Origin of the sequence: Pantoea sp. OXWO6B1, assembly GCF_001641135.1 — a bacterium.
Lineage (GTDB): Bacteria > Pseudomonadota > Gammaproteobacteria > Enterobacterales > Enterobacteriaceae > Pantoea > Pantoea allii.
This window is the reverse complement of the sequence record NZ_LWLR01000001.1, coordinates 1,346,924-1,577,609: the sequence shown is the minus strand read 5'-3', so window position 1 is coordinate 1,577,609 and position 230,686 is coordinate 1,346,924. Positions and strand designations below refer to the sequence as shown.

Annotated in this window: 187 protein-coding genes, 1 tRNA gene, 2 rRNA genes, 1 pseudogene, 1 riboswitch and 1 other annotated feature (2 of these 193 cut by a window edge); of the genes and pseudogenes, 82 read left to right on the top strand and 109 right to left on the bottom strand. The window is 53.7% G+C overall.

Going from position 1 to position 230,686, the window contains the following annotated elements:
• From A6A26_RS09460 to gmhB, 4 genes are all read right to left on the bottom strand, one after another.
• A 23S ribosomal RNA gene (locus A6A26_RS09460) occupies nucleotides 1-2,246 on the bottom strand (it extends 661 nt beyond the left edge of the window).
• A 351-nt stretch (nucleotides 2,247-2,597) separates the two neighbouring features.
• Nucleotides 2,598-2,672 (bottom strand) — tRNA-Glu (locus A6A26_RS09455).
• A 90-nt stretch (nucleotides 2,673-2,762) separates the two neighbouring features.
• Nucleotides 2,763-4,302, bottom strand: a 16S ribosomal RNA gene (locus A6A26_RS09450).
• Together the 16S and 23S rRNA genes with 1 tRNA gene alongside form the textbook arrangement of a ribosomal RNA operon.
• A gap of 406 nt (nucleotides 4,303-4,708) precedes the next feature.
• Nucleotides 4,709-5,269, bottom strand: coding sequence for a D-glycero-beta-D-manno-heptose 1,7-bisphosphate 7-phosphatase (gene gmhB, locus A6A26_RS09445; protein WP_063878497.1), 561 nt, complete (start codon nucleotides 5,267-5,269; stop codon nucleotides 4,709-4,711).
• 188 nt (nucleotides 5,270-5,457) lie between these two features.
• Between gmhB and metN the strand changes: the two genes are divergently transcribed.
• The 6 genes from metN (at nucleotide 5,458) to proS (ending at nucleotide 11,014) form a co-directional block, all read left to right on the top strand.
• Nucleotides 5,458-6,489 (top strand): methionine ABC transporter ATP-binding protein MetN, encoded by a 1,032-nt coding sequence (gene metN / locus A6A26_RS09440; RefSeq protein ID WP_063878496.1) that lies wholly within the window; start codon nucleotides 5,458-5,460, stop codon nucleotides 6,487-6,489.
• On the top strand, nucleotides 6,482-7,135 hold the full coding sequence (locus A6A26_RS09435) for a methionine ABC transporter permease MetI (RefSeq protein ID WP_013024713.1): 654 nt from the start codon (nucleotides 6,482-6,484) through the stop codon (nucleotides 7,133-7,135). Before metN ends, A6A26_RS09435 begins: the two co-directional genes overlap by 8 nt.
• A gap of 29 nt (nucleotides 7,136-7,164) precedes the next feature.
• Complete coding sequence (locus A6A26_RS09430; RefSeq protein ID WP_014592975.1) at nucleotides 7,165-7,980, top strand: MetQ/NlpA family lipoprotein; 816 nt, start codon at nucleotides 7,165-7,167, stop codon at nucleotides 7,978-7,980.
• 126 nt (nucleotides 7,981-8,106) lie between these two features.
• Nucleotides 8,107-8,505: an Rcs stress response system protein RcsF gene (rcsF, locus tag A6A26_RS09425; RefSeq protein ID WP_063878495.1), complete on the top strand. Its 399-nt coding sequence runs from the start codon at nucleotides 8,107-8,109 to the stop codon at nucleotides 8,503-8,505.
• Nucleotides 8,502-9,206, top strand: coding sequence for a tRNA (N6-threonylcarbamoyladenosine(37)-N6)-methyltransferase TrmO (gene tsaA / locus A6A26_RS09420; protein WP_063878494.1), 705 nt, complete (start codon nucleotides 8,502-8,504; stop codon nucleotides 9,204-9,206). The genes rcsF and tsaA overlap by 4 nt, the downstream gene beginning before the upstream one ends.
• An 89-nt stretch (nucleotides 9,207-9,295) precedes the next feature.
• Complete coding sequence (gene proS, locus A6A26_RS09415; RefSeq protein WP_063878493.1) at nucleotides 9,296-11,014, top strand: proline--tRNA ligase; 1,719 nt, start codon at nucleotides 9,296-9,298, stop codon at nucleotides 11,012-11,014.
• Between the two features lie 136 nt (nucleotides 11,015-11,150).
• Here proS and arfB read toward each other — a convergent pair whose 3' ends face one another.
• Nucleotides 11,151-11,561: an alternative ribosome rescue aminoacyl-tRNA hydrolase ArfB gene (gene arfB / locus A6A26_RS09410; RefSeq protein WP_063878492.1), complete on the bottom strand. Its 411-nt coding sequence runs from the start codon at nucleotides 11,559-11,561 to the stop codon at nucleotides 11,151-11,153.
• 217 nt (nucleotides 11,562-11,778) lie between these two features.
• Between arfB and A6A26_RS09405 the strand changes: the two genes are divergently transcribed.
• Nucleotides 11,779-11,979 carry a YaeP family protein gene (locus A6A26_RS09405; RefSeq protein ID WP_063878491.1) on the top strand — a complete coding sequence of 67 codons (201 nt, stop codon included), beginning with the start codon at nucleotides 11,779-11,781 and terminating at the stop codon, nucleotides 11,977-11,979.
• Nucleotides 11,966-12,226 carry a Rho-binding antiterminator gene (rof, locus tag A6A26_RS09400; protein ID WP_063878490.1) on the top strand — a complete coding sequence of 87 codons (261 nt, stop codon included), beginning with the start codon at nucleotides 11,966-11,968 and terminating at the stop codon, nucleotides 12,224-12,226. Before A6A26_RS09405 ends, rof begins: the two co-directional genes overlap by 14 nt.
• A 40-nt stretch (nucleotides 12,227-12,266) precedes the next feature.
• Here the strand turns inward: rof and A6A26_RS09395 are convergent, their stop codons facing one another.
• From A6A26_RS09395 to rpsB, 21 genes are all read right to left on the bottom strand, one after another.
• The gene (locus A6A26_RS09395) at nucleotides 12,267-12,578 is read right to left on the bottom strand and encodes a c-type cytochrome (RefSeq protein WP_371559066.1); all 312 of its coding nucleotides are present in this window, start codon (nucleotides 12,576-12,578) and stop codon (nucleotides 12,267-12,269) included.
• A complete protein-coding gene (gene tilS / locus A6A26_RS09390; protein WP_063878489.1) occupies nucleotides 12,575-13,879 on the bottom strand; it encodes a tRNA lysidine(34) synthetase TilS in 1,305 nt (434 codons plus the stop codon). The genes A6A26_RS09395 and tilS overlap by 4 nt, the downstream gene beginning before the upstream one ends.
• A gap of 48 nt (nucleotides 13,880-13,927) precedes the next feature.
• Nucleotides 13,928-14,317 carry a VOC family protein gene (locus A6A26_RS09385; protein ID WP_063878488.1) on the bottom strand — a complete coding sequence of 130 codons (390 nt, stop codon included), beginning with the start codon at nucleotides 14,315-14,317 and terminating at the stop codon, nucleotides 13,928-13,930.
• A 12-nt stretch (nucleotides 14,318-14,329) separates the two neighbouring features.
• Nucleotides 14,330-16,495 carry a lysine decarboxylase LdcC gene (locus A6A26_RS09380; protein ID WP_063878487.1) on the bottom strand — a complete coding sequence of 722 codons (2,166 nt, stop codon included), beginning with the start codon at nucleotides 16,493-16,495 and terminating at the stop codon, nucleotides 14,330-14,332.
• 123 nt (nucleotides 16,496-16,618) lie between these two features.
• The gene (accA, locus tag A6A26_RS09375) at nucleotides 16,619-17,575 is read right to left on the bottom strand and encodes an acetyl-CoA carboxylase carboxyl transferase subunit alpha (protein ID WP_063878486.1); all 957 of its coding nucleotides are present in this window, start codon (nucleotides 17,573-17,575) and stop codon (nucleotides 16,619-16,621) included.
• Nucleotides 17,576-17,587: 12 nt separating this feature from the next.
• Nucleotides 17,588-21,070 carry a DNA polymerase III subunit alpha gene (gene dnaE, locus A6A26_RS09370; protein WP_063878485.1) on the bottom strand — a complete coding sequence of 1,161 codons (3,483 nt, stop codon included), beginning with the start codon at nucleotides 21,068-21,070 and terminating at the stop codon, nucleotides 17,588-17,590.
• A 28-nt stretch (nucleotides 21,071-21,098) separates the two neighbouring features.
• Entirely contained in the window at nucleotides 21,099-21,725 is a 627-nt protein-coding gene (rnhB, locus tag A6A26_RS09365) for a ribonuclease HII (RefSeq protein ID WP_063878484.1), read from the bottom strand.
• Nucleotides 21,718-22,866 (bottom strand): lipid-A-disaccharide synthase, encoded by a 1,149-nt coding sequence (gene lpxB / locus A6A26_RS09360; RefSeq protein WP_063878483.1) that lies wholly within the window; start codon nucleotides 22,864-22,866, stop codon nucleotides 21,718-21,720. Before lpxB ends, rnhB begins: the two co-directional genes overlap by 8 nt.
• 3 nt (nucleotides 22,867-22,869) lie before the next feature.
• Nucleotides 22,870-23,658: an acyl-ACP--UDP-N-acetylglucosamine O-acyltransferase gene (gene lpxA / locus A6A26_RS09355; RefSeq protein ID WP_063878482.1), complete on the bottom strand. Its 789-nt coding sequence runs from the start codon at nucleotides 23,656-23,658 to the stop codon at nucleotides 22,870-22,872.
• A 3-nt stretch (nucleotides 23,659-23,661) separates the two neighbouring features.
• Nucleotides 23,662-24,117: a 3-hydroxyacyl-ACP dehydratase FabZ gene (fabZ, locus tag A6A26_RS09350; RefSeq protein ID WP_063878481.1), complete on the bottom strand. Its 456-nt coding sequence runs from the start codon at nucleotides 24,115-24,117 to the stop codon at nucleotides 23,662-23,664.
• Nucleotides 24,118-24,270: 153 nt separating this feature from the next.
• Nucleotides 24,271-25,296, bottom strand: coding sequence for a UDP-3-O-(3-hydroxymyristoyl)glucosamine N-acyltransferase (lpxD, locus tag A6A26_RS09345; RefSeq protein WP_063878480.1), 1,026 nt, complete (start codon nucleotides 25,294-25,296; stop codon nucleotides 24,271-24,273).
• A 3-nt stretch (nucleotides 25,297-25,299) separates the two neighbouring features.
• On the bottom strand, nucleotides 25,300-25,800 hold the full coding sequence (locus tag A6A26_RS09340; protein ID WP_063878479.1) for an OmpH family outer membrane protein: 501 nt from the start codon (nucleotides 25,798-25,800) through the stop codon (nucleotides 25,300-25,302).
• A 96-nt stretch (nucleotides 25,801-25,896) separates the two neighbouring features.
• Nucleotides 25,897-28,308: an outer membrane protein assembly factor BamA gene (gene bamA / locus A6A26_RS09335; protein WP_063878478.1), complete on the bottom strand. Its 2,412-nt coding sequence runs from the start codon at nucleotides 28,306-28,308 to the stop codon at nucleotides 25,897-25,899.
• Between the two features lie 51 nt (nucleotides 28,309-28,359).
• Nucleotides 28,360-29,709, bottom strand: a complete 1,350-nt coding sequence (gene rseP / locus A6A26_RS09330) for a sigma E protease regulator RseP (protein ID WP_063878477.1) — start codon at nucleotides 29,707-29,709, stop codon at nucleotides 28,360-28,362.
• Between the two features lie 12 nt (nucleotides 29,710-29,721).
• Complete coding sequence (gene cdsA, locus A6A26_RS09325; RefSeq protein ID WP_063878476.1) at nucleotides 29,722-30,579, bottom strand: phosphatidate cytidylyltransferase; 858 nt, start codon at nucleotides 30,577-30,579, stop codon at nucleotides 29,722-29,724.
• An 18-nt stretch (nucleotides 30,580-30,597) separates the two neighbouring features.
• A complete protein-coding gene (gene ispU, locus A6A26_RS09320; protein WP_013024690.1) occupies nucleotides 30,598-31,350 on the bottom strand; it encodes a (2E,6E)-farnesyl-diphosphate-specific ditrans,polycis-undecaprenyl-diphosphate synthase in 753 nt (250 codons plus the stop codon).
• 177 nt (nucleotides 31,351-31,527) lie between these two features.
• Nucleotides 31,528-32,724, bottom strand: coding sequence for a 1-deoxy-D-xylulose-5-phosphate reductoisomerase (gene ispC, locus A6A26_RS09315; protein WP_109718262.1), 1,197 nt, complete (start codon nucleotides 32,722-32,724; stop codon nucleotides 31,528-31,530).
• A gap of 109 nt (nucleotides 32,725-32,833) precedes the next feature.
• Nucleotides 32,834-33,391, bottom strand: coding sequence for a ribosome recycling factor (frr, locus tag A6A26_RS09310; RefSeq protein WP_063878474.1), 558 nt, complete (start codon nucleotides 33,389-33,391; stop codon nucleotides 32,834-32,836).
• 143 nt (nucleotides 33,392-33,534) lie between these two features.
• Nucleotides 33,535-34,260 carry a UMP kinase gene (gene pyrH / locus A6A26_RS09305; protein ID WP_063878473.1) on the bottom strand — a complete coding sequence of 242 codons (726 nt, stop codon included), beginning with the start codon at nucleotides 34,258-34,260 and terminating at the stop codon, nucleotides 33,535-33,537.
• A gap of 154 nt (nucleotides 34,261-34,414) precedes the next feature.
• Complete coding sequence (tsf, locus tag A6A26_RS09300) at nucleotides 34,415-35,266, bottom strand: translation elongation factor Ts (protein ID WP_063878472.1); 852 nt, start codon at nucleotides 35,264-35,266, stop codon at nucleotides 34,415-34,417.
• Between the two features lie 183 nt (nucleotides 35,267-35,449).
• Nucleotides 35,450-36,175: a 30S ribosomal protein S2 gene (rpsB, locus tag A6A26_RS09295; RefSeq protein ID WP_014592960.1), complete on the bottom strand. Its 726-nt coding sequence runs from the start codon at nucleotides 36,173-36,175 to the stop codon at nucleotides 35,450-35,452.
• A gap of 319 nt (nucleotides 36,176-36,494) precedes the next feature.
• Here rpsB and map point away from each other — a divergent pair, with 319 nt between their 5' ends.
• The 4 genes from map (at nucleotide 36,495) to A6A26_RS09275 (ending at nucleotide 41,529) form a co-directional block, all read left to right on the top strand.
• A complete protein-coding gene (gene map / locus A6A26_RS09290) occupies nucleotides 36,495-37,289 on the top strand; it encodes a type I methionyl aminopeptidase (protein ID WP_063878471.1) in 795 nt (264 codons plus the stop codon).
• Between the two features lie 65 nt (nucleotides 37,290-37,354).
• Nucleotides 37,355-40,003, top strand: coding sequence for a bifunctional uridylyltransferase/uridylyl-removing protein GlnD (gene glnD / locus A6A26_RS09285; RefSeq protein ID WP_063878470.1), 2,649 nt, complete (start codon nucleotides 37,355-37,357; stop codon nucleotides 40,001-40,003).
• 80 nt (nucleotides 40,004-40,083) lie between these two features.
• The gene (dapD, locus tag A6A26_RS09280) at nucleotides 40,084-40,908 is read left to right on the top strand and encodes a 2,3,4,5-tetrahydropyridine-2,6-dicarboxylate N-succinyltransferase (protein WP_063878469.1); all 825 of its coding nucleotides are present in this window, start codon (nucleotides 40,084-40,086) and stop codon (nucleotides 40,906-40,908) included.
• A 228-nt stretch (nucleotides 40,909-41,136) separates the two neighbouring features.
• Entirely contained in the window at nucleotides 41,137-41,529 is a 393-nt protein-coding gene (locus tag A6A26_RS09275; RefSeq protein WP_063878468.1) for a DUF3461 family protein, read from the top strand.
• A gap of 83 nt (nucleotides 41,530-41,612) precedes the next feature.
• On the opposite strand, the gene A6A26_RS09270 is transcribed toward A6A26_RS09275, so the two are convergent.
• The 4 genes from A6A26_RS09270 to dgt all read right to left on the bottom strand — a co-directional run bounded on the left by A6A26_RS09270 (nucleotide 41,613) and on the right by dgt (nucleotide 47,268).
• On the bottom strand, nucleotides 41,613-42,824 hold the full coding sequence (locus tag A6A26_RS09270; RefSeq protein WP_063878467.1) for an alginate lyase family protein: 1,212 nt from the start codon (nucleotides 42,822-42,824) through the stop codon (nucleotides 41,613-41,615).
• A 31-nt stretch (nucleotides 42,825-42,855) separates the two neighbouring features.
• Nucleotides 42,856-44,013: a CdaR family transcriptional regulator gene (locus A6A26_RS09265; RefSeq protein WP_063878466.1), complete on the bottom strand. Its 1,158-nt coding sequence runs from the start codon at nucleotides 44,011-44,013 to the stop codon at nucleotides 42,856-42,858.
• 176 nt (nucleotides 44,014-44,189) lie between these two features.
• Complete coding sequence (degP, locus tag A6A26_RS09260) at nucleotides 44,190-45,644, bottom strand: serine endoprotease DegP (protein WP_063878465.1); 1,455 nt, start codon at nucleotides 45,642-45,644, stop codon at nucleotides 44,190-44,192.
• Between the two features lie 133 nt (nucleotides 45,645-45,777).
• Nucleotides 45,778-47,268: a dGTPase gene (dgt, locus tag A6A26_RS09255; protein ID WP_063878464.1), complete on the bottom strand. Its 1,491-nt coding sequence runs from the start codon at nucleotides 47,266-47,268 to the stop codon at nucleotides 45,778-45,780.
• 92 nt (nucleotides 47,269-47,360) lie between these two features.
• On the opposite strand from dgt, the gene mtnN reads away from it, so the two are divergent.
• From mtnN to A6A26_RS09240, 3 genes are all read left to right on the top strand, one after another.
• On the top strand, nucleotides 47,361-48,059 hold the full coding sequence (gene mtnN, locus A6A26_RS09250; RefSeq protein ID WP_063878463.1) for a 5'-methylthioadenosine/S-adenosylhomocysteine nucleosidase: 699 nt from the start codon (nucleotides 47,361-47,363) through the stop codon (nucleotides 48,057-48,059).
• Complete coding sequence (gene btuF / locus A6A26_RS09245) at nucleotides 48,052-48,846, top strand: vitamin B12 ABC transporter substrate-binding protein BtuF (protein WP_063878462.1); 795 nt, start codon at nucleotides 48,052-48,054, stop codon at nucleotides 48,844-48,846. The genes mtnN and btuF overlap by 8 nt, the downstream gene beginning before the upstream one ends.
• A 140-nt stretch (nucleotides 48,847-48,986) precedes the next feature.
• Nucleotides 48,987-49,238: a hypothetical protein gene (locus tag A6A26_RS09240; protein ID WP_063878461.1), complete on the top strand. Its 252-nt coding sequence runs from the start codon at nucleotides 48,987-48,989 to the stop codon at nucleotides 49,236-49,238.
• A gap of 41 nt (nucleotides 49,239-49,279) precedes the next feature.
• Here A6A26_RS09240 and erpA read toward each other — a convergent pair whose 3' ends face one another.
• Nucleotides 49,280-49,627: an iron-sulfur cluster insertion protein ErpA gene (gene erpA, locus A6A26_RS09235; RefSeq protein ID WP_006117744.1), complete on the bottom strand. Its 348-nt coding sequence runs from the start codon at nucleotides 49,625-49,627 to the stop codon at nucleotides 49,280-49,282.
• 189 nt (nucleotides 49,628-49,816) lie between these two features.
• Here erpA and hemL point away from each other — a divergent pair, with 189 nt between their 5' ends.
• The gene (gene hemL / locus A6A26_RS09230) at nucleotides 49,817-51,097 is read left to right on the top strand and encodes a glutamate-1-semialdehyde 2,1-aminomutase (protein WP_063878460.1); all 1,281 of its coding nucleotides are present in this window, start codon (nucleotides 49,817-49,819) and stop codon (nucleotides 51,095-51,097) included.
• A gap of 30 nt (nucleotides 51,098-51,127) precedes the next feature.
• On the opposite strand, the gene fhuB is transcribed toward hemL, so the two are convergent.
• From fhuB to hrpB, 6 genes are all read right to left on the bottom strand, one after another.
• A complete protein-coding gene (gene fhuB, locus A6A26_RS09225; protein WP_063878459.1) occupies nucleotides 51,128-53,107 on the bottom strand; it encodes a Fe(3+)-hydroxamate ABC transporter permease FhuB in 1,980 nt (659 codons plus the stop codon).
• Nucleotides 53,107-53,985, bottom strand: a complete 879-nt coding sequence (gene fhuD / locus A6A26_RS09220) for a Fe(3+)-hydroxamate ABC transporter substrate-binding protein FhuD (protein ID WP_063878458.1) — start codon at nucleotides 53,983-53,985, stop codon at nucleotides 53,107-53,109. Before fhuD ends, fhuB begins: the two co-directional genes overlap by 1 nt.
• A gap of 10 nt (nucleotides 53,986-53,995) precedes the next feature.
• On the bottom strand, nucleotides 53,996-54,790 hold the full coding sequence (gene fhuC / locus A6A26_RS09215; RefSeq protein ID WP_063878457.1) for a Fe3+-hydroxamate ABC transporter ATP-binding protein FhuC: 795 nt from the start codon (nucleotides 54,788-54,790) through the stop codon (nucleotides 53,996-53,998).
• Nucleotides 54,791-54,829: 39 nt separating this feature from the next.
• Nucleotides 54,830-57,037 carry a ferrichrome porin FhuA gene (fhuA, locus tag A6A26_RS09210; protein WP_063878456.1) on the bottom strand — a complete coding sequence of 736 codons (2,208 nt, stop codon included), beginning with the start codon at nucleotides 57,035-57,037 and terminating at the stop codon, nucleotides 54,830-54,832.
• Nucleotides 57,038-57,235: 198 nt separating this feature from the next.
• The gene (gene mrcB / locus A6A26_RS09205; protein ID WP_063878455.1) at nucleotides 57,236-59,755 is read right to left on the bottom strand and encodes a bifunctional glycosyl transferase/transpeptidase; all 2,520 of its coding nucleotides are present in this window, start codon (nucleotides 59,753-59,755) and stop codon (nucleotides 57,236-57,238) included.
• Nucleotides 59,756-59,838: 83 nt separating this feature from the next.
• Nucleotides 59,839-62,295, bottom strand: coding sequence for an ATP-dependent helicase HrpB (hrpB, locus tag A6A26_RS09200; RefSeq protein ID WP_063878454.1), 2,457 nt, complete (start codon nucleotides 62,293-62,295; stop codon nucleotides 59,839-59,841).
• A gap of 75 nt (nucleotides 62,296-62,370) precedes the next feature.
• Here hrpB and thpR point away from each other — a divergent pair, with 75 nt between their 5' ends.
• From thpR to panD, 9 genes are all read left to right on the top strand, one after another.
• A complete protein-coding gene (thpR, locus tag A6A26_RS09195; RefSeq protein ID WP_063878453.1) occupies nucleotides 62,371-62,898 on the top strand; it encodes an RNA 2',3'-cyclic phosphodiesterase in 528 nt (175 codons plus the stop codon).
• 11 nt (nucleotides 62,899-62,909) lie between these two features.
• Entirely contained in the window at nucleotides 62,910-63,614 is a 705-nt protein-coding gene (gene sfsA / locus A6A26_RS09190; protein ID WP_063878452.1) for a DNA/RNA nuclease SfsA, read from the top strand.
• A gap of 249 nt (nucleotides 63,615-63,863) precedes the next feature.
• A complete protein-coding gene (gene dksA, locus A6A26_RS09185; RefSeq protein WP_006117731.1) occupies nucleotides 63,864-64,319 on the top strand; it encodes an RNA polymerase-binding protein DksA in 456 nt (151 codons plus the stop codon).
• A gap of 70 nt (nucleotides 64,320-64,389) precedes the next feature.
• On the top strand, nucleotides 64,390-65,271 hold the full coding sequence (gene gluQRS, locus A6A26_RS09180) for a tRNA glutamyl-Q(34) synthetase GluQRS (RefSeq protein ID WP_063878451.1): 882 nt from the start codon (nucleotides 64,390-64,392) through the stop codon (nucleotides 65,269-65,271).
• Between the two features lie 86 nt (nucleotides 65,272-65,357).
• Nucleotides 65,358-66,776, top strand: a complete 1,419-nt coding sequence (pcnB, locus tag A6A26_RS09175; protein ID WP_208625032.1) for a polynucleotide adenylyltransferase PcnB — start codon at nucleotides 65,358-65,360, stop codon at nucleotides 66,774-66,776.
• Nucleotides 66,773-67,258, top strand: coding sequence for a 2-amino-4-hydroxy-6-hydroxymethyldihydropteridine diphosphokinase (gene folK / locus A6A26_RS09170; protein WP_063878449.1), 486 nt, complete (start codon nucleotides 66,773-66,775; stop codon nucleotides 67,256-67,258). Before pcnB ends, folK begins: the two co-directional genes overlap by 4 nt.
• Nucleotides 67,259-67,341: 83 nt before the next feature.
• Nucleotides 67,342-68,136: a 3-methyl-2-oxobutanoate hydroxymethyltransferase gene (panB, locus tag A6A26_RS09165; protein WP_063878448.1), complete on the top strand. Its 795-nt coding sequence runs from the start codon at nucleotides 67,342-67,344 to the stop codon at nucleotides 68,134-68,136.
• A 15-nt stretch (nucleotides 68,137-68,151) separates the two neighbouring features.
• Nucleotides 68,152-69,006, top strand: coding sequence for a pantoate--beta-alanine ligase (gene panC, locus A6A26_RS09160; RefSeq protein ID WP_063878447.1), 855 nt, complete (start codon nucleotides 68,152-68,154; stop codon nucleotides 69,004-69,006).
• 51 nt (nucleotides 69,007-69,057) lie between these two features.
• Nucleotides 69,058-69,438, top strand: a complete 381-nt coding sequence (gene panD / locus A6A26_RS09155) for an aspartate 1-decarboxylase (protein WP_063878446.1) — start codon at nucleotides 69,058-69,060, stop codon at nucleotides 69,436-69,438.
• Nucleotides 69,439-69,508: 70 nt separating this feature from the next.
• On the opposite strand, the gene A6A26_RS09150 is transcribed toward panD, so the two are convergent.
• The gene (locus A6A26_RS09150; protein WP_063878445.1) at nucleotides 69,509-70,279 is read right to left on the bottom strand and encodes an ABC transporter permease; all 771 of its coding nucleotides are present in this window, start codon (nucleotides 70,277-70,279) and stop codon (nucleotides 69,509-69,511) included.
• Complete coding sequence (locus A6A26_RS09145) at nucleotides 70,276-71,202, bottom strand: ABC transporter ATP-binding protein (RefSeq protein ID WP_063878444.1); 927 nt, start codon at nucleotides 71,200-71,202, stop codon at nucleotides 70,276-70,278. The genes A6A26_RS09150 and A6A26_RS09145 overlap by 4 nt, the downstream gene beginning before the upstream one ends.
• A gap of 106 nt (nucleotides 71,203-71,308) precedes the next feature.
• Between A6A26_RS09145 and can the strand changes: the two genes are divergently transcribed.
• Complete coding sequence (gene can / locus A6A26_RS09140) at nucleotides 71,309-71,965, top strand: carbonate dehydratase (protein WP_172823888.1); 657 nt, start codon at nucleotides 71,309-71,311, stop codon at nucleotides 71,963-71,965.
• Between the two features lie 78 nt (nucleotides 71,966-72,043).
• On the opposite strand, the gene hpt is transcribed toward can, so the two are convergent.
• Nucleotides 72,044-72,580 (bottom strand): hypoxanthine phosphoribosyltransferase, encoded by a 537-nt coding sequence (gene hpt, locus A6A26_RS09135; RefSeq protein WP_063878442.1) that lies wholly within the window; start codon nucleotides 72,578-72,580, stop codon nucleotides 72,044-72,046.
• 234 nt (nucleotides 72,581-72,814) lie between these two features.
• Here hpt and A6A26_RS09130 point away from each other — a divergent pair, with 234 nt between their 5' ends.
• Nucleotides 72,815-74,098 carry a cystathionine gamma-synthase family protein gene (locus tag A6A26_RS09130; protein WP_063878441.1) on the top strand — a complete coding sequence of 428 codons (1,284 nt, stop codon included), beginning with the start codon at nucleotides 72,815-72,817 and terminating at the stop codon, nucleotides 74,096-74,098.
• A gap of 2 nt (nucleotides 74,099-74,100) precedes the next feature.
• Here the strand turns inward: A6A26_RS09130 and cueO are convergent, their stop codons facing one another.
• Entirely contained in the window at nucleotides 74,101-75,702 is a 1,602-nt protein-coding gene (cueO, locus tag A6A26_RS09125) for a multicopper oxidase CueO (protein WP_063881108.1), read from the bottom strand.
• 159 nt (nucleotides 75,703-75,861) lie between these two features.
• Here cueO and A6A26_RS09120 point away from each other — a divergent pair, with 159 nt between their 5' ends.
• The 5 genes from A6A26_RS09120 to A6A26_RS09100 all read left to right on the top strand — a co-directional run bounded on the left by A6A26_RS09120 (nucleotide 75,862) and on the right by A6A26_RS09100 (nucleotide 80,697).
• Nucleotides 75,862-76,209: a YacC family pilotin-like protein gene (locus A6A26_RS09120; RefSeq protein WP_063878440.1), complete on the top strand. Its 348-nt coding sequence runs from the start codon at nucleotides 75,862-75,864 to the stop codon at nucleotides 76,207-76,209.
• A gap of 108 nt (nucleotides 76,210-76,317) precedes the next feature.
• The gene (speE, locus tag A6A26_RS09115; RefSeq protein WP_063878439.1) at nucleotides 76,318-77,181 is read left to right on the top strand and encodes a polyamine aminopropyltransferase; all 864 of its coding nucleotides are present in this window, start codon (nucleotides 76,318-76,320) and stop codon (nucleotides 77,179-77,181) included.
• Between the two features lie 28 nt (nucleotides 77,182-77,209).
• Complete coding sequence (gene speD, locus A6A26_RS09110; RefSeq protein ID WP_013024649.1) at nucleotides 77,210-78,019, top strand: adenosylmethionine decarboxylase; 810 nt, start codon at nucleotides 77,210-77,212, stop codon at nucleotides 78,017-78,019.
• A gap of 667 nt (nucleotides 78,020-78,686) precedes the next feature.
• The gene (locus tag A6A26_RS09105; protein WP_063878438.1) at nucleotides 78,687-79,523 is read left to right on the top strand and encodes an alpha/beta fold hydrolase; all 837 of its coding nucleotides are present in this window, start codon (nucleotides 78,687-78,689) and stop codon (nucleotides 79,521-79,523) included.
• A 1-nt stretch (nucleotide 79,524) separates the two neighbouring features.
• Nucleotides 79,525-80,697, top strand: a complete 1,173-nt coding sequence (locus A6A26_RS09100; RefSeq protein ID WP_063878437.1) for a nucleotide disphospho-sugar-binding domain-containing protein — start codon at nucleotides 79,525-79,527, stop codon at nucleotides 80,695-80,697.
• A 60-nt stretch (nucleotides 80,698-80,757) separates the two neighbouring features.
• Here the strand turns inward: A6A26_RS09100 and A6A26_RS09095 are convergent, their stop codons facing one another.
• The 6 genes from A6A26_RS09095 to A6A26_RS09070 all read right to left on the bottom strand — a co-directional run bounded on the left by A6A26_RS09095 (nucleotide 80,758) and on the right by A6A26_RS09070 (nucleotide 89,656).
• Nucleotides 80,758-82,305: a methyl-accepting chemotaxis protein gene (locus A6A26_RS09095; protein ID WP_063878436.1), complete on the bottom strand. Its 1,548-nt coding sequence runs from the start codon at nucleotides 82,303-82,305 to the stop codon at nucleotides 80,758-80,760.
• 607 nt (nucleotides 82,306-82,912) lie between these two features.
• Nucleotides 82,913-84,181 carry a D-threonate kinase gene (locus A6A26_RS09090; RefSeq protein ID WP_063878435.1) on the bottom strand — a complete coding sequence of 423 codons (1,269 nt, stop codon included), beginning with the start codon at nucleotides 84,179-84,181 and terminating at the stop codon, nucleotides 82,913-82,915.
• Nucleotides 84,178-85,137 (bottom strand): 2-keto-3-deoxygluconate permease, encoded by a 960-nt coding sequence (locus A6A26_RS09085; protein WP_063878434.1) that lies wholly within the window; start codon nucleotides 85,135-85,137, stop codon nucleotides 84,178-84,180. Before A6A26_RS09085 ends, A6A26_RS09090 begins: the two co-directional genes overlap by 4 nt.
• 152 nt (nucleotides 85,138-85,289) lie before the next feature.
• Nucleotides 85,290-85,652: a protein YacL gene (gene yacL, locus A6A26_RS09080; RefSeq protein WP_063878433.1), complete on the bottom strand. Its 363-nt coding sequence runs from the start codon at nucleotides 85,650-85,652 to the stop codon at nucleotides 85,290-85,292.
• A 163-nt stretch (nucleotides 85,653-85,815) separates the two neighbouring features.
• Complete coding sequence (gene acnB / locus A6A26_RS09075; protein WP_096012079.1) at nucleotides 85,816-88,413, bottom strand: bifunctional aconitate hydratase 2/2-methylisocitrate dehydratase; 2,598 nt, start codon at nucleotides 88,411-88,413, stop codon at nucleotides 85,816-85,818.
• A 244-nt stretch (nucleotides 88,414-88,657) separates the two neighbouring features.
• Entirely contained in the window at nucleotides 88,658-89,656 is a 999-nt protein-coding gene (locus tag A6A26_RS09070; RefSeq protein WP_063878431.1) for an aldo/keto reductase, read from the bottom strand.
• Nucleotides 89,657-89,756: 100 nt separating this feature from the next.
• On the opposite strand from A6A26_RS09070, the gene A6A26_RS09065 reads away from it, so the two are divergent.
• Nucleotides 89,757-90,668 carry a LysR family transcriptional regulator gene (locus A6A26_RS09065; protein ID WP_063878430.1) on the top strand — a complete coding sequence of 304 codons (912 nt, stop codon included), beginning with the start codon at nucleotides 89,757-89,759 and terminating at the stop codon, nucleotides 90,666-90,668.
• Nucleotides 90,669-91,320: 652 nt separating this feature from the next.
• On the opposite strand, the gene lpdA is transcribed toward A6A26_RS09065, so the two are convergent.
• The 4 genes from lpdA to pdhR form a co-directional block, all read right to left on the bottom strand.
• Nucleotides 91,321-92,745, bottom strand: a complete 1,425-nt coding sequence (lpdA, locus tag A6A26_RS09060; RefSeq protein ID WP_063878429.1) for a dihydrolipoyl dehydrogenase — start codon at nucleotides 92,743-92,745, stop codon at nucleotides 91,321-91,323.
• Between the two features lie 283 nt (nucleotides 92,746-93,028).
• Nucleotides 93,029-94,930, bottom strand: a complete 1,902-nt coding sequence (aceF, locus tag A6A26_RS09055) for a pyruvate dehydrogenase complex dihydrolipoyllysine-residue acetyltransferase (protein ID WP_063878428.1) — start codon at nucleotides 94,928-94,930, stop codon at nucleotides 93,029-93,031.
• Between the two features lie 14 nt (nucleotides 94,931-94,944).
• Complete coding sequence (gene aceE, locus A6A26_RS09050) at nucleotides 94,945-97,611, bottom strand: pyruvate dehydrogenase (acetyl-transferring), homodimeric type (protein WP_063878427.1); 2,667 nt, start codon at nucleotides 97,609-97,611, stop codon at nucleotides 94,945-94,947.
• Nucleotides 97,612-97,714: 103 nt separating this feature from the next.
• Nucleotides 97,715-98,479, bottom strand: a complete 765-nt coding sequence (gene pdhR / locus A6A26_RS09045; protein ID WP_063878426.1) for a pyruvate dehydrogenase complex transcriptional repressor PdhR — start codon at nucleotides 98,477-98,479, stop codon at nucleotides 97,715-97,717.
• Between the two features lie 511 nt (nucleotides 98,480-98,990).
• Between pdhR and aroP the strand changes: the two genes are divergently transcribed.
• The 3 genes from aroP (at nucleotide 98,991) to A6A26_RS09030 (ending at nucleotide 102,882) form a co-directional block, all read left to right on the top strand.
• Entirely contained in the window at nucleotides 98,991-100,346 is a 1,356-nt protein-coding gene (aroP, locus tag A6A26_RS09040; RefSeq protein ID WP_063878425.1) for an aromatic amino acid transporter AroP, read from the top strand.
• A 176-nt stretch (nucleotides 100,347-100,522) separates the two neighbouring features.
• Nucleotides 100,523-101,926 carry a glycoside-pentoside-hexuronide (GPH):cation symporter gene (locus A6A26_RS09035; RefSeq protein ID WP_063878424.1) on the top strand — a complete coding sequence of 468 codons (1,404 nt, stop codon included), beginning with the start codon at nucleotides 100,523-100,525 and terminating at the stop codon, nucleotides 101,924-101,926.
• Nucleotides 101,923-102,882, top strand: a complete 960-nt coding sequence (locus A6A26_RS09030) for a glycoside hydrolase family 43 protein (RefSeq protein ID WP_063878423.1) — start codon at nucleotides 101,923-101,925, stop codon at nucleotides 102,880-102,882. Before A6A26_RS09035 ends, A6A26_RS09030 begins: the two co-directional genes overlap by 4 nt.
• On the opposite strand, the gene ampE is transcribed toward A6A26_RS09030, so the two are convergent.
• Both ampE and ampD read right to left on the bottom strand, forming a co-directional pair.
• On the bottom strand, nucleotides 102,864-103,718 hold the full coding sequence (gene ampE / locus A6A26_RS09025) for a beta-lactamase regulator AmpE (protein ID WP_063878422.1): 855 nt from the start codon (nucleotides 103,716-103,718) through the stop codon (nucleotides 102,864-102,866). The two genes, A6A26_RS09030 and ampE, sit on opposite strands and share 19 nt — an antisense overlap.
• Nucleotides 103,719-103,734: 16 nt before the next feature.
• Entirely contained in the window at nucleotides 103,735-104,286 is a 552-nt protein-coding gene (ampD, locus tag A6A26_RS09020; RefSeq protein WP_063878421.1) for a 1,6-anhydro-N-acetylmuramyl-L-alanine amidase AmpD, read from the bottom strand.
• 197 nt (nucleotides 104,287-104,483) lie between these two features.
• Between ampD and nadC the strand changes: the two genes are divergently transcribed.
• The 4 genes from nadC (at nucleotide 104,484) to hofC (ending at nucleotide 108,576) form a co-directional block, all read left to right on the top strand.
• Nucleotides 104,484-105,380, top strand: a complete 897-nt coding sequence (nadC, locus tag A6A26_RS09015) for a carboxylating nicotinate-nucleotide diphosphorylase (RefSeq protein WP_063878420.1) — start codon at nucleotides 104,484-104,486, stop codon at nucleotides 105,378-105,380.
• A 176-nt stretch (nucleotides 105,381-105,556) separates the two neighbouring features.
• A complete protein-coding gene (gene ppdD, locus A6A26_RS09010) occupies nucleotides 105,557-106,012 on the top strand; it encodes a prepilin peptidase-dependent pilin (protein WP_063878419.1) in 456 nt (151 codons plus the stop codon).
• Nucleotides 105,999-107,384, top strand: a complete 1,386-nt coding sequence (gene gspE / locus A6A26_RS09005) for a type II secretion system protein GspE (RefSeq protein WP_063878418.1) — start codon at nucleotides 105,999-106,001, stop codon at nucleotides 107,382-107,384. The genes ppdD and gspE overlap by 14 nt, the downstream gene beginning before the upstream one ends.
• Nucleotides 107,377-108,576: a protein transport protein HofC gene (hofC, locus tag A6A26_RS09000; RefSeq protein WP_063878417.1), complete on the top strand. Its 1,200-nt coding sequence runs from the start codon at nucleotides 107,377-107,379 to the stop codon at nucleotides 108,574-108,576. The genes gspE and hofC overlap by 8 nt, the downstream gene beginning before the upstream one ends.
• A 40-nt stretch (nucleotides 108,577-108,616) precedes the next feature.
• Here the strand turns inward: hofC and A6A26_RS08995 are convergent, their stop codons facing one another.
• The gene (locus tag A6A26_RS08995) at nucleotides 108,617-109,657 is read right to left on the bottom strand and encodes a GMP reductase (protein ID WP_063878416.1); all 1,041 of its coding nucleotides are present in this window, start codon (nucleotides 109,655-109,657) and stop codon (nucleotides 108,617-108,619) included.
• 225 nt (nucleotides 109,658-109,882) lie between these two features.
• Between A6A26_RS08995 and coaE the strand changes: the two genes are divergently transcribed.
• Genes coaE through yacG form a run of 3 tightly spaced genes read left to right on the top strand, consistent with a single transcriptional unit; the run spans nucleotide 109,883 to nucleotide 111,453 of the window.
• On the top strand, nucleotides 109,883-110,500 hold the full coding sequence (gene coaE / locus A6A26_RS08990; RefSeq protein ID WP_063878415.1) for a dephospho-CoA kinase: 618 nt from the start codon (nucleotides 109,883-109,885) through the stop codon (nucleotides 110,498-110,500).
• A gap of 3 nt (nucleotides 110,501-110,503) precedes the next feature.
• Complete coding sequence (gene zapD, locus A6A26_RS08985; protein WP_063878414.1) at nucleotides 110,504-111,247, top strand: cell division protein ZapD; 744 nt, start codon at nucleotides 110,504-110,506, stop codon at nucleotides 111,245-111,247.
• 8 nt (nucleotides 111,248-111,255) lie between these two features.
• Entirely contained in the window at nucleotides 111,256-111,453 is a 198-nt protein-coding gene (yacG, locus tag A6A26_RS08980) for a DNA gyrase inhibitor YacG (RefSeq protein WP_063878413.1), read from the top strand.
• A 32-nt stretch (nucleotides 111,454-111,485) separates the two neighbouring features.
• Here the strand turns inward: yacG and mutT are convergent, their stop codons facing one another.
• From mutT to ilvI, 22 genes are all read right to left on the bottom strand, one after another.
• The gene (gene mutT / locus A6A26_RS08975) at nucleotides 111,486-111,881 is read right to left on the bottom strand and encodes an 8-oxo-dGTP diphosphatase MutT (protein WP_063878412.1); all 396 of its coding nucleotides are present in this window, start codon (nucleotides 111,879-111,881) and stop codon (nucleotides 111,486-111,488) included.
• 138 nt (nucleotides 111,882-112,019) lie between these two features.
• Complete coding sequence (secA, locus tag A6A26_RS08970; RefSeq protein WP_063878411.1) at nucleotides 112,020-114,725, bottom strand: preprotein translocase subunit SecA; 2,706 nt, start codon at nucleotides 114,723-114,725, stop codon at nucleotides 112,020-112,022.
• A gap of 70 nt (nucleotides 114,726-114,795) precedes the next feature.
• Entirely contained in the window at nucleotides 114,796-115,302 is a 507-nt protein-coding gene (gene secM / locus A6A26_RS08965; RefSeq protein ID WP_241567497.1) for a secA translation cis-regulator SecM, read from the bottom strand.
• 288 nt (nucleotides 115,303-115,590) lie between these two features.
• Nucleotides 115,591-116,508, bottom strand: coding sequence for a UDP-3-O-acyl-N-acetylglucosamine deacetylase (lpxC, locus tag A6A26_RS08960; RefSeq protein WP_063878409.1), 918 nt, complete (start codon nucleotides 116,506-116,508; stop codon nucleotides 115,591-115,593).
• A gap of 101 nt (nucleotides 116,509-116,609) precedes the next feature.
• Complete coding sequence (gene ftsZ, locus A6A26_RS08955) at nucleotides 116,610-117,764, bottom strand: cell division protein FtsZ (protein WP_013024618.1); 1,155 nt, start codon at nucleotides 117,762-117,764, stop codon at nucleotides 116,610-116,612.
• A 71-nt stretch (nucleotides 117,765-117,835) separates the two neighbouring features.
• Nucleotides 117,836-119,092 (bottom strand): cell division protein FtsA, encoded by a 1,257-nt coding sequence (ftsA, locus tag A6A26_RS08950; protein WP_063878408.1) that lies wholly within the window; start codon nucleotides 119,090-119,092, stop codon nucleotides 117,836-117,838.
• On the bottom strand, nucleotides 119,089-119,928 hold the full coding sequence (gene ftsQ / locus A6A26_RS08945) for a cell division protein FtsQ (RefSeq protein ID WP_063878407.1): 840 nt from the start codon (nucleotides 119,926-119,928) through the stop codon (nucleotides 119,089-119,091). Before ftsQ ends, ftsA begins: the two co-directional genes overlap by 4 nt.
• Nucleotide 119,929: 1 nt before the next feature.
• Nucleotides 119,930-120,847: a D-alanine--D-alanine ligase gene (locus A6A26_RS08940; RefSeq protein WP_063878406.1), complete on the bottom strand. Its 918-nt coding sequence runs from the start codon at nucleotides 120,845-120,847 to the stop codon at nucleotides 119,930-119,932.
• Nucleotides 120,840-122,315, bottom strand: coding sequence for a UDP-N-acetylmuramate--L-alanine ligase (murC, locus tag A6A26_RS08935; RefSeq protein ID WP_063878405.1), 1,476 nt, complete (start codon nucleotides 122,313-122,315; stop codon nucleotides 120,840-120,842). The genes A6A26_RS08940 and murC overlap by 8 nt, the downstream gene beginning before the upstream one ends.
• 74 nt (nucleotides 122,316-122,389) lie before the next feature.
• Nucleotides 122,390-123,445 (bottom strand): undecaprenyldiphospho-muramoylpentapeptide beta-N-acetylglucosaminyltransferase, encoded by a 1,056-nt coding sequence (gene murG, locus A6A26_RS08930; RefSeq protein WP_063878404.1) that lies wholly within the window; start codon nucleotides 123,443-123,445, stop codon nucleotides 122,390-122,392.
• On the bottom strand, nucleotides 123,442-124,656 hold the full coding sequence (gene ftsW / locus A6A26_RS08925) for a cell division protein FtsW (protein ID WP_063878403.1): 1,215 nt from the start codon (nucleotides 124,654-124,656) through the stop codon (nucleotides 123,442-123,444). Before ftsW ends, murG begins: the two co-directional genes overlap by 4 nt.
• Nucleotides 124,656-125,972: a UDP-N-acetylmuramoyl-L-alanine--D-glutamate ligase gene (gene murD / locus A6A26_RS08920; protein WP_063878402.1), complete on the bottom strand. Its 1,317-nt coding sequence runs from the start codon at nucleotides 125,970-125,972 to the stop codon at nucleotides 124,656-124,658. Before murD ends, ftsW begins: the two co-directional genes overlap by 1 nt.
• Nucleotides 125,973-125,974: 2 nt before the next feature.
• Nucleotides 125,975-127,057, bottom strand: a complete 1,083-nt coding sequence (gene mraY, locus A6A26_RS08915; protein ID WP_013024610.1) for a phospho-N-acetylmuramoyl-pentapeptide-transferase — start codon at nucleotides 127,055-127,057, stop codon at nucleotides 125,975-125,977.
• Nucleotides 127,051-128,409 (bottom strand): UDP-N-acetylmuramoyl-tripeptide--D-alanyl-D-alanine ligase, encoded by a 1,359-nt coding sequence (murF, locus tag A6A26_RS08910; protein ID WP_063878401.1) that lies wholly within the window; start codon nucleotides 128,407-128,409, stop codon nucleotides 127,051-127,053. The genes mraY and murF overlap by 7 nt, the downstream gene beginning before the upstream one ends.
• Nucleotides 128,406-129,893, bottom strand: coding sequence for a UDP-N-acetylmuramoyl-L-alanyl-D-glutamate--2,6-diaminopimelate ligase (gene murE / locus A6A26_RS08905; protein WP_063878400.1), 1,488 nt, complete (start codon nucleotides 129,891-129,893; stop codon nucleotides 128,406-128,408). Before murE ends, murF begins: the two co-directional genes overlap by 4 nt.
• Nucleotides 129,880-131,646: a peptidoglycan glycosyltransferase FtsI gene (locus A6A26_RS08900; RefSeq protein ID WP_063878399.1), complete on the bottom strand. Its 1,767-nt coding sequence runs from the start codon at nucleotides 131,644-131,646 to the stop codon at nucleotides 129,880-129,882. Before A6A26_RS08900 ends, murE begins: the two co-directional genes overlap by 14 nt.
• A 16-nt stretch (nucleotides 131,647-131,662) precedes the next feature.
• On the bottom strand, nucleotides 131,663-131,983 hold the full coding sequence (ftsL, locus tag A6A26_RS08895) for a cell division protein FtsL (protein WP_013024606.1): 321 nt from the start codon (nucleotides 131,981-131,983) through the stop codon (nucleotides 131,663-131,665).
• Nucleotides 131,980-132,921, bottom strand: a complete 942-nt coding sequence (gene rsmH / locus A6A26_RS08890; protein ID WP_063878398.1) for a 16S rRNA (cytosine(1402)-N(4))-methyltransferase RsmH — start codon at nucleotides 132,919-132,921, stop codon at nucleotides 131,980-131,982. Before rsmH ends, ftsL begins: the two co-directional genes overlap by 4 nt.
• A gap of 2 nt (nucleotides 132,922-132,923) precedes the next feature.
• Nucleotides 132,924-133,382, bottom strand: coding sequence for a division/cell wall cluster transcriptional repressor MraZ (gene mraZ / locus A6A26_RS08885; RefSeq protein ID WP_063878397.1), 459 nt, complete (start codon nucleotides 133,380-133,382; stop codon nucleotides 132,924-132,926).
• 491 nt (nucleotides 133,383-133,873) lie between these two features.
• Complete coding sequence (cra, locus tag A6A26_RS08880) at nucleotides 133,874-134,884, bottom strand: catabolite repressor/activator (protein WP_063878396.1); 1,011 nt, start codon at nucleotides 134,882-134,884, stop codon at nucleotides 133,874-133,876.
• 196 nt (nucleotides 134,885-135,080) lie between these two features.
• Nucleotides 135,081-135,572 (bottom strand): acetolactate synthase small subunit, encoded by a 492-nt coding sequence (ilvN, locus tag A6A26_RS08875; RefSeq protein ID WP_006117664.1) that lies wholly within the window; start codon nucleotides 135,570-135,572, stop codon nucleotides 135,081-135,083.
• Nucleotides 135,573-135,574: 2 nt separating this feature from the next.
• The gene (ilvI, locus tag A6A26_RS08870) at nucleotides 135,575-137,299 is read right to left on the bottom strand and encodes an acetolactate synthase 3 large subunit (RefSeq protein ID WP_063878395.1); all 1,725 of its coding nucleotides are present in this window, start codon (nucleotides 137,297-137,299) and stop codon (nucleotides 135,575-135,577) included.
• A 732-nt stretch (nucleotides 137,300-138,031) separates the two neighbouring features.
• On the opposite strand from ilvI, the gene leuL reads away from it, so the two are divergent.
• From leuL to aroD, 9 genes are all read left to right on the top strand, one after another.
• The gene (gene leuL, locus A6A26_RS26260; protein ID WP_109716544.1) at nucleotides 138,032-138,115 is read left to right on the top strand and encodes a leu operon leader peptide; all 84 of its coding nucleotides are present in this window, start codon (nucleotides 138,032-138,034) and stop codon (nucleotides 138,113-138,115) included.
• A gap of 88 nt (nucleotides 138,116-138,203) precedes the next feature.
• Complete coding sequence (gene leuA / locus A6A26_RS08865; RefSeq protein WP_063878394.1) at nucleotides 138,204-139,766, top strand: 2-isopropylmalate synthase; 1,563 nt, start codon at nucleotides 138,204-138,206, stop codon at nucleotides 139,764-139,766.
• A 2-nt stretch (nucleotides 139,767-139,768) separates the two neighbouring features.
• Nucleotides 139,769-140,860 carry a 3-isopropylmalate dehydrogenase gene (gene leuB, locus A6A26_RS08860; RefSeq protein WP_063878393.1) on the top strand — a complete coding sequence of 364 codons (1,092 nt, stop codon included), beginning with the start codon at nucleotides 139,769-139,771 and terminating at the stop codon, nucleotides 140,858-140,860.
• A 4-nt stretch (nucleotides 140,861-140,864) separates the two neighbouring features.
• Nucleotides 140,865-142,262 (top strand): 3-isopropylmalate dehydratase large subunit, encoded by a 1,398-nt coding sequence (gene leuC / locus A6A26_RS08855; protein WP_063878392.1) that lies wholly within the window; start codon nucleotides 140,865-140,867, stop codon nucleotides 142,260-142,262.
• Nucleotides 142,263-142,272: 10 nt separating this feature from the next.
• On the top strand, nucleotides 142,273-142,878 hold the full coding sequence (leuD, locus tag A6A26_RS08850) for a 3-isopropylmalate dehydratase small subunit (RefSeq protein ID WP_063878391.1): 606 nt from the start codon (nucleotides 142,273-142,275) through the stop codon (nucleotides 142,876-142,878).
• Nucleotides 142,879-143,269: 391 nt separating this feature from the next.
• Nucleotides 143,270-145,303, top strand: a complete 2,034-nt coding sequence (locus A6A26_RS08845; RefSeq protein WP_063878390.1) for an NAD(P)/FAD-dependent oxidoreductase — start codon at nucleotides 143,270-143,272, stop codon at nucleotides 145,301-145,303.
• A gap of 10 nt (nucleotides 145,304-145,313) precedes the next feature.
• Complete coding sequence (locus A6A26_RS08840; RefSeq protein ID WP_063878389.1) at nucleotides 145,314-146,177, top strand: shikimate dehydrogenase; 864 nt, start codon at nucleotides 145,314-145,316, stop codon at nucleotides 146,175-146,177.
• 11 nt (nucleotides 146,178-146,188) lie between these two features.
• A complete protein-coding gene (locus A6A26_RS08835; protein WP_063878388.1) occupies nucleotides 146,189-147,403 on the top strand; it encodes an MFS transporter in 1,215 nt (404 codons plus the stop codon).
• A 21-nt stretch (nucleotides 147,404-147,424) separates the two neighbouring features.
• Nucleotides 147,425-148,180: a type I 3-dehydroquinate dehydratase gene (aroD, locus tag A6A26_RS08830; protein ID WP_063878387.1), complete on the top strand. Its 756-nt coding sequence runs from the start codon at nucleotides 147,425-147,427 to the stop codon at nucleotides 148,178-148,180.
• Here aroD and A6A26_RS08825 read toward each other — a convergent pair.
• Nucleotides 148,143-149,111, bottom strand: a complete 969-nt coding sequence (locus A6A26_RS08825) for a LysR family transcriptional regulator (protein ID WP_063878386.1) — start codon at nucleotides 149,109-149,111, stop codon at nucleotides 148,143-148,145. The genes aroD and A6A26_RS08825 overlap by 38 nt on opposite strands.
• Nucleotides 149,112-149,304: 193 nt before the next feature.
• Here A6A26_RS08825 and A6A26_RS08820 point away from each other — a divergent pair.
• Nucleotides 149,305-150,613: pseudogene (locus tag A6A26_RS08820) on the top strand (MFS transporter).
• Between the two features lie 43 nt (nucleotides 150,614-150,656).
• Here the strand turns inward: A6A26_RS08820 and A6A26_RS08815 are convergent.
• Nucleotides 150,657-151,835, bottom strand: a complete 1,179-nt coding sequence (locus A6A26_RS08815) for an MFS transporter (protein WP_063878385.1) — start codon at nucleotides 151,833-151,835, stop codon at nucleotides 150,657-150,659.
• Between the two features lie 309 nt (nucleotides 151,836-152,144).
• Here A6A26_RS08815 and A6A26_RS08810 point away from each other — a divergent pair, with 309 nt between their 5' ends.
• The 5 genes from A6A26_RS08810 to thiQ all read left to right on the top strand — a co-directional run bounded on the left by A6A26_RS08810 (nucleotide 152,145) and on the right by thiQ (nucleotide 157,940).
• Nucleotides 152,145-152,645: a GNAT family N-acetyltransferase gene (locus tag A6A26_RS08810; RefSeq protein ID WP_063878384.1), complete on the top strand. Its 501-nt coding sequence runs from the start codon at nucleotides 152,145-152,147 to the stop codon at nucleotides 152,643-152,645.
• A 191-nt stretch (nucleotides 152,646-152,836) separates the two neighbouring features.
• Nucleotides 152,837-154,498, top strand: coding sequence for an HTH-type transcriptional regulator SgrR (gene sgrR, locus A6A26_RS08805; protein ID WP_063878383.1), 1,662 nt, complete (start codon nucleotides 152,837-152,839; stop codon nucleotides 154,496-154,498).
• Between the two features lie 35 nt (nucleotides 154,499-154,533).
• Nucleotides 154,534-154,638: riboswitch (TPP riboswitch) on the top strand.
• 44 nt (nucleotides 154,639-154,682) lie between these two features.
• Complete coding sequence (thiB, locus tag A6A26_RS08800) at nucleotides 154,683-155,669, top strand: thiamine ABC transporter substrate binding subunit (RefSeq protein ID WP_063878382.1); 987 nt, start codon at nucleotides 154,683-154,685, stop codon at nucleotides 155,667-155,669.
• On the top strand, nucleotides 155,645-157,255 hold the full coding sequence (gene thiP / locus A6A26_RS08795; RefSeq protein ID WP_063878381.1) for a thiamine/thiamine pyrophosphate ABC transporter permease ThiP: 1,611 nt from the start codon (nucleotides 155,645-155,647) through the stop codon (nucleotides 157,253-157,255). The genes thiB and thiP overlap by 25 nt, the downstream gene beginning before the upstream one ends.
• The gene (gene thiQ / locus A6A26_RS08790) at nucleotides 157,239-157,940 is read left to right on the top strand and encodes a thiamine ABC transporter ATP-binding protein ThiQ (protein WP_063878380.1); all 702 of its coding nucleotides are present in this window, start codon (nucleotides 157,239-157,241) and stop codon (nucleotides 157,938-157,940) included. Before thiP ends, thiQ begins: the two co-directional genes overlap by 17 nt.
• On the opposite strand, the gene A6A26_RS08785 is transcribed toward thiQ, so the two are convergent.
• Nucleotides 157,937-158,701: a DedA family protein gene (locus A6A26_RS08785; protein ID WP_063878379.1), complete on the bottom strand. Its 765-nt coding sequence runs from the start codon at nucleotides 158,699-158,701 to the stop codon at nucleotides 157,937-157,939. The genes thiQ and A6A26_RS08785 overlap by 4 nt on opposite strands.
• A gap of 168 nt (nucleotides 158,702-158,869) precedes the next feature.
• Here A6A26_RS08785 and polB point away from each other — a divergent pair, with 168 nt between their 5' ends.
• The 3 genes from polB (at nucleotide 158,870) to rluA (ending at nucleotide 164,983) form a co-directional block, all read left to right on the top strand.
• Entirely contained in the window at nucleotides 158,870-161,230 is a 2,361-nt protein-coding gene (gene polB / locus A6A26_RS08780; RefSeq protein ID WP_063878378.1) for a DNA polymerase II, read from the top strand.
• Between the two features lie 155 nt (nucleotides 161,231-161,385).
• Entirely contained in the window at nucleotides 161,386-164,292 is a 2,907-nt protein-coding gene (rapA, locus tag A6A26_RS08775) for an RNA polymerase-associated protein RapA (RefSeq protein ID WP_063881107.1), read from the top strand.
• Nucleotides 164,293-164,329: 37 nt separating this feature from the next.
• Entirely contained in the window at nucleotides 164,330-164,983 is a 654-nt protein-coding gene (gene rluA, locus A6A26_RS08770; RefSeq protein ID WP_063878377.1) for a bifunctional tRNA pseudouridine(32) synthase/23S rRNA pseudouridine(746) synthase RluA, read from the top strand.
• A gap of 61 nt (nucleotides 164,984-165,044) precedes the next feature.
• Here rluA and djlA read toward each other — a convergent pair whose 3' ends face one another.
• Entirely contained in the window at nucleotides 165,045-165,860 is an 816-nt protein-coding gene (gene djlA, locus A6A26_RS08765; protein WP_063878376.1) for a co-chaperone DjlA, read from the bottom strand.
• A gap of 182 nt (nucleotides 165,861-166,042) precedes the next feature.
• Between djlA and lptD the strand changes: the two genes are divergently transcribed.
• Genes lptD through apaH form a run of 6 tightly spaced genes read left to right on the top strand, consistent with a single transcriptional unit; the run spans nucleotide 166,043 to nucleotide 172,854 of the window.
• Complete coding sequence (gene lptD, locus A6A26_RS08760) at nucleotides 166,043-168,415, top strand: LPS assembly protein LptD (protein ID WP_063881106.1); 2,373 nt, start codon at nucleotides 166,043-166,045, stop codon at nucleotides 168,413-168,415.
• Nucleotides 168,416-168,469: 54 nt separating this feature from the next.
• Nucleotides 168,470-169,765: a peptidylprolyl isomerase SurA gene (surA, locus tag A6A26_RS08755; protein ID WP_063878375.1), complete on the top strand. Its 1,296-nt coding sequence runs from the start codon at nucleotides 168,470-168,472 to the stop codon at nucleotides 169,763-169,765.
• Nucleotides 169,755-170,747: a 4-hydroxythreonine-4-phosphate dehydrogenase PdxA gene (gene pdxA / locus A6A26_RS08750; protein ID WP_063878374.1), complete on the top strand. Its 993-nt coding sequence runs from the start codon at nucleotides 169,755-169,757 to the stop codon at nucleotides 170,745-170,747. The genes surA and pdxA overlap by 11 nt, the downstream gene beginning before the upstream one ends.
• A complete protein-coding gene (rsmA, locus tag A6A26_RS08745) occupies nucleotides 170,740-171,561 on the top strand; it encodes a 16S rRNA (adenine(1518)-N(6)/adenine(1519)-N(6))-dimethyltransferase RsmA (RefSeq protein WP_063878373.1) in 822 nt (273 codons plus the stop codon). The genes pdxA and rsmA overlap by 8 nt, the downstream gene beginning before the upstream one ends.
• Nucleotides 171,562-171,564: 3 nt before the next feature.
• Complete coding sequence (apaG, locus tag A6A26_RS08740; RefSeq protein ID WP_063878372.1) at nucleotides 171,565-171,942, top strand: Co2+/Mg2+ efflux protein ApaG; 378 nt, start codon at nucleotides 171,565-171,567, stop codon at nucleotides 171,940-171,942.
• A gap of 54 nt (nucleotides 171,943-171,996) precedes the next feature.
• Entirely contained in the window at nucleotides 171,997-172,854 is an 858-nt protein-coding gene (gene apaH / locus A6A26_RS08735; RefSeq protein ID WP_063878371.1) for a bis(5'-nucleosyl)-tetraphosphatase (symmetrical) ApaH, read from the top strand.
• Nucleotides 172,855-172,910: 56 nt separating this feature from the next.
• Here apaH and folA read toward each other — a convergent pair whose 3' ends face one another.
• The 3 genes from folA to A6A26_RS08720 form a co-directional block, all read right to left on the bottom strand.
• Nucleotides 172,911-173,393, bottom strand: a complete 483-nt coding sequence (gene folA, locus A6A26_RS08730) for a type 3 dihydrofolate reductase (protein WP_063881105.1) — start codon at nucleotides 173,391-173,393, stop codon at nucleotides 172,911-172,913.
• 230 nt (nucleotides 173,394-173,623) lie between these two features.
• Entirely contained in the window at nucleotides 173,624-174,763 is a 1,140-nt protein-coding gene (locus A6A26_RS08725) for a porin (RefSeq protein ID WP_063878370.1), read from the bottom strand.
• Nucleotides 174,764-175,023: 260 nt separating this feature from the next.
• Complete coding sequence (locus A6A26_RS08720) at nucleotides 175,024-175,911, bottom strand: LysR family transcriptional regulator (RefSeq protein ID WP_063878369.1); 888 nt, start codon at nucleotides 175,909-175,911, stop codon at nucleotides 175,024-175,026.
• Nucleotides 175,912-176,006: 95 nt separating this feature from the next.
• On the opposite strand from A6A26_RS08720, the gene A6A26_RS08715 reads away from it, so the two are divergent.
• Nucleotides 176,007-177,065 carry an SDR family oxidoreductase gene (locus A6A26_RS08715; protein ID WP_063878368.1) on the top strand — a complete coding sequence of 353 codons (1,059 nt, stop codon included), beginning with the start codon at nucleotides 176,007-176,009 and terminating at the stop codon, nucleotides 177,063-177,065.
• 197 nt (nucleotides 177,066-177,262) lie between these two features.
• On the opposite strand, the gene A6A26_RS08710 is transcribed toward A6A26_RS08715, so the two are convergent.
• The 9 genes from A6A26_RS08710 to ribF all read right to left on the bottom strand — a co-directional run bounded on the left by A6A26_RS08710 (nucleotide 177,263) and on the right by ribF (nucleotide 190,467).
• Nucleotides 177,263-178,162 (bottom strand): GNAT family protein, encoded by a 900-nt coding sequence (locus A6A26_RS08710; RefSeq protein WP_063878367.1) that lies wholly within the window; start codon nucleotides 178,160-178,162, stop codon nucleotides 177,263-177,265.
• Between the two features lie 736 nt (nucleotides 178,163-178,898).
• A complete protein-coding gene (carB, locus tag A6A26_RS08700; protein ID WP_063878365.1) occupies nucleotides 178,899-182,129 on the bottom strand; it encodes a carbamoyl-phosphate synthase large subunit in 3,231 nt (1,076 codons plus the stop codon).
• Nucleotides 182,130-182,142: 13 nt separating this feature from the next.
• On the bottom strand, nucleotides 182,143-183,291 hold the full coding sequence (carA, locus tag A6A26_RS08695) for a glutamine-hydrolyzing carbamoyl-phosphate synthase small subunit (protein ID WP_063878364.1): 1,149 nt from the start codon (nucleotides 183,289-183,291) through the stop codon (nucleotides 182,143-182,145).
• 466 nt (nucleotides 183,292-183,757) lie between these two features.
• Nucleotides 183,758-184,573: a 4-hydroxy-tetrahydrodipicolinate reductase gene (gene dapB / locus A6A26_RS08690; RefSeq protein ID WP_063878363.1), complete on the bottom strand. Its 816-nt coding sequence runs from the start codon at nucleotides 184,571-184,573 to the stop codon at nucleotides 183,758-183,760.
• Between the two features lie 210 nt (nucleotides 184,574-184,783).
• Nucleotides 184,784-185,734 (bottom strand): 4-hydroxy-3-methylbut-2-enyl diphosphate reductase, encoded by a 951-nt coding sequence (ispH, locus tag A6A26_RS08685; protein WP_063878362.1) that lies wholly within the window; start codon nucleotides 185,732-185,734, stop codon nucleotides 184,784-184,786.
• Nucleotides 185,715-186,185 carry an FKBP-type peptidyl-prolyl cis-trans isomerase gene (gene fkpB, locus A6A26_RS08680; RefSeq protein ID WP_063878361.1) on the bottom strand — a complete coding sequence of 157 codons (471 nt, stop codon included), beginning with the start codon at nucleotides 186,183-186,185 and terminating at the stop codon, nucleotides 185,715-185,717. Before fkpB ends, ispH begins: the two co-directional genes overlap by 20 nt.
• A 3-nt stretch (nucleotides 186,186-186,188) precedes the next feature.
• Nucleotides 186,189-186,692, bottom strand: coding sequence for a signal peptidase II (lspA, locus tag A6A26_RS08675; RefSeq protein WP_063878360.1), 504 nt, complete (start codon nucleotides 186,690-186,692; stop codon nucleotides 186,189-186,191).
• Nucleotides 186,692-189,511: an isoleucine--tRNA ligase gene (gene ileS / locus A6A26_RS08670; RefSeq protein ID WP_063878359.1), complete on the bottom strand. Its 2,820-nt coding sequence runs from the start codon at nucleotides 189,509-189,511 to the stop codon at nucleotides 186,692-186,694. Before ileS ends, lspA begins: the two co-directional genes overlap by 1 nt.
• Before the next feature lie 29 nt (nucleotides 189,512-189,540).
• Nucleotides 189,541-190,467, bottom strand: coding sequence for a bifunctional riboflavin kinase/FAD synthetase (gene ribF / locus A6A26_RS08665; RefSeq protein WP_063878358.1), 927 nt, complete (start codon nucleotides 190,465-190,467; stop codon nucleotides 189,541-189,543).
• 316 nt (nucleotides 190,468-190,783) lie between these two features.
• On the opposite strand from ribF, the gene rpsT reads away from it, so the two are divergent.
• Nucleotides 190,784-191,047, top strand: coding sequence for a 30S ribosomal protein S20 (gene rpsT / locus A6A26_RS08660; protein WP_006117633.1), 264 nt, complete (start codon nucleotides 190,784-190,786; stop codon nucleotides 191,045-191,047).
• Between the two features lie 416 nt (nucleotides 191,048-191,463).
• Here rpsT and nhaA read toward each other — a convergent pair whose 3' ends face one another.
• The 6 genes from nhaA to tal form a co-directional block, all read right to left on the bottom strand.
• A complete protein-coding gene (nhaA, locus tag A6A26_RS08655) occupies nucleotides 191,464-192,642 on the bottom strand; it encodes a Na+/H+ antiporter NhaA (protein WP_063878357.1) in 1,179 nt (392 codons plus the stop codon).
• Nucleotides 192,643-192,899: 257 nt separating this feature from the next.
• Nucleotides 192,900-194,045 (bottom strand): molecular chaperone DnaJ, encoded by a 1,146-nt coding sequence (gene dnaJ, locus A6A26_RS08650; protein ID WP_063878356.1) that lies wholly within the window; start codon nucleotides 194,043-194,045, stop codon nucleotides 192,900-192,902.
• Between the two features lie 102 nt (nucleotides 194,046-194,147).
• On the bottom strand, nucleotides 194,148-196,058 hold the full coding sequence (gene dnaK, locus A6A26_RS08645) for a molecular chaperone DnaK (RefSeq protein ID WP_063878355.1): 1,911 nt from the start codon (nucleotides 196,056-196,058) through the stop codon (nucleotides 194,148-194,150).
• A gap of 455 nt (nucleotides 196,059-196,513) precedes the next feature.
• Nucleotides 196,514-197,821: an MFS transporter gene (locus A6A26_RS08640; protein WP_063878354.1), complete on the bottom strand. Its 1,308-nt coding sequence runs from the start codon at nucleotides 197,819-197,821 to the stop codon at nucleotides 196,514-196,516.
• A gap of 104 nt (nucleotides 197,822-197,925) precedes the next feature.
• Nucleotides 197,926-198,513 (bottom strand): molybdopterin adenylyltransferase, encoded by a 588-nt coding sequence (gene mog, locus A6A26_RS08635; protein ID WP_063878353.1) that lies wholly within the window; start codon nucleotides 198,511-198,513, stop codon nucleotides 197,926-197,928.
• Nucleotides 198,514-198,630: 117 nt separating this feature from the next.
• Nucleotides 198,631-199,584, bottom strand: coding sequence for a transaldolase (gene tal / locus A6A26_RS08630; protein ID WP_063878352.1), 954 nt, complete (start codon nucleotides 199,582-199,584; stop codon nucleotides 198,631-198,633).
• 206 nt (nucleotides 199,585-199,790) lie between these two features.
• On the opposite strand from tal, the gene yaaA reads away from it, so the two are divergent.
• On the top strand, nucleotides 199,791-200,564 hold the full coding sequence (gene yaaA / locus A6A26_RS08625) for a peroxide stress protein YaaA (protein ID WP_063878351.1): 774 nt from the start codon (nucleotides 199,791-199,793) through the stop codon (nucleotides 200,562-200,564).
• Nucleotides 200,565-200,633: 69 nt separating this feature from the next.
• Here the strand turns inward: yaaA and thrC are convergent, their stop codons facing one another.
• From thrC to A6A26_RS08600, 5 genes are all read right to left on the bottom strand, one after another.
• Nucleotides 200,634-201,917, bottom strand: a complete 1,284-nt coding sequence (thrC, locus tag A6A26_RS08620; protein ID WP_063878350.1) for a threonine synthase — start codon at nucleotides 201,915-201,917, stop codon at nucleotides 200,634-200,636.
• Nucleotides 201,918-201,920: 3 nt separating this feature from the next.
• On the bottom strand, nucleotides 201,921-202,850 hold the full coding sequence (gene thrB, locus A6A26_RS08615) for a homoserine kinase (RefSeq protein ID WP_063881104.1): 930 nt from the start codon (nucleotides 202,848-202,850) through the stop codon (nucleotides 201,921-201,923).
• 2 nt (nucleotides 202,851-202,852) lie between these two features.
• Nucleotides 202,853-205,315: a bifunctional aspartate kinase/homoserine dehydrogenase I gene (gene thrA, locus A6A26_RS08610; RefSeq protein WP_063878349.1), complete on the bottom strand. Its 2,463-nt coding sequence runs from the start codon at nucleotides 205,313-205,315 to the stop codon at nucleotides 202,853-202,855.
• Between the two features lie 25 nt (nucleotides 205,316-205,340).
• Nucleotides 205,341-205,465, bottom strand: a sequence feature (Thr leader region).
• On the bottom strand, nucleotides 205,398-205,472 hold the full coding sequence (gene thrL / locus A6A26_RS26255; RefSeq protein WP_109707012.1) for a thr operon leader peptide: 75 nt from the start codon (nucleotides 205,470-205,472) through the stop codon (nucleotides 205,398-205,400). Its footprint overlaps the feature before it by 68 nt.
• Before the next feature lie 195 nt (nucleotides 205,473-205,667).
• On the bottom strand, nucleotides 205,668-206,366 hold the full coding sequence (locus tag A6A26_RS08600) for a tRNA/rRNA methyltransferase (protein WP_063878347.1): 699 nt from the start codon (nucleotides 206,364-206,366) through the stop codon (nucleotides 205,668-205,670).
• A gap of 606 nt (nucleotides 206,367-206,972) precedes the next feature.
• Between A6A26_RS08600 and arcA the strand changes: the two genes are divergently transcribed.
• A complete protein-coding gene (arcA, locus tag A6A26_RS08595; RefSeq protein ID WP_013024548.1) occupies nucleotides 206,973-207,689 on the top strand; it encodes a two-component system response regulator ArcA in 717 nt (238 codons plus the stop codon).
• Between the two features lie 47 nt (nucleotides 207,690-207,736).
• On the opposite strand, the gene creA is transcribed toward arcA, so the two are convergent.
• The gene (gene creA, locus A6A26_RS08590) at nucleotides 207,737-208,210 is read right to left on the bottom strand and encodes a protein CreA (protein WP_063878346.1); all 474 of its coding nucleotides are present in this window, start codon (nucleotides 208,208-208,210) and stop codon (nucleotides 207,737-207,739) included.
• Between the two features lie 195 nt (nucleotides 208,211-208,405).
• Between creA and robA the strand changes: the two genes are divergently transcribed.
• Nucleotides 208,406-209,272 carry an MDR efflux pump AcrAB transcriptional activator RobA gene (robA, locus tag A6A26_RS08585; protein ID WP_063878345.1) on the top strand — a complete coding sequence of 289 codons (867 nt, stop codon included), beginning with the start codon at nucleotides 208,406-208,408 and terminating at the stop codon, nucleotides 209,270-209,272.
• Nucleotides 209,273-209,311: 39 nt separating this feature from the next.
• Here the strand turns inward: robA and gpmB are convergent, their stop codons facing one another.
• Nucleotides 209,312-209,959, bottom strand: coding sequence for a 2,3-diphosphoglycerate-dependent phosphoglycerate mutase GpmB (gpmB, locus tag A6A26_RS08580; protein WP_063878344.1), 648 nt, complete (start codon nucleotides 209,957-209,959; stop codon nucleotides 209,312-209,314).
• 60 nt (nucleotides 209,960-210,019) lie between these two features.
• On the opposite strand from gpmB, the gene yjjX reads away from it, so the two are divergent.
• Nucleotides 210,020-210,538, top strand: coding sequence for an inosine/xanthosine triphosphatase (gene yjjX, locus A6A26_RS08575; RefSeq protein WP_063878343.1), 519 nt, complete (start codon nucleotides 210,020-210,022; stop codon nucleotides 210,536-210,538).
• On the opposite strand, the gene trpR is transcribed toward yjjX, so the two are convergent.
• Together trpR and sltY are read right to left on the bottom strand one after the other, a co-directional pair.
• Entirely contained in the window at nucleotides 210,539-210,859 is a 321-nt protein-coding gene (trpR, locus tag A6A26_RS08570) for a trp operon repressor (RefSeq protein ID WP_063878342.1), read from the bottom strand. It abuts the gene before it with no gap.
• Between the two features lie 44 nt (nucleotides 210,860-210,903).
• Nucleotides 210,904-212,823, bottom strand: coding sequence for a murein transglycosylase (gene sltY / locus A6A26_RS08565; protein ID WP_063878341.1), 1,920 nt, complete (start codon nucleotides 212,821-212,823; stop codon nucleotides 210,904-210,906).
• 270 nt (nucleotides 212,824-213,093) lie between these two features.
• On the opposite strand from sltY, the gene atzF reads away from it, so the two are divergent.
• The 9 genes from atzF to A6A26_RS08520 all read left to right on the top strand — a co-directional run bounded on the left by atzF (nucleotide 213,094) and on the right by A6A26_RS08520 (nucleotide 227,141).
• Entirely contained in the window at nucleotides 213,094-214,890 is a 1,797-nt protein-coding gene (gene atzF / locus A6A26_RS08560) for an allophanate hydrolase (RefSeq protein WP_063878340.1), read from the top strand.
• A gap of 3 nt (nucleotides 214,891-214,893) precedes the next feature.
• Entirely contained in the window at nucleotides 214,894-218,511 is a 3,618-nt protein-coding gene (uca, locus tag A6A26_RS08555) for an urea carboxylase (RefSeq protein ID WP_063878339.1), read from the top strand.
• A 9-nt stretch (nucleotides 218,512-218,520) separates the two neighbouring features.
• Nucleotides 218,521-219,222 carry a GntR family transcriptional regulator gene (locus A6A26_RS08550; RefSeq protein WP_063878338.1) on the top strand — a complete coding sequence of 234 codons (702 nt, stop codon included), beginning with the start codon at nucleotides 218,521-218,523 and terminating at the stop codon, nucleotides 219,220-219,222.
• Between the two features lie 30 nt (nucleotides 219,223-219,252).
• Entirely contained in the window at nucleotides 219,253-220,521 is a 1,269-nt protein-coding gene (urtA, locus tag A6A26_RS08545) for an urea ABC transporter substrate-binding protein (protein WP_063878337.1), read from the top strand.
• A gap of 77 nt (nucleotides 220,522-220,598) precedes the next feature.
• Entirely contained in the window at nucleotides 220,599-222,164 is a 1,566-nt protein-coding gene (gene urtB, locus A6A26_RS08540; RefSeq protein ID WP_063878336.1) for an urea ABC transporter permease subunit UrtB, read from the top strand.
• The gene (gene urtC / locus A6A26_RS08535; RefSeq protein ID WP_063878335.1) at nucleotides 222,164-223,240 is read left to right on the top strand and encodes an urea ABC transporter permease subunit UrtC; all 1,077 of its coding nucleotides are present in this window, start codon (nucleotides 222,164-222,166) and stop codon (nucleotides 223,238-223,240) included. Before urtB ends, urtC begins: the two co-directional genes overlap by 1 nt.
• Nucleotides 223,233-224,024 carry an urea ABC transporter ATP-binding protein UrtD gene (urtD, locus tag A6A26_RS08530; protein WP_063878334.1) on the top strand — a complete coding sequence of 264 codons (792 nt, stop codon included), beginning with the start codon at nucleotides 223,233-223,235 and terminating at the stop codon, nucleotides 224,022-224,024. Before urtC ends, urtD begins: the two co-directional genes overlap by 8 nt.
• Nucleotides 224,025-224,723, top strand: a complete 699-nt coding sequence (gene urtE / locus A6A26_RS08525) for an urea ABC transporter ATP-binding subunit UrtE (RefSeq protein ID WP_063878333.1) — start codon at nucleotides 224,025-224,027, stop codon at nucleotides 224,721-224,723. It abuts the gene before it with no gap.
• Between the two features lie 300 nt (nucleotides 224,724-225,023).
• The gene (locus tag A6A26_RS08520; RefSeq protein WP_063878332.1) at nucleotides 225,024-227,141 is read left to right on the top strand and encodes a TonB-dependent siderophore receptor; all 2,118 of its coding nucleotides are present in this window, start codon (nucleotides 225,024-225,026) and stop codon (nucleotides 227,139-227,141) included.
• 41 nt (nucleotides 227,142-227,182) lie between these two features.
• Here the strand turns inward: A6A26_RS08520 and A6A26_RS08515 are convergent, their stop codons facing one another.
• Together A6A26_RS08515 and A6A26_RS08510 are read right to left on the bottom strand one after the other, a co-directional pair.
• Nucleotides 227,183-228,415, bottom strand: coding sequence for an MFS transporter (locus A6A26_RS08515; protein WP_063878331.1), 1,233 nt, complete (start codon nucleotides 228,413-228,415; stop codon nucleotides 227,183-227,185).
• Nucleotides 228,416-228,503: 88 nt separating this feature from the next.
• Nucleotides 228,504-230,686 carry the 3' portion of a GNAT family N-acetyltransferase gene (locus A6A26_RS08510; RefSeq protein WP_063878330.1) on the bottom strand. It continues 169 nt past the right edge of the window, so only the last 2,183 of its 2,352 coding nucleotides appear in the window; its start codon lies beyond the right edge, outside the window; its stop codon occupies nucleotides 228,504-228,506.

Here is a 230,686-nt window from a genome sequence, read left to right as displayed (position 1 = left end):
ACTACCCACCAGACACTGTCCGCAGCCCGGATCACGGGCCTACGTTAGAACATCAAACATTAAAGGGTGGTATTTCAAGGTTGGCTCCACGCAGACTGGCGTCCACGCTTCAAAGCCTCCCACCTATCCTACACATCAAGGCTCAGTGTTCAGTGTCAAGCTGTAGTAAAGGTTCACGGGGTCTTTCCGTCTTGCCGCGGGTACACTGCATCTTCACAGCGATTTCAATTTCACTGAGTCTCGGGTGGAGACAGCCTGGCCATCATTACGCCATTCGTGCAGGTCGGAACTTACCCGACAAGGAATTTCGCTACCTTAGGACCGTTATAGTTACGGCCGCCGTTTACCGGGGCTTCGATCAAGAGCTTCAGCTTGCGCTTAACCCCATCAATTAACCTTCCGGCACCGGGCAGGCGTCACACCGTATACGTCCACTTTCGTGTTTGCACAGTGCTGTGTTTTTAATAAACAGTTGCAGCCAGCTGGTATCTTCGACTGGCTTCGGCTCGGGGAGCAGGTCCCTTCACCTACGCGCCAGCGTGCCTTCTCCCGAAGTTACGGCACCATTTTGCCTAGTTCCTTCACCCGAGTTCTCTCAAGCGCCTTGGTATTCTCTACCTGACCACCTGTGTCGGTTTGGGGTACGATTTTGTGTTACCTGATGCTTAGAGGCTTTTCCTGGAAGCAGGGCATTTATCACTTCAGCACCGTAGTGCCTCGTCGTCACGCCTCAGTGTAAAGTGAACCGGATTTGCCTGGAACACACACCTACACGCTTAAACCGGGACAACCGTCGCCCGGCTGATATAGCCTTCTCCGTCCCCCCTTCGCAGTAACACCAAGTACAGGAATATTAACCTGTTTCCCATCGACTACGCCTTTCGGCCTCGCCTTAGGGGTCGACTCACCCTGCTCCGATTAACGTTGAACAGGAACCCTTGGTCTTCCGGCGACAAGGTTTTTCACCTTGTTTATCGTTACTTATGTCAGCATTCGCACTTCTGATACCTCCAGCATGCCTCACAGCACACCTTCAACGGCTTACAGAACGCTCCCCTACCCAACAACACATAGTGTCGCTGCCGCAGCTTCGGTGCATGGTTTAGCCCCGTTACATCTTCCGCGCAGGCCGACTCGACCAGTGAGCTATTACGCTTTCTTTAAATGATGGCTGCTTCTAAGCCAACATCCTGGCTGTCTGTGCCTTCCCACATCGTTTCCCACTTAACCATGACTTTGGGACCTTAGCTGGCGGTCTGGGTTGTTTCCCTCTTCACGACGGACGTTAGCACCCGCCGTGTGTCTCCCGTGATAACATTCTCCGGTATTCGCAGTTTGCATCGGGTTGGTAAGCCGGGATGGCCCCCTAGCCGAAACAGTGCTCTACCCCCGGAGATGAGTTCACGAGGCGCTACCTAAATAGCTTTCGGGGAGAACCAGCTATCTCCCGGTTTGATTGGCCTTTCACCCCCAGCCACAGGTCATCCGCTAATTTTTCAACATTAGTCGGTTCGGTCCTCCAGTTAGTGTTACCCAACCTTCAACCTGCCCATGGCTAGATCACCGGGTTTCGGGTCTATACCCTGCAACTTAACGCCCAGTTAAGACTCGGTTTCCCTGCGGCTCCCCTATACGGTTAACCTTGCTACAGAATATAAGTCGCTGACCCATTATACAAAAGGTACGCAGTCACCCCCATAAAGAAGGCTCCCACTGCTTGTACGTACACGGTTTCAGGTTCTGTTTCACTCCCCTCGCCGGGGTTCTTTTCGCCTTTCCCTCACGGTACTGGTTCACTATCGGTCAGTCAGGAGTATTTAGCCTTGGAGGATGGTCCCCCCATATTCAGACAGGATACCACGTGTCCCGCCTTACTCATCGAACTCACAGCCTGTGCACCTTTGTGTACGGGAGTATCACCCTGTACCCTGCGACTTTCCAGACGCTTCCACTGATGCACAAGCTGATGATGGTTCTGGGCTCCTCCCCGTTCGCTCGCCGCTACTGGGGGAATCTCGGTTGATTTCTTTTCCTCGGGGTACTTAGATGTTTCAGTTCCCCCGGTTCGCCTCATGCAGCTATGTATTCACTGCATGATAGTGTGACGAGTCACACTGGGTTTCCCCATTCGGGTATCGCCGGTTATTGCGGTTCATATCACCTTACCGGCGCTTATCGCAGATTAGCACGCCCTTCATCGCCTCTGACTGCCAGGGCATCCACCGTGTACGCTTAGTCGCTTAACCTCACAACCCACAGGCGTTTATCTGTAATACCGTAACGGCTGCGCGTAAAGAATGCGTCGTTGCGCGGTGCTCGCCATGCTCACGTACTTCAGTACGCTCCGCTGGCTGTGCGCCGACGCGCCTTGCTTTCTTCACTGCTCGCGCGCTACTGCATAACAGTTAGCTTGTAAGCTGTAAGCTTTTGAGAGACTCGAACGCGTTGTGCTGTGTTCCTTATTACGGAGGAACACGACAATGCGTCGTTTCAAATTTTCAGCTTGTTCCGGATTGTTAAAGAGCAAAATCTTAAACACGACTCGTAAGTCATCTTTAAGATATGTGGGCAACACCTTTCACCTGTCACCAAGCAAGTGGCGTCCCCTAGGGGATTCGAACCCCTGTTGCCGCCGTGAAAGGGCGGAGTCCTAACCGCTAGACGAAGGGGACACGGACGTGTCTCGACTTCGCAGCCGTCTTGCTTCTTTATCTTTCTATCAGACAATCTGTGTGAGCACTTCGCGGGAAGGTATCTTCAGGTAAGGAGGTGATCCAACCGCAGGTTCCCCTACGGTTACCTTGTTACGACTTCACCCCAGTCATGAATCACAAAGTGGTAAGCGCCCTCCCGGAGGTTAAGCTACCTACTTCTTTTGCAACCCACTCCCATGGTGTGACGGGCGGTGTGTACAAGGCCCGGGAACGTATTCACCGTGGCATTCTGATCCACGATTACTAGCGATTCCGACTTCACGGAGTCGAGTTGCAGACTCCGATCCGGACTACGACGCACTTTGTGAGGTCCGCTTGCTCTCGCGAGGTCGCTTCTCTTTGTATGCGCCATTGTAGCACGTGTGTAGCCCTACTCGTAAGGGCCATGATGACTTGACGTCATCCCCACCTTCCTCCGGTTTATCACCGGCAGTCTCCTTTGAGTTCCCGACCGAATCGCTGGCAACAAAGGATAAGGGTTGCGCTCGTTGCGGGACTTAACCCAACATTTCACAACACGAGCTGACGACAGCCATGCAGCACCTGTCTCACGGTTCCCGAAGGCACTAAGGCATCTCTGCCGAATTCCGTGGATGTCAAGAGTAGGTAAGGTTCTTCGCGTTGCATCGAATTAAACCACATGCTCCACCGCTTGTGCGGGCCCCCGTCAATTCATTTGAGTTTTAACCTTGCGGCCGTACTCCCCAGGCGGTCGACTTAACGCGTTAGCTCCGGAAGCCACTCCTCAAGGGAACAACCTCCAAGTCGACATCGTTTACGGCGTGGACTACCAGGGTATCTAATCCTGTTTGCTCCCCACGCTTTCGCACCTGAGCGTCAGTCTTCGTCCAGGGGGCCGCCTTCGCCACCGGTATTCCTCCAGATCTCTACGCATTTCACCGCTACACCTGGAATTCTACCCCCCTCTACGAGACTCAAGCCTGCCAGTTTCAAATGCAGTTCCCAGGTTAAGCCCGGGGATTTCACATCTGACTTAACAGACCGCCTGCGTGCGCTTTACGCCCAGTAATTCCGATTAACGCTTGCACCCTCCGTATTACCGCGGCTGCTGGCACGGAGTTAGCCGGTGCTTCTTCTGCGGGTAACGTCAATCACTGCGGTTATTAACCACAATGCCTTCCTCCCCGCTGAAAGTACTTTACAACCCGAAGGCCTTCTTCATACACGCGGCATGGCTGCATCAGGCTTGCGCCCATTGTGCAATATTCCCCACTGCTGCCTCCCGTAGGAGTCTGGACCGTGTCTCAGTTCCAGTGTGGCTGGTCATCCTCTCAGACCAGCTAGGGATCGTCGCCTAGGTGGGCCGTTACCCCGCCTACTAGCTAATCCCATCTGGGTTCATCCGATAGTGAGAGGCCCGAAGGTCCCCCTCTTTGGTCTTGCGACGTTATGCGGTATTAGCCACCGTTTCCAGTGGTTATCCCCCTCTATCGGGCAGATCCCCAGACATTACTCACCCGTCCGCCACTCGTCACCCGAGAGCAAGCTCTCTGTGCTACCGTCCGACTTGCATGTGTTAGGCCTGCCGCCAGCGTTCAATCTGAGCCATGATCAAACTCTTCAATTTAAGTTTGATTTGCTGAAACCAGTTCAGCGGTGCTCATCTGTAAAACGTCATAATGAATTTCATTATGTGTTCACTCGTGAGACTTGATATTTTTTACGTCCGGAGACGCTGATATCAATCCTGCGAGTGCCCACACAGATTGTCTGATAAATTGTTAAAGAGCAGTGCGAACAGCGGGTTAACCGTCTGTCGCGAGGTGGCGTATATTACGCTTTTCTCCTTCAGAGTCAACCTCTTTTTCAGAAGTTTTTCTCCGGCGGCTCAGTTTCCTGAACCTCTCAACACCGCATTCCGTAAGCCGTTGTGCCGTGTCAGTGGAGGCGCATTATAGGGAAGCTTTCACAGAGCGCAAGTGCAAATTTAAACTTTTTTGCTGTTCGTCTGAAATTTGCACAAAAGCGCTGTTTTACGCGTTTTTAATGCGCGAAGGCAGCTCGGCAAGACTCGCGATGACCCAGTCAGCCAGGGCCTCACCTTCAGCCGTAACCGGCTTACCGCTGCGCACTAATACTTTTTTACCTACGCCAGCGGCCTGAGCGGCCTGCATATCTTCCAGTTTGTCACCTACCATATAAGAAGCAGCCATATCGATGTGCAGCTCCTTTTGTGCTGACAGCAACATCCCTGGCTGAGGTTTACGGCAGTCACACTGCTGGCGAAATTCTTCAATCGTCGCATCGGGGAGATGCGGACAGAAATAGATACCATCAAGATCGATATCCCGATCGGCCAAAGACCAGTCCATCCACTCGGTGAGCCGCATAAACTGATCTTCGCTAAACATACCGCGTGCAATGCCGGACTGGTTGGTTACGACCACCAGCGCAAAGCCCATCTTCTTTAACTGCTGTAATGCTTCAATGACGCCATCGATAAACTGGAAATTATCGATTTCATGGACATAGCCGTGATCAACATTGAGGGTGCCATCGCGATCGAGAAAAATGGCCGGGACTTGATTCGTCACGTAAAAACTCCTGCTATAAAAATTGCCGCTTAGTATCGCACGATTGCCATAAAAGGGAGAATGTCAGATTGAATCACTTCCATTGATTTAGACGTCTGGATGCCTTACCATCCATCCAGCTTATGCATGCTTTCATCTATGGAAGCACACCAGACCACGGACAATGCAAGACGATAATAAATAACGTAATGATTAAATTAGAAAATATCACCAAAGTGTTCCAGCAAGGTTCGCGTTCGATACAGGCGTTATCCAATGTCAGCCTGCATGTGCCTGCCGGACAAATCTATGGCGTCATCGGCGCATCCGGTGCCGGAAAAAGTACGCTGATTCGTTGCGTTAATCTGCTTGAACGCCCTACCTCAGGCCGCGTGCTGGTTGACGGTGCGGATTTAACGGCACTGAGTGAACGGCAGTTGACCCAGGCGCGTCGCCAGATTGGCATGATTTTTCAGCATTTTAACCTGATGAACTCCCGCACAGTATCTGGCAACGTTGCGCTGCCGTTAGAGCTGGGCAACCTCACCCGTGACGAGATTAAAAAGCGTGTGGCTGAACTGCTGGACCTGGTCGGTCTGGCTGATAAGCACGACGCCTGGCCAGCCAATCTTTCCGGTGGTCAGAAACAGCGTGTTGCCATTGCCCGTGCGCTGGCGAGCAATCCCAAGGTTCTGCTGTGCGATGAAGCCACCAGCGCGCTCGATCCAGCCACCACGCGTTCGATTCTTGAATTGCTCAAAGATATTAACCGTCGTCTCGGCCTGACCATTCTGTTGATTACGCATGAGATGGATGTCGTAAAGCGCATCTGCGATCAGGTCGCGGTGATCAGTCAAGGTGAGCTAATCGAAAAGGACAGCGTGAGCGAAGTCTTCTCGCATCCTAAAACGCCGCTGGCACAGCAGTTCATCCAGTCAACACTGCATCTGGATATTCCAGACGATTATCAACAGCGCCTGTCGCCTGAAGCCGGTCCTGACAGCATGCCGTTGCTGCGTATGGAATTCACCGGGCAGTCCGTTGATGCACCTTTACTGTCTGAAGCCGCACGTCGTTTTAATATCAATAACAATATTATCAGTGCGCAGATGGATTACGCTGGCGGTGTGAAGTTCGGCATCATGCTGGCGGAAATTCACGGCAGTGAAAGCGATACACAAGCCGCTATTCAGTGGCTGCAAGAACATCATGTAAAAGTAGAGGTATTAGGTTATGTCTGAAGCGATGATTGCGTTGCTGGGGCGCGGCGTGTGGGAAACGTTGATGATGACCTTTGTCTCTGGCTTTTTCGGTTTCGTGCTGGGTTTACCGGTGGGCGTACTGTTATACGTTACCCGTCCGGGGCAGATCCTTGAAAACAAAGGCCTGTACCGGGTGCTGTCGGCGCTGGTCAACATCTTCCGCTCTATTCCTTTTATTATCCTGCTGGTATGGATGATTCCGTTTACCCGCATTATTGTCGGCACCTCAATCGGTCTGCAGGCCGCCATCGTGCCGCTGACTGTGGGCGCAGCCCCGTTTATTGCCCGTATGGTTGAAAACGCGCTGTTGGAACTTCCGACCGGATTGATTGAAGCCTCGCGCGCAATGGGCGCAACGCCGATGCAAATCGTCCGTAAAGTCCTGCTGCCTGAAGCGCTGCCTGGCCTGGTCAATGCTGCCACCATCACGCTGATTACGCTGGTTGGCTACTCTGCAATGGGCGGCGCAGTAGGCGCGGGCGGCCTGGGACAGATTGGCTACCAATATGGTTATATCGGATATAACGCGACGGTGATGAATACGGTATTAGTGTTATTAGTCGTTTTGGTGTATCTCATACAATTCTGTGGTGACCGCATCGTGCGTGCTGTGTCCCATAAATAAGCAAGCAATATCACTCTTAAGGAAAGGATATGTCTTTCAAATTTAAAAAAATTGCCGCTGTGGGTGCATTAATTGGCGCGATTGCGCTGGCAGGATGCGATCAAAAAGCTAAAGATCCAAACCACATTAAAGTGGGTGTGATCGTAGGCGCAGAGCAGCAGGTTGCAGAAGCTGCGGCCAAGGTTGCTAAAGACAAGTATGGCCTGGATGTTGAGCTGGTCACGTTTAACGACTACGTGCTGCCTAACGAAGCGTTGAGTAAAGGCGATATTGATGTGAACGCCTTCCAGCACAAACCGTATCTGGATCAACAAATCAAAGATCGCGGTTACAAGCTGGTATCCGTTGGTAATTCTTTTGTTTATCCGATTGCTGGCTACTCGAAAAAAATCAAATCACTTGATCAACTGCAGGATGGCGCACAGGTGGCGATTCCTAATGACCCAACCAACCTGGGTCGCTCGCTGCTTCTGCTGCAGAAAGTTGGCCTGATTAAGCTGAAAGACGGTGTGGGCCTGCTGCCAACCTCACTGGATATCGTTGAGAATCCAAAACACCTGAAAATTGTTGAGCTGGAAGCACCGCAGCTGCCACGTTCACTGGACGATCAGCAAATTGCGCTGGCGGTGATCAATACCACTTACGCCAGCCAGATTGGCCTGACGCCGGCGAAAGATGGCATCTTTGTTGAAGACAAAGACTCACCTTACGTCAACCTGATTGTGGCGCGTGAAGACAACAAAGACGCGGAAAACGTGAAGAAATTCGTTCAGGCTTATCAGTCTGACGAAGTCGCGGACGCCGCGAATAAAGTCTTTAACGGCGGCGCGGTTAAAGGCTGGTAATCCCGTCTGACATCTTCCCTCAGGGCGGCTTTTAGCCGCCCTTTCTGTTATTGCGCTTTGCTGACTTGTTATTTATCCGTGTCCTTGTTTCAATAACGCCACTTTTTGAAACTTGAGGATGTTGCCATGCGTTTTTTACCGCTCTGCTTGTTAGCATTGATGCTGACAGGGTGTGTTCGAGAGTACCACCCAATAAGCAGCGCACCTTCTCAGCCGCAGCAACCCAGCGAACCGACACGTAAGCCAACGTATCGACCCGCGCCTGTTAAGGTTTATACCGACGCTGCCGATCTGGTGAGCAAACCCTTCCGCGATCTGGGCGAAGTGTCCGCTGAAGATTGCCAGGTAAGCAACCAGAGTTCGCCCCCCAATATCGCTACCGCACGTAAACGTATGCAAATCAAAGCGTCACAGATGAAAGCCAATGCTGTGCTGCTGCATAAATGTGAAATCGTCAGCAGCACGCCAGGCTGCTACCGTCAGGCTGTTTGTCAGGGATCGGCGCTGAAAGTCACCAGTCAATGAGTGAATTCGCCTTTGCGCAAATCGGCGTGATCCGTTCACCATGGAAAGAGAAGTTCGCCGTGCCGCGCCAGCCGGGGCTGGTTCAGGATGGCGGCGGCGAACTGCATCTTTTGCCGCCTTACAATCAGGCGGATGCGGTGCGCGGCCTGGAAGACTTCAGCCATCTCTGGATACTGTTTGTTTTTCATCAGACCATGGACGGTGGCTGGCGTCCTACTGTGCGGCCGCCGCGCCTGGGCGGTAACGCCCGCATGGGCGTTTTTGCCACACGATCCACCTTTCGCCCCAACCCTGTTGGCATGTCGCTGGTTGAGCTCAAAGGCATTCGCTGCGAGAAACAACAGGTCATTCTGCAGTTGGGCAGTCTGGATTTGGTAGACGGTACACCGGTTGTCGATATCAAACCCTACCTGCCTTTTGCCGAAGCCCTGCCCCAGGCACGTGCAGGTTTTGCCCAGTCCGCGCCGGAAAGCACCATGCCGGTCCGGTTTTCACCGCACGCCCAGCAGCAACTGCAACAACACGGCCGCTATCCCCATCTGGCGAGATTTATCAGCGAGGTACTCGCTCAGGATCCGCGGCCCGCTTACCGTAAAGGTGAAACCCAGGGCAGGGAATATGCCGCCTGGCTACTGGAGTTTAATGTGCGCTGGCGCATTGATGAGGCAGGGACAGAAGTCGTGGCTATCGATCCGCGTTAAAACCCGCTTTTTAGCCAGTGATCTCACTGGTACACTAGCCGCCAGCAAATTTTTGTCTGTGAATTTCCGATCAACTGGAATCGTAATCAATGCGTACTACTCAATATCTGCTCTCTACTCAGAAAGAGACACCTTCTGACGCGGAAGTGATCAGCCATCAGCTGATGCTGCGTGCCGGAATGATCCGTAAACTGGCTTCGGGTTTATATACCTGGCTGCCAACCGGTCTGCGCGTATTAAAAAAAGTCGAAAACATCGTTCGTGAAGAAATGAACAACGCCGGTGCCATTGAGATTTCAATGCCTGTGGTCCAACCCGCAGACCTGTGGCAAGAGAGCGGGCGCTGGGAGCAGTACGGCCCAGAATTACTGCGTGTTGCGGATCGCCACGAGCGTCCGTTTGTGCTCGGCCCGACGCATGAAGAAGTGATTACCGATCTGATTCGCAATGAGCTGAGCTCATATAAGCAGCTGCCGCTGAATCTGTATCAAATCCAGACCAAATTCCGTGATGAAGTGCGCCCGCGCTTTGGCGTGATGCGTTCGCGTGAATTCATCATGAAAGATGCCTACTCTTTCCATACGACCCAGGAATCGCTGCAGGAAACCTATGACGCGATGTACCGCGCCTACAGCCAGATTTTCAGCCGTATGGGCCTGGATTTCCGCGCGGTGCAGGCTGATACCGGTTCGATTGGTGGAAGCGCGTCTCACGAATTCCAGGTACTGGCACAAAGTGGTGAAGATGATGTGATTTTCTCCACGGAGTCTGACTTCGCTGCCAACATTGAACTGGCTGAAGCCGTCGCGCCAGCTGGCGATCGTCCTGCGCCTGCAGAAGAGATGCGCCAGATCGATACGCCGAATGCCAAAACCATCGCAGAACTGGTGAGTCAGTTCCAGCTGCCGATTGAGAAAACCGTGAAAACCCTGATGGTTAAGGGCGCAGAAGAAAGCGGTCACGCATTGGTTGCGTTACTGGTTCGCGGCGATCACGAGCTGAATGAAATCAAGGCAGAAAAATCACCGCTTGTCGCTTCTCCCCTGACGTTCGCGACAGAAGACGAGATCCGCGCAGCGGTCGGTGCCGGTCCAGGCTCGCTCGGCCCGGTCGGGCTGAATATGCCGGTTATTGCCGACCGTACGGTGGCGAAGATGAGCGATTTCAGCGCCGGTGCCAACATTGATGGTAAACATTATTTCGGCATCAACTGGGAACGCGATCTTCCTATGGCGCAGGTGGCCGATATCCGCAACGTTGTGGAAGGCGACCTTAGTCCGGACGGCAAAGGCACATTGCAGATTAAACGCGGTATCGAAGTCGGCCATATTTTCCAGCTGGGCACCAAGTACTCCGAAGCGATGAAAGCCTCTGTTCAGGGTGAGGATGGTCGTAACCAGGTCATGACCATGGGCTGTTACGGTATCGGTATTACCCGTGTCGTTGCGGCGGCCATCGAGCAAAACCATGACGATCGCGGCATCATCTGGCCTGCAGCACTGGCACCTTTTGAGGTGGCGATTCTGCCCATGAACATGCAGAAATCGTTCCGCGTGAAAGAGTTAGCAGAAGAGCTGTACAACACGCTGCGCGCCAAAGGCGTAGAAGTGATTCTGGACGATCGTAAAGAGCGTCCGGGTGTGATGTTTGCCGATATGGAACTGATTGGCGTACCGCACACCATCGTGATTGGCGACCGCAATCTTGATAACCACGAGATTGAGTATAAAGCCCGTCGTGCCGGTGAGAAACAGATGATCAAGCAGGATGAGATTGTCGGGTTCCTGCTTAACGCACTGAATAAGTAACACCCTCAAAACGCCCCTTCATGGGGCGTTTTTATTCCCCGCTGAATAACGCCCTGCTCTGTCGCTTATTTACGCTTTCAGAACCCACAGACACGTATTGCGGTTATTGAGTCCCGCGCGCATAAGCGTCTAAGCGTTATTGCACCTTGCCGCGCAGCGCTTTGGTACTACTGCGACGCGACTTGCCTTCCAGCCTGCGCTCTTTCGAAGCGCGCGTAGGCCGCGTTGACCGCCGGACTTTCTCTACCGTGGTAAGCTCACGAATCAGGTTGATCAGCCGCTGCAGTGCCGCTTCCCGGTTCATCTCCTGACTACGGTATTCCTGCGCCTTAATGATGACGGTTCCCTCACCCGTAATTAAATGATGGCTGGCATTTAACAGCCGCTCTTTATAGAACGGTGGCAAGGACGAGGCGGCAATGTCAAAACGCAAATGAATGGCGGTGCTGGTTTTATTCACATGCTGACCGCCGGAACCCTGCGCCCGAATGGCCGTCAGCTCAATTTCACTGTCCGGCAGCTCCACGTTACGTGACAGCATAATCATCTGCCACCTGCCTGCGTCCAATTCGTGTGTTTTTGTCCTGGGCTGTTCATCAACTTAACCTTTCGTGCTTTATCCTGAGTCGTCTGATACTGCATAGCCAGCTACTTTAGCAGTGATTTGCGCGTTGTTCCTGCTTTTGCCTGGCTGATTTTCTGGAAATGCCTGTGATATAGTCGCTAATCAACCAGGGTATTTATGCTCTGCTGAGGAGGTGCCTGTGCAAAAATATTGTGAGTTAGTTCGCCAAAAATATGCCGAAATCGGCAGCGGGGATCTGGGATATGTACCCGATGCGATAGGCTGCGCCTTAAAAGCGCTTGATGATATTGCCGCGAATGCTGCGCTAAATGCTTCTCTCAGGGAACAGGCGGCCTATGCCGCCGCAAACTTATTGGTGAGCGACTATGTTGATGAATGAAGCTTATAAACCCATCAATTGCGATGACTACGATAATCTGGAACTCGCCTGCCAAAAAAACTGGATGCTGACGCTGGAGTTGAAAGATGGCGAACAGCTCAAGGCCAAGGCCAGGGATATTCTTTCACGTAAAAACGTTGAGTACCTGGCGATTGATCTTTCCGGTGAAACACGCGAGCTACGTCTCGACCACATTGCCAGCTTTAGCCATCCTGAACTTGGCACCGTTGTTGTCAGCGAAGAGTAATTCACTTCCCGTCGGGCGGGATGCACTCCCGCCCATCTCATCAAGGTTTTAACGCACTGTAGTACGCGGCTAAGTTTGCCATATCGTCATCACTTAAGCCTGCGACAAACGCCTTCATCACTTCAGCCTGACCACCGCTTCGTTCCCCTTTTTTATACGCCTGTAACGCATGATTAAGATAAGCGGCATTTTGCCCGGCCAGATTAGGATAAAGGGGCGCGGTCGCTTTCCCCTGTGCCCCGTGGCAGGCCATGCAGGCGGCCGAACGTTGTTCGCCCGCTTTCACATCGCCTGCGGCGTGGGCCGGTAAGACGGTTAGCAGCAGCAAGGCTGCTAGTCGTTGTAACATCATGGCGCTCCCGTCGTTTTCTGCCAGTTGACTTGCCAGCCATGGGCATCCTGACTTGCGCCCTCACGGGTGACAAACAGCCCGGGTGCGCTAATCAGTGTCTGATTAAAATAAATTAATGGAATGCGCGTACGCTGCCAGGGGGGAATATTCAGCATCTGCCAGATTTTCTTTATGTCACGTCCCCCTGTGCGATTCACAATATGAACATAGCCTGTTGCGTAAAACCGCACGAATACCTGCTCCTCCGGCTGTGGACAGCGAAGCGTACTCACGTTTTTTTCGGACGTGAGTACGCCCAGGTTCTGCGGTAAAACCAGGGGCTGATTGAGGTCAGGCCATGCCATTTCACAGTCGGTTAAGGACGCGCTGAGAGGCAAGCGGTAAAGCTGCTGGCGATAGCGACGGATCTCGTGGTTCCCTAACGTTAACCGCGGCTGGGCATCCTCCCGGCAGCGCATGACGTCCTGACGAATACGGCGTAATGCTTCCCGCGAGGGCATCTTCTCACCCTGTCTGGCCAGCCAGCGACGCAACAGGGCATTCCCTTTCGCCTCACTCATGGTCAGTAACGGCGTAAAGCACAGGCTACCGTCGGGTTGTATTAGCTCGCTGAGTTGCCCGGCCAGCAATTCATCCAGGAGTTGCTCCTGCTCACCACACAAGGCGGCACTGCGTGCCGTCGCCTCGGCAAAATGCGGCCAGCGGCTCAGTACCGCAGGTAGTAGCTGCTGACGTAAAAAGTTGCGGTCATAACGCAGATCCTGATTACTTTCATCCTCGACCCAGGTCAGTTGGTGCGCGTCGGCATACTGCTCCAGGCTCAGGCGGGAATGGTGTAGCAGTGGTCTTAATAAGGGATGTCCGGCAAGCGTGGTCAGCATCGGCATGGCCGCCAGGCCCGCCGGGCCGCTGCCGCGCTTCAGCGCCAGGAGCAGCGTTTCACACTGATCGTCCAGATGCTGCGCAGTCAGCAGCTTTTCATCCCCGTGGAGTGCCTGGCTCAGTGCCTGATAACGCGCCTGACGCGCCGCCGCTTCGATGCCCTGTCCCTTCTCCGCGATCTGCACACGCAGAACGTCACAGGGGATCTGCCACTGTTCGCACACATTCAGGCAGTGCGCCGCCCAGTCATCGGCATTCCGGCTGAGGCCATGGTGCACATGCAGCGCACGTAGCCGGGATAACGGATGACGTTGCTGCCAGGCCCGAAGCTGATGCAGCAGGACGGTCGAATCCAGGCCACCGCTAAAGGCCACGACCAGCGCGTCACGCTCATTCAGCAGTGCGTCGAAATCAGACATGATGTCAATCCATGAGACGGCTAGCGGTGTAGCCATAAAGTCGCTATTTTACGCTTGGTAGAGTTCCAGCGGCAAACCATCCGGATCGGCAAAGAACGTACAGGGTTTACCGGTCAGCGCATCGATGCGAATCGGTTCACATGTTACGCCCTGGCTCGCCAGATAATCTGCCGCGGCCTCGACATCCGGTACGCTGAAGGCCAGATGACGTAAGCCACAGGCTTCCGGTTGACTAACGCGGGCAGGCGGCGCCGGAAAAGAAAACAGCTCAATCGTATACTGTCCGTTCAATGCCAGATCCCCTTTCCAGGAATCACGCGCTTCACGGTAGTGCTCGCTTTGCAATTCAAAGCCCAGAATGTCGCAGTAAAAAGCTTTACTGCGCGGGTAGTCAGACGCAATGATGGCGATGTGATGGATGTGCGTTAGCTGCAGCATGTTTGCTCCCTGTTAAACATTGATATCCTGGTATTCAGCCTGTTTCAGCACACGAACCCGATACTCACCCTCTTCGGTTAAGGTCGCGCCGTGAATATCTGTCTCAAAGCCGGGATAATGGCGTCCAATGCTACACAGCATTAACAGGAAGTCGAGTACGGCGCGGCTTTGTTCTGTAATCATTTCACCGGGCATTACCAGCGGAACGCCGGGAGGATAAGGCAGGATCATGTTGGCGGAGATACGGCCCACCAGCGCATTGATGCTCACCGTTTCAATATTGCCTTTGACCTGCTGCTGAAAAGCCTGATGCGGCGTCATTTTCATTTCGGGTAAGACATCAAACGCTTTCAACATGAGCCTGGGTAGATCATGTTGCTGGATGAGACGATGAATCCCCTGCGCCAGCGTCTGAATACGCATGTTACGGTAAAAATCAGGATCTTCCGCATAGAGATCCGGCAACATATTTTTGACCCGAAGATTGAGATCGTAGGCGCGCTTAAATTCCGTTAATCCCCGCAGCACGCTCATCGCTTTGGTTTTATCGATGCCGATGCTGAAGAGGAACAGCAAATTGTAAGGGCCGGTTTTTTCAACCACAATCCCGCGCTCATCCAAAAATTTTGCCACCAGCGCGGCCGGAATCCCCTCTTCTGCCATCTCGCCCAGCTCGCTCATGCCCGGTGTCAGAATGGTCACTTTGATCGGATCAAGGTACATATGATCGCGATCGGCCTGGGTAAATCCATGCCAGTCTTCTTCCCCCGGCTGGATCGGCCAGCACTGGGCTTCATCGACGTGTTCAGGCTGCCAGATATCAAAAAACCAGCTGTCGCACTCCTCTCGCAACCGCTGTATCTCGCGACGAAAGTGCAGTGCGCGTTCCACTGAGCGATTGATAAGCCTTTTACCCGGATTCCCCCGCAGCATCGCCGCCGCCGTCTCAATGGATGAAACGATGGCGTAGTTGGGTGAGGTGGTGGTGTGCATCATGTAGGCTTCATTAAACGTCTGCTCGTCATACTCGCCTTTAATATGAATCAGCGACGCCTGAGAAAACGCTGCCAGCAGTTTATGCGTGGACTGGGTTTCATAAAAGACTTTACCCGGCACCCGCTCGCCACTCATGCCGCTTTTTCCCTCATAGATAGGATGGAAATTAGTATAAGGAACCCAGGCAGAATCAAAGTGGATCGATGGCACGTCCAGCGTTTGTTTGATGTATTGCGTGTTGTAGAGCAAACCATCATAGGTCGAGTTGGTGATCACCGCATGGACCGGCCAGCTTGCGCGCGGCGTGGCGGCGACCTTCTGCTCGATGCTGGCACGGGTGAATTCTTTTTGCGGAATCCCGCCCAGAATGCCTAATGCGTTGCGTGTCGGTTTCAGCCAGACAGGGATCAAATCGCTCATCATCAACAGATGGGTGAGCGATTTATGGCAGTTGCGATCCACCAGTATGGTGCTGCCTGCCGGTGCCGCATACATCCCCACGATCTTATTCGAGGTCGAGGTACCGTTAGTCACCATATAACTTTGTTCTGCACCAAAGGTTCTGGCGATGTACTCCTCAGCGTCGAGATGCGGCCCGGTATGATCAAGCAGCGAGCCCAGTTCCGTTACCGAAATGGAGATATCGGACTTCAGCGTATTAGCGCCAAAAAAGTCATAGAACAAACAGCCGACCGGGCTTTTCTGAAAGGCGGTGCCGGCCATATGGCCTGGCGTACAGAAGGTGTACTTCCCCTCTTTCACATAGGTAAACAACGCTTTGGTTAACGGCGGTGTGATGTTGTCGAGGTAGTCATCCGTGTACTGGCGAATATGTAAGGCGATATCCTCGGCGGCATTCAGCGCGTACTCAAAGAAATGCAGAGGCAAACGCATTTCGTTGATACTGATATCCATCTGAGAATGGGTATTGATAAAGGCATACAGCGGCAGATGTTCATTGAGCTGATTAATTTCGCCGCACAGCTCCGGGCTGTTGTGCTCATCCCAGTCAAAAATGACACCGCTGATTCGGGGATTATGCTCAATGAGCTTGAGCAAATCGTCATGATTTTTGGGATGGATAAGTTGAAAACCTTGCTGACTCAGTGCGACTTCCAGCTCGCGTAAGGGTTCATCTTTGAAAAACACGCCGTGCGCGCCCATGATCGCCAGAATATTCAATGCACATCTCCCTGATTGTTGAGGCATTGAGTAAGCATAGCGAATCATACCGCTATACTGCAGTCAGATTAGTGGCATAAAAAAAGCGGACCGAAGTCCGCTTTAGCGCTTGATGAGGCTGAATCAGGCGTAACCGTAGCTCATCAGCCGTTGATAACGGCGATCTAACAGTTCTTCGGTGCTGAGTCCTTCCAGATCGGCCAGATCGGCCAACAGTTGCTTTTTCAGCGACTGTGCCATTTCAACCGGGTGACGATGTGCACCGCCCAGTGGCTCAGGGATAACCGAATCAATCAGCTTTAGCTCTTTCAGACGCGGAGCGGTAATGCCCATCGCTTCTGCAGCCAGCGGCGCTTTATCGGCGCTTTTCCACAGAATTGAGGCACAGCCTTCCGGAGAGATGACAGAATACGTGCTGTACTGGAGCATGTTAACTTTGTCACCAACGCCAATCGCCAGCGCGCCACCTGAACCGCCTTCACCGATGACCGTACAAATCACCGGCACTTTCAGACCTGACATTTCCCGCAGATTACGGGCAATCGCTTCAGACTGACCGCGCTCTTCCGCGCCGACACCGGGATAAGCACCCGGTGTATCGATAAAGGTGAGGATAGGCATCTTAAAGCGTTCAGCCATTTCCATCAGGCGCAGCGCTTTGCGATAGCCTTCTGGTGCTGGCATACCAAAATTACGGCGAATCTTCTCTTTGGTTTCACGTCCTTTCTGGTGACCAATGATCATGACCGGGCGACCATCGAGTCGCGCGATCCCGCCCACAATGGCTTTGTCATCCGCATAAGCACGGTCACCCGCCAGCTCATCGAAATCGTCAAAGGCATTGCGCACGTAATCAAAGGTATAAGGACGTAATGGATGACGTGCCAGTTGCGCAATCTGCCATGCGCCCAAATCGGCGAAGATTTTACGGGTCAGCTCAACGCTTTTCTCGCGCAGTCGCTTCACTTCTTCGTCGAGATTGACGTGTTTATCGTCCTGACGACCAATCGAGGTAAGCGAATCAATTTTCGCTTCCAGTTCTGCAATTGGCTGTTCAAAATCCAGGTAATTAAGACTCATAATGTTCCTGTTTTAGTCAAACTCCAGTTCCACCTGCTCCGACCCAATTAACGACCGCAAATCGTTGAGTAAACGATCGCTGGGCGAAATTCGCCACGCTGCACCAAAGCGTAGCTTCGCTCGCGCGTCGGCTCTCTGATAGTAGAGATGCACCGGAATTGTCCCTGAACGATGAGGTTCCAGGGACTGACGGAGTCGGTTTAATAGCTGGTCATCAATTTGCCTGTCCGTCAGCGAGATAGCAAGTCCACGCGCGTATTTTTCGCGCGCTTCGTCGATGTCCATGACTTCCCGGGCGGTCATTTTAAGCCCACCGCTGAAGTCATCAAAGCTGACCTGTCCGCTAACGATCAGGATACGGTCTTTCTCCAGCAGTTGCTGGTATTTATCTAACGCATCGGTAAATAACATGACTTCGAGACGACCAGAGCGATCGTCAAGTGTACAAATACCAATTCGGTTGCCGCGTTTGGTCACCATTACACGCGCCGCAATCACCAGACCTGCCGCGACGGTAATCTTACCACGATCGGTAGGATGCATATCTTTCAAACGCATCCCGCCAACGTAACGCTCAATTTCTTTTAAATACTGGTTAATGGGATGGCCGGTAAGATACAACCCAAGGGTTTCTCGCTCACCATCCAACTGCACCTGTTCTGGCCAGGGCGTAACGCTGGCATAAGACTGTTCGACCTGTTCAGGCTCGTCGGCCAGCACGCCAAACATATCCGCCTGGCCGATGGCTTCGGCTTTCGCATGTTGATCCGCCGCTTTCAGCGCATCGTTCAGCGCACTCATCAAGGCAGCACGATGCGGACCCAGACGATCAAAAGCACCGGACATGATCAGCTTTTCCATGACCCGACGGTTGATCTTTTTGGTGTCGGTGCGCGCGCACAGATCGAACAGTTCACGGAAGTAACCGCCCTCATTACGCGCATCAATGATCGCTTCGATCGGGCCTTCACCCACGCCTTTAATCGCGCCAATGCCGTAAACGATCTCGCCTTCATCGTTCACGTGGAACTGATACAGCCCTGAGTTGATATCCGGCGGCAAGACTTTCAGCCCCATGCGCCAGCATTCGTCCACCAGGCCAACCACTTTTTCGGTGTTGTCCATATCGGCCGTCATTACCGCCGCCATAAACTCAGCCGGGTAATGCGCTTTCAGCCACAGCGTTTGGTAGGACACCAGCGCATAAGCAGCAGAGTGCGATTTGTTAAAACCGTATCCAGCAAATTTCTCTACCAGATCGAAGATTTTCATCGACAGTTCACCGTCGATGCCCATCGTTTCCGCGCCGTCTTTAAATATTGAGCGCTGCTCAGCCATCTCTTCGGGTTTCTTTTTACCCATGGCGCGTCGCAGCATATCCGCCCCGCCAAGCGTATAGCCTGACAGGACCTGGGCGATCTGCATGACCTGTTCCTGGTAAAGGATGATGCCATAGGTTGGCTCAAGCACCGGCTTCAGGCTTTCATGCTGCCACTGGATATCAGGATAGGAGATGGCTTCACGACCATGCTTACGGTCGATAAAGTTATCCACCATGCCCGACTGCAACGGGCCAGGGCGGAACAGCGCCACCAGAGCGATCATATCTTCGAAGCAGTCAGGTTTCAGGCGCTTAATCAGATCTTTCATGCCGCGCGATTCAAGCTGGAAGACCGCCGTGGTCTCCGCGCGCTGCAGCATATCAAAGCTCTTTTTGTCTTCCAGCGGGATGGTGGCGATATCAATCGGCGGCAGACCCTGCTTTTCACGGCGCGGGTTAATCATCTTCAGCGCCCAGTCAATAATGGTGAGCGTGCGTAGTCCCAGGAAGTCGAACTTCACCAGACCGGCATATTCCACATCATTTTTATCGAACTGCGTAACCGGATACTGTCCGTTTTCATCACAATAAAGCGGCGCAAAATCGGTGATTTTCGTTGGCGCGATAACCACACCGCCCGCATGTTTACCGGCGTTGCGCGTTACCCCTTCCAGCTTGCGCGCCATATCGATCAGCGCTTTGACCTCTTCATCTGCCTCATAGATTTCCGGCAGTTGCGGTTCCGCAGCAAAGGCTTTTTCCAGCGTCATGCCGGGATCGGGCGGCACCAGTTTTGAAATACGATCGACGAAACCATAAGGATGGCCGAGTACGCGACCGACATCCCGAATCACCGCTTTCGCCGCCATCGTTCCGAAGGTGATGATCTGGGACACGGCTTCGCGGCCATACATGTCTGCAACGTGTTCAATCACCTGGTCGCGTTTTTCCATGCAGAAATCGACGTCGAAGTCGGGCATGGAGACACGTTCCGGGTTCAGGAAGCGTTCGAACAGCAGGTCAAACTCCAGCGGATCAAGATCGGTGATCTTGAGTGCATAGGCCACCAACGATCCCGCACCTGAACCACGTCCCGGACCGACCGGCACGCCATTGTCTTTGGACCACTGGATAAATTCCATCACGATCAGGAAGTAGCCCGGAAAACCCATCTGGTTGATGACGTTAAGCTCGACCTCAAGACGCTCGTCGTATTCTGGACGCTTCTCTGCGCGCTCGGCTTCGTCAGGGAACAGCATCGCCAGACGCTCTTCCAGCCCTTCCCGTGATTTCACCACCAGAAAGTCTTCGGTGGTCATATCGCCGGTAGGGAACTGAGGCAGGAAGTATTCACCCAGTCGTACCGTCACATTACAACGCTTAGCAATCTCTACGCTGTTTTCCAGCGCTTCCGGGATGTCTGCGAACAACTCGCACATCTCTTCTTCACTGCGCATATATTGCTGAGGGCTGTAGTTGCGCGGACGCTTAGGATCGTCGAGCGTGTAACCATCATGAATGGCAACCCGGATCTCATGGGCATCGAAATCTTCTTCATTGATGAAGCAGACTTCGTTAGTGGCAACAACCGGGATTCCTTCTGCAATCGCCAGCTCAACCGCCGCATGCAGGTAGCTCTCTTCGTCAGGACGACCGGTACGGATCAACTCCAGAAAATAGCGATCGGCAAAATGTTGCTGGTAGAAAGCCAGGCAGTCCGACACCAGGGTACTGTTACCGCGCAGCAGGCTACGGCCCACATCCCCGCGTCGCCCGCCTGACAGCAGAATCAGTCCTTCCTGCAGTTCAGCCAGCCAGTCGCGATCGATAATGGGGCCGGCAATACCGTATCCCCGTTGGTAAGCACGAGAGATCAGCAGCGTCAGATTTTGATAGCCGGTGTTATTGGTCGCCAGCACGGTAATCTGGGTCAGTTCATCGCCCATTAACTCGCTGGCAACGTTAAAATCTGCCCCGATAATTGGTTTAACCCCTGCGCTATGCGCACCACCGTAAAATTTCACCAGACCGCAAAGGTTGGTGAAGTCGGTAATCGCAATGGCTGGCATACCCAGCGCAGCCGCTTTCTTAACCAACGGTCCAGTTTTCGCCAGACCGTCGACCATTGAATAGTCGCTATGAACGCGCAGATGTATAAAACGAGGTTCGGCCATATCAGTTTCCGGTTAAAACAAGGTCGGATTAGCGCAGCGTGGTCAGGCTGCTCGCCAGTACGTCGGCATCGATCAGCGCATTGCGCACAGGCGCAAAGCTGCGCCGATGATGAGGTGTCGCACCGTACTGCGTTAACTTTTCCCTATGTAACGCCGTAGGATAACCTTTATGTTGCGCGAAACCATACTGGGGAAACAACAAATCCAGTTCTGCCATTTCGCGATCGCGCGTGACTTTGGCAATGATGGACGCGGCACTGATTTCGGCGACCAGGCTATCCCCTTTTACCACGGCCAGAGAAGGCATCGGTAACGCCGGGCAGCGATTGCCGTCAATCAGCACAAAGTCTGGCGTGAGCGGCAAGCCAGCCACAGCGCGCTGCATTGCCAGCATGGTGGCATGCAGGATATTAAGACGGTCGATCTCTTCTGGATCTGCGCGCCCCAGGCTCCAGGCGAGCGCTTTCTCTTTGATCTGATCAAACAGCGCCAGGCGGCGTTTTTCGGACAGTTTTTTGGAGTCCGCCAGACCGGGGATCGGGTTGGCGGGATCGAGGATCACGGCGGCGGTCACCACCGCGCCCACTAATGGCCCGCGGCCCACTTCATCCACACCGGCAATGCACCGGGCAGCAGGATAGATAAAATCAGCCATTGGCGAGCTCCAGCACCGCATCTGCGGCTTGTTCATCGGCGTTCCAGCGAATCTGCTGATGCAGTTCGTAAAAAGTATGCAGCAGCGTTTCACGTTCGCTACTGGCGTGCAGCAACGGGTCCAGCGCGGCTGACAGCGCTTCAGGCTGACATTCATCCTGCAACAGCTCTTTGACCAATTCACGCCCGGCCAACAGGTTTGGCAACGAAACGTAGTCAGTCTTGACCAGTCGCTTAGCCAGCCAGAAGGTGAACGGCTTCATGCGGTAGCCGACAACCATCGGACATTTTGCCAGCATGCACTCAAGCGCGGCCGTGCCAGACGCCAGCAGTGCAGCATCACTGGCCACCATCGCTTCCCGTCCCTGTCCATCCAGCAGATGCATTGGCAGCTCAGGCGCAACCTCCGCTTTGATTTTTTCAAACTGCTCGCGGCGCTTAGCGTTGACCAAGGGCACAACAATTTCCAGCGACGGATAATGTTGGCGCAGCCGTTGCGCCGTTTTGAGGAAGTCTGCACTGAGCATTTCGACTTCGGCACCGCGACTGCCCGGCAGCAACGCAAGGCAGAGCGCATCCTCATCTATGCCCAGATGACGGCGCGCCGCTGATTTATCGGGCTGTAGCGGCATGGCATCGGCCATCGTGTGTCCAATAAAGCGACAGGGGACGTCAAAACGGTCGTAAAACGCTTTTTCAAAAGGCAGAAACGCCAGCACCAGATCGGTGTTGCGACCAATTTTAAACACACGTTTTTGCCGCCAGGCCCAGACAGAGGGACTGACGTAATGAATGGTGCGAATACCTGCGCGTTTGAGGTTGCCTTCCAGCGTGATGTTAAAATCCGGCGCATCTATCCCAACAAATACGTCAGGTTTGAGCGAGATAAAGCGCTGGGTCAAATCGCGGCGAATCGTCAATAAACGCCGCAACCGCCCCAGCACCTCAACAATGCCCATTACCGCCAGTTCTTCCATCTCGTACCAGGCTTCACAGCCTTCGGCCTGCATCAACGGGCCAGCGACACCGATAAAGCGGGCATCAGGATGACGGGCTTTTAAAGCCCGAATCAGGCCTGCGCCAAGAATGTCGCCAGAGGTTTCTCCGGCGACCAGGGCTATCGTAAGGGGACGCGCTGACATGAATTAGCGAATTAATCCACGTGTTGAGCGGGCAAAGAAATCAAAGAAAGGCTGCACTTCGCTGTGCTGCTGAGCAATCGCTTCGATTTCCGGTTTGACTTCATCCAGCGTTCTGCCGCTGCGATAAAGTAACTTGTAGGCGTTGCGGATAGCGTGCAGTGCTTCTTTGCTGAAGCCACGGCGCTTCAGGCCTTCGATGTTGATACCGAATGGCGTGGCATGGTTGCCTTGCGCAATCACATACGGAGGGACATCCTGAACAACGCCTGAACAACCGCCGATCATGACATGTGAACCAATAGTGCACCACTGATGCACCGCCGTCATGCCGCCAATGATAGCGAAATCATCCACAGTGACATGCCCACCCAGGGTCGCGTTATTGGCAAAAATACAGCGGTTACCCACCACGCAGTCATGGGCGATATGGGCATTCACCATAAACAGGTTATCGCTACCAATGGTCGTGGTGTTAATACCCTGCGCCGTACCGCGATGAATCGTCACGCTTTCACGGATGCGATTACGGTCGCCAATATCAACCCGGGTAGGTTCACCCGCGTATTTCAAATCCTGATTCACTTCGCCAATCGATGCGAACTGATAGATCTGATTGTCTTTGCCGATACGCGTATGGCCATTCACCACCACGTGTGACTTGAGTACGGTTCCCTCACCAATCTCGACATTTGCCCCAATAAAACAGAAAGGGCCAATATGCACGCCAGGGCCAATAATTGCCCCGTCTTCGATCACTGAACTGGGATGGATGTTGGCGGTTGGATCAATCACGAATTATGCCTCCCGGCTACGGGCACACATCATGGTCGCTTCACAGACGATTTTACCATCGACAGTCGCTACGCCAGTAAAGCGAGTCAGACCGCGACGGGTTTTCTCGAAGGTCACTTCCATGATCATTTGATCGCCCGGTACAACCGGACGTTTGAAACGGGCATTATCAATGCCAGCAAAATAATAAAGCTCGCCTGGCTCCAGTTTACCTACGCTTTTGAATGCCAGAATGCCGGTGGCCTGAGCCATCGCTTCCAGAATCAGCACGCCGGGAAAAATCGGTTTACCAGGGAAATGTCCCTGGAAAAACGGTTCGTTAAAGGAGACGTTCTTCACGGCGCGCAGATATTTGTTTGCTTCAAAATCCAGCACGCGGTCTACCAGCAGAAACGGATAACGATGCGGCAGCAGCTCTAAAATCTCTTCAATTTGCAGAGTATGAGTTTCAGTAGTCAAAATACTCTTCCTGTCCTAAAAAATCTGATGACATCAATAACACGGCCTGCACCGATCATCATGATCGTTGGCAGGCCGCAAATAGGTTCCGTGGCGCCTGGCTTCCCTGCTTAACACTGTTATTATGAAAGCCGGTCAGTCATGGGATGGCGTTTAGTCGTCTTTACCGACTTTCCGCTCGATTGCTTTTAAGCGTTTGCTTATTTCATCGATATTCATCACCAACGCTGCAGTTTTGCGCCAGGTTTTGTTGGGCTGTAATGGAATCCCTGAGGAGTATACACCAGGTTCTGTTATCGGACGCATAACCATGCCCATGCCGGTTACGGTCACTTTGTCACAGATTTCCATATGGCCATTGATGACGCTGGCACCGCCAATCATACAATAACGACCAATTTTCAAACTACCCGCCATGATCACACCGCCAGCAACCGCAGTATTGTCGCCAATAACCACGTTGTGAGCAATCTGACACTGGTTGTCTATGATAACACCATTGCCGATCAGAGTGTTATCCAGAGCGCCACGATCGATGGTGGTACAGGCACCAATTTCTACCCGATCGCCAATCACCACGGAGCCCAACTGCGGTATTTTCACCCAGTTGCCGCGATCGTTAGCATAACCAAACCCATCCGAACCAATGACGGTACCGGACTGAATCAGACAATCCTGACCAATCTGCACCTCATGGTAAACCGAGACGTTAGCCCATAAACGCGAGCCCTTGCCGATACGGGTTTTTTTGCCGACGAAGCAGCCTGCGCCGATGACAACGTTATCACCGAGCTCAACATCGGACTCAATAACGGCATTCGCACCGACAGAGACATTTTCACCGAGTCTGGCGCTGGAATCGATTACGGCGCTGGGTGCAATATTCTGCGCCGGCTGCGGCGTCGTATCCAGCAACTGCGCCATGCGCGCATAGGTGAGATAAGGGTCTTTGACCACCAGCGCAGCGGTTTTACACCACTCCAGATCCGCTTCCGTCAGCACCACGGCTGATGCCTGAATCAGGGCGAGCTGCTCGCGGTAACGGCTGTTGGCAAGAAATGTGATTTGACCAGAGGTGGCGGATTGCATAGAAGCAATGCCGGAGATGACGATATCGCCATCTCCGTGCAATTCTGCATCCAACTGCTGGGCTAAATCAGCCAGTCGAATTGATGACATCGATTATTTAACCTGCTTTACAACATCATCGGTGATGTCTTTAACATCGGAACCCGAATACAGAACAGCCTGAGAATTCAGCACCAGGTCATAACCGCCGCTTTTGGCAACAGACTGAACAGCGGTCTGGATTTTTTCCAGTAACTTGTTACGTTCCTGAACCTGACGCGTCTGGTTGTCTTTTTCGAACGCATCCGCTTTCACCTGGAATGCATCACGCTCAGCGGTGATCTGCTTCTCTTTCTTGCTGCGCTCGCTGGCTTTCATGGTTGGCGCATTACGCTGCAGATCCTGCATTTCCTGCTGGATTTTATCGTGCTGAGAACGGAGTTCTGCCGCGCGGCCCTGGAACTCACTCTCGAGCTGTTTGGTGATGGTCGCGCGCTGAGGTGATTTCTGGAAAACCTGGCTCAGATCAACAGTTGCGACTTTGTCCGCCGCCTGTGCGCCAGCAGAAGCAGCCAATGCAACACCCAGAGTAACTGCACATAACAACTTTTTCACTATAAACTCCTTACCCTCAACATGTATGTTTGCAGCGTGGAGCATAGCAATGCGCCACGCCTGCAAGCTAATTTTTTCACATCCCTGTGTAGAGCATTACCAGGTTTTACCAATGTTAAACTGGAACTGCTCTGACTTATCTCCATCAACTTTCTTGATCGGCTGGGCGTAAGAGAATACCAACGGCCCCAGCGGCGACATCCACTGTAAAGATACACCGGTCGAAACGCGAATATTGTTCGGATCGCTGTAGTCAGGAATGCCAGCAGCACGCGTTTCCGCCGTGTTCTGCCATTTGGTATCCCAGACCGTACCTGCATCGACAAACAGCGAGGTACGAACTGAGTTAGCATATTTCTCACTCAGGAACGGGGTCGGCGTGATCAGCTCGAGGCTGGCAATCGCCATGGCGTTACCACCGATGGCATCACTCGACTTACAAATACCGTTCGGATCGCTCAGGTTACAGAATGAAGAGCCATCGTTCAGGTAAGCCGCTTTAGGACCAATGGTGTTGGACTGGAAGCCACGCACGGTACTGGAGCCACCGGCATAGAAGTTCTCATAGAACGGCATCTCTTTACCGCTGAGTCCATCGCCATAACCAACACGACCACGGCCTAAGACAACCCAGGTATGATCTTTATTGATGGGAACATACTGCTGACTGTCTAAGGTCATTTTGTAGAACTGGTTGTCAGAACCCGGAATCGTGACCTTGCCGTTCAGGTTAGTACGGTTACCTGAGGTGGCAAAGAAACCACGGTCCAGCGTGTTGTATGTCCAGCCATAGTTAAAGGTGAAGTCATCAGCCGAGAAGTCACCATTGCTGTTCAACTGCTGTGGCTTACCAACCGAGTCGAGATAGCGCCACATCGCAACCTGCGGACGCATGTCTGACAGGTCGTTATGGACATAGCCCAGACCGACGCGCAGCGAGTTGTTCTCATTGATTGGGAAGCCCAATGTCCCGTCTGTACCATAACTTCTGTTGGTATAGCCGGAGAGATCCGCGTTGCTGGCTTTAAAGTTGTTGTAGAACACCCGGCCGCCCAGACTCACACCGTCAACGGTGAAGTAAGGATCGGTCAGAGAGAATTCTGCATAGGTCTGATAGTCGTTTTTGGTCCCGCTGATACCTACGGTATTACCGGTACCGAGCCAGTTATCCTGAGTTACGCCGACCTGGAAGCTGACGCCACTTTCCGTACCGTAGCCCACACCAAAGTTAAAGGTACCGGTGTTACGCTCTTTGACTTTATACACCACGTCAACCTGGTCAGGTGAACCTGGTACACGCTGCGTATCGACATCAACGGTTTCGAAATAACCCGTACGGTTCAGACGCTCTTTGCCCTGATCGACCAGGTCGCTGCCCAGCCAGGCACCTTCCATCTGACGCATTTCACGACGCAAGACGGCATCTTTCGATGTGTCATTACCTTCGAAGCGCACTTTACGCACGTAGTAACGGTTGCCCGCATCGACGTTGATATGCAGCTTAACGGTTTTATCGGCATCGTTAATTTCAGGCTGCGTCACAACGCGGGGATAAGCGTAGCCATAACGGCCCAGCAGCTTCTTGATATCATCTTCCATCGACGTGACTTTCGTGCCGTTATACAGCTCGCCCGCCGGTATTTTTGTCAGATGTTCGATTTCAGCCGAATGGCCTGCCATGCTGCCGTTGACGATAACGCCAGCAATCTTGTACTGATCGCCTTCGTTAATGTTAACGGTGATGTAGATGCCTTTCTTGTCCGGCGTCAGGCTGACCTGCGTCGAATCAATGTTGAAACGGGCATAACCGCGATCCAGATAGAAGCTGCGCAGGGTTTCAAGATCACCCGCCAGTTTCTGCTTCTGGTATTTACGGTCACCCACGACGTTCCACCACGGCACGTCGTCGCGCAACTGGAAGCGAGAAATCAACTCATCTGAGCTAAACGCTTTGTTACCTACAATGTTGATCTGCTGAATCTTTGCAGAAACACCTTCGGTAAACACCAGTTTCAAATCGACGCGGTTACGCGGCAGCGGCGTGACCACGGCTTTAACGCTGGCGGTATATTTGCCCACGCTGTAGTAGAAGTCCTCCAGTCCCTTCTCGATAGAAGAGATGGTGGTGCGGTCCAGCGCTTCGCCGACGCGCACGCCTGAGGCTTCAAGGTTTTGTTTGAGCTGATCGTCTTTAACCGCTTTGTTACCGCTAAAGGTAATGCTGGCGATGGTGGGACGTTCTTTGACCTGAACAATCAGCGTATTACCATCTCGCAGGACCTGAACATCCTCAAAGTTGCCAGTTGCGAACAGGGAGCGAATGGTATTTCTGACGTCATCGTCATTCACCGTATCGCCAACCCGAACTGGCATGCTCAGCAGAGCCGCGCCAACGGCGACTCGCTGCAGCCCTTCGAAATGAATGTCCTTCACCACGAAATCGTCTGCACCGTAAACGGTGGCGCTGCTAAACAGCAGCGACGCTATGAGCAACTTTTTCATCGCCATCGTTATTATGCGTTTTCCTAACACATCCCACGCAAGCTCGCGTTCCAGCGGTTACAAACGTGAGAAATCATTGAAAAGTGCAAGCCCCATTAACATCACCAGCAGTATTGAACCGATGCGGTAACTAAAGTCTTGAACTCGCTCGGACACCGGTCCACCTTTAATCTTTTCGATCGCAAGGAAGAGCAAGTGCCCACCATCTAAAACCGGTAGCGGGAACAGGTTGATAATTCCTAAGTTGACGCTAATCAACGCCAGGAACATCAGGTAGTAAATCATTCCGTACTCAGCTGACAAACCTGCACCTTGCGCAATCGAAATCGGGCCGCTCAGGTTGTTCAACTTCACATCACCGGTTATTAACTTGCCCAACATGGAAACGGTCAGCTTCATTAATTGCCAGGTTTTTACACTGGCTTCACCAATGGCTGAAAACGCACCATATTGTCTTACCGTTTTGTACTCGTCTGGCAATGGCACAACGCGGGGGATCACCCCTGCGAATCCTTGCGCTGTATTCCCAGGCTTCGCTTCCGGCGTCAGGGTTAACTGCACCGCTTCACCGTTACGATCGACCTCAAGAGCGATGCTTTTTCCAGGGTTATCCCGAACCTGAGTGGCAAAAAGCTGCCATTGCGTTAATAACTGACCATCGACTTTAACGATCCTGTCGCCAGCTTGCAAACCGGCTTCACTGGCTGGCGAATTCTTTTGCACTTCAGCCAGGGTCGTTTCAATCTGCGGCCCACGAGGACGAATCCCCAGCGCCACGACCGGGTCCTGCTTATCAGGCTCGAACTGCCAGTTGCGCAAATCGACCTGCTTCTGCTGCGTCCCCTGCTCGCCAAACTGGCTCACCGTTAGCGTGGTGCTGGCATCACCGATTTTACCGATGAGCGCCATGCGGACAGCTTCCCAATCAGGCGTTTCGATACCGTCAACGGCCTTAAGTTCCGTACCGGGTGTAATTTGCGCTTCTGCCGCCACCGAACCGTTCAGAATTTCACCAATAACCGGTTTTATACCGGGCACGCCATGGATAAACACAACCCAATAGGCAAAGATAGCGAACAGGAAGTTGGCAATCGGGCCCGCCGCAATAATCGAAGCGCGCTGCCAGATGGCTTTATTGTTAAATGCCTGATGCCGAAGCTCAGCGGGCACGCTTTCAACCCGCTCATCCAGCATTTTGACGTAACCGCCAAGAGGAATAAGGGCGATGACAAATTCGGTACCGTGACGGTCGCGTCGTTGCCATAACGCTTTGCCAAACCCGATCGAAAAGCGCTCTACTTTCACACCGCAACGCCGCGCCACCCAAAAGTGACCAAATTCATGCACGGTGATGAGTACGCCCAGTGCAACGATAAATGCGGCAAAACTCCAGATTACGCTTAACATCGTTGTTTGCCCTTAGAGTGTCTGAAACACCAACAGCAATAAACAGGCAAATACCGGCACTGCTGCTGTCAGGCTGTCGATGCGGTCAAGAATACCGCCATGTCCCGGAATCAGGTTGCCGCTGTCTTTGATGCCGGCCTCGCGTTTAAACATGCTTTCAGTGAGATCGCCCAGTACCGATGCAAGGGTCGACATCACAGCACATATCACCAGTGTGCCGGTAGGAACGGAAAGCGGCGCAAAACTGGCAAACAGCACCGCAATCAACGCGGAAGAAACCAGTCCACCCAGAAAGCCTTCCCATGTTTTGCCCGGGGAGACTTTCGGCGCCAGTTTGTGTTTGCCAAACAATTTGCCAAACATATAGGCACCCGAATCGGCGCCCCATACGAGAAACATGACAAACAGCAGCCACCATGCACCGGCAAAGTGATCGGCTTCGTAATGATATTGACGGAGCGCCATCATGCCCCAGAAGAAAGGGATAACCGTTAGCGCGCCAAACAACAGGCGCAATGGCCGGGAGCGGCGCCATATTGCGGCAGAGGCAGGATAAAACAGAACCAGTAGTAACGCACCGATCCACCAGGCCAGCGAGGCCCACAGCCAGACAGCCACCTGCGGCAGATGCGCATTATGTTCGTAAGGAGGAAGGGTCAACAGCATCAGCGTCAGTACCAGACCGCATATCAGTGCCAGCCAGACACGTTGCTGACGAGATGCCATACCAGAAAGCTGCCCCCATTCCCAGGCGGCAAGCATGCAGATAATGATCGTAATAATTGCAAAGCCAACAGGCGGTAACCAGAACAATGCAGCGATCACCAGCGGGATAAGAATCAGCGCGGTGATCAGACGAGACTTCAGCAAAGGTTACCCCCAGATTGCTCAGGCGCCGCCTGGTGCAGCGCCGCCAAAGCGTCGCTCCCGCAGAGAGAATGCATTCAGTGCACCTTCAAAAACGTGTTCATCAAAATCCGGCCAAAGCACATCAGTAAAATAGAATTCCGCATAGGCAATTTGCCACAACAGGAAGTTGCTAATCCGATGCTCTCCCCCGGTCCTTATCACTAAATCCACTGGCGCTAACTGGTTCATGCACAGTTGAGACGTCAGACTCTCTTCGGTTATCTGGTCAGGGCGTAACAAGCCTTCCTGAACCTGCTCAGCCAACTTTTTAACGCCTTCGATAATATCCCAACGCCCGCCGTAGTTAGCAGCAATGTTCAGCGTCAGTCGATCGTTATTCTCCGTCAGTGCTTCTGCACGACGGACACGTTCCTGAATACGCGGGCTGAAACGGCTGATATCACCAATGATGCGTAAGCGGACATTGTGCTTGTGCAGGCTTTTCACTTCGCTATCCAGCGCCCAGACAAACAGTTCCATCAAGGCAGTCACTTCCTGCGCTGGACGGCTCCAGTTTTCGCTACTAAAGGCGTAAAGCGTTAACGCTTCCAGATTATTGCTGACGGCAAAGCTTACGGCGCGGCGCACTGATTTCACGCCAGCTTTGTGACCGGAGATACGCAGTTTTCCCTGGTTCTTAGCCCAGCGGCCGTTGCCATCCATGATGATAGCGACGTGGCGTGGACCGGTTCCCTGTTGGTCATCGGTGTTGTTGTGATTTTCAGACGACATAACGCGTAATCAATTCCTTTCATCAGAAATGCTGTGGTTTCTGAATACATTGCGCCCGGTACAAATCCCGACATTGTCTGCCAGGCCACACCGAATTTGGTGACAGACCGTTAAACGCGAGCCAGCGACTATAACATTTTCACCTGAAGCGAACAAATAGCCTCAACGCAATCGTTGTTATACCGTGTAACGTGGCAACATTTCTGTCGCCGCCGCCCGCGCGATACGATCAATTTCGATGACAGCGTCCACAGAGTCCGGTTCCTGACACTGCTGAGCTGACAGCACCGCACTGTTTAACGCCGCAATATCCGTAAAGCGAATTCGCTGATTCAGGAAAGCCGCCACGGCTATCTCATTGGCCGCATTGAGCGTGGTGGTCGCCGCCTGCCCGGCTTCGCAGGCATCAATCGCCAGTTTCAGACAGGGATAACGGCCAAAATCAGGTTCTGAGAACGTCAGTGCCGACATGCGGGTAAAGTCCAGCGGTGTGACCCCAGCGTGAATTCGCGCTGGCCAGGCCATACTGTGGGCGATAGGTGTTCGCATGTCAGGCGAACCTAACTGTGCCAGCACGCTGCCATCGCAGTAACGCACCATGGAGTGGATCACCGATTGTGGGTGCAAAATCACTTCCATCTGCGCTGCGCTGGCATTAAACAGCCAACGAGCTTCAATGTATTCAAGACCTTTATTCATCATGGTGGCCGAATCAACAGAGATTTTACGCCCCATTGACCAGTTCGGATGTGCACAGGCCTGATCTGGCGACATGCTGCTCAGATCCGCTAAATTTGTGTCACGAAAAGGGCCACCCGATCCCGTAAGAATAATCGACTCAATGCCGTTATTCTGCAGGTCAGCGTAACCTAACTGATGCTGGATGGTAGCGGGCAAACTCTGAAAAATCGCATTGTGCTCGCTGTCTACCGGCAACAGCTGGGCATTGTGCTGGCGCACCGCCTCCATAAATAAACGGCCGCAGGTCACCAGTGATTCTTTGTTAGCCAGCAAGACGGTTTTACCCGCGCGAATCGCTGCCAATGTCGGTAATAACCCTGAGGCACCCACAATCGCCGCCATCACCTGGTCAACGTCATCTAATGCTGCCAGTTCACAGGCTGCCTGAACGCCGGAGAGCACTTCAGTATTGATCTTTAATGCTCTCAGTCGCTCACGTAGCGCGGCGGCGGACTCTTCATCTGCCATTGCCGCATAGCGCGGTTGGAACTGCACGCACTGCTCCGCCATTAGAGCCACATTTTTACCCGCCACCAGCGCCGTGACCTGGTAAAGCGTGGGATTGGCACTGACCACTGCCAGCGTACTGGTGCCTACCGAACCGGTAGAACCGAGCAGAGTTAATCGCTTCATAATGCTGTCCATGTAAAGGTAAAACGTGGGGCACAATGTAAAACGCCGCCAGAGGTGGCCTTCTGTCAGAAGGCCTCTCTGTACGGCGTTTTAATCGGTGATGATGGAATCAGAAGTCCATCAACTCCGTTTCTTTTTCGGCCAATGCAGCATCAACTTTCTTGATGTGCACATCGGTCATTTTCTGGATTTCGTCCTGCGCACGACGTTCGTCGTCTTCGCTGATTTCTTTATCTTTCAGCAACGCTTTGATTTTATCGTTGGCGTCGCGACGGACGTTACGTACGGATACACGTCCCTGCTCTGCTTCACCGCGTACGATTTTAATCAGATCTTTACGACGCTCTTCCGTCAGCGCAGGCAGTGGAACACGAATGTCCGCACCCGCTGAGTTCGGGTTAAGTCCAAGATCGGATGCCATAATCGCTTTTTCTACGGCCGGGCCGAGAGAGCGATCAAACACGTTGATTTTCAGCGTACGGGAGTCTTCAACGGTGACGGAAGCCAGCTGACGCAGTGGCGTCGGCGTACCGTAATATTCAACGATAATGCCGTCGAGCAGTGAAGGTGAAGCACGACCTGTGCGTACCTTGCTGATAGTGGTTTTGAATGCTTCGACGCATTTGTCCATGCGCGTGTCAGCATCTTTTTTAATGTCGTTAATCACGTTAAAACCCTTGGATTCGGTTTGACCTGGCCAGTTCCGGCATCACCGGAAGCGGGATCGATAATCATCGATAATCCTGACTGGTGCACGGTTAAACAATACCGCACTGACAGAATATACCTTATTTTATCTCGCCTCGGGTATTAATGCGTAATCAGGGTACCTTCTTTTTCACCCATCACTACGCGACGCAATGCGCCAGGCTTGTTCATGTTGAAAACGCGGATTGGCAGTTTGTGATCGCGCGCCAGCGTAAACGCGGCGAGATCCATCACTTTAAGCTCTTGATCCAGCACTTCCGCATAAGTCAGTTTTTCGTACAGGGTTGCATCGGGCTGCTTCACGGGGTCGGCCGAGTAAACACCGTCAACTTTGGTGGCTTTCAGCACCACATCCGCTTCGATTTCAATGCCACGCAAACAGGCAGCGGAATCCGTCGTAAAGAACGGGTTGCCGGTACCCGCAGAAAAGATGACAACGCGGTTGTTACGTAACAGGCTGATGGCTTCTGCCCAACTGTAGTTGTCACAAACGCCGTTCAGGGGAATGGCGGACATCAGACGGGCGTTCACGTACGCGCGGTGCAGTGCATCACGCATCGCCAGGCCGTTCATTACCGTCGCAAGCATCCCCATATGGTCGCCCACAACGCGGTTCATGCCTGCCTGTGCCAGACCGGCGCCACGGAACAGGTTACCGCCGCCAATCACAACGCCCACCTGGATACCCAGCTCGACCAGCTCTTTGACTTCCTGAGCCATGCGGTCAAGCACGCTCGCGTCGATACCAAAACCCTCTGCACCCTGGAGTGCTTCGCCGCTGAGTTTGAGCAGGATACGTTGATAAACAGGTTTTGCGTTGGTCGCCATGGTCAATTCTTCCTGGAAGATATGATGAATGAGAAGTAATTCCGATCAATCATCCGCTTAGAGCAAAAGAATTGCTATTGGGATGAAACTGAAAACGTATCTTTTGCCTGAGGCAGACAAAAAAGAACCGCCATCTGGCGGTTCTTTCAGATCATTAAGACTGTTTGGACATTGCTGCAACTTCAGCAGCAAAATCAGTCTCAACTTTTTCGATGCCTTCGCCCACTTCAAAGCGGATGAAGTTAATCACGTCAGCGCCCTGCTCTTTCAGCGCCTGGCCAACGGTTTTGCTTGGGTCGATAACGAATGCCTGACCTGTCAGAGAGACTTCGCCGGTGAATTTCTTCATACGGCCTTCAACCATCTTCTCAGCGATCTCTTTTGGCTTGCCAGACTGCATCGCGATGTCCAGCTGAACCTGGTATTCTTTATCAACGACGTCTGCAGAAACGTCTTCTGGCTTAACAAACTCAGGTTTGCTTGCCGCAACGTGCATGGCGATCTGTTTGATCAGATCGTCGTTAGCGCCTTTGGCAGAAACCAGAACGCCGATACGTGCGCCGTGCAGGTAGCTACCCAGCTCTTCACCTTCCAGCAGTGCAACGCGACGAATGTTGATGTTCTCGCCGATTTTAGCTACCAGGGCAACACGCTCTTCTTCGAACTGTGCTTTCAGAACGTCAACGTCGGTGATGCGGTCAGCCGCAGCAGCGTCAAGAACTTTGTCAGCAAACGCCTGGAAACCGCCGTCTTTTGCAACGAAGTCAGTCTGGCAGTTAACTTCCAGAATCACACCGTAGTTACCAACGATTTTGGTTTTGATTACGCCATCAGCAGCAACGTTACCCGCTTTTTTCGCTGCTTTAATTGCGCCAGACTTACGCATGTTTTCAATCGCCAGCTCGATGTCGCCGCTCGCTTCAGTCAGCGCTTTTTTGCAGTCCATCATGCCTGCGCCAGTACGCTCACGCAGTTCTTTTACCAATGCAGCGGTAATTTCAGCCATTCCAGAATCCTCGGTTCGTACCTGAGCACAAGTGCATCAGAAGGTACTTATTTGCGGAAAATTTACTCTGTCCCGCCGACCTGAACAGGGGCGTAACAGACTTGGATAAAATAAAGGGGCCAAGTTTGGCCCCTTACAGATCACATCTGAATGCTAAGGGCTCTTATGCAGAGCAAACCTTAATTAAGCGTTTTCTAAAGACGCTTCTTCAGCCTGCTCAGCCAGATCCTGAGAGCGGCCTTCGCGAACGGTGGTCGCAACGGCAGTCAGGTACAGGTTGATAGCACGGATCGCATCGTCGTTACCTGGGATAACGTAATCAACGCCATCTGGATCGGAGTTAGTATCAACGATAGCAAATACTGGGATACCCAGGTTGTTTGCTTCTTTGATTGCGATGTGTTCGTGGTCAGCATCGACAACAAACAGTGCATCCGGCAAACCGCCCATGTCTTTGATACCGCCCAGGCTGTTTTCCAGCTTGGCCAGCTCACGAGCGCGCATCAGCGCTTCTTTCTTGGTCAGTTTGTCGAAAGTGCCGTCCTGAGACTGAGTCTCAAGCTCTTTCAGACGTTTGATAGACTGACGAACGGTTTTCCAGTTGGTCAGCATGCCACCCAACCAGCGGTGGTTTACGAAGAACTGGTCGCAGCTCAGTGCAGACTCTTTGATCGCTTCGGCAGCAGCGCGCTTAGTACCAACGAACAGAATCTTACCTTTACGGGAAGAGATTTTGGTCAACTCAGCCAGAGCGTCGTTGAACATTGGTACCGTTTTTTCAAGGTTGATGATGTGAACTTTGTTACGCGCACCAAAAATGAATGGCTTCATTTTTGGACACCAGTAACGGGTCTGGTGACCGAAGTGAACACCAGCCTTGAGCATATCGCGCATGGAAACAGTTGCCATGATTACTACCTCTAGTTTAATTGGGGTTGGGCCTCCATGTATCCCATACAACCGACCTCTTTCAAGGCACCCCGGCGTATGTGTCGATACATGTGTGTTTTATTTACACATAGTGAGATTGTTGCGTTTCCCGCTGACCTTAACGGCCATACAGAGAATCGTCGGCGCGCTTTATACCACAATCACGCTTTGGACGCCAATAAATGTTCGCTAACTGGCCGCGAAGCGTTCTCTGTTTGGCAGCCCTTTTAGCTTGCTGTTAACATGAGAGCACAGCTTTCATTATTGCTGAAAATTTCAGCAGCAGCGGAATAATTTAATGGCAATCACAATTAAAACCCCCGAAGAAATCGAAAAAATGCGCGTCGCAGGCCGCCTGGCCGCCGAAGTGCTTGAAATGATCGAACCGCATGTGCAGCCCGGCGTGACCACCGGTGAGCTTGACCGTCTCTGCCATGAACACATTACGCAGCAGCAACAGGCCATATCCGCTTGCCTGGGTTACCACGGTTTTCCCAAATCCGTCTGTATCTCTGTGAATGAAGTGGTTTGTCACGGTATTCCCAGTGACGATCGCCCGTTAAAAGATGGCGACATCGTGAATATCGACGTGACCGTCATTAAAGACGAGTACCACGGCGATACGTCGAAAATGTTTATTGTCGGCAAACCCACTATCCAGGGTGAGCGCCTGTGTCGTGTGACGCAGGAAAGCCTCTATTTGTCCTTACGTCTGGTGAAACCGGGTATTCGCCTGCGTGAGTTAGGCCGCGCTATCCAAAAATATGTCGAAGCGAATGACTTCTCGGTGGTGCGTGAATATTGCGGTCACGGCATTGGCAAAGGCTTCCATGAAGAGCCACAGGTGCTGCACTACGATGCCGATGACAGCGGGGTTATCCTGCAGGCGGGCATGACCTTTACCGTAGAGCCGATGGTGAATGCCGGTGACTATCGCATTCGTACCATGAAAGATGGCTGGACGGTGAAAACCAAAGATCGCAGCTTGTCGGCGCAGTATGAGCATACTATTGTGGTGACGGATAACGGCTGTGAGATTTTAACCCTGCGCAAAGACGACACCCTTCCCGCGGTGTTAGTTAACCAGGATTAATTCCACCACTGATGAAAAAGCCGGCGCTATGCCGGTTTTTTTATGGTTAACGATGAGAGCGTTGCATGAGCCTGTCGCAAGAAGTAAAAAACGGCCTGAAAGATTCGCCTGGCGAGTGGCAGGACGATCAGCTAACACGTGAAATAATCAAGCAGCGCCTTGAGGGCTTCCAGCAGCACCTGGCAGCGGCCTTTGACAGTGGTGAGGCTGTCGAAAGTCTGGTTCATGCCCGAACCCTGTATATCGATCGCCTTTTACGTCGCTTATGGCGTTTTTTTGGCTTCGACAGTATGAAATCCATCGCCCTTGTCGCCGTAGGAGGCTATGGCCGGGGTGAGCTTCATCCGCTCTCCGACATTGACGTCTTAATTCTCAGTCGTCAGCCGCTGAATGAAGAAGCCGCCCAGAGTGCCAGCGCACTGCTGACGCTGATGTGGGATCTCAAGCTGGAAGTGGGCCACAGCGTACGCAGCCTGGAAGAGTGCCTGCTGGAAGGTTTATCCGACCTGACGGTGGCAACCAATTTGATTGAAGCGCGGATGCTGACCGGCGATGTCGCCCTGTTTCTTGAACTGCAAAAAAATGTCTTCAGCGATGGCTTCTGGCCATCATCTCGCTTTTTCGCCGCCAAAATAGACGAACAGCAAGAACGCCATAAGCGCTATCACGGCACCAGCTACAACCTGGAACCGGATATTAAAAGCAGTCCCGGCGGATTACGCGATATTCATACGTTGCAGTGGGTTGCACGGCGTCACTTTGGTGCCACAACACTTGACGAAATGGTGGGATTTGGCTTTCTGACAGAAGCCGAACGCAGCGAACTGAACGAGTGCCAGTCGTTTCTTTGGCGGATTCGTTTCGCGTTGCATTTGTCTCTGCCGCGTTACGATAACCGCCTGCTGTTTGATCGCCAACTGAGCGTTGCTCAGCGCCTTAATTATCAGGGCGAAGGCAACGAACCGGTCGAGCGCATGATGAAGGATTTTTATCGCGTCACGCGTCGTATCAGCGAACTGAACCAGATGCTGTTGCAGTTGTTCGATGAAGCCATTCTGGCGCTCTCCACTAACGAAAAACCCTGTGCCATTGATGATGATTTTCAGCTTCGGGGCAACCTTATCGATCTGCGTGATGAAACCCTGTTTGACCGTGAGCCCCAGGCGATTATGCGCATGTTCTACGTCATGGTGCGCAATCAAAATATCAAAGGCATCTACTCCACCACGCTGCGCCGCCTGCGTCATACTCGCCGTCACCTCAAGCAGCCGCTGTGCCAGTTGCCCGAAGCACGGCGCTTATTTATGTCGATCCTGCGTCATCCCGGTGCGGTCAGTCGCGCCCTGGTGCCCATGCATCGCCACAGTGTGCTCTGGGCTTATACGCCGCTCTGGGGCCAGATCGTCGGACAGATGCAATTTGACCTGTTCCACGCTTATACCGTCGATGAGCACACTATCCGGGTGTTACAGAAGCTGGAGAGTTTTGCCAACGAAGCGACGCGTCCACAGCATCCTTTATGCGTTGAGCTGTGGCCGCGCCTGCCCCAGCAGGAATTACTGCTCATGGCGGCGCTGCTGCACGACATCGCTAAAGGACGTAACGGCGATCACTCTGTTCTTGGTGCCGAGGACGCGCTGGCGTTCGCCGAGATGCACGGCCTTAACTCGCGTGAAACGCAACTTGTCGCCTGGCTGGTGCGCCATCATCTGTTAATGTCCGTGACGGCTCAGCGCCGCGACATTCAGGACCCCACGGTGATTCAGCAGTTCGCCGAGGTCATGCAGAACGAAAACCGACTGCGTTATCTGGTGTGCCTGACGGTCGCTGACATCTGCGCCACCAATGAGAGCTTATGGAACAGCTGGAAACAAAGTCTGCTGCGTGAACTGTTCTTTGCTACCGAAAAACAGCTACGCCGCGGTATGGAGAACAGCCCGGATCTGCGCGAGCGCGTGCGTCATCACCGTCTGCAGGCACTGGCACTGCTGCGCATGGACAACATTGATGAAGAGCGCTTACACCATATCTGGAACCGTTGTCGCGCCGACTACTTCCTGCGCCATACGCCCAATCAGATCGCCTGGCATGCCCGTCATTTACTGGTGCACGATCTTAATCACCCTCTGGTGCTGGTCAGCCCGCAGGCGACGCGCGGCGGCACCGAAATTTTTATCTGGAGTCCGGATCGTCCACACCTGTTTGCCGCCGTGGCAGGCGAACTGGATCGTCGCAATCTCAGCGTGCATGATGCGCAAATTTTTACCAGCCGCGATGGCATGGCGATGGACACGTTCATCGTGCTGGAGCCGGATGGCAGCCCGCTGTCGCCCGATCGTCATGCGCTGATCATTCAGGCGCTGGAGCAAGCGATTACCCAGTCAGAATGGGTGCCGCCGCGGACCCGTCGCCAGGCCGCCAGGCTGAAACACTTCAACGTGGATACCGAGGTGAATTTCCTGCCAACGCACACCGATCGCCGCAGTTATCTGGAGCTGGTGGCCCTGGATCAGCCGGGGTTACTGGCACGCGTGGGCGAAGTGTTTGCCGATCTTGGCGTCTCTCTGCATGGCGCCCGTATCAGCACCATCGGGGAGCGAGTCGAGGATTTGTTCATTTTAGCGAATAGCGAACGCAAGGCACTGGACGAGGAAATGCGTCACACGTTGCAACAACGGTTGACAGAGGCCCTTAATCCAAACGATAAAGTGTGACCCGCTTCAATTTGTGAACATCAACTTTTTACCCGTGCCGGTCACTGGCTGGCACCACAAATGACAGATCAGGAAAAAATATGCAACAGTTACAGAGTGTTATTGAATCTGCCTTCGAACGTCGCGCTGATATCACCCCGACCAGTGTCGATACGGAAACTCGCGAAGCGATTAATCAGGTTATCGCTAAACTGGACAGCGGTGAGCTACGCGTTTCTGAAAAAATCGAGGGTGAATGGGTAACGCATCAGTGGCTGAAAAAGGCCGTTCTGCTCTCTTTCCGCATCAATGACAATCAGGTGATGGAAGGGGCTGAAACCCGTTTTTATGACAAAGTACCGATGAAGTTTGCCGACTGGGATGACGCGCGCTTTAAAGCAGCGGGCTTCCGCGTTGTACCGCCTGCTGCGGTACGCAAAGGTGCCTATATTGCGCGTAACACGGTGTTAATGCCTTCCTATGTAAATATCGGTGCCTATGTTGACGAAGGCACCATGGTGGATACCTGGGCGACCGTTGGCTCCTGTGCGCAGATTGGTAAAAACGTGCATTTATCCGGTGGTGTAGGAATCGGTGGTGTCCTTGAGCCGCTGCAGGCCAACCCAACCATTATCGAAGATAACTGCTTTATTGGTGCACGTTCTGAAATTGTTGAAGGCGTCATCGTTGAAGAAGGCTCCGTCATTTCAATGGGCGTTTACATCGGTCAGAGTACCAAGATTTACGACCGCGAAACCGGAGAGATCCACTATGGTCGCGTACCTGCCGGTTCTGTCGTCGTCTCGGGTAATCTGCCGTCTAAAGATGGTAGCTACAGCCTCTACTGTGCAGTGATCGTGAAAAAGGTCGATGCGAAAACCCTGGCGAAAACCGGTATCAACGAACTGCTGCGCACTATCGACTAATTTGTCGGACTGTCGGACGGGCTGCACCAGACAGCCCGTCATCTTTTGTTTACAGCTGTTACGGGTAATGTTGTTTTTCTACGCGAACCAACAGGTGCGTTTACTTTTCATCCAGGTCATAATTCGCGCCAGTTAAATCCTGTTGCGCACTGATTCATGTTATTTATGTCTATAGTCATTAAGTCATGAACACTTCTGCGCGCTTATTCATTTGGTGGAAAAAACGTTATGTATGACAATATTAAGAGCTTAGGCATTAGTAACCCTGAGGATATCGATCGCTATAGCCTGCGTCAGGAAGCGAATAACGATATTTTGAAAATTTATTTCCGCAAAGATAAAGGTGAATTCTTCGCCAAAAGCGTGAAATTTAAATATCCTCGTCAGCGTAAAACCGTCGTTGCCGATAACGCCTCTCAGGGCTATCGTGAAGTGCAGGAAATCAGCCCGAACCTGCGTTATGTTATTGATGAACTGGATCAAATCTGTCAGCGCGACCAGGTTGAAGTCGATCTGAAACGTAAAATCCTCGATGACCTGCGTCATCTTGAAGGTGTGGTTTCTCATAAGATCGCGGAAATTGAATCCGATCTGGAAAAACTGACCCGCAACGGTCGTTAATTATTTCAGACAACGATAAGGCCAGCCGTATGCGGTGGAATTCACCTCACGCGGCTGGCCTTTTTTATTGTCACCCTGCCCGGTTAGTGCCTGAGCAACCACACGTCGCGTACCACCTCGGCAGGCGCATCACGCCATGCCACGTGATTGATCCAGGATTGGTAACGATCTGACTTGAGTGTGGTGTCCGCCACCAGCAGCAAGGGAATTAACCGTTCGCTGTTACGTTCGCGCGTTTTCCACGGCCAGTGACGTGCCGGATCGCTAAAAGGCGCCATATAGTCCAGCGCAGTCAGCAGTGAGCCACCCTGTTTATTTTTATAATGCCAGAGATCGCCCTCTCCCCGCAGGGAAGCCAACGCCGCCATTGCGGTCAGCGCCTGTAAATTAAAGAAGCTGTAATGAAAAGAACGGGTTCGGGCCAGTTCAAGCGGTTGAGTTCCCTCACGCTCTATTTGCCCGTCAATCTTGCTTTTGGCCAGGGCAGTCATGTCTGCAATCACCGCACGGTTGTCCAGATAAGCGGCAATGCCGGCAACCTGAACACTGTACCAACTACCGTGGTTATTGGGCGCATTCCGCTCCTGTTGCGCCAGCTTGCTGGTCTGCAACCAGCTGAGATAGTCGCTGAACCAGCGATGCAACGCCGCCTCGTCGCTATTCCGCCAGCCGGGCGACTGACGCAGCAATATCAGCGCATCAACCATGCGGGTTGCAAAATAGCGCCCGTCCAGAACGCCATCATGACGACCCGCGGTTCGACCCGGAATGCCCTGCGCGTAGTTCAGGTTTGGGTTCATACGACGGGCAGGATCGATAAACCAGTGGCGGATCATGGATTGTGCCTTGCTGGCGTAGCGCGCATCCCCTGAAAAGAACCATGCCAACGCCAGTGCCTGCACGTCTGCGCTAAATCGCGCCAGGCGCACGCCGTCGGTTTGGTCGTTTTTGGTATCAGGATTCACCTCACCATCCCGACGTATCCAGGGTAAACCCGTTTTCTGCCGGGCGTCCGGCCACCAGTAGGCGCTCAGGCTGAGATAGTCATGCCGCGAGCCGCTGGGTGGTATCAGACCTTTGTCCATGACGCTGGGGTCAGGCTGACTGAGCGCCTTATCCGCCTGACGTTGCAACTGACGCCAGGCCTGTTCGGTCAGTGCATCTGCCTGATGCTTCTGGAGTGCCTGTCGGGTTTTCACTAACGCGTCAGCAGACAGAAAAACCAGGTTGTCAGGCCGTGCCTGGCAGGTGAACGTGAATATCAGCAGGCAAAGTGTTAAAAACAGTGTACGCATCTGGGGTTCCTCCCGGTTACGGTGAACAGCCTCAGCCCTGCTCATCCAACTGTAATGCAATATACAGCAGTAACCGGTCGTCAAAATGGCCAATATTCAGTCCCGTCAATTCAGCAATGCGATTGAGGCGGTACTCCAGGGTATTACGGTGGATAAACAGCGCCCGCGACGTGGCACCGGGCTGCACGTTATTGCTGAACCAGGCGCTCAAAGTGCGCCGCAGTAAGCCATTGCTGTCCATACTTTTCAGTTTTTCCAGCGGACGCGCCAGTTCGTTTGCCTGCCAGCCACCGCGCAAACTGTCCAGCAAGACCGGGAGCATCAGGTCCTGATAAAAGTAGCTGCGTACGTCTGGCATACGCTGCTTTCCCACCACCATGGTCGTGTGCGCGGTGCGATAAGAGCGGGCAATGCTGCCCGGGCCGGTAAAGAAGTTGCCCAGTGCAATACGCATTCGCAGATGACCGCTTTCGTTCATACGCTGCATGAGCTGTTCAACCCGCCGCCGGTGATCGTACTGGTCGTAACGTCCGTGTGCGTTTAGGGCGGGCTTCAGTACCACCATTTCGGTCAACGACACAATGGCTATCAGATTATCCCTGACAGGCGTTGTCAGTAACGTTTGCAGCTGTTGTAACTCAGACATGGCGCTGTCCACGCCTAACTGCCCGCTGTCGACTTCGATAACCGCCACAACGCGGGGCTGATTAAGATCGATCCCCAGGCGCTGAGCCCATTCCGTCAGTTGCGGCGTCAGCTCATCACTGCGAATCAGGTTAAGCACCAGCTCTTCACGCAGGCGGCTGTCCTGAGCCAGCATATGTAACAGCCGTGCCTGCTCCAGCATCATCTCTGCCGCCATACAGACCAGCTCACCATAGTGACGGAGTGCACCAGGCTCGCCTGTCAGACCAATTACGCCAACGATCGCCCCGTCAATGCGCAGCGGAAGATTAATGCCCGGCCGCACGCCGTGCAGATGCCTTGCCACGGCATCATCAATATCCACAATGCGTCCCTGAGACAACACCAACAGCGCGCCCTCATGCAACTCGCCAATGCGCTCCCTGTCGCCGCTGCCAATGATTCGTCCACGTGCGTCCATGACGTTGACATTACCATCAATGATTTTCATGGTGCGCGCGACAATTTCCTGCGCCAGCCGTGCGTCGAGATGACAGGTAGCCATCCTTTACTCCTGAGTCATATAAGAGGGAGAACAGGATAGCGGTGCGTCACGCGCAGAACATTATGCATTCGCCCATAGCCGCGGCGGCGTTAACAGAAATGCGGCAGGCATCACATTTGTGATTTTTGGCATAAAAAAGGCGGACCGAAGTCCGCCTGCTCAACACAAGACTGTGATTACTGCATCAGCAGATAAAGCGAGGTATCGCCGCGTTGCACGTTCAGCGCCAGTACCGGTGGTTTGGTATCCAGAATCTTACGCAGTTCCCCTAAGTTGGTTACCGGCTGCTGGTTGACGCCAAGAATCAGGTCGCCTTTTTTGAGACCCACTCGTGCCGCAGCACTGCCTGCTTTTACGCTATCGACCCGAACTCCTTTCTCTTTGCCTGCGTTGTTGCTCAGATCCGCACCTTCAATGCCCGTGTAAATCGTCGCGGACTGCACTTTGTCCTGTGTGCTCTGCTGCAACTGCACAGAGACATCCAGTGGTTTACCGTCACGCAGCAGGCCCAGCTTCAGCGTAGTGCCCACCGGTAACGATCCCACTTCAGCACGCAGTGAGGCAAAGCTGGTCAATGGCTTGCCGTTCATGGAAACGATCACGTCTCCGGCTTTAATGCCGCCTTTTGCTGCGGCTGAATTTGGCACCACCTGGCTGACGAACGCGCCGCGTTGCGCATCGACTTTCATCGCTTTAGCCAGTTCAGAATTAAGCTCGGTCCCCATGATCCCCAGCTCGCCGCGTTTCACCTGACCATATTCCACCATCTGGGCGGTCAGATTTTTCACCATGTTGCTTGGGATGGCAAAACCGATACCAATGTTGCCCCCGTCCGGAGCCAGAATAGCGGTATTAATACCGATCAGCTCTCCGTTGAGATTGACCAGGGCACCACCCGAGTTACCGCGGTTAATCGCGGCATCGGTCTGAATAAAGTTTTCATAGTTTTCAACGTTCAGACCACTACGTCCTAACGCCGAGACAATGCCCGATGTCACGGTTTCGCCCAGGCCATAGGGGTTACCGATCGCCACGGTATAATCGCCAACGCGTAAATTGTCGGAGTCAGCCATTTTGATCGCGGTCAGATTCTTCGCGCCTTCCAGTTGAATCAGGGCGATATCGGAGCTGGGGTCCTTGCCGATCACCTTAGCATCGTAGCTACGGCCGTCGCTCAGTTTGACCTGGATTTTCGTCGCATCATTGACCACATGGTTATTGGTCACCACATAGCCTTTTTCTGCGTTAATAATGACGCCTGAACCCAACGCTTTAAATTTTTGCTGCTGCGTATCAGGACCGGCAGGCGCACCGCCGCCGCTGCCACCCGCGCCCTGACACAGGGGCGAGCCCATGAACGGCGAACCGTCCTGGCAGAAAGGCGAATTATCGCCAAAAAATTGCTGGAACTGCTGTGGCATCCGCGGCGTTTTGACCGTGGTGCTTCCCTCAACGCTGATGCTTACAACCGAAGGCATCACCTTCTCCAGCATCGGGGCAAGGCTTGGCAACGGCTGGGTCGTGGAGGATGAAACGGAAGATGACGTTTCTGCAGCGAAAGCACTCACAGGGGTCAGTGCCATGCCAAGACTAAGCGCCAGGGCGCTTAACATTAAGGAGGTTTTTTTCATTTTGGTATCTCACAATGATGGATATACTGACCATTGCTGTGGTCGAATGTTGAGATAAATGTTTTAGCGCGAAGTTCCTCTAAAAGTTTTAGGCAAAGGTAAAAATTTATTCGCGCTCTTTACAATTCTCGGCTTATTCCACCGCCATCAAACGACGGTACTCATCCCAGGCATAGAGATCGGTCATGCCACTGATGTAGTCCTGAATTAAGCGAAACCGATAATACCGCTCCCATAATAAACGCTCATATTTATGTTCAACAACCAGCGTGCGCATTTTATGCAAATAGGCTTTCCTGTGTTTTCCAGAAAGCTTATGAAACAGGCGCGTTTCAATCGGGTGATTGCGTAAAAAGTCTTCGTTTATCAGCGTGGTGAAAGCTTCATAATTTAATATCATCAGCGGCTGATATATTTCCAGCAAGCCTTTAATAACCCGGTAACCCTGGAGTTCCAACTGTTCAACCTCAGAGTGATTAAACACCTGCTGACGCGCAACGGTTTTAAATATTTGTAGTAAACGGCCCTCTTCACCCTCATCTTCTAATAACGCATGGTTGAATTTTCCATCAAAAATAGCGGGCAGGTTATCAATAAAACGCTTAACGGCATAGGTGACCAGAACATTCTGAACATTAACCCGGAGTGACATGAAGAATTGATCGCTACGGCTGCGGCGTTTTTTACTTCCCGCCTCGCGCCAGGCTTCGCCTACGGTGCGGCTGAACGCATCATTATTATTTATCGTCCCCCAGGCTTTGCTGAGATATTCATACAAACTGTCTACATTGAAAATGGCTTTTTCGACGGCATCATCCAAATCGGCAATACAATATGAAATGTCATCAGCCGCTTCCATGATATAGGTCAGGGGGAAACGATGATGCTCCGTCAAATTGGTGGCCGCACGGAGGTCGCGGATATATTCCCGTTCAGATAGATAGAAACCCGGTTTTTTCATTAAGACGCTAAATTCAGCCGGTTTCTCGCCCTGCCACCATGCCGGCGCAGTATATTTTAGAATACAGGCAACCTGGGAATAGCTCAGGTTAAGCTCCAGCAGCGTGTGCACCATGCGAATGGCCTGAGCATTGCCTTCAAAATGGCATAAATCCTGACGAATCATGGCGTTCATCTGGTCAAACGCATGGCGCTGCTCATCAGTTTCTACCCCAGCTACCAGCGGATCGACCAGCTCGGCAGCCAGATTATCTTCAAACCAGTCGTTAATGGCGGCTTCGCCGAAATGGCCAAACGGTGGATTACCCACATCATGTAGCAGGCACGCCATTTCGACCAGGCTTTCAAACGCCCCTTCCATGTCTTCCAGTCCATATTTTGCCAGTCCGCCCTGGGTTTTTAGCGTTTGCAGAATCTCTTTACTGATATATCGACCGGTTTGCTGCACTTCAAGCGAATGCGTCAGGCGGGAACGTACTGCGGCGTTACGCTCCAACGGGAATACCTGCGTTTTTTGTTGCAGTCGGCGAATAGCCGCCGAATTAATGATGCGTCCGCGATCGCTTTCAAAATGGCGGGTAATAAAATATTCGCCTTGCGGATCTTTACGGTTGCTATAAGGGCGAGTGAAGCTGATCTTCGTCCTGAAATTGATCGCTGCCATACATGTCCCCGTATTTTTTCGTGAAATAATCCCGTCATTGCCATGATAGACTATGCCCGATTTTTACATTCATTACATTAGCGAGACGCAAAATGAAAGCAGGCATCATTGGCGCAATGGAGCAGGAAGTTACCCTGCTGCGTGACAAAATTGAAAACCGCCAGACCCTGTCTCTGGCGGGTTGTGAAATTTACACAGGCACACTCAATGGTGTCGAGGTTGCGTTGCTGAAATCAGGCATCGGTAAAACCTCAGCCGCTCTCGGCACAACGCTGCTGCTGCAATTATGTAAACCCGATCTGGTTATTAACACCGGCTCCGCGGGCGGTTTAGCCCCTACATTAACCGTGGGCGACATCGTGGTGTCTGAAGAAGTGCGCTATCACGATGCTGACGTTACGGCGTTTGGCTATGAACCAGGCCAGATGGCAGGTTGTCCTGCTGCCTTTACGGCTGATAGTAACCTGATTGCCGAGGCGGAAGCCTGCATAAAGCAGCTAAACCTGAACGCCGTACGCGGCCTGGTGGTCAGCGGCGATGCCTTTATCAATGGTTCAGAACCCCTGGCACGCATCCGTGCGACCTTCCCGCAGGCCATTGCGGTTGAAATGGAAGCGACCGCCATCGGCCATGTCTGCCATCAGTTCCAGGTACCTTTTGTGGTCGTCAGGGCGATTTCCGACGTTGCCGATCAGGAATCCCACCTGAGCTTTGACGAGTTTCTAAGCGTCGCCGCCAGACAGTCATCATTGATGGTTGAAAATTTGCTGGCCCGCCTGGCTCGTGGCTAAACACCTGCTGTTTTGCTGGCTGCTGCTGTTGAGCAGCAGCCTGTTTGCTGCCCCGTCCCGCGTCATCACCCTTGCCCCGCACCTGACTGAACTGGCCTTTGCCGCCGGGATTACCCCGATTGCGGTCAGCGCATGGTCCAGTTATCCCCCTGAGGCGAAAAAAATTGAACAGGTTGCTAACTGGCAGGGCATTAATCTCGAACGTATTTTGCAGCTTAAACCCGATGTGGTACTCGCGTGGCGTGGCGGTAACCCGCAGCGTCAGGTGGATCAGCTGCGGCAGTTCGGTATTAACGTGGAATGGGTCGATGCTTCAACGCTGGATGACATGATTGATGCGCTGGCGGGATTAGCAACGTGGAGTCCGGACCCGCAACGCGCCGCGCAAGCCGCCGGGCAACTGCGAAAGCAGGAAGCCGCACTGCGACAGCGCTATAGCCAACAGCGCCCTGTCCCGGTCTTTCTGCAGTTTGGCTTTTCACCCATGTTTACCGCGGCTAAGGCGACACTGCAGAACGACGTCATCAGGCTGTGCGGCGGGCAGAATATCTTTGCTGACAGTGCAGTCAGTTGGCCTCAGGTGAGTCGTGAACAGGTGCTGATGCGCCATCCTCAGGTCATCATTACCACCGGCGATGCCCAACAGGCGAGTCAGACTGCGCAATTCTGGCTGCCACAACTTAGCGTCAGAGTCATTGCCCTTAACGACGACTGGATCAGCCGCCCGGGGCCGCGCATCCTGTTAGCCGCAGATCAGCTTTGTAAAGCCCTGCATCCAGTTAAATAATGCTGCAGACTGGCGTGCGTAACGCTATAAATTAAAGAAATCACCCTTACTGCCGTTAATTTTAGATATGAGACACGTGCCACGTAAGCCCGATGTCCTTTTTAGCGCTCAGCGCTTTTTACTACACCAGGTATTTAAATATGACCAAAGCCCTGCTTCTGGCCATAGGGCTTGTGATCGCGCAACAGGCATTCGCGGGATCGACGACCGGCTCTATTAACGTCAGACTCGTCATCTATTCACGTTGTGAAATTAACACTTCAGTGGGTCAATCTGTGCCGCAGGTTGAGTGTGGTCGTCAAATCAGCGCACAGCCGCGCGTGACGCAAACGGTGCTAAAACGCCAGGGGAGTAGGGGAACCAGCGATCGGCTGGTGACCATTGAATGGTAAACGAGGCCGCCGGGTGATGGCGGCTCGCTAATCAGATGCTATCAGATGCTAAATGACGACCCGCAGCCGCAGGTGGTTTTGGCATTGGGATTGGTCACGATAAAGCGCGATCCTTCCAGCCCTTCAGTGTAATCCACAGAACCGCCCACCAGATATTGCAGGCTCATGGGATCAACCACCAGCGAAACGCCCTGCTTCTCAATGGTCATATCGCCGTCATTCATTTGATCGTCGAAGGTAAAACCATACTGAAAGCCGCTGCAACCACCACCAGTGATATACACACGCAGCTTCAGCGCCGGGTTATCTTCGTCAGCAATCAGATTCTTAACTTTGTTGGCTGCTGCGTCGGTAAACTGCAACGGCAGTGCTACTACTTCATCACTCATGTGTTACTCCGTAAACGCCCGGGTCAGAAAACGACCTCAATGTTGCTATTATCTGCCAGCGACCCGACGCAATCAAGCTCTCAGCTTCGCACTCTGTGCCGGATTCACCTGGTTAATTATAGCGGCCTTTCGTCTGCCGCCCCTCTTCCGTAGAATAGCCCGATATTTTATGAACTGCTGGAGCCGAAAATGAGTAAGTCTGAAGAACTGTTCGCTGAAGCACAACGCCTGATTCCCGGCGGTGTGAACTCGCCGGTACGTGCGTTTACCGGTGTGGGCGGCGTTCCGCTGTTCATTGAACATGCTGACGGTGCATATCTTTATGACGCCGATGGTAAAAAATACATCGATTATGTCGGTTCATGGGGCCCCATGGTGCTGGGACATAATAACGATGGCATCCGTAATGCCGTGATTGAAGCAGCCCAGCGCGGCCTGAGCTTTGGTGCGCCAACTGAGATGGAAGTCACCATGGCGCAGCTGGTGTGTAAGCTGGTTCCCAGCATGGAAATGGTGCGGATGGTGAACTCCGGTACCGAAGCCACCATGAGCGCGATTCGTCTGGCGCGGGGTTTTACCGGGCGCGACAAAATCATTAAATTTGAAGGTTGCTACCACGGTCATGCCGATCACCTGCTGGTGAAAGCCGGTTCCGGTGCCTTGACGCTGGGGCAACCTAATTCCCCTGGCGTGCCTGCCGATTTTGCAAAGCATACGCTGACCTGCACATACAACGATCTCGATTCGGTTCGCGCGGCGTTTGAACAGTATCCGCAGGCTATCGCTGCCATTATCGTCGAACCCGTTGCCGGGAATATGAACTGTATTCCGCCCCAACCCACGTTTTTACCGGGCCTGCGCGCGCTCTGTGATGAGTTTGGCGCGCTGCTGATTATCGATGAAGTAATGACAGGTTTCCGCGTTGCGCTGGGTGGCGCGCAGGCACATTACAATGTGAAACCGGATCTCACCTGCCTCGGCAAAATCATCGGTGGTGGCATGCCTGTCGGTGCCTTTGGTGGCCGTCGGGAGGTGATGAATGCACTGGCACCGACCGGCCCGGTTTATCAGGCAGGGACGCTGTCCGGTAACCCTGTCGCCATGGCTGCCGGTTATGCCTGCTTAACCCAGATTGCCCAGCCGGGCATGCATGACAAGCTGAACAGCCTGACGTCACAGTTAGCACAGGGACTGGTTGAGGCGGCAAAACAGGAAAATATTCCTGTCGTCGTGAATCAGGTTGGCGGCATGTTTGGCCTGTTCTTCACCGATGCCGCGAGCGTCACCTGCTATAAAGACGTGACGCAGTGCGATGTTGAACGCTTTAAGCGCTTCTTCCATTTGATGCTCGAAGAAGGCGTTTACTTTGCGCCCTCCGCCTTTGAGGCCGGCTTTATGTCGCTGGCGCACAGTGCAGAGGATATTCAGCACACCATCGATGCCGCGCGTCGCTGCTTCGCTAAGCTGTAAGGTGACAGACCGGCTAACGCCGGTCTTTTTTTAACGTGAACGCCGCAGCAACCAGATAAAATAGGGCGCGCCTAAAAAGGTTGCCATCAATCCTGCCGGAATCTGGTTTGGAAAAGCCACCATTCGCCCGCACCAGTCAGCAACCACCATTAAACCTGCCCCGAGTAACCCAGACAGTAACAGCTGCGGTAGCGCCCGCCGGAAGCCCAGCATGCGCGCCATGTGCGGTGCCATCAGTCCCACAAAGCTCAGAGGCCCAATCGTCAGCGTGGCGCAGGCTGTTAAGGCCGCAGCCAGCAGCAGCAGCGCCAGACGCGAGGCGGTGAGCGCCATTCCGGCCGAGCGCGCCGTCGCGCTGCCAAGCGGCAACAGCGTGAGCCAACGACTGGCCAGCGGCGCTAATGACACCAGCACCACCGCACAGACAGCACTTTGCAGCGCCTGGGTGGCACTGACGTTATAGGTGGAGCCGGAGATCCAGGTCAGTAACCCCGACATCCGGGGATCGCCACTGGCCATCAACAACATCAGGATGGTGACAAAGGCACTGTTTAACGCCATCCCGGCCAGCAGCATGCGTTCAGGGGAAAAACCGCCGCGACTGGCCACCAACATAATAATCGCCAGCGTCACCGCCGCGCCCAGCGCACCCGCGGGTAACAGGAATGCCAGCGCATTGCCGGGCACGAAGAACAACATTACGACTGCGCCGCAGGCCGCGCCGGAACTGATGCCCAAGACTTCAGGGCTGGCCATCGGGTTACCCGTGAGTCGCTGGATCAGGCTGCCGGCAACGCCAAGCATTAAGCCTACCTCCAGGGCCGCCAGCACACGCGGTGCGCGCCAGGGCAGCAGCTGCTGTAGCAGGTCACCGCTGGTCCAGCTCCAGCCTTGCGCATCCCGTCCAAACGCCAGACACAGCCATGCCAGCATGCCTAACAGCGCTAAGCCGATCAGGCTCCAGCGCAGAAAGTGATGGCGTTCGACCGGAACCTTGTCGCCCTGATCCAGTGCGGGTGGAACGGAACCGGTTCGCAGACGCGGCAACAGCCACAGCAGAATCGGCACGCCCAGTAGCGCCGTCACCGTGCCGGTTGAAACCTCGCGCCAGTGCGTCGTAAGCCACAGGACGCAGGCATCAGCCAGCCACAGCAGCAATGCGCCAATCAGCGGGGCCAGTAGCATGCGGCTCAGCAAGCGGCGTCCACCGAGCAGCCTTGCCAGCAGCGGCGCGAACAAGCCGATAAAACCAATGATACCGGCGACGCTCACCAACTGTGCGCTAAGCAATATCGCCAGCACCAGAATCGCTAACCGGGTAGCGGACAGGGCCAGCCCGAGGTTTTTTGCCACGCCATCGTCCAGCCCCATGAGCGTCAGCGGCCTCAGCAGCGCCAGTGACAGTAACAGCGCCAGCATCAGTCGCGGCCAGAGCTGGGTAACACTGTCCCAGCTCATCTGGTTCAATGCGCCTGTGCTCCACAGAAACATATTTTGCAGTTGGTCGTGATTGAAGATGGCGAAGATCTGGTTAACAGCACCGCTGTAAAGACTGAGGACCAGCCCGGCCAGGATCAAGGTTACGGGTGACAGGCGTTTGCTCCAGGCCACGCTAAATACCAGCGCCCCCACCAGCAACGCACCACCCGAGGCGGCAAGCTGCTGGGTAACGACTCCGCCCGGCAGGTGCCACAACGTGGCGACGGTAATTCCCAGTTGTGCGCCGGATGAAACGCCTAATGTTCCCGGTTCCGCCAGAGGGTTACGCAGAACCTGCTGAAACAGCAGTCCCGCTAATCCCAGACCGGCCCCCACCAACAGCGCCAGCGCCCAGCGCGGCAGCAAACTGTAGTGAAACACCATCTGTTGCACATTCGTGGTATCAGGTGCCCACAGGGCCTGTGTCCATTGCCCCAGGGGCAACGCCTGCTGAAAGTTTATTGCGGTGAGCGCCAGCGCCAGTAAAAACAGTACGCCCAGCACGGTGACTGAGAAAAAACGATAGCGCATCAGACTTTCTCCAGCGCATGTTCCAGCACGCGTACAAAGTGCAAGGCAGAGAGTGTTGCCCCGTAATACCAGACCGCCGGTACGCGTTGAAAATGGCCGCTGTGGACAAAAGGCATTGCCTGCCACAGCGGGCTGCGTGACAGCTGCTGCATAACGGCCGCATTGTCATGATCGAAGCAGATGGCTTCCACGTCGTGAAACGCCGCCAGCCGCTCCAGGCCAATCACTGAACTTCCCCAGAAATTGGTTTCGCCCTGCCAGGCGTTCTGCAGACCAAGCAACGCCATGACCTCAAGGAATAAGCTGTTTTTACCGAAGGTGATGGCATGGCGACCGTCAAGCAGTGACATCAGCAGGATGGCACGTCCGGCATGCGGTGCCAGACGCTGGCGCGCCGCGGCGATTTCCTCGTCCATGCGTTGCAGGTGCGCCGCCGCCTGGGCTTCCCGCCCCAGCCTGGCGCCGAGGGCCTGCAGAGAGACACGCGCCCGGGAGAGCGGTTTACCGTCGCCGCCGTGCAGGTCAAACCCCATAATGGGCGCAATATGCTGGAGTTTTTCTTTAGGCGGTCCATAACCGTTTGAACAGAGAATCAGTGAGGGATGCATCTGGGTCATCAGTTCAAGGTTAGGCTCGGTACGCAGCCCAACATCCACCACGCCGGCAGGCAAGGCTGGCTGCCCAACCCAGATATTATAATTATGCACATCGGCGACCCCAAAGGGCTTAACGCCTAACGCCAGCAGCAGCTCGGTGGGTAACCACTCCAGCGCGATGATGCGATCGGGATCGGGCTGCGCCGCCTGGAGTGAAAAGGGGCTCATCAGTGGCGATAACGCCATCGCCATCATCAGGCGACGGCGGAACAAATCGGGCATTATCGGGTCCTTAACACACAAAACTCACCGGCGCACCGCCGCCGGGATGGGGGAAGATCCCCATTGGAATACCGTAAATCGCCTGCAAAACGTCCGCCTGCATAATGTGGTCCGGCCCGCCTTCAGCGATAAGCGCGCCACCGCGTAATGCCACCAGATGGTCACAGTAACGGGCAGCCATATTGATATCGTGTAATACCGTAATAACGGTTAAGCCATGCTCCCGGCTCAGCGTCTGAATCAGGGCCAGCACATCAACCTGATGGGCGATATCCAGGGCGGAAGTGGGTTCATCCAGCAGCAGACAGCGGCTGTTTTGCGCCACCATCATCGCCAGCCAGGCACGTTGCCGTTCGCCGCCCGATAAGCTGTCTACCAGCCGTGAGGCAAAAGGCGTTAACCCCACGCGCGAAATCGCCTGCTCAACGCGGTCGCGGTCCTCCTGAGTGAAACGCCCCAGCGCCCCATGCCAGGGATAGCGCCCAATGGCCACCAGCTCGCGCACCGTCATGCCTTCTGCAGCCGGCAGTTGCTGAGGTAAATAGGCGACCTCACGGGCAAATACTTTGCTGTTCAGGCTCTCCACGGGCCGTTCATTCAGGAGCACCCGGCCTTCGCTGGCCGCGTGATGCCGCCCCAGCATTTTTAACAGCGTGGATTTTCCCGAACCATTGTGACCAATCAGCGCGGTTACTTTGCCTGGTGTAAAAGAGAGAGACAGCGGCTGGAGAAGCGTGCGACCGGGTACACGAAAGCTGGCATTATCCAGTTGGAAGGTCGTCTGTTGGTGCTGCGGAAGCTGCATGGTAATCCCTGTAAACGGGCGCCGAAGCGCCCTCATCGATCAGAACCGGAACGTGGCGGTGCCTACAATCTGCCGTTCTGCGCCCCAGTAGCACGCATATTCACGGTAACAACTGGCAACGTAGTCGCGGTTAAACAGGTTATTAACGTTAACGCCAACCGTTGATCCAGGCAAACCAAAACGTCCTAAATCATATTTCAGTGCAGCATCGACGGTGGTGTAACCCGCTACGCTAAAGTTCTGGTTGGCATCAGGACCGTTGCTATACAGCCCCTGACTTTCGCCCACGTAACGGACGCCCGCGCCGACCGTGACGCCTGACAGCGCGGTTTCGTGGAAGGTATAGTCGCTCCACAGTGACGCCATATGTTTGGGCACCTCAACCGGGGTTTTGCCCTGAAGCTGAGTATCTTTCGTATATTCGGCATCGGTATAGGTATAAGAAGCCGTCAGGTTTACATTGGCGTTCAGCGCCGCTTTCGCTTCGAGTTCAACACCGCGAGAACGGATTTCGCCGCTCTGGATGCTGGCAAAAGGATGCAATGGATTGGGATCTGCCGTCAGATTTTTAGTCTTAGTCAGCTCATAAACTGCGGCCGTCATAACTATTGGACGATCTTTCGGCACATATTTCACACCTGCTTCATACTGCTTAGCACGTGAAGGATCGAACGCATTACCTTCATAAGTCGAGCCAGCATTAGGAAGGAACGCTTCGCTGTAACTGAAGTAAGGTGCGATACCATTATCAAATACGTAATTCAGTCCACCGCGCCAGGTGAAGGCCTGATCATTCTGACGATCAAGATTGCCGTTGTAGCGGTTGTAAACTGACGTCATGGCATAGTCGTAGCGGCCACCTAATGTCAGGACCCAGCGATCCCATTCCATTTGATCCTGCGCATAAAGACCTGTCTGGCGCTGTTTATTTAAGTGCTTGTAGGGTTCAGCATAGGGCGAAGTCGTATCATTGCCATATTGCGGGTTAAACGGATTTAACGCTGTTGCCGTACCGAACTGTGCGTCAATATCATTACGGGTACGCTGGAAATCAACGCCAAGCAATAAGGTATGAGCGAGTTCACCGGTGGCAAATTTAGCCTGTACCTGATTGTCCACAGCAAACTGGTTCAGCTTCTCTTTGGAAAGTGCTGAATTGCGCGTAATCAGCTGCGTGTCCGGATTATAACCAAAGCCGTAAATACTGCGATAATCCGTGGTTAACTCGGCATAACGCAGGTTCTGCCGCACCGTCCAGGTCTCATCAAAACGGTGCTCAAAGCTGTAGCCCAGCATTTTGGTATTGCGTGAGATGCGGTTGCTCTTCTCGCCCTCATCAAAGTTGGTCGGCAGTTTATACTGGCTGCCATCAGGCCGGGTGATCGGCACCACGGTCCCTTCACGCGGGAGCCAGCCGTAGTAGCCGGTATCCGGCTCGTTCTGGAAATAGGTCAGCAGATCAAGACGGGTGTTTTCATCTGGTCGCCAGCTGAATGAAGGCGCGATGGTATAACGCTTCTGCTTGTTATTCGCCTGCTGGGCATCCTGGCTACTGGCCAGGCCTGTCAGACGGTAGCTGTACACGCCTGCGTCGTCTATTGCGCCGCCAAAGTCGAAACCGGTGGAGTAAAGATTATGGTTGCCCATCTGGAACTGGACTTCGCGCAGCGTTTCCTGAGTGGGACGCTTGCTGACTAAAGCGACGACACCGCCGGGATTGCTTTTACCGTACAGCACGGAAACCGGACCGCGCAGCAGTTCAGCCCGCTCCAGAAAATAGGGATCGATAGCGAATTCAGAGTAGTTGTCACCCTGCAGCTTCAGCCCATCGAGATACTGATTGGTATTGGTTTCGCTAAAACCGCGAATCGACAGCGCGTCAATGACCGCAGAACTGCCGCGGTTGCCGGTCAGTACGCCAGGCGTATAGTTAAATGCCTGCTTGACGCTGCTGACGCTGCGCATGTCCATTTCTTCACGCGTGACCACGGAAACCGACTGCGGGTTCTTTTCAATCGGCGTATCCGTTTTGGTGCCGGTGGCGCTGCGTTTCGCGGCGACGGTCGGTGCCGGGCCCCACGGACTTTCCTGCGCAACAGCGGCACCGCCGTTTGCTGAAACCACCACCGTTTGTTCGGCGAAGGCCAGGGGAGTTGCGCCACTGGATATCAGCGCAATCATCAGTGCCAAAGGACGAGGGGTAAACGACCCTGATGTGAAACCAAAAGTGGTGGTGCGCGCAGTCATGAAGGTGTCTCTCAAATGGGGATGATTAAGCGAATCGAAACGATAATGATTATTATAACGGTTCGATAATATGCGAAGTGCAACAATCTCTGCAAGCAGAATTCCCTACTGTGGCGCTGTTTGTAGCCTGTTTACAGCGTATTTATCAGTCATAAAAAAACGGCACCGAAGTGCCTTCTTTTCACTGCTTTTGACCCGTTACTTGCCGAACATGTCTTTTATCCAACCTGCAACGCCATCGCTGTCTTTCTGCTCCTGCTGTTGCTGCTGTTGCAATTGCTGTTGTTGCTGTTGTTGCTGCTGCATTTGCTGAACCTGTTGCTGCTGTTGCTGACACAGTGCATTCGGGTCCAGTGCCCAAACCGGCAATGAGCGCCAGGTACTGCTGCCTGAACCACAAACAAAGTTGCCCGCTGAGTCGATATTCATCATCGTCACGTCTTCCGGCGGCGTCAGTTGCAACGGCATCGGTGCCTGGTTATCAAGATAGCGACGGTAGATCTGCATCGCACCGCTGGCACCGTACAGCTTGGTCGGCTGGTTGTTATCACGCCCAACCCAGGTGATCGCCACCTCTTTACCATCGACACCGGCGAACCAGCTGTCTATCAGGTCGTTAGTGGTCCCTGTTTTGCCTGCCAGATGCGCATTAGGGAAGCGAGCGCCCAGGGCGCGTGCCGTACCGTGATCGGCAACCTGCTGCATCGTGTACAACGTTAAATAGGCAGCCTGCGCAGGCTCTACCCGTTGCGCCTGCGGGAAGCTCTGGTACAGCACCGTTCCGTCTTCGGCAATCACGGAACGCACCGCTGACAGGTCCGCACGATTCCCTCCGCTGGCAATCGACTGAAACGCCTGGGCCACTTCAATCGGCGTCAGGTTGAGTGCGCCCAGCAACATTGCCGGCACCGGGTTGAGCTGATCTTTAGGTACACCCAGTTTGGTCCAGGTATCCACCACCGCATTCAGCCCCAGCGTCATGCCAAGATTCACCGTCGGCACGTTCATGGAGTTGGTCAACGCATCCACCAGCATGACTTTGCCACTGAAGCGGCGGTCGTCATTCATGGGTTTCCAGATGCTGCCATTGGGCTGTTTCAGCGCAATAGGCTCATCGGCAATCCAGCTATTGAGTCGATATGTATTTGGCTGGCTCAGTGCGGTGAGATAGGTGGCCGGTTTTGCCAGTGAACCAATAGAACGGCGGGCCTGTAACGCACGGTTATACCCGGCGAACTGCGGATCGGCCCCGCCGACCATCGCGCGGACTTCACCGCTGAAACGGTCAACGACCACCATCGCGGTTTCCAGATCTTTCAGACCGCGCTGTTTTTTCAGGGTTGGAATGCCGTCGATAACCGCTTTTTCAGCGGCATCCTGCGAGACCGGATCTAAGGTGGTGAAAATTTTCACCCCCGACAGATCTTTAACCTTGTCACCCAGTTTTGCCTGAAGCTCATTACGCACCATCTGCATAAACGCAGGCTGTGGCGTAATCACACCGCCTTTCGGCTGCACGCCTAACGGACGCGCCGACAGCATGTCATACAGTTCCTGGTCGATGACTTTCTGCTGCTGCAACAAGCGCAGCACCAGATTGCGTCTTTCCAGTGCCAGTTTCGGGTTACGCCATGGGTTATAGAGCGAAGCGCCTTTTACCATGCCGACCAGCATTGCCTGCTGATCCAGACTCAGCTCATCCACCGGACGGCCAAAGTAGTAAAGGCTGGCCAAAGGGAAACCACGAATCTGATCGTTACCTGCCTGACCGAGATACACTTCGTTAAGGTAAAGCTCCAGAATGCGATCTTTGCTGTAACGCGCGTCCATGATCACGGCCATATAGGCTTCACGCGCTTTACGCCACAGCGAACGCTCGTTGGTCAGGAACAGGTTTTTTACCAGCTGCTGAGTCAGCGTACTGCCACCCTGAACCGCCTTACCTGCCGTGATATTCGCGACAAAGGCACGGCCAATGGAGTACGGGCTGATACCATCATGCTCGTAAAAATGGCGATCCTCGGTGGCGATTAACGTATCGACCAGCAGATCCGGGAAGCCCGCACGGGGCACGAACAGGCGCTGTTCACCATTAGGCGACTGCAGCATGGTGATCAGACGCGGATCAAGACGGAAGAAACCAAAATCACGCCCGGTTTCAACGTTTTTAATCTCTCTGAGTTCATCTTTGCTAAAGGTCATACGGGCATGAATCTGCCCCTCTTTGCTGTCCGGGAAATCAAATGGACGGCGCAACAGTTCGATAGTGTTGCCCTTAACCGAGAACTCACCCGGGCGCGTAATACGTGAAACTTCACGGTATTGCGTGCCTTCAAGCAGGGCAACCATTTCGCTTTTGTTGTAGGCCATGCCGGGTTCAAGGCTGACCATACGACCATATACGGTTGCGGGCAGTTGCCACACTTTACCGTCAATGCGGCTGCGAATTTCCGAGTCGAGGTATACGCCCCACGCGGCCATTACCACCACAAATACCAGGAACAGCTTAATTAACCATCCCAGCCAACGGCGTTTGCCGCGCGGCGGTTTTCCACCTTTACCTTTACGTGGCACCGGCGCTTCCTCCTCGTAGTCATCATCAAAATCGTCCTGAGCAACATCGTCATCGATGTCTCTGCGCCGCCCACGGCGGGCGCTGCTGCGCGGAGGCAGCGCTTTTCCTTTGCGCCCAATAGGTTCGCGATCGTTCCCAGACATTCGTTTTATTCTCCAGGCATAGCTTACGGCTGCGCCGCTACTCTAACTGCTTTCTTCACTGTCGCATGGCAGAACCCTCTGAATTAATCAGAGGTTCCACCCTGTGACGTCTTCTTTTTTGTCCGTCTTGTCGGCAAGGCGGAAGCCGGATCGTCAGGCCAGGGATGTTTGGGATAACGCCCTTTCATCTCTTTTTGCACGTCCTTATAGGCACCACGCCAGAAAGCGGCGAGGTCACGGGTAATCTGCAAGGGCCGCTGGGCGGGCGATAACAGCTCCAGTACCAGTGGAATGCGCCCTTCTGCCACGCTTGGGTTGCTGGCTTCGCCGAACATTTCCTGGATGCGCACCGCCAGTGCAGGCGGTTTATCTGCATCATAGCGAACAGGCAGCCGACTTCCGGTGGGCACAGTGTAATGAGTTGGCAGCGCAGTATCCAGCCGCTGACGTTGTGACCATGTGAGCAAATGTAAGAGCGCGCTGACCAGATTCACCGCCTGTAAACTTTTCAGATCACGCACCGTGGTCATCTGGGGCAGAAGCCAGTGTTCAAGCGTCTCGATCAGGCTGGCGTCGTCAACCTCAGGCCAGTGTTCCTCTGGCAACCACTGGGCCGCACACTGGATGCGCAGACGCAACTGTTCTGCCTCCGGCGTCCAGCCCAACACCGATAGCCCTTTCTTGCCAATCCAGCGTAGCATTGCCGCCTGCAAGACTTTTGCGTCGGGACGGGCTAGCGGCTGGGTTTTCAGTATCAGTTCGCCAATCTGCTCGCGGCGCAACGTGCGTAACGTGCCCTTCTCCTCATCCCATTCCACCTCGGTGCGCTGTTCAATCAGCTGCGGACAGCGCTGCGTCAGTGCCTCGATATCAACGGGAATCGCCATCAGGATACGCGCGTCGGGCGCGCTACTGCCCTGTAACAAGGTGGGGGCAATTAACCATTCATAACGCGTCAGCGCCTGCTGTTCGTCCAGCATCGCGCCCAGGCCGTTAGCTAACTGATAGCGGCCGCTGTTATCGCGGCGACGTGCCAGACGGTCGCTGAAGCCGGCGGTCAGCAGGGCGGCAAAATGGTATTCGTCTACCCGACCGCCCTTTACGCCGATGCGTTTTTGCCAGTGCTGTGCGCGGCGCTGCCATTGTGGCAATGGACGATAAAGCGCATCACGCAGATCGGCTCCGGCACTGCGAGGCGGATCTTCCAGAACCGCCACCAGCAAGGCCGCGCTGGCAACGGCGTCAGGGTCACTGCCTGCTGCACATAAAATAGCGCTGAGCCGGGCGTCGCTGCCCAGCTGCGCCATACGTCGTCCCTGGGCATTGAGGTGGCCCTGCTCGTCCAGAGCCCCAAGCCGCAACAGCTGCTGCTGCGCCGCACGCAGGTGCTTTTCCGGCGGCAAATCTATCCACTGCAATTGTTCGATACGGGTACAGCCCCACTGCAGCAACTCCAGCCACAACGACGCGAGATCGCTGTGCAAAATTTCTGCTTCGCTTTGCGCGGGCGCGCGTGAGGCCTGTTCCTGTGGTGTCAGATGCAGACAAATACCGGGCATGACACGTCCGGCTCGTCCGGCTCGCTGGGTCATGGACGCCTGACTGATGCGCTGAGTCTGCAAGCGCGTAACGCCGCTGCGAGCGTCAAACTGGGCTTTTCGCTCCAGGGCGCTGTCCACGACCAGCCGGATGCCTTCAATGGTTAAGCTGGTTTCGGCAATGTTGGTCGCCAGCACCACTTTGCGGCGTCCGCTGGCGGCAGGCAGGATAGCCCGTTGCTGGGCAGCAAGAGGAAGTGCACCATACAGCGGCGTTAAATCCACGTCATCGTCAACGCGCGTCTCCAGTTCCCGTTTTACCCGCTCAATTTCGGCGATGCCGGGCAGGAACAGGAGCAGCGAGCCCGTTTCGTCGCGCAGTAACTGTGCGACTTCACGCGCGACCGCATCGTCAAAACGCGAGGTCTGGCTCAGCGCCGTATAGCGCCGTTCAACCGGATAGCTGCGCCCTTCAGAGGTAATCAAAGGAGCGTCCGGCAACAGTGCCGCCAGCCGCGCATTATCAAGCGTCGCCGACATCAGCAGGATTTTTAGATCTTCACGTAACCCCTGTTGCACATCCAGTAGCAGCGCCAGCGCCAGATCGGCCTGCAGGCTCCGCTCATGAAATTCATCCAGGATAACCAGCGACACGCCCTCCAGCATCGCATCCTGTTGCAGCATTCGGGTCAGAATGCCTTCGGTCACCACTTCAAGCCGGGTCATTGGCCCTGTGCAGTTTTCGCCGCGCATACGGTAGCCCACCGTCACGCCCGGTTGTTCACCCAACTGCTCGGCCAGGCGTTGCGCCACGTTGCGCGCGGCTAAACGGCGCGGCTCCAGCATAATAATGCGTCCCGGCAAGGCCTTGTGCTGTAAAAGCTGAAGTGGCAGCCAGGTGGATTTACCTGCGCCCGTGGGCGCGGCCAGCAGGATGTTTGAGGCATCATTAAGCGCACTCAGAAGGTCAGGCAACACCGCGCTGACGGGTAAATCACTCACCGCAAACTCCGCGAATGGCTATGTTAAGATGGCGCGCATTGTAGCACTCATCCGTGAGGATTGCCGGAGACCGCCATGGCGTTACAACGCTTATTTTTTGCTATTACCCCGCCTGACACGCTGCAGCAGCAACTGGTGCACTGGCGGGCACAAACCTTTCATGCGGAGGCGGGACGCCCGATTGCGGCAGCGAACCTTCACCTGACGCTGGCTTTTCTGGGCGATGTGTCGGCTGGAACATCACAGCAGTTGCAGGCCCTGGCGTCACGCATAAACCAGCCAGCATTTGACGTTGCGTTAGACGATGCAGGTCATTGGCCGCGCCCCGGCGTCGTGTGGCTGGGTTGCCAGCGCCCCCCGCGTGGCTTGTTACAGCTGGCAAGCCTGCTGCGCGCTCAGGCCGCGCGACATGGCTGCGAACAACCGGCTCAGCCCTTTCATCCCCACGTCAGCCTGTTGCGTGCGGCGACCCAGCCTGTCGCCCTGCCGCCACGTGGCTTTCACTGGCAATTTACGGTCAGGCAATTTTCCCTTTTTGCCTCAGAGTACGCGCAAGGCCGGACACGCTACCGCACGCTGGCCAGTTGGCCGTTACTCTCTTAATCAGGAGCCTTATGCTTTTTTCTCCCGCTCTTAAACCCGCGCGTCTTATTACTCGCTACAAGCGTTTTCTGGCCGATGTTGTGACGCCCGAAGGCGAAACGCTGACGATACATTGCGCGAATACCGGCGCAATGACCGGCTGTGCCACGCCGGGCGATACCGTGTGGTACTCCACGTCTGACAGCCTGACGCGCAAATACCCGCACAGTTGGGAAATGACCGAGACGCAGCAAGGCCACTGGATCTGTGTCAATACGCTGCGCGCCAATCAACTGGTGCGTGAAGCGCTGGACGAAAACCGACTTTTACCGCTGACCGGCTACGCGAAATGTCAGGCGGAAGTTAAATACGGTAGTGAAAAAAGCCGAATTGATTTCCTGCTCAAAGCAGAGGAGCGACCTGAGTGCTATATTGAGGTGAAATCCGTAACGCTTTTACAGGAAGGTAAAGGCTATTTTCCGGATGCGGTGACGATTCGAGGGCAGAAACACCTGCGTGAGCTGAGTAAGGCTGCCGCAGAAGGTCATCGGGCCGTTTTGTTGTTTGCCGTTCTGCACTCGGGGATTGAGGACGTTTCCCCGGCGCGTCACATTGATGCTGCTTACGCAGAACAACTGGTACAGGCGCAGCTGAGTGGCGTGGAGATTTTGGCTTACCGGGCAGAACTGTCATCAGCAGGAATGTTTCTGACGACCGCCATTGACGTAACATTGTAATATCATTGGCATCGTTCTGTGATATGACTATCTTCTGTCAGGGGCTAACTACGCTGTTCCTCACAGGCTTGTCAAGATGCGATCAGGAATAATTGCCAACCTTGACTGCTTCTGTTATTTATAGCGGCCTGTTTTTTCCCCGTTGGGGGATCGATGTACCCAAGAGAGGTTCATCATTAAGGTTAGCGTGTATGCGCTTACCGATGGCAATCAAAGGGTATAGTGCGTGTTATCCAGGAGAGAAACAACATGCAAGAAGGGCAAAACCGTAAAACATCGTCCCTGAGTATTCTCGCCATCGCTGGGGTGGAGCCTTATCAGGAGAAGCCAGGCGAAGAGTATATGAATGACGCGCAACTGGACCATTTTCGCAAGATTCTGGAAGCCTGGCGCAATCAATTGCGGGACGAAGTCGATCGCACCGTTACACACATGCAGGATGAAGCTGCAAACTTCCCGGACCCGGTTGACCGTGCCGCTCAGGAAGAAGAGTTCAGCCTGGAACTGCGTAACCGCGACCGCGAGCGTAAGTTAATTAAGAAGATCGAAAAAACGCTGAAGAAAGTCGAAGACGACGACTTCGGCTATTGCGATTCCTGTGGCGTCGAGATCGGTATCCGCCGTCTTGAAGCGCGTCCTACTGCCGATCTGTGCATCGACTGTAAGACACTGGCAGAAATTCGTGAGAAGCAAATGGCGGGCTAATGTTGCCGTCTGACTGCAGCCACACGGCGGGAAAAGGCCATCTTTTTCCGCCGTCTGGTTCATAATGCCTATGTCATTCTCATCCTGCGTTGGGCGCTTTGCGCCATCCCCTTCCGGTGAACTCCATTTCGGCTCCCTGATTGCTGCGTTAGGCAGTTACCTCAGCGCTCGCGCACAGCATGGTCGCTGGCTGGTGCGTATTGAAGATATCGATCCGCCTCGTGAAGTCGCGGGTGCCGCAACGCGGATTCTGCAACAGCTGGAGCATTACGGCCTGAACTGGGATGGTGAGGTGATGTGGCAGTCGCAGCGGCATGACGCCTATCGTGACGCACTTCAGTGGTTGAGAACGCAGCGTCAAAGTTATTTCTGCACCTGTTCGCGAAGCCGCATTCAGCAAACTGGCGGCTTTTACGATGGTCACTGTCGGGACCGGCAACATGGCCCCGATAAGGCAGCCCTGCGCCTGCGCCAGCATGCACCTGTCTATCGTTTTCAGGATCGGCTCAGGGGCGAGGTCGTCGCCGACAGGCGACTGGCTGAAGAAGATTTTATTATTCATCGTCGTGATGGGCTGTTTGCTTACAATCTGGCGGTGGTCGTGGACGATCATCATCAGGGCATCACAGAAATTGTGCGTGGGGCTGATTTAATTGAGCCAACGGTACGGCAGATTGCGCTTTATCAGCAATTCGGCTGGATGCCGCCGGACTATCTGCATTTGCCCCTGGCGATCACCGCTGATGGTCACAAACTTTCTAAACAAAATCATGCGCCCGCGCTGCCTGATGGGGATACACGTCCCTGCCTGGTACAGGCTTTACGCTTTCTGGGGCAGCCGGTTGGCGAAGGTTGGAAGGACAAAACGCAGGAGAAACTGCTGTCTGAGGCTGTGAAGCAGTGGAATATCGCTTTGATACCTCATGATAACGCCCTGATAACGGATGCATAGACAACAGCATTCTCAAATGATTCACAACAGGCTATGATTAGCCGCTGATTTTACCTACACCCTAATTGTCACTGTCGAGGTGTCCCATTTTTACCCGAGTAGCTAATTTTTGCCGGAAAGTCCTGAAGCGTGATGACGAGGAAGCACCAGCAGAGGTTGAACCTGAGAGTCATATGACCATCATTCCTCGTGAAAGCCACACCATCTCACGTAAAGACATCAGCGAAAATGCCCTCAAGGTGCTATATCGCCTGAATAAAGCCGGTTATGAAGCCTATCTTGTTGGCGGTGGCGTACGCGATTTGCTGCTGGGGCAGAAGCCGAAAGACTTCGACGTGACCACAAACGCCACGCCGGAGCAGATGCGTAAACTGTTCCGCAACTGCCGTCTGGTTGGTCGTCGTTTCCGTCTGGCGCACGTGATGTTTGGCCCGGAAGTCATCGAAGTGGCAACGTTCCGCGGTCATCATCAGATTGAAGAGACCACCGACGATCAGAACAACTCTCAGCGTGCCCAGAGCGGTATGCTGCTGCGCGACAACATTTTTGGCAACATCGAAGATGATGCCCAGCGTCGCGATCTGACCATCAACAGCCTCTATTACAGCGTGGCTGATTTTTCGGTGCGTGACTATGTTGGTGGGCTGAACGATCTGCAACAAGGCATCATTCGCCTGATTGGCGACCCGGAAACCCGTTATCGCGAAGATCCGGTGCGGATGCTGCGTGTCGCGCGTTTCGCTGCCAAACTGAATATGCGCATTGCGCCTGAAACGGCCGAGCCGATTCCCCGCCTGGCGTCGTTGCTACGTGACGTGCCCGCCGCGCGCCTGTTTGAAGAGTCGCTAAAGCTGCTGCAGGCCGGCTATGGCTACAGTACCTGGCTTAAACTGTGTGAATACCAGTTATTTCAGCCGCTGTTCCCGACGCTGGCGCGTAACTTTACCGAGAACGGCGACAGCCACATGGAACGCATGCTGGCGCAGGTGCTGAAGAACACCGATAACCGTATTCAGAATGATATGCGGGTTAATCCGGCGTTTCTGTTTGCCGCGATGTTCTGGTATCCCCAGCTTGAAGCCGCCGAACGCATTGCGCAGGAAAGTGGCCTGACCTATTACGATGCCTTTGCCCTGGCAATGAACGATACGCTGGATGAAGCCTGCCGTGCGCTGGCGATCCCTAAACGCATCACATCGTTAATTCGTGATATCTGGCAGCTGCAGTTACGCATGTCTCGTCGCCATGGTAAGCGAGCCTGGAAGCTGATGGAGCATCCGAAGTTCCGCGCCGCTTACGACCTGCTCTCTTTGCGGGCTGAGGTAGAAAACAACCCGGAACTGCTGCGTCTGAGTAAGTGGTGGGGCGAGTTCCAGGTGGCCGCGCCGCCACAGCAGAAGACCATGCTGAATACGCTGGGAGACGATCCGGCACCACGCAGCCGCACGCGTCGCCCACGTCGCCGTTCAACGGCTCCGCGTCGTGATAACAATAGCGCGTCATGACACGTGTGTTTCTGGCACTAGGCAGTAACCTTGCCGATCCGCTGCATCAGATTGATGCAGCGCTGTCAGCGCTGGATGCACTCCCTGATACACAGCGCGTGGCGACCTCCGCTTTTTACCGGACGCCGCCCTACGGCCCACCGGACCAGCCCGATTATCTCAATGCGGCCGTCGCTCTCGATACCGCGTTGTCTGCCGAGGCGCTGCTGGACCAGACGCAGCGCATTGAGCAGGAACACGGTCGCGTTCGCAAGGCCGAGCGCTGGGGACCACGCACGCTGGATATTGATATCATGTTGTTTGGTACAGCCAGCCTCAACAGCGACCGTCTCACCGTGCCGCATTATGATTTGCTTAATCGCGCATTTATGCTGGTTCCGTTGCTGGAGATTGCCCCCGATCTGAGCCTGCCAGACGGTCGGTCGCTCAAACCAATCCTGGCCCAGCTGGACCGTTCCAGCATCCGACCATGGCACAGCTAAGCACCTAATCACACTTCATGGATTCCGCTCTGCAACACTATCCAGTAAAATGCGCCAATCTGAATTTCTGAGTTGAGAGCACCATGAAACCCACCACCATTTCTCACCTGCGTCAGTGGAAAGAAAGCGGCAAAAAATTCGCCACCCTGACCGCCTACGAGTTTAGTTTTGCCCGACTGTTTGCCGATGAAGGCATTCAGGTCCTGCTGGTGGGCGATTCACTTGGAATGACCGTGCAAGGCCATGACTCAACGTTGCCCGTTATGGTAAATGACATTGCCTACCATACCGCTGCAGTGCGCCGTGGCGCGCCTCAGTCGCTTTTGCTGGCTGACCTGCCCTTTATGAGTTATGCCACGCCTCAGCAAACCTTTGATAATGCGGCGCAGTTGATGCGCGCCGGTGCCAATATGGTGAAACTGGAAGGCGGCGCATGGCTGGCGGACAGCGTACGAATGCTGACGGAGCGCGCCGTTCCGGTTTGCGGGCACCTGGGATTAACGCCGCAGTCCGTGAATATTTTTGGTGGCTATAAAGTGCAGGGCCGCGATGAAGCGGGCGCAGAGCAGCTTCTGGCTGATGCCCTGGCCCTGGAGGCGGCGGGTGCACAGCTGCTTGTGCTGGAGTGCGTCCCTGTTGCGCTGGCACAGCGCGTGACCCAGGCACTGGCGATTCCGGTTATTGGTATCGGCGCAGGCAATGTCACTGACGGTCAGATACTGGTCATGCATGACGCCCTGGGCATCACTGGCGGACATGTTCCCAAATTTGCTAAAAATTTCCTGGCGGAGACGGGCGATATTCGGGCGGCCATTCGCCAATATATTGCCGAAGTTGAAGCAGGACGCTACCCCGCCGTGGAACACAGTTTCCAGTAATTCAGGAGAATTGCCGTGCTGATCATCGAAACTCTGCCCATGTTACGCCGCGACGTTCGTCGCTGGCGCGAGCAAGGTAAACGCATCGCGTTGGTGCCGACTATGGGCAATCTGCACGAAGGACATTTGACGCTGGTCGACGAGGCACGTGAACGAGGTGATATCGTGATCGTGTCCATATTCGTCAACCCCATGCAGTTTGATCGCCCTGACGATTTGGCCCGCTATCCGCGCACGCTTCAGGAGGATTGCGAAAAGCTGAACCGCCATGCGGTCGATGTGGTGTTTGCCCCCTCACCTGCGGAGGTTTATCCTCAGGGATTGGCCAATCAGACGTTTGTGGACGTCCCGGTGTTGTCATCGCTGCTGGAAGGCGCGAGTCGTCCCGGCCATTTTCGCGGCGTCGCGACCATCGTCAGTAAATTATTCAATCTGGTTCAGCCCGATATTGCCTGCTTCGGCGAGAAAGATTTTCAGCAGTTAGCCATCATTCGTAAAATGGTGGCGGATATGGGTTTCGACATTGAGATTATTGGTGTGCCCACGGTGCGCGCCAAAGACGGTCTGGCACTCAGTTCACGCAATGGTTATCTCACTGATGATGAACGCAAGCTGGCCCCCGCGCTGAGCCAGGTGATGAATGAGATGGCAGCCCGACTGGCTAATGGCGAGCGGCATATTGACGATATTATTGATGCCGCGAATCTGTCGCTGCAGGAAAAAGGCTTTCGCCCGGACGGTCTGGCAATCTGTGATGCAGAAACGCTACAGCCTCTGACGGTGGACAGCCAGCGTGCTGTGGTTTTAATGGCGGCCTGGCTGGGGAACGCACGGCTGATCGATAATCAACAGGTCGACCTCACGCAGTAAAGGCTGCGGGTTGCAGGTCGTATTTTTGGCTGTTTAACAAGGTTTCTGACTATGATTCGCACGGTTTTACAAGGCAAATTGCATCGCGTGAAAGTGACGCAGGCGGACCTGAACTATGAAGGCTCCTGCGCCATCGATCAGGATTTCCTTGATGCTTCTGGCATCCTGCAATATGAAGCCATTGATATTTATAACGTTACCAACGGTCAGCGTTTCTCCACCTATGCCATCGCGGCCGAACGTGGCTCGAAAATCATTTCGGTAAACGGTGCAGCGGCTCGCTGTGCCTGCGAAGGCGATATCCTGATTATTTGCTCCTATGTGCAGGTCGATGATGCACAAGCCCGCCAGTGGCAGCCCAACGTGGCCTACTTTGAAGGGGATAATCAGATGAAGCGCCTCGCAAAAGCGCTGCCGGTACAGCTGGCATAGGTCAGTTGGCTTAGATCAGTTGGCATAAAAAAAGCAGCGATATCGCTGCTTTTTTTTGCCCGTTACTGCATCAGGTGCGCAATCCACGTCCGCGCTGGATCAGGAAGTACACCGCGATATAGAACACCACGATAAAGGCAATCAGAACCGATAAGGTCAGGGCCAGTGGCACATCGTGGATACCGAGAAAGCCAAAGCGGAAGCCGCTTATCATGTACACCACCGGGTTCAGCTTTGAAATCGCCTGCCACACCGGCGGTAACAACGTCAGCGAATAGAATACGCCGCCCAGGTAGGTTAATGGTGTCAACACAAAGGTCGGAATCAGGCTGATGTCGTCAAAGGTGCGGGCAAACACCGCATTGATCAGGCCCGCCAGCGAAAACAGCACGGCAGTGAGCAGCAGCGTGATGGCAACCATCATCCAGGAGTGCACATGGAACGGCACGAAAAACAGCGAGACGGCCGTGACCAGCACACCAACACAAACCCCGCGTGCCACACCGCCACCGACGTAGCCCGCAATAATGATGTGCGTCGGCACCGGTGCCACCAGCAGCTCTTCGATATTGCGCTGAAATTTGGCGCTAAAGAACGAGGAAGCCACGTTGGCATAGGCGTTGGTGATCACCGACATCATGATCAATCCAGGCACAATAAACTGCATGTAGCTGAACCCATTCATATCGCCGATGCGCGCACCGATAAGGTTACCAAAGATAATAAAATAAAGCGTCATGGTGATGACGGGCGGCACCAACGTCTGAATCCAGATACGGGCGAAACGGTTCACCTCCCTGGCCCAGATGCTCTTTAACGCCACCCAGTACAAATGTGTCATGCTTTAGCTCCTGTTTTTCCTTGCGTCAGGCCGACGAACAGCTCTTCCAGACGATTCGCTTTGTTGCGCATACTCAGTACCTGTACGCCCTGGGCGCTGAGCTGGCTAAATACACTGTTCAGCCCCTGTTCGCGTAGCACTTCCACTTCCAGCGTGGAGGTATCAACCAGCCGGTACTGGAAACCTTCCAGCGACGGCAACGGACTGCGCGGGGCCAGATCCAGGATGAACGTTTCTGATTTCAGCTTTGAAAGCAGAGATTTCATTGAGGTGTTTTCTACCAGCTCACCATTTTGAATAATGCCGATGTTGCGGCACAGCATTTCGGCCTCTTCAAGATAGTGAGTGGTCAGGATAATGGTGGTGCCCTGGGCATTGAGATCTTTTAGAAACACCCACATTGAGCGGCGCAGTTCAATATCAACCCCGGCAGTGGGTTCATCCAGAATCAGCAATTTAGGCGAATGCATCAGGGCACGGGCGATCATCAGGCGACGTTTCATCCCGCCGGACAGCATCCGCGCCCGCTCATTGCGTTTTTCCCACAGGTCGAGCTGTTTCAGATGCTTTTCCGCACGCTGAAGCGCTTCACGGCGCTCAACGCCATAGTAACCGGCCTGATTCACCACGATCTGCATGACCGTCTCAAACGGGTTGAAGTTAAACTCCTGTGGGACAAGGCCCAACTGGCGTTTGGCATTGACCACGTCTTTTTCCAGATCGTAGCCGAAGACGCGTACGCTTCCCTCAGACTTATTCACCAGCGAACTGATAATGCCGATAGTGGTTGATTTACCCGCGCCGTTAGGTCCCAGTAGTGCATAAAAATCACCGGCTTCGACGTTGAGATCGATGCCCTTGAGCGCCTGTACGCCGCCGGGATAGGTCTTGGTCAGCCGGGAAAGTTCCAGTGCATAGGTCATTCTGAATACATACCCTGTTTTGTGGCATTGTAATGCCGTTTGAATTTAGGAAGCCTTCGCCTATAGTACGCGCACGCAAATGCGCAGTAACAGGTTGCTTAACGCCATGACAGATATTGATACCCTGATCAGTAATAACCGCGAATGGTCCACATTACTGGTCAAAGAAGATCCCGGCTTTTTTGAGCGACTGGCTCAGGCGCAAAAACCGCGTTTCCTTTGGATTGGCTGTTCAGACAGCCGCGTACCCGCCGAACGTCTCACCGGCCTTGAACCCGGCGAACTGTTTGTTCATCGCAACGTTGCCAACCTGGTGGTTCATACCGACCTCAACTGCCTTTCTGTCGTGCAATACGCCGTTGAAGTGCTGGAAGTTGAACACATCATCGTGTGCGGCCACTATGGTTGCGGCGGTGTGCAGGCCGCAATGGATAATCCAGAGCTCGGTCTTATTGATAACTGGCTGCTGCACATTCGCGATCTCTGGTACAAGCATAGCGTGTTGCTGGGAGAACTCCCGCCGGATAAACGCCTGGATAAACTCTGCGAAATCAACGTCGTTGAGCAGGTTTATAATCTGGGGCATTCCACTATTCTGCAATCCGCCTGGAAGCGCGGACGCAAAGTTTCGCTGCATGGCTGGGTTTACGGTATCCAGGATGGCTGCCTGCGTAACCTTGATGTTACGGCAAGCAGCCGGGAAAACCTTGAGCAACGCTATCGTCACGGCATGGCCAATCTGTTGGTTAAGGGCGATTTTTAGCGCCAGTAACCGCTGTGCGCGACAAGCCTACACGAAATGAAGGGCGCGGGCCTTGGAAGAATGTGCGGTAAACGGCATTCAGTCTTCGAGCGGCACCACTTTGCCAATGTAAGGCAGATGGCGATAATGCTGCGCATAGTCAATGCCAAAGCCCACGACAAACTCGTCAGGAATGGAAAAGCCCACGTATTCAACCTTGACGTCGACTTCACGGCGTTCAGGCTTGTCCAGCAGGGTACAAATCGCCAGTGATTTTGGCTCACGCAGACGCAGGATCTCGCGCACTTTGGAAAGCGTGTTACCGGAGTCGATGATGTCTTCGACAATTAATACGTCTTTACCCCGAATATCTTCATCCAGATCTTTGAGGATTTTAACATCCCGGGTCGTGGACATACCGCTGCCGTAACTGGATGCGGTCATAAAATCGACTTCGTGTGGCACGTCAATGACGCGGCATAAATCAGCCATAAACATGAACGAGCCACGAAGTAGCCCCACCAGCACCATATCACTGCCGCTGTCGCGGTAATGGGCGGTAATCTCTTTGCCCAGTTCAGCAATGCGCGCGGCGATTGCCTCTTCAGGGATCATTACGTCAACAGTATGTTTCATTGCCTTCTGCCTGGTAGCTCACAAAGCCACGCAGTTTATCATAGTAGAACTGAGTACTGACGCCGCACGGAAATAGCAAACGTTTACGTGCGGTAAAATTCTTCACCTGCGTTCAGGCTGTTGCATCATCAGCATTACCTTAGAACAATACGGCATTTAGCAGCATTAATTACTGCATGATACGATTTTAACAACATATCGTTATGCGGTTAGCGACCTTATTGGGAGATCTCCATGGCCTTACCCTCAAGTAAGAAAACGCACGTTGGCGATCGTCAACTGCATCCTGAAACGCAGATGCTGAATTATGGCTACGATCCTCGCCTGTCTGAAGGGGCGGTTAAGCCGCCGGTGTTTCTTACCTCAACCTTTGTTTTTGACAGCGCAGAAGAAGGCCGCGACTTTTTCGATTACGTTTCAGGCCGCCGTCAGCCGCCAGAAGGCAAAAGCGGCGGACTGGTCTATTCCCGCTTTAATCATCCTAACAGTGAGATCGTTGAAGACAGACTGGCAATCTATGAACAGGCAGAAAGCTGTGCCTTGTTCGCCTCCGGTATGGCAGCCATTTCGACAACGCTGTTAACCTTTGCAAGGCCGGGTGACGTCATTTTGCATTCTCAGCCGCTGTATGGTGGTACGGAAACGCTGCTGAGTAAGACACTGCATAATCTGAACATCAACGCGGTTGGCTTTAGTGACGGGCACGATGAGGCCAAAGTGCGCGATGCGGCACATAGCGCGATGGCGCTGGGACGCGTTGCGCTGATTCTGGTGGAAACACCGGCTAACCCGACTAACAGCCTGGTCAATATTGCCCTGATGGCACGCATCGCCGACGACATTGCGCGGCAACAGGGTTCACGTCCGGTGGTCGCCTGTGATAACACGCTGCTGGGCCCGATTTTTCAGCAGCCTTTGACGCTGGGTGCAGACCTCTCGCTTTATTCTCTGACCAAATACGTGGGCGGGCACTCCGATCTCATCGCTGGCGCGGTGATGGGTAACAAAACACTGATGACGCAAATTCGTGCCCTGCGTAGCGCGATTGGCACACAGTTGGACCCGCACTCAAGCTGGATGATTGGCCGTTCGCTGGAAACGCTGTCGTTGCGCATGGAGAAAGCGTTTCACAATGCCGAAGCCGTCGCCGCCTTTTTGCGCCCTCATCCCAAAGTCGCAGCGCTGCACTGGTTACCCTACCTGGATGCAGAAAGCCCTGCAGGCAGAACGTATCGTGAACAGTGCAGCGGCGCCGGATCAACGTTCTCTTTTGACATTGTTGGCGGACAGCCCGCGGCGTTTCGCTTTCTCAATGCGCTTTCACTGTTTAAACAGGCCGTCAGCCTGGGCGGCACCGAATCGCTTGCCAGCCATCCCGGCACCACCACCCATTCTGGCGTGCCTGATGCAGTGCGTCAGCGGATTGGCATCACCGACGCGACGATACGATTATCTATCGGCATCGAAAACGCCGGCGACCTGGTAGAGGATATCCGGCTGGCCCTTGAACGTGCCTGAGATCAGGTCACGGTAAAACCCAGCATCATTCCGGTATCTTCATGCTCCAGCAAATGACAATGGGCCATATACGCATGATCGGCGGCGGCAAGGTGGTTGAAACGGACCAGCACTTCGCTGCGCCAGCCGTCGACATTCACCATGTCTTTCCAACCCTGACTATGAGCGGCGGGCGGTTTACCGTTTTCTGAAAGAATGCGGAACTGTGTACCGTGAATATGGAAAGGATGCAGCATGCTGTCGCCTTCGCCGGAAATGGTCCATTTTTCGAGGGTGCCCTGCTTCACGTCAAAGGCTGGCCGGGTCATATCAAACGGCAGGCCGTTGATTTTATTTCCGTTGTGAAAATCATAGGTCGCCGCAGCCTTCTCACCCTGGTCCATATTCTGGTGATCCATCGTCTGCGCATCGCCATCATGTTTCATCCCACTCGCATCGTTGCCCATCGCCATATCATGGTCCGCCCCTTTCCCCATGGCTTTCTCACCATAGCGCGCCATCAGCGCCTGCATCCCCTGTTGATCCAACTGCGGATCCATACTGAGCTGCAGCCAGCGCGTTGTCAGGTTTTCTGTTTTCGGCACGGCCGGCAGCGTCGCTAACTGGTCAGGTAAGGTTGCGCTGGCCATGATCCGCAGCGGCAAGATATTCACCAATGGTAAGGGGTGATCGAAAGGTGCCAGCGTCATGCCCATTTGCGTGACGGGCAGCGTAACGATATCAAAGGCGTTGCCGTCTGAGGTATCGATCATGATCTCAAAGCGTTCACCCGGCAGCAGCGGGAGCGAGTCTAGTTTGACCGGCTCAGACAGCAGTCCGCCGTCGCTGGCGATAACATACAAAGGGCGCTTGTCGCTGGCAGCAATATGCAGAGAACGGGCATTACAGCCGTTAAGCAGCCTCAGACGGAGCCAGCCACGCGGGACGGCATGCTGGGGATACTGCACGCCATTGGTGAGCATCATGTCGCCAAACCAGCCTACCGCCGCGCGCATGACATCCAGTTGGTAATCGATACGCTCGCCCGACGGCGTCAGCTGCTTGTCCTGAAAAATAAGCGGCACATCGTCCGTGCCCCACTGGCTGGGCAGACGGAGCGTGCCTGACGCCTGATCGTCCAGCACGATTAACCCCGCCAGCCCTTGTGCAACCTGATGACCGGTTTTGCCATGCAGATGGGGATGATACCAGCAGGTTGCCGCTGGCTGATCCGGGGTGAACGTAACCTGACGCATCGCGCCCGGCGCAATAATGCCTTGTGGGCCGCCGTCGACCTCGCCGGGGATTTCCAGGCCGTGCCAGTGCAGCGTCGTCGCTTCCCTGAGCCGGTTATGGATGTTAATGGTGGCCGTCGTCCCCCTTTTCAGGCGAATAGCCGGCCCCAGCAGGCTGCCGTTGTAGCCCCAGGTGGGCACCGCTTTCCCCTGCCATTGCGTGGTGCCCTCCATCGCCGTCACGCTGTACTGGCCTTTGGCATCCGCCTCCAGCAACGCGGGGATGGGAAGCGGCGGTCGGCTGGCTGCCATGAGCGAGCGGCTCCAGAGCGGTAGCGCACCCGCAGCGCCCAGTGCCGCGCTGAGTTTCAAAAAGTGGCGACGTTGCATAATCAGCATCCTTGTAACGAAATGACCTCAAGCCTAAACCCTGCCCTTATGGCAAGGTCAAGCCCTGCCACACAGAATGCCCCGAAAAACGTAAATTGATCGAAAATCTTTACATAACTGTGCTAACGTCTCTAAGACTCCTATCAGATGAGAATAACTATGAAGAAAAGCATCAAGATCCTGCTGCTGGCGGGACTCTTCGGCTTCTCCTCCACCAGCTTTGCCCTGAGCGAATCCGAAGCAGAAGATCTTGCCGATCTCACTGCCGTATTCGTTTATTTAAAAAATGATTGTGGCTACCAGGATTTGCCCGATGCGCAGATTCGTAAGGCGTTGGTGTTTTTTGCCCAGCAGAACCGCTGGGATTTAAGCAATTACAACAACTACAACATGAAGGCACTCGGCGAAGCCAGCTATCGTGATTTAAGCGGTATCGCTATTGCTAACGACAAAAAATGTAAGTCGTTGGCCCGAGACTCTCTCAGCCTGCTTGCCTATGTAAAGTAGCGCGCCAGCCCGCTCTCCCGCCAGACATTTGCCCGTGCAACGACTATCATAGTTAGCTATGATGTCCCGCCGATTTTCAGGGTGATGTCACGAAAGGAGAGCCCCATCATGGCCCAAAATGAGATGTGGTATGAAACACTTCATACCGGCTTTGGCCAGTATTTTACCGTCGATAAGCAGCTTTATCGTGATAAAACGGCCCACCAGGATTTAATCATCTTTGAAAACGCGGCAATGGGTCGCGTCATGGCGCTGGATGGCGTGGTGCAAACCACTGAACGTGATGAGTTTATCTATCACGAAATGATGACGCACGTGCCGTTGCTGGCTCACGGTTCGGCGAAAAGCGTGCTGATCATTGGCGGCGGCGACGGTGCCATGCTGCGCGAAGTGTCCCGCCACTCTGCTATCCAAAAAATCACCATGGTCGAGATTGATGCTGGCGTGGTCACCTTTTGCCGCCAGTATTTGCCCAACCACAGTGCCGGGGCTTATGACGACCCGCGGCTGAATCTGGTGATTGATGACGGTGTTAATTTCGTTAATCACACGACTGAAAAGTTCGACGTTATTATCTCTGACTGCACCGATCCTATTGGTCCTGGCGAAAGTCTGTTTACCTCTGAATTTTATGCGGGCTGTAAAAACGCCCTGAATGAAAACGGTATTTTCGTTGCCCAAAACGGCGTGTGCTTCCTGCAGCAGGATGAGGCGGTTAACAGCCATCGCAAACTCAGTCACTATTTTCAGGACGTCAGCTTTTATCAGGCCGCTATCCCGACTTACTACGGCGGCATCATGACCTTTGCCTGGGCAAGCGACAATCCGGCGTTACGCCAGCCCGATCCTGCCATACTGCAAGCGCGTTTTGAGGCCTCTGGCCTGAACTGCCGTTACTATACACCGGCAATCCACACTGGCAGCTTTGCCCTGCCACAATATCTGTTGAATGCACTGGAAGACCCGCGCTGACTGGGCATTTATAAGGGGGTGAGTAAAATTGCAAAAGCTAAAACTACATGGCTTCAATAACCTGACCAAAAGCCTGAGTTTTTGTATCTACGATATTTGCTATGCAAATACTGAAGCTGAACGTGATGGTTATATTGCTTACATTGACGAGCAATACAATGCCAATCGCCTGACAGAAATTCTGACCGAAACCTGTTCGATCATTGGCGCGAATGTTCTCAATATCGCGCGTCAGGATTATGAGCCACAGGGTGCCAGCGTAACCATTCTCGTGAGTGAAGAGCCCATCGATCCCAAAGATATTGATACCTCTGAGCATCCGGGGCCGCTGCCAAATTCTGTGGTCGCGCATCTGGATAAAAGCCATATTTGTGTCCATACCTACCCAGAGAGCCACCCTGAAGGCGGCCTTTGCACCTTCCGTGCTGACATTGAAGTGTCGACCTGCGGCGTGATTTCCCCCCTTAAGGCACTCAATTATCTGATTCACCAGTTGGAGTCAGATATCGTCACTGTGGATTATCGCGTACGGGGTTTTACACGTGACGTGAACGGCGTGAAACATTTTATCGACCATGAGATTAATTCTATTCAGAACTTTATGTCTGAGGACATGAAGGGCATGTACGACATGGTTGATGTTAACGTTTACCAGGAAAATATCTTTCACACCAAGATGTTATTAAAAGAGTTCGATTTAAAACACTATCTTTTCAATACCCGTCCTGAAGATCTTACGCCTCAGGAACACAAGCGTATTACCGACCTGCTGTGGAAAGAAATGCGCGAGATTTATTACGGCAGAAATATTCCGTCAGTGGGATTAAAAACGTACTAATCAACATACCGCTGCAACGCCCCCGTGATCGGGGGCCATTTTCTCCCTTCTTGCCTGACCGTAACGCCTCCTGCCATTCGACTCAAACACGACTTATTTCTCGCCGAAAACCAGGATAGCGCTGTTGTGACGGATTTTTCGTCATTTCACTGCTTTCATCGGGCTATCTGCTGCGGTGTGTACCGCTTCCTGTTCGCAGAACCTGTCTTATCTTTTCCTCTGTTTTATCGCGGTGAACCCTGCCACTCTCCGGCATCGCTTACCTTTTCCAGCGATAACGAATGAATTAATACAAACAGACAGGACTAAACACCAAATCTCATCGTTATCTCCGCCAGGAAACATTAATTTATTTAACCTTAAAAACTATCATGCCAATCGTTAAACTGAAGCCTTACGCATGTGCTTCGATCCCAGCCCCGCCTGAAATTCCTTGAACTTCGTCACAGTAAGGACGCGTAAAACATAAGCTTAATTTGTTATTAAAACTAAGAAACATCAGTAGGATTACAAAAATTATGATAAAAAACCTTAACTATCAATAATATAAAAAACAGACTTTTAAAAACTCAAATAAAACATAAAAATCACTTAATGATCACAACACCCTGTGCTATACATTAGAAAATTTTACGATTTGCAGGTACTTGTTGGTGAGGAGAGTGATATGAGTCACGAATGTTCCGTTCTAAACATAAATGAACTTAACGTTTATGTGGAGTTAACAAAATGCAGCGTTCCTACGCGTAACAGGACCATCCTGATCAATGGTGCGCTGGCAACGTCTTCTTCATTTCGCAACTGGAAACGGTTCCTGGCAGACAAATCCGATGTGATTACCTTCGATTTACCGTTTTCCGGCAAATCGAAGCCTTTCAACGAGCAGGACTGTAATATCGTCACGCTGGATGATGAAGTGGCCATCATCCGGGAAATTATTTCAATCTATAAGCCGAACATTATCGCTTCCGCCTCATGGGGGGGCGCATCCACGCTGAAGCTGTTACATAACGGCGAAGAGGGCCTGGAACACGCCATTATTGCGTCTTACTCTTTCGAATTTAACGATCGTATGCGCACCTACGTTAAGCAGGCAAACCTGTACTCGAAAGAGAAAAAGTTTGTCGATCTTGCCCATTTGATGAATGAGGAAGTGGGTGCGTATTTGCCGAATAAAATGAAATTCTGCAACTTCAGGCACCTGACCACGCTGGATGAGATTGAGTACCGGCAGGGGCGTTTCCACCTGGAGCAAATCTCTAACATTCGCAATCATGACTACAAGCGCATTATCGATAATTCGGCATGTCAGTTTCACTTCATCAATGGCGATCTGGATATTCATACTCCACAGAAAAACATTGAAGAGATATGCGGGGAATCAGATAAAACACGCTTTTATCAAATCAGAGATGCGGGACACTTTTTAGACCTGGAAGGAAAGGTCAGCCGGGAGCGAACCGCCGCCGCCTTTAATACCATTTTTAGTCAAATTGGTGTCTGAAATGAAAGTGATTATTGGCGCTCTGGGCTCGGCAGGTGATGTTTTTCCCTGTATTGAAGTGGGTTCGCTCCTGAAAGAGAAACATCACGATGTTTACCTGCTCGCTAACGACTATTTCAGGTCAGAAGCGGTGTCTCGCGGACTTTCCTTTGTTGCCGTCGGCGATAAAGAAACCTACGTGAACGCAGTACAGGATCGATCCTTATGGGAAAAAAAGCATTCTCTAAAACGGATTTCGTACTATATGGCGGAACAGCAGGAAGCCATGTTCGATGCCATGAGCGCCCTTGTCGACGATGACTGCATCATCATTCATTCTTTATGGTGCTTTGCGGCGAAAGCCGTAAGCGATAAATATCAGATAAAGAAATACGCAATCAGCCTGACCAATTCAAATTTAAAATTGCAGCCCGGACGACTCATCAACTCGCTGGAAAAAAGCTTTAAGGTAAATTTGAACTGGAAGCTGGCCTTATTTCAACGAGCGCTGGTTTCACCCACGCTTCAGGACACAATAGACAAATTACGCCGCGACAATAACCTGCCCGCTTGTCGTAATATTTATGCCGATTGGGTAAGCAGCGAACAGCATACAATCGTGTTATATGAATCCTGGTTCTATCAAAAAAAGGCGCGCGACGGATTTTATGCGGGCTTTCTGCTTAACAAAAGTCGCGCATCCTCGGATGACGATCGCATTACTGCTTTTATCGACTCGCGCACGGTGGTCTTTTTTACCAGTTGGGCGCTGGCGGAGAAAAAATCGGTTGCCCCGATATTGCAGGATTTAAAGGATGAGGGACTGAAGTGCGTTCTTGTTACGCCAACGGCAAAAGCGTTATCGGTAAAAGATGACGTTATGACCGTGCCTCAGTTGAATATTGCGCTGGCAGAAACGTGCTTATTTGCCATTCATCATGGCGGCATTGGGACGACCGCGCAGTTACTCAAAAATGGCGTGCCCCAACTCATCTATCCTCGCGCGTTCGATCAGTTTGAAAATGCCCGTGCCCTGGAACGGTTGGCCTGTGGACTGAAAGGAAAAGGGATCGGGGAGATCAGAAAAATGGCGGCGCTTTCACGTCAAAAGAAACACAACTGCGACTTTTATGCCGCGCAACTTGATCAACAAAACAATAAAGGCCAGGAACTGGAACGCTTTCTGACCCGTTAAACTATCTGGCCATTGCCGCCAACTTGCCAGACATCCGCTACGATGTCTGGCAAGCGGGAATCAGACCTGAAAGGCCGCCGTTAACACGCGCAGGCTTCTGGCTTGTTCTGTTAACGACTGTGAGGCAGAAGCCGACTGCTCGACCAGCGCAGCGTTACTTTGCGTGACGCTGTCCATCTGGGTGACCGCTACGCTGACCTGGGAAACGCCTTGCATCTGCTCTACCGATGCCAGCGCCAGGCCATCCATATATTGCGCCAGCGACGCGACCTCACTTGCGGCTTTCAGAATACTGTGTGCGGTATTATCCGCAGCCTTAACGCCTTTCTCTACACCATTGACCGCTTCTTCAATCAGGTTACCGATTTCACGTGAGGATGACGCGCTGCGTTGTGCCAGCGTGCGCACTTCGGTAGCCACGACGGCAAAACCGCGACCATGCTCGCCTGCCCTTGCTGCTTCAACGGCCGCATTCAGCGCCAGAATATTGGTCTGAAACGCAATGCTCTGAATCACCGCGGTAATCTCTTTGACTTTCGCGGCGCTGACCGAAATGCTGTGCATTGTCTGACTCATTTCATTGACCGCTTTCTCACTGGCGCGGGTCAGCGATTCTGTCTCACGAGCCGAAGAGGCCGTGGATTCAGCCACAGAGGTGTTATTACGAACGGTGGCGGTGATTTGCTCCATACTTGCTGCCGTCTGTTGTAATGCCGCCGCCTGCTCTTCGGTGCGGGAAGACAGCTCGGTATTTCCCTGGGCGATTTCGCTGGCCGCAAGCTCAACCGACGCGGCGGAGTCTTTGATCTGGGAAACCAGCGTACGCAGGTGATTTTGCATATTTGCCAGCGCCGCCAGCAGCTTGCCGGTTTCATCGTTGCGATCAACGGTGATAACGGAGGTCAGGTCACCTCGGGCAATCGTATCGGCTGTATTCACCGCCAGCGTCAGAGGGCGGGAAATGCTGCGTGAAATAAGCAAGCCCAGAATCAATGAAATGCCCGCCGAAAGAATTAACCCGCCAATCAAGGTCATTCTTGTCTTTGTGCGCTCATTCATCAATTCATCTTCACGTGATTGCAGCAGGGATTTTTCGGTGACAATCATTGACGCAATCACCGCGCGCATCGCATCCATTTGGATTTTTCCTTCACCGCTGGCAAAGATGTCGAAAAAGCTCTGCTGACTCATGCTGCCCTGGTTAAGGCGTTCACGCGCATCAATCACCTTTTGCGCATACGTCTCCAGCCAGTTTCGTTGTCTGCTTTCCAAATCCGCTAAGCGCTTCTGCTGTTCAGGATTATCCTGAACCAGTTGATGAATACTCTCGATATATTGTCTGAAGGCCTGTTTCCCTTCATTAAACGGTGCCAGCATCGGTGTTTTCCCACTGAGCGAAAATCCGCGCACACCGGTTTCCATATTAAGCAGATTTTCGGTCGTTTTGCTCAATCCCTCAACGACTTGATAAGTATGAATATTGAGCTGACTGGCCTGCGTCACCCGACCAAAACCGGCATAAAACAGGCTGCAAACAACAATCATGACGAGCGTAATGGTGCCAAACGCAATATAGAGTCGTGTTCTGATAGATGTATTGCTGAGCATAATTTCTCCGCGAGTGGAAAAAAACAATTAAATTCCATTAATTAACTGAGACTAATGGCAAAACACATTAATAAAGCAGACGTATAAATTTAATGAAAAGCCTGCCCACTCAACCGGAGGCAGAGTGACGCTAACAGACGCGCATTAATGTTCAGTTGATTATTAACGCTGTTTCGGAAATTGCCACTGCGTTACAAATTTAATTTTCAACAACAGTAAAAATCACAAGAAAACTTATCTATCCGGGCTGTAGGGCAGTAAATAAATAAGCAGGCAAACAAAATAAAAAAACCATACAATCAAAAAGATAAAATCGAAACGATAATGAAAATCTTTTCGGATCAGGTCTTGCCGGGAATCGTCGAATTTAATTTGGCTTAAAGGAGGCGCATTATTAATCAATTTTTTGTTACAACCTGACAGTGGCGCATCAGCACACCAGACATATTTTTATAAACCGTTATTTTTAATAAAACACAGCATTGTGGAAGGCATTTAATATTGTCTGTCACCCTGACGTTAATACAAATAAGCCCTACCTTCTGCTCTCTAAAACCGATTTTAGCCTGCACATCGACTGTAAAGTCGCCGAGGTGCAGGTTGATACTCACTGTCTGCGATACAACTCCTCAATATAGTGGAGTGCTTCGCAAAGGGTGTTGTCGGTGCCAAATCCGCCCGCCTTGGTAATGACCGGCAAATCATCAATGTCACTGTTAACAAAGGTGCCGCAAGGAATACAGGGGGCAACCTCGCTCTGAATACGATAACCTTCTGCACCCAGGGCGTTAGCCACGGCAATAGCGATATCGCCGCCGGTGAGGAAAAGGCCGCCTGTGCGGGCACGGTCAAGGATAGCTAAGGTGATTTCGCCGATACGTCGGCTCAGCGTTTCACCTAACACTTCCCGGCTCATATCGTATTGCGCGGTCAGCGCGTCTATCTGGTTGCGATCGTCAACGTTACTGCTGGTCTGCAAAACACAATGCCTGTTCTGCATCAGTATCTGGCAGGCCTGCGTCACAATGTCATGACTCTCGTCTTCAGGTGCCAGAAGCGTTTTTACATCAATCCTGACAACCTCAACACGTCCCTGACGCTGTGCCTGCTCCACCTGACGTCGGGTCATTTCACTCATCGACCCCGCCACCACCAGCACCGGCAAGCTTTGATGCATATTCATGTAACTTTCCGCCGGAAGCGCATTTGCCAGTCCCGCCGCCCCCACTAACAGGGGACGTTTTTTCAGCGCTAAGGCCGCCTGGGCAATCAGATTCAGATCGTTATCACTTTCGGCATCCATGACCACTATGCTGTATTCCTGCCGGGCCACACCTTCAAGCAGAACGTTCAGGTTGCCGCTTCGTACCTCATCCAGCGATATTTCATTCACCGGCAGGCAGGTCTGTAAGCTGATAAGCGTACGAATGCGCGATGAGATAATCGGCGTGCGCGGATCGCTGGCAAACTCCGTCTCCAGCAACGGACGCTGGTGCACCAGACATTCGCCATTGCGCGTTGTCCGGCCTGCCGAAGGTATCGCAGCGGCAACTATCGCCAGCGTAGCACCACTTGCCGCCATGACCGCTGCAATCTCTGCCCCCGGATTCCCCCGAAAAGTTGAGTCGATTTTTTTATAGATCAGCACGTCATTTTGCGTCTCGTCCTGCCTGGCAGAAAGCGCCTGGGTAACGGCCATCGTCGCCTGCTCAGCGCTGAGCGCCCGACTATCTGTATTGATGACGAGTACGTCAGTCCGGCGCGACGGTTTCTGTTGTGGCGTCAGCATCACTTCCGTGCGCGCCCCTTTTTTTGCCAGTTGGACGCCCGTGTCGTTTGCGCCAGTAAAATCGTCGGCGATGACGATCATTTTCATAATGGTTTCTCCGTGGAAGACAGTGATCGTTGCTGATTGCCCTTGGCCACCCATGAGGTCAGCATGGGCGTTAAAATTGCGGTAACAATGACAGAGGTGGCGACCAGCGGCGTCGCTGTGGCGACCACATGTGCCAAAGCGGGATCGGCCTGGGCGATGGCGATGGGCGTGGCAACAGCATTGCCAGCCGTGCTCGACGCCGCTGCGCCGGCAATGCCGCTGCCACCTAACAAACGATCAACCTTAATATTAAAGAAACCGCCGACGAGCGTGGTTAACCCACCCAGTAAAATGCCTGCCAGGCCACCTTTGAGCAACATGGCAAAATCAATACTGGCACCTAAAGCAAAGGCAAAGAAAGGAATTAACAGCGGGCCGCCCTTAGACAGGAAATCACGCATTTGCGGGTCGAGATTACCGAGCAACATGCCCAGCAGCATAGGGATGATCACCACCACCACCGACATCACCGGTATGTTTGCCATGCCTGCCGCGCCCAGGGCAATCATGGTTAATATCGGACCGTCATTAAGGGCGATCACGGGCGTCGCCCCGACTTCATTGTCGCGACCAAACTCACCCGCCAGCGCGGCATAAAGGCCGCCATTGCTGTTGCTCATCGCCGCAATAACAGCGACCGAGGTCAGTCCCCATAACCCATCAGCACCAAAACACTTATCGACAGCAAAGCCCATCGCCACAGCGACAAGAAACTTACTTGCCGTGACACCGACACCTGTCAGCAGGGCTTTTGGCGCAGCGTTGAGAGAGATTCCTGCGCCCATGCAAAACAAAAATGCGCCAATCAGGGCGGGCGCACCGTCTTTAAAAAGGGCACTGGTAAAACCCCCCACCTGTAAGGCTTCTGGGGCCAGCGTGTTAACCACCGCCCCCAGGACCAGGGGCACAACCATCATACCGCCGGGGATTTTTTCAATGGTTGCTTTAATATCCATATCATCACCAGACTGATTAATTATAATCACGATGATGATATTAAATCATTTAATGAAAAGATGTGGTGTGAGTCGCAGAATAAAATGCAGTTATTTGAGCATAATCAATCAATATAGCAGGAGGAGTGCGGGTAATAAGATGGACTCAGCGATCATGTGTTTTGCATAAACCGTCGCCAGGCGGCAATGACCGCCAGGAAATCTTCCATACCGCAGAAGCACAGGCTTTCCTCGTCGTAGTAATTCATGCCCTCTTCCATTTCATCACCTTCAAAATTCAACGTATTCGCACGGACGATGACCTCTTCGTCGTCCATCCAGAGCGTATATTCACGCCCGGTACGCTGCCACTGGCGCTGGCTGCCTTTAAGCTTCAGGGCTTCTGCTTCCACCTCATCAAGCACGCTGGCGTCATGCTCAACTTCTTCATTGAACCAGTGGCCCAGTGCTTCATGCCCCATCGACATCCGGACTTTTACCTTACCCGTAACGTCCCGTAGAAATTCATACTCCATGATCTTATCTCTTTGTCAGTAACTCGCGCTGTTATACCGCTATTTTGATTGCTGTGCACCTGCTTAGCGCACACATCCTGATTCCTGATAATCGTCTTTTGAGACATAAAAAAAAGAGGAACGCCAGGGCGTCCCTCTTCGATGGATCAATAAATGTCAGCTATCAGACGGCAGTCTGGAAAATCACGCCATCTGCTTTGTCAGTGTACTGGCTCAACTGGTCAAAGTTGAGATAGCGATAGGTATCACTGGCTGTTTTATCCACCTGCGCCATAAACTGCTGATACTCGTCCGGCGTGGGTAGCTTACCTAACAGCGATGAGACCGCAGCCAGCTCGGCAGACGCCAGGTAGACGTTTGCTCCTGTTCCCAGACGGTTCGGGAAGTTACGGGTTGAGGTCGATACCACCGTTGCGCCATCGGCGACGCGTGCCTGGTTACCCATGCACAGTGAACAGCCGGGGATCTCGATACGCGCGCCACTCTTACCGAATACGCTGTAGTAGCCTTCTTCCGTCAGCTGTGCCGCATCCATTTTGGTCGGTGGAGCGACCCACAGACGGGTTGGCAGCTGGCCTTTATGGCTGTCCAGCAACTTACCTGCCGCACGGAAGTGACCAATGTTGGTCATGCACGAACCGATAAAGACTTCATCAATCTTTTCGCCCTGAACTTCAGACAGCAGACGCGCGTCATCAGGATCGTTTGGCGCACACAGAATCGGCTCTTTGATCTCAGCCAGATCGATGTCAATCACCGCAGCATATTCTGCATCGGCGTCGGCTTCGAGCAGCTGTGGATCGGCCAGCCATTTTTCCATGCCGTCAATACGACGCTCAAGCGTACGACGATCGCCGTAGCCTTCTGAGATCATCCATTTCAGCAGAACAATGTTGGACGTCAGATACTCTTTGATCGGCGCCTGATCCAGCTTGATAGTACAACCTGCAGCGGAGCGCTCAGCAGAGGCATCCGTCAGTTCAAATGCCTGCTCGACTTTGAGATCCGGCAGACCTTCGATTTCAAGGATGCGGCCGGAGAAGATGTTTTTCTTACCTTTCTTCTCAACGGTCAACAGGCCCTGCTTGATGGCATACAGCGGAATGGCGTGAACCAAATCGCGCAGCGTAATGCCTGGCTCCATTTTACCTTTGAAGCGGACCAGCACAGATTCAGGCATATCCAGTGGCATAACGCCGGTAGCCGCCGCGAAGGCAACCAGGCCAGAACCTGCCGGGAACGAAATACCGATAGGGAAGCGCGTGTGGGAATCCCCACCGGTGCCCACGGTATCTGGCAGCAGCATGCGGTTTAACCAGGAGTGAATAACGCCATCACCCGGACGCAGTGAAACACCGCCACGGTTCATGATGAAGTCTGGCAGCGTATGGTGAGTGCTTACATCCACAGGCTTAGGATAAGCCGCTGTGTGACAGAAGGACTGCATCACCAGGTCAGCAGAGAAGCCCAGGCACGCCAGGTCTTTCAGCTCATCGCGCGTCATTGGTCCGGTGGTATCCTGAGAACCCACCGATGTCATTTTCGGTTCGCAATAGGCACCCGGACGCACGCCATCCACGCCACAGGCACGGCCAACCATTTTCTGCGCCAGTGAGTAGCCACGTGAGCTTTCCGCGACGTCTTTCGCTACACGGAACACATCGCTGACAGGCAGGCCAAGCGATTCACGCGCTTTGCTGGTCAGGCCACGACCGATGATCAGTGGAATACGGCCGCCGGCACGCACTTCATCAATCAGAACGTCTGTTTTCAGTTCAAAGCTTGCCAGCAGATCGCCGGTTTCATGATGACGGACTTCGCCTTTAAACGGATAGATATCAATGACATCACCCATATTCAGGTCGTTAACGTCCACTTCAATTGGCAGCGCGCCGGCGTCTTCCATCGTGTTGAAGAAGATAGGGGCAATTTTGCCGCCTAAGACAACACCACCGCCTTTTTTGTTAGGCACGTTAGGGATGTCATCACCCATAAACCACAGCACCGAGTTGGTGGCAGATTTACGTGATGAACCCGTACCTACAACGTCACCTACATAAGCCAGAGGAAAACCTTTGGCCTGCAGCGCTTCGATCTGTTTAATCGGTCCGATATTACCCGCTTCATCCGGCTCAATACCTTCACGGGCATTTTTTAGCATCGCCAGGGCATGAAGAGGGATATCCGGACGTGACCAGGCATCAGGTGCCGGAGACAGGTCGTCGGTATTGGTTTCGCCAGTGACTTTGAAAACCGTAACGGTGATTTTTTCAGCCAACTCAGGACGTGACAGATACCATTCGGCATTAGCCCAGGACTGCATCACCTGCTTCGCATGGGCATTGCCCGCTTTCGCTTTTTCTTCAACGTCGTAAAAGCTGTCAAACATCAGTAACGTATGAGAAAGCGCTTTTGCTGCAATCGGTGCCAGTCTGGCATCATCCAGTGCTTCAATCAGAGGATGGATGTTATAGCCGCCCTGCATGGTACCGAGCAGTTCGATGGCTTTTTCAGGAGATACCAGAGGAGAGGTTGTTTCGCCTTTGGCGACAGCAGCCAGGAAACCTGCTTTAACATACGCCGCTTCATCGACGCCGGGTGGTACGCGGTTGACCAACAAATCGGTCAAAAATTCTTCTTCACCCGCAGGTGGATTTTTTAGCAGTTCAACCAGCGCGGCCATCTGGGAAGCATCTAATGGCTTAGGTACAATCCCCAGGGCAGCACGCTCGGCAACGTGCTTACGGTATTCTTCTAGCACGACGTTCTCCTCGCTCTCATTGTATGGGTTTCCGGTGCACCCTGATGACAACGCATTCCATGAGTAGGGTAAGGTGCCCGGTTCCGCGTGGGGCAGCATAGCAGGATTTAGCCGCCTTGTTAATCTGTTTACAAAAAAGCAACATTAGTGTTTTCTTCAGCAGAATGAGCTGCCTAATGCGGTGTAAACGAAAAAAAGCAGGGCGTAAAGCCCTGCCTGTTAACAATGGAATGCCGCGCCCGGATTAGCGATCGATCATGCCAAATTCAGCGCTGGCATAGCGCGCTCCGCTAACGTTTTCCGGCGCAAACAACCCATCCAGATAATCACTATCGGTGCCTTTCACGACGACTGCCGCAGCCGCGCAGTTTTCTTCAAGATGGTGGACCTTACTCGCTCCCGGAATCGGCACGATATCCTCGCCCTTGCCTAAAACCCACGCCAGCGCCAGCTGCGCCGCAGAAATACCATAACCCCGTGCGACCTCTGTCAATTGATCAACTAACTTTTGGTTATGTTCCTGTGCCTGCTGTTGAAAGCGCGGCAAACTGCGGCGGAAATCACTTTGGTCAAGATCCGCCACGGATGCCAGCTTGCCGGTCAGGAAACCCCGCCCTAGTGGACTGTAAGGTACAAAACCCACATTCAGTTCGCGACAGGTGGCAAGAATGCCCTGCTCGGGATCGCGAGTCCAAAGTGAGTACTCGCTTTGTAAAGCCGATATGGGATGTACCGCACAGGCACGGCGAAGCGTTGCTGCGGACACCTCTGACAGTCCGAGGTAACGCACTTTACCTTCTTGAATCAAATCCGCCATGGTGCCCACAACATCCTCAATCGGCACGGCAGGATCAAAACGATGTTGATAAAGCAGATCAATATGATCGGTGCCCAGACGCGTTAACGATCCCTCGACGGCTTCGCGAATATGCTGCGGCTGGCTGTTCACGCCGGTCATGTTCTCCCAGCCCTGACCTGCACCGGTAATATTGAAACCAAATTTCGTCGCAATCGTCACGTTATCACGGCGGCCTTTAATGGCTTTGGCAATCAGCGCTTCGTTGGTAAAGGGACCATAGATCTCGGCGGTATCCAGAAAGTTGACGCCCAGTTCAAACGCGCGGGACAACGTATTCAATGCCTGCTGCTCATCGGTGTTGCCGTAGGCAAAGGTCATTCCCATACAGCCCAGTCCGAGCGCCGATACCCGTAAACCCTGATTGCCTAATTGACGTTGTTGCATGACATCTTCCTCATTATTGTTGCGGTGTTATTGTTATAATCCTCAACAATCACAACAACAATTGCGCTATTTTTGCCGATTCAGTGAGGAAAACTCATTAATGACACTCTCGCGGGCAACCCTGCAGGAACTGGAAATGTTCAGCGCCATCGCGCACCACCGTAGCTTTCGTAAGGCTGCACAGGCGCGTAACGTTACGCCGTCGGCGCTGAGCCACGCCATGCGCCATTTTGAGCAACGGCTCGGCGTAAGGCTGCTTAATCGCACCACACGCAGTGTCTCACTGACCGAAGCGGGCGAATATTTTCTGCAGCGTATTCAACCCGCGCTGGTCGATCTGTCACAGGCGGTAGATGAGCTTAATGACTGGCGTGCCCGTCCGCACGGCACGCTAAAGCTCAATATGCCGCGTTCTGCAGAAGCGCTGTTTTTTGATAGCTTGATTCTGCCGTTTATCCAGCAGTACCCGGACATCACGCTGGAAATTGACAGTAACGATGCGCTGGTCGATATCCTGGAAGCGGGTTTTGATGCAGGTATTCGCTACGGCGATGTGCTGGCACAGGACATGATCGCCCTGCCCTTTGGTCCGGCAATGCGCACCCTGGTGGTCGCAAGCCCGGCGTTTATCGAACGTCATGGTACACCGCAAACACCGGATGAACTGCTTCAGTTTCCCTGTATCGAACGGCGTTTTCCCAGTGGCCGACGCTATCGCTGGGAATTCTGGAACGCAGGAAAAAAACAGGAGATCGCCGTGCGTGGCCCATTGGTACTGGACAACAACACGCGGATTTTGCAGGCCACTGTCGCGGGCGCAGGCATCGCATTTCTGCAACAGGCAGCCGTGAATCCCAGCCTGCAACGTGGCGAACTCGTTGAGCTATTAAGTGACTTTACAAGCAATGCGGAAGGATTCTGGCTTTACTATCCCGGCAGGCGCTATGTCTCAGCACCTTTACGTCATTTTATTGACTGGCTACGTTTTAATAATCACGAAGTGAGTAATTAACCCAATTTCATGACAAGGTGATAACAATGACGAGATTATTTTAAACCACTCACCAGGAAATTAATGTTAAGAATCACGTCAGGCATAATCAATTAAACGTAGCGACTTTCATTAATCATTAAAGTAGAAAATAACAACCATAAATTAGTTAAAAGCACAGAGACAATAAAATAATCAATGCGTAGACTGCGGTTGGGCGCCTGAGGCTTTTTGCTTTGGGTGAGAACCTGAGGTGGAAAGAGGAAGGAACCGCTCACATTCACTATTCAACGAATGCGAGCGGGGGAACCACCCTAACACCTCAACACTGTCAGGGTAGTCCCTCACTCGATAAAAATCAAGAGAGGTGCCACCATGAAGTCGAAATACGGTTTACTTATTATTAGCGGGTTAATTCTTTTAGGTTTGAGCTTATCGAACCGAAGTTCATTATGTGAACTTCGCCTCAGAATAATGAGCGCTGAACTTTCGGCTGTCTTGAATTACGAAACCAGGCAGTAAAAACTTCGTTAATGGCGGGGGTGACTCCGCCATTTTTGCCAGTGTGAATGTGTTAGCGCAGGCGCCCTTTCCTTTATTCGTTTACTTATCCGAATTAAAAGAAACCATAAAAAAACGGCCCCATAAGGGGCCGCTATTTCTGTCCTGAGACTTATTTCTTTTTCGCTTTCGCGTTAGGCAAATCAGTGATGCTGCCTTCAAAGATCTCAGCCGCCAGTCCTACTGACTCATGCAGGGTTGGGTGGGCATGAATGGTCAGTGCGATATCTTCTGCATCACAGCCCATTTCAATAGCCAGACCAATTTCACCCAGCAGCTCACCGCCGTTGGTGCCGACAATGGCACCACCGATAACGCGGTGGGTTTCTTTGTCGAAAATCAGTTTGGTGATGCCGTCTGCACAGTCAGAAGCAATCGCACGGCCTGATGCCGCCCACGGGAACGTGGCGGTTTCATAGCTGATGCCTTTCTCTTTCGCTTCTTTCTCGGTCAGACCGACCCAGGCAACTTCTGGCTCAGTATAGGCAATGGATGGGATCACTTTCGGATCGAAGTAGTGCTTCAGACCTGAAATGACTTCTGCAGCCACGTGGCCTTCATGCACGCCTTTGTGCGCCAGCATCGGCTGACCGACGATATCGCCGATCGCGTAGATGTGCGGCACATTGGTACGCATTTGCTTGTCAACGCGGATAAAGCCACGGTCGTCGACTTCAACGCCGGCTTTGTCAGCGTCCATGCCTTTACCGTTTGGCACACGACCAATCGCCACCAGAACGGCATCATAACGCTGGGCTTCGCCTGGCGCTTTTTTGCCTTCCATTGAAACGTAGATTCCGTCGTCTTTAGCTTCAACGGCGGTAACCTTGGTTTCCAGCATCAGGTTGAATTTCTTGCTGATACGCTTGGTGAAGACTTTAACCACGTCTTTATCCGCAGCCGGGATAACCTGGTCAAACATTTCAACCACGTCGATCTCTGAACCCAGCGCATGGTAAACGGTGGCCATTTCCAGACCGATAATGCCGCCGCCCATGACCAGAAGACGCTTAGGCACTTCTTTCAGTTCCAGCGCATCGGTAGAATCCCACACGCGTGGATCTTCATGAGGAATGAATGGCAGTTCGATTGGACGTGAACCTGCAGCGATGATGGCGTTATCGAAGTTAATCGTGGTTGCCCCACCTTCACCTTCGACGACCAGCGTATTCGCACCGGTAAATTTACCCAGGCCGTTAACCACGGTAACTTTACGACCTTTGGCCATGCCTGACAGGCCGCCAGTCAGCTGGTTAATGACTTTCTCTTTCCAGCTGCGGATTTTGTTGATATCCGTTTGCGGCTGACCAAACACAATGCCGTGTTCTTCCAGCGCTTTCGCTTCTTCAATCACTTTAGCAACGTGCAGCAGCGCTTTAGACGGGATACAGCCTACGTTCAGACAGACACCGCCGAGGGTGCTGTAGCGCTCAACCAGTACGGTTTCCAGACCTAAGTCAGCGCAACGAAAGGCTGCAGAGTAACCTGCAGGACCTGCCCCAAGTACCACGACCTGAGTTTTAATCTCTGTACTCATCATGACCTCTTATTGGATTTCCGGCGGGTCAGACGCTGAGCCTATCCCATTAGGCTAGTTAACTGGCCATATTGCGTATGCTGCTGCAAACCCACGGCTATCGGGTTTGCGCGGCAGTGACTCAATCTGACTACGCCAATTATGCCTAATGGAATAGGCTCATAATGTCCTTATTCCACCGGGACATGTTCACCGCAAGAGTTTACAGAATTGTTAATAAACTGCCAACCGCGGTGCCCTGAATGTTACAAAAAGGCCGGCATTTGCCGGCCTTTTGCGCGTTTTACATAACCAGACGACGAATATCTGACAGCATATTGCCAACAATGGTAATGAAACGTGCCCCATCTGCACCGTCAATAACCCGGTGATCGAAGGACAGAGAGATTGGCATCATCAGACGCGGTGCAAACTCTTTACCGTTCCATACTGGCTCCATCGCTGACTTCGACACGCCAAGGATGGCCACTTCTGGCGCGTTAACGATCGGCGCAAAGTGGGTGGTTCCCAGGCCGCCAAGGCTGGAGATGGTGAAACAGCCGCCCTGCATATCGCCAGCGGTCAGTTTGCCATCGCGCGCCTTTTTAGAGATCGCCATCAGCTCACGAGACAGCTCGGTGATGCCCTTTTTGTTCACGTCTTTAAACACCGGAACAACCAGGCCATTTGGCGTATCAACTGCCACACCGATGTTGATGTACTTTTTCAACGTCAGCTTCTGCGCATCTTCAGACAGTGAACTGTTGAAGCGTGGCATCTGCTCAAGCGCCGCAGCGACCGCTTTCATGATGAAGACAACAGGTGTGTATTTCACATCCAGTTTACGCTTCTCAGCTTCGGCGTTCTGTTGTTTACGGAAGGCTTCCAGCTCGGTGATATCGGTTTTATCAAAGTGCGTAACGTGCGGGATCATCACCCAGTTACGGCTCAGGTTCGCACCCGAGATTTTCTGGATACGGCCCAGTTCCACTTCTTCGATTTCACCAAACTTGCTGAAGTCAACCTTCGGCCATGGCAGCATGCCGGGCAGGCCACCACCGCTGGCAGCGGCTGGCGCGGCTTCTGCACGTTTCACCGCATCTTTCACGTAAGCCTGAACGTCTTCTTTCAGGATACGGCCCTTACGGCCCGTGCCTTTCACCTTCGCCAGATTCACGCCGAATTCACGTGCCAGACGACGAATGACCGGCGTGGCATGTACATAGGCATCGTTCTCGGCAAACTCACCTTTGCTGTCTGCTTTCGCAGCAGCAGGAGCCGCAGGCTTAGATTCCGCCGCCGCCGCTGGCGCAGGTGCGGCCTCTTTTTTGGCAGCCGGTGCAGCGGCTGGCGCTGCGCCTTCCACTTCAAACACCATAATCAGCGAGCCGGTGCTGACTTTATCGCCAGTAGCGATTTTCAGCGCTTTGACCGTACCGGCGAAAGGTGCAGGAACTTCCATCGATGCTTTATCGCCTTCCACCACAATCAGTGACTGCTCAGCCTCGACTTTATCGCCCACCTTCACCAGCACGTCGGTGACTTCGACTTCATCGCCACCGATATCCGGTACATTGACGTCTTTTGCGCCAGCCGCTGCTGCTGGCGCAGCCGCCGCGTCTTCTTTTACTTCTGGCTTAGCATCAGCAGCAGGCGCAGCGCCTTCTGCTTCAAATACCATGATGTGAGAACCGGTATTCACTTTATCGCCGGTGGTAATAATGATCTCTTTCACCACGCCCGCGAACGGCGCCGGAACTTCCATCGATGCTTTGTCGCCTTCAACCACAATCAGCGATTGCTCAGCTTCTACCTTGTCGCCCACTTTTACCAGGATCTCGGTGACTTCAACTTCGTCGCCGCCGATATCCGGTACGTTAACGTCTTTGCTGGCGCTGGCGCTGGCAGGTGCAGCGGCTGGCGCTGCGTCTGCTTTTTTCTCCTGCGCTGGCGCGGGTGCGGCTTCTGCAGCATCGTCTGCGTCAAACATCATGATCAGCGAGCCGGTTTCTACTTTGTCGCCGGTCGCGATTTTGATCTCTTTCACCACACCGGCCTGCGGCGAGGGAACTTCCATCGAGGCTTTATCGCCTTCCACGGTGATCAGCGACTGCTCGGCTTCCACCTTGTCGCCAACCTTGACCAGAATTTCGGTGACTTCAACTTCGTCTGACCCGATATCTGGTACCTTGATTTCAATAGCCATTACTCTGTTACCTCTTAAGCCAGACGCGGGTTAACTTTATCGGCATCGATCTTGAACTTCACGATCGCATCCGCCACGACTTTCTTATCGATTTCGCCACGTTTAGCCAGTTCACCCAGCGCGGCAACCACAACGTAAGATGCATCCACTTCAAAGTGGTGACGCAGATTTTCACGGCTGTCAGAGCGGCCAAAACCATCCGTACCCAGCACGCGGTAATCGCTTGACGGCACATAGCTGCGAACCTGCTCAGCAAACAGCTTCATGTAGTCGGTTGACGCCACGGCAGGTGCTTCGTTCATCACCTGAGCGATGTAAGGCACGCGAGGTGCTTCCGTTGGATGCAGCATGTTCCAGCGCTCACAATCCTGACCATCGCGGGCCAGTTCGGTGAACGAGGTAACGCTGTAAACGTCTGAACCGATGCCGTAATCGTTCGCCAGGATCTGGGCAGCTTCACGTACATGGCGCAGAATAGAGCCTGAGCCCAACAGCTGAACTTTACCTTTGCTACCGTCCACGGTTTCCAGCTTATAGATACCTTTACGGATACCTTCCTCGGCACCTTTCGGCATCGCTGGCATGTGGTAGTTTTCGTTCAGCGTGGTGATGTAGTAATAGATATTTTCCTGCGCTTCGCCGTACATACGGACCAGGCCATCATGCATGATGACGGCTACTTCGTAGGCATATGACGGATCGTAGGAGATACAGTTTGGAATTGTCAGAGACTGAATATGGCTGTGACCATCTTCATGCTGCAAACCTTCACCGTTCAATGTGGTACGGCCTGATGTACCGCCGACCAGGAAGCCGCGTGCCTGTTGGTCGCCCGCCAGCCACATCAGATCGCCAATACGCTGGAAGCCGAACATCGAATAATAGATGTAGAACGGAATCATCGGCAGATTGTTGGTGCTGTAAGAGGTCGCCGCCGCCAGCCAGGATGAACCTGCGCCCAGCTCGTTGATCCCTTCCTGCAAAATCTGACCTTTCTCGTCTTCTTTATAGTAAGCCACCTGCTCGCGGTCCTGCGGCGTGTACTGCTGACCGTTCGGGCTGTAGATACCAATCTGACGGAACAGACCTTCCATACCGAAAGTACGTGCTTCATCAGCAAGAATCGGTACCAGGCGGTCTTTGATCGACTTGTTCTTCAGCATCACATTCAGGGCACGCACAAATGCGATAGTGGTCGAGATCTCTTTGTTCTGCTCTTCAAGCAGCGCACCGAACTCTTCCAGCGCTGGCATTTCCAGCTTTTCAGTGAACTTCGGCTGGCGTGATGGCAGGTAACCGCCTAACTTCTCACGCTGGCCGTGCAGGTAGTTGTACTCTTCAGAGCCTTTATCGAAGGTGATGTAAGGCAGAGATTCGATCTTGTCGTCTTCTACCGGCACGTTGAAGCGATCGCGGATGTAGCGAACGCCATCCATGTTCATCTTCTTGACCTGGTGCGCGATGTTTTTACCTTCGGCCGTGTCGCCCATACCATAACCTTTAATGGTATGTGCCAGAATCAGCACCGGCTTGCCCTTGGTGTCTTGCGCTTTTTTCAGGGCCGCATAGATTTTCTTCGGATCGTGACCGCCGCGGTTCAGTGACCAGATCTCATCGTCTGACCAGTCTTTCACCAGGGCTGCGGTTTCCGGATATTTGCCGAAGAAGTGCTCACGTACATAAGCGCCGTCGCGGGATTTAAAGGTCTGGTAGTCGCCATCAACGGTTTCGTTCATCAGCTGGATCAGCTTACCGCTGGTGTCATTGCGTAGCAGTTCGTCCCAACGGCCACCCCAGATAACCTTGATCACTTCCCAGCCAGCACCGGCAAAAATGCCTTCCAGCTCATTGATGATCTTACCGTTACCGGTTACCGGTCCATCCAGGCGCTGCAGGTTACAGTTGATGATGAAGACCAGGTTATCCAGTTTTTCACGGGTGGCGATGGTAATCGCACCTTTCGATTCTGGCTCATCCATCTCGCCGTCGCCCAGGAAGGCATAAACGGTCTGGCCCGACGTCTCTTTCAGGCCACGGTGTTCCAGATATTTCAGGAATTTAGCCTGATAAATTGCATTCAGTGGACCCAGGCCCATTGAGACGGTCGGGAACTGCCAGAATTCCGGCATCAGTTTTGGATGCGGATAAGAAGACAGACCTTTACCGTCGACTTCCTGACGGAAGTTATCCATCTGCTCTTCAGTCAAACGACCTTCAAGGAAGGCACGTGAGTAAATGCCTGGCGAAATGTGGCCCTGGAAGTAAACCAGATCACCGCCATCTTTTTCGCTGCGCGCCCGGAAGAAGTGGTTAAAGCACACTTCATAAATGGTGGCGGAAGACTGGAAGGAGGAGAGGTGACCACCCAGTTCCAAATCTTTTTTCGATGCACGCAGCACTGACACGATGGCGTTCCAGCGGATGGCGGAACGGATACGACGTTCAAGTGAGGTGTTGCCCGGATAGTCCGGTTCATCTTCAACGGCAATAGAGTTGATGTAGTTACTGATTGCGGCAGCACCGCCAGCAACTTTCACACCGCCTTTGCGGGCTGCACTCAGTACCTGATCAATCAGATACTGTGCACGTTCAACACCTTCTTCACGGATGACCGATTCGATCGCCTGTAGCCAGTCACGAGTTTCAATCGGATCCACGTCATTGTGTAAACGTTCTGACATGGGGGGTATTCCTTATCTGTGTCTAATACGTTGAAAAATCGGGAGCCTGTTAACGTCAGGGAGACAGGCTCGTCGCACATGTCCGCACGATCTTTGCCGCACGTTATTCCTTACGTTGCTGTAAACGACGCAGGGAGCGTTCTCGACGGCTCTGCTCCCGACTTCTGTCCAGCAAGATTTCCTCAATGAACGCCAGGTGACGGTGTGAAGCCTCGCGTGCTTGTTCCGGCTCACGAGCCACAATCGCCTCAAAAATTCTGGCGCGGTGACCGCTCACTTTCGCCAGCATTTCCCGGCGCGAGTAGAGCAATTCAAAATTCTGTCGAACGTTCTGTTCCAGCATAGGGCCCATTGATCGTAGCAAATGCAAAAGCACGACATTATGGGCGGCTTCTGTGACAGCGATCTGATACTTCATCACTGCGTCTGCTTCAGCGTCGAGATCGCCGCTGTCCTGCGCCTGCTGTATATGAAGATGACAGTCGCGAATACGCTGTAAATCTTCTTCTGTGCCACGCAGTGCGGCATAGTAAGCCGCGATACCTTCTAAAGCATGGCGCGTTTCCAACAGGTCAAACTGAGATTCCGGATGTTCTGCGAGAAGCTCAACGAGAGGATCGCTCATGCTCTGCCAGAGATGCTTCTGTACGAATGTTCCGCCGCCCTGACGGCGAAGTAACAATCCTTTCGCTTCTAAACGCTGGATTGCCTCGCGGAGAGACGGACGTGAAACATCGAATTGTTTGGCGAGTTCGCGCTCGGGAAGCAACTTCTCTCCCGGCTGAAGCGTCCCTTCCATGATCAGGGATTCAAGTTGCTGCTCAATTGCATCGCAGAGTTTGGGTTGACGAATCTTACTGTAAGCCATCTTCCCTTCTTAAATGTGCCTGTCTGACAAAGTAAATTGGTAATACCAATTCAAAAAAGGTGCCCGTAAAGTAACAAAGTATTCACCTTGTGTCTATACGGCATCTGTGACATTAAAGTGAAGGAATGCGGCGTGGCTGCCATAACTGTAGAGTTAAAAAGTGGAAAGCCGGGCGTTAGCGGAATGTTAATTTTTTTAACTTTTACTAAAAATTACATAACGTCGGCAGTTAAACCGATTTAGCTGGCTGTGCGGTTTTTGACCGAGCCGGAGCCTTTTTCTTTATCGCCAATCGCTATGGATTCCACCCGGTTGCTTCTTTTTCAGGCAACTCGTGACCGCTAAAGCGAAAGCAGGTGCAAAGCCCTGCGCTTATCACTATTCTGGTCCCCAGGTTACAACTGGCTTCATTACGCAAGTCAGATACCCTAAAAATATCAGTCGTTAATGTAATCAATTCTTTACAGTCAGCTTGCACTGCAGCGAAGAATAACAACATCACGAGGTGTGTATGGAACAACAGCACGGCGAATCGCTGAAGCGCGGTTTAAAAAACCGCCATATTCAGTTGATTGCCCTGGGTGGTGCAGTGGGAACCGGCCTGTTTCTGGGCAGCGCGTCGGTCATCAAATCGGCAGGGCCAGCCGTTATTTTAGGCTATGCCATTGCCGGATTTATCGCTTTTTTAATTATGCGCCAACTTGGTGAAATGGTGGTTGAAGAGCCGGTAGCCGGTAGCTTCAGTCATTTCGCCTATAAATACTGGGGTAACTTTGCTGGTTTTGCATCGGGCTGGAACTACTGGGTTCTGTATGTGCTGGTGGCGATGGCCGAGTTGAGTGCCGTCGGTAAATATATTCAGTTCTGGTGGCCTGATTTTCCTACCTGGGCCTCAGCCGCGATCTTCTTTGTGCTGATCAATGCCGTTAACCTGACCAACGTAAAAGTGTTTGGTGAGATGGAATTTTGGTTCGCCATTATCAAGGTGATTGCGGTTATTGCGATGATCCTGTTCGGCGGCTGGCTGCTGTTTAGCGGTACGGGCGGTCCACAGGCAACCGTGCGCAACCTGTGGGAGCACGGCGGCTTTCTGCCTAATGGCCTGGGCGGACTGGTGATGGTCATGGCGATTATCATGTTTTCGTTTGGTGGGCTGGAACTGGTGGGAATTACGGCGGCGGAAGCGGATAACCCGGAAATCACGATCCCTAAGGCGACCAATCAGGTGCTGTGGCGTATCCTGATTTTCTATATCGGCTCGCTGGCGGTACTGCTTTCTTTGATGCCGTGGACGCGCGTAACCGAAGACACCAGCCCTTTCGTGTTTATTTTCCATGAACTGGGCGATGCGATGGTCGCGAATGCCCTGAACGTGGTCATCCTGACGGCCGCTCTGTCGGTCTATAACAGCTGCGTTTACTGTAACAGTCGTATGCTGTTTGGTCTGGCACAGCAGGGAAATGCGCCTAAAGCGCTGCTGAACGTTGACCGTCGCGGCGTGCCGGTGATGAGTATTCTGGTGTCAGCCGTTGCGACTGCCCTGTGTGTGCTGCTCAACTTCCTGATGCCGGGCGAAGCGTTTGGTCTGTTGATGTCGCTGGTCGTTTCTGCGCTGGTTATCAACTGGGCGATGATTAGTCTGGCGCACCTGAAATTCCGTAAAAAGAAAAATCAGCAGGGCGTGACGACCCGCTTTAAGGCCGTTCTGTATCCACTGGGTAACTGGATTTGCCTGGTTTTCCTGGGCGGAATTCTGGTCCTGATGGCGATGACACCCGGCATGGCCATTTCCGTATGGTTAATCCCTGTCTGGCTGCTCATCCTTGCTGTTGGTTATGTAGTTAAAAATAAAACGCAAAAAGCCTGATGGCGCTGCCCACCCGCGCGCATGTTTAAGCGGGTGGGCAGTCGTTAAACCCGACGCTGTTCACACTTCTCTCTCCATGGCTGTTTTGTCCATCATCGCAACGATTTATTGCCGCTCATCCTGCTGATTAAACATTAATAATCCTTTTCTGTTTAATCCTTCTGCAGGAAACAATAATGACAGGTAAAACGCTCTCGTTCAGAGAAAAGCTGGGCTACGGCATGGGTGATGCCGGATGCAATATGATTGGCGGTGCCGTCATGTTGTTTCTCAGCTATTTCTATACTGATGTGTTTGGCTTAGCCCCGGCATTGGTCGGTGTACTGTTACTCTCTGTCCGGATTCTTGATGCCATCACCGATCCGATAATGGGCGCTATTGCCGACCGCACCAAAAGTCGCTGGGGACGCTTTCGCCCCTGGCTGCTCTGGGTATCGGTGCCCTATGTCATATTCAGTGTGCTGATGTTTACCACACCTGACTGGAGCTACCACAGCAAGGTTATTTGGGCGTTTGTCACCTATTTTTTCATGTCCCTGACCTACACTGCGATTAATATCCCCTATTGCTCGCTGGGCGGCGTGATTACCAACGATCCCGGTGAGCGCGTGTCCTGTCAGTCCTATCGCTTTGTGATGGTGGGCATTGCTACGTTGATCCTCTCACTGTCACTGCTGCCCATGGCTGAGTGGTTTGGTGGCGAGAATAAAGCGCGCGGCTATCAAATGGCGATGGGCCTACTGGCGCTGGTGGGATTAGCGATGTTCCTGTTCTGTTTCGCCAACGTCCGTGAACGTATTCACCCTGCCGTGCCGACAAATGAAGATCTGAAACACGATTTGCGTGACGTGTGGAAGAATGATCAGTGGGTGCGCATCCTGCTGCTGACGTTCTGCAACGTCTGCCCTGGGTTTATTCGTATGGCGGCAACCATGTACTACGTCACCTGGGTGATGGGCCAAACCCCTCACTTTGCTACGCTGTTTATCAGCCTTGGTGTGGTGGGCATGATGCTTGGCAGTACGCTGGCAAAAGTGCTGACCGATCGTTGGTGTAAGCTGAAGGTCTTTTTCTGGACCAATATTGCCCTCGCGTTGTTCTCCAGTGGTTTTTACTGGCTCGATCCGCACGCCACCGTCACGGTGGTCATCGCCTACTTCCTGCTGAATATCCTGCATCAGATTCCTTCGCCTTTGCATTGGTCCCTTATGGCCGATGTGGATGACTACGGTGAGTGGAAAACCGGCAAGCGCATTACCGGCATCAGCTTTTCCGGCAACCTGTTCTTCCTCAAGGTGGGCCTGGCGGTCGCAGGTGCCATGGTTGGTTTTCTGCTCTCGGCTTACGGCTACGATGCCGGAGCGGAACAGCAATCCGCGCATGCCATCAGTGGGATCGTGCTGCTGTTTACCGTTATTCCGGGCATCGGTTATTTGATTACCGCCGGCGTAGTGCGGCTGATGAAAGTGGATCGCAGCTTAATGCAAACCATCCAACGCGATCTTGCCCTGCGCCGTACAGCGGTACAGACGGGACACAATCAACACACCAGCGAGATCCAGACGGGAGCAGTGAAATGAGCGAGAACTGGCCTAACCCTTTTATCGAACGACGTGCCGATCCTTTTATCCTGCGCCATGGAGAGCACTATTACTTCATTGCTTCCGTACCGGAATACGATCGTCTGGAAATCCGTCGTGCCAGCACGTTGATGGGCTTACGCAACGCAGAGCCGGTTGTGGTATGGCAAAAGCCTGATATCGGCCCCTTTAGCGAGTTGATTTGGGCACCGGAGCTGCACCATATTGATGGTCAGTGGGTCATCTATTTTGCCGCAGCCCCTTCACGCGACATCAAAGACGGACTGTTCCAGCACCGCATGTACGCACTGGTCTGCGACGATGCGGATCCCCTCAGCGGCAGCTGGCAGCCTGCACGCCAGGTTTTAAGCCACATCGACAGTTTCTCGCTGGACGCCACTCACTTCGTTCATCAGGGCAAAAACTGGTATTTATGGGCGCAGAAAGATCCCAGCATTCCGGGTAATTCCAACCTCTACCTTGCGGAGTTGCGCAATCCGTGGACGCTAAAAGGTAAGCCGGTGATGCTGAGCCGCCCGGAATACGAATGGGAGTGCGCGGGCTTTAGTGTTAATGAAGGGGCGGCAGCGATTGTGCATGGCGATCGGCTTTTCATTACGTATTCGGCCAGCGCAACGGATGAAAATTACTGTATGGGCCTGCTGTCTATTCAGCGTGACGCCGATCCGTTGAACGCGCTAGCCTGGCAAAAGTCAGCGCGACCGGTATTCTCGACCAGTTGGGAAAATCGCCAGTACGGGCCAGGGCACAGTTGCTTTACACAGGATGAAAGCGGACGCGATCTGCTGGTCTACCATGCGCGCAACTATACGGAAATTGAAGGGGACCCTCTGTGGGATGGTAATCGTCACACGCGCCTGAAATATGTACACTGGCGAGAAGATGGCACACCGGATTTTGGCGTGCCACCTGCCGATCACACCAGCGTGCCGTAGATGGTCAGGAGCGCCACCACCACGACTAACACCAGCGAAATACGCTTCGCCAGCGCCACCGCAACACGTGGCGTAGCGACCTTATCGCTGTGTGGATCGCGGGCCAGGGAAAACTGCGCCAGCGTGGTTAGCACATGGTACTGAGAGCGGTGCCTGTCGGTTAATGATGCAAACCAGGCAGGTAACGCCTTCTCTCCGTGGCCGAGCAGCGCATAGGCTACGCCCGCCAGCCGCACCGGAATCCAGTCAACCAGATGCAAAATGCTGTCCACGCCGGATTGCGCACGCGCCATCGGCGTACAGTGTTTTGCCAGCCAGCTTTGCCAGGCCCGTAAAAAAGCGTAACCCACCAGCAAAACCGGGCCCCACGCACCTCCCACCACAAACCAGAACATCGGTGCCAGATAAAAACGGAAGTTAATCCAGATGAGGGCGTTTTGTAACTCACGTAAAAATTCGCGTTCACTGCATTCAACCGGCACGCCGTGGATCAGGGTTAATTCTGCTGCCATTGCCTGATGCGCTGCGGCTTCATCACGGCTCGCGGCCTGCAGATAGGCATGATAATGCTGACGCACCACACCGGCACCGATGCACAATAATCCCACGACAATCCAGAACACGAGTTGAGGGATACCAAACAGAATGCCTTTCAGGCTCCATACCACCAGCGCGGTCAGCACCATCACCACAAACAGCATCAACAGGGTGCGCATAACAGAAAAGTGCCGACGACCGCGGAAAAAGGGCTCAAGCCGATGATCCAGTTGCCAGTGCTCCCCCAGCTTAAACAGCCGCTCCCAACCTAAAACCAGTAACAAGGTAAATAACGTCATAGTTACTCCAGATAAATCATGATTTTCGTTGCTGTAACCGCTGCTGATAATAGGTCCAGTCAAACGCCGGGCCGGGATCGGTTTTACGCTCCGGTGCGATATCACTGTGTCCGGTAATGCGGGCAGGCGTTATCGGATAGTGCTGCATCAAGATTTGCGTGATCTGATGCAGAGCCTGGTATTGCGCTTCGGTATAGGGTTCAACATCCGTTCCTTCCAGCTCAATGCCAATGGAAAAATCGTTGCAGTTTTCCCGTCCTGCAAACTGCGATATCCCCGCGTGCCAGGCGCGCTGGTCAAAGGGCACATACTGCACAATCTCGCCATCACGCCGAATTAAGCAGTGTGCGGCGACGCGTAAATGGGCGATATCAGCAAAGTAAGGATGGGCGTCTGAAGGCAGTGTGCCCGTGAACAGTTTATCGATCCACGGGCCGCCATATTCACCCGGCGGCAGGCTAATATTATGAATAACCAGAAGAGAAGGTGCTTCGTTATGCGGCCGCGCATTATAGTGCGGTGACGGCACCTGTCGCACACCGGTCAGCCATCCTTTTTCTAATTTCATACTGGTTTCTCATCGCGGAATCGGTTTGAGAATAACATGAATTCTAAGGGATTATTGCGCCAAAATGCGCCGCGACCTACGCACCGAAACTGTTTTGTTAAGTATACTAAACAAAACACCGTTCAGGACTGGCACCGCTGTATTATTCAGGATATGGTAATCACACTGTTATCTGACTTTTGCTGGAGCTGAACGCTATGTCTGTGCGTCGCTATGATCCTGACAGTCGCCACAAGGCGCTGCTTGAACGTATTGAAAATGATATTCCTGAAACGGTTGCACGCGCATTACAGGAAGATCTTGGCGGTGAGATAGACAGCGATCGGGATATTACCGCGCAGCTGTTGCCTGCCGAAAGCCGGGCCCATGCCCAGGTCATTACCCGAGAAGCCGGTGTTTTTTGTGGTAAACGCTGGGTGGAAGAGGTCTTTAACCAGTTGGGTACCTATGACGCACTGACCTGGCATGTTGAAGATGGACAACCCGTTATCGCGGATCAGCGGTTGTTTGACATTGAGGGCCCCGCTCGCCTGCTGCTCACTGCCGAGCGTACTGCCCTAAACTTTGTGCAAACGCTGTCGGGCGTGGCCACTGAAGTCAGCCGCTATGTCGCGCTGCTGGAAGGCACACAGACACAGCTTCTGGATACGCGTAAAACCGTACCGGGGCTACGTACGGCCTTAAAGTATGCCGTACTGTGCGGCGGGGGCAGCAATCACCGCCTTGGGCTGTCTGATGCTTTTTTAATTAAAGAGAACCATATTATTGCCAGTGGATCGATTCGCCAGGCGGTGGAAAAAGCCTTTTGGCTCTATCCGGATGTCCCGGTGGAAGTGGAAGTCGAGTCGTTAAAGGAGCTACAGGAAGCCCTTGAGGCGGCAGCCGATATCATCATGCTGGACAACTTTACGCTGGATGAGATGCGCGAAGCGGTGACGGTAACGGCAGGTCGCGCGCTGCTGGAGGTCTCCGGCAATGTCACTGATACGACACTCCGCCAAATCGCCCAGACCGGTGTGGACTATATTTCCGTCGGTGCACTGACCAAACATGTGCGTGCCCTCGATCTTTCCATGCGCTTTCAAGCGAGCTAATGGTTTTCGCCGTGCCGCTGGCACGGCCTGTTTTGTGCAGTTTCTTCCACTGTTTAAGCTGTATTGCTGTAATCCGCTTTCTTTCCTGCCTGCGCTTTTCCACTCTCCTGATCTGCTGCTGTTATCGCCGCCACAGGCTTTTTACACTGCGGCCTTCTTACACAGGAGGCAATGGAATGATCTATCAACGTGGTTTCACGCTGGTTGAATTAATGATTGTGGTTGGCATCGTGGCAATTCTCAGCGCTATTGGGCTGCCTGCTTATCAAAACTATCTGCAGCGCGCCGCGCTAACCGACATGTTGCAAACGATGGTGCCCTTTAAGACAGCCGTTGAACTGTGTGCCATTGAGCGCGGCGGTCCTGATCAGTGCCAGGCCGGGCAACGCGGTATTCCGCAGGGAACCACATCGCGTTATGTGTCGGCCATCACCGTGGTCAACGGCATGATTACCCTGACCGGGCAGGAAAGCCTTAACGGATTAAGCGTTGAGATGCTCCCCGTATGGGACAGCACCCAGGGCACCATCGTGTGGCAGCGCACCTGTACCAGCAATAACACGACTCTGCGTGATAACTGTCAGGAACAATTCCGCTTTGCCGATCGGGGAGGCGCATATGCAAAAACCTGATGATGCGATTAGGCTGATCTGCCAGCGCTACAGAGCGATTGTCCTCGATCACAATACGACCCACTTACGCCTTGCCGTTGCCGAAAGCATTCCGGCGGGCCTGCTTGAAGCCTTACAGTTTGCCAGCCCGTGTAAAACCGAAGTGGAATGCTGGCCACAGGCCCGACTGGAACAGTTTGAATCGACGAATAAACCACTAATGGCAAAAGAAAAAGCGCCAGGGGAATCGACGATTGATGCCGCCAGTCAGCTTTTGCGCCAGGCTACACTGCGTCGTGCGTCGGATATTCATATCGAACCTTACCAGAACGGCTTGCGTATTCGCCTGCGCATTGACGGGGTCCTGCATCCCCTGCCCCCGCAGTTTGATACGCAACCGGCTGCACTGCTGGCGCGGCTGAAAATTCTGGCCGGTCTGGATATTGCCGAACGGCGCCTGCCTCAGGATGGGCAATTTAGTTGTGATATTGACGGCAGGTCGGCCTCTTTTCGGCTCTCAACCTTGCCCATTCAGGGCGGCGAAAAAGCCGTGGTACGCCTGCTGCAGAGTGAAGGTGCCGCGTTGTCACTGGATAAGCTGGGACTGCCTGCCGCGCAGCTACGCCTGCTGACCTCATCACTGATGCAGCCGCAAGGGCTGATTCTGGTAACAGGCCCAACCGGTAGCGGCAAAACCTTTACGCTTTATAGCGGGCTGAGCGCCATCAACCAGCCGGATAAGAACCTTTGCAGCGTGGAAGATCCTGTTGAGATCCCGCTTCCGGGTATCAACCAGACCCAGATTAATCCAAAGTATGGCCTTGATTTCAACCGCGTGTTACGCGCTCTGCTTCGCCAGGATCCTGACGTCATCATGGTGGGTGAAATACGTGATGGTGAGACGGCGGAAATTGCCGTTAAGGCAGCGCAAACCGGTCATCTGGTTCTCTCGACCCTGCACACCAACTCGACGGCGGAAACGTTGACTCGCTTACGTCAAATGGGCATTCCGGGCTATCTGCTGGGTTCGGCACTCCGCCTGATCGTTGCACAACGGCTGGTAAGACGCTTGTGCCCTCGCTGCCGCGAACCGGCGCAGGCGGTGGCCCACTTTCCTGCGTCACTCTGGCCTGGTACCTTACAAACCTGGCGAGCACCGGGTTGCGATCACTGCTTTTCGGGTTATTTTGGTCGGCTGGCCTTATTTGAATTACTGCCCGTTACGGCAAAGTTACAAAACGCCATCGCCGCCGAAATGCCGGTCGAAGGCTTACTGGACCTGGCCAAACAGCAGGGCATGCGCACCCTGATGACATCCGGTCTGGAAGCCGTCAGCCGCGGTGAAACCTCGCTGGAAGAGATGCAGCGCGTGATCGGACTGGATAATGACTAGCCTCTGTTTGTATCGCTGGCATGCGGTAGACAGCAGCGGAAGGTTGCAAACAGGCCACCACCTTGCACCTGACTGCGACAGGCTGTTTTCTGATCTGGCGCAACGTCATTTACTGCCCGTGAGCTGGAAACGGGAAAAAGTGATACGCCGAAGTGACTGGAAGTGGCAGCATAAAATCGATTTGATTCGCCAGCTCGCCACGCTGCTTAAGGCGGGCCTTCCTCTGTCACAGAGCCTGAGCCTCCTTGCTGAAGGGCATCCTCAGGCAGCCTGGCGCGCCCTGATGCTGGCTTTGCAACATCACGTGTTAGCAGGCGAGCCCTTTTCCCACGCCTTGCGTCAGTGGCCGCAAATATTTCCGCCGCTTTATCCCGCCCTGATGGAGGTTGGTGAGCTGACCGGTCAGTTGGACATCTGCTGCGAACAACTGGCACAGCAGCAAACGCGCCAGCAACATTTACGGGACAAGGTGATTAAAGCGCTGCGTTATCCGCTGTTTATCCTGGCCGTCGCGCTGGCTGTCACCTGCGGCATGCTGCTGTTTGTCTTGCCGGAGTTTGTTTCGGTGTATGCCTCCTTTGACGCCCCCTTGCCTGCTTTCACCGCTGCTGTTATTACGCTCTCTGAGATATTGCAGGCATGGGGATTACCGTTAACTGGGTTGGTTATTCTGCTGGCCGTGGGAGGGCAACAGTGGCGTCGGCACGCTGAAAACTGGCAGCGTCGCGAGCAGCGAGCTTTGCTGCGCATTCCCGTGATCGCCGGACTATGGCGGGGAAGTCAACTGACACAAATCTACAGTGTTTTGCAGTTGACGCAGCAGGCAGGACTGACGCTGCTGCAAGGGCTTGAGGCGGCAAAGGTCACGCTCTCCTCGCTGCTGTGGCGGGAAGCTATCGAGGCACTTCAGCATCATATTGCTCAGGGCAATCCTCTGCACCAGGCGCTGAACAATCATCCCTTATTTAGCCCACTCTGCAGTCAGTTGATTCGCGTAGGTGAAGAAGCAGGCGCACTGGATGTGATGCTGGTACGTCTGGCTGAATGGCATGAAGGACAGACGCTGACGCGTGCTGATAATCTTGCGGCCTCGCTGGAGCCCATCATGATGGTGGTGATTGGCGGCATTGTGGGCACATTGGTGATTGCCATGTACTTACCCGTGTTTGGATTAGGAGAAGCGATGCAGTAAAGGCGCAGCCTCACCCTTACTGCATGCACAACAGGTTGCCTTAACGGGTAAAGGTTCGGTTTTCCTGCTCGGCTACCCGGATAAAGGTCGTGCGTTTGGTTAACTCTTTCAGACGCTCAGCGCCAACATACGTACAGGCAGAACGGAGACCGCCGAGAATGTCACGAAGGGTTTCCTCCACCGGCCCGCGTAACGGCAGCTTCACCGTTTTTCCCTCTGCCGCGCGGTATTCTGCGACGCTACCGGCATGACGTTTCATTGCCGACTCTGAGCTCATGCCGTAAAACAGCATGAAACGCTCGCCATTTTCTTCGACGATCCGGCCCTCACACTCATCATGCGCGGCCAGCATACCACCCAGCATGACGAAATCTGCTCCGCCGCCAAAGGCTTTCGCGATATCGCCCGGTACGCTACAACCCCCGTCGCTGACAATTTGCCCGCTCAGGCCATGGGCCGCATCGGCGCACTCAATGACCGCAGAGAGCTGTGGATAGCCTACGCCGGTTTTGACGCGCGTGGTGCACACCGAGCCGGGCCCAATGCCGACCTTAACGATGTCTGCACCAGACAGGATTAACTCTTCCACCATCTCGCCGGTCACCACGTTCCCTGCACAGATCGTTTTACCAGGGAAGGTTTCCCGGGCGCGCTTCAGGAAATCGACAAAGTGTTCAGAATAGCCATTGGCGACGTCGATGCAGATGAACTGCAACTCGTCGGAGATCGCCATAATCGCGATCAGTTTATTGAGATCGGCATCCGAGGTCCCGGTAGAAACCATCACATACTTCAGCACTGCACTCGGTACGCGTTGCACGAATGTCCGCCATTCCTCTACGCTGTAATGCTTGTGCACAGCCGTCAGAATATTAAAACCGGCCAGCGCCTCCGCCATCAGAAAGGTGCCAACGGTATCCATATTGGCGGCGATAACCGGCACACCGCTCCAGCTAAGACCGGAATGCTTAAAGGTAAAGCTGCGATCCAGCTCAACCTGAGAACGGCTTTTCAGCGTTGAGCGCTTGGGGCGAATCAATACATCTTTAAATCCCAGTTTCAAATCTTCTTCAATGCGCATACATCCTGTCCTGGTAAGAGGTTATAAACTGTCGTGCATGAAGCCATCACGGTTCCCGCGATCTCATGATACGCGCCATTCCAGCCGCAACAAGACTGCGAATTTCACTTTATTTACGCTACAATCCATTAAATTCAACTGCGTATTTTTGTTGTGACCCAGCGCGCATATTTATCCTGTGATGACGCGTGACCGGCGTGATACTGAGCGACTAAGAGAGTTTGTGTGAGAGATTCCCCCTACACTGTGGCGCTGACTGGCGGAATTGGCAGCGGCAAAAGTACCATTGCCGAGTATTTTGCTGCGTCAGGTGTCGATATCATTGATGCGGATGTCATTGCTCGTGAAGTCGTCGAGCCAGGCACGCCCGCTCTTCAGGCTATTATCGCTCGCTATGGCGACGCTATTGTGAACGAACAGGACGCACTACATCGCTCACGTTTAAGAGAGATCATTTTTGCCACGCCCGATGAAAAACGCTGGTTAGACGCGCTGCTTCACCCTCTGATCAATGCACGCACCCAGCAGCTTAAAGCGCAGGCCGTTTCGCCCTATGTTTTGTGGGTGGTGCCTTTGCTGGTTGAAAATCAGCTGCAGCGGCAGGCCGATCGCGTGCTGGTCGTCGATACCGATGAAGAGACGCAGCTTAAACGCACGCTGCAGCGCGACAATGTCTCTCTCGATCAGGCTAAACGTATTCTTGCGGCACAGGCCACGCGTCAACAGCGTCTCGCCTGTGCGGACGATATTATTGATAACAGTGGCGCACCTGAAAATGCGCTGCCCCAGGTTGCCCAACTCCATCAGCTTTATCTGAAGCTTGCGGCAGCGAAACAGGATTAACCCATGAGTACAGTCGTTCTGTTTGAACATCCACTGAATGAAAAAATGCGTACCTGGCTGCGCGTGGAATTTTTGATCGACCAGTTGCATGACATTATGCCGTTGGAAAACACCGCGACGGCACTGACTTTTTTCCGCCTGATTGGAGAACTGCTGGATATCTTCGAGCGTGGCGATATGCGCACCGAATTGCTGAAAGAGCTTGAACGCCAGCAAGCGAAACTGCGTGCATGGGCCGATGTGCCCGGCGTAGATATGTCCGTGGTGGATGCATTACGTGACAAGCTGAAAGCGCAGTCTGTTCTGCTTAACAGCGCCCCTCGTATGGGACAGCCATTGCGAGAAGATCGTCTTATCGCCCTGGTTCGCCAACGACTCAGCATTCCCGGCGGATGCTGTAGCTTTGATTTACCCGGCCTGCATATTTGGCTGCATTTGCCCCAGGCGACGCGCGACGCGCAGGTGACACGCTGGATGGAAACCCTTATCCCGTTGCACAGTACCCTGGCGATGCTGCTTGATTTGATTCGCCAGTCGGGAACCTACCGTTTACAAACCAGTTTGAATGGGTTTTATCAGGATAATGCTGAAGGCGCGGATTTATTGCGACTGCAGCTGGAAATGGAGGATGCACTGTATCCTCAGGTTTCGGGCCATAAAAGCCGTTTTGCGATACGTTTTATGCCATTGGACAGCGAGCATGGCGAAGTGCCAGCGCGCCTTAACTTCCAACTGGCCTGTTGTTAGAGGTGAAAATGCAGGAAGAGATAATGACGGTGGAATGCCCGCAGTGCGGTAAAACAGTGATCTGGGATGAACTCAGCCCGTGGCGGCCATTTTGTAGTAAACGCTGTCAGTTAATCGATTTGGGCGAGTGGGCTGCAGAAGAAAAGCGCATTCCCAGCAGCGATGATTTGAATGACAGTGATAACTGGAGCGAAGAAGACCGCTGAGTAATACGGTGGGGCGTGATTGCCCCACCGTATTACAGTTCGTCCGCCACCAGACGCGCTATCAGCTCATGATTCGCTGCCGGAAACTCTTCGGCGACCAGCGCATGTTGTTCGACCCAACGTTGCGGTTGTCCCTCTTTGCCCCAGGGCTCACCTTTCCAGCCTTCCACCAGGAAAAAATGCAGCGTTACGCGCAGATCGTCGTAGGTATGATCTTTCGTGCCAATAGCGCGCGCCTGCGTCACTTCAATACCGGTTTCTTCTAACAGTTCGCGCACTAATCCTTGCTCGGCGCTCTCACCTGCTTCAATTTTTCCGCCGGGGAATTCCCACTTATTGGCCATATACGAGGACGCCGCACGCTGGGCAAGAAAAATCTGTTTACTGGCATTGCGAATGATGCCGACCGCAACCTGCAGGTGCTTCATGAAAATATCCCGGAGAGTGAGTGAAAGAGGGCTGATTCTAAAACATGTTAAGCAGGTTGTTAACCGCTCAGGCGTTCGAATAGCAAACTGAAAGGCAAAAAAAGGAGCCATTGGCTCCTTTTTAGTTCCACAACGTGATCAGGCCAGACGACCGTGACACTGTTTGTATTTTTTACCTGAACCGCACGGGCAAGGATCGTTACGGCCCACTTTACGCTCGCCGCCCTGCTGCGCAACGGACTCCGCCGCCAGGATTTCTTCGCTGGCATGGCTCAACTGCTGTTGTTGTGCCAGGCGCTCGGCCTCTTCACGACGTTGTTGCTCCATCGCTTCGACTTCTTCCGGCATACGAACCTGTACTTTGCTCAGGGTACTGATCACTTCGTACTTGAGCGTTTCCAGCATCGCGGCAAACATGGCGAACGATTCACGCTTATATTCCTGCTTAGGATCTTTTTGTGCATATCCACGTAAGTGGATGCCCTGGCGCAGATAATCCATTGCGGCCAGGTGCTCTTTCCACAACGAGTCCAGCGTTTGCAGCATGACGCCTTTCTCAAAGTTGCGCATCATTTCCGCGCCGACGATCTCTTCTTTTTCCGCATAACTCTCGGCGGCGTGCGTCATGATACGTTCACGCAGCGTCTCTTCATGCAGATCCGGTTCTTTGTCCAGCCATTCGCTAATCGGCAGATCCAGATCGAAATCGTTACGCAGGCGCTCTTCAAGGCCCGGCACATCCCACATTTCTTCCAGCGACTGAGGCGGAATATAGCTGTCGATAATGGATTTATAGACGTCTTCGCGAATACTGTTGATGGTTTCTGACACATCAGACACATCAAGGAGTTCATTACGCTGGCTATAGATAGCACGACGCTGATCGTTGGCCACGTCATCATATTCCAGCAGTTGCTTACGAATATCGAAGTTACGGCTTTCCACCTTACGCTGCGCGTTGGCAATGGCTTTGGTCACCCACGGATGCTCAATGGCCTCGCCAGGTTTCATTCCCAGTTTGCGCATCATGTTGGAAACACGATCCGAGGCAAAGATACGCATCAGCGCATCTTCCATGGACAGGTAGAAGCGTGAAGAACCGGCGTCACCCTGACGACCCGCACGACCACGTAGCTGGTTATCAATACGACGCGATTCGTGACGTTCAGTACCCACGATATGCAGACCGCCCGAAGCCAGCACCGCATCATGGCGAATCTGCCAGGCGGCTTTAATCTCTTCGATTTGCGCATCTGATGGGTTTTCAAGCTCGGCAACTTCTGCGTGCCAGCTACCGCCCAGCATGATATCCGTACCACGGCCCGCCATGTTAGTGGCGATAGTGACAGCACCCGGTTGACCGGCCTGCGCCACGATATCCGCTTCGCGGGCATGGAACTTCGCATTCAGGACATTGTGTTTAATGCCGGCGCGCGTCAGTTCGTTTGATACCACTTCTGATTTTTCAATCGAAATCGTACCGACCAACACCGGCTGTCCGTTGGCCGTACGCTCGCGAATGTCTTCAATGATGGCATCGATCTTCTCTTTCTCGGTCATATAAACCAGATCGGCAAGATCTTTACGCACCATAGGACGGTTGGTCGGCACAACAATGGTATCGAGTTTGTAGATGGAGCTGAATTCAAACGCTTCGGTATCAGCTGTACCGGTCATCCCCGCCAGCTTGTCATAAAGGCGGAAGTAGTTCTGGAAGGTGATAGAAGCCAGGGTCTGGTTTTCGTTCTGAATCTCAACGCCTTCTTTGGCTTCAATCGCCTGATGCAGACCGTCAGACCAGCGACGCCCCTGCATCGTACGACCTGTATGTTCGTCGACAATGACGACTTCATCATCTTTTACAATGTAGTCGACATCGCGCGTGAACAGCGCATGGGCGCGAAGTGCCGCAGTAACATGGTGCATCAGCATGATATTGGTCGGTGAATAAAGTGATTCGCCTTCCACCATAATGCCCTGACTTACCAGCAGTTCTTCTACTTTTACCAGACCGCGCTCGCTCATGTGCGCCTGACGCGCCTTCTCATCGACCCAATAGTCGCCTTCGCCCTGGAAGTTGTCTGAATCTTCCTTTTCCTGGCGAATCAAATGAGGAATGATTTTATTCACTTTGGTGTAAAGTTCTGAGCTGTCTTCGGCCGGACCAGAAATGATCAGCGGCGTACGCGCTTCATCAATCAGGATGGAGTCAACTTCATCCACCAGCGCATAGTGCAGCTTACGCTGTACGCGCTCTTCTGGACTGAACGCCATGTTGTCACGCAGATAGTCAAAGCCGTACTCGTTGTTGGTACCGTAGGTGATGTCTGCTGCATAGGCTTCGCGTTTGGCGACAGAAGGCAGGCCAGACATGTTGATCCCGACGCTCAGGCCAAGAAACTCAAACAACGGACGGTTATTTTCCGCATCACGCTGGGCCAGATAGTCGTTGACGGTGACGACGTGTACGCCCTGGCCGGTTAAGGCATTCAAATAGGCTGGCAGGGTGGCCGTCAGGGTTTTACCTTCACCGGTACGCATCTCTGCGATACAGCGGTTATTCAGCACCATGCCGCCAATCAGCTGCACGTCAAAGTGACGCATGCCAAACACACGTTTACTGGCTTCACGTACGGTTGCAAAGGCTTCGGGGATAAGGCTTTCCAGTGATTCACCTTTTTTCAGGCGCTCACGGAAGAGTACCGTTTTGGCTTTCAGCTCGTCATCGGAGAGCACCTCGAACTCGGGCTCCATCTTGTTGATGATATCAACGTTTTTACGCATGCGGCGCAAAGTACGATCGTTGCTGCTACCAAAAACCTTGGTCAACATTTTGATTAACATAATAAATATATTCTCAATTCAGCCGGAGAGTCCGGACTGCGAAATCTAAATGGGATTAAAAACAAAGAGATTAGCAGAACAATAAAGCGGGTCCGGCACGGATACCGTGCACTTTGCCATGTCCGTCAGAACGCGTCTGTGTCGGAGCGGCAGGAAGAGGTTGCGAGGAGACACGAACCGGGATGCTGGGTTGTGCCGCCTGGGAGGTTAATAATGCATGAAGTGAATCAATCAACGCCAGCTTTTGTGCGGCCAGCGGATGCACCTGCTCTTCCGCCTGCGCCTGCGGCGTTAACGTGAAAGAGAGATGGCGGATAACCGTGCGGATGGCGTGCTGGTGCCAGTAGTCAACCGAGAAACTGGGACGTCGCGAGGCTTCCTGAAGACGAATCAAATGGTCAAAACGAACGGCATTGCCGATAAACAGGCTACTGGCGGAAGATTCTGATGCGGTATTGAGTTCAGCCGTTTGCGCACACGCTGGCAAGCCAAGACTGGCCGCCACCATTCCGAGAAGGAAATGAGGCCAGAAATAGCGTCTACCTAATTGTCGCCAGCGTAGAAGGATTCCGATCACAATTGTTCCATTGCGCATAACATTTTAATTATTCACCGCGGTTTTCAGCAGCATGCAGCCTGTAAAAGCGCCAGAGATAGTAACACTAATGTGGCGCGGCGACACCTGGGATTAGCGCAACAACGGGAGAAATCGCGCGCGATTGTGCAGCAATTCAGCAATTGTTTGCTTTGACGTAGGAATGCTATCGCAACAGGCGGAGATTAACAGCGAGGCAATAAAAAACGGCTGGTGCCACTGACCGGAGAGAGTGTCAGCACAGCCAGCCGTTTCACGTTCTGAACGGATTTAAGCCAGAACCAAATTTGGTGCTTTGAACGCCAGTGGCAATTCAGCTTCGTCTTCGAAGGTTGCCCATTCCCAGGCTTCCTGCTTAGCCAAAACGGCCTGCAGCAGTTTGTTGTTCAGCGCATGGCCTGATTTGAACGCGGTGAACGCGCCAATAATATTGTGGCCGCACATAAACAGATCGCCGATAGCATCCAGCATTTTGTGACGCACGAACTCGTCTTCAAAACGCAGGCCTTCTTCATTAAGCACGCGGAAATCATCAAGGCCAATCGCACAATCTAAACTACCGCCCAGGCACAGGCCTTTAGACTGCAGATATTCGATTTCACGCATGAAGCCAAAAGTACGTGCACGGCTAATCTGACGAACAAACGCTTCGGCAGAGAATTTCATCTGGTAGCGCTGAGAGCTGGAATCGATAGCCGGGTGTTTGAAATCGATAGTGAAATCAAGCGAGAAACCGTTATAAGGTTTGATCTCTGCCCATTTGTCACCGTCTTCAACACGCACAGTCTGCTTAACACGCACAAATTTCTTGGCGCTGCTGAGCTGCTCGATACCTGCATCCATCAGCAGATAGATGAAAGGCGCTGCACTGCCGTCCATAATCGGGATTTCTGGCGCATCAACTTCGACAATGATGTTATCGATGCCCAGACCTGCCAGTGCGGCATTTAAGTGTTCAACTGTCGAAATACGCACGCCTTCATCGTTCACCAGGCAGGTGCTCAGCATGGTGTCGCGCACGTATTTTGCATCAGCCGGAAAATCAACCGGTGGATTCAAGTCAGTGCGACGATAGATGACCCCGGTATTAGCCGGCGCAGGGCGCAGGGTCAGACTGACTTTCTTGCCGGTATGTAAACCGACACCTGTCGCCTGAACAATACGTTTTAATGTCCTTTGTTTGATCATCGTTATTATCTCGCAATATCGCTTTCCGACCGCCAGTATACGTTACCAGCGGGCGAACACTTTAGCACAAAGAGCGGGAAATCCCAATTATAAGGTTATTCCTAGTCGGCCTGCTTACGCAAAAATGCCGGAATATCAAGGTAATCTGGCTCTTTGTTAGACTGTGCGCTCTGATCGTTCACCACTTTAGCGGCAGGTTTTTGCTCCTGCGGCAGCGGAGACATACCGTGCTGCTGGTAACGATGATCCATCACAGGCTGACTGGCTGGTTTGTTAGTGACCAGGGTGATCTCTGGACGCTTATCCATGCCAATACCGGTTGCCACCACAGTGACGCGCAGTTCGTCATTCATTTCTGGGTCCAGCGAGGTACCAATCACGACGGTTGCGTTGTCTGAGGCGAAGGCGCGAATAGTGTTACCCACGGTTTCAAACTCATCCAGACGCAGGTCAAAGCCCGCAGTAATGTTGACCAGCACGCCGCGCGCACCAGAGAGATCGATATCTTCCAGCAGTGGGCTGGAGATCGCCATCTCAGCGGCTTCTTCTGCACGGTCTTCACCACAGGCCACGCCAGAACCCATCATTGCGTAACCCATTTCTGACATTACGGTACGCACGTCAGCGAAGTCCACGTTCATCAAGCCAGGACGAGTAATCAGCTCGGCGATACCCTGTACTGCGCCTTTCAGCACGTCGTTAGCCGCGCCAAAAGCATCGAGCAGGGAAATACCACGTCCAAGGACTTTTAACAGCTTGTCGTTAGGAATGGTAATCAGTGAATCCACGTGCTTGGACAGCTCAGCGATACCCTGCTCAGCAAACGCCATGCGCTTCTTGCCTTCAAAGTTAAAAGGCTTGGTCACGACCGCGACGGTCAAAATACCTAAATCTTTGGCCACTTCAGCCACAACAGGCGCTGCGCCGGTACCGGTACCGCCACCCATACCTGCTGCGATGAACACCATGTCTGCCCCTTCCAGCGCAGAACGCAGTGCTTCGCGATCTTCTTCTGCAGAGTTACGGCCTACTTCCGGGTTAGCACCCGCGCCCAGCCCCTTGGTAATGTTATTACCAATCTGGATGGTCTGGCCGACCGCTGTCTTACGCAACGCCTGAGCGTCGGTATTCACAGCGAAGAATTCCACACCTTCGATACGCTCGCGTACCATGTGCTCTACGGCGTTGCCACCGCCACCGCCGACGCCGATGACTTTAATCACCGCGTCATTGGTTAATTCCATAGGTTCAAACATGATTTCTCTCCGTTATGTGCCTGTCGCCTGGAGATCACTAAAGAAAACAGCATGATCCCCTTTTACAAAAATTAAAACTCTTTTTTTAACCAACTATTAATACGTTTAAACCAGTTACCCACGGAAACGCGCTTTTCAGCCTCTGCGTCACCGTTCAGGTGTGACTCTTTACCGTAGTGCAACAGCCCCACCGCAGTGGAATAGTAAGACTCCTGCGCGTAGTCCGTCAGACCCGTGATGTTTAGCGGCTGTCCAATGCGTACCTGCGTATGGAATACGCGCTGCGCACAGGCGGCCAATCCTTCAATCTGCGCCGCGCCGCCGGTTAACACAATCCCTGCTGCAAGATGGTGTTTAACGCCCTGCTGGCGAAGCTGCTCTTGTAACTGCAAAATCTCGTCGTTGACCAGATTTAAAAGCTCGGTGTAACGCGGCTCGATCACCTCGGCCAGCGTCTGACGTTGCAGGCTACGTGGCGGACGTCCGCCCACGCTTGGCACTTCAACGTTTTCGTCTTTTCCGACGATCGACCCTAATGCACAGCCGTGTCGTACTTTGATGGCTTCCGCATCGGTGGGCGGCGTACCAAATGCGTAGGCGATATCACTGGTGACCACATTGCCAGCATAAGGAATAACCTTAGTATGACGTAATGCGCCGCCCGTGTAGACGGCGATATCCATTGTGCCGCCACCAATATCCACCACACAAACGCCCAGTTCGCGTTCGTCTTCGGTCAGGACCGCAAAGCTGGATGCCAGACCGGCAAAAATCAGTTGGTCAACTTTGAGGCCACAACGTTCAACGGCTTTGACAATATTTTTTGCCATGTCGTTGTGACAGGTGATCAAATGCACCTTTGCCTGCATGCGCACACCCGACAGACCAACCGGATTTTTAATGCCTTCCTGATAGTCGATGGCATATTCCTGAGGAATAACGTGCAGAATGCGATGCTCGTCACGAACGCGCACTGACTTGGCCGTATGCACCACGTTCTCTACATCATCCTGAGTCACTTCCTCTTCGGAAATCGGAACCATCCCGATTTCGTTCTGACAACTGATATGTTTGCCCGATAATGCAAGGTAAACGGAGGAGATCTGGCAATCCGCCATCAACTCAGCCTGATCGATGGCGCGCTGTACGCATTTCACCACCGACTCAAGATCGTTTACGCCACCTTTATCCATACCGCGGGACGGGCAACTGCCGACCCCAATAATATTGACCATACCATCAGGCAGAATTTCCCCAACCAGGGCGGCGACCTTCGCAGTGCCGATTTCGAGTCCAACTACCAGTTTTCTGTCCGTTGCCTTGATCATTGTTGTTTAGCCTGTGCCTGGTTTTGTTGCTGATTACTGTCCTGTGGCTCCATCACTATCGGTGTCCAGCCAACAGAAGCGCCAGAGTCATAGCGTAAATCAACCGAGTTGATGCGCTTGTGTTCATTCTGACCTTGCTGCAGCAGCACCGGATAGAGCTCAATAAAACGATTCAGACGCTTCATGGTATCAGTACGACCCAGCTCAATACGTACATCATCGCTGGTCACTAACTGCCATGAACGCCGCGCCGTCATCGACGCCACCTTCAGGGTAAACTTCCTGGCTTTCAGCACGTCATCCATACTGTGATAACCCGCCAGCACCTCTTTTTCACTGCCTTCTGGACCGTATAACATCGGCAGCGTTTCTTTACCCATATGGTTAGCCGGTACGCTGAATGACACGCCGTCGCTGTCAACCATGTGAGAGTCGTTCCAGCGCGCCACCGGCGTATATTCCACCAGATGGATTTTCAGTTCATCCGGCCACTGCTTACGCACGCTAACCTGCTTTATCCATGGCAATCTTTCTATCTGCTGCTGGATGATGTTCACATCCTGCGACATAAAGGTGCCAGGTGAACCTAACGACAAAATCGCCTGGCGAATATCGTCGTGAGTGGTGTAATGCAGTTGTCCCGTCACTACCAGCTTTGACAGCGGTAACCGAGAGGCATCGTTCATCCACTTCAGCACCACTAAGCCACCCGCAATCATTACGCCCATCACCATCAGCAGAAACACGATGCCGAAGAGCCGGGCACCGTTACTGCGACCGTTGCGTGCCCGCTCCTGCGCCTCACGGTTACGTACGTTCATCGCCGCCTGTGACATATCAGTCGGCCAGTTCCAGAATGCGTACAACCAACTGAGAAAACGTCAGGCCAGCCTGCTTTGCTGCCATCGGCACCAAGCTGTGGCTGGTCATACCGGGTGACGTGTTTGCTTCCAACAGCTGGAAATGTCCTTCTCCATCGGTCATGACATCAACGCGTCCCCAGCCACTGCATCCCAGTGCACGCCAGGCAGACCAAACCAGCTGTTGTAATTCTGCCTCACGCTCTGCACTCAGTCCGGCTGGACAGAAGTACTGAGTATCGTCAGAAATGTATTTAGCTTCATAGTCATAGAACTCGCTGACGGTCTTTATTTTTATGGCTGGCAGAATCTGCTCGCCCAGAATGCCAACGGTATATTCCTCACCGCTCAGAAACGCCTCAACCAGCACGTTATCGTCGTGGCGAAATGCTTCTTCCAGTGCTGCGGTCAGATCGCTCTGCTGATTCACGCGGCTGATCCCAACACTGGACCCTTCGCTGCTCGGTTTAACGAACAGCGGTAAACCTAGCGCGCTAATCGCTGTCTTGGTGGCCGTATCCAGACCGGCCTGCATCTGTTCACGCGTGATCCAGACAAATTTACCTGCCGGCAGTCCCCTGCCCTGCCACAGCAGCTTGGTGCGCAGTTTGTCCATGGTCACGGCCGATGCCATCACGCCGCTGCCGGTATAGGGCAACTGCAGGAACTCCAGCACCGCCTGAAGCGTGCCGTCTTCACCGCCACGACCGTGCAGGGCGATAAACACCTTTTCAAAACCTTGTGCAGTTAAATCCAGCACTGAAACGTCGCGGGTATCAATACCCTGTGCGTCAATACCTGCTTCGCGTAAGCCGGCCAGCACGGCCCCGCCGGACATCAGGGACACGTCGCGCTCGGCTGACGTGCCGCCCATTAAAACGGCAACTTTAGGCATGACGGCCCTCCACTTTGCGCTCTGGCTGCAATTTGCAGTCGGCCAGTTTACGCGCCACTTTACCTACGTTCCCTGCACCCTGAACCAGAATCAGATCGTTACCTGACAGCAAAGGTGCCAGCATTTCAACGAGCGAATCATGTTCCGGCACCAGAATAGGATCGACCTTGCCACGGTTACGAATGGCACGGCACAGTGCACGGCTGTCCGCGCCAGGAATGGGCGTTTCACCTGCCGCGTACACATCCAGCATCAGCAAAACGTCAACCTGAGACAGCACGTTGGCAAAATCATCAAACAGGTCACGGGTTCGCGTGTAACGGTGCGGCTGAAACACCATCGCCAGTTTTTTATCAGGCCAACCCGCGCGCGCCGCTTTGATGGTAGCGTCCACTTCCGTGGGATGATGACCATAATCATCCACCAGCATGGCGGTGCCAGGCTGACCGTTGACCGGTTCGGTAGAAAACTCGCCCAACTGGTCGAAACGACGACCGGTTCCCTGAAAGTTTTCCAGCGCCGCCAGAATGGCGCTGTCTTCAATCCCTTCTTCGCTGGCAACGGCTACGGCCGCTGCTGCGTTTAATGCATTGTGCCGACCCGGTGCGTTCAGGGTGATCTGTAACGGCGCCTTGTCCTGACGAATCAGGCTAAAGTGCACCTGTGCACCACGCTGTTCAAAGTCTTCGATGCGGAAGTCAGCATCGTCACTGAAGCCATAGGTCGTAATCTGGCGGCCTACGCGAGGAAGCAGGTCACGAATCACGGCATCATCGACGCACATGACTGCGCGGCCGTAGAACGGTAAATTGTGCAGGAAATTAATGAACGTCTGCTTCAGGTTTTCAAAATCTCCCTGATAGGTGTCCATATGATCCGCTTCAATATTGGTGACGACAGCGACCATTGGCTGCAGATGGAGGAATGACGCATCGCTCTCATCCGCTTCGGCGATCAGATAGCGGCTGCTGCCCAGACGCGCATGCGTGCCCGCCGCTTTAACCAGCCCCCCGTTAACGAAAGTCGGGTCCAGGCCACCTTCTGCGTAAATGCTCGACACCATTGCTGTTGTCGTGGTTTTGCCGTGCGTGCCGGCAATCGCAATACCGTGACGAAAGCGCATCAGTTCTGCCAGCATCTCCGCGCGACGAATCACCGGGATACGTTGCTCGCGTGCCGCCACCAGTTCAGGATTGTCCTGCGCAACGGCGCTGGACACCACGACTACGCTGGCATCGGTTACGTTTTCCGGGCGATGGTTAAAGTAAATCGTTGCGCCCAGTTTGATCAGATTTTGTGTTACCGGATTCGGTGCCAGATCAGAACCGCTGATATGGTAGCCTTCATTTGCTAACACTTCGGCAATACCGCCCATGCCAGCACCGCCGATGCCGACAAAGTGAATGTGCCGGACGCGACGCATCTCGGGCACGATTGAACGCAGTTTCGCCAGTTGTTGTGTATTCATTACGCTTTATTACCTACCTACTCATTCAGTTTGTGCTCAGTTTGAGCACGGGTCAGCCAGGCTGACCTGATGCGTTAATGTGCGGCGTGAGCCACTGCCTGCGCGACCCGTTCAGTCGCATCGGGTACCGCCACCTCATGGGCTTTTTCAGCCATCGCGAGTAATGTCGGGCGATCCCAGTGACGCAACGTTTCCGCTACCGCCTCCGCTGTAAACTGCGGCTGCTCAAAAATTTTGGCTGCACCTGCGCCCTCAAGCGGCAAGGCATTCCAGTACTGCTGACGATCTTTGTGCTGAAAAGGCACGAAGATGGCCGGTAATCCCGCGGCAGCAATTTCACTCACCGTCAGTGCACCTGAGCGACAAATCACTACATCAGCCCAGGCATATGCCGCCGCCATATCATCAATAAATTCGGTCACCTTGTGCTGCTGACCTGCCTGCTGATAGGCATGCTCTACATCCTGCAATGCACCTTTACCGGTCTGATGCCAGACGGTGATCTGCTCACCCAGTTTTGCCGCAACCAGGGGCACCGTCTGGTTAAGAATGCGCGCGCCCTGACTGCCGCCCACCACCAGAATACGGATGGCACCACTGCGCCCGGCCAGGCGCTGAGTCGGTGATGGCAGGGCCAGCACGTCCGTACGCACCGGGTTTCCTACCACTTCTGCGTGGGGAAACGCACCGGGAAATGCCTGCATAACTTTGGTGGCAATTTTTGCCAGCCACTTGTTGGTGAGTCCGGCAATACCGTTTTGCTCATGCAGCACGACAGGGACACCACAACTCCAGGCAGCCAGGCCACCCGGGCCCGATACATAGCCCCCCATGCCCAGCACGACGTCCGGCTTCCAGGCTTTAATAATCTTGCGAGCCTGACGCCAGGCGTTAAAAATACGCACCGGCGCTAGCAACAGGGCTTTGATGCCCTTGCCGCGTAATCCGCTGATACGGATGAAGTCGATGTCGATACCGTGCTTGGGTACCAGGTCGGCTTCCATACGATCTGCGGTGCCTAACCAGCGAACTTCCCAGCCCTGCGCTTTCAGATGATGGGCCACGGCCAGCCCCGGGAACACATGTCCGCCAGTGCCACCTGCCATGACCATCAATCGTTTACCACTCATCGACCACCTCGGGTAAACGCCTGCGCTTTAGCCAGACGCGTTTCATAATCAATACGTAACAAAAATACGATGGCCGTAGACATAATGATGAGACTCGAACCACCGTAACTAATTAACGGTAACGTCAGCCCTTTGGTCGGTAACATACCCGCCGCGGCGCCCACGTTGACCAGTGCCTGAAAGCTAAACCATACGCCGATTGAACAGGCTAAGAAGCCCGAAAAACGTTGGTCAAGTTCAAGCGCGCGTCGACCGATCGACATTGCGCGAAAAGCGACGAAGAATACCATTAACAGCGCTAAAACCACACCGATGTAACCCAGTTCTTCTCCGATAATGGAGAAAATAAAGTCGGTATGCGCTTCGGGCAGATATTCCAGTTTCTGAACCGAATTCCCCAGCCCCTGGCCCCAGAATTCACCGCGGCCAAACGCCATCAGCGATTGTGTAAGCTGGTAGCCGCTGCCGAAAGGATCTTCCCATGGGTCCCAGAATGACGTGACGCGGCGCATACGGTATGGCTCGGCGATAATCAACAGCACCACGGCAAAAATGCCGGAGCCGATGATGGCCAGAAACTGCCACAGCTTGGCCCCCGCCAGAAACAGCATCGCCAGCGTGGTAACAAACAGCACCACCACCGTGCCGAGGTCCGGTTGAGCCAGCAGCAGTACAGCCAGCACGACCATCACGCCCATCGGCTTACAGAAGCCCCAGAAGTTATTTCGCACCTCTTCGACTTTACGCACCAGGTAACTGGCGAGATAGCAGAAGAGCGTGAGTTTAGATAATTCGGCTGGCTGGATACGTAGCGGGCCTAACGCAATCCAGCGTGAAGCACCATTGACCGAGCTACCCACGACTAAAACAATCAACAGCATGGCGACAGACACCATCAGCATCACGTTGCTGTAACGCTGCCAGAAATCCATCGGGACGCGCAGGGTAACCAGCGCCATACCGAATGCCAGGGCGATATAAAACGCATCACGCTTGGCAAAATAGAACGGATCGTCATTCAGACGCTGACCTACCGGCATCGATGCCGAGGTCACCATCACAAAGCCGATGGCGGCTAAGCCCAGCGTTAACCAGAGCAACGTACGGTCATAGAGCACCAGCGAGGTATCATCGCTTTCGCGCGACCCCATTACCCAGTTACTCAACCGACTGGACAGGTAACTCGCAATGCCCGAACCAGGAATACGCATCAGCTTAGCTCCCTGGCCAGTTGCGCGAAGACGTCACCGCGCTGCTCAAAACTGCGAAACTGATCGAGGCTGGCACAGGCTGGCGAAAGCAGTACCATATCGCCCGGCTGGACCTGCCTGGCAATCTGTTCCATAGCCTGCTGCAGCGTTTCAGTGCGTACCGCGACGTCGGGCCGCAGCGCGGCCAGCGCATCACCATCGCGACCAAAGCAGAACAACCGGATACGATCGCCCTGAACATAAGACGCCAACGGCGAGAAGTCTGCTGATTTGCCATCCCCACCAAGCAGCAGCCAGAGCGTGCCGTTAACCTGCAAGCCTTTTAATGCGGCTTCTGTACTGCCGACGTTGGTCGCTTTTGAATCATTAATCCAGCGTACGCCGCGACTCTCATGAACCAGTTGAAAACGGTGTGGCAGGCCGGAATAGGCTGCAAGCGCAGACAGGCTGGTGGATCGTGGTAACCCCACCGCATCTGCCAACGCTAATGCCGCCAGCGCATTGGTGTAATTATGTTGCCCCACCAGCGTCATTTCATCGGTGTTTAGCACCTTCTCGCCTTTGGCCCGGAGCCATATACTGCCCTGCTGCTTATTGAGATGATAATCCCCGATATCGATGCCAAAACTCACACAGCGCGAGTCAGCGCCGCGCACCGGCATCGTCATGCCATCATCAGCGTTCACCACACAAACCAGGGCGTTCTCGTAAATACGCAGTTTGGCTGCCCGATACTGCTGCATACCTAACGGATAGCGATCCATATGATCTTCCGTCACGTTAAGAATGGTGGCGGCGGCAGCTTTCAGGCTGTGCGTGGTTTCCAACTGAAAGCTGGAGAGCTCCAGCACATACAGCTGCGCAGACGCTTTCAGCAGGCTGAGCGCGGGCAAACCAATATTGCCACCCACACCTACCTGCCAGCCTGCCGCCTTAGCCATTTCGCCGACCAGGGTGGTGACCGTACTTTTTCCGTTCGAGCCGGTAATCGCCACAATCGGTGCCTGTGCTTCACGACAAAACAGCTCAATGTCACCGACGATTTCGATGCCCGCGTCCGCAGCTTCACACAACGCCGGATGCGCCAGCGCAATACCGGGGCTGGCAATGATAAGGTCTGCCGCTAACAGCCAGTCACTGTTGATACCGCCCACGTAACGCTCTACCTGCTCAGGCAACTTATCCAGCCCTGGCGGTGACATACGGGTATCCATCACGCGTGGCGTTACGCCCTGCGCTACAAAGAAATCAACACAGGACAGCCCGGTCAGGCCTAATCCGATGATGACGACTTTTCTCCCGCGATAGTCAGCCATGATTACCGTACCTTCAGCGTCGCCAGGCCAATCAGCACCAGCATGAGCGAAATAATCCAGAAGCGCACAATGACGCGCGGCTCTGGCCAGCCTTTCAGTTCGTAGTGATGGTGAATCGGCGCCATTCGGAAAATACGTTGCCCGCGTAGCTTGAATGACCCCACCTGCAGAATCACCGACAGCGTTTCAACAACAAACACGCCGCCCATGATCACTAATAAAAATTCCTGACGCAGCAGCACGGCGATGGTCCCTAATGCGCCGCCCAGCGCCAGCGATCCGACATCGCCCATGAAAACCTGGGCCGGATAGGTATTGAACCAGAGGAACCCTAATCCTGCCCCCACGATGGCGGTACAGACGATCACCAGTTCACCGGCATGCCGTAAATAAGGAATATGCAGATACTCGGCGAATTTCACGTTACCTGTTGCCCAGGCGACCAGTGCAAAACCTGCCGCCACAAAGACAGTTGGCATAATGGCCAGGCCATCCAGACCGTCGGTCAGGTTGACGGCATTACCGGTACCCACAATGACGAAGTAAGCCAGCACGATGTAAAACAGACCCAGCTGTGGCATCACGTCTTTGAAGAAAGGCACAACCAGCTCTGTGGCTGGCGTATCTTTACCGGCCAGGTAAAGCGCAAAGGCAACGCCCAGGGAAATCACCGACATCCAGAAGTATTTCCAGCGCGCGATCAACCCTTTCGTATCTTTGCGTACTACTTTGCGGTAATCATCGACAAAGCCAATCACGCCAAAGCCCACCAGCACCACCAGCACACACCAGACATAGGGGTTGGATGGGTAAGCCCACATCAATACCGACAGGGTGATCGAAGTCAGAATCATGATGCCGCCCATGGTCGGCGTCCCACGCTTGCTAAAGTGCGACTCCGGGCCGTCGTTACGCACCACCTGACCGATTTGCAGTTTCTGCAGCCACGCAATCAGGCGTGGCCCCATCCACAGGGAGATAAATAACGCGGTCAGCAGGCTGACAATGGCGCGAAACGTCAGATACGAAAAGACGTTGAAGCCGGAATAAAATGCGACCAGATGTTCGGCCAGCCAAACTAACATGTTCCTTTCTCCTGTAAGCTCTGTACTACCTGCTCCATGGCGGCACTACGTGAACCCTTAATCAATACGGTCATTTCTTTGTGTTCGGACAGTAACTGGTGTAAACGTTCAGTCAGCGCGGTTTTATCGCTGAAATGTTCGCCAACGCCACTGCTTTCGCTAATTAAATGGCTTATCTGACCGGTGCTTAACACACTATCAATGCCTGCGGCTTTGGCGGCCAGGCCCACTTCACGATGGCACTGTTCGCTTTCGTCGCCTAATTCAGCCATATCGCCCACCACCATGACGCGGTAACCCGGCATCTCAGACAGCACCTGGGCTGCTGCGATCATCGAGCCGACGTTTGCGTTATAGCTGTCATCGAGCAGCAGTTGCTGCGCGGAGAGGCGGATGGGGAACAGGCGTCCGGGTACGGACTGAAGGTTTTTCAGGCCACTCTGCACTGCGCTGAGCGGGGCATCCACCGACAGCGCGAGCGCGGCAGCGGCGAGCGCATTCGCAATATTATGCCGTCCCGGCACCGGTAAGGTAATGTCTGCTTCGCCATGCGGCGTGTGCATAACAAAGTGCGTGCCATCCTGACTGATACGAATATCGCGCGCGTGAAAATCGCAGTCAGCATCCTGGGGGGAGAAACGCCATACCGTTTTACCGTGCAGGTTCTCCTGCCAGTGCGGCCAGTCATTGCTGTCAGCGTTTAATATCGCCGTTCCCTTCGCGGGCAAACCGTTAAAAATTTCACCTTTGGCTTTTGCCACACCAGCCAGCGAACCAAACCCTTCAAGATGAGCCGCGGCAAGGTTATTGACCAGCGCGCTTTCCGGACGGACCAGATCGGTGGTGTAGGCGATTTCGCCCTGATGATTTGCACCCAGCTCAATGACCGCGAACTGATGTTCAGGCGTGAGGCGCAATAAGGTCATCGGCACGCCAAAATCGTTGTTCAGGTTACCGGCGGTATGAAGTGTTTCACCACATTGACGTAAAATCGCAGCCGTCATCTCTTTCACCGAGGTCTTACCGGAAGAGCCGGTCAGGGCGACTACCCGAGCGCTGGCCTGTTGACGCACCCATGCTCCCAGCTTGCCAAACGCCAGGCGCGTATCCTCAACCACAACCTGAGGCACAGATACAGGTAAACGCTTACTTACCAGCAAGGCTTTGGCCCCCTTGGCGATAGCATCTTCTACAAAGTCATGGGCATCAAAACGCTCACCCACGATGGCCACAAACAGGCTACCTGCGGTGACCTTGCGGGTATCCGTTGTGACATCATTTAATGTCAGGTCGTCGCCGTGCAGGGTGCCGCTGGTGATCTGTGCTAACGTGCTCAATGAAACCGGAATCATGCTACGCCTCCTAGCAATGTGGCGACCGTCGCACGATCGGAGTAATCCAGACGTTGATTGCCAACAATTTGATAGTCTTCATGGCCTTTCCCGGCCACCAATACGATGTCATCGGGATGAGCCTGCATGATGGTGCTGGTCACGGCCTGCGCGCGTCCGGAAACCACACGGGCACGGCCAGGATCGAGCAGCCCACTCAGAATGTCCTGCACAATCGCCTGAGGATCTTCACTGCGCGGATTATCATCCGTCACCACCACCACGTCGGCAAACTGCTCAGCAATTGCTCCCATTAGTGGGCGCTTACCTTTGTCGCGATCGCCGCCACATCCGAACAGGCACCACAGTTTGCCTTTGCAATGCAGGCGCGCGGCTTCCAGTGCTTTCTCTAAGGCATCCGGCGTGTGGGCATAATCCACCACGACGGTAGGCTTACCCGGGGCGCTGAAGACTTCCATTCGCCCGTTCACCGGCTGCAGTCTTGCCGCAACCCGCAGTAGATCATCCAGCGCATAACCCAGCGCCAGCAGCGTTGCCAGAGCCAACAGTAAGTTACTGACGTTGAAGGCCCCCATCAGGCGGCTGTTTATCTCGCCCTCGCCCCAGCTTGAGTCGAAGCGAATGTCGGCACCATTATCGTGATAGTTCACGTCGGTCGCACGAAGCCAGCGACCATGATTACCGGGCTGCAGGTTATTTTCCATCGTGACTGCCACGGCGTCAGGCAGATTTGCCAGCCAGCGGCGACCGACGTCATCGTCAGCATTAAGCACGGCCACACCGACCTGATGCTCGGAAAATAACAACCATTTTGCCGACGCATACTGCTGCATATCACCGTGGTAATCGAGATGGTCACGGCTGAGGTTGGTAAACACCGCAGCGGCAAAAGGCAGTGCTGAAACACGATGCTGCACCAGCCCGTGTGACGAAATTTCCATTGCCGTCAGCGATGCGCCTTTCCGGACCAGTTCATCCAGGTTGTGCTGCACATCTACGGCTGAACCCGTGGTATTTTCCGCTGGCACCAGTTGCCCGACCAGCCCATTGCCTACCGTGCCCATCACCGCACTGGTTTCGCCCAGCAGGCTGGCCCACTGCGCCAGTAACTGCGTGGTGGTCGTTTTACCATTGGTACCGGTTACGCCAATCAGCTTTTGCTTTTCGCCCGGCTGCTGGTAAAAACGGCCTGCCAGAGCAGAAAGACGTTGATGCAGCTGCGCCAGATAAATGACCGGCACGCCGTGCATCTCACGAATTTCGCCGTCGGTCGCTTCCCCTTCTGCTTCCGCGATAACGGCAGCCACGCCCTGCGCAATCGCCTGAGGAATAAACCGTCGACCATCAACCTGATGGCCGGCAATGGCCACAAACAGATCGCCCGCCGCCGCACTGCGGCTGTCCAGAGTCATGTCACGCAACGGGCGCGCAGGTGCGTCAGGCACCCACGGTCCGAGTAAGTCGCGCAGGTTACGATCTGTCACTTGATTCCTCACTTCTGTTTGTCACCAACTCGTTTTTGTCATTGGTCGGCAGGGCATCCGGTTCGATATTCATGGTACGCAGAACGCCGCCCATGATGGCACCGAACACCGGTGCAGAAACCGCACCACCATAATATTTACCGGCCTGGGGATCGTTAATGACCACCACCAGCGCAAAACGAGGGCGACTGGCAGGCGCAACGCCTGCGGTATAGGCAATGTATTTATTCACGTAACGACCATCCGGCCCGACCTTTTTCGCGGTACCGGTTTTGATCGCCACGCGATAGCCTTTGATGGCGGCTTTCACGCCGCCTCCGCCCGGTAACGCCACGCTTTCCATCATGTGCACCACGGTTTTCACCAGGGCTTCAGGAAACACGCGCTCACCACCAACCGGCGGATCAACTTTGGTTATCGACAGCGGACGAGCAATGCCGAAGCTGCCAATCGTTGCGTAGACTCGCGCTAACTGTAACGGCGTTACCATTAGCCCGTAGCCGAAAGAGAAGGTGGCCCTCTCTATGTCAGACCACCGTTGTTTTTTAGGGTATAAGCCACTACTTTCCCCGACCAGCCCCAAATTGGTCGGTTTACCCAGTCCAAAGCGCGCGTAAGTATCTACAAGCGCTGAGGAGGGCATCGCTAACGCCAGTCGTGAAACACCGACGTTACTCGATTTCTGTAAAACACCTGTCAAAGTCAGTTCGCTGTAGCGCGCCACATCTTTGATTTCATGGCCGTTGACGCGATAGGGAACGGTATTCAGTACGCTGTTCTCTTTCACCACACCGCGTTGCAGGGCCGTCATCACCACCATCGGCTTCACCGTTGAGCCAGGCTCGAAAATGTCGGTGATGGCGCGGTTACGCATCAGGTCTTTTGCCGTGTTGCTCAGGTTATTCGGGTTATAGGCCGGGCTGTTGGCCATTGCCAGTACTTCGCCGGTGTTCACGTCCACCAGCACCGCCGTGCCCGATTCCGCTTTGTTAAACGCCACTGCGTTGTTGAGTTCGCGGTAGACCAGCGCCTGCAGGCGTTCGTCGATGCTCAGCGTCAGGTTATGCGCGGCACGGCTGTCAACCGAAGAGATATCTTCAATCACACGTCCGTAGCGATCTTTACGCACGGTTCGCTCGCCCGGTTCACCGGTCAGCCATTTATCGAAGCTCTTTTCGATGCCTTCAATGCCCTGGCCGTCGATATTGGTAAAGCCGATGAGATGTGACGTCACCTGACCAGCCGGATAGTAGCGTCGGGACTCTTCACGCAAATGAATGCCTGGCAGCTTGAGTTTTTTAACGTATTCACCGATGGCGGGATTGACCTGACGCGCCAGGTAAATAAAGCGCCCTTTGGGATTCGCATTCACGCGTGCGGCCAGTTGATCAATGGGGATAGAAAGGGCATCGGATAAGGCTTTCCAGCGGCTGTCAAGCGTGACCCCGCCAGCATCATGCAGCTCTTTAGGATCGGCCCAGATCGCATTTACCGGCACGCTGACCGCCAGCGGGCGTCCACCACGATCGCTGATCATGCCGCGCGCGGTCGGCACCGCCTGAACGCGTAATGAGCGTAAATCGCCTTCTTTAACCAGCTTGTCTGGGTTGATCACCTGCAGCCATGCAACCCGGGACAACAGCCCACCTAACGCCAGCAAAATGCAACCGCATAACAACGCAAAACGCCAGCTTACAAAGCTGGCTTTATCTTCCGGTTTTTTTAACTTCAGCGTTCTTTTTACGCCGTTCATTAGCAGTAACAGATCCTTATTTTTGCACCACGATGTTTTCCTGCGAAGGATCAACGTGCTGCATCTGCAGCTTTTCGGTGGCGATCCGCTCAACGCGGCTGTGATCGCCAAGGGCGTTCTCTTCCAGAATTAAATTGCGCCATTCAATGTCCAGCGCATCACGCTCCAGCACCAGTTGCTCTCGCTGGGCGGTTAACAGGCGCGTTTTGTGCGTAGTGGTCACCACCAATACGGCAGAAACCAGTACGGCTATCAGCAACAGCAGGGGAATTTTGCCTTTGCGCAAAATGTCCCCGGCGATAACGCCGGGTAAGCTGTGCCGTTCGTTGCCGATCATGCGTCAGTTCTCTCCGCGATGCGTAAAACGGAACTGCGTGCACGAGGGTTCTCTTTCACCTCAACGTCACCCGGTACCATTTTTCCCAGTAGCTTTAACTGACGGCCACCCAGCGCATTGAGCTGCTGTTCGGTCATAGGGAGTCCATGTGGCACCTGCGGACCCCGACTCTGATCGCGCATAAAACGTTTTACCAGTCGGTCTTCCAGCGAATGGAAGCTGATAACGGATAAACGCCCTTGTGGGGCAAGTACCTCAACCGCACCTTTCAACGCGATATCAATCTCTTCCAGTTCGCTGTTAATCCAGATCCTGATCGCCTGGAAGCTGCGCGTGGCCGGATGTTTAAACTTATCTTTTATCGGTGTGGCTGCGGCAATTACCGCAGCCAGCTCTTTCGTGCGCGTCATCGGTTCTTCACGATTACGTTCGACGATGGCGCGGGCAATGCGTTTCGCAAAACGCTCTTCACCGTAAGTTTTCAGCACAAACGCAATATCCGCTTCTTCTGCCTGCAATAACCATTCGGCGGCAGAGTGACCCCGCGTGGGGTCCATGCGCATATCCAGTGGTCCGTCACGCATGAATGAAAAGCCTCGTTCGGCATCATCCAGTTGGGGGGACGAAACCCCCAGATCCAGCAATATGCCGTCGATACGGCCAACCAGTTCCCGCTCGGCCATGTACTCTGCCAGTGCGGAAAAAGGACCATGAACAATCGAAAAACGTGGGTCCTTTATCTCAGCCGCTGCGGCGATAGCTTGCGGGTCACGGTCAATGGCGATGAGCTTTCCGCCAGCGCCAAGCTGCGCCAGAATTAAGCGCGAGTGGCCGCCACGACCAAAGGTGCCGTCGATGTAGATGCCGTCTTCCTTGATGTTGAGGCCATTAACCGCCTCATCCAACAGCACGGTGGTGTGTTTGTAATTTTCCTGCATAGCTATAGCGATAAATCCTGCAACCGCTCAGATAAAGGCTCCTGAGCTGACTGTTCTGCGTCAATATCTTCCCTGACTTGTTGATACCAGGTCTGTTCATCCCACAGTTCAAACTTGTTGAACTGCCCAACCAGCATCACTTCTTTGCTTAAATTTGCATGCTGACGAAGCGTATTCGCCAACAACAAGCGGCCTGCATTGTCCATCTGACATTCACTGGCATGTCCCAGCAGCAAGCGCTGTACCCGGCGCTCCAGAGGATTCATGCTGGAAAGACTCGCCAGCTTCTTCTCAATGATTTCCCATGCGGGCAAGGTGTAGAGCAACAGGCATGGCTGGTGGAGGTCGATGGTACAAACCATCTGCCCCTGTGATTCCTCGCTCAGCAAATTGCGATAGCGCGTTGGTACCGCCAGGCGTCCTTTGCTGTCGAGATTGACTAACGTTGCTCCACGGAACATGCCAGCCTCACCCCTCAATTACCCATTTGCACCACTTTATCCCACTTTTTACCACAAAACGAGTTTAAGGATCGTAGGAAATCATTGTCAAGCCGGAGCGGCAGTTGAATATGACTATTTACCAAGGCGGGAATTAACACTGAGAGGGTTTCAAAACGCCAAAAGATGATTAATCAAAATTAAACTAATGAATAACTGAATAAAAAAATCTGACGCAAAAAAGAGTGGCTTAAAATTACACGTTTATTCAGGTTGAATAGCGTTGAGCCGTTTTGAGACAGGGGACGCATTTTAGGGGATTTCTTAAGGGATGCACAGCCACATAGCGACAAACAGCGTTTAAAACAGGCGCTAAGTTGTAAGTAAACAAGAATAGTCCGTTAACTTAATTTGTGAGCATGAATGAATAACGCTTACGCTTTTTTACTTTAAGAAGAAAGAGTTTAAAAACAGCATGTAATAGACAGGGCAGACTTATTGCTGCCCTTAATTTAATTAGAAATTCTGCTTAATTGTCCACGACGCAATAAATTACGACGAATTCGGGTTAAACCGGGTTTGGGTTTTCTGGGTTCATCCAAAGAGGCTAAAACTAATTCCAGCACCCGTTCGGCGACGTCACGATGACGCTGGCCAACAGACAATACCGGACATTCAAGAAAGTCCAACAGCTCGTGATCGCCAAAGGTGGCAATGGCGAGATCGGCTGGCAAGCGCCCGTTACGTTTCAGCGTGACATCCATGACGCCCTGCAGCAGACCAAAAGAGGTCGTGAAAAGCGCATCTGGCATGGGGTGATTCTCCAGATAAGTTTCAAACAACGCAGCAGAGGCCGTGCGTTCAAAACTATTACAGTAAATGTAATCAATCGGGCGCTCATCATCTTTCCAGGCCTCTCTGAAGCCCAATTCACGCAGGAAACTGACGGAGAGTTCAGGTAACGCGCCCATAAACAGCACGTTATTAATTTTGAGCTGACGCAATTCAGCCGCCAGCGTAAAGGCATCATCCTGGTCGGCGCCGACAACGCTGGTGAAGTGCTCACGATCCAGCGCACGGTCCAGCGCGATGATCGGTAATGGGTTATTGATCCAGCGTTGATAAAAAGGATGCTCGGGTGGAAGCGACGTCGATACGATAATCGCATCGACCTGGCGTTGCAGCAGATGCTCGATACAGCGCATCTCGTTATCAGGCTGATCTTCAGAACAGGCGATCAGCAACTGATAGCCACGCTGGCGAGCCTGACGTTCAAGGTAGTTAGCAATGCGCGTGTAACTGGTATTTTCTAAATCGGGGATGACCAATCCAATCGATCGCGTGCGTCCGGCGCGCAGCCCTGCCGCTACCGCATTGGGATGGTAATTATGCTCGCGCACCACCGCCATGACTTTCTCAACGGTTTTGTCGCTGACACGATACTGCCGTGCTTTCCCATTTATAACGTAACTGGCCGTGGTGCGCGATACACCCGCCAGACGCGCAATTTCATCCAGTTTCACTGTAACCCCACCATTAAACAGGCTTAAGCTGATTGTTAACCCGCAGATAAGCTATGGACATCCTTTTTAGCACATCTAACAGCAGAAAAGTGCGCGTAGCAACCGCTTTTCTGATGGTCGTCAATCTTGCGCATTAAAAAGAAAAAACCCGGCATTTCGCCGGGTTACAAACATTGCTGATGGTAACGGAGCGTGATTAACGCATAATGCGCTCACCACGAGACACGCCCACGATTCCTGAGCGAGCCACTTCGACAATTTCAGCGACTTCACGAACGGTGCTTAAAAAGGCATCCAGCTTGTCGCTGGTACCTGCCAGCTGAACCGTGTAAAGCGATGGCGTGACGTCAATAATCTGCCCACGGAAGATTTCAGCGCTACGCTTCACCTCTTCGCGGCCATAACCCGTCGCCTGAATTTTCACCAGCATAATTTCACGTTCGACATACGCGCCCTGCCCTAACTCGGTCACGCGCAGTACGTCGACCAGTTTGTGGAGCTGCTTCTCGATCTGCTCCAGCACTTTCTGGTCGCCGACGGTCTGAATGGTCATGCGTGACAGCGTGGGATCATCCGTCGGTGCGACGGTCAGGCTCTCAATGTTATAGCCGCGTTGTGAAAACAGCCCCACTACGCGAGACAATGCGCCGGATTCGTTTTCCAGCAAAACTGATAAAATGCGACGCATAATTAAGTCCTCTCCGTTTTGCTCAACCACATCTCGTCCATGCTGCCACCGCGAATCTGCATCGGGTAAACATGCTCACTGCCGTCAACGTTGACGTCTACAAAGACCAGCCGCCCTGTGGCCAGGGTTTCCAGCGCCAGCGCCAGCTTTTCTTCCAGCTCTGCAGGATGATCAATGGCAATACCCACGTGACCATAGGCTTCAGCCAGGCGAACAAAATCAGGCAGCGATTCCATATAAGACTGAGAATGGCGACCGGAATAAATCATGTCCTGCCACTGTTTCACCATGCCCAGGAAACGGTTGTTCAGATTCAGCACCAACACCGGCAAATCGTACTGCAGCGCGGTCGAGAGCTCCTGAATATTCATCTGAATACTGCCATCACCGGTTACACAGATAACCGTCTCGTCAGGCAGGGCCATTTTAACGCCCAGCGCGGCAGGCAGGCCAAAGCCCATGGTGCCGAGGCCACCGGAGTTAATCCAGCGACGCGGTTTATCGAAGGTGTAATAAAGGGCGGCGAACATCTGATGCTGTCCCACGTCCGAAGTGACGTAGGCATCCCCGTTCGTCAGGCGACAAATGGTTTCGATAACCGCCTGGGGTTTGATTTTGTCACTGGTGCGATCGAACGCCAGGCACTGGCGACTGCGCCAGGTTTCAATCGACTGCCACCAGTCACGCAGGCTGTCGAATGGCTGCTTTGCCTCACTCTGATCCAACAGTTCCAGCATTTGCTGTAAGGTCTGTTTGGCATCTCCGACAATTGGGATATCTGCCGCTACCGTTTTTGAAATGGAGGTCGGGTCGATATCAATATGCATCACGGTGGCATTGGGACAATATTTAGCCAGATTGTTGGTGGTGCGGTCATCAAAACGTACGCCAACCCCGAAGATCAAATCGGCGTTATGCATGGTCATGTTCGCTTCGTAGGTTCCATGCATGCCCAGCATGCCGACACACTGGCGATGACTGCCGGGAAACGCGCCCAGCCCCATCAGTGAGGTGGTGACCGGAATATTCAGACGTTCGGCCAACTGCAGCAGTTCCGCTTCGCAAGAGGACGTGATGGCACCGCCGCCGGCATAGATAACGGGCTTATGCGCCGCCAGCAAGGTTTGCAAGGCGCGTTTAATCTGGCCTTTGTGCCCCTGAATCGTGGGGTTATAAGAGCGCATACTCACGTCCTGCGGATAATGGTAAGGCAGCTTATTCGCAGGATTAAGGATATCTTTTGGCAGATCGATGACCACCGGCCCAGGACGACCCGTAGAGGCCAGCCAGAAGGCTTTTTTCAGCACCATCGGGATCTCTTCGGTATTTTTCACCAGGAAACTGTGTTTCACCACCGGACGAGAAATACCGACCATGTCACATTCCTGGAAGGCATCATAGCCAATCAGAGACGAAGGAACCTGACCTGACAGAATGACCAACGGAATAGAATCCATATAGGCCGTCGCTATGCCGGTAATCGCATTGGTTGCGCCCGGCCCCGACGTTACCAGCACCACGCCCACTTCACCGGTTGCGCGCGCCAGACCATCTGCCATATGCACCGCGCCCTGCTCGTGACGAACCAGAACGTGATCTATCCCACCTACGGTTTGCAGCGCATCATAAATATCCAGCACTGCGCCACCCGGATAGCCGAATACCTGCTTAACGCCCTGATCGATTAACGACCGGACGACCATTTCGGCTCCTGACAACATCTCCATTTTCTGCCTCCCGGCTTGAGGAACTGAATCTACTGACGACTGCTTTCCCGCTAGCCACATGCATCCAGCCCTGTTTTCGCCAATTAAGATCAAAACCTTATGTTTTTGCTAAGACAGCAGAACTCATTTCTGCTGTCCAGATACAGAGAATTCTGCTGGGTTATTTTTTCTAAGAGTAGGTCGATTACCATAACCGCAGAAAAACGGGCTGGCAAACGCCAAACGCCTTTTATTAAAGGAGGCAGGATACAAAGCCTCTGCTCGCCAACTTTGGCTTACGATTATTAAACTAAATACGCCAGTTAATAGCAGAGGAAAATGCTGGTAATGGTATTTTTTGCAGTCGTATCTAAGAAATAAAAAAAACAGATGACAGACCGGTTCAGCCAGCCGTCTTTCAGCCGGGCCTTTTTACGGCGTAACGCTCTTATAAAGTCTTCAGGCGCGATGGATTATGCTGCCTTTCATCACACCCTCGTGGATAAAATGATATAACGTCTTTAATTTATCATTATAATTCATTGAATTAGCACACAACCATCGACCAGCAGGCTAACGTCAGCGGCAATAAGCGTGACGCGAAGTGTCTCTCTCGTTTAATACTCTGCGAGGGCCGAAAATGGCAGAACATTTTTCTTTGCCGCTGCAAAAAATAACCCTTTGCTTATGGTTGACATCGATGGGTGATTCCAGTACCAATAGATGCAGCAAAAAATTCACGAGGTTTGAAACATGTCACGTTCTTTTCGTCTATCAGGTCTACTACTAAACGCAACTTATGTGCGCGGTAGACTTGTGGGCGAAATCAAACACTGATTCGAACCTGCTAAAAGTTAAAAACCCGCGCCTGTCGCGGGTTTTTTTATGCTCGTTGCAAGGCAAGAAACGCAAAAGGATGAACACGATGAGCCAGCAAGTTATTATTTTCGATACCACTCTGCGCGATGGTGAACAGGCATTACAGGCCAGCCTGAGTGTGAAAGAAAAACTGCAAATTGCATTAGCGCTGGAACGTATGGGCGTTGATGTGATGGAAGTCGGTTTCCCTGTGTCTTCACCAGGTGATTTTGAATCCGTGCAAACCATTGCGCGCACCATCAAAAACAGCCGGGTTTGCGGTCTGGCTCGCTGTGTTGAACAGGATATTGATGCCGCTTACGAGTCGTTGCGCGTCGCCGAAGCGTTCCGTATCCATACCTTTATCGCGACGTCACCAATGCATATTGCCACGAAGCTGCGCAGCACCCTGCCTGAGGTGATCGAACGCGCCGTCCGTATGGTGAAGCGCGCCCGTAACTATACGGATGATGTCGAGTTTTCCTGCGAAGACGGTGGCCGTACCCCAATTGACGACCTGTGCCGTATGGTTGAAGCCGCGATTAACGCCGGTGCGACCACCATTAACATCCCGGACACCGTCGGCTACACCTTGCCGAACGAATACGCCAACATCATTAGCCAGTTGATTCAACGCGTACCAAACATTGATAAAGCGATCCTGTCTGTCCATACGCATGATGATTTGGGCATGGCAACGGGCAATGCGATTGCTGCGGTTCAGGCTGGAGCCCGTCAGGTCGAAGGCACGTTGAACGGATTAGGTGAACGCGCCGGTAACTGTGCGCTGGAAGAAGTGATCATGGCGATCAAAACCCGCCAGCAGATCATGAATGTTCATACCAATATTCATCATCAGGAAATTTACCGTACCAGCCAGATGATTAGCCAGATCTGCAATATGCCAATTCCGGCCAACAAAGCGGTGGTCGGTTCTAACGCCTTTGCCCACTCTTCCGGTATTCATCAGGACGGTGTCATCAAAAATCGTGAAAACTATGAAATCCTGACACCTGAATCCATCGGCCTGCACAAAATTCAGCTTAATCTGACATCCCGCTCCGGCCGCGCAGCGGTAAAACATCGTATGGAAGAGATGGGCTACACAGAAAGCGAATACAACCTGGATTCCCTGTATGACGCTTTCCTGAAACTGGCGGACAAGAAAGGTCAGGTATTTGATTACGATCTGGAAGCGCTGGCTTTCATTAATAAACAAAACGAAGAGCCTGAATTTTTCCAACTGAATGATTTCAATGTGCAGTCAGGCTCCAGCATTACGGCCACCGCGTCGGTGAATCTGGGCTGCGGCGAACAAACGAAATCAGAAGCGGCGACCGGTAACGGTCCGGTTGATGCGGTTTATCAGGCGATTAACCGTATTACCCAGTTCAATGCAGAACTGGTTAATTACAAGCTGACGGCAAAAGGTCATGGCGAGAATGCGCTGGGTCAGGTTGATATCGTGGTGAGCTACAACAATCGTAAGTTCCACGGCGTCGGTCTGGCGACAGATATTGTCGAATCTTCTGCAAAAGCGATGGTGAACGCACTAAACAACATCTGGCGAGCCAAACAGGTCGAGAAAGAGTTACAGCGCAAGTCTAAAGATCAGAAGGAAACGGTGTAATCATGTCAAACTCTTCACATATCGCAGTACTGGCGGGCGACGGAATTGGCCCGGAAGTGATGGCCCAGGCTATCAAAGTATTGGATGCGGTTCGTCAGCGTTTTAATTTGCGTATTACCACCAGTGAATACGATGTCGGCGGTATCGCCATCGATCGTCATGGCGAACCTTTGCCACCGGCTACCGTTGCAGGTTGTGAGCAGGCTAACGCGATTCTGTTTGGATCGGTAGGCGGCCCTAAGTGGGAGCACTTACCGCCAGCCTCTCAGCCTGAGCGCGGCGCGCTGCTGCCGTTACGCAAACACTTTAAGCTGTTCAGCAACCTGCGTCCTGCGGCGCTGTACAGTGGTCTGGAAGCCTTTTGCCCACTGCGCAGCGATATCGCTGCCCGCGGTTTCGATATTCTCTGCGTACGTGAGCTGACCGGTGGAATTTATTTTGGTCAGCCGAAAGGACGCGAAGGCAGCGGCCCACACGAGCGGGCTTTTGATACTGAAGTTTATCATCGCTTTGAAATCGAACGCATTGCGCGCCAGGCTTTTGAATCGGCTCGTAAGCGTCGCAACAAAGTCACCTCGGTCGATAAAGCTAACGTGCTGCAAACGTCCGTGATGTGGCGCGAAATCGTGAACGAAATCGCGAAAGATTACCCAGATGTACAGCTGAGCCACATGTACATTGATAACGCCACCATGCAGTTGATTAAAGATCCCTCTCAGTTCGACGTGCTGCTGTGTTCCAACCTGTTTGGCGACATTTTGTCAGACGAGTGCGCGATGATCACCGGCTCGATGGGCATGTTGCCTTCAGCCAGCCTGAGCGAAGACGGTTTTGGCCTGTATGAACCGGCTGGCGGCTCAGCGCCTGATATCGCAGGTCAGAACATTGCGAATCCCATTGCCCAGATCCTGTCTCTGTCGCTGCTGCTGCGCTACAGCCTGAATGCCGATGACGCCGCTGCCTGCATCGAGCGCGCCATTAGCCGGGCCTTAGCGGAAGGCTATCGCACTAAAGATTTAGCGGGTGACGGCCATGCGATCAGCACAGATGAGATGGGCAGCATCATTGCCCGCTTTATCGCCGAGGAAAAATAATAAAATGAAAACCTTATACCAGAAGTTATTTGATGCACATGTCGTTCACGAAGCACCGAATGAAACACCCTTGCTCTATATTGACCGCCATCTGATTCATGAGGTGACCTCACCACAGGCTTTTGATGGCTTGCGAGCACACGGTCGTAAAGTTCGTCAGCCGTCGAAGACGTTTGCCACCATGGATCACAACGTGTCCACCCAGACCAAGGACATCAATGCTTCGGGTGAGATGGCGCGCATCCAGATGCAGGAACTGATGAAGAACTGTGCCGAATTTGGCGTGCAGCTGTATGACCTGGATCACCCGTTCCAGGGCATCGTGCATGTTATTGGCCCAGAGCAAGGCATGACTTTACCCGGCATGACGATTGTCTGCGGCGACTCGCACACGGCGACCCACGGTGCCTTTGGTTCACTGGCATTCGGTATCGGTACGTCAGAGGTGGAACATGTTTTTGCCACGCAAACCCTGAAGCAGGGCCGTGCCAAAACCATGAAGATTGAAGTGACAGGCACCGTCGCGCCGGGCATTACGGCAAAAGATATTGTGCTGGCGATTATTGGTAAAACCGGCAGCGCCGGCGGTACCGGTCACGTGGTTGAATTCTGTGGTTCCGCGATTGAAGCGCTGAGCATGGAAGGCCGCATGACACTGTGTAATATGGCGATTGAAATGGGTGCGAAAGCCGGTCTGGTTGCGCCGGATGACACAACATTCAGTTATCTGAAAGGCCGCCAGTTCTCCCCTGAAGGCGAAAAGTGGGAGCAGGCCGTTGCATACTGGCGCACGCTGAAGAGCGATCCCGAGGCTAAATTTGATCGCGTCGTTACGCTGCATGCGGAAGAGATTGCACCGCAGGTGACATGGGGAACCAACCCCGGCCAGGTGATCGCGGTTGATGCCAACATCCCTGATCCCGCATCATTTGCCGATCCGGTAGAGCGAGCCTCCGCTGAAAAAGCACTGGCTTACATGAACCTGCAACCCGGCATCAAACTGACCGACGTCAGCATTGATAAAGTCTTTATTGGCTCCTGCACTAACTCGCGCATTGAAGATCTGCGCGCCGCCGCCGCGATTGCCAAAGGGCGTAAAGTCGCGCCAGGTGTACAGGCACTTGTGGTACCCGGCTCTGGCCCGGTTAAGGCTCAGGCTGAAGCAGAAGGATTGGATAAAATTTTTATTGAGGCCGGTTTTGAGTGGCGCCTGCCTGGCTGCTCCATGTGTCTGGCAATGAACAATGACCGCCTGAACCCCGGCGAGCGCTGTGCATCCACCAGTAACCGTAACTTCGAAGGTCGCCAGGGCCGTGGCGGACGCACGCATTTAGTCAGCCCGGCAATGGCCGCCGCTGCCGCCATTAATGGCCATTTTGCCGACATTCGCAGCCTGACATAAGGAAACCATCATGGCAGAAAAATTCACTCAACATACTGGTCTGGTGGTTCCTTTGGATGCCGCTAACGTCGACACCGATGCCATCATTCCGAAGCAGTTTCTGCAGAAAGTGACCCGCGTGGGCTTCGGTGCCCATCTGTTCAATGACTGGCGTTTTCTGGACGATCACGGTTTAGAGCCCAATCCGGACTTCGTACTCAACTTTCCTGAGTATAAAGGTGCCTCGATTCTGCTTACGCGCGAGAACTTTGGTTGCGGTTCATCTCGTGAACATGCCCCCTGGGCGCTGACCGATTACGGTTTCAAAGTCGTGATTGCCCCCAGCTTTGCCGATATTTTTTATGGTAACAGCTTCAACAACCAGCTGCTGCCAGTGACGTTGAGCGACGAGCAGGTGGAAGCGTTATTCACGCTGGTGAAAGCCAATCCGGGGATCAGGTTTGAAGTGGACCTGGAATCCCAGGTCGTGAAAGCTGGCGACCAGTCTTACAGCTTTAAGATTGATGACTTCCGTCGCCATTGCATGCTGAACGGGCTGGACAGTATCGGCCTGACGCTGCAGCACGAAAGCGCGATCTCGGCTTACGAAAACAACCAGCCGGCCTTTATGCGTTAACTGGTACACCTCTTAATCAGCCCGCTCTGCTCTGCAGTCCGGGCTTTTTTTTTAACGAAAACTGCGCTAAAACAATTAATCGCAATTTATTTTCTTGCAGAAATCGCGTTATTTATTCACCGATGACGTTTATATTTTGACTCGCATCATCTTCTCCTCACTTTTTCCTCTCTGTTATCACAAGAAGTAAATCGTTTGCTATTTTAATTAACATCAATGCCCTTCTTTTGTTATTTGATAGTTAATCCCATAGAACCTGCCTATAGCTTCTGAAAAAAAAACCATTATTTCCGTAAATTCCCCCTCGCTATCATCGCCGCAGAGAAAATTCAACGCAAAGCACATCGGGATCGTCTCAGCCTGCCTGTCAGATCTTTTGTGGAGACAATGTATGCACGCTTACCCTCACCTGTTTACCCCGTTAACAATCAACGGGATGACATTAAAAAACCGTATCATCATGCCGCCAATGGGCACCAATCTGGCCAGTCTGAATGGCGAAGTCTCTCAGGAACAGCTTGATTACTATTCACTTAGAGCAAAGGGTGGCACCGGGCTCATTACGATTGAGAATATTTGTGTGGATTTCCCATTTGCGTCGAACGGCACCACACAACTACGCATCGATAATGACCAGTATATTCCCGGTTTATACAAACTCACCGAGACGTTGCATAAACACGGAGCCTGTGTCGCCATCCAGTTAAATCATGCAGGTGCATCAGCTTATACCTATCGCCTCAATGGGGAGATGCCCATTTCAGCCTCCGCGGTACCGTCAAAAAAGAAGGGGACTATTCCACGTCCGATGACGCATGAGGAAATATATCGGGCGGTTGACAAATTTGGTGACGCTGCAGAACGCGTCAGACGCGCCAATTTTGACTGCGTAGAGATTCATGCCGGGCACTCTTATTTAATTAGTCAGTTTTTATCGCCACTGTTCAATCAGCGCAATGACGAATTTGGCGGAAGTATCGAGAACCGGTCACGCTTTTTAACCCTGATTGTCGACAAAGTTCGGGCCTGCGTTGGACCGACGTTTCCCATCAGTCTGCGTATCAGCGCGGATGATTTTTTACAGGGCGGTAACACGCTCGCGGATTCGCTGCGCATCCTTGAATACTGTCAGGAAAAAGTCGACATCATCAATGTGTCGGCGGCGCAGAATGACAACCTGTTTTTACAAATAGACCAAATGTCTCAAGAGGATGGCTGGAAACGCTATCTGTCACGTGCCGTTCGCGACAAATTTAATAAACCCACCGTTGTCGCTGGCAATATTCGCACGCCTCAGCTTGCTGAAGACATTCTTGCCCAGGGTGACGCCGACCTCATTGCCATTGGTCGCGGGCTGATTGCCGAACCAGACTGGGTGCAAAAGGTACAGAGTGGGCATGAAGAGATGATGCGTAAGTGCATCTCCTGCAACATCGGGTGCGCCGACCATCGCATTGCCCGCTCGCTTCCCCTTCGCTGCTCAATTAACCCCGATATTATCCATGGTGATGCTTATAAAAAGCGGCGGGTAAATCGTCCAACGCGTGTCGTCGTCATCGGGGCTGGGACCGCAGGTATCGAAGCCGCCTGCACGGCCGCCGAGGTGGGATGCAAGACATGGCTGCTCGAAGCCAAAGACCATATCGGAGGCCTGGCTGTCGAGATTGCACGGTTGCCCGAAAAAAAACGTATTGCCGATTTTCCGCAATTCCTGAACAACCGTATTGCCCGGCTGGAGAATTTGCAATTGCAGCTGGGGCAACACATTCAGCCCGACTCCCTCGAAGTGCTGCGTCCCGACTTAATTGTGAATGCCACGGGCTCTGTCCCCCTGCTGCCGCCAATTGCAGGGTTACATGAGACGATCGACCGCCCCGGCAGCGGGGTGTTCACGATTACTGGCATGATTCAACACCTGAATAGCTTTAGCGATCTGCAAGGCAAGCGTATTGCCGTGGTCGGCGGCGGTGCCGTTGGACTCGATGTTGTTGAGTATTTTGCCAGCCGAGGCGCTGAAGCTGTACTGATTGAAATGCAGCATTCACCAGGACGCGACCTCGACATCATCACAAAGAGAGCCATGTTAGCTCTGCTTGAACAACATCAGGTAGAACAACATATGGACACGCAACTCGTTGAAGTCCAACCCGATCGCTTCCGCGTTAAAAACGCCCACCGCACCTTCGACATCACCTTTGACTACGGCTTTATCTGTCTGGGGATGCGTCCTAACCGCACCGGTTTCGAGGCCATAGAGCACTGGGCCACCGCCAACCAGATCAAAATAATGAACATCGGCGACAGCCTGAAAGCGCGGCGAATTATTGATGGTGTACGCGAAGGACGCAACGTACTGGATGCCCTTGAAGAGATTGGCGCACTGGGTAACCGCGAAGCGACAAGCATTCCACTTTTAACTTACTGAGGACACTATCATGGCAGAACGTATTACCGGGCATACCGAGCTGATTGGGCTAATAGCCACCCCTATTCGCCACAGTATGTCGCCAACCATGCACAACGAAGCCTTCGCGCATCTTGGGCTGGACTATGCTTACCTGGCTTTTGAGGTCGGCACTGAGGAACTGAAGGAGGTGGTGCAAGGTTTTCGTGCACTGAAGCTGCGCGGATGCAATGTTTCCATGCCCAATAAAACGGAGGTTTGTCGTTATCTGGATAAGCTGTCTCCCGCTGCGCAGCTTGTTGGCGCGGTGAACACCATCGTGAATGATAATGGCGTGCTAACCGGGCACATCACTGATGGTACAGGTTACATGCGCGCCCTCGCTGAAGAGCGCATAGATATCCTGGGCAAAAAGATGACTGTTCTGGGCGCTGGCGGTGCGGCAACGGCCATTTGCGTTCAGGCCGCGCTGGATGGGGTAAAGGCGATCTCGGTATTTAACCAACGCGATAAGTTCTTTGCCAATGCGCAGGAAACCGTGGCGAAAATTCGTGCCCATACTGACTGTGAGATTCAGCTTTTTGATCTCGACGACCATGACCGTTTACGCGCTGAGATTAACGACAGCGTTATTCTCACCAATGCGACCGGCGTGGGCATGAAACCGTTTGAAGGACAGATGTTGCTCCCCGACGACAGCTTCCTGCGTCCTGAGCTCATTGTCTCGGATGTTGTATATATCCCACGTAAAACACATCTGCTTGAGATCGCAGAGAAAAAAGGCTGCCGTATTATTAATGGTCTCGGCATGATGCTGTGGCAAGGCGCAAGCGCGTTTGAAATCTGGACAGGAAAACCGATGCCTGTTGATCACCTCAAAAAAATCCTTTTTTGAGGATGACAGAGATGAAAAACAAATATATTCCCACCGCCGCTGGGCTGTATCTCAATTATCTCATTCATGGCATGGGCGTGCTGGTCATCACTCTCAATATGGCTAACCTGCAGGTGCAATGGAACACCGATGCGGCGGGCGTATCGATTGTGATTTCCTCACTGGGCATTGGCAAACTGATTACCATCATTACCGGTTTTCTGTCGGATCGTTTTGGCCGCAAGCCTTTTGTCTTTTTGGGCATCATGAGTTACGTGGCGTTTTTCATCGGTATTCTGTTTACCCGAGATATTTATACGGCTTATATCTTTGGCGTGCTGGCAGGTATGGCAAACAGTTTCCTTGATTCAGCCACCTATCCGACGCTGATGGAGGCTTTCCCGGACTCGGCCAGCCGCGCTAACGTGCTGATTAAAGCGTTTGTCTCCGCCGGGCAATTTTTATTGCCGTTTATCATTAGTCTGCTTATCTGGGCGGATTTGTGGTTTGGTTGGTCATTCGTGCTGGCAGCAGCCTTAATGATGATGAGCGGAATCTACCTGATCAAGATGCCGTTTCCCGATCATCGGGTACAGAACATCGCGGAAGGATCAGCCACGGTGGCAACCCCACCGCGTAGTCGTCTGTATCAGTTGGATATGGTTGTGTTCACCTTATACGGCTATATCAGTATGGCGACCTTTTATCTGGTGAGCCAATGGTTGGCACAGTATGGGCAGTTTGTCGCTGGTATGTCCTATACCGCATCGGTGAAATTACTCAGTATCTACACGGCAGGATCGCTGACCTGCGTATTCGTCACGGCGGTCATGGTGAAAAAAGTGTTGAGCTCAGCCATTGCGATGATCATTTACACTTTCTTGTCGGCCCTCTCAGTGCTGATCGTCTGCCTCTATCCGACGCCACAAATGGTTACTGGTTTTGCATTCGTCTTTGGGTTTGCGGCCGCAGGCGGCGTTATGCAACTGGGGGCAACGATCATGGCGATGAGTTTTCCCCATGCGAAAGGCTTTGCGACAGGGGTCTTTTACACCGCCGGCAGTCTGGCCAGTTTTACCATCCCTTTATTTACAGCACATCTTTCACGAATCAGTATCGCCAGCATCATGTGGTTTGATCTGATTATTGCGGTGGCAGGTTTTATCCTTGCGCTTTATATCGGTTCCCGCCAGCTTCAATTTCATTGTGCGGAAAAACGCAGCCAAACTGCCTCAGCAAGCCGTTGAACAGTTAAAACAGGAATGACTATGACTCAAACGGTTAGGGTTAAAAACATCATATTCCAACAGGGACAAACGCTGCTATGTGTGCCCTTGACAGGCCGTACTCGCGCTGACCTTCAGGCCGGAGCGCAGTTACTGGCCACAGCAAAGGCAGACATTATTGAATGGCGCGTCGACCACTTCATCGATGGGAAAGACGTGAGTGAAGTCTTACTGGCGCTGGCCGACATTCGTCAGCAACTGGGAGAAACACCGCTGATCTTCACCTTCCGCAGTAAAAAAGAAGGCGGCGAGGCGGAAATCAGTGATGACGAATACTTCGCGCTCAACCGTGCAGCCGCCTTAAGCGGACTGGCTGATGTGATTGATATTGAGTTGTTTAATGATGAGTCACGCATCCGTTCGCTGGTAAGCGAGGCCCATAACGTCGGTGTTAAGGTCATTATGAGTAATCATGATTTCCACCAAACACCGGCGAAGGAAGAGATCATTTACCGGCTGCGCCGCATGCAGGATTTAGGTGCAGACCTGCCGAAGATCGCCGTAATGCCTCAGACACCACAGGATGTGCTGACGCTGCTGTCTGCCACCCTGTTAATGAAAGAGTGCTACGCAACGCGGCCGCTTATCACTATGTCGATGGGAAAAATGGGCGGTGTCAGTCGGGTAACCGGACGCCTGTTCGGTTCAGCAATGACTTTTGGCACCCTGGGCCAGTCCTCAGCACCAGGGCAAATCGCTGTTACACAGTTGCGGGAGATGATGGAGACGCTTTCCTAGATGCTGACATGCCCAAAGCCGTGCTTTGGGCATGTTTCTGGGCGACCTGGCTGTTCGCGATAATAAAGTTTTTTAGCCTAAGCACAGCGGGTGAAAGCTTTTTGGTTTTAATCGTCGCCAGACAAATATAACGGGGTGGGAGCGAATTTTTGATCGTCAGGATATGAATATTGTAGTACGCGAGTGCCGCAATCCTTGGCATGATGGCGATACCATAACCGATACTGACCAATCCGGCCATTGCCAAATCCTCTTCCACATAGCAGGCAATGTCCGGTGACAGCTTTTGCTGTTGAAAGATTCCATCAATAAATGGACGTAGCCCACTACTTTCTGAAAAATAGACATAGGGATAACGGATGGTCTCTGCTAAATCAACTTCACTGTCGTATAAACGCGCTAACGGATGATCTTTCGCCGCCACCACCACTAATTCTTGTTCAATCACCGGGATAAATTCAATATCAGGATCGTCGCCAATGCGAGAACAAATGACCATATCAACCCTATCCGCTTTTAGTGACTGCAACAACACAACTGACGTTCCCTGTTTAAAAGAGAATGTCACATCGTTATGACACAAGTGTTGGGAATACTTGTTGATAATTTGCGGAACAACATATTCCCCCATAGTATAGATAAACGCAATCCGGATATTTTCCCGGCACAGAAATTGATTATTTTTTAGCACCTCCTTGCCATTTTCCAATGCTGAAAGTGCCGTCTCAACATAGGGTAAAAAGCATTTACCACTTTCGCTAATCCTCACATTTCTGCCCTGACGGGAAAAGAGTGATACGCCTAACTCCTTTTCTAACTCTGCGATAGCATGACTCAACGATGGCTGGGTGATAAAAAGGCTGGATGCTGCTTCTGTGTAATGCTCAGTTTCTGACAGGCGTTTAAAATAATAAAGTTGCTTCAGGTTCATGGCATTTGCCTTTAAATAAAAAGTAAATCATCTATCCCTACTTTATCATCGTCAAAAGAACTAATTATGTACTCAGGTCAAAATTAATGGCACTAAAAAAATGCTATAAACAAGCAAAAAAGATTAGCAATGTCAGACTATTTTTTAATGTAAAAAAAACATCAAAAAATAGTTTAAACTTCAGGAATACACCATGAAAAAGTCATACCAAGAGGAACAGACTGGCAGGTACATGCAGAAAAAGAAACCCACGAAAGTCAGAATGGTTATTCTGCTATTAATATCCATTGGTACAATGATTAACTATCTTGATCGCACAATCCTGGGCATCGTTGCGCCAAAAATCACCAGTGAACTTGACATCGATCCTGCCATGATGGGCGTTGCCTTTTCTGCTTTCGCCTGGACGTATACGTTGGCACAAATCCCCGGTGGGATGTTTTTAGATCGCTTTGGTAACAAACTGACCTATGCGCTTTCTATTATGTTTTGGTCGATTTTCACCCTACTGCAAACCTTTACTTTTGGACTCAAATCATTGATCTTACTGAGGCTGGGACTGGGGCTAAGCGAAGCTCCGTGTTTTCCGGTCAATAGCCGCGTAGTAGCAAAATGGTTTCCTCGTCATGAACGTGCTCGCGCCACCGCAACCTATTCTGTCGGGGAATATATTGGCCTGGCGGCATTTTCGCCCTTACTCTATATCATTCTGGAGCATCATAGCTGGCGCAGCCTTTTTTTTGATCACCGGCGGGGCCGGTATTATTTTCACGTTTATTTGGTGGCGTTTTTATCATGAACCTGAAGTATCAAAAAAAGCCAACAAGGAAGAAATTGAATATATTCTCAACAATGAACCTATCGAAAAAATCAAAAACACGCCTTTTAACTGGCCCGATGCTAAACGTTTAATATGCTGTCGGCAAATCATCGGTGCCAGCCTCGGACAATTCGCTGGAAATACGACACTGGTCTTTTTCCTGACATGGTTCCCCACCTATTTAGCGAAAGAACGGCAACTTGAATGGCTTCAGGTGGGTTTTTTCTCAGTGTGGCCGTTTATGGCTGCCGCAGTAGGCGTTTTCTTTGGCGGTTGGCTGTCTGATAAATTATTAAGTAAAACGGGCTCTATTAATCTGAGCCGAAAACTCCCAGTCATTAGCGGCTTAATTCTTTCCGGCATGATCATTGCTGCTAACTGGATGAGTTCAGATAGCGCCGTGATCATTATTATGTCCATTGCCTTTTTTGGTCAAGGTATGGTCGGATTGGGCTGGACAATTATCGCGGATATTGCGCCTGCTTCAATGGCAGGTCTCACTGGCGGTATATTTAATTTTTGCGCCAATATGGCCTCGATTTTGGCACCCCTGATTATTGGCATTATTATTTCAATGACGAGCAGCTTTTTTTATGCGTTAGTGTATATCGGCATTACGGCGGTTATTGGCTTAGTCGCCTATACCTTTATCATAGGCGATATTAAGCGGATTGTTCTTTAAAGTACCGTTCCCCAGGCACTGTTATTCCGGGGGAACGCGCGTATTAAACGTCTTTAACTTTTCTGATCATCACCAGCGTCAGCACAGCAATCGCGGCAATTACCCAGTACACGCTGCCGTGACCAAAATGTTCAACCAGCATGCCCTGAAATAACCCCGCCAGGATGATGCCGGTCGAAATGCTGTTGGTAAACAGGGTTGTGGCCGCTCCAGCCCGTCCGGGCATCAGATCCTGAAACCACAACATCCCGATGCCTGCGACTACGCCGATAAACAGGGCGTTAAACACCTGCAGGATCAGCAATGCCAGATGGCTGTGAAACAGAATCAGTCCGCTGTAAAACACCACGGCTGAGGCAACCGCTGCCACCATCATATTGCGTTTGCCCAAGCGTTTGGCATAGAAGCCCGCCAGGATCATGACCGGGATTTCCAGCCCGGCGGCCGTGCCCATTAAGAGACCGGCAAGGTTTTCGGGCAAGCCCAAATCATTGCTGATCCACAGCGGCATGTCGATGATGTACATGGTGTTGCAGGTCCACATCAGGGTCGATGCAGCAAACAGGACGCGCACGTCACGAATACGCCAGCCGCTCAGAGGAATACCGCCCGACTGCATCAGGGAAGCGGTGCGCGGCACCGAGGGCACCGTGAACCAGACCAGCAGAAAACAGATAAAAAACAGCCCGGCCGCCACGCTGAACAGCGTCACGAAACCAAAATTCAACGCCAGCGCAAACGACAAAGGTGGCCCAATCACCCATGCCAGCGACACCTGCGCACGCATAATGGAGCTGAACATCACCACTTCGCGCGAAGCACTGTCGGCATATTCTCGCGCCAGCGCAAAGAGCTGTGGCATGGCGACATTCGCCAGCGATGAGAGCAGCACACCTAAGGTTATCAGCGTCAGATAATGGCGGGTAAACGCGAACAGTATGGCGTTTGCCAGGGCAAGGACGCAGCATAGTAAGATGATATTACGTCGATCGCCGACGCTGTCGGAGCGCTTTGCGATCATCATGCTCACCACAATGCCTGCAATGGCATTGATGGTAAAAAACAGTCCTACCCACAGCGGCGGCACCTGCACTTCCCGTGATAAAAACAGGCTTAGCGTGGGTGCCTGCAAAGCACCGGCAATACCGAGGATAAATGCGGTTACCATAAAGGCAAAAAAGACAGGATTAAAGCGTTTGAAGAGCGAGAACAACGATTTCATGCCAGGTCCCTTACAGGATGAAAGTGATAAACAGGTTGCATGACTGATGGGCGTCAGCCCTTCATTTTGCCTGATTATACTCAACGTAAAATAACAAACGGATGATGCTCATAGCCTACTGCATGTCAGGTTATACCGCGCGTGTTGCCGCTTTCTTATGGCCTTCTGCCTGCGAAACCTTTCGTACCTGGTGGCGCGGCTCAGGCTGCCCGGATAAGGTTTTTAGTAGGTAATCATCAACAAAATTGCCTCGCGTTTCATCGCCAGTACACTGTTTTATGACTGCCACCTTCACGACGAGAACGAGACATGATTACTTTCAGGCCGCTAACCGCTGACGAATTCGCTGCGTTTACAGTTTATTTCATTGCTGATTATGCCGCAGAGATAGTCAGCAATGACCGCATTTCACAAGAGGATGCGCTGCGACAGGCTCGTCAGACTATCCTGTCCAGCTTCCCTGACGGCGAAAAAACGACCGGGCACGTTATTTTGTCTATCACTGACACCAGTAAGGATAACGCACAACCTGTCGGTTACCTGTGGTACAAACCGGACCTGACGTTTAGATCCGTCTTTATCAATGACTTTTACCTGTTCCCGGCCTTCCGCGGACAAGGCCTCGGCCGGGCGTCCATGGCGGCGTTAGAAAAGCGGCTCATTGAGCAGGGTTTCACGCAAATCAGGCTGCGCGTCGCGGCAGATAACCCCTCTGCACGTCAGCTTTACGACACCGCCGGTTTTCAGGTGACGGGCATCAATATGAATAAGGTGCTGACGCCCGTCTCCGGTAAAGAACCGTTACCCTAAGCGAAAAAAGCCAGCAGAATAACGCTGCTGGCGAAATGGTAACACACGACTCAGAAGGGACAGACATCGCTGCCAGTCCATGTCAGAGCGCCATTCATGACTGAATGCCTCCCGCTCTTCCATTACAGGAAAGCTTGCCTCTAAAATGAGGTAAGAAAAACAGAGCACGTTCCTCACGGAGTTCCCCTTTTATGTCTTCATCACGTCTGAAGCAGCAGTTCATTCGTCTGTGGCAAAGTTGCCAGGGGCAATCGCAGGAAACAACCCTGGGCGAACTGGCTGATTTGCTGCACTGTTCGCGTCGCCATATGCGAAACCTGCTAAACAGAATGCAGGAGGCTGGCTGGCTGACCTGGCAGGCCGAAGCCGGACGGGGAAAACGCTCCCTGCTCACCTTCTGCTATACCGGGCTGGCACTGCAGCAGCAGCGTGCCGAAGACCTGCTGGAGCAGGATCGTATCGATCAGTTAGTTCAACTGGTGGGGGATAAAAACCAGGTCAGGCAGATGATTAGCGCGCACCTGGGGCGTAGTTTTCGCCAGGGCAAACATATTTTGCGCGTCCTTTACTACCGCCCTCTGCTCAATCTGTTGCCCGGATCGCCACTGCGCCGTTCCGAAACCCATATTGCCCGCCAGATCTTTAGCGGCCTGACCCGTATAAATGAGGAAAAGGGGGAAATCGAAGCCGATATCGCCCATCACTGGCAGCAGACCTCGGATCGTCACTGGCGCTTCTATATACGGCCGGCCATCCGTTTTCACCATGGCCGGGAACTGGACATGGCCGACGTTATCGCCAGTCTTGAACGTCAGCGCCAGCATCCTCTGTTTTCCCATATCCACCGGATCGATTCCCCTGCCCCCTGGACGCTGGATATTTATTTAGACCAGCCCGACAGCTGGCTGCCCTGGCTACTGGGCAGCGTCAGCGCCATGATTCTGCCGCGTGAATGGCCTGAAATCCGCGATTTTGCCCGCCAGCCTGTGGGAACCGGCCCCTATCGGGTGATACGCAATCAGCAAAGCCAGCTGAAGATCGAAGCGTTTGATGATTATTTTGGCTATCGCGCGTTGATCGATGATGTGTCGGTTTGGGTCCTGCCCGAGATCAGCGATGAGCTGGTGTATGCCGGCGTTCGTCTGCAGGGCGAAAATGCCGATGAGAAACAGGAAGAGAGCCGCCTTGAAGAGGGTTGCTACTATTTACTGTTCGATCAGCGTTCAGAAAAAGCCGCCGATCGGGACATCCGGCGCTGGGTAAGCTACCTGCTTAATCCGATTGCACTCCTCAATAAGGCGGGCATGGGTTATCAGCGCTACTGGTTCCCGGCTTACGGCCTGCTGCCCCGCTGGCACCATCGCCGCGATCTGACCCCGGTGGAAAAACCTGCCGGCCTCACGACGCTGACGCTGACCTGGTATAATCAGCATATTGAGCATGTCAGCATTACGGATGCCCTACGTCCACTGCTGGCAGAACATGGCGTTGCTTTGGCAACCCGAGAGGTCAGTTACGAGAGCTGGCATCAGGGCGAGGGTGAAAGCGATATCTGGCTGGGCAGCGTCAATTTTACTCTGCCACTTGAGTATTCACTGTTTGCGTTGTTATACGAAACGCCGTTGATGCAGCACTGCCTGCCGGTTAACTGGCTGCAGGATGCCGCGCGCTGGCGGGAAAAAACGCTTCCCCTTGCCGAATGGGGTAAACACCTGGTTGAGAATAACTGGCTCCATCCGTTGTTTCACCACTGGCTACTGCTGGAGGGCCAGCGAAGCATGCGCGGCGTCCGAATGAATACGCTGGGCTGGTTTGATTTTAAATCCGCCTGGTTTGCCCCGCCCACGCTGTGAGCCTTCCCCCCTGACCGTTAAATGACTAGAATGTCACGTTCTCAACGGGGTGCCTCTTTCCACAGTGTCAGAGCGCTGAGAAATACCCGTCGAACCTGAATCGGTTAATACCGACGTAGGGATTTGAGAGGCTACTTTGCTCAGATCCTTTGCGACTCAACCCTGCCGCCATTAGGAGCGCAAAGTGTTAAAAAACGTCCTGCCCGTGCTGCTGTTACTTTCTACCCCGGTATTCGCCGCCAAACCTGTCCTGACGGTTTACACCTACGACTCCTTTTCCGCTGACTGGGGCCCCGGCCCGGCCGTAAAAAAAGCGTTTGAAGCCCAGTGCGATTGCGAACTGAAATTTGTTGCCCTGGAAGACGGGGTATCTCTGCTGAACCGCGTGCGCATGGAAGGCAAAAACAGCAAGGCCGATGTGGTATTAGGCCTGGACAACAATCTCGTGCAGGCGGCGGCACAAACCGGCCTTTTCGCCAAAAGCGACGTGGATACCAGCAAACTGCAGTTGCCGGACGGCTGGAAAGACACCACTTTTGTGCCCTTCGATTACGGTTACTTTGCGTTCGTCTACAACAAAAACACCCTGAAGAATCCCCCTACAAGCCTGAAAGAACTGGTGGAAAGCCCGGAGAAGTGGCGCGTGATTTATGAAGATCCGCGCACCAGCACGCCGGGCCTGGGCTTGTTACTCTGGATGCAAAAAGTCTATGGCGATAAGGCCCCTGAAGCCTGGCAAAAGCTGGCGAAAAAAACTGTCACGGTCACCAAGGGCTGGAGTGAAGCCTATGGTCTGTTCCTGAAAGGCGAAAGCGATCTGGTGCTGAGCTATACCACATCGCCGGCTTACCACATCATCGAAGAGAAAAAAGATAACTATGCCGCTGCGCCGTTTGCCGAAGGCCATTATCTGCAGGTAGAAGTGGCGGCCAGACTGGCCAACAGTAAACAGCCAAAACTGGCGCAGCAGTTTATGCAATTTATGGTGACGCCTGCTTTCCAGAACACTATTCCGACCGGCAACTGGATGTATCCCGTGATCAAAACCGACCTGCCTGCTGGCTTTGCCTCACTCAGCGTGCCAAAAACCGCATTACAGTTCTCGCCCGAAGAAGTCGCCAGCCACCGTTCGCAATGGGTTAGCCAATGGCAACGCGCCGTCAGCCGTTAATTCCGTGCTGGCTGATTCCGGGTTCCCTCGCCACGCTACTGCTTTGCAGCGTGGCGCTGTTGGCATTTGCGTCATTGTGGATGGCGGCACCGGCGACCAACTGGCTGAAGGTACTGCAGGATGATTATCTGCACCATGTGATGGTCTTTTCATTGGGTCAGGCCCTGCTCTCTGCCCTGCTCTCTCTGCTTCCGGCCATTCCGCTATCCCGAGCCCTTTATCGACGCCGCTTTCCTGGCCGCCAGTGGTTGCTGCGCCTGTGCGCCATGACCCTGGTACTGCCCGTGCTGGTCGCGGTGTTTGGCCTGCTTACCGTTTATGGCCGGGTGGGCTGGCTGGCACAGCTTTGCGCGTGGCTTGGTGTGGACTATCACTTCTCACCTTACGGGCTGCAGGGCATTTTACTGGCGCACGTATTTTTTAATCTGCCGTTGGCTACGCGCCTGATGCTTCAGTCACTGGAAAGCATTCCTGCCGAACAGCGGCAGCTGGCTGCCCAGTTGAACATACGTGGCTGGCATCAGTTCCGGCTGCTTGAGTGGCCCTGGCTGCGCCGCCAGCTGCTGCCCACGGGCGCACTGATCTTCATGCTCTGCTTTGCCAGTTTTGCCACCGTACTCTCGTTGGGCGGTGGCCCCCAGGCAACCACTATCGAACTGGCCATCTTCCAGGCGTTAAGTTATGACTACGATCCTGGCCGGGCTGCGTTGCTGGCGCTTATTCAGCTCTGCTGTTGCCTGATGCTGGTGATCCTCAGCCAACGCTTCAGTAAAGCCATTCCGGCTGGCAGTCCACAGCTGCAGGGCTGGCGCGATCCTCAGGACTCCACGCTGTCACGCGTCAGTGACGCCGTGATGATTGTTTTCGCGCTGCTGCTGCTGCTGCCTCCGCTGCTGGCGGTGATTGTGAATGGTCTGGAGGGCGGGATTCAGGGCGCGTTACAGCAACCGGCCCTGTGGCAGGCCACCCTGACCTCGTTGCGGATCGCGCTCGGTGCCGGGCTGTTATGTGTAGTGCTGACCACGATGTTGCTGTGGAGCAGCCGGGAGCTGCGCCTGCGGCAGCGTAATGTCGCCGCACAAGCCATGGACAGCAGCGGTATGTTGATTCTGGCGATGCCCGGTATTGTACTGGCAACAGGCTTTTTCCTGCTGCTGAACGCGACGGTCGGTTTGCCCGACGCCCCGGATGGCGTGGTCATTTTTGCCAATGCGTTAATCGCCATTCCCTACGCGCTGAAAGTGCTGGAAAACCCCATGCGAGATATCGCTGAACGTTACACCCGCCTTTGCGGCGCACTGGGCATCAGCGGCTGGAACCGTCTGTGGCTGATTGAACGGCGAGCGCTAAAGCGTCCACTGGCGCAGGCGCTGGCATTTGCCTGCATCCTGTCAATTGGTGACTTCGGCATTGTCGCGCTGTTTGGCAACGCGGATTTCCGCACGCTGCCGTTCTACCTTTATCAGCAGATAGGTTCCTATCGCGGCGCAGATGGGGCCGTGACTGCGCTGATACTGCTGTTACTCTGCCTGTCTCTGTTCACTCTGATGGAAAAATTACCGGGTCGCCATGCTGACACTGAATAATCTGACTTACCTGTATCAGCATTTGCCGATGCGTTTTTCTCTGAACGCCATTCGCGGCGAACGGCTGGCTATTCTCGGTCCCAGCGGCGCGGGTAAAAGCACGCTGTTAAATCTGATAGCCGGCTTTCTGCCTGTTAGCCAGGGCAGCCTGACGATTGACGGTGTCGATCACACCCACAGCGTACCCGCTCAGCGACCGGTGTCGATGCTGTTTCAGGAAAACAACCTGTTTCCACATCTTAACGTTGAACAAAATCTGGGGCTGGGCTTACATCCAGGATTGAAGCTTAATTCAGCGCAACGTCAGCAGGTCGCGGCTATCGCCCACCAGGTGGGGTTAAGCGATATGCTGACGCGCCTGCCGGGTCAGCTCTCGGGTGGACAACGCCAGCGCGTTGCGCTGGCGCGCTGTTTACTCCGCGATCGCCCGCTGCTGCTACTGGATGAACCTTTTTCGGCGCTTGACCCGGCCCTGCGCGGTGAGATGCTTCATCTGGTGCGTAGCGTCTGCGAAACCCGCGCGATCACGTTGCTGATGGTGTCGCACAGCCTTGAAGATGCGCAGCAGATTGCACCACGCAGTGTTGTCGTGGTGGACGGACGGGTTTACTGGGATGGCGCGACGGACAGGCTGTTGTCAGGCGAAATACGGGAAGCCGATGTGCTCGGCATCCCGCTTCGTTAGCCAATAAAGACCTGCCACAACAGATGGCGGAAAATCGGCATCATCGGGTGAAACTGGATGCCGACAAAGGCTGCAACGGCGACGACAAAGCTCAGCGGTGCCAGCCAGCGCAGGCGTTGTGGCGGCAAATACGCCGTCGCCCAGTCGCGGGTTTTACCGCTGCGCCACCAGCGCCAGCACAGCCAGCATCCCAGCCACACCAGAATAGCAACGCCCAATAACAGCCAGATGAAATGACCGCCCCTGGCTTCTTTCGGTACATCAATCGCGACGCCTGCCAGAATACCCGGCAATAAATAGAGCGGTGGCCATAAAATGCAGCCGATCAGGTTGGGGGGCAGAAACTTACGCACCGGCAGTTCCAGCATGCCCGCCACCAGCGGGATTAACGGTCGGGTTGGGCCCACAAAGCGCCCGACCAGAATTGTAAACATGCTGTGCTGATACAGCGCATGTTCGGTCTTATCCAGTAACCCTTTGTACTTTTGCAGGTATTTCCAGCGATGGAGCGGCCCCTGAAACTTCCAGCCGATGCCATAAGACACCCAGTCGCCCAACAGGCAGCCGACGAAGCCCGCCGCCCAGGCCGGATATAATCCTATCTGCCCACTACCGACCAGCGCGCCCAGGCTTGCCATCATCACGGTTCCAGGGAGTAACAGCCCCACGAACGCTAATGACTCCAGAAATGTCACCAGCGCCACGGCAAACAACGCCCACTCCAGCGACTGTGTAATCAGGTGTTCAACCCAGGCTTCCATATCAATCCTCAGTAAAAGCAGAAGGCTGGATTGTCCAGAGCAGACATCACAGCGTCAAGGCAAGAATTGTAGGTCAATATTGACAAAACGCACCGGCAGACACTGTATAAATATCCATGTTATACTTTTTAACCTACACTTCCGACTCGCTGTCTGCCTGGAGAATACGTGAATAAGCCCCGCGCAGGGTTTCTGCTCAGCCGTCACTGGCGCGATACGCCGCAAGGCACTGAAATTACGCTCTGGCTGGCCACCGATTCAGGTGCTCAGCGCGTCGTGCTGCCCGCGCAGGAATCGGTGGCCTTTATTCCCGTTGAATATCAGGCCCAGGCGGAATCGCTGTTGCAGGACGAGCGTCAGCTGCGCATCCAACCTTTGCAGTTAAAAGATTTTCGCCGCCGTCCGGTATTTGGCCTTTACTGCCGCCAGCACCGTCAGTTGCAGTGGATTGAAAAAAAACTGCGTGAAAACGGTATTCCTCTCTATGAATCCGATATCCGTCCCCCCGAGCGCTATCTGATGGAACGGTTTATTACCGCGCCCGTGTGGTTCGATGGAGATATTCAGGGCGATTCGGTGGTTAACGCTCGTCTTAAACCTCATCCTGATTACCGCCCGCCACTAAAGTGGGTATCGCTGGATATCGAAACCACTCAGCACGGGGAGCTTTACTGCATCGGCCTGGAGGGCTGCGGTCAGCGCCAGGTTTACATGCTGGGGCCGCCTAACGGTGATGCCAGCGCACTGGATTTCGAACTCATCTACCTTGAAAGCCGCCCGCAGTTGCTGGACGCGCTTAATCGCTGGTTTGCCGACAACGACCCAGATGTGATCATCGGCTGGAACGTGGTGCAGTTTGACCTGCGTGTGCTGCAAAAACACGCCGACCGCTACGGCATTCCGTTGCGTCTTGGCCGACAGCAGGCCGTGCTGGAGTGGCGAGAGCACGGTTTTAAACCCGGCGTTTTTTTTGCCCAGGCCAGCGGACGCCTGATTATCGATGGCATTGATGCGCTGAAATCCGCCTTCTGGGACTTTCCCTCTTTTAGTCTGGAGGCCGTCTCGCAGCAGCTGCTTGGTGAAGGCAAAGCCATTGATAATCCGTGGCAGCGCATGGAAGAGATCAACTGGCGTTTTGCCAACGATAAACCGGCGCTGGCGCGCTATAACCTGAAAGACTGTGAGCTGGTGACGCGCATCTTCCACAAAACCGAGATTATGCCGTTTTTGCTGGAGCGCGCAGCCGTCAACGGGCTGGCAGTCGATCGCCACGGCGGCTCCGTCGCAGCCTTCAGTCATCTGTATATCCCCCGCATGCATCGGGTCGGTTTTGTTGCGCCTAATCCTGGCGATGTTGCACCAGAGGCCAGCCCCGGTGGTTACGTAATGGATTCCCGTCCCGGCCTGTATGATTCGGTGCTGGTGCTGGATTATAAAAGCCTGTACCCGTCGATTATCCGCACTTTCCTGATCGATCCCGTCGGCCTGATTGACGGCCTGGCGCACCCTGCTGACGCTGACTCCGTCACCGGTTTCCGCGAGGCACGTTTCTCCCGCACAACGCACTGCCTGCCGGCTATCGTTGAACAGATTTGGCAGGGACGTGAAACCGCAAAACAGCAGGGTAATAAACCGCTGTCGCAAGCGCTGAAAATCATCATGAATGCGTTTTACGGCGTGCTGGGCACCAGCGCCTGTCGCTTTTTTGACCCACGGCTGGCTTCCTCCATCACCCTGCGCGGTCACGCCATCATGCAGCAAACCCGCGAGCTCATTGAAGCCGAAGGCTATGATGTGATTTATGGCGATACCGACTCAACTTTTGTCTGGCTCAAATCCGCCCACAGTGAAGCCGATGCAGAAGCCATTGGCCGCTCGCTGGCGGTGAAGGTTAATCACTGGTGGCGCACGCATCTGCAACAGCAATACGGCCTGACCAGCGCACTGGAGCTGGAGTATGAAAATCACTTTTGCCGCTTCCTGATGCCCACCATTCGCGGTGCCGAACAGGGCAGTAAGAAACGTTATGCCGGCTTAATTCGGGAGGCCGAAGGTGAACGTATGGTGTTTAAAGGGCTGGAATCGGTACGTACCGACTGGACGCCGCTGGCGCAGCAGTTTCAGCAGGCGCTTTACAGCCGGATATTTCATCGCCAGCCGTGGGAGGAATATGTCCGTACCACCGTGGCGCAATTACTGGCGGGCGAGCTGGACGATCAGCTGATTTACAAAAAGCGCCTGCGCCGCCCGCTGAACGAGTATGAACGGAACGTGCCGCCGCACGTTCGCGCCGCCCGCCTGGCTGATGAACAGAACCGTAAACTGGGCAGGCCGCTGCAATACCAGACCGGCGGCCGCATTCGCTATGTGATTGCCACCGGCGGTCCTGAGCCCGTGGAGGCCCGAACCACGCCGCTGGACTACGATCATTACGTCACAAAACAGCTGCAACCCGTAGCCGAAGGCATTCTGCCCTTCGTCGAGGGTGACTTTGCTACACTCATTACCGGGCAGTTAGGGCTTTTTTGACAGGTGACGAATGCCCTGCCATCCAGTACCATAATGCCCTTCCTCAAAACTCACTGCTCTGACATGACGTACCAGGCCCTTTTGCCTGGTTGACATGCTATTGCCTGAGAATGGGGAACACCTTCAAAAACGTTAAAAATTCGAGCAAAAATTATATGGTTTTTACATTAGGTCAGCGTTGGATCAGTGATACAGAAAGTGAACTGGGATTAGGCACCGTGGTGGCGATTGATACTCGCATGATCACGTTGATTTTTCCGGCCACAGGGGAAAATCGCCTCTACGCTCGCAACGACTCGCCGGTCACTCGCGTGATTTTTAATCCGGGTGATACCGTTACCAGCCACGAAGGCTGGCAGATGCAGGTCGATGAAGTCCGCAATGACAATGACCTGATTACCTATATCGGTACGCGCCTTGATACCCAGGAAACCGACGTTATGCTGCGCGAAGTGATGCTCGACAGCAAACTGGTGTTCAGTAAGCCTCAGGACCGGTTATTCGCAGGCCAGCTTGATCGTATGGATCGCTTCGCCCTGCGTTTTCGTGCACGTAAATACCAAAGTGAGCAGTATCGTCTGCCTGTCAGCGGCCTGCGCGGCATGCGCACCAACCTGATTCCACATCAGTTGCACATTGCTCACGATGTGGGTCGTCGCCATGCGCCGCGCGTTCTGCTGGCGGATGAAGTGGGCTTAGGTAAAACCATTGAAGCCGGCATGATTATCCAGCAGCAGCTGTTAGCGGGCCGGGCTGAGCGCGTGCTTATTGTGGTGCCGGAAACCCTGCAACATCAGTGGCTGGTAGAAATGCTGCGCCGCTTCAACCTGCGGTTTGCCCTGTTCGATGACGATCGCTATGCCGAAGCACAGCATGACAGTGATAATGCCTTTGACACCGAGCAGTTGATTATCTGCTCGCTGGACTTTGTCCGTCGTAATAAACAGCGTCTGGATAAGCTGGCGGAGGCCGACTGGGATTTAATGGTGGTCGATGAAGCCCATCACCTGGCCTGGTCCGAAGGCGAACCCAGCCGTGAATATCAGGTTATCGAAAAACTGGCCGAAAAAACGCCGGGCGTCCTGTTACTGACGGCAACGCCAGAACAGTTGGGCATGGAGAGCCACTTTGCGCGTCTGCGCCTGCTCGATCCTAATCGTTTTCATGATTTTGCCGCCTTCGTTGAAGAGCAGCAGCACTTCCGTCCGATTGCGGACGCGGTCACCTCGCTGCTGGCCGATCATGCCATCTCACAAAGCGAGATGAATATGATCAATGAGCTGGTCGGCGAGCAGGACATTGAACCGCTGCTGCAGGTGGCAAACAGCGACCGTGAAGGCAAGCAGGACGCGCGCAAAGAACTCATTTCTATGCTGATGGATCGCCACGGCACCAGCCGCGTTCTGTTCCGTAATACGCGTAACGGTGTGAAAGGCTTCCCTAAACGTGAGCTGCACCAGATCCGTCTGCCGCTGCCTGCGCAGTATCAAACCGCCATTAAAGTGTCCGGTATTATGGGAACGCGCAAAAGCGCAGAGGCGCGTGCGCGCGACCTGCTCTACCCGGAGCAGATCTATCAGGAATTCGAAGGCGATACCGGCACCTGGTGGAACTTCGATCCACGCGTTGAATGGCTTATGGGTTATCTCACCAGTAACCGTAAAGAGAAGGTGCTGGTGATCTGCGCTCAGGCCGCGACGGCGCTGCAGTTGGAACAGGTCTTGCGTGAACGGGAAGGGATTCGCGCTGCGGTGTTCCACGAAGGCTTGTCGATTATTGAACGCGATCGGGCCGCTGCCTGGTTTGCTTCAGACGAGAACGGTGCGCAAGTGCTGCTGTGTTCCGAAATTGGCTCCGAAGGCCGTAACTTCCAGTTCGCCAGCCGTCTGGTCATGTTCGATCTGCCGTTTAACCCGGATCTGCTGGAACAGCGTATTGGTCGTCTGGATCGTATTGGTCAGGCACACGATATCCAGATTCTGGTGCCGTGGCTGGAGAAAACGGCGCAGGCCGTGCTGCTGCGCTGGTATCACGAAGGGCTGGATGCGTTTGAGCACACCTGTCCGACCGGCAGAGCAATCTATGACAGCGTTCACGCAGAGCTGATCAACTATCTGGCTGCGCCGGAAAACAGCGACGGTTTTGATGATTTCATCATTGAATGCCGCAAGCAGCATGACGCGCTGAAATCCCAGTTGGAACAGGGCCGCGATCGTCTGCTGGAACTGAACTCTAACGGTGGCGACGCCGCTCAGGCGCTGGCGAATACCATCGCCGAGCAGGACAATGATACTGAGCTGGTTAACTTTGCCCTCAACCTGTTCGACATCGTGGGAATCAATCAGGAAGACCGCAGCGATAACCTGATAGTGCTGACGCCATCGGATCATATGCTGGTGCCGGATTTCCCGGGCCTGCCAGAAGATGGCTGCACGATCACCTTCAATCGCGATCAGGCCCTATCTCGTGAAGATACGCAGTTTATCACCTGGGAACATCCGTTAATCCGTAATGGGTTGGATCTGATCCTGTCGGGTGACACCGGGAGCTGTGCGCTGTCATTGTTGAAGAATAAGGCCTTACCCGTGGGAACGCTGTTGGTCGAAATGATCTATGTGGTGGAAGCGCAGGCGCCGAAACATCTGCAACTCACCCGTTTTCTGCCGCCAACGCCCGTGCGTCTGCTGTTAGATCGCAACGGTACGAATCTGGCCGGTAAAGTGGAGTTCGAGAGTTTCAACCGTCAGTTGAATGCGGTTAACCGCCATACCGGCAGTAAGCTGGTGAATGCCGTACAGCAGGATGTTCACGCGATTCTTACGCTGGCCGAAAAAGAAGTCGTCAGTGAAGCGCGCGCCGTCATTGACGCGGCGCGGCGTGAGGCAGGCGAAAAGCTGGGGGCCGAGTTATCCCGTCTTGAAGCCCTGAGAGCCGTGAACCCCAACATCCGTGACGATGAAGTCGAGGCGTTAGAAAGCAATCGCCAGCAGGTGCTGGAGAGTCTGGATGAGGCCAACTGGCGACTGGACGCACTGCGTCTGATTGTGGTTACGCATCAATAAGTTCAGGGCCGCAAGGCCCTCTTTTTTGGAATAACCTATGGAACCCTATAATCCGCCGCAGGAGCCCTGGCTGCACATCCTGTATCAGGATGCCCACATCATGGTGGTGAATAAGCCCAGCGGCCTGCTTTCGGTACCCGGCCGGCTTGAAGAGCACAAAGACAGCGTGATGACGCGGATTCAACGCGATTATCCCGAGGCTGAGTCCGTGCACCGGCTGGATATGGCGACCAGTGGCGTGATAGTGGTTGCCCTGACGAAAGCCGCCGAACGCGAGCTTAAACGCCAGTTTCGCGAGCGCGAACCCGCGAAGACCTATGTGGCCCGGATCTGGGGCCATCCGGCCCACGAGAAAGGCGTGGTGGATTTACCGCTGATTTGCGACTGGCCAAATCGCCCAAAACAAAAAGTGTGTTTCGAGACCGGCAAGTCGGCACAAACCGACTATCAGGTGATTGAATATCGCGAAGATAACAGCGCCCGCGTTGTACTGAAGCCGATTACCGGGCGGTCGCACCAGCTGCGCGTGCATATGCTGGCGCTGGGCCATCCGATTCTGGGGGACGGTTTTTATGCCCATCCGGAAGCAAAAGCCATGGCAGAGCGCCTTCTGCTGCATGCCGAATCATTAACCATTACGCACCCAGCGTTTGGTAATGCCATGACCTTCAGGCAGCCTGCCGATTTTTAACCCGCGCGCCATGCCGGGTATTCGCGCGCCCTGGCCATTCGCCCGGGCGCGCATCAACCGCTTACTTAAACCCTTTTTCTTTGCGAATCAGATCGTAAGCTGACTGAATGTCCTGCGCTTTCTGTTTGGCCATTTCCATCATTTCTGGCGGCAGGCCTTTCGCCACCAGCTTATCCGGGTGATGTTCACTCATCAGCTTGCGATAGGCGCGTTTAATGGTGGTGGCATCATCCGTCGTTTTCACGCCCAACACATTGCAGGCATCCGAGAGCGTCGGGCCACGTTGCGCCTGTTGAAAGCCACCCTGTTGCGAGTAGCTGCGGCCGCCACCGAACTGCTGGCCCCCTTCCATCATGCGCAGAAACTGGTCGAACTGGCTGCGTGAAATCCCCAGTTCTTCACCAATCACATACAGCACCTGACGTTCATTGGGATGCAGTGAGCCATCGGCAAAGGCCGCCTGAATCTGAATTTCCAGAAACATCCTAATCAGATCAAAACGGCCGAAGCAGGCGCTGCGTAATTCACGCAATTTATTACGTAACGGATACTCGCCCTGTTTGCCTTCACGAAAAGCACGCTGAGCAGCCGTTCGGGCCTCTCCGTGCAACTGCATGCGATCCATAAACAGCGAGGCAATCTGGATATCCGCTTCGGTTACGCGCCCTTTGGACTTGGTTAAGTGCCCCATGACCTGAAAAGTCGTACTGAAAAACAGTGACTGCCGGGTCTGATTATTTGAGAAGTAAGCCTTGCTCTGCGCACCGCGAACCTTATCAAATCCATGCCCAACGATCAGACCAATTACAATTCCCCAAAAGCCTGCGCCGGACAGCAATCCAAGCACTAAACCTATAACTTTTCCCCAGTAGCGCATAAACTCCTCAATTCGCCATGCTTACGGCTGAAAATTGCATTATCATACCTGTCATTTATCTCAGCGCCTAACGGCAGCGCGGACAGAAAAGGATTAACACTGGCACAACGCCAGGCAGTGCGTTAGTCTCTGACCCGATTGTCGGCATGATGCCAGTTTTCATGGAATTTTCGATACCGCGTATGAAAAAACATATACCTACTCTGCTGGCCACCATGATCGGCGCAGCCATTAGCCAGCAAGCCTTCGCCGACGATTTAATGTCGCAGTGTATGTTGGGCGTACCCAGTTACAATCGTCCCCTGGTTAACGGCGATCCTAATCAGCTGCCCGTTACTATTCACTCGGATTCACTGAAAGGCAACTACCCTGACGATGCGGTATTCACAGGTGATGTGGATGTTAAGCAAGGCAACAGCCGCATGCTGGCAGACGAAGTCCAGCTTCATCAACGCCAGCCCGAAGGGCAGACGGTTCCCGTCCGTACTGTGGATGCGCTAGGTAATGTGCACTACGATGACAATCAGGTCATCCTGAAAGGTCCGAAAGCCTGGTCAAATCTTAATACCAAAGATACGAACGTCTGGAACGGCGATTATCAGATGGTAGACCGCCAGGGGCGAGGCACTGGCGATCAAATGAAGCTGCGCGGAGAAAACCGTTACACCATTATGGAAAACGGAACCTTCACCTCCTGTCTGCCTGGCAGTAACAGCTGGAGCGTTGCCGGTTCTGAGATTATTCAGGATCGTCAGGAAGAGGTTGCTGAAATCTGGAATGCGCGCTTTAAGCTCGGTTCGGTTCCCGTATTCTACAGTCCCTATATGCAGCTGCCGCTGGGCGACCGCCGCCGTTCAGGCTTCCTGATCCCCAACGCCAAATACGGCAGCAGCAACGGTTTTGAATTCATTCTGCCTTATTACTGGAACATCGCGCCGCAGGCGGATGCCACCATTACGCCGCATTACATGAGTAAGCGCGGGCTGCAATTGCAGAATGAATTCCGCTACCTGACCCAGGCGGGTGCAGGCATCGTTGAGTTCGACTATCTGGCATCGGATAAGCAGTACGACAACGATAAAGCCGCGCGCGGCATCGCCCAAAATGACAGTTCCGACCGCTGGTTATTTTACTGGCGCCATTCAGGTGTTTATGACCAGCACTGGCGTTTTAGCGCTGACTACACCAAAGTCAGCGATCAGTATTATTTCAACGATCTGACCTCACCTTATTACAGCTCGACTGACGGTTACGCCTCGCAGAAATTTAGCGTGGGCTACGCGGATACCAACTGGGACGCGACCCTGTCGACCAAAGACTTCCAGATTTTTGGTAATACCAGCAACAGCAACGTCTATCGCGCCTTCCCGCAACTGGATGTGAACTGGTATCAGAACGATGTCGGCCCGTTTGACACGCGCATTTATGCGCAGGCTGTGAAGTTCACCAACGTAAACAGTAGTTTCCCTGAAACCACACGTTTACATGTTGAGCCCACCATCAATCTGCCGTTATCAAACGGCTGGGCCAGCCTGGATACCGAAGCCAAGTTTCTGGCGACGCACTACCAGCAAAAAGATGTTGATTACTACAACACTAACTTTGCACCGAGCAGCACCACCAGTGGTGTGCTGAAAGACTCCGTCAACCGCACCTTGCCTCAGTTTAAGGTCGATGGTCGCATGGTGTTTGACCGTGATATGGACTGGGCGCAGGGTTATACCCAGACGCTGGAACCCCGGGTTCAGTACCTCTATATCCCGTATCGTGACCAGAGTGATATCTATCCTTACGACTCCACCCTGTTGCAAACCGACTATACCGGCCTGTTCCGCGATCGCTCATACAGCGGTCTGGATCGCATCGCATCGGCCAACCAGGTTGCAACCGGTGTGACGACGCGAATTTATGATACCGATCTGGTTGAACGTTTTAACGTTTCTGTGGGTCAAATCTATTCGTTTACGCCTTCTCGTACGGGCGTTAACCAGGTCAACAAAGAAGATGATACCGGCAGTCTCCTGTGGGCAGGTGACAGCTACTGGAAGATAAGCGATCGTTGGGGCGTGCGTGGCGGGCTGCAATACGATACCCGCCTGAATAACGTCGCGCAGGGTAATACCGTGCTGGAATACCGTCGTGACGCTGACCGTATGGTGCAGTTGAGCTACCGTTACAGTAGCCCGGAGTATGTTGCTTCTGCGCTAAATGACAGCTCACTGGTGAATAACCCGATTTATAAAAACGGGATTTCACAAGTTGGTACGACGGCGAGCTGGCCGATCCATGACGCCTGGTCGGTGGTTGGCGCGTATTACTATGATACGCGTAATAATCGTCCTGCATCACAGTTGGTTGGCCTGCAGTACAGCTCTTGTTGTTACGCGGTTCGTCTGGGCTATGAACGCAAAATCAACGGTTGGCAAAACAACGACAGTAAGTATGACAACCAAATCTCATTCAACATTGAGTTACGTGGCCTGAGTTCAAATTATGGGCTGGGCACCGGCCAGATGCTGGCTCAGGGAATCATCCCTTATCAGCATGCATTCTGATGTTGTGATGTTTGACAGGCAATCCCGCAGTGCGGAACCAATAATGGATAAAGTATGAAGAACTGGAGAATGCTGATTCTTGGTGTGGCGATAAGTGCCAACACCGTGTTCGCAGCACCACAAGTGGTTGATAAAGTTGCAGCTGTAGTGAATAACGGTGTGGTCCTGGAGAGTGATGTGGACAGCATGATGAGCACCGTTAAATCTCAGGCGAAGCAAGCAGGTCAGCAGTTGCCCGATGACAAAACGTTGCGCCATCAGATCCTCGAACGTGAGATCATGGACGCGATTATTATGCAACTGGGCGATAAAGCCGGTTTGCAAATCAGCGATCAGCAACTGGATCAGGCTATCCAGAATATTGCCGCGCAAAACCGCATGAGCGTTGATCAACTGCGTAGCCGCCTGGCTTATGATGGAATGAACTACAACACCTATCGGGCTCAGATTCGTAAAGAGATGCTGATCTCGGAAGTGCGGAATAATGAAGTACGCCGTCGGGTCACGATCCTGCCGCAGGAAGTGGATACGCTGGCGCAGCAGGTTGGCGCGCAGAACACCCAGGGCACGGAAATGAACATCAGTCACATTCTGCTGCCACTGCCGGAAAACCCGACGCAGCAGCAGGTTGACGATCAGGAAAAGCTGGCAAAACAGCTGATGACTGAACTGAAAGGTGGTGCGGACTTTGGCAAGCTGGCCGTAACCTACTCCGCCGACTCTCAGGCGCTGAAAGGCGGTAATATGGGCTGGGCGAAAATCGAAGAGCTGCCTACCCTGTTTGCTCAGGCGCTGACCACGGCGAAGAAAGGCGATATTGTTGGCCCTATCCGCTCAGGTGTAGGTTTCCATATTTTGAAAGTGAACGACCTGCGCGGCGAGAGCAAAAACGTCTCTGTGACCGAAGTACATGCGCGTCACATTCTGTTGAAGCCTTCTCCGATCATGACCGACGATCAGGCTCGCGCCAGGCTGGAGCAGATTGCTGCCGATATTCGCAGTGGTAAAACCACCTTTGCCGCGGCAGCCAAGCAATTCTCTGACGATCCAGGTTCCGCGAATCAGGGTGGCGATCTGGGCTGGACCTCACCAGAAGCGTACGATCCGGCTTTCCGCGATGCGTTGCTACGTCTGAAAAAAGGCGAAACCAGCCAGCCGGTTCACTCCTCTTTTGGTTGGCACCTGATTCAACTGCTGGATACTCGCCAGGTTGATAAAACCGATGCGGCCCAGAAAGAGCGCGCCTATCGCATGCTGTTTAACCGTAAGTTTGCGGAAGAAGCGCAGACCTGGATGCAGGAACAGCGCGCCGGGGCTTACGTGAAAATTCTGGATAACAATGCGCAGTGATTTTCGTGTGGTGATCACGCCCGGCGAACCCGCCGGGATTGGTCCCGATCTTGCCGTTCAACTGGCCCAGCAGGCCTGGCCCGTTGAACTGGTTGTCTGTGCGTCCCCTCAGCTGTTGCTGCAACGTGCCGCACAGCTGGGGTTGCCGTTGACGTTGCGCGTTTACGATCCCGCCCGCACAGCCGAACCGCAACAGGCCGGCACGCTTACCGTCCTTCCCGTTGAGCTACCGCAGCCGGTCACGCCAGGCACGCTATGCGTCGCCAACAGCAACTACGTGCTGGAAACCCTGGCCCGCGCCTGTGACGGGTGCTTATCCGGGGAGTTTTCGGCCTTAATTACCGGCCCCGTGCACAAAGGCGTGATTAACGACGCGGGCATTCCGTTTACCGGCCATACTGAATTTTTTGCCGATCGTGCAGGTGCTCAGCGCGTGGTGATGATGTTGGCGACTGAGCAGCTCCGTGTGGCTCTGGCCACCACCCATCTGCCGTTAAAAGATGTTGCCGCCGCCGTTACCCGTGATTGTCTGCATGAAGTGATCACGATCCTGCATCAGGATCTCAGAAATAAGTTTGCCATTGCCCAGCCGCATATTTTTGTCTGCGGACTGAATCCTCATGCGGGAGAAGGCGGCCACATGGGGCGGGAAGAGATAGATACGATCATCCCGGCATTGAATGAACTTCGTCAGCAAGGCATACAACTGACCGGTCCGCTGCCTGCGGATACCCTGTTCCAGCCGAAATATCTGCAACGTGCCGATGCAGTGCTGGCGATGTACCACGATCAGGGTTTACCGGTACTCAAGTTTCAGGGATTTGGTCGGGCGGTCAATATTACCCTCGGCCTGCCGTTTATCCGCACCTCAGTTGACCACGGCACCGCGCTTGAATTAGCCGGCCTGGGTCAGGCTGACGCGGGCAGCTTTATCACGGCGCTTAACCTCGCCATCACTATGATCAAGAGCAGTAATGAATAATCGCGTCCATCAGGGGCACTATGCCCGTAAACGTTTCGGGCAGAACTTCCTGAACGATCAATATATTATCGACAGTATCGTCTCCGCCATTCACCCACAACGCGATCAGGCGATAGTGGAAATTGGCCCCGGCCTTGGTGCACTCACTGAACCGGTAGGCGAACGCCTCGACAGTTTAACGGTGGTGGAGTTAGATCGCGATCTTGCTGCACGCCTGCAAACCCATCCGTTTTTGGGCCCCAAGCTGACGATTTTTCAGCAGGATGCTATGACGTTTGATTTCGCCGCGCTGGCCAAAGAGAAAGGCCAGCCGCTGCGTGTCTTTGGTAACCTGCCCTACAATATCTCGACCCCGCTGATGTTCCATCTGTTCAGCTATACTGGTTCGATTAAAGATATGCACTTTATGCTGCAGAAAGAGGTGGTTAATCGTCTGGTTGCCGGTCCTGGCAGTAAAGCCTATGGTCGTCTGAGCGTCATGGCTCAGTACTATTGTCAGATCATTCCGGTGCTGGAAGTTCCGCCGCACTCCTTTACCCCGCCACCGAAAGTGGATTCGGCGGTCGTGCGGTTAGTGCCTTATATGGCACCGCCTCATCCGGTTAAAGACGTGCGTATTCTGAGCCGTATAACCACTGAAGCATTCGGTAAACGCCGTAAAACACTGCGCAACAGCCTGAGCCATATGGTGGAGGCAGGCGCGCTGGACGCGCTGGCGATCGATACCGGCTTACGTGCCGAGAATGTTTCGGTTGCACAGTATTGCCAGTTAGCAAACTGGCTGGCAGACCATCTGGATAAAACCCAGGAGTAACCCATGAGTGAACCGGCCCGCGTATCGCTACACGTACAAAGTCTGTATGTCGCCTCTCAGTCCTCACCGGACGAAGAGCGCTATGTCTTTGCTTATACCGTCACGATTCGCAACGTAGGCCGGTCTTCTGTGCAGCTGCTCAGGCGTTACTGGCTAATTACGAACGGTAACGGCCGTGAAACAGAAGTTCAGGGTGAAGGCGTGATCGGCGAACAGCCGCATATTGCGCCGGGAAATGAATATCAGTACACCAGTGGTGCTGTTCTTGAAACCCCAATGGGCACCATGCAAGGTCACTATGTGATGGTCGATGAGCAAGGCGACGAATTCCACGTTGAAATCCCGGTATTCCGCCTCGCGATTCAAACCCATATTCATTGATTTTGATGTCTCTCGCCCGTATCTCGGGCGACTGTTTTAGTTGGATAATCCTCTATGAATACTTACCTGATTGGCGACGTTCACGGTTGTTACGATGAATTACGTGCTCTGCTAAACCAGGTTAACTATGATCCCAGTCAGGATACATTATGGCTGACGGGTGATCTGGTCGCGCGGGGCCCTGGCTCGCTGGACGTTCTGCGCTACGTCAAGTCACTGGGTGACAGTGTTCGTCTGGTGCTGGGTAATCACGATCTGCATCTGCTGGCTGTCTATGCCGGTATCAGCCGTAATAAGCCTAAAGATCGCCTGACGCCGCTGCTGGAAGCGGAAGATGCTGATGAGCTGATTAACTGGCTGCGCCGTCAGCCGCTGCTTCAGGTGGACGAAGAGAAAAAGCTGGTGATGGGCCATGCCGGGATTACCCCGCAGTGGGATTTGGATACAGCGCAACGCTGTGCACGCGAAGTGGAAGCCGTGCTGTCCAGCGACAGCTATCCGCTGTTTCTTGATGCGATGTATGGTGACATGCCTAACAACTGGAACGACTCCCTGACCGGTCTGGCACGCCTGCGTTTCTCCACCAACGCCCTGACCCGGATGCGCTTCTGCTTTCCCAATGGTCAGTTGGATATGATCTGTAAGGATGCGCCGGAATCCGCGCCGCCGCCTTTAAAGCCCTGGTTTATGATTGAAGGCCCGGTCGCACGCGATCACACGATTGTCTTTGGTCACTGGGCGTCACTTGAGGGTAAAGGCACGCCGGCAGGTATTATCGGTCTGGATACCGGTTGCTGCTGGGGCGGTAACCTGACGCTCCTGCACTGGGAAACGCAACGCTATTACGTTCAGCCATCGAACCGCCAGTTATCCTTACCGGACGACCTTGCTCCGCAGCAGTCAGCCCGCTAACCCGCAGCCATAAAAAACGCCTTGTTATGACAAGGCGTTTTTTTACTGCGTATTCATTAACGGCGGCGTTCAAGAATCTCGAAGCAGTAACTGTGGGAGTTCTGCGCATCCGCATCATGAAACTCACTGAACGTCGAGTGCCACTCATCCGGTTCGTAATCCGGGAATTGCGTATCACCTTCGACTTCCGCATCAATGTGCGTCAGATAAAGACGGTCGGCGCGCGCCAGCATTTGCGCATAGATACGACCACCGCCAATTACCATGATCTCTTCAGCGTCACCCGCCGCGTTGATCGCATCATCCAGCGATGTCACCCAGGTGACGCCTTCCGCTTTACCCGGCTTGCTGCTGACCACAATATTCAGCCTGCCAGGCAATGGACGACCAATCGATTCAAAGGTCAGTCGGCCCATAATCACAGGTTTTTTCAGGGTGTTACGCTTAAACCACGCCAGATCTGCAGGCAGGTCCCACGGCATGGCGTTTTCCATTCCAATAATGCGATCTGCTGCTAATGCCGCGATAAGACTAATCATGTTAAAAGGCTCGCTGAAAAAAACAGGCGCCATGATACGTAAAGGTTAAACCTTCGTCGATAGGCGAAAGGGGGTTATTGCATAAAGCGGCATTGCCACCGTATTTCAGACTTTGTGCAGGGTTTTACTCCGTAAGACGGGCCACGCGCCCCAAAAGTCGCCAGATAATGGTGCCACGTCGCGATAAACAGAGAGAATAAAACGGCTCCCGTGGGAGCCGTGGCAGGTCATCAGAAATCGTAGCGGAAACGAACCAGATTCATATCGCCCTGATTGTCCGTGCTCGACGTGAAGACATGTTCGTAATCAACACGGAAACCATAGTCCAGGAACAGGGTTACGCCCAGACCGTTATCAATGCGCTGGTAATTGCGGCCATTCACATATTCTAAGCGGTCACCCATGACATAAGGCTGAACGGCTTTGACGCCATACTGCGCAACCGGAATTTTATAACCGGCATAATATTCAATGCCCCAGGCATCATCAGCAAAATAGTTATTCACATCGCGCTGTCTGGTCGTCAGGAAATTCTGGTACCAGCCGCCTCCTGCTGACAGGGTCCAGTTGCCTGGCGTCCAGCTTAATGCGGTACCAAAGATGTTCTGGTCGTAATCTTTATTGTCGCCGGTGACAGGATTACGCATGGTGGCGCGGGTGTAGTTCCACGCGGTGCCCCAGGCCAGATTGTTCGTGATGTTGTAATTCACACCCAGCGAGCCGCCACCCTGACGCTTATAGCGCAGTCCGTTGCCCGGCAAATATTCGTTATCGCTAAACAGGTAAGAGGCATAAACATCAAATGCACCATAACTGTTTTTGTATTTCAGCTGCTTGCGAGAACGGTATGAACCGTCGTAATCACCGTTAATGCCGTTACCCGGTGCCTGGGCCAGCATGTCGTAATCCCAGATATCCGTCTTGGCACCCACAACGTCGTAATACACGCTGTTCTGCTGACCGAAGGTCAACTGGCCCCAGGTTTTACTTTTCAGGCCCGTATAGAGCTGGCGACGCGTGGTTTCATGCGCCCCTTCAGCGTAGTGATTATCCCAGTTGAATACAGCCGGAATGTTAACGCCCAGCTCGTAGTAGCTGGTCCAGCTGATATCGTCGAACAGGTAGTAATCCGCGCTAAAGCGGAAACGGGAACCACCGTCAAAGCCGTTACGCTTGTAGGACTGATCCTTCCCGCCGGTTTGATGGTTGAACTGAGGACGAATGCTGCCACCGAATTTAAAATCGAGACGGCTAAGGGGATCGCCTGCTTGTGGGTCTTGTTTAAGAAGAGTGATTTCAGCCTGGCTGGAAAAAGACACCAGGGCCAACAGTGCAGCCACTGCACTCAGTGAAAAAAAACGCGCTTTCATTGTTATTAATATCCTGTTTAGGCTCTATTAATGAGCGAGCCGGATATTACAACGGTGAATGTCAGCCTGGTAGTTTTTTATATTATAGATTTGTGCGAATCAGCGGATTAGGCATGATTGGCTAAAAATTAAATCAAATTAACTTAAGCATATTAACGTCAAGCTGGCAGGACGCCACGCATACCGGGTTTGTCCTGTGCGATTCACCCCCTCAGGCCGCTCTTATCTCTCACCGCTTCATGCCGTCCGTACAGAGGCGTTCAGTTTACCCCGGGCAGGTCGGCCAGCACCTTTTCGATTAACGTGGCGATGCCTCTTACCCTGACAGGAATAAAGCGTGCATCCGGAAAAACGGCATACAGAAAGCGGTCAGGATGGCGATAAGCGGGTAAAATCCTGACAAGCGCGCCGGATTTCAGTGCCTCCATTGCAAGCGGTAGCTGCATACCACCGACACCGATGTCCGCCTGCAATGCCTGCAATAATCCCTCACTGCTGTTGGCCCTGAAGACCGTATTCACCGCCAGCTCTACGGTTTCATCATCTCTGACAAGCCGTAATGGCGCAGACTCGTCGATGCTGCTAAAGCGAACATGCGGGTGAAGCGCCAGCGCATCCAGCGAAGCGATTGGCGGAAAACGCGGTGACGCGAAAAGCGGCGTTTCAATTCGGGCGATCTTCCGTGCCGGAAACACATCCGGTGCGTCATGGGTCAGTCGGAAGGCAATATCCACGCCTTCTCTGGCCAGGTCAGATATCCGATCGTCGAGCGACAGCGTCAGATTCAACCCCGGATTCGCCTTTTGCAGCGCGAGCAGGTGGGGAAGAAAAAGCCGCCCTAACCCGCCGGGCAACTGGATGTTTACCTTGCCTTGCCACTGCTGAGTGGCAGAAGACAACTGGCTCTCGACTGCCAGCATCGCCTCAAGTATCGGCCGCATCTGGCCACGGTAATATTCCCCTTGCGCCGTCAGTACCATCACGCGCGTCGTTCGGTGCAGCAAGACGACGCCCAGCTCGGCCTCAAGTGCGACGATCTGCTGACTGACCGCTGACTGCTTGATACCCAACTGGCGCGCGGCGGCAGAGAAGGAACCGGCCTCGGCTACACGTAAAAAGGTGCGAATGGCATTGAGCTTGTTATTCATTTACGCATTTCTCTTATAAGTGACATCAGCTTGCGGGGATATCGGCGAAAAGAAATTTATATCACGCTGTCTGCAACCTAACCGGAGGAAAGAAAATGTCACAGAAGCCTCAATCTAAAGTTGCACTGGTGGCTGGCGCAAGCGGTATTGTCGGCAGCCAGTTGGTCAAAACGTTGTTGCAGAATGCGTGGCAGGTTATCGGACTGTCACGTTCAGGCACCGATCGGCACGGCGCGGTCCCGTTTGTAAAAGTCGATCTGCTGGATGAGAAAGACAGCGCGCGTGCCCTTACGCCACTGAGTAACGTGACACATATTTTCTATAGCGCCTGGCTTAATGCCGCCAACTGGCAGGAGATGGTTGAACCCAACGTGACCCTGCTGCGTAATCTGGTCACCCAGGTTGAGAAAGTTGCCCCGCTGGAAACGGTGAGCCTGATGCAGGGCTACAAAATTTACGGCGCTCACCTTGGGCCCTTTAAAACGCCCGCCAGAGAAAATGATGCTGCCATTCCCGGCGCGGAATTCAATACGGCGCAACAGGCCTGGCTAAGCGACTTTCAGCGCAATAAAACCTGGAACTGGCATGCGCTTCGCCCCGGCGTGGTTGGCAGCGCATTACCCGGCAATACCATGAATCTTGCGCTGAGTATCGCGATATATGCCTCACTGTGCAAAGCGCAGAGCCTGCCCCTACGCTTTCCCGGGTCACAAACAGCCTGGCATAGCATTGTCGATCATACGGATGACGGCTTACTTTCTGCCGCCACGCTATGGGCCTCGACCGCCCCTGCAGCCAGAAATCAGGCATTCAATGTTAACAACGGTGACATCTGGCGGTGGAGTGAACTCTGGCCGGTCATTGCGGGCTGGTTTGAACTGGAGATGGCCCCGCCGGTCCAGCTGTCGTTTCAGCAACTCTTTAGCGATTACCGCAAGACCTGGCAGGCTCTGGCTGAAAAAACGCTGTTGGTCGAGCCTGATATCATGAAGTTGAGTAACGGTCAGTTCGCAGACTTTGTGTTTAGCTGGGATTACGACATGTTTGGTGATGGCAGCAAACTGCGGCGGGCGGGGTTTACGGGTTTTCGTGCGACCGATGAGATGTTTATCCGTCTCTTTACTCAGTTCAGAACGGCGAAGATTATCCCCTGACAGATGTAGCAGGCACGTTTCCGCTGCCACCGCGCTGGCAGGGGAAAGTGTGCAGAATAATGCGAAAAAGGCCTGTTTGGCGGGCAACGCCCGATGGCGCGGGCATGAATAAAGGGCGTTTCGCCTCGCGCAGTCGCATTCCCAATATCATCGACTGACTCAGACGGGCAACAATGCGGCCTTGCCGATCTGAGCAATCAGATAATGACACGACCATTATTGACCGAATGGCACCACCGGTTTTTATAGTCCCCGGACATCGATCCATAGGAGTAATAGAGCGGGAGCTGCGTATCGGCAGCGTCCTGATACACAGACGTCAGGTTCTTCCACATCAACATCGTACCCACAGCGCCTGCGTTGCTGTCCATCCGGTAGCCGATATTAATAAAATCAACGAACATCCCGGCGCAGCTGGATACAGATAACAACAGCTGCAGCGCAACAGGTTCATTATTCAGGAACATGATGTAGCCTTTGAAACAAGGCTGAAATTCCCGGAAGAACGCTTTATTGATTTCCCTGTCAGCGATAGCCTGATTTCGTCTCGCCTGGTAAAGGGTCTCAAATACGTCAAAAATGTGTTCGCCATCAAGCTGGCTGACGTTGAGAAAACTGCCCCCGTCATTAAGAAACTTTCGTAACTCACGTTCCCGCGTGGAGACGGTTTTCCGGGAAAAGTCGGCAGCAGGGTTCTTGGTAAAAGCAGCATGGCTTTTACTCAACAGGCCATAAGACGTATTAAGAAACCGCTGACTCTGCAAGTGATGCAGCGACTTACAACGGAAAGGTAAAAGCACCTTTTGCGGAACCTCGTTGCAAAAAGGCACATAGACGGATGTTGACGGTGTAAGCAGTGCGGGAAGAGAACGTTGCCGGTGTCTGCCGTCGTTGGCAAGCCAGCCATTTTCGACGCAAACGCTCCCCACTATTTTGCCTTTACGTTTATAAGCATAAAACTCAAAGGACTGCTCATGTCGCATTTTAAATGCAATAAATCCCGGCGCTGACTCGCAGTTGTAACCAAAACTATTACAGGCTATTTGATAATCGTCAAAAGAGCACTGTCCCCACCTGAAAAATTTGGGAATAAACATATTAAACACGAGCTCTTAATTAAGTCTTTAAACTTCAGAAAAACGAGGCTGTTCTCTGAAAACGTAAAACCTTGCAAAACACAGGGCATCTTAAAGTTAAGCGGAACAACTGAACAGTTGATTATCAAGCGTGATCGGCAGCAATACAGGTTCGTTTAAAATCCGTTTAATAACAGTCAAATGGTCAGGAGAAGGCAGAGAAAGAGGAATCAACAGGGAATGAGTTGATATTATTAACAAGTATTTAAATGACAACATATCCCTATTTAGTGCGCCACGTTTCGCAAAGCAGGTTTAAACATCTTTTTATTCGTAATTTGTCATAATTTTGAAAAGAACAGGTAAAACCAAATACAGAACAGCGTGTTATTCAGCACCAGCCATCATGATTAACAGCCTGTATTGCGCAAAATTTAAATAGGGTTTAACAGAGTTTGTCTGATCGGCTATGAACAGCGGTCTGATAAAACCCAGCCCCAGCAATAATGCCTGCGGCACCTCACCTTGATGAAGTCTTCGCTTGCCACTGACCGCCGATAGCAGCAACCGTATTTCCGCCATCTGTAAAACAGTCGCTGACGCCGCTCTTTGCGCGCAATGCAACGGCCTGCTGGCCGATGTTGTCCCGACAGGCTTCCTGGGATTAAACACAAAAAAGCCCCTGCAGGCAGGACGGTCTGTCAGACTACTGACAGACGATCCCCCCACAGGGGCGATGACGCGCGATCAGCCCGCGCTATTTCTGCGCAAGGATTTGTGCGTGCATCTCCTGGACTGAAATCACTTTTTCCGTTGGGTCCGCATTGAGCGCCATCGCCGTTGCAAAACCCCCGTTCAACGTGGTGTCGTAATGCACTTTATATTGCAGAGCACTGCGACGAATCAGCTTGGAGTCTTCAATCGCCTGGCGACCTGCTGTGGTATTCACGATGTAGGCATATTCGCCGTTCTTCAGGCGGTCCTGAATATGTGGGCGACCTTCGTGAACCTTGTTAACCAGACGAGGATTAATGCCCGCCTCGCCCAGCACCACAGCCGTACCGTGGGTAGCATCCAGCTCGAAGCCAAACTTCTGCAGCTTAGCGGCCAAATCGACGATACGTTTCTTATCGCCCTCACGCACGGACAACAGGGCACGTCCGGTTTTCTTCATGTTGCTCTGCGCGCCCAGCATCGCTTTGGCAAAGGCTTCAGCGAAGGTCCGGCCCACGCCCATGACTTCACCGGTTGAACGCATTTCCGGACCGAGAATCGGGTCAACACCCTGGAACTTGTTAAAGGGCAGCACGACTTCTTTAACAGAGTAATAAGGTGGGATCACCTCTTTGGTTACGCCCTGCTCTGCCAGCGTTTTGCCTGCCATCACGCGCGCGGCAACCTTCGCCAGCGGGACGCCTGTCGCTTTTGACACGAAAGGCACGGTACGCGCGGCACGTGGGTTCACTTCGATCAGGTAGACTTCGTTGTCTTTCACCGCGAACTGCACGTTCATCAAACCGCGCACGCTCAGCTCAAACGCCAGTTTTTCGACCTGCTGGCGCATCACGTTTTGAATCTCTTCGCTCAGCGTATAGGCCGGCAGAGAACACGCGGAGTCACCCGAGTGGACGCCAGCCTGCTCGATATGCTCCATGATGCCGCCAATCAGCACGCGTTCGCCGTCGCAAATGGCATCGACATCAACTTCTACGGCGTCATCAAGGAAACGATCCAGCAAGACGGGTGCATCGTTGGAAACCGACACCGCCGTCTGGAAGTAACGCTTCAGATCGATTTCGTCATAGACGATTTCCATCGCGCGTCCGCCCAGCACGTAGGAAGGACGCACCACCAGCGGATAACCAATGCCGGCGGCTTTCTCTACGGCCTGCTCCAGCGTGGCAACGGTGGCGTTAGCCGGCTGCTTCAGGTTCAGACGGTCAACGGCCTGCTGGAAGCGTTCGCGATCTTCTGCCCGGTCGATAGCGTCCGGGCTGGTACCGATTACCGGTACGCCTGCCGCTTCCAGTGCGCGAGCCAGTTTCAGCGGCGTCTGACCGCCGTACTGCACGATCACCCCTTTCGGTTTTTCGATGCGTACGATTTCCAGCACGTCTTCAAGCGTAACCGGCTCAAAGTAGAGACGGTCAGAGGTGTCATAATCCGTCGAGACGGTTTCCGGGTTACAGTTCACCATGATGGTTTCAAAACCATCTTCACGCAGCGCCAGCGCCGCATGAACGCAGCAGTAGTCAAACTCAATGCCCTGGCCAATACGGTTTGGTCCGCCACCCAGCACCATGATTTTGTCACGATCCTGATTAGGATTCGCTTCGCACTCTTCTTCATAGGTGGAGTACATGTAAGCCGTATCGGTAGAGAATTCTGCCGCACAGGTATCGACACGCTTATAAACCGGGTGCAGATTATGTTGCTGACGCAATTTACGAATTTCACCTTCCGCTACGCCCGCCAGTGAAGCCAGACGCGCATCCGCAAAACCTTTACGCTTCAGTGCACGCAGGAAATCCACGTTGAGGCCGTTCATGCCTTCACGCGCAACCTGCTCTTCCAGGCGCACCAGCTCTTCAATCTGCACCAGGAACCAGCGGTCAATGTTGGTGAGGTTAAATACGCCGTCTACCGACATCCCCGCGCGGAAGGCATCGGCGATGTACCAGATACGATCCGAACCGGCATCTTTCAGCTCACGGCGGATACGGGTTAACGCCTCAGCGTCGTCCAGGTGAACTTTCGGGTCGAAGCCATTCGCCCCGACTTCCAGGCCGCGCAGCGCTTTCTGCATCGACTCCTGGAAGGTACGACCGATCGCCATGACTTCACCCACGGATTTCATCTGCGTGGTCAGGCGGTCATTCGCACCGGCAAATTTTTCAAAGTTGAAGCGAGGGATCTTCGTGACGACGTAATCGATTGAAGGCTCAAACGAGGCCGGCGTGCGTCCACCGGTAATGTCGTTCATCAGTTCATCCAGCGTATAGCCAACCGCCAGTTTCGCTGCCACTTTCGCAATCGGGAAGCCGGTCGCTTTAGAGGCCAGTGCCGAGGAGCGCGACACACGGGGGTTCATCTCGATAACGATCAGGCGACCATTTTTTGGGTTCACCGCAAACTGTACGTTGGAACCGCCGGTTTCGACACCAATCTCACGCAGTACCGCCAGCGAGGCGTTACGCATAATCTGGTATTCCTTATCGGTCAGCGTCTGTGCTGGCGCAACCGTAATGGAATCACCGGTGTGAATGCCCATGGCGTCAAAGTTTTCGATGGAGCAGACGATAATGCAGTTGTCGTTTTTGTCACGTACCACTTCCATCTCGTACTCTTTCCAGCCAATCAGCGATTCGTCAATTAACAACTCGTTGGTAGGAGAAAGGTCGAGGCCGCGTTCGCAGATCTCTTCAAACTCTTCGCGGTTATAGGCGATACCGCCGCCGGTGCCGCCCATGGTGAAAGACGGACGGATAATGCAGGGAAAGCCGACGTCTGCAGCCACCGCCAGCGCTTCATCCATGGTGTGCGCAATACCGGAGCGCGCCGTACCCAGGCCAATGCTTTTCATCGCCACATCGAAGCGACGACGGTCTTCTGCTTTATCAATGGCATCGGCGGTCGCACCGATCATGGTGACGCCGAACTCTTCCAGTACGCCCTGACGTTCCAGTTCCAGCGCACAGTTCAGCGCTGTCTGGCCGCCCATGGTGGGCAGCACCGCATCCGGGCGCTCTTTTTCAATGATTTTACGCACCACTTCCCAGTGAATCGGCTCGATGTAGGTCGCATCGGCCATTTCCGGGTCGGTCATAATGGTTGCCGGGTTTGAGTTGACCAGAATAACCCGGTAACCCTCTTCACGCAGGGCTTTACAAGCCTGGGCACCGGAATAGTCGAATTCGCAGGCCTGACCGATCACAATCGGACCGGCACCAAGAATCAGGATGGATTTTATGTCTGTACGTTTTGGCATGATTAGCTCCTGATTACTTTGCTTTCGAACGGAATGCGTCAATCAACTCAATAAAATGGTCAAACAGCGGTGCGGCATCACCCGGTCCCGGGCTGGCTTCCGGGTGACCCTGGAAGCTAAACGCTGGCTTATCGGTGCGGTGAATGCCCTGCACGGTCTTATCAAACAGGGAGATATGGGTAACACGCAGGGTCGCGGGCAGATCGGTTTCATCAACGGCAAAACCGTGGTTCTGCGCGGTAATCATTACGCGGTTGTTATCCAGATCTTTCACCGGGTGGTTACCACCATGGTGGCCCAGCTTCATCTTGACGGTTTTCGCACCGCTGGCCAGAGCCAGCAACTGATGGCCAAGGCAAATACCGAATACCGGAATATCCGTTTTCAGAAAGGCCTGAATGGCTTCAATCGCATAATCACAGGGTTCAGGATCGCCAGGGCCGTTAGACAGGAAGATGCCATCCGGATTCATCGCCAGTACCGTTTCGGCTGGTGTTTTGGCCGGCACAACCGTCAGGCGGCAGCCACGGTCTACCAGCATACGCAGGATATTGCGCTTCGCACCGTAATCGTAAGCCACAACATGGTAAGGCAGGGCTTCCGCCGGTGTCTGTTCCGGTAAATCCCCTTCCAGTGTCCAGCTCCCCTGCTGCCAGGCGTAGGTTTCCGCCGTTGTCACTTCTTTCGCCAGATCCATACCTTTCAGGCCGGGGAAAGCCTGCGCTTTTTGTAAGGCCAGTGCGGCATCCAGGTTGTCGCCCGCGATGATACAGCCGTTCTGCGCCCCTTTTTCCCGCAGCAGACGCGTCAGCTTGCGGGTATCAATATCGGCAATCGCGACGATGTTATTGCGCTGCAGATAAGCCGATAAGCTCTCTTCGCTGCGATAGTTACTGGCAATCAGCGGCAGGTCACGAATCACCAGGCCCTGCGCATGAATTTGACTGGATTCTTCGTCGGCGGCGTTTGCACCAACATTGCCGATATGGGGATAAGTAAGAGTAACGATTTGGCGAGAATAGGAGGGATCAGTGAGGATTTCTTGATAACCGGTCATTGACGTATTGAAAACGACTTCCCCCACTGCCGACCCTGTAGCCCCGATGGCCCGACCGTGGAATTGGGTTCCGTCTTCCAGAACCAAGAGCGCTGACTTAATCAAAACATCCTCCAGGGAATAAACAGTCACAATATCTGCATATTAATTCATAATAGTGATCTGAATCAATGCAAAAACTGCCTGAGTGGTCAATTTTTGGCAAATTGCGCGCATTCTAATGATCGTCCTGATACTTGTCCACCCTGAAGCAACATTTTTAACATCTTTTCGGGCTCAGAACGAAAATGCAGAGGATAAGCGGCAAAAACAGGGGTAAACACAGCCGAATAATCGTTTGCCAATCGCAATCAACGTTTATTCTGATAGTGCACACGATTAATTTTGACCAAATGGTCAAAATTAACAGGTTTATGACAAAAACAGGGACGCGATAACCCTACTTTTGAGCCACTCACTGAAAAAATTAGGCAAAGCCCTTATTTTAAATAAAATTAAGGGCAATTAAAAAATTGCCCTTTTCAATCAATTCATTAGCGATTGAAATCACCACATCACACAGGTAAACCCATTACAAACTCGATAAATCCAGCACGTCGCGCATGTCATAAAGCCCTGTTTTCTTCTCACTCACCCATAACGCTGCTTTTATCGCGCCCTTTGCAAAGGTCATGCGGCTGGAAGCCTTGTGGGTTATCTCAACGCGCTCACCGTCATCGGCAAACATTGCCGTATGTTCCCCGACAATGTCGCCTGCTCGCACGGTGGCAAAACCAATCGTGTTCGCATGACGCTCGCCGGTATGGCCTTCTCGGCTGTAAACGGCATGTTCATCCAGTTTCCAGTCCATTGCCTCTGCAATCGCCTCGCCCATCGCCAGGGCGGTCCCTGAAGGCGCATCGACTTTGTGGCGATGGTGGGCTTCGATAATCTCAATATCCGCATAATCGCCCATGACTTTGGCCGCTTTCTCCAGCAGCTTGAGTACCAGGTTAACGCCAATGCTGAAGTTGGCGGCAAACACAATGCCAATCTCTGCCGCAGCATCACGAATCGCTGCCTTGCCTGCTTCGTCAAATCCTGTGGTACCAATGATCATGGCCTTACGGTGCTCACGACAAAGGGCCATGTACTCCAGCGTTCCTTCGGGGCGGGTAAAATCGATCAAGACGTCAAAATCATCGATCACGGCGCGTAAGTCATCGCCCAGGATAACGCCCGCGTTGCCGGTACCGGCCAGTTCGCCTGCGTCGCTGCCGATCAACGACGATCCGGGACGGGCTAGCGCAGCGCCCAGTTCAACGCCTTCCATCTGCGCAACCGCCTGGATGAGATTGCGCCCCATGCGCCCCGGCGCACCCACGATGGCAATGCGGATATTCTTCATATTTATTCATTCCTAAAACAAAACTATGCATGCAAGCGCAATCAGGTTAACGATGAGATAACAACTGCGCCACTCTTTATCAGGGATAATAAGAATTTTTATGCCAGGCAAGGCGGATTATCAGTAAAAGCAATTTCAGCTGCCGCAGGCCTGGTCTGAAAAGCAAAAAGGCCGAACAGAGTCGGCCTTTTAATAACTGCGAGTGTGCGGTTACTGCACATTGCGGACGTCAACCCGCAACTCTTTGGGGACTTCAAACACAATGTTTTCTTCCCGCCCTTCCAGCACTCTCGCTTCGCCACCGCCCAGTTCCTGCAGGCGAGCAATCACGTTCTGAACCAGAATATCGGGCGCTGACGCACCGGCCGTAACGCCAACACAACCTACAGAGACTACCCACTCAGGCTGAATGTCCGCCGCATCATCAATCAGATAGGCAGCTTTACCCATGCGCTGTGCCAGCTCGGCCAGGCGATTGGAGTTGGACGAGTTTTTCGATCCGACCACCAGCACCACATCGGCCTGTTGCGACATTGCCCTTACGGCTTCCTGACGGTTGGTGGTGGCATAGCAAATATCGTCTTTGCGTGGCCCCACGATTTTCGGGAAACGGGCGCGCAGCGCATCAATCACGTCTGACGTATCATCCACCGACAGCGTGGTTTGGGTCATAAAGGACAGGCGGTTGTCATCTTTAACGTCCAGTTTCCAGACGTCGTCCGGCGACTCCACCAGATACATCCCGCCCTTGGGGTTATTGTACTGCCCCATGGTGCCTTCCACTTCCGGATGGCCTGCGTGACCAATCAGCACCGACTCTTCACCCCGACGGCTGGCACGGGCGACTTCCATATGAACTTTAGTGACTAAGGGACAGGTGGCATCAAAGACGGTGAGCTCACGCCCCTTCGCCTCATTGCGCACCGCCTGAGACACGCCGTGGGCAGAGAAGATCAGGATAGCGCCATCGGGCACTTCCGCGATCTGCTCAATAAAAATGGCCCCGCGCTGACGCAGGCTGTCCACCACGTAGCGGTTATGTACCACTTCATGACGCACATAAACCGGCGCACCAAACAGGGTGAGTGCGTTTTCAACAATGCTGATGGCACGATCGACACCCGCACAAAAACCACGTGGATTAGCCAGCAGAATTTGCATTGTTCGCCTCCAGTACCGGATCGATATCCAGCACCTCAATATCAAACTGAACGCGGTGGCCTGCCAGCGGATGATTGAAATCCACAGTGATTGAATCACCGGAAATCTCCCGAATCACGCCCGGCATTTCACTACCGCCCATTCCGGTAAACAGCATGATGGCACCGATCTCCGGCTCACCCGTATCGATAAAATCACGACGGGAAAAGTACTGGATAAGATCGGGGCTGACGCTGCCAAAGGCATCTTCTGGCGCCAGCGTGAAATGATGTTTTTCACCCGCTTTTAATCCCAACAGTGCCTGCTCCAGCGGGCCAGACAGGCTACCGTCGCCGAGCCGAAACAGCGCAGGTTTACCGTTGGCGCGGGTGGATTCTGCCACAGAGCCGTCTTCCAGCTTCATGACGAAATGCAACAACACCGCGCTGTCGCCCTGTACAGACTCAGTCATGCTTTACCCTTTTTTAACCTGCTTGCTGGAAGGGTTGAAAAAGCCCTCCAGCACCACCAACGCGGCACCGATACAGATGCCGCAGTCAGCGATATTAAATGTAGCAAAGTGCCAGTTACCGACATAGAAATCGATAAAATCCACCACGAAGCCATGATACGAACGGTCAAACAGATTGCCCACTGCGCCGCCAATGATCAATGCATAGGCGATATTGGCTATCTTCTGACTGGCGCTGTTGCGGTACATCATCACCAGCAACGAGATCACAATTGCCAGCGCAATACCGGCAAAGAACCAGCGCTGCCAGCCGCCTTTATCAGCAAGGAAACTGAACGCTGCGCCGTAGTTGTGCGCATAGAACAGGTTAAGGAACGGCATTAGCGGCTGCGTTTCATGCAGCATCATGTTGTTCATTACCCACTGCTTGCTGACGAAATCAACAACGATAACTAACAGCACCAGCCACAGCCAGCGCAATCCGGTGGAGAAAACAGGTTTACTCATCAGGCAAACTTACGCTCTTCGCCGTTTCCGGCTACGTTGGTGTAACAGCGACCGCACACCGCAGCGTGCTCGGGATTCTGACCGACGTCAGTAGTGTAGTGCCAGCAGCGAGGGCATTTCTCGCCTTCTGCTTTATTCAGGCCGATTTTCAGACCTTTTAACAGTTCGCTCTGCTGCGCGTCACCGCCTGCCTGGGCGTAATCAGCAACCTGTGCGCCAGAGGTCAGCAGCACAAAACGCAGTTCGTTACCTAACGCCTGCAGTTTCGTCGCCAGGTCCGCATCGGCATACAGCGTCACGGACGCTTCCAGCGCGCCGCCGATACGTTTGTCGCTACGCGCCTGCTCGATCACCTTGTTCACTTCACCACGTACTTTAAGCAGTTCTGCCCAGTACGCATCGTTCAGCGCTTCGTTTTCTGGCAGACCAAACAGGCCGGTATACCACTCTTCTGTGAACACGTACTTCGCCCGATCGCCTGGCAGATAGCCCCAGATTTCGTCGGCCGTGAAAGACATGATCGGTGCCATCCAGCGCACCAGCGCCTCAACAATGTGCCACAGTGCCGACTGGCAGCTGCGACGCGCCAGGCTGTCGCCTTTCGCGGTGTACTGGCGGTCTTTGATGATATCGAGGTAGAACGACCCCATTTCCACGGAGCAGAACTGCATCAGGCGCTGAATCACCTCGTGGAAATCGTAGTTCTCGTAGGAGGCAACGATATCAGCCTGCGCAGCCTGCGCACGTCCGACTGCCCAGCGATCGACCACCACCATCTCTTCCGGCTTAACCAGATCGGTTAGCGGATTAAAGCCGCTCAGGTTGGCTAACAGGAAGCGCGCCGTATTACGGATGCGACGGTAGGCATCCGCAGAACGTTTCAGGATTTCGTCCGATACCGCCATCTCACCCGAGTAATCGGTAGAGGCGACCCACAGGCGTAAAATGTCCGCACCCAGTTTGTCCATCACATCCTGCGGCGCAACGGTATTGCCAATGGATTTCGACATCTTGCGGCCCTGACCATCGACGGTGAAACCGTGCGTCAGCACCTGACGATAAGGCGCTTTGCCTTTCATTGCCGTGGAAATCATCAGCGAAGACATAAACCAGCCACGATGCTGATCCGAACCTTCCAGATACATATCCGGTGTATTGCCGCCAAACTCCGGACGGGCATCGACAACCGAATAGCTGGTTGAACCGGAATCAAACCAGACGTCCAGGGTGTCCGGCACTTTAACGTAGTGATCGGCATCGTCGCCCATCAGATCGCGCGGATCGAGATCCCACCAGGCCTGAATGCCCTCTTGCTCAACACGCTGGGCCACTTTTTCCATCAGCGCCAGGGTTTCAGGATGCAGCGCTTCGGTCTCTTTATGCACGAACAGCGCCATGGGCACGCCCCAGGTACGCTGACGGGAAATACACCAGTCAGGGCGGTTGGCAACCATGGATTCAATTCGCGCCTGGCCCCAGTCCGGAATCCACTGAACGCCTTTGATCTCCTGCAGTGATTGAGCACGCAGGCCTTTCTGATCCATGCTGATAAACCACTGCGGCGTGGCACGGAATATAATCGGGGTTTTATGACGCCAGCAGTGCGGGTAGCTGTGCAGCAGTTTTTCAACATGCAGCAGGGCACCCTTCTCTTTCAGCAGTTCAACGATCATGTCGTTGGCTTTAAAGACGTTGATGCCGTCAAGACCGGGATAAGTCCCTGGCAGGTAGGCGCCATCGGGGCCGACCGGATTCGCCGTCTCCAGACCATATTTCTGACCAATCACGTAGTCATCCGGGCCATGACCGGGGGCAGTGTGAACGGCACCCGTACCGGCATCCAGCGTGACGTGTTCGCCTAAGACGACTTTGGACTGAATCTGCTCAAGCAACGGATGCTGGAACAGCTGCAATTCCAGTGCCGCGCCCTGGCACTCACCCAGCACGGTCCAGTCGCTGATGCCTGCGCGTTTCATCACGCTCTCAACCAGATCTTTTGCCAGGATCAGGCTGCGGCCATCAATCTGCAGTAGCTGGTATTCGAACTCAGGGTGCAGTGAAATGCCGCGGTTAGCCGGAATGGTCCATGGTGTTGTGGTCCAGATCACCAGCGAAACCGGGCCTTCTGAGGCGGTGACGCCAAAGGCTGCACGCACCGCATCGGCATCAAGGGCATTGAACATCACGTCGATGGACGGCGAGGTTTTGTCGTAGTATTCCACTTCGGCTTCGGCCAGCGCAGAACGGCAATCCATGCACCAGTGCACCGGCTTCGCGCCTTTATGCAGATGGCCATTGCCGATAATTTTACCCAGCGCACGAATGATATTGGCTTCGGTGGTGAAGTCCATGGTGAGGTAAGGACGATCCCAGTCACCCAGCACGCCCAGGCGAATAAAGTCGGCTTTTTGCCCCTCAACCTGTTCGGCGGCATACTGACGGCAGGCGGCGCGGAATTCGGCGGCGCTGACTTTTTCGCCCGGCTTGCCGATCATCTGCTCAACTTTATGCTCGATAGGCAAACCGTGACAGTCCCAGCCCGGCACATAAGGCGAGTCGTAACCTGCCATGCCTTTAGACTTCACAATAATGTCTTTCAGAATCTTGTTAACGGAGTGACCAATATGAATGCTGCCGTTCGCATAAGGAGGGCCATCATGCAGGATAAAGGTTTTTTTCCCTTTCTTGGCTTCGCGGATGATGCCGTACAGATTGTCATCATACCAACGTTGCAGCATTCCCGGTTCGCGCTTGGCCAGATCGCCACGCATGGGGAACCCCGTTTCCGGCAAATTCAGGGTTGATTTATAGTCACTCATCAGATTCTCGATTCCGTTTTTCGCTCAGGTTACAGACCAAAAAATTGTCGGGCCGTTACCGTATCTTTCGCAATTTGCTCTTTCAACGCATCCAGTGAAGCAAAGCGCTGCTCGTTTCGTATTTTCTGCTTCAACACCACATCAATGTGGCGACCATAGAGATCCATATTGATGTCCAACAGGTGAACTTCAAGCTGTTGGCGTAAACCTTTTACCGTTGGGCGCGTACCAATATTGGCCACGCCGGGCAGCGGCGTTGGCCCCAGGCCCTCGACTTCAACCGCATAAACGCCTTTGACCGGCGATACGCAGCGCCGTAACGGGATATTGGCCGTAGGGAACCCCAGTGTCCGTCCCAGTGCATCACCGTGCACGACGCGCCCTGAGATACTGAAAGGATGGCCCAATAGCGACTGCGCCAGCGCTAAGTTGTCCTCAGCCAGTGCCTGACGCACCGCTGTGCTGCTGATGCGCTTACCGCCATCACAAAACGTTTCTGTGCTGACCACATCAAAACCATACTGGGCACCGGCTTTCTGTAATAGCAGGAAATCCCCCTGGCGACCAGCGCCAAAGCGGAAATCATCCCCGACAGCCAGATAGTTGACGCCCAGTTTGTTCACCAGCAGTTCGCTGATAAAACTCTGTGCCGATAACGCGGCAAAGCGATGGTCAAAACGCACACACAGCACGTAATCCACGCCAATTTCTGCCAGGTATTTTAGCTTTTCCCGCAAGCGGGTGAGCCTGGCGGGTGCGCTTTCGCCCGCAAAGAGTTCTAGCGGCTGCGGTTCAAACACCATGACCATCACTGGCAAATTACGTTTGCGTCCTTCTTCCAGCAACCGCCCCATCAGCGCCTGATGACCGCGGTGCACACCATCGAAATTACCGATGGTCAAAACGCAGCCGTGATGCTGCGCATTAAGATTATGAATACCGCGGATAAACTTCATGGCTGACTCAAACCTGTGGAAATCGGCGGATTATACCCTCGAAAGCCGTCAAGGTTAACCCGTGAACACGCCTTTCATGCGTAACAGGCCGTAATTACTGACATGCAGAGCCGTTGAGAGAATTTTGTTGCGAAATACTGTATTCAGGGAGCGGAAGCTGGTAGAATCTTGCGCCATCAAATACGTAACCGAGTGTCGTACAGGTTATCACGAGTAACGACGCTTATTTGCACAAATCCATTGACAACAGAAGGTCCAAAAGGCATAGTCCTCGGCCTTTGATTTGTCTCTATCGAACATATTTGGGAGTTGGACCTTGGCTAATATCAAATCAGCTAAGAAACGTGCCGTAACATCTGAGAAACGTCGCAAGCATAATGCAAGCCGTCGCTCTATGATGCGTACCTTCGTTAAGAAAGTATACGCGGCGATCGCTTCAGGCGACAAAGCTGCTGCGCAGAACGCATTTAATGAAATGCAACCAATCGTGGACCGTCAGGCTGCTAAAGGTCTGATCCACAAAAACAAAGCTGCACGTTATAAAGCAAACCTGACTGCACAGATCAACAAACTGGCTTAATCGCCATTTGTTCATCGCTTTGTTGAAAGAACCGGCGCTACGCCGGTTTTTTTATGCCTGCTATTTAGCGCCGCCAGGCGACTGTCTCTTCCTGACTTTATCTTCCTGCCCTGCCAGACAACCCACCGCCTCTGCACTGTTCTCAACCTGCCGAACCATGCTGCCCCAGGTTCAGGCCCGTAGCGCCCCGGACAGCCTCTCTCACGAGCCCTCTGTCGGGTTATCAGGCCCAGGGTTAACAGAGAAGGTCAATCACGGCGTGCTTACGAGTTCAGACCGGCCGCAGAGCAACACGATAACAGCCAGTCAACGCGCGATGTCATCGTGGGTCACAGGCCATATTGAGATGTTGAGATGTTGAGACAGGAACCAGCATTGCTGCAACACCGGATGAATGTGTTGCAGCAATGGCTTTTTTATCGCAGCTTGATGCGCAATAAGGTGTAGCCCAGCACGGCGGAGAGCAGTGAACCGCTAAGGATACCGAGCTTAGAGAACGTCACTAACTGCTCGTGGGCAGCGTCAAAGGCTAGCGAACTGATAAATATCGACATGGTAAAGCCAATGCCGCACAGCACGCCAATCGCCATGATATCGCGAATAGTCGTGCCGCCAGGCAAGGCTGCCAGCCTCAGCTTCACCGCCAGCCAGCAAAACAGCGTAATCCCCAGTGGCTTACCGATTAACAGGCCCAGGATGATACCCAGCGGCTCCGGCGACAACACGTCGCCAAAGGTGATGCCCGTCAGCGAAATGCCAGCGTTAGCAAAGGCAAACAGCGGCAGAATCAACCAGTTCACCCACGGCATTAAACCGTGCGCAAGGTGTTCCGCTGGCGAATGACCGTTTTTCTCTTCCAACGGCACGAAGAAGCCCACAATGACGCCCGCCAGCGTGGCATGCACGCCAGACTTCAGAACTGCGGTCCACAACACCATCCCAACCAGCATGTATACCGCGATGTTCCGCACGTTACAGCGGTTCAGCACGGCCAGCACCACGATAGCGCCTGCCGCCACGCTCAGGGACATCACAGACAGGTCGCTGGTGTAAAACAGCGCGATGATGACGATGGCACCCAGGTCGTCGATAATCGCCAGCGCCATCAGGAACACCTTCAGGGCGGGGGGAACACGACTGCCAAGCAGGGCAAGCACGCCGAGCGCAAACGCGATATCAGTAGCAGTAGGAATCGCCCAGCCATTTCGGGCTATCTCATCACCATGGTTAAACAGCAAAAACACAATGGCAGGTGCTGCCATGCCACCGACTGCGGCGATAACCGGAAAGATGGCCCGATCGCGACTGGCGAGTTCACCAGAGATCAATTCGCGCTTCACTTCCAGACCAATCAGCAGGAAAAAGAGCGCCATGAGCGCATCGTTTATCCACAGAAGCAGATTTTTACTGATATCCAGTTCGCCGAAGCGAATCTGTACCGGTGTGTCCAACAAAGCCTGGTAGCTCTGGGCGGTGGAAGCGCCATTAGCGAGGATCATAGCGACGACCGCAGCCAGAATGAGCACCATGCCGTTACTGGCATCACTCTCAATAAAACTTTTCAGTAAATGCTTGATACGACGAGGTTTTGACAAAACGCACTCCTCCTGAGCGGAAAACACAATGCCGAGCAGTGTAACGATTCACTGAACCCGAGAAAAAGCTTATTTATCCGCTTTTACATTAAGTCTGACGTTTTGTTACATCAAAGGGTGAGCCAGAGCAGGCCGGAAAGAGGACGATATCGGTGAAAGGGGCAGCATAAAGTGCGCGAGAAACCGTGTCAGCCGCGCAGAGCGCATAAAAAAACGGAGAGTCTCCTCTCCGTTTTTTATCACGCCAGACCGCTAAATTAACGGGTTAAGTCGTCGAAGAATTTCTTCACGCCGTCGAAGAAGCTTTTGGAGCGCGGGCTGTTATGTTCGCCGCTGGGTCCACCAAAGCTCTCTTCCAGCTCACGCAGTAACGCTTTTTGCTTGTCGTTGAGGCTGACAGGGGTTTCCACCACCACACGACACAGCAGATCGCCTACCGCACCGCCGCGCACCGATTTCACACCGCGTCCACGCATGCGGAACAGCTTGCCGGTTTGGGTTTCTGCCGGCACTTTCAGCTTCACCCGACCATCCAGCGTGGGCACTTCAATCTCACCGCCCAGGGCAGCCATCGCAAAGTTAATCGGTACTTCGCAGTACAGGTTATTCTCTTCACGCTCAAAGATCGGGTGTTTTTTCACCGACACCTGAACGTAGAGATCGCCCGCTGGCGCGCCCTGCTCACCGGCTTCGCCTTCACCGCTCAGACGAATACGGTCACCCGTATCCACACCAGCAGGAATTTTCACCGACAGGGTTTTCGATTTCTCTACACGACCGTGGCCGTGACAGGCATTGCAGGGATCTTTAATCACCGAGCCGCGACCGTGACAGGTCGGACAAGCCTGCTGGACGGTGAAGAAGCCCTGACGCATCTGTACCTGACCTGCACCATGACAGGTTGAACAGGTTTGCGGTTTGGTGCCCGCTTTTGCGCCGCTGCCATGGCACACGTCGCACTCTTCCAGCGTCGGAATACGGATCTCTTTGGTCACGCCGCGAACCGCTTCTTCCAGCGTCAGCTCCATGTTGTAGCGCAAATCTGCACCACGGGATGCACGCTGACGGCGGCCACCACCAAAGATGTCACCGAAAACGTCGCCAAAGATATCGCTGAAATCTGCACCGCCGCCGCCAAAGCCGCCACCGCCGTATCCGCCACCGCCCATACCACCTTGTTCAAAGGCAGCATGACCGTACTGATCGTAGGCCGCACGCTTCTGCGGGTCGGTCAGAATTTCGTAGGCTTCTTTCGCTTCTTTAAATTTGGTTTCCGATTCTTTATCACCGGGATTGCGGTCCGGGTGATGTTTCATCGCCAGGCGTTTGTAAGCCTTTTTGATTTCACGCTCGTCTGCAGATTTGGCGACGCCTAAAATCTCGTAGTAATCACTCTTCGCCATTTATTTAGCCCTTAACATGATCGCACGGGCGTGGAGAAAACTCCTACGCCCGTGCTGGTTTCAACGGCTGTCAGGGCAACCGTCGCGCCCGGTCAGGGGCAATTATTTCTTATTGTCTTTCACTTCTTCGAATTCAGCATCGACAACGTCGTCATCTTTTTTCGCTGACGCTTCGCCGGCTTCCGCTGCACCCGCCTGAGACTGCTGTGCTGCTTCCATCAGTTTGCTGGAGACTTCCATCAGCGCCTGCATTTTCGCGTCGATTTCTGCTTTATCTTCGCCTTTCAGCGCAGTTTCCAGTGCACTCAGTGCAGCTTCGATAGGCGCTTTGTCGTCGGCTGACAGTTTATCGCCCACTTCGTCCAGTTGCTTACGTGTGCTGTGAGCAATCTGGTCGCCCTGGTTACGGGTCTGCACCAGCTCTTCGAACTTACGGTCAGACTCAGCGTTAGCTTCCGCATCACGTACCATTTTCGCAATTTCATCTTCATTCAGACCTGAAGAGGCTTTAATGGTGATCTTCTGCTCTTTACCGCTGTTTTTGTCCTTCGCCGATACGTGCAGGATACCGTCCGCATCGATGTCAAAGGTCACTTCAACCTGCGGCATGCCGCGTGGCGCAGGCTGGATGCCGTCCAGGTTAAACTGGCCCAGTGACTTGTTGTCATTGGCACGCTTACGCTCACCCTGCAGCACGTGAATCGTTACCGCAGACTGGTTGTCTTCTGCCGTTGAGAACACCTGGCTGTGCTTAGTCGGGATGGTGGTGTTCTTGCTGATCAGCGAGGTCATCACGCCGCCCATGGTTTCGATACCCAGCGACAGCGGGGTTACGTCCAGCAGCAGAACGTCTTTAACATCACCACCTAACACACCGCCCTGTACCGCAGCACCCACGGCAACCGCTTCGTCCGGGTTAACGTCTTTACGTGGTTCTTTACCAAAGAATTCCGTTACTTTTGCCTGAACCAGTGGCATACGCGTCTGACCACCCACCAGGATGACGTCGTTGATGTCAGAAACGGACAGACCTGCATCCTGCAGAGCGACTTTCAGCGGCTCGATAGAGCGTGCAACCAGATCTTCAACCAGTGATTCCAGTTTCGAACGCGTTACTTTAATGTTCAGGTGTTTAGGACCGGTTGCATCCGCCGTGATGTACGGCAGGTTAACGTCAGTCTGCTGCGCAGAAGACAGCTCGATCTTGGCCTTCTCTGCGGCTTCTTTCAGACGCTGCATCGCCAGCGGATCGTTGTGCAGGTCAATGCCCTGATCTTTCTTGAATTCCGCAACCAGGTAGTTAATCAGACGGCTGTCGAAGTCTTCACCACCCAGGTGGGTATCACCGTTGGTCGCCAGTACTTCAAAGGTTTTTTCGCCATCAACTTCATCGATTTCGATGATAGAGATATCAAACGTACCACCACCCAGGTCATACACCGCGATAGTGCGGTTGCCCTGGCCTTTATCCAGACCGTAGGCCAGCGCCGCGGCGGTAGGTTCGTTGATGATACGTTTTACTTCCAGACCTGCGATACGGCCGGCGTCTTTGGTCGCCTGACGCTGCGCATCGTTAAAGTAGGCTGGAACAGTGATAACCGCTTCAGTAACGGGCTCACCCAGAAAATCTTCAGCCGTTTTCTTCATCTTTTTCAGGACTTCCGCAGAAATCTGCGGTGGTGCCATTTTCTGGCCTTTGACTTCCAGCCATGCGTCGCCGTTATCGGCACCCACAATTTTGTATGGCATGATTTTGATATCACGCTGTACTTCTTCGTCCTGGAAGCGACGGCCAATCAGGCGCTTGATCGCAAACAGGGTATTCTGCGGGTTGGTGACAGCCTGACGTTTAGCCGGTTGTCCGACCAGAGTTTCCCCGTCCTGGGTGTAAGCGATGATCGAAGGCGTGGTGCGATCGCCTTCCGCGTTTTCAAGCACACGCGCTTTCGTGCCGTCCATGACCGCAACACAAGAGTTGGTTGTACCCAGGTCAATACCAATAATCTTACCCATCTAAACATCTCCCACTTAAATTCGTTGCCAGTTTGGGTTGTGAACCTTTTATGTGGGCGGGTTGCTTACATTCAACCCATCCTCACATGCTTTTTTTTACAACGTTCACAACGCTCGATGACAAGTAAATGGGGTCGCTTAGAAGCGCATCAAGGGTTAAATGAAAAAAAATTTTCAGTACCTGTCAGACCAGGATCAAAGACGGTGATGATTACGCTGAAGATTATGCGGCTCGCCGCGCTCATTCTGCGTTAAGCCGACCACCCGATTAACGAGGAGAATTGCGCTGAGTAACGCTGACAACAACAATGGCTACCCTGCCCCTGAGAGTTAACAGGATGTGGCATGAGCTGTTGTTTGCCATGCTACAGGGCACAGGGCGGCTTGCGCCCTTCTGCCGACTGGCGCAAGCCGCCCTGTCAAAGCAACACGCGAAGCCAGGCTCCGCGTGTGATTTATGCCTGTTTTATCCCGTCGTAGAGGTCTGGCTCATGACTGATATCTTGTCTGAGCCAGAGACCAGTCAGCAATCCCACCAGCGCAAGCGCCATGACATACCAGCCAGGTGCCATAGGGGAGACCGCTGTCAGCAGTGTCACGCAAATCGGCGTCAGGCCACCAAATACCGCATAAGAAAGGTTATAAGAGAAGGATAATCCGGTGAAACGGACCTCTGCCGGGAACGCGCGAACCATGATAAAGGGCACAATCCCGACCACGCCAACGCTAAAACCCACCAGCCCATACAGCGGAAACAGATAGTCGGGATACTGGGGAGCCAGGGAATAGAACATCCAGCTACACAACGCCAGCAGCAGGCTTCCGATGCTTAGCGTCCGGCTGGCCCCGAAACGGTCCACCAGCAGCCCGGCAACGATGCAGCCCACACACAACATGATAATCGCCATGCTGTTCGCCTTTAAGGTGAGCGCGGGGGCCATACCATGCTGTTTCTGCAGCCAGACCGGCGCCATTAAAATCACCACCACGATGCAGGCCGACAGCATCCAGGTCAGCAGAATCGAAATCACCACCGATTTTTGATGCTTCATCACCACGGTTTTCAGCGGTAGCTCCTGTGCCAGGGTTTTACGCTGCTGCATTTCGACAAAAACCGGGGTTTCATGCAGCCAGCGGCGTAAATACATTGCGCCGAGGCCAAACAATCCGCCCAGGAAGAACGGAATGCGCCAGCCACCATCATGAATGGCCTGCTGGGTCATAGAGGTATTAATTAAAGTCGCCACCACCGAGCCCAACAGGATGCCGATAGTGAGTCCGGCGGTCAGCGTACCGCAGGCGATGCCAATTCGTTTGTAAGGCACATGCTCCGCCACAAAAACCCATGCTCCAGGAACTTCGCCGCCAATGGCCGCGCCCTGCAACATGCGCATCAGCAACATCAACAAAGGTGCAGCCAGGCCAATCGTGTCCCAACCCGGCAGCGCGCCCATGGCAAGCGTTGGCAGCGCCATTAACAAAATGCTCAGGCTAAACATTTTTTTGCGCCCGACTTTGTCGCCAAAGTGGGCCATGATAATCCCGCCCAGCGGACGTGCCAGATAACCCGCAGCGAAAATGGCAAACGTCTGTAGCTGGCGGAGCCATTCAGGAATGTCGCTGGGGAAGAAGATCTCGCCAATCACGGCGGCAAAAAAAACGAAGATGATGAAGTCGTAAAATTCCAGCGCGCCACCCAGCGCCGCGAGGGCCAGCGTTTTATAATCCTGGGGTTTCAGGCGCGGTGTCTCAAGTGTGGTCATAAGCGTCCAGAGAAAGTGAAAGCAGTTGTAAAGCTGCGCTTACTATACCGTCAATTGATCACCACACCAGCGAGCCTGTAGCTTATTCCTGAAAAGCAGAATATTTAGTTATTTATCTCACGTATCGCGCTTTTGGGGCGAAAAGCTGCTACCACATCGGCGTTCGTTTCAACATAGGGACCTTCGAGCAACTGTAAACAATAAGGTACGGCGGCAAAGATACCCGGCACCTTCACCTTGCCCTGCGCGTCTTTAAGCCCTTCCAGGGTTTCCTTGATCGACTTCGGCTGGCCTGGCAGATTAAGAATAAGTGACTGCTTACGGATCACCCCCACCTGACGCGACAGAATGGCGGTAGGCACAAACTGCAGGCTGATTTGCCGCATCTGCTCACCAAAACCCGGCATCTCACGATCGGCCACGGCGAGCGTGGCATCGGGCGTGACATCACGTCGCGCCGGGCCGGTCCCGCCGGTGGTCAAAACAAGATGGCAAAAGCGTTCATCGACCAGTTCACAAATCGCCTGTTCGATCATGGGCTGTTCATCAGGGACCAGGCGCGTTTCCACTTCAAAAGGGGTGCCGATCGCGCTGTTGAGCCAGGCTTCCAGGGCAGGAATCCCCTGATCCTGATAAATCCCGTTCGCGGCGCGATCGGAAACCGAGATCAATCCGATACGTAATGTGTTCATGATGATATTCGCTGTGATTTACCGCAGGGCGGTGGATGAGAAAGGACGTACTAAGAAGAATAACAAACGGTGGCGGAAAGGGAAAACCGTGGCGACAGTGCCGCCACGGTAGAAAGATTACAGCATTTCTGCCAGCATCTTCTCGAGTTTGCCTTGGTCGATGGCAAAATTACGAATGCCTTCGGCCAGCTTGCTGACGGCCATTGGGTCCTGGTTGTGCTGCCACAGGAACTCAGATTCGGTCATCCTGGCCGGACGCGCTTTGACTTCGCCGCTATAGCTCAGCTTACGCTCCAGGGTCCCTTCACTTTCCGCCAGCTCTTTCAGCAGCGCAGGGGAAATGGTCAAACGGTCACAGCCAGCCAGTTCAATGATTTCGCCGACGTTACGGAAGCTTGCGCCCATCACCACGGTTTCATAACCATGCTGCTTGTAGTAGTCATAGATTTCAGACACGGAAACCACGCCTGGATCTTCGTGTGGCGCGTACTCTTTCTTGTCCGTGTTCGCTTTATACCAGTCGAGGATACGGCCCACAAAGGGTGAAATCAGATACACGCCCGCTTCAGCACAGGCACGTGCCTGAGCGAAAGAGAACAGCAGAGTCAGGTTACAGTTGATGCCTTCTTTTTCCAGCTGTTCTGCCGCGCGAATGCCCTGCCAGGTTGACGCCAGCTTGATCAGGATACGATCGTTGCTGATACCGGCGTCGTTATACAATTTGATCAGGCTGCGTGCTTTCGCGATGCTGGCGTCGGTGTCATAAGAAAGGCGAGCATCCACTTCGGTGGAAACACGGCCCGGCACCAGCTTAAGGATTTCCAGACCAATGTTAACGGCCAGCTTGTCGGATACCAGCTGCAGTTGCTGTTCTTTGTCGCTGCTCTGCTGGCGCGCCCAGGCGATCGCTTCATCAATCAGTTTGCGGTATTCAGGGATTTGAGCAGCGTTGAGAATCAGAGAAGGGTTGGTGGTCGCGTCCTGGGGCTGATACAGCTTCATCGCTGCGATATCACCGGTGTCGGCCACTACGGTGGTCAGTTGACGCAGGGAGGTCAGTTTGTCCGTCATGTTTTTTCTCTTAGTTAACTGTCAGGGTGATAAAAGGCTGTTGGGATAATATCACGCGGTAACGGTGGTGCAAGGTCAGGGAATGCCGTTTACGATAGCGCGAACAAATAGGAGTGATTTGCCGATCCTTGCGGCTTTTTTGCTACACTGCGGGCGACAATTACAGGCTAACCCCTTAAAAAAAGGGACTCATTGAGGACGCGACGATGTTGATGGTGATCTCTCCCGCCAAGACGCTGGATTATGAAAGCCCCCTGGCGACACAGCGCTTTACCCAGCCTGCGCTGTTAGAAAAGTCACAACAGCTGATTAAAATTGCGCGCAAGCTGTCGCCTGCGCAGGTCGCGTCATTGATGAGTATTAGCGACAAGCTGGCGCATTTAAATGCTGAGCGTTTTAACAGCTGGCAGCCCGATTTCAGCCTGGAGAATGCCCGTCAGGCCATTCTGGCGTTTAAAGGCGACGTCTATACCGGTTTGCAGGCCGAAACCTTTAGTGAAAAAGACTTCGACTTTGCTCAGGATCATCTGCGCATGCTGTCTGGCCTGTATGGCCTGCTGCGTCCGCTGGATTTAATGCAGCCTTATCGGCTGGAGATGGGCATCAAACTGGCTAACCCGGCAGGTCATGATCTTTACCATTTCTGGGGCGATCTGTTAACGGAAAAACTTAACGACGCGCTGGCAAGCCAGGGGGATGACGTGTTGATTAATCTGGCTTCCGATGAATACTTCAAAGCGATTAAGCCGAAGAAGCTACAGGCGCGCCTGATTAAACCGGTCTTTCTGGACGAGAAAAACGGCAAGTTCAAAGTGATCAGTTTCTACGCGAAAAAGGCCCGGGGATTGATGACTCGCTATATCATTCAGCACCGCCTGACGAAGCCAGAGCAGTTAACGCGGTTTGACGTTGATGGCTATGCGTTTGCCGCTGATGAAAGCCGTGAGAACGAACTGGTGTTCAAACGCGCCGAGCAGTAAGACTGCCCGACGCATCGGTCTTCAAGACGCAGAGGGGGTGAGTGCCCCCTCTGCGTGATGACCTGAACACTACTTAAGCAAAAATGCCCGCAGTTGAGCAAAGTCCGCGTTCATCTTGTGCGACAGCAAGGGCAAATCCGCACGCTCAGCCAGTTCTGCAGGCAAGGCCAGTTTCTGATCCAGGATGCTTTCCACGCTCTCCAGGAACTTAGCCGGATGCGCCGTGCCAAGGAATAAACCAAACTCCCCGTCCTGCAGTTGATCACGTAACAAACGCCAGGCAATTGCCGCATGTGGCTCAGATACGTAACCCAGTTTAGCCAGTTCGCGCATGGCTTCCCGCGTCACATCGTCCGTTACCGCGCCGTAAGCCAGATCGCCCAAACGCCAGGTTTTGCGGCGGAACAACTCTTCCACACGCGGCCAGTTGTTTGGCTGGCTGACGTCCATCGCATTCGACAGCGTCGCGACGGTAGCGTTAGGCTGCCATTCGCCGTTGCCAAGGAAACGTGGCACGGTGTCGTTGGCGTTGGTCGCGGCGATAAAACGCTTAATCGGCAGGCCCAGTGACTTCGCCAGCAGACCGGCCGTTAAATCACCAAAGTTTCCGCTTGGCACTGACACGACCAGTTGATTACGTTTCTCCTGCGGCAGTTGGGCAACCGCTTCGAAGTAGTAACAAATCTGCGCCAGCAGGCGGCTGATATTAATTGAGTTGGCGGAGTTCAGGCCGATGGCCTTCTTTAGTTCCTGATCGTCAAACGCCTGCTTAACCAGCGACTGACAGGCATCAAAATCACCCTCTATGGCGATGGTTTCGATGTTGCCGCCAAGGGTACAGAACAATTTTTCCTGTAACGGGCTAATTTTTCCCTGCGGATAGAGAATAACGACACGCACGTTCTCCATACCGTAAAACGCGTGGGCCACGGCGGCACCGGTATCCCCGGAGGTCGCTGTCAGAATGGTGATCTGCTCATCTGAACCGCTGACGTAGGCCAGCATTTGCGCCATAAAACGACCGCCAAAGTCTTTGAACGCCAGCGTCGGACCGTGAAACAGCTCAAGACAGGCGATATCGTCGCTCACTTCTTTCAGCGGGGCCGGGAAGGTAAAGGCGGTTTTAAGACGTTCGGTCAGATGCTGCGCCGGGATTTCATCACCAATATAGGCCGACAGGATTTTACTACTGCGCGTAACAAAATCCATTTCCAGCATGGCATCGATGTCGGTCAGTTCAAATTCCGGCAGTTCGAGCGGGAAAAACAGCCCTTGCTGTGAACCCAGACCCTGTTTCACCGCCTGGGCGAAGCTGACCTGCTCGTTATGATCCTTAAGATTGTAGAGTTTCATGCGTTATCCCAGTTTACGTGCGCCAGCCGTATCAAGACGGCAGATATGGACGAAGCCTTCATCGTTCTGCAGATAGTGCTGGCTCAGCCAGTCGGCCACCTGCTGTGCCGTTTCCATTTGGTTGCAAATGGCGAATAGCGTGGGACCTGAGCCCGAAATCCCGCAGGCCAGCGCCCCAATGTCCAGAGCGGCCTGACGAGCCTGGGCAAAGCCCGGTAACAGCTGAGTACGATAAGGCTCAGCAATGACATCCTGCATCAGTTTAGCGGCCAGCGCAGGTTGGCGCGTATGACAGGCGTGAACAAAACCTGCCAGCAGACGACCGTGTTTGATGCAGTCCTGTTTAGCATACTGCGCCGGTAAAATCGCCCGCGCTTCAGCGGTCGAGACTTTAATGCCCGGATAGGCCATCACCCAGAGCCAGTCGTCAAATCCCGGTACTGACTGACTGATAATACCGTTTTCTTGCAGAATCAGCTGAATGCCGCCAAGGAAACAGGGCGCAACATTATCGTAATGGACGCCACCGGAGACGCGCCCTTCCAGTTCGCCCATCAGGTCCAGAAGCTGGGTATCATCCAGGGGTTTACCGCAAAACTCGTTCATTGCCATCAGTCCTGCCACTACAGAGCAGGCGCTGGAGCCAAGGCCCGAGCCAATCGGCATATTTTTTTCCAGCGTCATCGTCACCGGCACCGTTTTGCCAATCGCTTCACAGAAGCGCTGCCAGCACTGATAAACGATATTCTCTTTGGGGTCGCTGGGCAGTTTACTGACAAACCGGCCCGAATTGATCAGGCTAAAGCTGTCAGCGGCCTCAACGGACACGCAATCCCCCAGCAACGAGCCATCGGCTGGCGATACCGTCGCGCCCAACACGTCAAACCCCACGCTGACGTTACCGATTGAGGCTGGCGCATAAATTTTTACCATCATTACACTCCCAACTTCCATGACAGTGTGCGCAGCAGATCGGCGAAAACGCCTGCGGCTGTCACATCATTTCCTGCACCGTATCCGCGTAATACTAACGGAATCGGCTGATAATAGCGGCTGTAAAAAGCCAGCGCGTTTTCGCCATTTTTGACTTTGAAAAGCGGATCGTTACCGTCAACCGCATCGATCTTCACTTTGCAGGCTCCGCCCTCTTCGATCACGCCAACCAGACGTAACACTTTCCCTTCAGCACGCGCCTGTTCCACTCTGGCTGCAATCGCCGCATCGGCTTCGGGTAACTGCTGCATAAACTGTTCAACATCAGCAATCGCGTTCAGGTGCGCGGGCAGTAGCGGTTCGATATCAACATCGCTCATCTCCAGCGAATGGCCGGCTTCACGTGCCAGAATCAGTAGCTTACGCGCTACGTCCGTACCAGAAAGATCGTCACGTGGATCGGGCTCAGTAAAGCCCATCTCGCGTGCCATGCGCGTCGCTTCTGACAACGATACACCTTCGTCCAGCTTACCAAAAATATAAGACAGTGAACCTGACAGAATACCGGAGAACTTAATCAACTCATCGCCTGCATTCAGCAGGTTTTGCAGGTTCTCGATCACCGGTAATCCCGCGCCGACGTTCGTGTCATACAGGAACTTACGACGCGATCCGGCCGCGGCAACACGCATCTTCTGATAGTATTCCCACGACGAAGTATTGGCCTTTTTATTTGGCGTGACCACGTGAAAACCTTCGGCCAGAAAGTCCGCGTACTGGTCGGCAACCGCCTGACTCGATGTACAATCCACAATCACCGGATTCAGTAGATGGTACTCTTTGACCAGGCGGATTAAGCGTCCCAGATTAAACGGCTCTTTGGCCTGCGCCATTTCGCCTTTCCAGTTGCTGAGATCGATACCGTGGACGTTGGTTAACAGCGCACGGGAATTGGCGATGCCGCAAACACGCAGATCAATATGCTTTTGCTTGAGCCACGCCTGTTGACGATGCAACTGATCCAGCAATGCACCGCCTACACCGCCGACGCCTACCACAAAGACTTCAATCACCTGGTCGGTGGCAAACAGCATCTGGTGCACGACGCGCACGCCCGTGGTGACGTCATCATTATTGACCACGACCGAAATGGAGCGTTCAGACGATCCCTGAGCAATGGCGATAATATTAATGTTGGCGCGCGCCAGCGCAGAGAAGAACTTCGCTGAAATTCCGCGCAGGGTGCGCATCCCGTCACCCACGACCGAGATAACCGCCAGGTTTTCGATAACGTCCAGCGCATCCAGTAGGCCATCTTTCAACTCAAGGTAGAATTCCTCTTCCAGCACGCGGCGCGCACGCGCCTGCTCGCTCTGCGGCACGCAGAAGCTGATGCTGTATTCAGAGGACGACTGCGTGATTAACACCACCGAAATGCCGGTGCGCGACATGGTGGCGAACACGCGAGCCGCCATGCCGACCATGCCTTTCATTCCCGGGCCGGAGACGTTAAACATCGCCATATTATTCAGGTTAGTGATGCCCTTAACCGGGAAGTCGTCCTGTTCGCCATGACCGCTAATCAGCGTGCCGGGGGCTTGCGGGTTAGCGGTGTTTTTGATCAGGCAAGGGATTTGAAACTGTGCAATAGGCGCGATAGTGCGTGGATGCAGGACTTTAGCCCCGAAATAGGACAGCTCCATGGCTTCCTGATAAGACATGGATTTAAGCAGACGAGCATCCGGCACCTGGCGCGGATCGCAAGTATAAACCCCGTCCACATCGGTCCAGATCTCACAGCAATCGGCGCGCAGGCAGGCAGCCAGCACCGCCGCCGAGTAGTCAGAACCGTTACGTCCCAGCACGACCAGCTCACCCCGCTCATTCCCGGCGGTAAAACCGGCCATCAGGATCATATTTTCTGCGGGAATTTTACTGGCTTCAATGCGGCGGGTTGATTCGGCGATATCGACAGTCGACTCAAGATAGTGGCCAATGGCTAAGAGTTTCTCGACCGGATCGATAACGCTGACGCCATAGCCTCGCGCCTCAAGCAGCTTTTCCATAATGGCGATAGAGAGCTTCTCACCACGACAAATAATGGCGGCATTGACGCTGTCCGGGCACTGTCCCAACAGGCTGATACCGTGCAGCACCTGCTTGAGTTGGGCAAACTCGCTGTCCACGCGGCTTTTGAGGCCGTCATAGTCAAAACCGGGTTGGGCCTCGGCCAGGCCCTGCAACAGTTCAGCAAAGATGCGCGTAGCGTCACTGATATTCGGCAGCGCATCCTGGCCGCTGATGGTTTTTTCAATCATCGCGACCAGATGGTTGGTGATCTTAGCAGGCGCAGAAAGCACGGTGGCAACCTGTCCTTGTTGCGCATTACTTTCCAGAATATCGGCCACGCGCAGAAAACGTTCTGCATTCGCAACCGAGGTCCCACCGAATTTCAGCACTCGCATGATGTCAACTCTCCTGATTTTGAGTCAAAAAAAAACCCGCACTCGTGAGGTGCGGGCTTCTTTTCTGTTTTTCCTGGATGCGTCAGCCCGCCCCTTTACCGATGGTAATGGTAATGGTGGTGGTAATAATTGTGGTGTTCAGGCTGTGATTACGCATTCAGATTTATTTTTTTCTGTCTGTCATTGATTGTCCGTCTGCGTCAAGAAGTAAAGCAAAGCGCACATCAAGTCAACGGTTTTATCCTTTGCGCAAATATAAACCACAATGTTTAGCATCCTGTTAAACAAAAAAAACCTGGCGAATCGTTTGGCATACCGCGCTTCATTAACATCTGTCACTAGATAGTCAGGTTTAACCCGAGGATTTATCTGCCAGCTTTTTTTCCACGTCATGCAGTAAACGATGCAGCATGGCACTGTCGCGCTGCTCCAGCAGGCCAATGCGCTGGTTAATCCAGTCTGACATTTTGCTGTCGTCACTGACCTCTAACTGCAACAGTAGCTGTTCAAACCGCTGGCGCAGCGCATGGAGCTGTTGTGCATCGGCAGACGGTGCCACCGGCGCGGCCACCTGGTTGAGCGCCGACAGCTGGTAGCAGTAAACCATGACCGCCTGCCCCAGGTTCAGTGAGGGATAGTCATTTGCCATCGGGATACCGGTAAGCAGGTCGACCTGTTCAAGCTCTTCGTTGGTCAGGCCGCTGTCTTCACGGCCAAACACCAACGCCATGCTGTTCACCCACTGCCGTTTCTCAAGCAACTGGGCCTCAACCTGTTGTGGCGTCGCATAATAGCGGAACCGGGCCCGGCTTCGCGCAGTGGTGGCGACGGAAAAATTGATATCCGCCAGCGCGTCGGTCAGTGTCTCAAAGGTTTTTACCCTATCCAGAATGTCTCCCGCACCATGTGCCACGCGCCGTGCTGCCGGGTCCTGCCATGCATCGCTGGCAACAATCCGCAATTCGCTGAATCCCATGGTTTTCATGGCGCGGGCAGCCGCACCGATATTTTCGGCCCGGGCAGGTGAAACGAGGATAAGAGGAAAAAGCATGATTGTTCCATCAGTTAATGTGTACGCCAGTAGTGTAACATGGCCCCTTATTATTAAGGGATATAGGCAGTCAGGTTAAAACCCTGAAATACATGTTAAAACACGTTAAAAAAGGCCGGAGAGTGTGTTTTTATCATAAAGTGCACATTATCAGAATAGTCCAAATAAAAGCCTTTCATTTCAGTCCACTGTAATAGTAAGTTCCTAACATCATATTTTGTGACAACCCCGTCTCACCGGCACAAAGATGATGCTTTATGTCAGCCAGCACGCTATTTTTTGAGATGTTTTTCACAGAAATGTTAACGTGCTACAATTGCATTTGATATAAGTCAACGAAGCGTTGTTTTTATGCTTACCAGTTGTTGTTATTGCTGTTAGGTTGCTGTTAATACAGTTAGTATATGTTTCAAATTATTTATTCCGCAGGGCATGGAATCTTTATCCCGGCTGGCTGAGCTAACACTGTTGTTGACCTTGATAAAAGCTTATCAAAATTTACTTTCGTACAACGGTTCAGCAAAGCTTGCCGTTCTCCGCACTGGAGAGCACCTAACCGCTGTACGCCCTGTTTTCAATTTAGTTGGCAAAATTAGGTAGCTAAACATGCAGACCCCGCACATTCTCATCGTTGAAGACGAACTGGTCACGCGTAATACCCTCAAAAGTATTTTTGAGGCGGAAGGTTATGTCGTATATGAAGCCACCGACGGTGCAGAAATGCATCAGGTGTTGACCGACAATGATGTCAATCTGGTTATCATGGACATCAACCTGCCAGGCAAAAATGGCCTGTTACTGGCGCGTGAACTGCGTGAGCAAGCTAATGTGGCATTGATGTTCCTGACCGGACGCGATAATGAAGTCGATAAGATCCTTGGGCTGGAAATTGGTGCAGATGACTACATCACCAAACCGTTCAACCCACGTGAATTAACTATTCGTGCCCGTAACCTGCTGTTGCGCACCATGAATTTGCCTTTGCCTAATGAAGAGCGCCGCCAGGTTGAAAGCTACAAGTTCAACGGCTGGGAGCTGGACATCAACAGCCGATCGCTGATCAATCCCAACGGTGAGCAGTACAAACTGCCGCGCAGTGAGTTCCGTGCCATGCTGCACTTCTGCGAAAATCCGGGCAAGATTCAGACACGTGCTGATTTGCTGAAGAAGATGACCGGACGCGACCTCAAGCCACACGATCGTACCGTTGACGTGACGATCCGTCGTATCCGCAAACATTTTGAATCCACGCCAGATACCCCGGAAATCATCGCCACCATTCATGGTGAAGGCTATCGTTTCTGCGGCGACCTGCAGGATTAATCTGTCGTTTTTTAAACGCCCTCACGGGCGTTTTTTATGTCCTGGCCTTAATGCCACGGCATAATCGGTACGGCGCTCAACGCATTTTTGGGTGAGCCATCCACCACTTTGTCTGAGTACGCCAGATAGACTAATGCGTTACGCTTGCTGTCAAAGAAACGCACAACCTGCAGTTTCTTAAAGATCAGCGACGTCCGCTGGCGGAACACCACGTCCCCTTCTGCTTTGCCTTTGGCAATTTTTTCACTCAGTTCAATCGGACCAATTTGCTGGCACGAAATGGCCGCGTCAGATGTATCCTCCGCTAATCCCAGCCCGCCCTTAATGCCGCCTGTTTTAGCCCGGCTAATGTAGCAAGTGACATTTTTTACGTCAGGATCGTCAAACGCCTCCACCACAATTTTATGATCAGGTCCAAATATCTTAAACACGGTGTTGACGGAGCCAATCTCTTCAGCCAGCAGCGGACCGGAAAACAGTAAACCTGCGAAGGTGAGGATTACAAGACGAAGTGTTGTCATTGAGTTACCATTGCAAATGTAATAGATGAGCATGTAATGTACTGTCAATTGATGCAATAACCAACGTAAAAAGGGTAGAAATTCCCGCGTAGATAGCACAACAATCCCTGTCAAAACCGAACATGTCTTTTAAGCAATAAGTGCTATTATTCGTCGACTTCATTTAGCTGCGCCACCAGAGTATGAGGATGTTTTATGGACCAAGCCGGTATCATTCGCGATTTGCTTGCCTGGCTGGAGAGCCATTTGGATCAACCACTTTCACTGGATAATGTTTCCATTAAAGCGGGTTATTCTAAATGGCATCTACAACGGATGTTTAAAGACGTTACCGGACACGCCATTGGCGCTTACATCCGGGCACGACGTCTTTCCAAAGCAGCGGTAGCACTTCGCCTGACCAGCCGCCCGATTCTCGATATTGCTCTGCAGTATCGTTTTGATTCACAACAGACCTTTACGCGAGCCTTTAAAAAGCAGTTTAATCAAACACCTGCATGGTATCGCCGTTCGTCAGAATGGAACTCCTTTGGTATCCGCCCGCCGATTCGGTTAGGGAATGAACAGCAGCCAGAATCGCAGTTCGTGACGCTTCCGGAAACCGTGCTGATGGGACAGACACAGAGTTATACCTGTACCCTGGAACAAATCTCCAGCTACCGTGATGAGATGCGTGTTCATTTCTGGAAACAGTTTCTGCTGGAAACGGATACGGTTCCGCCCGTGCTTTATGGGTTGCACCAGGTCCGTGCCAGTCATGAAAAGGATGATGAGCAGGAGATTCTGTACACCACGGCCGTTCCTGCCGACAGCGCAACCACGATGTATTCAGGGCAGAAGGTGATTCTTGAAGCGGGGGATTACGTTCAGTTCAACTACAATGGCCCGCGCGTGGAACTGCAGGAATTTATTCTGTTGCTGTACGGAACCTGTATGCCAACGCTGGGCCTGACGCGCCGGATGGGGCAGGATATTGAACGCTTTATTACCCATGGCGGCAAAAAGCGCAGCGAGCCGCCAACAGAGATTCACTGTGAATATCTGATTCCGATTCGCCGTTAAACGCTTGCGGTTATGCCGTCATCATGACGGCATAATCGATTAACGCTGAAGCTCGTCCATCGCAGGCGCGTCGAGGTGGGTGATATCACCCGCAGTCTCCACGACCCAACCCTGCGCCAGCCACGCGCTCTGCTGATGATCGACGCGTGAGATCGAACAGTTGCGCAGGCGAAGACGACGCTCGGCATAAGCCGGCAGCCCCAGAATCGTGCTGACCAGAACCCCCAGCGCCATACCGTGGCTGACCAGTAATGGACGGCTACCGGCTGGCAGCGCAAGACAGGCATCCAGAGCAGCCTGCATACGTTGCGCCAGCTCCGTCATTGACTCGCCCTGAGGAATACGGCCACCCTCGGTTCCGTTAACCAGCGAAGCGCGCCAGCGCTCTTCTTCCGCGCTCAGTTCGTCAAGCAGACGCTTTTCCAGTACGCCCATATTCAGCTCCCGCAAACGCGGGTCGAAGGTAATGTCACATCCACAGGCATCAGCAATGATTTCAGCGGTGCGCCGGGTGCGCCCTAAATCGCTGGAAATGATATGTGTGATACCTGCATTTTTGATACGTTCACCGACCTGACGGGCTTGTTGCTCACCTTTTTCCGTCAGCGGACTGTCGGAGTGCCCTTGAATGCGACGCTCTGCATTCCATACCGTTTCACCGTGACGAACAAGATAGACCTGTAGCATGCTTAGTTTCCGTTATACTGCGACCAAAATCGCCTTTATTACCTGAGGGTTCAATTGATTATGTACCATGTTGTCGCAGCTACCATTAATCCAGCAAAGATTCGTGCAATTGCTCAGGCATTCAACGACGTTTTCGGCGAGGGATCCTGCCATATTGAAGGGGTCGAGGTCGAGAGCGGCGTTGCCGCACAGCCATTAACCAATCACGAAACGCGAACTGGCGCACGTCAGCGTGTCATGAATGCCCGTCAGGTTCGCCCGGAAGCCGACTTCTGGGTGGCGATTGAAGCCGGTATTGAAGAAGAGTCTGCCTTTGCCTGGATGGTGGTGGAAAACCAGAAACAGCGTGGCGAGTCGCGTTCGGCCAGTTTTACCCTGCCGCCGGTTGTGATGGCCGGATTACGTGAAGGTCGCGAACTGGGCGAAGAGATGACACGCCTGACCGGGGTCGAAAACATTAAACACAAAGGTGGCGCGATCGGTACCTTGACCAATGGCCTGCTTAGCCGCACCAGCGTCTACCACCAGGCCTTGATTCTGGCGCTCTGTCCGCTCACACATCCGTTCTATCAGCAATAATCAGCGGCGATGAAGTTGCGCTTCCAGCCAGCGCTTCAGCTCTGGAGGGGCTTCTTTCAGGCTGTTTGAACCACGGGTTATCGTGGCAATTCCCACGCCCAGTTCATTTTTCAACTCACGCTGGCTGATATCGCCATTCAGCAAGGATTCAATGATACGCAAGCGTGTACCAAAAGCCTCTCGCTCATCAGGCGTCATCATCAGTTGCAACAGCGGCAGCGCGTGATGGTCCGCAAAAGCCTGTTGCATCAGGTCAACAAAACGCAGCCAGTCAGCGTCCGCAGCCGGTTCAGTGTTGGATGGCACAGAGGGTTGATTCATGAAAGGCTTCCGTACTCGCTAAAGAGTACGGAAGCTTAACACAGCTAGTAGCGGCGATTCCACTCAGCATCTGACAGGATCTTGTCAGGCTGGCCCATGAAATACCGGTAGTAGGCATCATAAGCCAGCACGTTCTTCACGTAACCCCGGGTTTCGGAAAACGGAATGGTTTCGATAAAGGCGACCGCGCTCAGATTCCCTGCGGTACTGCCCTGCCACGTCCGTACCCGGCCCGGCCCGGCGTTGTAAGCCGCGGACGAGAAAATCCGGTTCTTATCAAACTGCTGGTAAACATACTCCAGATACTGCGTCCCGATCTGGATATTGGTTTGCGGATCGAACAGCTGAGACGGATTGACATAGCCGGGTATGTTGAACATCTTCACGGTGTGCGTCGCTGTCGCGGGCATAATCTGCATCAGCCCACTGGCTCCCACCGGTGAACGTGCTTTGGGGTTCCACGCACTTTCCTGACGGGAAATGGCCATCGCATAACTTTGCGGAATGGTTTTCCCCTGGGTGTTCTGCTTATACAGATCCTGCCATGCCAGCGGGAAACGTTCTTTCAGGCTGTCCCACATTTTCGCGGTAATCGTCGCCTGTACGCTCAGATCCCACCAGTCCTGTTCGCTGGCATAACGCGCCAGCATCTGCTGCTGCACATGGGTTTTGCTGCCAATCAGGTTAGCCCATTCGCTGCGTGCCAGGTTGTCCATCCCCCAGTACATCAGCTCACGCACGCGTGCCAACTCCGGCCCCTGGATTGTTGCACTGTCCGGTTTTGGAGCGGCATCCACCTGAAGTGGATACTCCACGCCCAAACGTTGCGCGGCGACCATGGGATAAAAACCGCGTGACTTCATCAGCTTATGCAGTATTTCATCCGCTTCTTCTTTTCGATCTTTTGAATAAAGCAGATCGGCCTGCCAGTATTGCCACTCATCTTTCTCTTTTGCCTCAACCGGCAGACGAGCAATCCAGGTGTTCAGACCACGACGATCGTTTTCAGTGAGCGCCAGGCGCACCCGCCGTTCTACTAACGCGGTAGACTCACTGTCCATCACCACCGCATCGCGCCAGCGCGCCTGCTCTGACGTCAGATCGCTCCCCATCATGCGCCAGACCACAATTTCTTTCAGCGCCTGCTCATCTTCGGGGCCCATTTTTTGCGCCCGCACCAGTTGCGGGATCATGCTACGGGCATTTTCCATATCGGCACGCGCGACGCGGGTGAACGCAAAAATCGTGGCCTGCCGTGTGAAATCGGTCGCACCGACGCTGTTGGCAAAGGTTGTAACGGATTGGGGATCTTTTTGCAGCGCCAGCAACGCATCCGACATCGTCTTATAATCGGCGGGCAGCGTTTTCGCCAGGTAGCTGACCAGGCTGTCATTGCCCGCTTTCATCGCCAGACGGATACGTTCAAGAATGGTGATGGGAGAAAGCTGACCGCTGGCCTGCCAGACAGAAAATAACTTGTCACAGTCATTCGGCAGGGCCGTACCACGCAGCCAAATCGCTTTTGCACCGTCAAAGGCGACCTGCTGCTGACCGGTTGACCATTTGGCATAGTACCAGTTACAGCGCGCCTGAACCGGCGTGGGTTCATCGGGGCTGAAGTTGAGCACGCCTTGCCAGTCCTGACGATGTGCCAGTACGTTAACAAAACGCGTTTTCAGCGAGCGGGCGGGCGGTAACGTGGGATACTTTTGAATGAAATTCTGTACCGCCAGGCTGGTTTCCTGATCGAGATCCTGCGCCAGCAGACGATATTCTAAATACGGGTAAAGCGGATAATCCTGCAGCGTCGGTAACAGCTGTTCGACTGTCGCCATTTGATTGCTGTCCCACGCCTGCTTAATCTGTTGATATCGTTGCCGTTGTTGATCAAGCGAATCAGCCCATGCGCTGCCTGCCGTGCTGACCAGGCAGATCCCTATCATCCAGTTACGCCACTTCTCCACGTAAATCTCCTCTGTTGCTGGGCGCTGGCTACGTGCCAGACGTTATTCATGCTAACCAGGGGAAGCCACTCTTGCCATGTTCTTCACAAAATTTACCTTAGCAGACGTTCAACGCACCGCGATGTCACAATGCCTGCGCGACAACTGTGCATTTTATCATCACAGATACTTATGGATGGCTGAATTATCTTATTGATTCATATATTTAAAATTCTGGCACAGGCTTTGCTTTGTTGAATCCCATCTTGTATACCTGTTGGAATTCACTGCATGGCTTCGACATTTGGCTTAACCCTAAAAGAGTGGCAGCAACGCGCTCAGCAGCACCCTGAGCAGATCCACACGCTGCTGGCGGCCCACCTTTCTGAGCTGGCCCCGGAAGATAATGCCTGGATCTACCTTGCCACGCCGTCCCAGTTAATGGCGCAAACTGAGCCGCTCCTGGCGCGCTACCAGCAGGACCCGGACTCGCTCCCACTGTTTGGTGTGCCCTTTGCAGTGAAAGACAACATTGACGTGGCAGGCTGGCCGACAACCGCCGCCTGCCCTGCTTTCAGCTATACCGCTGTTGATGATGCATTTGTGGTGGCGCGACTCAAAGCGGCGGGCGCGGTGGTGATGGGAAAAACCAACCTCGACCAGTTTGCTACCGGCCTGGTCGGCACACGTTCACCCTACGGCGCGGTATGTAATACCTTTGACCCGGATTTTGTCAGTGGCGGTTCGAGTTCCGGCTCTGCCTCGGTACTGGCACGGGGCCTGGTGGCGTTCTCACTGGGTACCGATACCGCAGGTTCAGGCCGGGTACCGGCAGGATTCAACAACATTGTCGGCCTGAAACCGACCAAAGGCTGGCTGTCCGCTCGCGGCGTCGTCCCTGCCTGCCGCCTGAATGACACGATCTCGGTGTTTGCACTGAGGGTAGAAGAAGCCTTTACCGTGGCCAGCCTGGCAGGTGGATACGATGCGCAGGACGCTTACTCCCGCGTTAGCCCACGCACGGCCCCCGCCGGCATGAAACCCCATCCTGATTTCGCCATTCCTGCTTCACCGCCGTTTTTTGATGATGCGGCTGCCGAAGCGGCATGGGATGCGGCGCTGGCCGCACTACAGGAGAGCGGCGCAACGCTGCATCCCATTGATTTCACGCCTTTCAGCCGACTCGCTGAACAGCTTTACCATGGCCCCTGGGTGGCCGAGCGTACCGCCGCCGTGGGTGAGATGCTTGCCCGGCCCGAGAAGATGGACCCGGTGGTGCACGGCATTGTCTCCAATGGCCTGAAATACAGCGCGGTCGACGCCTATCAGGCCGAATACCTGCGCGCCGATTTGACCCGCCATATCCAGCAGGTTCTGGCGCAGTTTGATGCGCTGGTTGTGCCCACCTCCCCCACGATTTACACCCTGGAGGAGATGCAGCAAGAGCCGGTGCTTTATAACTCGCATTTTGGGACGTACACCAACTTCACTAATCTGGCCGATCTCGCGGCGCTGTCACTGCCCGCCCCTTTCAGAAACGATGACCTGCCGGCAGGTATTACCCTGATTGCACCAGCCTGGCACGACCGCGCTCTGGCGCAGTTTGGCCTGCGCTGGCAGCAGGCTATCGCCCTGCCGCTGGGGGCGACAGGCAGAGCCCAACCTGCTGCGCCTGCACCACTTCCCCTTTCCAGCGACCACGTTCGCATTGCGGTGGTGGGCGCGCACCTGACCGGCATGCCACTTAACTTTCAGCTCACGCAACGCCAGGCAGTCTGGGTAGAAGAGACGCAGACCGCTACGCAGTATCGCCTGTTTGCCCTGTTGGATGGCCCCATCAAAAAACCCGGTCTGATGCGAGCGGAACAAGGCGCAGCCATCACCGTCGAGTTGTGGGATATCCCACTGGCGCGCTTTGGCGAGTTCGTGGCCGAGATCCCAGCGCCATTAGGCATTGGCAGCCTGACGCTCGCCGATGGTCGCGTGGTGAAAGGCTTTATTTGTGAAGGTTCCGCGCTCACACACGCGCTGGAGATCACCGAATTCGGCGGCTGGCGTCACTGGCTCGCCTCTCTGGAGAGTCAATAAATTATGTTCAGCACCGTCCTGATTGCCAACCGTGGCGAAATTGCCTGCCGCGCTATCCGTACCCTGAAACGTCTGGGCATCACAAGCGTCGCGGTCTTTTCCGATGCCGACCGCAACGCGCAACATGTTAAAGATGCCGATATCGCCATCGGTCTGGGCGGTGACAAAGCCAGCGACAGCTATCTGCGCATTGATAAGATTCTGGCCGCCGCGCAGGAAAGCGGGGCGCAGGCTGTCTGGCCGGGTTACGGCTTTCTCTCTGAAAGTCTGCCGTTTGCGGCCGCCTGTGAGCAGGCCGGCATTGTGTTTGTTGGACCGACCGCGCAGCAAATTGGTGAGTTTGGGCTAAAACATCGCGCGCGTGAGCTGGCAGCGCGCGCCGGAGTGCCCATGACGCCCGGTACGGCGCTGCTCGACTCACTGGATGACGCCCTGGCCGCCGCAGATAACATCGGTTATCCGGTGATGTTAAAAAGCACTGCCGGTGGCGGTGGGATTGGGCTGACGCGCTGTGCCGACCCCGATGCGCTGCGTCAGGCCTGGGAAAGCGTCCGTCGGCTTGGCGAACAGTTCTTCAGCGATGCAGGCGTATTTCTTGAACGCTGCATCGATCATGCCCGTCACGTTGAAGTGCAGATCTTCGGCGATGGCAAGGGTACCGTGGTCGCCCTGGGTGAGCGCGACTGCTCACTGCAACGCCGCAACCAAAAAGTGGTAGAAGAAACGCCCGCGCCCTGTTTACCCGCCGCAACCCGTGATGCGCTGCTGGCCTCAGCGGTGCGGCTGGGCGAGGTGGTTAATTACCGCAGCGCGGGAACCGTCGAGTACATTTACGATGCACAACAGGACGCCTTCTATTTCCTGGAAGTGAACACTCGCCTGCAGGTTGAGCATCCGGTCACCGAATGCGTCACCGGTCTTGACCTGGTGGAGTGCATGTTGCGCGTCGCGGCCGATGACGCGATCGACTGGCCACGCCTGCAGCAGGCACCTCAGGGTGCCTCGATTGAAGTTCGGTTATACGCCGAAGATCCGCTCAAAAACTTTCAGCCCAGCCCTGGCGTGTTAACCCACGTCAGCTTTCCCGACGATGTGCGCGTCGATAGCGGGATCGGCACCGGTAGCGAGGTCTCAAGCTACTACGATCCGATGATTGCCAAACTGATCGTACACGCCGAAACCCGTGACGCCGCGCTCACCAAACTGCAAGCCGCACTGGATGCCACCCAGTTGCACGGCATCGCCACCAATCTTGACTACCTGCGACAGATTGTCGCCACCGACGCGTTTCGCACTGGCAAGGTCTGGACACGTTTTCTGGATAATTTCACGCCGTCGGCAGCCGTGGTGGAAGTCCTGCAGCCCGGCACCTTTAGCTCCGTGCAGGATGTACCAGGCCGCCTTGGCTACTGGGATATCGGTGTGCCGCCGTCAGGCCCGATGGATGACTATGCTTTTCGCCTGGCCAACCGCATCGTCGGCAATCACGAGGCCGCTGCCGGGCTGGAATTTACCTTACAAGGCCCGACGCTGCGTTTCCATTGCGCGGCGACGATTGCCCTGACCGGCGCTGACTGTGCCGCCACGCTGGACGGTGAACCCGTCGCTAACTGGCAGCCTGTTACGGTCAGGGCAGGACAAACGCTCACGCTGGGACGCGCTCAGCGCGGCTGTCGCTGTTATCTGGCCATTCGTAACGGTTTTGATGTGCCGGAATACCTTGGCAGCCGCGCCACCTTCTCGCTCGGGCAGTTTGGCGGGCACGCGGGGCGGACGCTGCGGGTCGCCGATATGCTACCGGTTTCCCAGCCATTGCTGGCGGCCTGTACCACGCCAGCGCCAGTCAGCGCACCTCAGGCACTCAGCCCGGCGCTGATACCGGTTTATACCAACGAATGGCGCATTGGCGTGCTGTACGGACCCCACGGCGCACCTGACTTCTTTACCCAGGCCGCCATCGATGATTTCTTTGCCAGCGACTGGCAGGTTCACTACAACTCCAACCGTCTTGGCGTACGCCTGGTCGGGCCAAAACCCAGTTGGGCACGCGCCAACGGTGGTGAGGCCGGCCTGCATCCGTCTAACGTGCATGACTGTGAGTACGCCATTGGCGCGATCAACTTTACCGGCGACTTTCCGGTGATTCTGACCCATGACGGCCCAAGCCTTGGCGGTTTTGTCTGCCCGGTGACGATAGCGAAAGCCGAGCTGTGGAAAGTGGGTCAGGTCAAACCCGGCGACAGTATTCGTTTTCACCCCATCAGCGTTGAAGAAGCCACCGCGCTGGAAAACGCTCAGAGGCAGGCAATTGCCACACTGCGCCCCCAGCCTGCGCCAGCCTTTCCCGTGCCCTCACTGGCCGAAAACCGCTTTGGTTCCGGCACGCTGCTTGCCGCCGTTGCGGCCACGGAGACCTCTCCACAGGCGGTCTATCGCCAGGCTGGCGATAAGTACATCCTGATTGAATATGGCGATAACGTCCTCGATCTGGCGTTGCGCCTGCGCGTGCATTTGTTAATGGAAACGCTACGTGACCGGCCCGTTGCCGGTATTGAAGAGCTCTCTCCCGGCGTGCGCTCGCTACAAATTCGCTATGACAGCCTGATCTTGAGCCAGTCGCAGTTGATGGCCGAGTTACTGGAACGTGAAGCCCTCCTTGGGGATGTGAGCCAACTGAAAGTCCCGTCACGCATCGTCTGGCTGCCGATGGCATTTGAAGACAGCGCCACGCTCGGGGCCGTTGAGCGCTATAAAGAAACCGTGCGGGCCAGTGCGCCCTGGCTGCCAAACAACGTCGACTTTATTCAACGTATCAATGGATTACCCCACCGCGAACAGGTGCGTGAAACGCTTTTTGACGCCAGTTACCTGATTCTGGGGCTGGGCGATGTGTACCTCGGCGCGCCCTGCGCCGTACCTGTCGATCCGCGCCATCGTCTGCTGAGTTCCAAATACAGCCCAGCCCGTACCTTTACGGCAGAAGGCACCGTCGGCATCGGCGGTATGTATATGTGCATTTACGGCATGGACTCGCCCGGCGGCTACCAACTGGTCGGTCGCACCTTACCCATCTGGAACACCTTCCTGAAAAACCCGCAGTTCAGCGCCGGTGAGCCGTGGCTGCTGCGCTTCTTCGATCAGGTGCGCTTCTATCCGGTGACGGAAGAGGCGTTAACGCAGATGCGTGACGATTTCCGCGAAGGTCGCGCCACGCTTCGTATCGAAGAAACGGAATTTGATTTTGCCGCCCACCAGCAGTTTCTGACAGATAACGCTGAAGATATCGCGGATTTCCGCCAACGCCAGGCTGCGGCTTTCGACCAGGAGGTCACGCTGTGGTCGCAGGAGGAACAGGAGGTCGCGTCCCCTTCTGATACCGCACCGGATGCCGCCGTTGAGGACGACAGTGCCCTGTCCGTACAGGCGGATATGAACGGCAACATCTGGAAAGTCCTGGTGCAGCCCGGTGACGACGTCAGCGCCGGTCAAACGCTGGTGATTGTTGAAGCGATGAAAATGGAGCTGGCAATTGTCGCCCCGACGGCGGGCCGGGTGAAACGCGTCGACTGCCAGGCAGGCCGCGCCGTCAATCCCGGCGATTCACTGCTGTGGCTGGAATAAGGAGAGCCGATGACCACCCGATCCCCTCGTCATAAAGGTCGCCCGGAAGCGCTGGCGGAACGCGTTTATCAGACACTGAAAAACGACATTTTTGAATTTCGCCTGATGCCCGGTGACCGCTTCAGCGAAAGTGAAATCGCTGAACGTATGGCGGTCAGCCGCACGCCGGTGCGCCAGGCGCTGTTCTGGCTGGAGCGTGAAGGTTATGTCGACGTCTGGTTTCGCAGCGGATGGCAGGTAAAAACCTTTGATTTCGCCTATTTCGAGGAGCTGTACGACCTGCGAACGGTGCTGGAGTGCGAAGCCGTGAAGCGCCTTTGCGAGCTGCCCTCGGCGCAGTGCGCCGCCCGGCTGCGCGAGCTTTATCAGTTCTGGTGTGAGGCCGCCCGTCTGGATGAGGGCAAGAAGGTGTCCCAGCACGATGAAGCCTTTCATATGACGCTGGTTGCCGCCGCGGGCAACAGTGAAATCGCGCGTATCCACGCCGAACTGACCGAGAAGATCCGCATTATCCGACGTCTCGATTTTACCCGCGAAGACCGGATCGCGGCGACGTATCGCGAGCACGCGCAAATTTTACAGGCCATTTTATTGCAGCAAACCGGTGAAGCCCAGCAGATGCTGAGTGGGCACATTGCCGCCAGTAAGGCAGAGGTCAGAAAAATCACAATCCATATGTTACAGCAGGCCAGGCTCCAACCCATCGAATAACGCATCCATCTAACCAGGGGTTTAACATTGATGAAAAGACGTTCATTGCTTAAGGCTTTTGCGCTCTCCGCTACCGTCGCAGGTATGGGATTCTCATGGAGTGCTCAGGCGGCTGACACGATTAAAGTGGGCATTATGCACTCGCTTTCCGGCACCATGGCGATTTCCGAAACGCCGCTGAAAGATGTCGCCCTGATGACCATTGATGAAATCAATGCAAAAGGCGGCGTGCTGGGTAAAAAGCTCGAACCGGTGGTGGTGGACCCGGCATCAAACTGGCCGCTGTTTGCAGAAAAAGCGCGTCAGCTACTGACCCAGGATAAAGCGGCCGTCGTTTTCGGCTGCTGGACATCGGTATCGCGAAAATCCGTGCTGCCCGTCTTTGAAGAACTCAACGGCCTGCTCTTCTACCCGGTGCAATATGAAGGCGAAGAGATGTCCCCCAACGTTTTCTATACCGGGGCAGCGCCTAACCAGCAGGCCATTCCTGCAGTGGAATACCTGATGAGCGAAGATGGCGGCAGTGCCAAACGCTTCTTCCTGCTGGGAACAGATTATGTTTATCCCCGCACCACCAATAAGATTTTGCGCGCCTTCCTGCATGCCAAGGGCGTACAGGATAAAGACATCGAAGAGGTCTACACGCCGTTTGGCTACAGCGATTACCAGACCATCGTATCGAATATCAAAAAGTTTGCCGCAGGCGGGAAAACGGCGGTGGTCTCCACCATCAATGGCGACTCCAACGTCCCGTTCTACAAAGAGCTGGCTAATCAGGGCATCAAAGCCACCGATATTCCGGTAGTGGCGTTCTCTGTGGGCGAAGAAGAACTCCGGGGGATTGATACTAAACCTTTAGTCGGTCAGCTCGCCGCATGGAACTACTTTGAGTCACTGGATAACCCCACCAACGCCAAATTCGTCGCCGATTATCGTGCTTATGCCAAAGCCCATAACCTGCCCAACGCCAGCAGCGTTGTCACCAACGATCCGATGGAAGCCACCTACGTTGGCATTCACATGTGGGCACAGGCGGTAGAAAAAGCGGGCACCACCGATGTGGATAAGGTGCGTGCCGCCATGGCCGGTCAGACCTTCAAAGCGCCGGATGGCTTTACCCTGACGATGGACCAGACCAACCACCATCTGCATAAACCCGTGATGATTGGCGAAGTGGAAGAGAACGGTCAGTTCAACGTGGTCTGGCAGACCGACAAACCGGTACGCGCCCAACCCTGGAGCCCGTATATCCCCGGTAATGACAAAAAACCCGACCACCCTGTGAAAACATCCCAGTAAAACAGGTGCCGCCCTTGTCCCGGAATAAGGGCGGCAAAAAGGACTTTCCATGCTCGCTTATTCAATGAGGCTCACTCATGACGCTTCGCCTGTGTTTCTTTAGTTTTTTGCTGCTCCTGCCGCTGTTTGCCAGCGCCGGACCGGCAGCCGACTTCGCTGCGGCCAGCCGAACCCAGCAGGCGGCATTGCTGCAACAGTGGGCGGCTGCGCCGGATGCCAGTCGCCTACCGCTGCTTCAGGCGCTGAAAGCCGAAACCGTGGTCACGGATCAGGATCGCCATCCCTTCAGTAAAACCGATAGCAGGTTGCTGCCGCTGGATGCCGCCCTGCAGCCGACGGGTGAAGTGAAAAAACTGTTTATGAACAACCGGCTGCGCGTGCTGGTTGCCAGTGCCCTCGCCGCCCATCAACTGGTGAGCAATGATGCCAGCGTGCGCCTGAGCGCAGCTCAGCAGTTACAAAATGATGCGGCCAGCGATCTCCTTCCGCTGATTACGCAGCGCCTGAGCGTCGAAAAGGATGCGCGAGTGCACGCTGCGCTGGCAATGACAGCAGCCAACCTGCAACTGACCAGCTCTCAGCCCATGGTTCGGCTGCGGGCGGTAAAACTGTTGGGCGAGTCCAGCGATCCCAATACCCAGGCCAGCCTGCAACGGCTGACGCAGCCCACAGCGGAACCCGATGAAACCGTCCGTGAAGCGGCGGCAGACAGCCTGAAACAGATCAAAAGTCGCCTGATGTGGGGCGATCTGCTGGGTCAGGCGTTTAGCGGCTTATCGCTGGGTTCGATACTGCTGCTTGCCGCGCTGGGTCTGGCAATCACCTACGGTCTGCTGGGGGTGATCAATATGGCGCACGGGGAAATGTTGATGTTGGGTGCCTACGCCACCTGGATGGTGCAAAACCTGTTTCAGCAGTTCGCGCCGCACTACATCGACTGGTATCCGCTGCTGGCGCTGCCGGTGGCCTTTTTGATGACCGCAGCTATCGGTATGGCGCTGGAACGCACCATTATCCGCCATCTTTATGGCCGCCCGCTGGAAACGCTGCTCGCCACCTGGGGCATCAGCCTGATGCTGATTCAGCTGGTGCGGATGCTGTTTGGCGCGCAAAACCTTGAGGTCGCTAACCCCGCCTGGCTGTCTGGCGGTTTGCAAGTGCTGCCTAACCTGGTCCTGCCCTGGAACCGCATCGCGGTCATTCTGTTCGTGGTATTTGTGCTGATGCTGACCTGGCTGCTGCTGAACCGCACGCGCCTGGGAATGAACGTGCGTGCGGTAACACAAAATCGAGCCATGGCCGACTGCTGCGGCGTACCGACAGGACGCGTGGACATGCTGGCTTTTGGCCTGGGCTCCGGCATTGCCGGGCTGGGCGGCGTGGCCCTGTCCCAGTTGGGTAATGTCGGCCCGGAACTCGGCCAGGGCTACATTATTGACTCCTTCCTGGTGGTGGTGCTCGGCGGGGTCGGTCAACTGGCCGGAACCGTCGTGGCGGCGCTGGGGCTGGGCATTCTCAATAAAGTGCTGGAGCCGCAAATCGGCGCGGTGCTGGGGAAGATCCTGATTCTGGTCATGATCGTGCTGTTTATTCAAAAACGTCCGCAAGGGCTGTTTGCGGTGAAAGGAAGGGTGACTGACTAATGACGCAACCGATCACCTTACGTCTGACTCGCCAGGCCCCGCGCCTGACGCTGTGTATTGGCGCACTGGTTACGCTGATGCTACTGATGATGCCGTTTCTGGCGCTGCTGCCTGCCGCCCATCCGTTGGCGATATCGACCTATACCTTAACGCTGGTGGGGAAAATCCTGTGCTATGCCGTCGTCGCGGTGGCGCTGGATCTGGTCTGGGGCTATGCCGGTTTACTCTCTCTGGGGCACGGTCTGTTTTTTGCGCTGGGCGGTTATGCGATGGGCATGTACCTGATGCGTCAGGCGGCGGGCGACGGCGTACCGGCCTTTATGGCTTTTCTCTCCTGGGATCGCCTGCCGTGGTTTTGGACGGGCACCCAGCATTTTGCCTGGGCGCTGTGCCTGATTGTGCTGGTGCCCGGCCTGCTGGCGCTGGTGTTTGGTTTTTTCGCCTTCCGCTCGAAAATCAAAGGGGTTTATTTCTCGATCATGACCCAGGCGCTGACCTATGCCGGTATGCTGCTGTTTTTCCGCAACGAGACCGGCTTTGGTGGCAACAACGGCTTTACCGGTTTCACCACCCTGCTCGGCTTTAACGTCACCGCCACCGGCACGCGCATCGGGCTGTTTATCGCCACCGTTATGCTGCTGTTGGTCAGTTTGGGCCTGGGTTTTGCCCTGGCTCGCAGTAAATTTGGTCGGGTGCTGACTGCGGTTCGCGACGCGGAAAACCGTCTGATGTTCTGCGGTTACGATCCCCGCGGCTTTAAGCTGTTTGTCTGGACGCTGTCCGCCGTGTTGTGCGGTGTGGCGGGCGCGCTCTATGTGCCGCAGGTCGGCATTATCAACCCCGGTGAAATGTCCCCGACCAACTCCATCGAAGCCGCCATCTGGGTCGCACTGGGCGGGCGTGGCACGTTAATTGGCCCACTGCTTGGCGCCGCGATTGTTAACGGCGCGAAAAGCATTTTCACCGTCGCCTTTCCAGAATACTGGCTGTTCTTCCTGGGAATGATGTTTATCCTGGTCACGCTGTTTCTGCCGCGTGGTGTGATTGGCCTGCTGCGTCGGAGAAAACATGACTGAGCACCCGTTTACCCAATCGTTTCCTTCGGATCGCCATCGTGTTCAGCGCGATCCGGTGTTGCAACTGGAACAGGTCACCGTCTCCTTTGATGGCTTTCGCGCGCTGACCGATCTTTCCTTAGCGATCGGCGTTGGCGAACTGCGCTGCGTGATTGGTCCCAACGGGGCAGGGAAAACCACGCTGATGGACGTGATTACCGGCAAAACACGGCCAGATAAAGGCCGGGTCATTTACGATCAGGATCACGATCTCACGGCACAGTCACCTGTGGAAATTGCCCGCCGTGGTATCGGGCGCAAGTTTCAGAAACCCACGGTGTTTGAAGCCCTGACGGTGTTTGAAAATCTGGAGCTTGCCCTGAAAACCAGCAAAACTGTCTGGGCCAGCCTGCGTGCACGGCTTAACAGCGAGCAGCGGGATCGCATTGACGAGGTCCTGCTCCTGCTGCGGCTCACCGGTTCGCGCCAGCGCCAGGCGGGCTTGTTGTCACACGGGCAAAAACAGTTTCTGGAGATCGGCATGCTGCTGGTACAGGAACCGCACCTGCTTCTGCTGGATGAGCCCGCCGCGGGCATGACCGATGCGGAAACCGACTATACCGCCGAGCTGTTCCGCGGTCTGGCAGGAAAACACTCACTGATGGTGGTTGAGCACGATATGGGCTTTGTGGAAACCATTGCCGACCACGTGACGGTTTTGCATCAAGGCAAGGTGCTGGCGGAAGGGTCGCTGCGCGACGTTCAGGCCAATGAGCAGGTCATCGACGTTTATTTGGGGCGCTAAATGTTACAGGTATCGGAACTGCATCAATATTACGGCGGCAGCCATATTCTACGTGGCCTGTCCTTTGAGGTTAAGACCGGTGAGATCACCTGCCTGCTGGGCCGCAACGGCGTGGGAAAAACCACCCTGTTGAAATGCCTGATGGGGTTGATTCCGGCCAAATCGGGTGAGGTACGCTGGCAGGACAAGTCGATTGGCGCGCGAAAGCCTTATCAGCGCGTGCAGTCCGGCATCGCTTACGTCCCACAAGGACGCGAAATTTTTCCGCGTCTGACGGTCGAGGAGAATCTGCTGATGGGGCTGTCACGCTTTCCCGCTGCCAGGGCGAAACAGGTTCCTGATGAGATTTATCAGCTTTTCCCCGTGCTGTTCGACATGAAGTCACGTCGTGGCGGCGACCTGTCGGGGGGACAACAGCAACAGCTGGCGATTGGACGCGCGCTGGCAAGCCGTCCGCAGTTGCTGATCCTCGACGAGCCCACCGAAGGGATACAGCCATCGGTGATCAAAGAGATTGGCATGGTGATCCGTCAGTTGGCGCAACGCGGCGATATGGCGATTCTGCTGGTCGAACAATTCTATGATTTTGCCGCTGAGTTAGCCGACAGCTACCTGGTCATGTCACGCGGCGAAATTATTCAGCGCGGTCGGGGTGACGATATGGAAACGGATAACGTGCGGAGCCTGGTCGCGATCTGAGATAACAGCCACGTAGCAGGTCAGAAATGCTTGCTGACCTGCCCATCTTGTTTACCTGGCGAGTGCCGCACGAGCCGCCATTTCCCCCCGCTGAAATTGCCCTGAGCCCACCCGCCATCCACGCCGTTTTCCTTCTGCCTGCAATTTCTTCAGCCATAACGGTGAACACGTCTTGTAATCATTAACAGTAAAGGCAATAATTCTCATTTGCATTCAATGCGCATTATCTGATCGTAATCAAAATTTACGCTCCTTTCCTCTGAAAGGAGCAGGGTATTTACCTTTTGTAAGGGATAAACAATGAGAATGCCTTTCGGCCCGAAACGGTTAGCGTTGCTGTGTTCCATCGCCATTGCCACACCGGCAGTCACGTTTGCCGCCAACACGCTGGTGGTGACGGCAAAGCCTGAAGAAACGTCGACAACCCCAACAGAAGGCTATACGACGACCGTCAGCAAAGGCGCGACCAAGACCGATCGCCCGCTGATCACCACCGGTCAGTCGGTGTCGGTGGTGACGCGCCAGCAGATGGACGATCAGGGCGCAATGGATGTGAATCAGGCGCTGAACTATACCGCGGGTGCCTTTACGAACTTCGCCGGCGCGGCCACCCGCTACGATACGGTGTCGCTGCGCGGTTTCCACGGCGGCGATGTGGATAATATTTTCCTCGACGGCCTGCGCCTGATGAGCGATCCCGGCAGCTACAACGTGCTGCAGGTTGATCCCTGGTTCCTCGAACGCATTGATGTGATCAAAGGGCCTTCTTCCGCCCTGTACGGGCAAACCGTACCGGGTGGCTTAGTCATGGAGACGTCTAAGCGTCCACAGTATGCCCCCGCCGGTCACTTCCGCCTGTCCACCGGCACTCACAACACCAACAGCGCCGCATTTGATTACACCAATGCGATTAACGATCAGTGGGCTTTTCGTCTGACCGGCATCACGCGCAACAGTGATACGCAGTACGATCATACCCGCGAAGAAAAATATGCGATTTCACCCTCGCTGCTGTGGCAGCCGGATGAGGATACCTCACTGCTGTTACGCGCCTATCTGCAAAAAGATCCTTCCGGTGGCTACCACAGCGCCGTGCCGGGTGACGGCAGCATCACCGAGCATAACGGACGTAAGCTCAGCACCGGTTTTTATGACGGCGACAGCACGCTGGATCAGTTCAAACGTCGTGAGCAAATTTACAGCGCGGAGTTCGCTCACCGCTTTAACGAAACCTGGGCCTTCCGCTCCAATGCCAGCTACTCCCATTCCAATGTGGATTTGGATCAGGTTTATCAGGCTGGCTGGGATTCCCCTCAGTCTGAACTGCTCAACCGCTACTACTCCGGTTCACGTTCCTCACTGCAGGCGTATGCGATCGATAATCAACTGGAAGCCGATTTTGACACGGGCCCGGTGGATCATAAGGTGGTGCTGGGCGCGGAATATCATCAGTACACCAACGATTTGCGCGATGCCAGTGGTTTAGCCAGCCAGCTCAATGCGCTGACAGGCCAGGCCGTGGGACCGAATCCGGCTTACGTGTTCCAGAACTCGCAGCGCCGTTACTATCAAACCGGTATGTACCTGCAGGATGAGATGAAATGGGACAAGTGGCATCTGGATCTTTCCGGCCGCTACGATCGGATCGTCTCTGAAAACAGACAGTACAGCAGCGATACGCAGTATCGTCGTCAGGACGATCACGTGAGCGGTCGTGCGGCGCTGCTGTATGCATTCGATAACGGTATCTCTCCGTACGTCAGCTACAGCCAGGCCATTACGCCGCAGTCCCTTTCCGGACAGGATGGCAATCTGCTGAAACCCACGACCTCGGAACAGTACGAAACCGGCATTAAATACCAGCCGGTGGGCACGTCCGATCTCTACTCGGCGGCGATCTACGATCTGACCCAAAATGACGTCGGCAATCGTGTGGTGGTGGGGTCCTATTATGAACCGGCCGGGAAAGTGCACTCGCAGGGGCTTGAGCTGGAAGCACATAATCAGTTAACCCCGCGACTGAGCACGCTGGCGAGCTTTACGCTCAACCACGTGCGCTTTAAAGATTCCATCGACGGTAATAACGGTCATACGCCTTACGTCACGCCTGATTCGATGGCTTCCGCGTGGGCGAAATACCAGTTCGACGCCGGGATCAGCATCGGTGCAGGCGTGCGTTACATTGGTCGGCAGTGGGCAGACAATGAAAATACCACCCGTCTGCCGTCTGCCACGCTGTTTGATGCCTCGGTACGTGCCGACTTAGGCGCCTGGAACAGCAACCTGAAAGGGGCTTTTGTGCAGGTTAACGCCAATAACCTGACCGACCGCGACTATGTGTCCGCCTGCTACGGCACCGGTTTCTGCTACTGGGGCGCGGAACGGACCGTCGTTGCCACTGTCGGCTACGATTTCTGATCGCTACCGAACCGGCGGCAAACCCTGCCGCCTGTCTCACCCTATACTGCGACGACGCGATGTCGTCGCAGATTTTCGCGCAGAAACGACCGCACCAGTCCCAACCACAGCAAGCCGCACAGCAGATTCACCAGGCTGAACCAGGCCATCCCGCCACTGAAATACGCCACTTTGACCGCCTCAATGCCCAGCGCAAACACCACCATACTGATCATGCCCAGCATCGCCGCCACGCTGCCCTTCCCTGCCCGGCTGGAAAAGAGCGTCAGTCGGTACAGCCCGGCATTCACCATTCCTGTGCCGAAACCGTAAAGGCTCAGGCCCGCCGTCAGCCATACATAGCTGCCTGCATCCATAAGCGTGCCGACAGCGGCTATCGCCAGACCGGTAATAATCGGCCAGGCACCCAGCCGCAGCGGCTGCTCAACCGGCAGACGGCTGGCAAGCCGACCCAGCGTCAGATTTCCGGCAATCATCGCCACAAAGACCGGCAACTGGAGCAGCGCATATTCCATTCGGCTCAGCCCCAGATCGTGAATCAGGATCACCGGAGAAAGGGCGACCCAGCCCAGACAGGGAATGGTGACCAGGCCAATGGCCAGCGAACCGCTTATCACCTGCCGCTCTTTTAACAACGCGTAATAGCCCGCTGCCAGCGACGTCAGCGACACAGAGGTGTTTCTGTCGCCCGCCGTTTCCGGCATCGAAAACCACAACCCCGTCAGCGCCAGGGCAGACAGCGCAGCAAAAAACAGAAACAGCGTGCGCCAGTCTGCGACGGCAAGAAACGCCGTGCCCGCCAGCGGCCCGGCCAGCGGTGCCAGCAGGGCCACGTTAGCCATCAGCGCCATCATCTTTACGCTGAGTGCGTCGTCAAACGCTTCCTGAATAGCGGCATAACCGACCGCGCCGATGAAACACAGGCTGATGCCCTGAAGAAAGCGCAGCAAGATAAACTGCCCCATGCTCTGTACCCAGTGGGTTGCCAGACAGGTCAGCATGAAAAACGCGACGCCCGCCAGCAAGACCGGGCGGCGTCCCAGCTTGTCCGACAGCGGCCCCAACAGCCACTGCAACACCATGCCGCCCATCAGGTAAGCGGTCAGTGACGTGGACACCCACTCCGGGCCGACATGAAACGCCTGCGTCACCCGCAACATGCCCGGCTGAATCATGTCGTGCGCCAGATAGGTGGCAAATTCAAATAACACCAGCGATAAGGGGAACAGTAAATGTCGACGCGTGAGGCGCGAGACAGGTTGAAAAAGAGCCATCGTGAATACTTTCCAAAACAAGATAAAAAAACGCGGCCGCCTGAGCGACCGCGCTGATACTGTCCGACGTGCTGACACCGCTAACGGGTCAGCGCCATGTGGCAATTGGGTTAACCAGCGTGCCAGCAAACTTGAGGTTTTCTGCGGGATCGGACAGGTTAATCATCTGCTGGTTATTCGCCAGCTGCAGGCGATTCAGGCAGGAGCGGGTAAATTCGGGCGCAAACATGTCGTAGCGGGCGAACTTGCTGGCAAGCTGCGGATGCGCCTGCTGATAGTCCTTCACGCACTGCGCCACCAACTGCCAGAACTGGCTTTCCGACAGCGTATTCGACTGATGCAAAATCGCGCTGATAAAGCGGAAGATGCAGTCGAAGACGTCGGTAAAGATCGACAGCAGTTTAAGGTGCTCAGGCACGTCCACCGCCAGTCGCTGCACCTTTTCAGGCAGAACGGCATCCGGATTCATCACCGCGATCTCCTCCCCAATGTCCTTCATATAGGCGCTGACCGGCACATTGTTTTCCAGCAGCAGGATCAGGTTTTCGCCATGAGGCATAAACACCAGATCGTATTGATAGAAGCAGTGCAGCAGCGGGCTGAGGTAACAGTTCAGGTAACGACCAATCCACTGTTCCGCAGGCAGGCCGGAATCAGCGATCAGCGCGGGCAGTAACGGCTGCTGATGGTGATCGACATGCAGCAACGCGGCCATGGTCATTAAACGCTGGTTGGGCTGCAGATCAGTGACCGGATTATCGCGCCACAGGGCCGCAAACATTTTCTTGTAAGCGGAGTCGCCTTGAATGGCGCGTTCATAGTGTCGGTTGTGATAGCCCACAGCGGCCACTTCGCGCAGGATGCGGAAATCACAGCGCTGGAGCCAGTCATCCTTTGCCACCAGCCTTTCCAGCCATTCATTAATCGCGGGCGTGGTCGCCATATAGTAAGGAGAAAGGCCGCGCATAAAGCCCATGTTCAGCACCGACAGCGCCGTTTTCACATAGCGTTTACCCGGCTGACTGCGGTTGAAAAAGGTGCGAATCGATTGCTGCGCCTGATAGCCATCGTCCCCGATCCCCAGATAAATAATGTCCTGGCTGGCAATATCCGCGGCAAACACCGTCAACAGTTTATTCTGCCACTGCCAGGGATGGACCGGCATCAGGATATAGTCGTCGGTGACGACACCCTGGCTCGCCAGTTGAGCAGCGAACTGGTCAAGCGCAGGCTGTCCTAACTCTTCCTGCAGCAGGCGCTCATAGCTCAGCTCGCTGATGCTGGAGAAGTGGGCATTACGGCGATGCACGGCCACCCAGATCAGATTCACCGGCGTGGCGGCTTCGGGGGCATAAGCCAGATAATCGCGCGCATCAAAACCGATACGGCCGTTATTGGCGACAAAGCAGGGATGGCCTTCCGTCATCGCGGATTCGACGGTCTGAAAGTCCGCCTTTACCAGCGCCTGGCTGTCTGGATTATTCTTCTGCAGTTTAAACACGCTGCTGCACAAGGTGCTGCTGATCTCCTCCATGTAGGTCGCCAGCAGCGCCTGAGAAATGCCGATTTGCGCATTAAACTCCTCAATAAACTGCAGCGCATCCAAGGGTAAACGGCGGCCGTTTTCCTGTTTTTCCAGCGACGCCAGATCGATTTCCCAGTGGTCAAGCGCCCGGCGTTGTGCAGAAAAAACGTATGCCGATTCGCCCCCCGGTACGGCCAGTTGATAACGGCCAGCGCCCATGTCGACAGGCGTGATCAATTTTTCGTGCGCGAATTCGGCAATCGCTTTGCGAATCAGTAAACGGTTGGCTTGCAGCCAGTCATTGCCGGTAAGGTGTGAACCGTTCAACAGCGGTGTGGTGTTATTCATCAGTGAATCCTGCAGTAGAGCCTGTTGATAATCTTCGCGCTGGCAGAAGGCCAGCCAGGCGGTTTTATGTTCCATATCAATCTGGTGCTGATAGCGAAAACCGGCACGTTTATTCAGGCGATGGATTTTGTCATTGCGCACGTCCGGCTCGACCACCACGCGGTTGACCTCGGGGCGGCTGAACAGGTAGTCCATGACCGTACTGAACACCTGCCAGCTAAACTGGCTGACCGGGTTCACCGCGGGCGCGATCAGAATATGCATGCCGTAGTCGTCTGGCTGTGCGGGATAATGCCTGCCGACCTCATCATCGCTGGCGCGATAGCATTCAATCAGAAACGCCGGTTCGCCATCGCAACAGCCGATTAAGGCCGCATGGGGATCTTTTGCCGTCAGCT

Excerpts from the sequence above, each read along its gene's own strand:
- A6A26_RS09430 (WP_014592975.1), top strand. The coding sequence starts at position 7,165 with ATGTCTTTCAAATTTAAAAAAATTGCCGCTGTGGGTGCATTAATTGGC.
- rsmA (WP_063878373.1), top strand. The coding sequence starts at position 170,740 with ATGAATAATCGCGTCCATCAGGGGCACTATGCCCGTAAACGTTTCGGG.
- yjjX (WP_063878343.1), top strand. The coding sequence starts at position 210,020 with ATGTACCATGTTGTCGCAGCTACCATTAATCCAGCAAAGATTCGTGCA.
- A6A26_RS08600 (WP_063878347.1), bottom strand. The coding sequence starts at position 206,366 with ATGCTTTTTCCTCTTATCCTCGTTTCACCTGCCCGGGCCGAAAATATC.
- A6A26_RS08835 (WP_063878388.1), top strand. The coding sequence starts at position 146,189 with ATGAAAAACAAATATATTCCCACCGCCGCTGGGCTGTATCTCAATTAT.
- leuC (WP_063878392.1), top strand. The coding sequence starts at position 140,865 with ATGAAAACCTTATACCAGAAGTTATTTGATGCACATGTCGTTCACGAA.
- mraY (WP_013024610.1), bottom strand. The coding sequence starts at position 127,057 with ATGTTAGTTTGGCTGGCCGAACATCTGGTCGCATTTTATTCCGGCTTC.
- rsmH (WP_063878398.1), bottom strand. The coding sequence starts at position 132,921 with ATGCAGGAAAATTACAAACACACCACCGTGCTGTTGGATGAGGCGGTT.
- gspE (WP_063878418.1), top strand. The coding sequence starts at position 105,999 with ATGCAAAAACCTGATGATGCGATTAGGCTGATCTGCCAGCGCTACAGA.
- robA (WP_063878345.1), top strand. The coding sequence starts at position 208,406 with ATGGACCAAGCCGGTATCATTCGCGATTTGCTTGCCTGGCTGGAGAGC.
- folK (WP_063878449.1), top strand. The coding sequence starts at position 66,773 with ATGACACGTGTGTTTCTGGCACTAGGCAGTAACCTTGCCGATCCGCTG.
- metN (WP_063878496.1), top strand. The coding sequence starts at position 5,458 with ATGATTAAATTAGAAAATATCACCAAAGTGTTCCAGCAAGGTTCGCGT.
- proS (WP_063878493.1), top strand. The coding sequence starts at position 9,296 with ATGCGTACTACTCAATATCTGCTCTCTACTCAGAAAGAGACACCTTCT.
- sgrR (WP_063878383.1), top strand. The coding sequence starts at position 152,837 with ATGTCTTCATCACGTCTGAAGCAGCAGTTCATTCGTCTGTGGCAAAGT.
- dapD (WP_063878469.1), top strand. The coding sequence starts at position 40,084 with ATGCAACAGTTACAGAGTGTTATTGAATCTGCCTTCGAACGTCGCGCT.
- djlA (WP_063878376.1), bottom strand. The coding sequence starts at position 165,860 with ATGCGCTACTGGGGAAAAGTTATAGGTTTAGTGCTTGGATTGCTGTCC.
- A6A26_RS09090 (WP_063878435.1), bottom strand. The coding sequence starts at position 84,181 with ATGAAAATGATCGTCATCGCCGACGATTTTACTGGCGCAAACGACACG.
- leuA (WP_063878394.1), top strand. The coding sequence starts at position 138,204 with ATGAGCCAGCAAGTTATTATTTTCGATACCACTCTGCGCGATGGTGAA.
- rseP (WP_063878477.1), bottom strand. The coding sequence starts at position 29,709 with ATGTTAAGCGTAATCTGGAGTTTTGCCGCATTTATCGTTGCACTGGGC.
- speE (WP_063878439.1), top strand. The coding sequence starts at position 76,318 with ATGGCCCAAAATGAGATGTGGTATGAAACACTTCATACCGGCTTTGGC.
- ileS (WP_063878359.1), bottom strand. The coding sequence starts at position 189,511 with ATGAGTGACTATAAATCAACCCTGAATTTGCCGGAAACGGGGTTCCCC.
- A6A26_RS09395 (WP_371559066.1), bottom strand. The coding sequence starts at position 12,578 with ATGATGTTACAACGACTAGCAGCCTTGCTGCTGCTAACCGTCTTACCG.
- A6A26_RS08715 (WP_063878368.1), top strand. The coding sequence starts at position 176,007 with ATGTCACAGAAGCCTCAATCTAAAGTTGCACTGGTGGCTGGCGCAAGC.
- murD (WP_063878402.1), bottom strand. The coding sequence starts at position 125,972 with ATGGCTGACTATCGCGGGAGAAAAGTCGTCATCATCGGATTAGGCCTG.
- A6A26_RS09130 (WP_063878441.1), top strand. The coding sequence starts at position 72,815 with ATGGCCTTACCCTCAAGTAAGAAAACGCACGTTGGCGATCGTCAACTG.
- fhuB (WP_063878459.1), bottom strand. The coding sequence starts at position 53,107 with ATGCGCTATCGTTTTTTCTCAGTCACCGTGCTGGGCGTACTGTTTTTA.
- pdhR (WP_063878426.1), bottom strand. The coding sequence starts at position 98,479 with ATGGCTTACAGTAAGATTCGTCAACCCAAACTCTGCGATGCAATTGAG.
- fkpB (WP_063878361.1), bottom strand. The coding sequence starts at position 186,185 with ATGACTGAGTCTGTACAGGGCGACAGCGCGGTGTTGTTGCATTTCGTC.
- lptD (WP_063881106.1), top strand. The coding sequence starts at position 166,043 with ATGAAAAAACATATACCTACTCTGCTGGCCACCATGATCGGCGCAGCC.
- erpA (WP_006117744.1), bottom strand. The coding sequence starts at position 49,627 with ATGAGTGATGAAGTAGTAGCACTGCCGTTGCAGTTTACCGACGCAGCA.
- murC (WP_063878405.1), bottom strand. The coding sequence starts at position 122,315 with ATGAATACACAACAACTGGCGAAACTGCGTTCAATCGTGCCCGAGATG.
- leuL (WP_109716544.1), top strand. The coding sequence starts at position 138,032 with ATGTCACGTTCTTTTCGTCTATCAGGTCTACTACTAAACGCAACTTAT.
- ftsA (WP_063878408.1), bottom strand. The coding sequence starts at position 119,092 with ATGATCAAGGCAACGGACAGAAAACTGGTAGTTGGACTCGAAATCGGC.
- A6A26_RS08840 (WP_063878389.1), top strand. The coding sequence starts at position 145,314 with ATGGCAGAACGTATTACCGGGCATACCGAGCTGATTGGGCTAATAGCC.
- thiP (WP_063878381.1), top strand. The coding sequence starts at position 155,645 with ATGGCAACGCGCCGTCAGCCGTTAATTCCGTGCTGGCTGATTCCGGGT.
- ppdD (WP_063878419.1), top strand. The coding sequence starts at position 105,557 with ATGATCTATCAACGTGGTTTCACGCTGGTTGAATTAATGATTGTGGTT.
- can (WP_172823888.1), top strand. The coding sequence starts at position 71,309 with ATGACAGATATTGATACCCTGATCAGTAATAACCGCGAATGGTCCACA.
- nadC (WP_063878420.1), top strand. The coding sequence starts at position 104,484 with ATGTCTGTGCGTCGCTATGATCCTGACAGTCGCCACAAGGCGCTGCTT.
- A6A26_RS09145 (WP_063878444.1), bottom strand. The coding sequence starts at position 71,202 with ATGACCTATGCACTGGAACTTTCCCGGCTGACCAAGACCTATCCCGGC.
- ispH (WP_063878362.1), bottom strand. The coding sequence starts at position 185,734 with ATGCAAATTCTGCTGGCTAATCCACGTGGTTTTTGTGCGGGTGTCGAT.
- leuB (WP_063878393.1), top strand. The coding sequence starts at position 139,769 with ATGTCAAACTCTTCACATATCGCAGTACTGGCGGGCGACGGAATTGGC.
- ftsZ (WP_013024618.1), bottom strand. The coding sequence starts at position 117,764 with ATGTTTGAACCTATGGAATTAACCAATGACGCGGTGATTAAAGTCATC.
- lpdA (WP_063878429.1), bottom strand. The coding sequence starts at position 92,745 with ATGAGTACAGAGATTAAAACTCAGGTCGTGGTACTTGGGGCAGGTCCT.
- A6A26_RS08995 (WP_063878416.1), bottom strand. The coding sequence starts at position 109,657 with ATGCGCATTGAAGAAGATTTGAAACTGGGATTTAAAGATGTATTGATT.
- mrcB (WP_063878455.1), bottom strand. The coding sequence starts at position 59,755 with ATGTCTGGGAACGATCGCGAACCTATTGGGCGCAAAGGAAAAGCGCTG.
- murF (WP_063878401.1), bottom strand. The coding sequence starts at position 128,409 with ATGATTCCGGTTTCATTGAGCACGTTAGCACAGATCACCAGCGGCACC.
- pyrH (WP_063878473.1), bottom strand. The coding sequence starts at position 34,260 with ATGGCGACCAACGCAAAACCTGTTTATCAACGTATCCTGCTCAAACTC.
- arfB (WP_063878492.1), bottom strand. The coding sequence starts at position 11,561 with ATGATTATGCTGTCACGTAACGTGGAGCTGCCGGACAGTGAAATTGAG.
- arcA (WP_013024548.1), top strand. The coding sequence starts at position 206,973 with ATGCAGACCCCGCACATTCTCATCGTTGAAGACGAACTGGTCACGCGT.
- ftsQ (WP_063878407.1), bottom strand. The coding sequence starts at position 119,928 with ATGTCACAGGCGGCGATGAACGTACGTAACCGTGAGGCGCAGGAGCGG.
- hofC (WP_063878417.1), top strand. The coding sequence starts at position 107,377 with ATGACTAGCCTCTGTTTGTATCGCTGGCATGCGGTAGACAGCAGCGGA.
- ampE (WP_063878422.1), bottom strand. The coding sequence starts at position 103,718 with ATGACGTTATTTACCTTGTTACTGGTTTTAGGTTGGGAGCGGCTGTTT.
- rof (WP_063878490.1), top strand. The coding sequence starts at position 11,966 with ATGTTGATGAATGAAGCTTATAAACCCATCAATTGCGATGACTACGAT.
- rluA (WP_063878377.1), top strand. The coding sequence starts at position 164,330 with ATGGAACCCTATAATCCGCCGCAGGAGCCCTGGCTGCACATCCTGTAT.
- thrC (WP_063878350.1), bottom strand. The coding sequence starts at position 201,917 with ATGAAACTCTACAATCTTAAGGATCATAACGAGCAGGTCAGCTTCGCC.
- lpxB (WP_063878483.1), bottom strand. The coding sequence starts at position 22,866 with ATGTCAGCGCGTCCCCTTACGATAGCCCTGGTCGCCGGAGAAACCTCT.
- mutT (WP_063878412.1), bottom strand. The coding sequence starts at position 111,881 with ATGAAGCACCTGCAGGTTGCGGTCGGCATCATTCGCAATGCCAGTAAA.
- folA (WP_063881105.1), bottom strand. The coding sequence starts at position 173,393 with ATGATTAGTCTTATCGCGGCATTAGCAGCAGATCGCATTATTGGAATG.
- A6A26_RS08785 (WP_063878379.1), bottom strand. The coding sequence starts at position 158,701 with ATGGAAGCCTGGGTTGAACACCTGATTACACAGTCGCTGGAGTGGGCG.
- carB (WP_063878365.1), bottom strand. The coding sequence starts at position 182,129 with ATGCCAAAACGTACAGACATAAAATCCATCCTGATTCTTGGTGCCGGT.
- apaG (WP_063878372.1), top strand. The coding sequence starts at position 171,565 with ATGAGTGAACCGGCCCGCGTATCGCTACACGTACAAAGTCTGTATGTC.
- A6A26_RS08640 (WP_063878354.1), bottom strand. The coding sequence starts at position 197,821 with ATGACCACACTTGAGACACCGCGCCTGAAACCCCAGGATTATAAAACG.
- A6A26_RS09035 (WP_063878424.1), top strand. The coding sequence starts at position 100,523 with ATGACAGGTAAAACGCTCTCGTTCAGAGAAAAGCTGGGCTACGGCATG.
- A6A26_RS09070 (WP_063878431.1), bottom strand. The coding sequence starts at position 89,656 with ATGCAACAACGTCAATTAGGCAATCAGGGTTTACGGGTATCGGCGCTC.
- bamA (WP_063878478.1), bottom strand. The coding sequence starts at position 28,308 with ATGGCGATGAAAAAGTTGCTCATAGCGTCGCTGCTGTTTAGCAGCGCC.
- A6A26_RS09085 (WP_063878434.1), bottom strand. The coding sequence starts at position 85,137 with ATGGATATTAAAGCAACCATTGAAAAAATCCCCGGCGGTATGATGGTT.
- fhuC (WP_063878457.1), bottom strand. The coding sequence starts at position 54,790 with ATGCAGCTTCCGCAGCACCAACAGACGACCTTCCAACTGGATAATGCC.
- map (WP_063878471.1), top strand. The coding sequence starts at position 36,495 with ATGGCAATCACAATTAAAACCCCCGAAGAAATCGAAAAAATGCGCGTC.
- urtD (WP_063878334.1), top strand. The coding sequence starts at position 223,233 with ATGACTGAGCACCCGTTTACCCAATCGTTTCCTTCGGATCGCCATCGT.
- dnaJ (WP_063878356.1), bottom strand. The coding sequence starts at position 194,045 with ATGGCGAAGAGTGATTACTACGAGATTTTAGGCGTCGCCAAATCTGCA.
- aceE (WP_063878427.1), bottom strand. The coding sequence starts at position 97,611 with ATGTCAGAACGTTTACACAATGACGTGGATCCGATTGAAACTCGTGAC.
- A6A26_RS09270 (WP_063878467.1), bottom strand. The coding sequence starts at position 42,824 with ATGCGTACACTGTTTTTAACACTTTGCCTGCTGATATTCACGTTCACC.
- panD (WP_063878446.1), top strand. The coding sequence starts at position 69,058 with ATGATTCGCACGGTTTTACAAGGCAAATTGCATCGCGTGAAAGTGACG.
- rnhB (WP_063878484.1), bottom strand. The coding sequence starts at position 21,725 with ATGGCTGATTTTATCTATCCTGCTGCCCGGTGCATTGCCGGTGTGGAT.
- yacL (WP_063878433.1), bottom strand. The coding sequence starts at position 85,652 with ATGGAGTATGAATTTCTACGGGACGTTACGGGTAAGGTAAAAGTCCGG.
- panB (WP_063878448.1), top strand. The coding sequence starts at position 67,342 with ATGAAACCCACCACCATTTCTCACCTGCGTCAGTGGAAAGAAAGCGGC.
- A6A26_RS08710 (WP_063878367.1), bottom strand. The coding sequence starts at position 178,162 with ATGTTTATTCCCAAATTTTTCAGGTGGGGACAGTGCTCTTTTGACGAT.
- lspA (WP_063878360.1), bottom strand. The coding sequence starts at position 186,692 with ATGAGTAAACCTGTTTTCTCCACCGGATTGCGCTGGCTGTGGCTGGTG.
- A6A26_RS08725 (WP_063878370.1), bottom strand. The coding sequence starts at position 174,763 with ATGAAAGCGCGTTTTTTTTCACTGAGTGCAGTGGCTGCACTGTTGGCC.
- urtA (WP_063878337.1), top strand. The coding sequence starts at position 219,253 with ATGAAAAGACGTTCATTGCTTAAGGCTTTTGCGCTCTCCGCTACCGTC.
- tal (WP_063878352.1), bottom strand. The coding sequence starts at position 199,584 with ATGACGGACAAACTGACCTCCCTGCGTCAACTGACCACCGTAGTGGCC.
- trpR (WP_063878342.1), bottom strand. The coding sequence starts at position 210,859 with ATGAATCAACCCTCTGTGCCATCCAACACTGAACCGGCTGCGGACGCT.
- A6A26_RS09435 (WP_013024713.1), top strand. The coding sequence starts at position 6,482 with ATGTCTGAAGCGATGATTGCGTTGCTGGGGCGCGGCGTGTGGGAAACG.
- A6A26_RS09150 (WP_063878445.1), bottom strand. The coding sequence starts at position 70,279 with ATGACACATTTGTACTGGGTGGCGTTAAAGAGCATCTGGGCCAGGGAG.
- gluQRS (WP_063878451.1), top strand. The coding sequence starts at position 64,390 with ATGTCATTCTCATCCTGCGTTGGGCGCTTTGCGCCATCCCCTTCCGGT.
- aroP (WP_063878425.1), top strand. The coding sequence starts at position 98,991 with ATGGAACAACAGCACGGCGAATCGCTGAAGCGCGGTTTAAAAAACCGC.
- A6A26_RS09095 (WP_063878436.1), bottom strand. The coding sequence starts at position 82,305 with ATGCTCAGCAATACATCTATCAGAACACGACTCTATATTGCGTTTGGC.
- ilvN (WP_006117664.1), bottom strand. The coding sequence starts at position 135,572 with ATGCGTCGCATTTTATCAGTTTTGCTGGAAAACGAATCCGGCGCATTG.
- sfsA (WP_063878452.1), top strand. The coding sequence starts at position 62,910 with ATGCTTTTTTCTCCCGCTCTTAAACCCGCGCGTCTTATTACTCGCTAC.
- A6A26_RS08520 (WP_063878332.1), top strand. The coding sequence starts at position 225,024 with ATGAGAATGCCTTTCGGCCCGAAACGGTTAGCGTTGCTGTGTTCCATC.
- yacG (WP_063878413.1), top strand. The coding sequence starts at position 111,256 with ATGCAGGAAGAGATAATGACGGTGGAATGCCCGCAGTGCGGTAAAACA.
- cueO (WP_063881108.1), bottom strand. The coding sequence starts at position 75,702 with ATGCAACGTCGCCACTTTTTGAAACTCAGCGCGGCACTGGGCGCTGCG.
- A6A26_RS09385 (WP_063878488.1), bottom strand. The coding sequence starts at position 14,317 with ATGCTGCAGCTAACGCACATCCATCACATCGCCATCATTGCGTCTGAC.
- thrB (WP_063881104.1), bottom strand. The coding sequence starts at position 202,850 with ATGGTAAAAATTTATGCGCCAGCCTCAATCGGTAACGTCAGCGTGGGG.
- A6A26_RS08825 (WP_063878386.1), bottom strand. The coding sequence starts at position 149,111 with ATGAACCTGAAGCAACTTTATTATTTTAAACGCCTGTCAGAAACTGAG.
- tilS (WP_063878489.1), bottom strand. The coding sequence starts at position 13,879 with ATGTCTGATTTCGACGCACTGCTGAATGAGCGTGACGCGCTGGTCGTG.
- hpt (WP_063878442.1), bottom strand. The coding sequence starts at position 72,580 with ATGAAACATACTGTTGACGTAATGATCCCTGAAGAGGCAATCGCCGCG.
- thpR (WP_063878453.1), top strand. The coding sequence starts at position 62,371 with ATGGCGTTACAACGCTTATTTTTTGCTATTACCCCGCCTGACACGCTG.
- dnaK (WP_063878355.1), bottom strand. The coding sequence starts at position 196,058 with ATGGGTAAGATTATTGGTATTGACCTGGGTACAACCAACTCTTGTGTT.
- urtB (WP_063878336.1), top strand. The coding sequence starts at position 220,599 with ATGACGCTTCGCCTGTGTTTCTTTAGTTTTTTGCTGCTCCTGCCGCTG.
- creA (WP_063878346.1), bottom strand. The coding sequence starts at position 208,210 with ATGACAACACTTCGTCTTGTAATCCTCACCTTCGCAGGTTTACTGTTT.
- atzF (WP_063878340.1), top strand. The coding sequence starts at position 213,094 with ATGGCTTCGACATTTGGCTTAACCCTAAAAGAGTGGCAGCAACGCGCT.
- yaaA (WP_063878351.1), top strand. The coding sequence starts at position 199,791 with ATGTTGATGGTGATCTCTCCCGCCAAGACGCTGGATTATGAAAGCCCC.
- A6A26_RS08550 (WP_063878338.1), top strand. The coding sequence starts at position 218,521 with ATGACCACCCGATCCCCTCGTCATAAAGGTCGCCCGGAAGCGCTGGCG.
- urtC (WP_063878335.1), top strand. The coding sequence starts at position 222,164 with ATGACGCAACCGATCACCTTACGTCTGACTCGCCAGGCCCCGCGCCTG.
- thrA (WP_063878349.1), bottom strand. The coding sequence starts at position 205,315 with ATGCGAGTGCTGAAATTCGGTGGGACCTCGGTTGCGAATGCAGAACGT.
- ilvI (WP_063878395.1), bottom strand. The coding sequence starts at position 137,299 with ATGGAGATGTTGTCAGGAGCCGAAATGGTCGTCCGGTCGTTAATCGAT.
- A6A26_RS08940 (WP_063878406.1), bottom strand. The coding sequence starts at position 120,847 with ATGCCTAAAGTTGCCGTTTTAATGGGCGGCACGTCAGCCGAGCGCGAC.
- A6A26_RS08815 (WP_063878385.1), bottom strand. The coding sequence starts at position 151,835 with ATGAAATCGTTGTTCTCGCTCTTCAAACGCTTTAATCCTGTCTTTTTT.
- thiQ (WP_063878380.1), top strand. The coding sequence starts at position 157,239 with ATGCTGACACTGAATAATCTGACTTACCTGTATCAGCATTTGCCGATG.
- mog (WP_063878353.1), bottom strand. The coding sequence starts at position 198,513 with ATGAACACATTACGTATCGGATTGATCTCGGTTTCCGATCGCGCCGCG.
- ispU (WP_013024690.1), bottom strand. The coding sequence starts at position 31,350 with ATGTCGTCTGAAAATCACAACAACACCGATGACCAACAGGGAACCGGT.
- hemL (WP_063878460.1), top strand. The coding sequence starts at position 49,817 with ATGAGTAAGTCTGAAGAACTGTTCGCTGAAGCACAACGCCTGATTCCC.
- lpxC (WP_063878409.1), bottom strand. The coding sequence starts at position 116,508 with ATGATCAAACAAAGGACATTAAAACGTATTGTTCAGGCGACAGGTGTC.
- tsaA (WP_063878494.1), top strand. The coding sequence starts at position 8,502 with ATGAGTGAATTCGCCTTTGCGCAAATCGGCGTGATCCGTTCACCATGG.
- dapB (WP_063878363.1), bottom strand. The coding sequence starts at position 184,573 with ATGAAGAATATCCGCATTGCCATCGTGGGTGCGCCGGGGCGCATGGGG.
- ampD (WP_063878421.1), bottom strand. The coding sequence starts at position 104,286 with ATGAAATTAGAAAAAGGATGGCTGACCGGTGTGCGACAGGTGCCGTCA.
- urtE (WP_063878333.1), top strand. The coding sequence starts at position 224,025 with ATGTTACAGGTATCGGAACTGCATCAATATTACGGCGGCAGCCATATT.
- gpmB (WP_063878344.1), bottom strand. The coding sequence starts at position 209,959 with ATGCTACAGGTCTATCTTGTTCGTCACGGTGAAACGGTATGGAATGCA.
- accA (WP_063878486.1), bottom strand. The coding sequence starts at position 17,575 with ATGAGTCTTAATTACCTGGATTTTGAACAGCCAATTGCAGAACTGGAA.
- mtnN (WP_063878463.1), top strand. The coding sequence starts at position 47,361 with ATGAAAGCAGGCATCATTGGCGCAATGGAGCAGGAAGTTACCCTGCTG.
- uca (WP_063878339.1), top strand. The coding sequence starts at position 214,894 with ATGTTCAGCACCGTCCTGATTGCCAACCGTGGCGAAATTGCCTGCCGC.
- ftsL (WP_013024606.1), bottom strand. The coding sequence starts at position 131,983 with ATGATCGGCAACGAACGGCACAGCTTACCCGGCGTTATCGCCGGGGAC.
- A6A26_RS08845 (WP_063878390.1), top strand. The coding sequence starts at position 143,270 with ATGCACGCTTACCCTCACCTGTTTACCCCGTTAACAATCAACGGGATG.
- rcsF (WP_063878495.1), top strand. The coding sequence starts at position 8,107 with ATGCGTTTTTTACCGCTCTGCTTGTTAGCATTGATGCTGACAGGGTGT.
- ribF (WP_063878358.1), bottom strand. The coding sequence starts at position 190,467 with ATGAAGTTTATCCGCGGTATTCATAATCTTAATGCGCAGCATCACGGC.
- rapA (WP_063881107.1), top strand. The coding sequence starts at position 161,386 with ATGGTTTTTACATTAGGTCAGCGTTGGATCAGTGATACAGAAAGTGAA.
- ftsW (WP_063878403.1), bottom strand. The coding sequence starts at position 124,656 with ATGCGTATTCCTGGTTCGGGCATTGCGAGTTACCTGTCCAGTCGGTTG.
- leuD (WP_063878391.1), top strand. The coding sequence starts at position 142,273 with ATGGCAGAAAAATTCACTCAACATACTGGTCTGGTGGTTCCTTTGGAT.
- tsf (WP_063878472.1), bottom strand. The coding sequence starts at position 35,266 with ATGGCTGAAATTACCGCTGCATTGGTAAAAGAACTGCGTGAGCGTACT.
- A6A26_RS08810 (WP_063878384.1), top strand. The coding sequence starts at position 152,145 with ATGATTACTTTCAGGCCGCTAACCGCTGACGAATTCGCTGCGTTTACA.
- apaH (WP_063878371.1), top strand. The coding sequence starts at position 171,997 with ATGAATACTTACCTGATTGGCGACGTTCACGGTTGTTACGATGAATTA.
- dksA (WP_006117731.1), top strand. The coding sequence starts at position 63,864 with ATGCAAGAAGGGCAAAACCGTAAAACATCGTCCCTGAGTATTCTCGCC.
- A6A26_RS09265 (WP_063878466.1), bottom strand. The coding sequence starts at position 44,013 with ATGGCTACCTGTCATCTCGACGCACGGCTGGCGCAGGAAATTGTCGCG.
- fhuD (WP_063878458.1), bottom strand. The coding sequence starts at position 53,985 with ATGCCCGATTTGTTCCGCCGTCGCCTGATGATGGCGATGGCGTTATCG.
- aceF (WP_063878428.1), bottom strand. The coding sequence starts at position 94,930 with ATGGCTATTGAAATCAAGGTACCAGATATCGGGTCAGACGAAGTTGAA.
- ispC (WP_109718262.1), bottom strand. The coding sequence starts at position 32,724 with ATGAAGCGATTAACTCTGCTCGGTTCTACCGGTTCGGTAGGCACCAGT.
- lpxD (WP_063878480.1), bottom strand. The coding sequence starts at position 25,296 with ATGTCATCAATTCGACTGGCTGATTTAGCCCAGCAGTTGGATGCAGAA.
- glnD (WP_063878470.1), top strand. The coding sequence starts at position 37,355 with ATGAGCCTGTCGCAAGAAGTAAAAAACGGCCTGAAAGATTCGCCTGGC.
- A6A26_RS08900 (WP_063878399.1), bottom strand. The coding sequence starts at position 131,646 with ATGAACGGCGTAAAAAGAACGCTGAAGTTAAAAAAACCGGAAGATAAA.
- A6A26_RS09275 (WP_063878468.1), top strand. The coding sequence starts at position 41,137 with ATGTATGACAATATTAAGAGCTTAGGCATTAGTAACCCTGAGGATATC.
- A6A26_RS08720 (WP_063878369.1), bottom strand. The coding sequence starts at position 175,911 with ATGAATAACAAGCTCAATGCCATTCGCACCTTTTTACGTGTAGCCGAG.
- dgt (WP_063878464.1), bottom strand. The coding sequence starts at position 47,268 with ATGGCAGCGATCAATTTCAGGACGAAGATCAGCTTCACTCGCCCTTAT.
- murG (WP_063878404.1), bottom strand. The coding sequence starts at position 123,445 with ATGAGTGGTAAACGATTGATGGTCATGGCAGGTGGCACTGGCGGACAT.
- pdxA (WP_063878374.1), top strand. The coding sequence starts at position 169,755 with ATGCGCAGTGATTTTCGTGTGGTGATCACGCCCGGCGAACCCGCCGGG.
- A6A26_RS09105 (WP_063878438.1), top strand. The coding sequence starts at position 78,687 with ATGAGTCACGAATGTTCCGTTCTAAACATAAATGAACTTAACGTTTAT.
- A6A26_RS08515 (WP_063878331.1), bottom strand. The coding sequence starts at position 228,415 with ATGGCTCTTTTTCAACCTGTCTCGCGCCTCACGCGTCGACATTTACTG.
- A6A26_RS09065 (WP_063878430.1), top strand. The coding sequence starts at position 89,757 with ATGACACTCTCGCGGGCAACCCTGCAGGAACTGGAAATGTTCAGCGCC.
- dnaE (WP_063878485.1), bottom strand. The coding sequence starts at position 21,070 with ATGGCCGAACCTCGTTTTATACATCTGCGCGTTCATAGCGACTATTCA.
- degP (WP_063878465.1), bottom strand. The coding sequence starts at position 45,644 with ATGAAAAAAACCTCCTTAATGTTAAGCGCCCTGGCGCTTAGTCTTGGC.
- secA (WP_063878411.1), bottom strand. The coding sequence starts at position 114,725 with ATGTTAATCAAAATGTTGACCAAGGTTTTTGGTAGCAGCAACGATCGT.
- A6A26_RS09030 (WP_063878423.1), top strand. The coding sequence starts at position 101,923 with ATGAGCGAGAACTGGCCTAACCCTTTTATCGAACGACGTGCCGATCCT.
- A6A26_RS09100 (WP_063878437.1), top strand. The coding sequence starts at position 79,525 with ATGAAAGTGATTATTGGCGCTCTGGGCTCGGCAGGTGATGTTTTTCCC.
- rpsB (WP_014592960.1), bottom strand. The coding sequence starts at position 36,175 with ATGGCAACTGTTTCCATGCGCGATATGCTCAAGGCTGGTGTTCACTTC.
- A6A26_RS09240 (WP_063878461.1), top strand. The coding sequence starts at position 48,987 with ATGACCAAAGCCCTGCTTCTGGCCATAGGGCTTGTGATCGCGCAACAG.
- surA (WP_063878375.1), top strand. The coding sequence starts at position 168,470 with ATGAAGAACTGGAGAATGCTGATTCTTGGTGTGGCGATAAGTGCCAAC.
- fhuA (WP_063878456.1), bottom strand. The coding sequence starts at position 57,037 with ATGACTGCGCGCACCACCACTTTTGGTTTCACATCAGGGTCGTTTACC.
- A6A26_RS09120 (WP_063878440.1), top strand. The coding sequence starts at position 75,862 with ATGAAGAAAAGCATCAAGATCCTGCTGCTGGCGGGACTCTTCGGCTTC.
- zapD (WP_063878414.1), top strand. The coding sequence starts at position 110,504 with ATGAGTACAGTCGTTCTGTTTGAACATCCACTGAATGAAAAAATGCGT.
- aroD (WP_063878387.1), top strand. The coding sequence starts at position 147,425 with ATGACTCAAACGGTTAGGGTTAAAAACATCATATTCCAACAGGGACAA.
- mraZ (WP_063878397.1), bottom strand. The coding sequence starts at position 133,382 with ATGTTCCGTGGAGCAACGTTAGTCAATCTCGACAGCAAAGGACGCCTG.